Source organism: Gilliamella sp. B2772 (assembly GCF_026536985.1).
Taxonomy (GTDB): Bacteria; Pseudomonadota; Gammaproteobacteria; order Enterobacterales; family Orbaceae; genus Gilliamella; species Gilliamella apicola_E.
Genome location: NZ_JAFNNB010000001.1, coordinates 632,177 through 862,862 on the forward strand (window position 1 = coordinate 632,177; position 230,686 = coordinate 862,862).

Below are 230,686 nucleotides of genomic sequence, written 5' to 3' on the forward strand. Positions count from 1 at the left end.
AATGGTAATATAAGCAAGACCAACATCAATTAAAGTCTGTAATTTGCGTGAAATCATCGGTACCGCGTCAAAAAATTCTCGACCTTCTTCAACAGTCATGTTGAGGATTTCATTAATCGACTTACCTTTGTATTTGATTTCTAATGTTTCTCGATTATATCGTGCGCCATGACACTGATCACAAGGTACATAGATATCAGGTAAAAAATGCATTTCAACTTTAATTAAACCATCACCTTGGCAAGCTTCACAACGTCCACCTTTAACATTAAAGCTAAAACGTCCAGGATTATAGCCTCTTGCCCTTGCTTCTGGTACCCCTGCATAAAGCTCACGAATTGATGTAAAAAAGCCAGTATAAGTTGCTGGATTAGATCGTGGTGTCCGTCCTATCGGGCTCTGATCTATCGCAATAACTTTATCAAAAAAGTTTAATCCTTTAATTGATTTGAATGGTGCAATTTCGGTTTTTTCAGCGCCATTTAATTCGTTTTGAGCTAATGGATATAAGGTGTCATTGATTAATGTTGATTTACCTGATCCAGAGACGCCAGTAATACAAGTAAATAGCCCTACAGGAATGTTTAATGTGACATCTTTAAGATTATTTCCTGTCGCGCCAATCAATGATAACATTTTTTTCTTATCAACTTTATGACGTTTAGCTGGGATCTCAATTTTCTCTTTTCCAGAAAGATATTTACCAGTCAAAGAGTTCTTACTTGCCATAATCTGTTTTGGCGTACCTTGAGCAACAACTTCACCACCATGGACACCAGCGCCTGGTCCAATATCAATCACATAATCAGCAGCCATTATCGCTTCTTCATCATGTTCAACAACAATGACGGTATTACCTAAATCGCGTAAGTGAGTTAATGTATCAATCAAGCGACTATTATCTCGCTGGTGCAAACCAATGGATGGTTCATCGAGAACATACATAACACCGACAAGCCCCGCACCAATCTGACTAGCCAGTCGAATTCGTTGTGCTTCCCCACCGGATAAGGTTTCAGCCGAACGTGACAGGGTTAAATAATTCAAACCAACATTAATTAAAAATTGCAGACGATCATTAATTTCTTTTAAAATCTTTTCGGCTATCTGCGCTCGTTGTCCAGTTAAATTAAGCTTATCAAAAAAATCTTTGGCTTGTTGTGTGCTTAAATCACTAATTGTTGGTAAATTAGTATCATTAATAAACACATGACGCGCAGTTCTACATAATCGTGAACCGCCACAACACGGACAAGGACGATTACTGATATATTTAGCTAACTCTTCACGTATAGTTTGTGAATCAGTTTCTTTATAACGACGACTAAGATTATTGATGATCCCTTCAAAAGGGTGATTACGTTTAACGACATCACCACGATCATTGGTATAAACGAACTGTATTTCTTCATCACCAGAACCATTTAATAAAATATCTTTTACTTTGTCAGATAATTTTTCATATGGCTTATCGATATCAAATTTATAATGGTTTGCTAGCGATTTTAACATTTGAAAATAGTAGAAATTACGTCTATCCCATCCTTTGATCGCTCCGGCAGCTAAAGAAACTTCAGGCATTTGAACAATACGCTTTGGATCAAAATATTGTTGTACACCTAAACCGTCACATTCCGGACATGCACCAGCAGGATTATTGAATGAGAATAATCGCGGCTCAAGTTCTGGAATGCTATAACCACATATAGGACAAGCAAAATTGGCAGAAAATAGATGCTCTTCTGCTTTCGGATCATCTAAATTCGCGACTTTGACAATACCATTAGTTATGGAAAGCACTGTTTCGATTGATTCGGCTAAACGTAATTTCAAATCATCCCGAATTCGGAAACGGTCAACAACGACTTCAATTGTGTGTTTTTTCTGAAGCTCAAGTATTGGTGGATCTGAAAGGTCATAAACATCACCATCAACTCGAACTCGAATATAACCACTTGCTGCAAGTTGTTCAAATAATTTAACGAACTCACCTTTACGCTCAGTAACAACCGGCGCAAGCAACATATAGCGGTTTTCAGATGGCAGAGCCATAATACTATCAACCATTTGCGACACAGTTTGCGCAGCTAAGGGTAAATTATGATTTGGACAGAGTGGCTCACCGATTCGAGCAAATAAAAGTCGCAAATAGTCATAAATCTCAGTGATTGTTCCCACTGTTGAGCGAGGATTATGCGATGTTGATTTTTGCTCAATCGAAATGGCAGGAGATAATCCTTCAATATGATCGACGTCAGGCTTTTCCATTAGTGATAAAAATTGACGAGCATAAGCTGATAATGACTCAACATATCGCCTTTGGCCTTCAGCATATAAGGTATCAAATGCTAATGATGATTTACCAGAGCCGGAAAGACCGGTGATAACAACCAATTTATCTCTTGGTATAACTACATTTATATTTTTTAAATTGTGTGTTCTTGCACCACGAATATCGATATCTTTAATTGACATAGATCTCTTCTTATGTGTGTTTTTAGATAAATAAAATTAACTGTATATTATACCAGTATCAAGTAATTAAATATACAACTATATAGCTCAATAGGGTCTATTAGCAGAAATTCAATAATATAAGCCAAAATTGTCAATTAAATAGCACAAATTAAGCATTTTTACCCCTCAAAAACCCCGTTCCTCAACTTTTTTTCAAAATAGATTAGAACTAAAAGTTATATTTCTATAACTCTAAATTATTGGTTTCTTGAATTTAATCATCTTACAATAAATCATTGATACACTTTTTTGATATAAGGAATAATTTTGAATAGCGACGTTTTACAAGCATTAAATTTATTAAAATCGAAAAAATGGATAGATTTGACTCATGCATTTGATCACAATTCGCCCCATTTTTTTATGTTTAAACCGGCTGAAATAAAAACACTATTTGACCACAGTGATGGCTTTTTAGCGCAAAACTTTAGTTTTGCTGGTCAATATGGTACTCATTTAGATGCGCCAATTCATTTTGTTCCTAATACTCGTTATTTGCATGAACTTGAATTACAGGAATTAGCATTACCTCTAATCGTAATTGACCAATCTATACGAGCAAAAGAAGATCCCAATTTTTCTTTTTCTAAAGATGACGTATTAGCTTTTGAAAAGCAACATGGGCAAATTGAAGCGGGTAGTTTTGTTGCACTGAGAACAGACTGGAGTAAGAAATGGCCATCACAATCTGCAATGGAAAATAAAGATGAGGATGGAAACAATCAAATTCCTGGCTGGGGACTTGATGCATTAAAATTTTTATTTGAAGAACGAAAGATTAAAGCGATTGGCCACGAAACTTTTGATACCGATTCAGCGAAAGCATTTCGAGAAAATAATGCACTAAAAGGCGAATACTATGTTTTAGAGCAAGATACTTATCAAGTAGAATTAATGACAAATTTAGATCAATTGCCAACCAAAGGCGCGGTTATCTTTAATATTGTAGCCAAACCAAATAACGCTTCGGGTTTTCCAGTACGCTCTTTTGCAATACTACCGTAATCTATTTTGCCTAAAAATCGATATTAAATATTTTTAGAGCCAAATTATTCTGGTATAAAAAACGGTCATTACTGACCGTTTTATTTACTAACCTTCAATTAGTTTTGGCGTAGCATCCAAAGGAATAATAGCACCTCGATACTGAATCACGGTACCGGCAACTAGGTGACCTTGGCTTGCTGATTGTGAAGGATTTTTACCACTTAAACGTGCAGCTAAATAACCCGCACTAAATGAATCTCCAGCTGCCGTGGTATCAATAACATCTTCTTTAGCGATTTTATTTGCTGGAACGTCAAAACGCCCTTCCACAGAATCAATAATACAACTATCGCTACCACGTTTAATGACCACTTCAGAAACACCAAACTTTTTAGTTCGTTCAATTACTTGTTCGTACGGTAACTTGCCCCATAATAAGTCTTCATCATCTAAAGTTAAAAACGCAATATCAGTAAATGATAAAATATCAGAATAGACACTTCGAGCTAAATCCAAGCTACTCCATAAACGTGGTCTAAAGTTATTATCAAAAATCACTTTACCACCATTGGCTTTAACTTGTTTTAATAGATCTAATAATTTGATAATACTTTCCGCATCTAAAATTGCAATACTGATACCACTTAGATAGACATAATCGTATTTAGCAATTTGCTCAGCAATTTTTGCTGTTTCAGCTGTTTTTAACCAAAATTTAGCAGCTGCATCATTACGCCAATAATAGAAAGAACGCTCACCCTGTTCATCAGTCACAATAGAATAAAGTCCTGGCATTTTATCAGACATTCTTTGTACCAAATCAGTTGAAATATGCTCTTTTTGCCAGCTATCAAGCATCTCTTGACTGAAAGGATCAGTTCCTAAACCAGTCACATAATGAATCGAAAAATCTTTATTTTTTAATAAACGAGATAAATAAACCGACGTGTTAAGAGTATCTCCCCCAAAGCTACGGGTTGTTGAATCTTGTTTTATTGAAAGTTCAATCATACATTCGCCAATAACAGCGATTTTTGTTGTCATAGTGCTACCTAAAATCCTTACTTCTATTTATAAATAATCTAATGCGATTTTTACCACAACTTTACGAACCGTTGCAATCTTATTATCGACAGCACAAAGCGGTTTATGTACTTCATTAGGTAAAAATACAATAAAATCGTCTTTCTGTAATACTAACATAGTTTCTTCGTTAGGTGTTTTGATAAAAGCGATATCATTTTCAGCTATTTTATCTTCTAATACTTGTGTATGAGGAGGTAGAGTGGAAACAGCCATTCCTTCTTGACCATCTAAAACAATCTGCACATCAATATACTTTTTATGGTACTCAGGGTTTGCTTCATGAATATATCTTAATGAATTGTCAGAAACCATAAAAAACATATTATCGCTGTCAATATCATAACGACCAGCTGGTGTATTGCTATTAACGTTGTCTTTTACATATTCAATTGATTGTTTAATCTTGGTAGGCAAATAAGGAATTAAATCCAAATGATTAACATTACCTAAAATCATACTTAACGGTCCTTAATTTCTCAAATGAGGTAATAACTTAAATTAGCTTTATCCGCTTTTATCAATAGCGAAGAAACCTATATAAAAAGAAGTATATACTTAAGTTAGTCTTTTTTGTAGATCATTTAGCAATAAGTTTTTAAAGGTTTTTATATTTTAATTAAAATGCTATTTCACACTGAGTGTTTAAGTTTATCCCCTAAACCTTCAAAATCCATCATTCCAAGATAGAAATGATATAAAAAAGCCTTGATAAACAAGGCTTAAGATAAAAAGATTATATGGTATTTGTTGCAATCATTCCCACTCAATAGTTGCAGGCGGTTTTCCACTTATATCATATACAACTCGTGATATTCCATTGACTTCGTTGATAATACGATTTGATACTCGCCCTAAGAATTCGTAAGGTAAATGTGCCCAGTGAGCGGTCATGAAGTCGATAGTTTCAACAGCACGTAATGAGACAACCCAATCATACTTACGTCCGTCTCCCATTACTCCAACTGAACGTACTGGTAAGAATACGGTAAATGCTTGACTGACTTTGTGGTATAGGTCAGCTTTATAAAGTTCTTCGATAAAAATAGCATCGGCTTGACGCAGTAAATCACAATACTCTTTTTTCACTTCACCGAGAACACGCACTCCTAAACCTGGACCTGGGAATGGATGACGGTAAAGCATATCGTAAGGTAAACCGAGTTCTAAACCAACTTTACGTACTTCATCTTTGAATAATTCTCTTAATGGTTCTACTAGCCCCATTTTCATATCTTCAGGTAAACCACCAACATTATGATGTGATTTGATCACGTGGGCTTTACCTGTATCAGCAGCAGCAGATTCAATGACATCTGGATAGATAGTACCTTGAGCAAGCCATTTGACATCTTTTAATTTTGCCGCCTCTTCATCAAAAACAGCGACAAATTCACGACCAATAATTTTACGTTTAGCTTCAGGATCTGCCTCTCCCTTCAGAGCAGCCATAAAGCGATCTTCGGCATTAATTGCGATAATATTTAACCCAAATTTATCACCAAACATATCCATGACTTGCTTTGCTTCATTTAAACGTAATAAGCCATGATCAACAAATACGCAAGTTAACTGGTCACCAATGGCTTGATGTAATAATAATGCAGTAACCGAAGAATCAACACCACCTGATAAACCTAATAATACTTTATCTTTACCGACTTTTTCTTTTATACGAGCAATTGCATCAGTAATAATTGAAGACGGTGTCCATAGCTTTTCACACTGACAAATATCAATAACAAAACGCGTTAATAACTCTAATCCTTTAACCGTATGCGTGACCTCTGGATGAAACTGTACGCCATAAAACTGTTTTTCATCGTTGGCCATAATGGCGAATGGACAAGTTTCTGTTTGCCCAATTAAGGTAAATGTGTCAGGTAATGAAGTAACTTTATCACCATGACTCATCCATACATCAAGTTGCTCTATACCAGCATCATTGGTGCTATCTAAAATACCGTCTGTTAATTTTGATTTTGCAACAATATCAACTTTAGCATAACCAAACTCTCGTTGATTAGAAGCTGTAACTTGTCCCCCCTTACCTACTTGAATTGCCATAGTTTGCATACCATAGCAGATACCTAACACGGGCACGCCAGCATTAAACACATATTCTGGTGCACGAGGGCTATTTTGGTCAGTAGTACTTTCAGGGCCACCAGATAGAATGATACCTTTAGGGTTAAATTGTTTGATTTTTTCTTCCGACACATCCCATGGCCAAAGTTCACAATAAACACCTATTTCACGAACCCGTCGAGCAATTAATTGGGTAACTTGCGAACCAAAATCAAGAATTAAAATACGTTGCTGGTGGATGTCATTTTTCATCAAATTTATTCCTAAACTATGGACTAATACAAAATCAAGGCGCTATTGTATCATTTACCGATTAAATTGAACGGATTAAATGAAAAACAATTGTAAATATTTTACATTAATATATTTTAAATCGGTTAAACATTTAATCTTGTTAATTTTATTAGATAATTAATTATATTAAAGAATCAAATATCTGACTATATAATACTTATTTATTCATTACGTTAGTTGAGGAATTTTGAATAATCCCACAATTTTAATCTATGCAAAAAATTTTCTTTACTTATTTAATAAGTATACTTATAATAAGTTTACTTATTAAATAGAGGAAAAATAATGAACACAATTTCAATCTCTTTCGTATTACCAACAAAGGCAAAACCATCTAAAATTTGGCAATACTATACCGATCTTAATTTAAGAAAATTATGGGAAACTGATCTTGAAGACTTTCGTATCTTTGGTGGCTTGAAAACAGGCACTAAAGGTATTTTTAAATTACAAAATATACCAGAAATGGAAGTGACTTTATCAAAAATCATTGATGAGCAAGAATTTACTGAACAATTTGATATGCCTGAAATAGGTTTATTATTTTTCTCCCATCAAATTGTTGAAATTTCAGAAAATCAATATGCTTTGAAATCAGAGATTTCATTAAAACCAGATACAAAAATGGACACTAAAGCATCCTATGATTTTATAAAACAGATTTCTGATGATATTATTGATAAAACTTACAAATTAAATGGCTTAGTTGAAGGATAAATTATGGCAAAGGGCGATAAGTTTTTGACACAATTTCAAAATGATTCTCAATCCATTGGTTTTATTTTTATGAAAACTTATTCGTCCTGGCATACAAATATCAAAAGTTGTTTGAAAAAACAGTCTATCACTCATCCTCAATTTATCGTACTTGCAACACTTGCTTATTTATCACAATACAACGATGAAATAACACAAGTAACTCTATCCAATCGAACAAATATCGATGTGATGACAATCTCACAAATTTTAGAGAATTTAGAGAAAAAAGATTATATTGAGCGCCACTGTTCAAACAAAGATAGTCGAGCAAAATCCATTCAACTGACACAAAAAGGATTTGATAAAGCAAATGAAACTGTACCTTTAGTTGAACAAATTGATAAAGAGTTTTTTTCAACATTAAAGGATGATAAAAAACTATTTATGTCAATGTTATTAACACTATTAGAAAGTCAAGGTGAATAAAGTAATTATCCTTTATCATATTTATTCAAGTTTAAAACATCAAATGGCTTTAATTCATCTAAAAATCAATTTGTTAAGTATTAATAAATGAGTTCTATTTAACTAAAATTTCATTGTAAAATGATTCATTGGGTTAAATATATTCCAATCTTAAAAATATCACTTTTGCCAGTCGCAATAAGTTTTACGCGATGAACATTAAGCTATATTATTTTATTTAACTTGATTATTAGTTACTTTTTTATAAAAAAGTCTATACGTAATGCATGACTAGCCATTACGTATAGAACAAAGAAATAAACTTATAATTCTAAATTACCATTTATGTTCTATTCCAATATTTCCTTTATAGCCTTGATGCTTGGTACTTCCAAAATCATGTTCATAACGAGCATCACCATAAAGAAAATTATCTTTGCCTAATTCCGTTTTTATACCAACCCCCAATTCTCCCCAAGTAGTTGCATAATTTTCACGTAAACTATCTTTACCTATTGTGACATGAGTTGGCTTAATAAAGTCATGCCAAACATTACCAATTGCATAAATCGACATAATTTGTCGATCTGCTGCTTGATTATTATAGTCTACTCGTACACCAATTCTGCCACGCAATTGATCCTGATTATGCTGATCGACTTGACGATATTTATCTTTAAAACTATCCAAATTAAGATATTGATAAACAAGTTGAGCTTGAGGTTCGATTAGCCATTGGCTTGAATCAATTTGACTAAAGTTGAAGGCATGTCCGGCTTCTGCTGAAACAGCTATACCAAACCCATTTTGATGGATAGAACGGGCTTCTTTTCGTGCATCATATTTATTGCGGATTGAAGAGAACTGTCCAACTAAATCTAAATAACTGTTATTAGCAGAAAAATAGGTATTAGTTAACCCAAGGCTAAATGCTTCCGAAGTACCTTTTCCGTTTTTTTTGTTATGAGAAATTAAACCATTAACCGCTCGATATTTATCGGAAAAATCAGTATTAGCTTTAGTATATGAAAGATAAGCACCTGTATAATTGTGGCTTCTATCTTCGAATAAATTGTTTACCAGATCATGGCCAAGTTGTAATCCATAAACGTCAGTTTCTAAATTCAACCGTTTTTTTCCGTCTGATTTAAGATGTTTGCCTAATACTCTTCCCCAAGTTTCACTTAAATGTTCTTTGCAAGTACTACAATTAGCTAAGTTAAAGTTAGCATATTCGCCTCTACGTTCATGCAAAGTACCAATACTTAATAATCCTTGTTCTTGGTTTACTCGTGGCATTGATACATAACCAGAAACGGCATTTGAATAGATCACCTTCTTAGGTGGCTTGACTGGTCCAACTGGGCCAACGGGTTCATCTGGATTACTTGCCTTCATAGTCCAATAGTATTCATCACCATTAGTTGTTTGACGTTTTGCCAATTGAACTTCTGTTGCACCTGTCGTTTGAGCCTCACCAGTAAAATTGCTTTCTGAGCTTGAAGTTCCGACATCAATAACAGGAATACTATTCAATATTGCAGCAACTTGCTTTATGTTACCATCAATGAAATTTTCAGTTCCATTTGCATTAACAGGAATAACTTTAGTAACACCACTTGCAGCTCCAGTAATTTTTAGTAAGTCTGATTGTGAAGTATTATTATTCCATAACGTATTCATCTTAACTATTGCATTATTTGATGCCGAGTAATTACCTTGAATAGTTAAACTATCATTATATTTTCCATGGGAATGATTATCTAAACTGATAATACCACCATCACTAATAACATTACCTTGTAAAATAAACTCATTTGCGCCCGCATCATCAAATGCAGCATTAAGTAATGCACCATTTGATAAAGTTAAATTATCAAATAAAGCAGTTTTACTGGTATCATTTGCTTTCAAATTCCAAGTAAAACCATTATTTAAGTTTAAGTTGAGTGTAGGAGTTTTATTGGTATCTAAAATTTCACCCTCTTCAGTTTTAACCAAACCTTTATAAACCAGCCCAGTCATACTTCCCTTGTCAGAAGCATTAAAGGTAACTGATGACGCTTGATAATCATCATGACTTTGTTCTGTTCCAGTTTGATCATAGGTATTTGAAAAGAACTGATAACCAGATGCGGTATAATTTCCACTCACGTTAAGAATATAACCCGCATCATTTGCTGTTAGATCAGTTTTATCACCGGTAAAAGATAATACTGTATCGACTTGACCTTGATCGACAAAAATTAAATCTTTGCGACCAACAGAACCACTGATAACCGGGTCAGCACTTGTACCATTCGTAGTAAATATTGCATTTTTAAAGCTTGCACTTACACCATGTGATGCAGCCTGTTCAAATACACCACTTGAATTAGCATCATCATGAGTCCCGATTTCAAGTGCATAACCATTTGTTTTGATGATTGTTGAACTATCGTCATAATCTGCTTTTAATAAAGAATTGCGAACCATCTTAATACCAGAACCATTTAAAGCATTTGTTGTATCAATATTAAGTTCACCATGAGATTCTAAAATACCAGCACCTTCACCTGTATTACGCGTCTTTCCTAATTTGACACCCACACTATCCCAGTTCAATGATGAACTATCGCTACCTTTATTCAACACTATGCTATTTTTAGCGCCTTTTAAAATCACTATTGGTGTTAATTGACCATCAGCACCAGTATCATTCGCTCCACCATGATTGGTTGCATTACCCGATACATAAATACCGATGGCACGATTACCAGTCAAAGTCATATCCAAATCATCATTAACAATAACTCGCCCTGCAGAACCTTGACCATTATTGTCATATGCTCCTTGAATAGCACGAATACCATTATTTAATATTGGAGAGGTTTTACCACCTGACGTTGTTTGGTTGATCGTCAGTTTATCAACTGTAACTGTGCTATATTTACCATTATAGGCGTTTCTCTCACCGGCATTTGCAGCTGAACCCGTTAATATCCCATAAGCAGCCACACCACCACTAGAGTTACGACCACGTGTATAGTTATCAGTTATATTTAATACAACATCTTTAGCAGTAATATCGACATTGTGATAAGTCGTAAGCCCCATCACATTACCATCATTCTTTATAGTAAAATTTAAATTGCCCGCTTTAATTGAGCCACCAGAAACACCATAAGTATATTGGTTACCTAATCCAGTATAATCGGCACTGACATTTGCAGTAAGGGTCGTATCACCAACATTAAGTTGTTCATGTAATTTACTCCTAGTTAAAATATAAAAACTAGCATTGCCACTTTGCGTTGCAGTAGCAGCATTAATGTTATTACAACTAGGATCATTTTGGCCTACTAAATAAGATCCATCAGAATTTGCTATACAATCCAATGCTAACGAAAAAGTTGAAGCTGATAAAATTGAAACAGTTATCACTACTTTACTAACACGTCGTGCCAATTCAGAACAAACTATGCTAGTACCAGTTAGAAAATTAAATTTTGTTTGGTATATTTGATTCATAATTCTATCCTTATAGACTCTAACATTGAACTTTTTTTACAACGGTGTTTGTTTTTGATTTGTGGTAACCATAAAAGCAGAGATTATTTTTTAGAACTTTTTTACAAATAGATTTCAATAAGAAAGATTCATTCCGTCCAAATGGGCAAAAGAAAGATAAAAGCCATAACTGTTTACTTTCATCTCTCTTATTACATTGAACAAAATTCACATAACTTTTCGTTTTGTTTAGATATTCCCGTTCCTCATCTTTATTTAAATAAGCCCAATTGAGATAACCGAGTGGTCGATTATTTTTAATGAGTAAAATAAAATTCCTAGACTGAATAGTAGGCAGTAAAGTTTCCAATGCTGAACTTATGGCAACATTTCTATAATTGGAATTCCTGTTCCATAACCAAACCATAGCGCCTAATACTTCGGCTTCATTCCATGAAGTATCATGATAAATGCTGGGTGCAATGACTCTAATGGAGTCCTGATTAAGACAATTCATTCCGTTATACCTTTAGTATTTTTAATTAAAAATAATATTGAAAATAAACCTTATCTTTCTTAAAACTTAGGGATATAAAAACAGCTTTGCTTAATCTTTAAACGGGTAATGAAATGGACAAATAATTAACAAATTGATTAAATTAGGGAGATATAGACCATGTATAGCCATATAGCTTAAATAAATTAATCAAAAAGAACTTTATAATGTATAGAATCGGAACAAAAAACAGCGCTAAATAATGTATAACTTACATCATCCTTAACTAATTTCGTCACTTTATGTGATTGGACTTATCGGATAGATAAAAAATGAGAGGTCTGTGAAAAACCCCTCATAAATTTAAACATAAATATTAATAATTTACTAGCTATTTTTTTCTTGCGCGGATTGAATAGCAGTTAAAGCAATAGTATAAACAATATCATCAACTAACGCACCACGAGACAAATCATTAACAGGCTTACGCATACCTTGTAACATAGGTCCAATTGAAACAAGATCAGCTGAACGTTGTACAGCTTTGTAAGTTGTATTACCCGTATTTAAATCAGGGAATATAAACACCGTCGCTTTACCTGCAACTTTAGAATTTGGCGCTTTTGATTTCGCCACATCAGGCATAACCGCAGCATCATATTGTAAAGGACCATCAATCATTAAATCTGGGCGTTTTTCTTGAGCAATACGTGTTGCTTCTTTCACTTTTTCAACATCAGCACCTTGACCAGAACTACCGGTTGAGTAAGAGATCATCGCCACACGTGGTTCAATACCAAAAGCAATAGCAGTATCAGCAGATTGAATAGCGATTTCAGCAAGTTCTTGCGCATTTGGATCTGGATTAATAGCACAATCCCCATAGATATAAACTTGATCAGGCATTAACATAAAGAACACCGATGAAACAAGCGAACTACCTGGAGCAGTTTTAATTAATTGTAGCGGAGGGCGAATAGTATTGGCCGTAGTATGAACAGCACCAGAGACTAAACCATCAACCTCATTTGCTTCAAGCATCATTGTACCAAGCACAACATTATCAGCTAATTGCTCACGCGCAATAACTTCAGTCATACCTTTGTTTTTACGTAATTCAACTAAACGAGGTACGTATTTATCACGAATGAGTTCTGGGTCAACAATTTCAACACCAGCACCTAAAGTAACACCTTGCGACGCTGCCACTTTACGGACCTCATCAGGATTACCAATTAACACACACTTAGCAATATGACGCTCTGCACAAATTGCAGCTGCTTTAATTGTTCTCGGCTCATCCCCTTCAGGTAACACCACCACTTTTTTCGCATTACGTGCAAGCTCAGTTAATTGATAACGGAATGCTGGAGGAGATAATCGACGAGCAGAACTAACCACTTCATTCAATGATTTAATCCAACTTGGATCAATGTGATCGGCAACAAAATTCTGAGTATTATCTATACGTTCTTTATCATCGACCGGGATTTCTAAATTGAATTGTTGTAAATTGATTGAAGTTTGGAATGTATTGGTTTTAACAGTAAATACTGGTAATCCTGTATCAAAAGCAGGTTGACACAATTTATAGATTTTTTCATCAATATCATAGCCACCAGTCAATAATACACCACCAATAGCAACACCATTCATTGCAGCTAAACAGATTGTTACTAAAACATCAGCACGATCAGCTGAAGTTACTAATAACGCGTTCGGTTGAAGGTGATTAATGATATTTGGAACGCTACGAGAACAGAAAGAAACATGTTTAATTCGACGATTTTTAATACCGCCTTCATTAATGATTTTAGCTTGCAAATGATTAGCAATGTCATATGTACGACAAGAACTTAAATCGATGTTCCAAGGAATACAACCAAGTACAGGTAATGGGCTATGCTCGCTTAAGTCATTAATTGTAATTTTCTTACCATCAAATTTAGGCGTATGATAAATTTCAACGACATCTGGACGAGCGAGATTTTGTTCTTCTACTGGTGCATTGACTTTGTTAACAATCACACCAATAATTTTATCATTTTTGATGCCACCAAAATTAGAGCGAGCAATCTCAATGCGTTCTTTTAACTGCTCTGGATCATCTTTACCCATATTAACCACAAAAATAATCTCAGCGCCTAAAGTCTTCGCGATGTTATTGTTTAGCTCATTAGCAAATGGATAATCAATAGTTGGTACAATACCTTCAACTAAAACAACATCAGCACCTTTAGTGTTTTCTGCATATAGTGCAACGATTTCTTCCATCAAAACATCTTGTTGATTCAAACCTAATAAGTTTTCAACATAACTCATTTTTAAAGGTTTCAAAGTTGGAATCGATGTATTATTACTAACTAAAGTCGTTGTATTATCAGGCGCATCACCACCTGCTCTTGGTTGGGCAACTGGTTTAAATACATTTAAGTTAATACCTTGACGTTCCATTGCTCGAATAACACCAAGACTTACACCCGTTAATCCAACATTGGTACCAGTTGGAATCAGCATAATGGTACGAGACATAATAAGTTTCCTCTTAATTCTTTATTAAATCCAAAAACAAACCGCCTTAACGGCGGTTTTAAAGTGCTTAAGCTGTTAAGCGTGCTGCATCTTGTGCGATGACAAGTTCTTCATTGGTAGGAATAACCATTGCAATAGCAGAACCATCTTTAGTGATCACACCACCGTTACCAAAACGTGCAGCTAAATTGCGTTCTTTATCAATCTCAAAACCAAGTATACTTAATTTTTCTAAAGTTTTACGACGAATACATTCAGCATTTTCACCAATACCACCAGTAAACACGATTGCATCTAAACGGCCGTCTAACAACATCGCATAACCACCAATGTATTTGACTAAACGGTGAACAAATACTTCTAAAGCATTTTTAGCATTTTCGTCTTTATCTGCATTATCTGTTACATAACGGCAATCGCTACTTACACCAGTTAAACCTAATAATCCTGATTTTTTATTTAATAAATTATTAATATCAGCAACTGACATATTTAAATTGTCATGTAAAAAGAACATGATAGCAGGATCGATATCACCACTTCGTGTCCCCATAACTAAACCTTCAAGTGGTGTTAAGCCCATAGAAGTTTCAATACTTTTACCGTTTTTCACAGCAGTGATTGAAGCACCATTACCTAAGTGGCATGTAATCACATTCGTTTGATCAACAGGTTTATTTAATAATTTTGCAGCTTCTCGGCTGACATAATAATGACTAGTACCATGAGCACCATAACGGCGAACACCGTACTTAGTATATAATTCATTAGGAATTGCATATAAATATGCTTCTTTAGGCATTGTAGTATGGAAAGCTGTATCAAATACTGCAACATTCTTATTTTTTAAATGAGGAAATGCAATAAAAGCTTCGCGAATACCAATTAAATGTGCTGGATTATGTAAAGGCGCAAAAGCAGAAGCTTCTTCAATACCTTTTAAAACGGAATCATCAATCACAACTGATTGGGTATACTTCTCACCACCATGAACAATACGGTGCCCAATTGATTTTATGCTGTCTAATAATTCTGGTTTTTGTGGAAAAATGTTATTAACAATGAATTTAATCGCTTCGCTATGTGCTGCACCAGCTCCTAAAGAAGCTTCTTGCTTTTCACCATCTAATTTCCATTTGATACGAGCATCAGGAAGGTGAAAACATTCAGCTAAACCAGATAAAAACTCATCACCATTTTCAGGGTTAATAATAGCAAATTTTAAAGATGAACTTCCACAATTCAGAACGAGAGCGTTATTACTTGATGACATAGTAATTCCTATAAATTGAATAAAAGATTTTTACCAATCAATATTGGCAACTCTACACATGACAAATAATCAATGTGTTATATAAGGCGACTTCTGATATCTTGAAATTTGAGATAAAATAAAGAGAGCCCCCAATTTGAATGGCACTATTTTAAGACAATAAAATGTGAATGTCGAGGAATCCAAACCAGATGAACTTAGTTAAAATTTTTAAGGCAGGTCAAATATATATGGATATTTGCCCAAAAGATAAAGCCCTATCCTATTCATTTCCTGAATTAAAAATTATTAACTACATCAAAGTTGCAAAAAAAATTTTACCGCCGATCATCATCGGCTTAATTCTTTGGCAATATTATTTACCCGCGCAATTAGCGGTAACAGCAATCACAATTCTATTTGCCTTAAGTTTACCTATTCAAGGGATCTTGTGGTTAGGATATCGTTCTCAATCGCCATTACCGCTCAACTTAATTGACAGCTACAACCGAATCAAATTGCAATTAATTGAAAAAAAGATATTAAGTCCGAATAAAAATCCAAATGAAAAATTAACTTTTGAATCGTTAATGAAACTAATAAACTTATCTAAAATTCATTTAGGGAATTATTTTGGGCAAAATGACGATAACCAACCATAAAGATATATTCATGCAAAAATTTTTGGAAAAATTGAAAAATCAAATAAACGAGCTTGAACAGCAGTTGAACTTATCCGAACAACAAAGCTATCAAGAGCATTATTTTGATGAGCATCTGTTTAACACCAGTAAAATTGAAACCGACAATCAATTCTATTTAGATAAAGTAAAGCAAACCTATCTAGCACTTTGTGATGCAGTACTTTCAGAAAAACGCACACAAATCGAATTTTTATCAGAAAGACTTATAAACCAAATTACCGCCCTAAAACGTGAGCTTGCCACAGTACATTTACGTAAACAAACTACTGGCCATATTATTACAGAAACATTAGCTGAAAAACATTCAAGACATTTAGATTATTTACGACGATTACAAGAGATGAAATATGAGCTCGAACTCTCTTTAGAGTCAATAGAACACACCAAAATCGCTGCCCTTGATAATCGAATATACCGCTGCGAACAAGCTATTAAAAGAATTGAATTAGACATGGAAAATAGTTTCATTGAATAATGGTTTCATAGATAATCATAAATTTCTGAATATTTGATGATCAACGATTACCTAACTTAAAATAATGTCTTAACAAAACACGCCTGAATATAGCGTATATGTAAATTCACATTTCAATACTATAGTAAGATCCCAACACTAAAAAGGATACCAGCTAGTCAAAATAAAGACCCTTATATCAAAAATGCATATGAATATAATTAATAATTAGTATCATCTTTTCAGTTCAATCTATAATATAGTCATCAACATTAATTAATTACTTGCCACCACTTTTGAATCTAAGAATAAACTAATAAGGACTTTTTCCATGAGTAAGATATTTGATGATAACTCACAAACCATCGGCCATACTCCCCTAGTTCGATTAAAACATTTTGGGAATGGTAATATATTAGCTAAAGTCGAATCTCGTAATCCAAGTTTCAGCGTCAAATGCCGAATTGCATCAAATATGATTTGGGATGCAGAAAAACGTGGTTTACTTAACCCTGACGTCGAACTTATAGAGCCAACTAGTGGTAATACTGGTATCGCATTAGCTGCTGTTGCCGCTGCTCGTGGTTATAAATTAACCTTAACCATGCCAGAAAGCATGAGTATTGAACGCCGAAAACTTCTAAAAGCGTTAGGTGCAAACCTTGTATTAACTGAAGCTGCCAAGGGAATGAAAGGTGCGATTGAAAAAGCAGAAGAAATCGTTGCTAGTAATCCAAAACACAATATTATGCTCCAACAATTTAGCAATCCCGCCAATCCAGAAATTCACGAAAAAACCACAGGACCAGAAATTTGGCTTGATACAGATGGTAAAATCGACATTTTCGTTGCAGGAGTGGGAACTGGTGGAACCTTTACTGGTGTAACAAAATACATCAAAAAAGTTCAAGGAAAAAACATTACAGCTGTCGCAGTTGAGCCAACTACCTCACCTGTAATTACGCAAGCACTTGCTGGCGAACCTATCAAACCTGGCCCACACAAAATACAAGGTATCGGAGCTGGATTTATTCCTGGTAACTTAGATTTGAGTTTGATTGATTTGGTCGAAAAAGTATCTAACGAAGAAGCAATCGAAACAGCTCGCATTATAATGGAAAAAGAAGGTATCTTAGCAGGAATTTCATCTGGTGCTGCGGTATTTGCAGCTGATCGTTTGGCTCGATTACCAGAAAATGCGAATAAAACCATCGTGGTAATATTACCCTCTTCAGGTGAACGTTACCTTAGTACTGATTTATTTAGTGGTATTTTCACTGAGAAAGAACTTGGTTAATTATCCTATAAACGCAAAACACCGCCATTTGGCGGTGTTGGATTAAAAATCGGATAATTCAAATTAAAATAAATCAAATTAATCATCTTGAACAATACCAAAATGTCGATAAGCATGAGGTGTTGCAATTCGTCCTCTTGGTGTTCTTTGGATATAACCTTGCTGAATTAAAAATGGCTCTAACACATCTTCAATCGTTTCACGTTCCTCGCCAATTGCTGCAGCAATATTATCTAATCCTACTGGACCACCCATAAATTTTTCGATGATGGCAAGAAGTAACTTACGATCCATATAGTCAAAGCCTTCATTATCCACATCTAACATATCTAAAGCTTGAGTCGCAATACGCTCATCAATAACACCTTTGGATTTAACATCCGCATAATCTCTCACACGTCGCAATAAACGATTAGCAATACGAGGCGTTCCGCGTGAGCGTTTAGCTATTAAAAAGGCACCCTCTTTGGAAAGATCTAAACCTAAAAACTTAGCACTACGACTAACGATATACTCCAAATCCTCAACACGGTAAAACTCAAGGCGTTGCACAATCCCAAAACGATCGCGTAATGGCGATGTTAACGAACCCGCTCGAGTAGTGGCGCCAATAAGTGTAAAGGGCGGAAGATCAATTTTAATTGAACGTGCGGCTGGACCTTCACCAATCATAATATCGAGCTGATAATCTTCCATAGCAGGATATAATATTTCTTCAACGACAGGAGATAATCGATGGATTTCATCAATAAACAGCACATCATTAGGCTCGAGATTGGTTAACATTGCAGCCAGATCACCTGCTTTTTCCAACACTGGACCAGAGGTAGTGCGCAAATTAACATTCATTTCATTAGCAACAATATTAGCTAAAGTGGTTTTACCAAGACCTGGAGGACCAAAAATTAAAACATGATCAAGCGCATCACTACGTTGCTTGGCAGCCTGAATAAAGATTTTCATCTGCTCACGCACTTGAGGTTGACCAATATACTCATCCAAATATTTAGGACGAATAGCCCGATCTAACGACTCTTCTTCTTTTTGAGCCTGTGGCGCAATTAAACGATCCGCTTCAATCATCATCGTTCCCTATTTTCTTTATAATGCTGACTTTAATGCTTCACGTATTAGCATTTCACAATCCATGTCTGGCTTAATGACTTTACTAATAATACGACTTGCTTCTTGTGGTTTATAACCCAAAGCGATAAGTGCCGAAACGGCTTCACCTTCAATCTGACTTGAGGATTTTTTAAGACTTCCAGTCTCAACAGTTACGTTTACATTAGCTAACTCGTCACCAAACCGTTTAACTCGATCCTTCATTTCGACAATCAATCGTTCAGCCGTTTTTGTGCCCACGCCAGGTAATTTAACTAACGTCTTGATTTCACCTTGCTCAACTGCACTAATAAATTGCCCTGCTGACATTCCTGATAAAATTGCTAACGCTAATTTGGGACCAACACCATTCACTTTAATCAACTCACGAAACAATTCACGCTCTTGTTCATGATTAAAGCCATACAGCACTTGAGCATCTTCACGAACGGCAAAATGAGTTAACACAATCACTTCTTTACCATTATCAGGTAATTCATAAAAACAGGTCATTGGCATAAAAACTTCATAGCCAACACCACCAACTTCAATTAACACTTTGGGTGGTTGCTTTTCAATAATGATTCCACGTAAACGACCTATCACAATATATCCTTAATAAATAATGTCAATTAAACAACGTTGATCAATCAGTATTAAACGAAAACTCTCGTTCAACATCAGCCTAATTACTATGATCAAAATTGAATGTGAATTAAAAAAACAATTGTGAGTTAGTTTACCTGATAGGAGAAAATTAATAAAGACAAACTGTATAAATAAACAGTCAGTAGACAAAAATATTGCCGACAAAAGTCAGCAATATCAGAAAAATAGAGTTAAAGATTCAAATTAGAATGGCATTTTAAAACCAGGTGGTAATTGCATTCCACCAGTAACTTGAGCCATACGCTCTTTTTGAGCTTCTTCCAAACGGCGAGTAGCATCATTATAGGCTGCAGCGATAAGATCTTCTAACATCTCCTTATCATCTTCGGTTAATAAAGACGGATCGATATCAACGCGTTTACAACTATGTGCACCATTTACAGTAACTTTAACGATACCCGCGCCAGACTCTCCAGTAACCTCTAATTTAGCAATCTCTTCCTGAGCTTGCTGCATTTTTGCTTGCATTTGTTGGGCTTGTTTCATCAAATTGCCCAAACCACCTTTTCCACCTGGAAACATAATTATTCCTCATTAAAAACATTTAGTCTGTAATTATACAGGACGAATACTCGATTCATCAATCTTGGCATCAAAATATTGACAAATCGTCTCAACTTTAGGATCTTGATGTATCGTTTGTTTAGCTTGTTCAAGCTTCTGCTGATATAAATCTTCACGTAATTCTAATGGCGTTTTTATATCCTTACTATCATCAATCACAACCTCTACATTAAGTGTTTTTTGACGATAAGCTGACATCGCAGTTCGTAGCTTAATACAATTTGCCGACGACTTAGTTAAATGCTCAACAGCCGAACGCGTATGCAAAATTACACTATTATCATCGACTATTTCAGGATACGAATTAACTGCAATCTGTTTAATTAACGGTGCAATCTCCAATTTTTCAATTTCCGCACTCCAAGCATCTTTTTCGACCATCTCTTCAATCAATTTTTTTGTCATCTCTGGGGTTTTATCAACCTTAAGTGACTCCCTAACTGACTTCGCATCTATCACCGGCTCATTCTTAGACTCAAACAGTCCAGTCGATTGCCATTGATAATTTTCTGCTGTAATTTCCTCTTCGTCGTCCTCTACAACCTCATCCACCACTGCACTATTAACTTCAGTCTTAGTAGCCTGTTTAACACGGCTCGAGTTAACTAAATCGCTTGATGGTTGATTGGCACCAACCGGTTCAGACTTTTTTGAACTTTGTTCCTCCATTAACTGCATTCGCATCTCTAAAATATTTTTAGTGATAGACGAAGCATCATCTGGAAGCGATATAGAATGGGCTGGCATCGAATTATTAGCTTGATGCACAGGAGAAACATTATTATCAGCTAATGATGATTGTGAATGTGCCGTTGATTGAACTGATGACTTAGCTGCATCCTTCTTTACTGGAATCGGTGGCACAGAAGCTGATGTTGCTGATTCAACTTTTGGCGGATTAGACTTTGGGACAGGTGGGTGTCCTACAGCTGAAGGATTAGTGGTTGAAACCGGTTGAGAAATCGAATCAACATCTTTTGGCATAAAGGCTAACGCGCGTAAAAAGCTCATCTCCACGCCCATTTTCTTGTCAGGTACAAGCGCGAGTTCTTTTCGACCCATCAATAAAATTTGATAAAACAATTGCACATCATTTGGCGAAATGTATTGAGCTAAAAAACGCAATTGCTCCTCACTATCGGCATAATCACCTAAGGCTGTAGGTACTACTTGTAATAAAGCAATTTGATGCAACAAAGAAATGCTTTCAGCTAATAAATTATCCCAATCAGCTCCTTGCATTGCCGCCAGTTCAATTTGTTGCATTAACGCATTACCATCGCCTTGATAAAGTGCATTAACTAACGCAAAAGGAATAGCCTTATCTAATGTTCCAAGCATTGATGCAACTGATACGGCATCGACTTTACCATTACCTAGCGCAATAGCCTGATCGGTTAAACTTAACGCATCTCGCATACTTCCATTGGCTGCTTTGGCTAATAAATGAATAGCTTTTGGCTCACTTTCAATATGCTCTAATTGTAAAATGTGATTTAACTGATCACCAATTAAAGATGTATCAAGCACATTTAAATGCAAATGCAAACAGCGAGACAAAATAGTAATAGGTAATTTTTGAGGATCGGTTGTCGCTAACAAAAATTTAACATGTTCAGGTGGTTCTTCCAAAGTTTTTAATAATGCATTAAAACTGTTGCGAGACAACATATGCACTTCATCGATCAAGTAAACTTTAAAACGCCCTTTAGTTGGCAAGTATTGGATATTATCCAGAATTTCACGCGTATCTTCGACTTTAGTTCGTGAGGCAGCATCAATTTCTAACAAATCAACAAAACGACCTTGCTCAATCTCACGACAATTATCACAAACACCACAAGGTGTTGCAGTGATACCACTTTCACAATTCAAGCCTTTAGCTAACAAACGAGCAATCGACGTCTTTCCTACACCTCGTGTACCAGAAAACAGATAAGCATGATGCACCCGACCAAGAGAAAGGGCATTAGATAAAATTTTCAACACATGTTGTTGCCCTACTACCTCAGAAAACGACTTTGGTCGCCACTTACGTGCTAAAACTTGATAACTCATAATCACCATTACTTATTACGATTAAATTTTGCTAATCATATCATAAAGAGCCAAATTAGTCTTTAAGATGCCACTTTTCGAATTAATAATAGACCTTAATTAATTTATAAACAAATTAGATTATAAAAATGCAATTTTAAGTAAAACATATAATAATTAGCGTCATATTACAGGATTTTTTTGCTCAAAAACCCCGTTCCTCAACTTTTTTTTCAACGAATAAATTGATTTAAATTTTAACTTACAGCGTTATATATTTTTAATTACAAAGTCATTAATCTCATCCAAAAACAGATTGCCGTATTTCTCCAATTTAATTTTACCAACACCTGACACATTAATAAGTTGTGTCTTACTTTCAGGCATCGTTTGCACCATTTCAAGTAAGGTTGCATCACTAAATACAATATAAGGAGCGATATCTTCCATATCGGCAATCTCTTTGCGTAATCGTCTAAGATTATTAAATAAAATTCGCTCTTCATAAGATAGAATAGTCGTTAAATTAATTGATCGAGCATAACGATTTAAACGACTCTTCTTAACAATTTCTAATCGTGGTTTTGCTAACTTTAATTGCACCTCACCTTTCAATATTGCCCGTGCGTTTTCAGTCAATTGCAAAGTATTAAAATTGGAAATATTTTGCCGCAAATAACCTAAAAAAATTAACTGCCTTATTACACTAAGCCAATAATCAACGTTATGCTCTTTACCAATTCCATAAACTGAAAGCTTATCATGTCGATTATCTTTAATTTGTGAACGCCCCGAACCACGTAAAATATCCACTATGTATTGGGCACCATAGCGCTGTTCAACCCGATAAACACAAGACAAAACTTTTTGCGCATCAATCAACGCATCATATTGCTTAGGTGGATAAAGGCAAATATCACAGTTATTGCAAGGCTCAGTTCTATGTTCACCAAAATAATTTAACAGTACAATACGACGACACGTCATACATTGCGCAAATGACTCCATCGCCTGAATCTTATGAAGCTCCACTTGCTTCTGATCGTTATCATACTTTTCAATGATTTGCTGCTTATACCAACTTAAATCATTACTTTTAAACAATAGCATCGCTTCTGCAGGAACACCATCGCGCCCAGCACGACCTGTTTCTTGATAATAAGCCTCAATTGAACGCGGACAATCTGCATGAACAACAAACCGAACATTTGGCTTATTAATCCCCATTCCAAAAGCAACTGTTGCCACAATAATTTGTGTATTATCCTTTAAAAAACTCTCCTGAGCGCTTTGCCGTTCGCTTGTAGACAATCCAGCATGATAAGCGATAGCCGAAAACCCTCTTGCCACAAGCCTTGTTGTCATGTCCTCAACTTTAGAACGGCTAGAACAATAAATAATCCCGCTATTCCCTTTTTGCGTTTCAATAAACGACACAACTTGTTCAGTAAGATTAAACTTTTCTACCACGGTATAGCGAATATTCGGCCTATCAAAACTACGAACCACAAACAACGGATCAACTAAATTGAGCTGATTAAGAATATCCCTCTGTGTCATCTCATCGGCAGTGGCTGTAAGCGCGATAATTGGTACATCAGGAAAACGTTTTGATAACTGGTTTAATTGACGATAATCAGGTCTAAAGTCATGTCCCCATTGTGAAATACAATGCGCCTCATCGATCGCAATTAAAGAAGGAGGATGCTGATCCAGTAACGCGCCAAAAGATGATACTGTCAAGCGCTCGGGGGAAATATACAACAATTTAATTGAATGGTTTAGATACTGGTTGATAACATTTTGTTGTTCGATGCCTGATTGAGTTGCATTTAAAAATGCGGCAGGAATACCATTCACCAACAATTGATCGACCTGATCTTTCATTAACGAAATAAGTGGCGAAATGACTATAGCTGTGCCTGGTAATACGACCGCTGGAATTTGATAACAAAGCGACTTACCGCCACCGGTAGGGATAACGGCCAAAACATCACGCCCGTCAATCACTGATTCAATAATATCTTTTTGTTGATTCCTAAACGACTTATAACCAAAAATATTATGTAGAACATCTTCAATCTGCTCTTTAAACGACATAACAACCTGAACCAGTAATAACTTAACGACGCTGTGGAGTATAGCTAATTTATCACCAACAAACCACCGAGAACATGCATTTACCTATAAACAATATAAAAAACAGAATCCATATCGAACTGTTAAATGAATTAGTGAAAATAAAAAGTACAAAAATGTGACAAATATCTGAATTTTCAATATTGGTTTTGCCTATTTTATCACCAATCTAGTTCAAAAGATTAAAAAAACAGCTATTTTTAATTATTTTACTTGAAACAAAACTATTTGCCCGCTAATATTTGCGTGTTTTCTAAATATACGCCCGTAGCTCAGTTGGTTAGAGCATCACCTTGACATGGTGGGGGTCAGTGGTTCGAGTCCACCCGGGCGTACCAATTCAAAGCCTTATCTTAAAAGGTTTAGAGAGAATTTATCATAACGGCTATTTTTCTCCATTACGATCCCATGTTACCTACTAAATACTCATTAGTAACTTTATCATAACCAGTTAAAATAAACCTTATCAATCCAAGCAAAACAATCTTTTTCATACCATCTCCATTATTTTTCGTTAATGGTATGAAAATTATCATTTTCTTGTACTAACTCTGTATCTTTACCGTTTACTACTGATAAAACACCTGTTATTTTGAGCTCATTTTCTAAAATAGAATCTATTTTTCTTTCGAGAGTGATAACATTCTTATCCTTTATGTCAATTCCTTTAATATTATAAATTGATTGGTATACAGAATAAGATTCCCAATGATTTTTGAAAAGTTCAATCGGCAGACTCCTTTGACTGGGAGCAATATTTATGTTAACGATCCACTCTTAGTCATAAGTTTCATTAGTATAAAGACTCGATGAGATAAAAAAATAAAATGGTGATACATATCCTTTTCATACATTTTTCTATAAATAATTTGGCTTATTAATACGAAATTTATGAAATTTACACAATAAAAAACCACCCTAAGGTGGTTTATTAGCATATTCGATGATAATAGATGAATTAAATTTTATCTTGAATAGGTAGTCATAACATCACGTCCATTAGTATTTTTGAATGTGTATTGAACATCCACCCACTGATTACCTGATTTGCTTTTAATAAATTGTTTTATTGTTAAAGAGCATCTTGGCGCATCTTTATAGTTATTATTAAGGTTATCAAGAAAAACCAAATATTCACCACCTTCAACTGGTGTAAATACTATATTATCGTAGCTACATAAACTTGATCTGTTTTCTTCTCCTGATGTATCAGAGAGGTTTGAATACCAATAATGCCAAATTCTAGTATTAAATCTAAAAGTCTTATTTGCCGGGATATAGACATTATATGCAATTTCACTATTATTTGGAGTTGGTATGCCAAAGTTACGATCCTTGGTTTTTTCATCAAATTTTATTTTAGTTTCTGTATTATTGAGATAATTACCTTCTGTTTTACTCATTGAAAAAATACCAAAAATCATTGCAGTACTATTATTAAAATTTTTGGAATAAGCAAAGGTTACTTTTGCGACTTTATCACTAGGAAGAGGCTCAGAATAACTTTCATCTTTATACGCGGTGCAAGATGATATTATAAAAGCAGTACAAATTAACAATAATGGTAAAAATTTTTTCATCTCTATTCCTCAATAGTAAATTTTCCAAATTTGCACAATTATTGTACCATTGATAATTTGCAATAAGTATAAAAAAATGAAACCAAGCAGATAAACATGATGTAATCAAATGTCGATTATTCACCAAATCAGCTATGGATAATCAACAATTAAGCATTGATTTCCCCCAAAATACAATACTATTAAAGAGCATTTAATTTATTGATTTTTATTATGAGAAAGATTTTATTTACCTTAATTGCTTTACCTTTTTTAACCCTCGCTGATGATCAACTTGAGAAAAAAATTGACAGCTGTAAATCGCTGACAGACTCAATACAAAGACTGATAAGATATTCGAGACAAAAACTGAAAGTTCGATAGATAAAAATGCCATGGGCAAATGGTTTGTCCAAGAAGGTGTATCACCAGTTGATGATAGTAAATCTGTAACCATAAGACTAAATGCTGATCGTCCAATAAATGCGCGATATGATTTAATAACACCTCATTTATATATCAGATGTAAAGAGAATAAAACTGAGTTATATGTCGATTTTGATACATTTTTAAGTTCTAATGGTTTAACGCCTGTAACACGTATTGACTCTGAAAAAGCGGTATCGAATAGAAGATGGGATATTTCAAATGATCATAAAGCAATATTCTATCCAAGCACCCGATCAAAAAAGACAAAGGATTTTATTAAGGATTTAATCGGAAAAAATAAATTATTTATTCAAGTCACACCATACGGTGAAACAACAGTAAATACAACATTTACATTAACTGGACTTGATGAAGCAATAAAACCACTAAGGGAAACATGTGGTTGGTAATGGTTTGGAAAACTAAATTTCTCAAAATACCTTACATTACCATTAACACAAATCTCAACATTAAATGTTAAACAAAGATGAAATTGATCCGTTTCGCTTCAAGTAAAAAGATCAATTTCATAATTATGATCATAAATTTTAACTTATAAAAGATCCTTCCTAACCAACAATTGAAAGTGATATCTATTATTCTATTAAAAACTCATTCAAATAAAACAACGATCATAACCTTTTATACACTGATGACGTTATTAATTCATAGTACATTTAAATTAAATATATGAAATTTATCTTTCGACATTTGGCATATTATACAATCTGTCATTAAGCTTTGCTGATTTGATACCTTCTATGAATTAGTCCTATCACGGTATTTTTGATGTATTATCTCAAAATATTATCAAATAACTGCAAACAGTTCAGAAAAGTTATCTATTTGGAGTAAATGAAGAGGTTTTTAAGATACATTATCAATGAAAAAATCAGTTCAGATAAGGTTGTATAAAGACGTGTTATTAATTTGGTATGATTAACAAATACGACCCCAGCAGGAATCGAACCTGCAACTAGCCCTTAGGAGGGGCTCGTTATATCCATTTAACTATGAGGTCATCTCGGGCGGTTATTCTAATAAATTTATCATGATATTACTATTTAAATAATGAAAAATTTTCTATTTTGAGCAAACATGATACAATCAGAATATTCATCAATTATAATTTATAACATTATGAAAAAAAGAATAATAGGTATGATGTTCTCGGTTTTAGCACTGACAAGTTGTGCCACTTATCAAGCTGAAACCAACAGTTATAGTGATCCATTATCGGGTTTTAACAAAACCATGTTTGATGTTAACTATTATGCCCTTGATCCATATATTTTACGCCCTGCTGCTGTGGTTTGGAAAGATTATGTACCAACACCTGTGCGTAAAGGGGTTGTTAATTTTTCGTCTAACCTTTCTGAACCAGCTTCAGTGGTCAATAGCGCACTACAAGGCGAAGGTCGTGAATCTGGTAAACATTTAGCTCGGTTCTTTATCAATACCGTTTTTGGTGTTGCGGGTATATTTGATGTTGCTGGAATGGCAGATCCTCAATTACAAAAAGGTTCTAAACGTAGCTTTGGTCAAACATTAGGTCACTATGATGTACCTTATGGTCCTTATGTTGTATTACCTTTCTATGGTTCTGCGACACTTCGTCAGGAAGGTGGTGACATCGTTGACACCTTATACCCACCACTTGTTTGGTTAGATTGGGAATGGGCGTTAGTTCGTGGTGTTGTTGATGGCGTTGAAGCTCGTGCCGTGGCTATTGAGTATGAAGATCTGCTCAAAAATAGTGATGACCCTTATAACTTTATGCGTAATGCTTACTTCCAACGTAATGACTTTAATGCTTCAGGCGGTAAAGTTGATGAGAAAAAAGAGCAACAACGTCAAGAAAGTATCAACGGTATTATTGGCGATATCGACGCCCAATAGAATTTTCCCTACATTAATAAAAAACGCCGGCTTGTTCGGCGTTTTTTATTTTTCCTGCATTTCTGGTAAGTGTTGCCAAAATCGTCTTGGCATATTTTGTCGTTGTAATTTTGGATTAATTCTTTCTTTTATCGTTAGTGCATTACAATAACGGTACCACATGGTCTGAAAAAGTTTTTCATCATCAGTTAAATAATCTTGGTTAATTTTGTTATTGACAATCAGATCATCGTTTAGCGATATTTTCTCCAATTTTTCTAAATCATAAAAATAGCCATACTGGCGTTTTTCATCATAAATTGCCCATTTTTGGTCGGCATAACGATCTTTAAAGAATCGTGTGGTTAATGGTAAGGCATTATAAATGGGACCAATAACCGCAAAATAGATCTTTTCATCACTAGTTGGATTTTTGATAGCATTAAATCGAACAAATTGTTGGATATGGTGTTTTTCTTTATTCACTTTTTTAGCGATATCATGAATGGCTAATACATCTGGATCACCAAAATCAGTTTCAATTGAATAGTTAGATTTAAATACTTTGCAAATATAACGAAAAATGATTAAATCACTTTCAGGCAGCTCTGATAACCAAGTAAATAAGATCTGATTTAGTGCAATCTTGGATAACTTTTTTTGTAGCGCCGAATATACCCTTTCATACTTGCTATTACGAAATTCAACATGGTGAGAATCAGATACCAAAAGCGGTACAACATCATCATCCGACAACAAGCATTCCGGCATTTTTTTAAGTTTAAACGCATCAAAAACCGCGCATAACAATCCTTCGAAAGATTTGTCATAATAAAAAGCTAGCATAACTTACCATCCCATCACAAGCTGCTGAGGAATAGGATCTTTTTTAGCTTCAAGTAATGGCGGATCTTGCAGGTTCAGTCGAATATATTCAGCAGATGACTCGAGCAATTTATAGGTACTCATTTCATGGCAAACAATAAAAAATTGCGCACGTTTAAGCACAACGCCTATGCGTTTTAACGCTTCAATATTAAGTTTTCGATGTCGCCTTGCCATCACTATTAATTTAGCTGATTTAACACCAATGCCAGGAACTCGCAAAATTTTTCGATAACTATCACGATTGATATCTACCGGAAAAAACTGCGGATTACGAATTGCCCAAGATAACTTTGGATCGACAGTTAAATCAAGATCAGGATGTTCATCATTAACAATCTCATCAACGCTAAAATCATAAAAACGAAGTAACCAATCAGCTTGGTACAAACGATTTTCGCGAACTCGTGGAACTTCTTGCAACACCGGCAATCGCTTGTCATAACTATTGACCGGAATAAACCCCGAATAGTAAACCCGCTTCATGCTTGGGCGTTTATAAAGTTTGGCGGTGAGTTGTAATATTTGATTATCGGTTTCATCTGTCGCCCCAATAATAACCTGTGTGCTCTGTCCTGCTGGTACGAATTTTGGAGTTGACTTAATTTTTTTGCGATCTTCAATATTTTCCATCAAATTTTGTTGGATATGACGCATTGGTTGATAGATCGTTTGATGATCTTTATCCGGTGCAAGTAATTTTAAATTACGTTCAGTAGGAATCTCTAGATTGACACTCATTCTATCTACTAATAAACCGGCTTCTTTGATAAGCTCATTACTAGCGCCAGGAATAGCTTTCATATGGATATAACCATTAAAATTGTATTCTTGACGTAGAATTTTGACTACCCGAATCATTTTTTCCATTGTGTGATCAGCACTACGCATAATGCCAGAGCTTAAAAAAAGTCCTTCGATATAATTGCGACGGTAAAATTCAATGGTTAAATCGGCTAACTCTTTTGGAGTAAATCCAGCTCGTGGGATATCATTACTTTGGCGATTAATACAGTAAGCACAATCAAACATGCAGTAATTGGTTAGCATAATCTTTAATAACGAGACACATCGACCATCGGCGGTAAAAGAATGACAGATACCACAACGAGAGGCACTACCAATTCCTTTATTTTTATTATTGCGTGAGGTACCGCTTGATGCGCACGAAATATCATATTTTGCTGATTCTGCCAATATCTCAAGCTTTGACATCATTTTGTCTTGAATCATAATTGCCACCAATAACTGTATATATTTACAGCATTATAGCTATTTTACTTGCATCTGCAAGTAAATTATCAGATCAAAAATAGGAAATATTTGCTCAATAAAACTGCATATAAACTCTACTTTATTAAGAGACTATAAATAAAATGTAAAAAGCGGGAGTATTATTGATTACTTATTCCACTAACCCTATCTTATTTAAAAATTGTGAAATAAAATCAATCATAGGGTATTGTTCAGCTTACAAGTGTACGCTATAATCACACCAATTTTTCATACGAAGCTGGTTAACTTAGGAGTAAAGCATTAGATGAAACGTGTAGTAATCACAGGATTAGGTATTCTTTCAAGTATTGGGAATAATACCAAAGAAGTTTTAGAATCATTGAAAGTGGGCCGAAGTGGTATTACTTTCTCTCAAGAAATGAAAGATAGCGGAATGCGCAGTCATGTATGTGGTAATGTAAAATTAGATACAACTGGGCTTATTGATCGCAAAGTTGTCCGTTTTATGAACGATGCATCTATTTATGGTTATCTGGCTCTACAGCAAGCAATCGAAGATGCAAAATTAACCCCAGAACAAGTATCTAATCCTCGTACAGGTCTAATCGCTGGTTATGGTGGCTCAACCAAAACTCAATATAATGTCGTTGCCGGCATGAAAGAAAAAGGTTTAAGAGGTGTTGGTCCTTACGCAGTAACTAAATCAATGTCATCTGCAATATCTGCATGTTTAGCCACACCATTTAAAATTAAAGGTGTTAGCTACTCAATGACATCTGCTTGTGCAACATCAGTTCACTGTATTGGCCACGCAGCAGAACTTATCCAACTTGGCAAACAAGACATTGTATTTGCTGGTGGTGGAGAAGAACTTTGCTGGGAAATGTCATGTGAATTTGACGCAATGGGCGCATTATCAACCAAATACAACGACGCCCCAGAAAAAGCATCACGCGCTTATGATAAAAACCGTGACGGTTTCGTTATCGCTGGCGGTGCTGGAATGGTCGTTGTTGAAGAACTTGAACACGCCCTTGCACGTGGTGCACATATCTATGGTGAACTAGTTGGTTACGGTGCAACATCTGATGGTTATGACATGGTTGCACCATCTGGTGAAGGTGCTATGCGTTGTATGCAACTCGCTATTCAAGATCTTGACGCACCAGTTGATTATATCAACACTCACGGAACTTCAACACCAGTTGGTGACGTTAAAGAATTATGGGCAATCAAACAAGTATTTGGAGATAACATTCCAGCTATCTCTTCGACTAAATCAATGACAGGTCACTCATTGAGTGCAACCGGTGCTCAAGAATTAATCTATTCATTACTTATGCTTGAACATGGCTTTATCACACCAAGTATCAACATCGACGAACTCGCTGATGAAGCAGTTGGAATGAACATTATTACCGAGCCAACTGAACGTGAATTAACAACAGTAATGTCAAATAGCTTTGGTTTTGGTGGCACTAACGCTTCAATTGTCATGAAAAAATATAAAGCTTAAGTCTGATAGTTAATGTTTAATAAAAAACCGCACTCATTAGTGCGGTTTTTTTATAGCTTAATCAATTAAGTAGATCAATTATAATACTTTACTTAAAAATAGCTGTGTTCTTTCATTTTGAGGATTATTAAAAATTTGCTCAGGTGAACCTTGTTCTTGAATGATGCCCTGATCGATAAAAATAACACGAGTTGACATCTCTCTAGCAAAACCCATCTCATGCGTGACAACCACCATGGTCATCCCCTCTTGAGCAAGTGCCTTCATCACCGCTAAAACTTCACCGACTAACTCAGGATCTAACGCCGAAGTAGGTTCATCAAAAAGCATAACTTTCGGGTCCATCATCAATGATCTAGCAATCGCGACACGTTGTTGTTGACCACCGGATAATTGATTTGGATAAGCATCAATCTTATCAATCAAACCAACCTTAACTAATAAACCTTCAGCCTTATTAATTGCATCATTTTTTGGCATCTTCTTGACATCCATTGGTGCCAAAATTAAATTTTCCAATACCGTCATATGTGGAAAAAGATTAAAACGCTGAAAAACCATGCCAACTGATTCACGGAGTTGATTGATATTGGTTTTAGCATCTGGCAATTTAAACCCATTAACTTCAATCTCGCCTGAAGTAATATCTTCTAATCCATTAATGCAACGTAAAAAGGTGCTTTTACCTGAGCCCGAAGGGCCAATAATAGAAATCACCTCTTTTTCCTGAATATCACAAGAAATACCTCGTAGCACATGAATATCGCCAAATTGTTTTTGTAGATTTTTAATGTGAATCACTTTTGCCTAACCTTTTTTCTAAATATTTTACTAATAATGAAAGCAAGAATGTCATTACCCAATACACAATAGAAATCACAATATAAGGTTCAGTATAAGACCCATATGCAGCTCCAGATGTTCTTGCAGCAAAAGCTAAATCTGCCAGACCGATCGCTGCACCGAGTGACGAATCTTTCAAAATAGCTATTGCATTATTACCCAAAGGTGGAAGCATACGTTTAAAAGCCTGTGGTAAAATTACTTTACGCATGGTACTACCATAGCTCATTCCAAGTGACCTTGCAGCTTCCATTTGTCCTTTATCGATTGATTCAATACCTGCTCTAAAGATTTCGGAAATATAGGCACCGGCATTTAACGTAATTGCCGTAACACAGGAAATAAACGCCCCATACTCAGTACGCCAATAACGAGCGGTGGACATTGAAATAAGATTATCGGAAACCAATAATCCATCACGAGGGTTTAGAAAATATGGCATTAACACATAATGCACTACCATGATTTGAACAAATAGTGGTGTACCACGAAAAGCACTAACATAAATTTTAACAGGCCATTGTACACCATAGTGAAGCACCCATTTCCAAAAACCAAATTTAGCTGATGCGGTTCGCCCAATACCTAACGTCAATCCCCATAATGTCCCTAAAATGACACAAATAATAGTACATTGAACGGTTAATTTTGCCCCCTCGATGAAGAGGGGCGTATATTCTTCAATAATTTGCCAATTAAATGCCATGACTATTCCACTTTACTCTTTAGAATCTAATGGTAAAGATGGAACATTATTATCGAACCATTTTTTATAAATTGAAGCATAAGTACCGTCTGCAACAATTTTGTTCAGGCCTTCATTGATGCTATTGCGTAATTCAGTATTACCTTTAGCAACCGCAATACCAAAATATTGCGATTCAAAACTATTATCATAAACTAAATTGAAATCTTTACCGGGATGCATTTTAATATAAAACTTAACCACACCAACATCAGCAACAGCTGCACTTATGCCTTCTTCATAAAGCTCTTGTAGCAATAATGGCGTATTATCAAAACGTTTGATTGCAGTGCTATTTTTACCGAGTACTTTAGAAACAACCACATCAGCCGTACTACCATTAACCACTCCAACAGTATGATTGCTTAAATCAGCAATTGACTTAATTTCAGTTGTTTTTTGAGAAACAATAACTTGTTCAGCAGGAAAATACGGTAATGAAAAATCAACAGAGTTTTTACGCTTTTCAGTTATAGTAATACCTGAAATGATAATATCTCGCTCACCATTATCTAAAGTAGCAAAAATGCCTTCCCATGGCGTATTAATTAATTTGATTTTAAAATTTTGAGCTTCAGCAATCGCTTTAATAAGATCAATATCAAAGCCTTCTAACTGCTTATCGCTATTTTCATATTCAAAAGGACGATATGTTCCCCCTGCTCCAACCACATAAGTCTGCTCACTGGCAAAACTAAATGAAGATGTGAATAATAAAAGAGAAGACAAAATTACAGAAAAAAAAGAATTACGCATACAGATTCCTATCTATAAATAAATATTCGAAACATAATAACTTTTAAGCAAAATATTTCAACAGAATATTTAACTTAATTGGTGATTAATTAATGCTTTTATAGAGGCTAAAAACCCCGCTCCTCAACTTTTTTTGCATTTAAAAAATACACTGATTAATAATTAAATTACTCTTAGAATAAACCATTCATCAAAGAAAAAAATACTCAAACCAAGTTTGAGTATTTTCTCAACATTTCTCATCATGTTGATTAACTAAATATTCATCTTTTTAATGAAAAAGGTCAATACCGCTGAGCTTATTAACGCGATCACCATAAATAAGAAGGCGTGGTTGTAGCCTCCGTTGGCGTTGTCGATAAGAAAGCCGATGATGAATGGTGATAATACGCCTGCAACTTGTCCACCAAAGTTGACGATACTTGAGGCTTTGCCCATGATTACCGGCGGGATCATATGCATTAGCATTCCCCAAAAGATAGCAAATGCGATAAACATAAAGAGTGCTGATACGCATTGGAAGACTATAGCAGCCTCAAGATTATCGACTTGGAACATTAAGAAAAGAAATATCCCAGAGATAAAAGCGGTTAAACCATATACATATTTTAATTTTTGTTCGAACTTATCAGCAAAATAACCACCAACTAAAGTTCCTAACGCACCAAATAAGAATGGGATTGCAGCTAAGATACCGGTTTTGGAGAGCGATAATCCTCTTGCCTCAAGTAAATAACTTGGTAACCATGTGGTGAACCCCCAGAATGTGATATCAAATAAGAACCAAATTAGCGATAACTTCCAGAGTATTGGCATTTTCAATACATCTATTAACGAAGACGAGCTCTCTTCGACTGAGACATTATCGTTGATTATTTCTAATTCTTGCAGTTCATCAGCACCAATCAGACTATTTTCAGATGGATTATTGCGAATAAACTTATAGATAAAAAAGCCTAATATAAAACCAGGAATACTTAAGATGATAAATACATCGCGCCAACCTAACCATTCAATAATGGCAACTGCCACGATTACAGATATTGCTGGTCCTAATGTGTTGACGGAAGATTGAATTGCTGTTGCTCGTCCTCGTTCTTTGGCAGGAAAATAAGTAGCGATAGTTTTCCAAGACGAAGCAGGGAAACAACCTTCACCGGCACCAAACATAAAGCGAGTCAGTAACATTAATGGCAATACATAAATTAGACCGGTAAAAAGCGTAAACATCGACCACCAAATAATGGCAAAAGCCATCACTTTACGCGGACCAAATTTATCTGATAAATAACCACCGGGAATTTGGAACAGTGCATAACCAATAAAAAATGCACTAATAATTGAACCTTGTACAGTTTTATCGATACCAAGATCATGGCCAATAAACGGCAATGATACATTCATTACCATACGATCAAGAAACGAAAGTAACCAACCTGACCATAATAGTAATAAAATGGTATAACGCCCTTTCCATTTTTTTTGATTATACCCAGAGGTAGGAATTTTAGTATTCAATTTATTCATAAAATTTCCTTAAATAATATCATCCCAATTAACTTAAAGTTAACATTTTTGCTACTATTTTAAATTTACTCTATTTTTAGAGTAATTTGTTGACAATGTGACCAACAAATTACTTCGTTCTAAATTAAAAGCTCAAAAATCCAATGGGTATAATTCCGCTCACTTCAGTGAACTTTTATTATTATTTTATTATTAGCTGTTATAAACGTTCCAGGCAGCTTGTAAACCAGCCCCTTGTACTGTTTTAAAACCAACTCGATTTAACACAGCTTCAAACGCGGTTAATGTTTGCATGACACAAGATTTTCTAGCATTATAGCCCATAGTACCAATACGCCATACATTACCTTTAAGCGGACCGAATGAAGCACCGATTTCAATACCAAAATCATTTAACATTAAATTACGAACTTCAAGGTCATTAATATGTTCCGGACGAACTACACCAACGACATTATTCATTTTATGATCGAGATCGCCAAACAACTCAAGTCCCATAGCTTGTAAACCAGCAACCATTGCAGCCCCATTAACGCGATGACGCTCAATCACGTTATCTAAACCTTCTTGTAACACAATTCGAGCACATTCGCGTGCAGCATAAAGCATTGAAGTCGCTTCAGTGTGGTGGTTGATACGTTCAGAACTCCAGTAACGGATAATCATATCGATATCAAAATAGTTAGAATAGATCATCTCATCTCGACCACCCGCATCATTTTCAGCACGAATACCCAGTTCAACACATTTACGAGCTTGAATAATTTCGACCATTTTTGGACTTAAAGTAAGAGGAGCAACACCTGGAGGTCCACTTAAACATTTTTGTAAACTTACTGAAACACCATCAAGTTGCCATTTATCAACTTCAAGTGGGTTACCCACAATCGAAGCAGTTGCATCGACATAAGACAACACACCATGACGACGACAAATTTCACCAATTTTATCCAATGGTTGCAATAATGTGGTTGAAGTGTCACCTTGCACGCAAAGTAATAGTTTGGGTTTGACTTTTTTGATAGCATCTTCAATAACATTAGGATCAAAAACTTCGCCCCATGGCACTTCAATAGTATGCACATCAGCACGACAACGGTGGGCAATTTCACAAAGCAATAAACCAAAACGACCAAATACGGGTACTAACACCTTGTCACCCGGTTTAATTGTTGACACAAGAACGGCTTCAATACCGGCTCTTGCAGTACCATCAATAACAAAAGTTTGTTCATTTTTGGTTTTAAAAATATCTCGATAAAGTGACATAGTCTGATTCATATAATCAGTCATCACTGGGTCAAACTGACCAATTAAAGGTGCAGCCATCGCTCTAGTGACACGAGGATCAGCATTGATTGGACCTGGTCCCATTAATAGTCGCGTAGGCGGATTAATTTGGTCATACTTATTTAGGTCTAACATTATTTTTTCCTTTATTAATATCGAGTTAATTGTTTGAAGATTACACTAACTCATCTTCTCTTATCTATATTTTTCAAAAAATTATTAGCAATGGGATGATGAAACTTAAACAGATTAACAATTTCATTCATCACTTTGCCCATATGCGATTTTTTCCATGCTAATGACAATGGCGATGGCTTACGTTCATTAACCACTTTACAGGCAATCAATTCACCTGAATCCAAATAAGATTGGCAGATTGATTTGGGTAAAAAACCAATACCTAATCCTCTTAAATGGCAAGCCAACTTAGTGGTAATATTTGGCACAATAATCTCAGATTGACTTGGTAATAACCAAGCCACTCGTTTATTCATATGCACAGAGGTATCTTCAACATTAATTGCCGGATACTTACGTAAAGTATCATTAGATAACGCCCCATCAATTTGGGTGATCGGATGATTTTTGGCTGCCACAAACACCCAACTTACTTCACCAAGAGGTAATATATTGATCATCGTATCAAGCGATTCAGTGCCTGTTGCGCCAATCGCTAAATGGCACTCACCATGCAATAACGAATCCCACACTCCCATATAAACTTGTCGATTTATATTGAAAGTAGTAAAAGGGAATTTCTCTTTTAAAAACGTCAACAAATCGGCTATCGCCTCAACATCATAGAGCAGATTATTGATGGTAATATTAATTTTTCGCTCAACACCATCACGAATCTGTTGTAACTCATCAGGCATGGTTGATAACCAAAGCAACCATTGGCTACATTGCTCATAAAGATGTTGCCCTGCCAGCGTTAGTGTCACAGTCCGTGTGGTTCGTTCAAAAAGTTGAGTATTAAGATCAGCTTCCAATGATTTAATACGATAACTAATTGCTGCTGGTGTTTTGTAAAGTAGCTTAGCCGCTTTTGAAAAGCTATTGCTCTCAACTACTTTAATAAAGGTCCGCATGGTTTCTGTATCTAGCACGATTTAATCCCTTAAAACAAAACGATCAATACCTAACCATATACCAAGTAAGAGATCGGATCCAGAGGTGTGACCATAATTCGATAAATTTTTTATTGATGAATGGTGATATTTATGTTGTGCAAATGAATTAATCACTTGTAGCACCAACAACGAAAATTTACCTTGCAGTGCATAAGTCAAAAAACTAGCACTAACAGTTGTGGTTAACAAATGTAATGACAAACGTTCAAAGGCGAATTTAAGCTGTCGAATTTGATTGTCAAAACGGCAATCGCTTGAGATAACCGCCAACATCCCCACGATAATATCATCAAAACTTGGCGTTAAACCCGGTCCTAAGCCAATAAACGGCGTAATATCATCTGCTTTACCATTCATCAAATTAGTCATGGTATTACATAATAATTCGAGTTGATATTGACCCGATAAATTGTCGCTTAATTTACCAAATAAGCCGGTAGGATTTTCTATCTCTTTCAATAGATTAGCAATTTGTGATTTATTAACTAATGAATGTTTTTTTACATTTAATTGACAAACATGCGTATCAAGTGAAATTAAAAAAATCCCAACTTGCAAATCACCCGTTGCCGATTGATAAATAGATAAATCACTAACTAACGACAAAACATAATCAAAATCAGACGATTTAAGTACAATGCCCATGGGCGACAAACCGCTGTTATAACGATGTATAGTAATTAATTGCTGATCATCATTGATTAAATTAATCGTTTGCTGATGAGTACTAAAGAGCGACAACTCACCCGCTTTTATTGGAACATCCGCACTAACTAAAAGTGGTTTGATAATATGAGATGCTTGCGACAAACCACGCTCTTGCAAATAATCAAAAGCGGGGATAGTAAGTCGCTGATTATTTAGCGACTTATTTAAGCATTCATCATCTACATACATCAAACTCATAGCCTATATTTCTAATTTTTTTGCTAATGCCTCGAGTGCTTTTTCAAAACAAGCTAACGGTGCTCTAACTGTACCTGCACCAATTTGGCCCACTCCTGCTTGTTTATGGGCAATACCAGTATTAATTAATGGCGTGATCCCGGTTTCGACAACTAAACGAAGATCTAAGCCTAAACAGCATCCTTGGAAATTCCATGTAGGAATTTGGAATAACATATTATGTTCTAAATAGATTTCACTCATCTCTTCAGATACTTCATATGCAACATCTGTGCCACCGGCACCAACAAAGCGAGTTACCCCTGGTGCTGCAACCATAGCTGCCCCACCTATACCAAAGGTTTCAGTAATAGCACTATCACCTATATCTGGGTTTGCATCTTTTTGTGAATAACCAGTAAAGAATAGGCCTTGTGGAGTATTAACTGGCGCGGTAAACCACTGATCGCCAAGACCACTGACTTTAATACCAAATTCTTTACCATTACGCGTCATTGCTGTAACAATAGATCCCTCTTTAATTTGCGCTGCGCTATCCATAATTGATTTACAAAATGCCATAGCAACATTTAAGAAGAACTGATCTGTCACGCTTAAAAAGCTAAAGATTTTCTCCATTTCCGCTTTACTACGATCAAGTAAAATTAATTTTGGTGAAAGCGTTCTTAATAATAATGCTGAAGCAGCAATATTACGTTGATGGAATTCATCACCCATTGTAATAGCTTGTGCCATCAAAGCGGTTAAATCGATACCATTATCAAACAGTTTTAATGCATCATTCAAGGCTGGCCCTAACGACTCTTTCATCCAACGATGACGGTCTAAAACCTCCTGACCATAAGCACCAAAACGCATCACTTTACCAATACCTTCATTTAAATTGCAGTAAGCACGATTACCATGGGTAATGTTTTCAACCACAATCATTGGCATATTGGCTGACGTAATTCCTCCCATTGGACCAACTGCATTAACAGAATGGCAAGGGATAAATTCAACTTGGCCTGACTCTAACAAATGCAAAGCTTGCTTCTCATCTTGAGCCCAGCCTTCAAACAAGCAAGCACCAATACAAGCACCTTGCATTGGCCCAGTCATATCATGCCAAACAATTGGTGGTCCAGCGTGAAGTAATTTTTTACCTTGCGCCAAGGTTGGTACAGCTTCTTTAGCGGATATAACGCCTACCCAATGAGGTCTAGCAGCTTTAATTCGTTCAATAATTTTTTGGTTTGCTTCATTTATTGCAGTACGTAACATATCAAAACCTCTTAATTTAATTTTTGCAAAATAGCCGCTAATTTTTTATTACCGCCGGCTATTGGCGCCCATTGATAATGCACAACAGGAATATTCGATGATTGAAGATCTTCAGCAAAACTTCTTAAACCAGCATTAATCACACTAATATGGCTTAATAAAGGATATGGTTTAATGAAATTATTTGATTTAACCGGTGTAATCAGTTTTTTAGCTAACAAAATAGCTTCCGGTAAATTATTCATTACAACAATATTCGCTGATTCTAACGCTTCAATTTGCTTACTACGACATTGCGGATCTTGCTCTGAACCAGTCACGGTTGCGATAGCTATCAATGGATGATTATCACCTCGTTTAGCACAGGCTTTTTGATAACCTGAAATAACTGACTCTGCCGGATTGGCATTTGCGCCATAGCCAATAACTAAATCAACAAGTAATACACCTACGTCGTGATTTTCACCAAGCTGAGCGATTTTATCTTCGCGAATAGAAGGATCAATCATCGGATGAGGTTTACCTACAGTGTAAAAATCATCACCTAAATCAATAATTTTATGACCCTGTTGATCTAACATAATTCCTTTATCATGATGATGACTGGTAGTGAGATTTAGTTCCTGAGCAAGCAACATCGCCGCTTCTGAAGCTAAGGTACCGCCAGTATATAACCCTGTAATCGTTTTATTGGCTAAATTAGGCAACTTATTCGCTGTCGCTTCAACTGGACTTAATAAACAGGCTAATCGAGCTGCTTCATCTAATGTTCGTGCAAAATAGATATTATCGTCTTGAGGTTTATCGATTTTCGAGCCCAAAAATAAAGCCACCACCGGTTTAGGGATTAACTTCATGGCTGAAATCACTTTTTCCCGCACACTGTCTGCTGGCGGTTTAGAAATAAAGGTAATCACTTGTGTATCAGCATCGGCAGCGAGCATATTTAAGGCAGTAAGAGCACTAATCCCCCCGACTTCAAGCGACAAATCACGCCCACCCAAACCGATAGCTTGCGTAATACCTTGATTCAATAGAGCGATTTGTGAAACCACTTCTTGAATACCCGTACCAGACGCCCCAATTACCCCAATATTCCCTTTAGGAATAACATTAGAAAACGCTAAGGGTGCACCCGCGATAAAGGCCGTCCCACAATCGGGGCCCATCACAATTAAATCTTTTTTAGACGCTTTAGTTTTTAAACGGATTTCATCTTCGATTGATACATTATCAGAAAAAATCATCACATTCTTATTATCATCTAAAGCTTGATCAGCTAACTCAGCGGCGTACTCCCCAGCAATCGAAATTAACACTAAATTAGCATCAGGTAATTTTTTCGTTGCGCTGGCTAAACGCCTTGCTTTAAGTAGTTTTGCACCACCTTGCTGAGCTTGAGCGATATTTTTTAGTGCATCCTCAAGTTGTTGACTAATCAACTCGACAACATCATTAGAGTCATCTTTGGTTTTAATCGCAACACAAATATCATTTGGCGTTGCATCATTAAAACTATCACTCCAAAAACCTGTTGCGGTTAATAAAGATTTATTGGCAGGAGTACCCATCATGACAGATACTTCATCAACCTCATCAAGATTACTCAGTTTTTTTGATATCAACATCAAACTAACAGAATCTTGAAAGCTTCCCTTTTTTATAAAAGATTGAATCATGAGAATAGGCCCCTCAAATAGGATAAATACTGTTAACTTTGAACCTCATTAAGCTCATTAAAAAAATCTAATAGTTAGATTATATTTATATATTACGGAAAAAATAAACAATAAGCAGGTTATACATCACAAAACATTAACGATATCAAAAATATAATATTATTTAAAATCAGTATCATAAAAGATTGTTAAAAAATTTTTTATAATAATAACTACTTAATTTAATTAAATTTCACAAATATAAAAAAGCTAGTTTGATCACATTATTATTTGATATTAATAGTATGGTAAACAAAAAAAACATTTAAAATGATCCGTAGTATCGACACGATATGTGCGGTTAACATTAAAAGCAAAATGTTAACGATGATGGAGTTTTAAATAGCAGGTAAATATTTATGAATATTTTATATGATGATGTTGCTAATGCAGTTAAATGGATATCGAGCTTTGGTGGTTTAGAACAAGGCGGAACAACTCGATTACTTTATACTGAACAATGGCTTACTGCCCAAAATGCAATTAAAGAAAAACTCTCACAAATTGGCATGAATACCTATTTTGATGATATTGGTAACTTATATGGTCGATTTGAAGGCAGTAAATATAAAGAACAAGTCATCATGTCTGGCTCGCATGTTGATACCGTTGTTAATGGTGGAAAACTTGACGGCCAGCTTGGCATCATTGCAGCTATGCTTGCCATGAAATACCTAAAAGAGAACTACGGCCAACCATTACGCACCTTAGAACTTATCTCCATGGCAGAAGAAGAAGGCAGTCGCTTTCCTTATGTCTTTTGGGGAAGCAAAAACGTATTTGCCATCGCCAACAATGATGATGTTGCCGATATCGAAGACAACAATGGCATTAAATTTGTCGATGCAATGAACAACTGCGGATTTAAATTTAACACCCAAAAAGCACGCACCGATATCAAAGCCTTTTTAGAGCTACATATTGAACAAGGAGGCGTACTTGAGCGGGAAGAAAAAAGCATAGGGATTGTAACCAGCATCGTTGGACAACGTCGTTACAACATCCGCTTAATGGGTGAAGCAAATCATGCGGGCACCACACCAATGAGTTACCGTAAAGATGCAATCTACGCTTTTAGCCGAATTTGCAACGAATCCATTAACAAAGCAATTAAAGTGGGTGATCCATTAGTATTAACCTTTGGTCATGTTGAACCCAAACCCAATGTGGTTAATGTCGTTCCGGGGGAAGTGATGTTCACAATAGATTGTCGTCACACTAACCAAGAAGAACTCAAAAGCTTTACCGAAGAGATTGAAGCTGACATGATCCGCATCGCCAAAGAACTGGGCCTTGAGATCGAAATAAATCGTTGGATGGATGAAGCCCCAATTCCAATGGATGACAAACTTATAAAAATGCTCGAAAACATCTGCAACCAAGAAAAACTAAGTTATCGCGTAATGCATAGTGGTGCTGGTCACGACTCACAAATTTTTGCACCACGAGTACCGACCGCCATGTTATTTGTACCAAGCATCAAAGGCATCAGCCACAACCCTGCTGAAGATACCAAAACTGAAGACTTAGTTGAAGGAATAAAAGCATTAACTTATGCCCTTTACCAATTGGCTTATCAAGAATAATAAGGAATTAAAATGACAGAAAAAAAAGGTGGCATACAGTACTGGCATAAAATCGTCGCTTTATTATTCCTCGGTTGGTTAGTGATGTGGATTTATCGCCCCGTATTAGCAGCGATTTTTCCTGAAATTCAACAAACTGTAGGACCACAATCAAATACTGAGCTGGGCTTAATTGCTAGCTGTTACTTTTTTTCCTACACCTTAATGCAAATTCCAGCTGGGATCTTAGTTGACAAATATGGTAAAAAAGCCGTGGTGATTCCTGGCTTCATACTCTTTACTATTGCCGCTATCATGATTGGTAATGCACACTCAATGATGATGATCTATATTGGTAGCTTACTGGCAGGTCTTGGTTGTGGCTCTTACTATGGTTCGGCTTGGTCACTATCAGCCGAAAATATTCCAGCTGAAAATCGTAGCTTCGCCTCTGCCATTATCAATACTGGCGCGGCGTTAGGTATGGGTATTTGCTTATTATCCACCAGCTTCTTAGTTAAAGCGTTGGATATGCCATGGCAATATATGCTCTATATTATTGCGGCTCTAACACTCTGCTTAATTGCTGGATTTGCAATTATCATTAAAGAGCCATCGATTAAAAGCGTCATCACTCAAAAACAGAAAACGGAAACGGCGCCGAAAGAAAAACATAACTTTTTTAGTAGCCCAATGGTTGCTTGTTACATTATGTACTTTGCAACATGCTATGGCTATTACATGGTGGTAAGCTGGTTACCCAACTTTCTTGAAACTGAACGAGGCTTTACTGGCGGAAGCATTGGCTCTGCATCATCTTTAGTCGCATTCGCCGCTATTCCTGGCGCACTTGTCATCAGTAAAATCTCGGATAAATTTCGTGCTAAACGACTATTTTTTATTATCGTATTAGAACTGCTTTCAGCCGGAACACTATTTATGGCAGTCCAATCATCCACCATCACCTTATTACTGATGGGATTAATCCTCTATGGATTATTTGGCAAGTTTGTTGTTGAACCGATTCTAATATCTCACGTGGCTGACATTGCCCCAAAAAGCAGTTACGGAACAGCATTTGGTGTATTTAACTTCTTTGGCATGAGTTCATCAGTAATAGCACCACCATTAACTGGATTATTAGCGGATATAACAGGGACCAAAATTACGGGGTTCTATGTAGCTATTGCAATCTTAGTTATTGCAACAGCATTATTCTTTTTAATTAATTTGCGTAAACACATAACCAACTGATTCACGCAAAAGCATCGACTATTTATCGATATTTGATAAATAGTCGAAAAAAGTAGTACTCACGGCAAACCTTGCCTAAATCTAAAGCATATGTTCCAAGGAGATCATTATGGGATATATCAATAACAACATCGGCTACCCAAAAGACCTATTAGCGTCCCGCGCGATAATCAAACGTCATAATTTTGCCTTAATACCGCCTGATGGCTTAGTTAAAAATATCATTCCCGGTTTTGAAAATTGTGACATCACCATCTTAGCCACACCTAAACTAGGAGCATCCTTTGTCGATTACCTTGTCACCATGCACCAAGGCGGTCAAAACTTACAAGGATTTGGGGATGATGATATTGAAGTATTTGCCTATGTGATAGAAGGTGACGTCAATGCAAAAGCCAATGACCAATCACACCGTTTACAAACTGGTGGCTACATCTACTGCCCCGCTGGGGTTAAACTCTATTTACAAAATATGACTGCTTCATCACGTTTATTTCTGTACAAACGTCGCTACAACCCTATTTCAGGTTATCAAACACGTGTGATTGCCAATCATATTCAACAACTAGAACGCATGAATTATGAAAATATGGATAACGTATTTATTCAAGACCTTCTCCCCAAAGAACTCGGTTTTGATATGAACTTCCATATTCTTACCTTCCTACCGGGTGCAAGTCATGGCTATATCGAAACCCATGTACAAGAACACGGCGCCTACTTACTTAGTGGTGAAGGTATGTACCTACTTGATAACCAGTGGATACCGGTTAAAAAAGACGACTACATCTTTATGGGAGCCTATGCGCTACAAGCGTGTTACGCTGTTGGCCAACAACCACTGAGTTATATCTACTCAAAAGATTGTCATCGGGATGTGGACATCTAAACAAAAATAAAGGACACCGTATGGAACTAATAGTTATTGCATTAGGTGGTAATGCGATTTCAAAACGAAATGAATTACTCTCTATTGACAACCAATACCAAAACATCAACAGCACGACCCAATTTATTGCCAAATTAGCCAATAAATATCGACTTGTTATTGTTCACGGCAATGGACCACAAGTTGGATTACTTGCTCTACAAAATGCCAGCTACCCAAGCGTACCCGCCTACCCGCTCGATGTCCTTGTTGCTCAAACACAAGGCATGTTAGGGTATATGATACAGCGAAGCTTACAGCAATATGTCAACCAAGTTACCTGCGTATTAACACAAGTCGAAGTTGACAGCAACGACCCATCATTCAAAGATCCAACCAAATTTATAGGTCCGGTATATCAACCTGAAGAACAACAAAAACTACAAGCCCAATATGGTTGGCAATTTAAACAAGATGGCAAATACCTAAGACGCGTTGTTGCATCCCCAAAACCGAAAAAAATTATCGAACTTAATACCATCAAAGAGCTAATTAACCAAGATACCATCGTCATCTGCAATGGTGGGGGTGGAATTCCCGTAATAAAAGACAAATCGGGTTATAAAGGTATCGAGGCGGTTATCGACAAAGATCATAGCGCCGCCCAACTGGCAATCGAACTAAAGGCTGACCACTTAATGATATTAACCGATACTGACGCCGTATATGAAAACTGGGGCACACCTGAGCAAACCGCTCTAGGCAAGGTTGATACCAAACGAATACAACCAATGGCAATCGATGATGGTGCTATGGGACCAAAAATCAAATCCGTTATTGAATTTGTCGAACAAACTGGCAATACCGCCTATATTGGCAACTTAACAGATATCGAATCGCTATTAGCACAAACAAAAGGCACTATCATCACCAAATAGCGATCATGGATAGGAGTGATAAAATGAGACTAGACAGACAAACACTACACAACTTAATTGCCAAAAAACTACATAAAGCTGGATTAACTCAAGAGCACGCCGATATTGCTGCCGATACGCTTGCATTTGCCGATGCACGAGGCATCCACTCGCATGGCGCCGTACGAGTTGAATATTATGCTGAACGCATTGCAAAAGGAGGCATGACTCACTCCCCCAATGTCACCTATAAAGAAACCGGTCCATCATCAGCAATATTAGATTTTGATAACGGATGCGGATTAGTTGCCGCTAAAGTTGGTATGGACAAAGCCATAGAAATGGCGAAGAAAAATGGCGTTGCTGTAGTCGGAATTCGTCGAATGTCACATAGTGGCTCGCTTTGTTACTTTACCGAAATGGCAGCTAAACAAAACTTAGTCGCCATATCCATGTGCCAATCTGACCCAATGGCGGTTCCATATGGTGGCGCGGAAGAATTTTTTGGAACCAACCCAATCGCATTTGCAGCACCAACGAACGACGAAAGGATTGTCTCATTTGACATGGCAACCACTGTCCAAGCTTGGGGAAAAGTCTTATACGCCAGATCAAAAGGCGCCTCCATTCCCCCAACATGGGCGGTTGATGAACATGGTGAACCAACAACCGATCCCCACAAAGTAAACGCCCTACTACCAATAGCCGATGCCAAAGGTTATGGACTAATGATGATGGTCGATGTACTTTCAGGCATATTACTTGGCTTACCATTTGGTAAAAACGTTTCATCAATGTATGCGGATTTATCCCAAGGGCGCAACCTTGGTCATCTGCATATTGTGATCAACCCACAATACTTTGTTGGACTCGAAATCTTTAAACAAACCATGTCAGCTATGCTTGACCAACTAAAACAAACCAAACCAGCCAAAGGCAATAGTGAAATCTTCTTTCCAGGCGAAAGAAGCAAAAAACGTGAAGCCGATTACTTAAAAAATGGCATAGAGATAGTTGATGATATCTATAATTATTTAATTAGTGATGATATTCATTACAATCGTTATGATCATAAAAATAAATTTGCCGAATAATATCAAGGTTTCAAAAAACCCGCTCCTCAACTTTTTTTACGATAAAACACCGCAAAAATAAACCCGCCTAGGCGGGTAATTGTAGCGTCGCTAAGCCACAAAATCGCTTTTTATGGCTCAGCAACGTTGATTATTAGCTTACTTTTAATAACTTAATACTCCAATCCTAGGCCTAAGGATTAAGCACGAAGAAATAAGAACTAATGGGAGACGCAAAGCCCATAGATTGGGTAACCCGTTTGACCTATCCAATCAACTTCACCACTAAGTGTACGCACGATAAACTGTTCGTTACCATACTGATCGCTAGTCCACAAATCATAGCTGCCGAATGTGTCAATTCCTGTGTAATGATGCACATCGCCCCACTCCGCGAGAAAGCCACCACCAATATGACGCATGTACCCCCTATAAGGTGAATGAGGTGTAGCACTAGGTATGTATACACCTGGACGATCTGGACGAGTTGCATTTGTTAAATCTTTTACTTTTGCAAGCCGATAACCAATACGATTACACCAAGATAAACTTTTAGGATAAGTGTAATCTTTATTATTACGATGGATGAACCACTGCTTTAACGTAAATCCATATTTAAGGACTGCATTACCTCTACTATCTCTTCCAACTAACTCGAAGGTCTGAGGCAAAGAAGGTGTGAGAATACGACCAGGCTTGGTTGAGTTTTTTTGGGATTCAGTTGCAAAAGGACCAGTTAAAGTAACGTGTACACTGTTGGCTGTAGAATTGCTCATAGTTGCAGTGATACCACCCTGAGAAACAGGAGACCAGGACAACGCCTGATAAACTCCATTAATAGTTAAGTCAAAGTAGATATTGTTCATACCAGTGGTAGGAAAGTTTAAACCATAACGTGATGGATCAGTTGACTGAGGAAGAAAACCTTTGCCTGAGATCCACATCGTATCGGGAGCAGCAGTTGATACTACATCGAAAGTCGTTTGAGGGCTCACCAAACAAACCACAGGCGGAGACTTAGGACTAATGTAATAATTCACACTACTATCACTATAAATTTTACTTTTATTAGGAATACCATAACGAGTATACAATTGGATATTATAACTACTTAACGTAATCTTATAAGGTGCATCACAAATATTTAGCACTGTATTGCGCGATAAATAAGCACCCTTTCTATCAAAGAGAGATAACCATATACTTCCTCTAATACCCTTGACTTCATCTCCATCATTATCCTTAAAATAATCATAAGATGAACCAATAAGACCTTCAATATCGAAGTAATTACCGCTATTGTTAGTTGGAACCAACATGTTAATATCCGCAAAACTTTGCCCTTCAACAGGCAACACGATTGGTACAGAAGGGGATGAGATATTAGTTAAAGGCGTGTATTTAACACCATTGGATAAAGTAATCCAGAGCAGATCACTAGCGTCAACCGCCTCAGTTTGACCTCCGTCGAAAGTTAAATATGGTGCATGACCATTAATTTCATTTTGGGTTTTAGCGATCAATGCATTGCTTGAAAAAGAGATCAAAATGCTCAATCCACAAAAGATTTGCAGGGATAATTTGAAACCACGAAATAAGCGTTGAATGCTAAAATTAAATGAATTTAAATGATAAATTGACCTGTACTGTATTTGTTTGAAATTATAATGCATAGCTGGCATCCTTGCTAATTAATATTATGATTAATATCATGATTTATATATATTTTCACACTAACTCATTAACATTTATGTATAAAAAGAAAAGAAGCAATAAAAACTAAGACGAAACGCAAAGCCTTGTGCCTCCACCAGTAGTCCTTTTCCAATTGCCATCGACAGCGCTCACGATGAAAAATACAGATTGTTTACTACTATCATAGAGGTCACTAATCCCGTACCAATGATTGATGGAATTAACATTGGAGTCAGATGTCACATCGCCCCATCCCGCAAATAGCCCGATACTAATTCGTCGCTGAAAATGAAAGCTTTGGCCTACTATCGGTAGTACAATTGGAAAATTTAATGAATTATTCGTTGACGGTGTATATCTCATTCCATTTGATAAAGTAATCCCTAGCAAACCCGCGGTATTAGTTGCACGTGTGCGACCGCCATCAAATGTTAAATACGGAACATTACCATTAACAACATTTGATGTTTTAGATGTTAATGCATGGCCAGGAAAAGGATGAAAAGTAACCACCATTAACACTAAAAAGATTTGCCGGGATAATTTGGAACCACGAAATAAGCATTGAAAAGCACTTCGCAATGAACGACGAAGCGTTCTTAAATTTTCGTGGATGAATAAACTGAAATTGAAAAATAAGCGTTGAATGCTTAAATTAAATGAATTTAAATGATAAATTGGCCTGTTTTGTCCATGTTTGAAATTATAATGCATAGTTGGCATCCTTGCTGATTAATATTCTAATTTATATATTTTTCTATGCTTACTCATTAACGTAACTAAGGTGACACACAAATACCTGTGCCTCCAGCATTCGAATTAACAACCATGCCATCGACAGCGCTCACGACAAAAAATACAGATTGTTTACTACTATCATAGAGGTCACTAGTCCCGTACCAATGATTGATGAAATTAGCTCTGGCGTAAGTGGTCGTATCGCCCCATTCCGTAAACAGCCCGGCACCAATTCGACGCTGATAGTGATTATTCAGTGACGGAGGCGTCGCACCAACTACCCCTTGACACAAATTGGGAGAAGAATCCGCACCCTGACAAGATGCATTAGTTAAATCTTTAACCTTAGGCATCCGATAACCAAGGCTATTACACCAAGATAATGTATTTGAATAATCGTAATAGCTGGTACCTCGATTGACGAACCACTGTTTTAACTCAAATCCATACTTAACGACTTCATTACCTTGACTGTCTCGTCCAATTAACTCGAAAATCTGAGGTAAAGTAGGTATAGCAATACTACCAGGGGAATTAGATGCCCATTGGGATGAACTGGCAACAGGACCGGTTAAGGTAACGCGCACGCTTGTACGTTTGGAATTGGTCATCGTCGCGGTAATACCACCATGCGAAACAGGTGCCCAGGACAATGCCTCATTAATACCACGAATATTTAAATCAAAGTACAGATTATTAGCACCGGTTGTAGGGAAATTTAAACCATAAGATGACGACTCAAAAGACTGAGGGAGGAAACCTTTATTAGGGTTCCATATCGAAGCTGGGCCGGCATATTCATCAAAACCATCATCCAATTCAGGTTTTGCAAAGCAGACCACCGGTACCGCCTTAGGGCTTACATAATAAGTGACTTTACTTTCACTAAAAGTACGACTTTGAGGAACGCCATAACGTGTAGTTAATGTGCCTTTTGTACTGCTTAATTTAACCTGATAAGGCGCATTACAAATCGTTAACACCGTGTCACGTGATACAGCTTGTTTGTTTCTATCCACGATAGATAAATGTAGACTACCCGTAGCTGTAATATCATCATCACCATCATCATCACCCCAATAATTATAAGGGGATTCAATGAGCTTACTCAATGTGATTGAATCAGTATTAGGTGGCACTAACATATTAATATCAGCAAAACTCTGACCTACATCAGGTAACTCTATTGGCGTTTTGGATGAAGTATTCGTTGATGGTGTATATTGCGTTCCATCTGATAAGGATATCCCTAGTAGATCGTCAGTGTTAACTACGCGTGTACGACCTCCATCGAAGGTTAAATACGGCGCACTGCCATGAATAATATTAGTTGTTTTAGAGGTTAATGCATGACTTGAAAAAGGGATCAAAAAAAACAACCCTAAAAAGATCGGCTGCGATAAATTAGATCGATAAAAGGATCGTTGAAATGATCCTAAAAAGGAACGCGCGAAAATTTTGGAAATTTCGCTGAATCTGGCGAAAAAATGAACTTTTGTAAAAAAAGAAGATTGAGTGCTTAACTTTAGCGAATTTAAATTAGAGGTTGGCCATGTTGCCTGTTGCCTGTTGCCTGTTGAAAATTATAGAACATCTGCGACAATCCTGTCAAGTATATTTATGATTTATTTACTATTTTTCTGATTATTGTTTTAGCTATCCCGCTAAAATTATGTAAAAAGTATAGTGACTGAAAAAAACAGGTGCAATACTTTTTTTACTTTAGATCGTTAACTTTCGTAAAGATGATCATGAAAAAATATGATTAAAAAATAACTAACCATTGTTTTAATTAAAAATATAGCGTTTACAAAACTTTAATAATTATAATTATTGATCCTGAAAAATTTTATCTTAGCATTTAGAATTAATGATGTTGATCATTAAATAGTTCTGAAGTGGAATTTAGAAGATCAAAAACCCTGTTCCTCAAATTATTTTACGATAAAGTACTTAAAAATAAACCCTGCCCAGTTATGGGATAAGCTGTTTATGTTGAACTGTAAAGCGAGATTTAGAACCCCAAAAACCCCGTTCCTCAACTTTTTAGATAGTTTATTAGAATTAATAAAAAAGGTCGCAACTGCGACCTTTTGCTTTTAAGGTTAATTTTATCTAGCTTGTTTAACGGCTAATCCCAATTGCCATACAGCCATTGCATAATGTGTGCTATGGTTGTAGCGGGTGATGACGTAGAAGTTAGGTAGTCCATACCAAAATTGATAATTATCACCCATGTCTAAACGTAATAAGCTGACTTCTTTATGACCGTCGATTGAGCTTTTGGGTTTTAATCCTGCTTTAGCTAGATGTTCAATTGTATATTTGGTGCTAAAGCCTGTATCGAGGTCGAGTGCTTGGCCATCAGCAACCACTGCAACTTTTTTGTTTCGTTGCCAGCCGTGAGCTTTGAAATAGTTTGCTACACTGCCGATTGCATCAACTGGATCCCATAAGTCGGTATGACCGTCATGGTTGAAGTCGATAGCATGATTTCTAAAGGCTGATGGCATAAATTGTCCGTAGCCCATGGCTCCTGCAAATGATCCATTTAAATCAAACGGATCAACACCTTCATCACGACACATAATTAAGAAGTCTTCAAGTTCCTTAGCAAAGTATTGTGATCGTCTTGGGTAATAAAATGCTAGGGTTGATAATGCGTCGATAATTTTGGTTTTGCCCATTACTCTTCCCCACCCGGTTTCAACGCCTATAATTCCGACGATAATTTCAGGTGGTACACCGTACTCTTTGTAAGCACGTTGTAGATCTTTGTCATATTTATTCCAAAATTCGACACCTTTAGGTAAGTTACCTGGGGTGATGAATTTATTTTTATAACGAATCCATGCGCCATTAGGTACGTTTGAAGTTCCTGATTTTGGCGCTTGTTTGTCCATTAAACCAATAACCCAATCAAGTTTGTTGGTTTGTTCTAAAACATTGCGAAGTTGTTGGCGATTAAAGCCATGTTTATTTACCATCATTGTGATGAATTTTTCTTTATCGACCGATAAAGGGGCACTATTGGCTTTTGGTTCTTCGTGTTGTTTTTCTAGATAAACGCCACCCTTTACATTCGAATGTCCTCGATGCTGCTGCATTGGCGATTTCGATGATCCCCCACTCGAACAAGCTGTGAGCCATAAAGCCATCATGACACAAATAACGATACGTTGCATAAATCATCCATATTCATTTAGTTAAAAAACGGCGACATATTAAATTATTTATTTTTATTTAACAATATTTTGACACTCTTTTTCTGCTGCTATTTGCGCTATATTATTTAAGGTTGTGTCAGAGATATTTAATAGTGCTTCTTGGGTTAAAAACGCTTGATGACCAGTAAAAATCACGTTATGACAGGCTGATAATCGACGGAATACGTCATCTAATATGACATCATTAGATTTATCTTCGAAAAATAGGTCTCGTTCGTTTTCATAAACATCCATACCTAGTGCACCGATTTTGGTCTGTTTTAACGCTTCGATTGCAGCGGTTGCATCCAATAAACCACCTCGGCTTGTGTTGATAATCATCACACCATTTTTCATTTTGTTGAATGACTCTTTATTTAGTAGATGATAATTTTCAGGAGACATTGGGCAATGTAAGGTGATAACATCTGATTTGGCATAGAGTTCGTCTAATTGAACATATTGTGCACCTAATTCAACAGCAATATCATTTGGATAAGGATCATAAGCAAGGATATTCATGCCAAATCCTTTTAAGATGCGGATCACTGCTTGGCCAATTTTACCTGTTCCAATCACACCTGCTGTACGATTATGCATGTTAAAACCGGTTAAGCCATCTAACGAGAAGTTAGCGTCGCGAGTACGTTGGTAAGCTTTGTGGGTTCTGCGGTTTAGTGTCATCATCAATGCAACCGCATGTTCAGCCACCGCTTCAGGAGAATAAGCTGGCACACGAACAACGGTGATCCCTAATTTTTTTGCTTCATCGAGATCAACATTATCAAAACCCGCACAGCGTAATGCTAAGATTTTAATACCATAATGGGCTAATTTTTGTAGAACTAATTTATCAACTTCGTCGTTAACAAATACACAAACAGCATCATAACCTTGCGCGGTGACAACCGTTTTATGGCTTAATTTATGCTCATAATATTCGATATCAAAACCAAAGTGTTTGTTGGCGATTTCGAGATGTTCTTTGTCGTAATGCTTACTGCTAAAAACAGCGACTTTGACTGTTTCTTTCATACTGCAATCCCCCTTATAGGCGTTTAATTAATGCATCTTTTAAGTTTTAGTGATGATTGAAACGCATTGTTTACTTGATATTTTTTTGGCGAATGTTGATTAAATGCTTACTATTGAAAGTTGAGTTAAAAATTAACCTGTATAGTAAAACGCTTTATGTTAGCTTTAGCAATTATTTTTTTTATTAATATGCTATGATAGCACTTTGCTATATAACTGACCGATAATGTTAACTAATGAATAAAAAACAAGTTTCTCTTCTTAGGACTATCTTTTCCACTAAAATGCTTATTTGTATTTTTACTGGTTTGGCTTCCGGTCTTCCTTTTTATTTGTTAATTCAACTTTTACCTGCTTGGTTAACCAGTGAAGGGCTGAATATAAAAGCTATTGGTGCATTTTCATTAACTCAACTGCCCTATATTTTTAAATTTGTTTGGGCGCCATTTATGGACAATATTTCACTGTTTGGGATGGGGCGTCGACGGGGATGGATGTTTCTGTCGCAAATAATATTGCTCTTTTTTATTGCAATATTGGGATGTTTTTCACCGACTCTGAATATTTGGATTATTGCTACACTCTGTTTCATTATTGCGCTGTTTTCAGCCACGCAAGATATCGCTTTAGATGCATTTCGCCAAGAAATTCTTTCTGATACTGAACTTGGATTAGGGAACAGTATTCATATTAACGTTTATCGTCTTGCCAGTTTGGTGCCCGGTTCATTATCGCTAATCTTATCTCATTTTTTACCTTGGAGTAGCGTTTTTATGGTCACGGCGCTATTTATGTTGCCCGTGATAATTATTACCTTGTTGATAAAAGAACCAATTAATAAACCAATACCAAAATCCCATAATTTTGAAGATATTATTATCAATCCTTTTTTAGAATTTATTAAAAGAAAAGGCGTTAAATCCGCGATGATCATTTTGGCCTTTATATTTTTATATAAGTTAGGCGATAGCATGGCGACATCGTTAGCGACTACTTTTTATATGAAAATGGGATTCAGCCTACCAGACATTGGTTTGATCGCTAAAAATGCGCAATTATGGCCAGGGATATTAGGCGGAATTATGGGCGGCATTTTGATGATAAAAATAGGGATTAATCGGGCTTTATGGTACTTTGGTTTTGTTCAAGTCTTTTCTATTTTAGGTTTTGCCTGGTTATCAATTGAAGGCCCTTTTAATGATATTGGTGTCAGTGAAAAAATAATGTTAGCCATAGTGATCAGTGTTGAATCCTTGGGGGTTGGTCTTGGTTCGGCAGCTTTTGTTGCTTTTATAGCCAAAACCACGAATCCATTATATACTGCAACACAGTTTGCGTTATTTAGCAGCATCGCTTCTATTCCTCGAACATTGATTAATTCAACAACAGGAATTATGGTTGAATATTTAGGATGGACCAACTTTTTTGGTTTATGTACGCTATTAGCAATACCCGGCATGGTGTTACTGTTGAAAGTGGCACCATGGAATAAGAAATCTTAGGAGACATTATGGACAAACTATCGTTAGCTTTGGAGTTTAGACATGCTTGTAAACGGTTTGATGAATCAAAAAAGATTAGTCATAGCGATGTTGAAATTATTTTAGACGCGGGTCGTTTATCGCCTTCTTCGTTTGGTTTTGAGCCTTGGCATTTTGTCGTTGTCGATAATGCAGATATCAAAGCTGAATTGCGTGCTGCTTGTTATAACCAAGAACAAGTTACTAGCTGTTCACATTTTGTGATCTTACTTTATCGTAAAGCGAATAATTTTACTTTGCAAAGTCCTTATTTACGTCAGTCGATTGCAAGATCATTGCCCGATCAGAACGATCAAACGGCAATTGATAAAGCCAGCCAAGATTTTCTTAACTATATTGCCTATGGTTTACGAGAAGGTTTAAATGCTGATAGCTGGTCAGAAATGCAAGACTATATTGCTGCTGCAAATATGATGACCACAGCGGCTTATCATGGTATAGATTCTTGTGCCCTTGGCGGATTCCAATATGATAAGGTAATTAATATTTTAGAAAAACATATTCCAACATTTAGTCGTGATGTATTTGGTGTTGGGCTGTGTTTAGCGTTTGGTTATCGTATTGATGAGCAACCACCTCATATTCGTTGGTCACTTGAAGATATCACCACTTTCCTATCTTAATTATTATTAGTTTAATGTCGTCAACTGGCGGCATTAAATCTTTTTTTAACAATTATTCAGACGTGTTATTGAGCGTTTGCGCATTTACTGATAGTGAATCTAAAATAAATTCAACACCCAATAATATATTTGCGATTTTTGAATCGTTAATATTCTGCTGAGTTGAGTTTAAAATTTCTTTTACCCACGTAGTTTTAGCTGATAGCATTTCCATTTTTTTAATGGTGGCTTGTCGTATTTCGAGTGAAGGCGTTATCGCCTAATGATTAAAACAGTAATAATTAATTATTAAAACTTATAAAAACTTTAGATAAATAAAATCAATTTGTTAAAAACATAAGTTAATTTAACAAGTTGAAAATATAAGGAAAATTAACGTTACTCCGTGTTATTTATCACCTTCACCTATTGCTGTAATAAACATTTTTTTTACAAGAAAATAGTTGATAATGTTAGACTTATCATCTATAAATTGCGCTAATCATATTTTATTTAGCCAGAATAATAGGAAGGATACAAAATGAAAACCAAACATGCCCGTTTATTAATTTTAGGGTCAGGCCCTGCTGGCTATACCGCAGCGGTTTATGCCGCGCGAGCAAATCTCTCTCCAGTATTAATAACTGGCACTCAGCAAGGTGGACAGCTAACCACCACGACCGAGATCGAAAACTGGCCAGCGGCAAATCCAGAATTAACGGGTCCTGAACTTATGGTGAAAATGCAACAACATGCCGAACGATTTGATACCGAAATTATTATCGATCATATCGATAGCGTTGATTTTAGCCAAAAGCCATTCAAACTATTTGGTAGCGATACGGAATATAGTTGTGATGCGTTAATCATTGCAACTGGTGCCAGCGCACAATATCTTGGATTGCCTTCTGAAGAAGCCTTTAAAAGCAAAGGTGTGTCAGCCTGTGCTACATGTGACGGTTTCTTTTATCGTAATCAGAAAGTGGCGGTTGTCGGTGGCGGTAATACTGCTATTGAAGAGACCCTTTATTTGGCTAATATTGCCAGTGAAGTCCTTTTAATCCACCGTCGCGATAGTTTTAGGGCTGAAAAAATCTTAATGAATCGTTTAGCTGAAAAAGTGCAAGAAGGTAAAGTCATTTTGCATACTCATCAAATCGTCGATGAAATTCTTGGCGATAATATGGGCGTAACGGGTGTAAGATTACGAAGTACTATCGATTCTGCTCTAACCGAAGAGTTATCAGTAATGGGGGTATTTATTGCTATTGGTCATAAACCCAATACCGCAATTTTTGAAGGCCAACTTGAACTTGATAATGGTTATATCAAGGTGAAATCAGGTACTGAAGGTAATGCAACACAAACTAGTGTAGAAGGAATTTTTGCTGCGGGCGATGTTATGGATCATATTTATCGACAAGCCATTACCTCGGCAGGAACAGGCTGTATGGCTGCGTTAGATGCTGAACATTATTTAGATAAATTAAAATGACACTAGATAAAAAACGTCAAAATTATTTACTTAGCTGGTTAAAACAGCACACAAAAATGCATAAACCAGATTTGCGTGCTTCAGTTTTATTCGGTTTTTTGTTGAGTCTATTAATGATCGGCCAAGCTGCTTTATTGGCGATTATTTTGCAGAAGTTGATCATCGATCAGACTCCTTTTACCACCGTTTTCCCTTATTTTTTATCTTTAGTTGTCATCCTATTGGCGCGTGGCTTGCTTATTTACTTTCGTGAAAAGATTAACTTTGCTTTAGGCCAAAAAATCCGCCAACAAATTCGGCAAAAAATTATCGATCAGTTTGAATTGTTTGGTCCTGCATATTTAAGTCAAAGTACTACAGGAGCTTGGAGTACCTTAGTTATTGAGCAGGTCGATAATTTGCATGATTTTTTTGCTCGATATTTACCGCAAATGCGCCTGGCAAGTATGGTGCCGATATTAATTTGTATTGCTATTTTCCCTTTTAACTGGGCCGCGGCCGTGATTTTGCTTTGTACTGCTCCGCTAATTCCTATTTTTATGATTTTAGTGGGAATGGGAGCCGCGGATATTAATCGTCGTCATTTTAAAGCACTCTCTTATTTAAGTGGGCACTTTTTAGATCGCCTTAAAGGACTGAGTACTATTCGCTTATTTAATCAAGGCAAACAGCAAACCGAGCAAATTGCCAAGGCGTCTGAAGATTTTCGAATTAAAACGATGCAAGTATTAAAGATGGCGTTTTTGTCATCAGCGGTTTTGGAATTTTTTACGTCGATTTCGATTGCAATTGTGGCGGTCTATTTTGGTTTTTCGTATTTAGGGGAGTTTGATTTTGGTGCTTATAATGGCACAGTCACGTTATTTGCTGGTTTTTTTGCCTTGATTTTAGCACCTGAATATTTTCAACCGCTACGTGATTTGGGCGTCTATTATCATGCCAAAGCAGAAGCCATTGCCGCAGCTGATAATATTGAAACTTTTTTAAATAAAAAATTGCCACTTGATAGCGTTGAGAAAAAAAATGAGTCTAATCAATCATCATCAACCATTCCTTCTGAAATAAATGTTTTAAAAACAATTGAAGCGAAAGATCTTATCGTGTTATCTAACGAAGGTCTGCCTATCGTTGGCCCTCTTAGCTTTTCATTACAAGCGCCATTTAAATTAGCGCTAATTGGTACTAGTGGTGAAGGTAAAAGTTCTATTATGCAAGTATTGCTTGGCTTTTTACCTTATCAGGGTTCGCTAAAAATTAATGGGATTGAATTTAATCAGCTTGATTTAGTAAGTTGGCAACATCAAATCAGTTGGATTGGGCAAAATCCTTATTTGATTAATGGTTCGATTCGTGAAAATATTCTACTGGGTAAACCCATGGCGAGCGCCAATGAAATTGACGAGGTTATTGCAAAAGCGGAATTATCTGATGTTATTGCTCAATTACCAGAAGGCGTCGATACCCAAGTTGGTGAAGATGCGGTTAGATTATCAGTCGGACAAGCTCAGCGCATCGCCCTTGCTAGAGCAATGCTGAAACCTTGCCAATTACTGATACTTGATGAACCGACCGCAAGTTTAGATAAGCAGACAGTTCAGCAGTTGGCACCCTATGATATTGCGACAAATAGTATCACTATCACCCATCAACATGATGATATGCATGAATTTGACCAAGTATGGAAATTGTCGAAAGGACAACTTAACGCCATCAAGGAGAGCTTATGCTAGCGCTATTACGTCCCTATATTGCACTTTATAAGCACTACTTTTGGCAAATTGTTATTGGATTAGGTTTAGCTATTCTTACATTATTTGCCAGTGTTTTTTTACTTTCTTTATCTGGATGGTTTTTAGCTTCTACCGCGGTAGTCGGTGTGGCGGGTTTATATACGTTTAATTATATGTTACCTGCTGCGGGCGTAAGAGCGGCTGCCATTATGCGAACGGCATCCCGTTATGCTGAGCGTTTGGTTGATCACAATACCACCTTTAAAATATTAGCGTATTTAAGAACATTAGCATTTAAGAAGATTCTTCCTTTAAGCGCTAACCAATTATCCCAATATCAAAAAGCCGATCTTCTTAATCGTTTTATTGTGGATATTGATGCACTTGATCATCTCTATCTAAAACTCTTTTCACCTATTGTAACGGCACTGGTAATTATTGTGCTCTTGTTTGTCGGATTAAGTTATATCAACTTTCCTATTGCATTAATTATCAGCATGGTACTAACTACTACTCTACTTGCTATACCGGTGATCTTTTATTATGCAGGTAAACAATTAGGCGAAATACTGGCTAAACAGCAAAGTGAGTATCGCGCATTGTTGGTTAATTATCTACAAGGTCAAGCTGAACTGACTTTATTTAATGCGCAAGATCGTTATCGTTCAAAACTCGACAAACTTGAATCAGACTGGCTTTATCATCAACAAAAGCAGTCTAACTTAATGGCGCTCTCGAGTGCTCTTGTGGTATTAATTGCTGGCTTTTTGACTTTGTTAGTGCTTTGGCTTATCACTCAATATACATTATCGCCTTTAGTTGCCCTATTTGTGTTTGTCTGCCTTGCTAGTAGTGAAATTTTAGCACCAATCCCTACTGCATTTATCTTTTTAGGGCAAGTATTAGCGTCAGCCAAACGAACAACCGCTTTATTTGATCAAACACCAGATATCCAGTTTGTCGAGCAAGGCAGATCGATAGATTTGACTACCGCAAAACTGCGGTTTGAAGATATTTGCTTTAGCTACCCAAATCAACCTTTTGCAGTTTTAAGCCATTTTTCATTAACAGTTGAAGCCGGTAAACATATTGGCTTAATTGGTAAAACCGGTTGTGGCAAATCCACATTAGTTAATTTAGTCACGCGCGCGTGGGAACCCACTTCAGGTAATATCTTTATCAACGATATACCGATTAATCAACTTGACGAGCCAACTTTACGTCAGGCGATTGCTGTGGTTCCTCAAGTGATTACTATTTTTAGTGACTCGCTTAGACAAAATTTGTTAATCGGTAATCCAAACGCTTCTGATCAACAGTTAATGGATATTTTACATCAAGTTGGGCTTTCCAAATTGATCTCAACCGATCAGGGTTTAGATTTGGCATTAGGGCAAGGAGGACGATCATTATCAGGTGGTGAAACTCGACGTATCGGTATTGCTCGGGCATTACTTCATAATTCGCCATTAATGTTGATGGATGAGCCTACCGAAAGTCTTGACCAACAAACTGAACTGCAGATAATTGAACTTATCAAAAACTACGATAAAACTTTGCTGATGGTTACACATAGATTAACGGATAATCCATTGTTTGATCAGGTGGTTGAGTTGTAAGATTGGGGTGTCAAAAACCCCGTTCCTCAACTTTTTTTATTTTAAAAAGTGCGCTCCTCACTTTTTTTGATTTGTACTGGTTGAGATGTACTATTTTCAAGGCGATTTTGAAAAAATATGCTATACTAGCGCTTTATGTATATTAGTAGAGAGTATATTTTGCAACAATCATTACAAGACTTTATTATTGATAAAATTGATGATTTAAAAGGCAAGGATATTGTTACCCTTGATGTGCGTGGTAAGTCAAGTATCACCGACTATATGATTATTTGTACTGGAACTTCAAATCGTCATGTTTCGTCAATTGCAGGGCATCTACTTGATGAAGCTAAAAAGCAAGGACATGTGGTATTAGGCAGTGAAGGCCAAAATGATGCGGATTGGGTAGTCGTTGATATGGATTCGGTGATCGTTCATATAATGCAAGAAGAGAGCCGACAATTATACGAACTCGAGAAGCTTTGGAGTTAGTTACGTGAAACTACAGCTTATTGCTGTTGGCAACAAGATGCCAAATTGGGTAACCACCGCTTTTGATGATTACCAATCTCGATTCCCCAAAGATATGCCTTTAGAACTCATTGAAATCCCCGCAGGAAAACGGACTAAAAATGCCGATATTGCGCGTATTTTAGATAAAGAAGGTGAGCAGATGCTGGCTTCTTGTAGTAAAGGTAATCGCATCGTGACGCTAGATATTCCCGGTAAACCTTATACCACTCATGATTTAGCTAAGCAACTTGAACGTTGGAAAGCAGATGGGCGTGATGTTAGTTTGTTAATTGGTGGACCTGAGGGGCTATCTCCCGCTTGTAAGGCTGCTGCTGAGCAAAGTTGGTCGCTATCACCTTTAACGCTACCACATCCACTAGTTAGAGTGATTGTATCTGAAAGCCTTTACCGTGCATGGAGTTTAACGGCTAATCATCCTTATCATCGTGAATAGATTGGGTATTTGAATGAATATTTTAGATTTGCAAATTGCCACCGAGCAGCAAGATAATCTGCCAAGTGAGCAACAAATTATGCAGTGGTTAGAGGTAATTTTACCGCAGTTTGTTGAGAATGCTGAAATCACTATTCGGATTGTCGATAAGGAAGAGAGTCAACACCTTAATCATACTTATCGCAATAAAGATAAGCCAACCAATGTTTTGTCGTTTCCGTTTGAATCGCCGGTTGAAATTGATGTTCCATTACTTGGCGATTTGGTGATTTGTAAGCAAGTGGTTGAAGCTGAAGCAATTGAGCAACATAAGTCGTTAACATCACATTGGGCGCATATGATTGTTCATGGCTGTTTGCATTTATTAGGATATGATCATATCCTTGACGAAGAAGCCGAAGAAATGGAAAATATCGAAATCGATATAATGGCACAGTTAGGATTTGATAATCCTTATTTATTAATTGATTAGATGACTAATTTTTAATAGTCTGTTTAATATAAAATTATAACTCAAAATACATTTGATATATGAAAGGAAGAGAGCAAATGAGTGATGATAATCACCGGAGACCCAAAAAAGGGTTTACATTATGGTTAAGTCAATTATTCAATTCAGAACCAAAAGATAAAGATGAACTTATTGAAGTGATTCGTGAAGCTGAAGAAAACGAACTTATTGATCCAGATACCCTTGATATGATAGAAGGTGTAATGGATATAGCTGATCAGCGCGTTCGCGATATCATGATCCCCCGCTCTCAAATTGTAACAATCAAAGATAATTTTTCCCTTGATGAATGTTTAGATATTATTTCTGAACACGGTCATTCACGCTACCCGGTTATTAGTGAAGATAGAGACCATATTGAGGGAGTACTTTTAGCTAAGGATTTACTTATTTATATTCGACAAGGTGTTAATGATTTTGACTTGAAGAAGATCCTTAGACCGACTGTTGTTGTTCCTGAAAGTAAACGCGTTGATCATATGTTAAAAGAGTTTCGTATGCAGCGCTATCATATGGCGATGGCCATTGATGAGTTTGGTGGCGTTTCAGGTTTAGTGACTATCGAGGATATTTTAGAACTTATTGTTGGCGATATTGAGGATGAATACGATGAGGTTGAAGATCGAGATATTCGTCGTTTATCACCAACTATGTACTCCGTTCGTGCCCTTACGCCAGTTGAAGATTTTAATGAGATCTTTGGCACCTCTTTTAGTGATGAGGAGATGGATACTATCGGCGGTTTGGTGATGCAACATTTTGGGCGCTTACCAATTCGTGGCGAGACGATTACTATTGATGGCTATCAATTTAAGGTAACCATTGTTGACCGTAGACGAATTATTCAATTGCATGTCACAATCCCTGAAGATGCAGTTGTTCCTAATTTAGAGCAAAATGCTTAAGCATATTCTATTGAGCCTTTTTTTAGGCGCCATTGCCGTATTTAGTTACGCGCCCTTCCATTTTTGGCCAATTGCCTTTGTGTCTTTTGCTGGGCTTTTATGGTTAGTTGCTGATAAAACAAAAAAGCAAGCTATGCTAGTTGGCTTTAGTTGGGGTGTTGGCTACTTTTTAGCTGGTGTTCACTGGGTTTATATCAGTATTAAACAATATGGCGAAGTGCCAACGTCAGTTGCGATTATTATATTGGGGCTGTTAGTTAGCTATTTAGCGCTCTATCCAATGCTATTTGCTTGGTTATTGAGAGCCTGTGACCGTTTTGCAACTAAGTGTTCAATGAAACAATTGGTTTTACTGGCACCAATTTTGTGGCAAGTTACCGAATTTTTGCGAGGCTATATTTTAACAGGATTCGCTTGGTTAGAATTAGGTTATAGTCAACTTGATAGCCCTTTACGAAATTATTTCCCGATCGTTGGAATTAATGGGGTAACGTTACTCTTTACTATATGCTGTGGATTGGGTGTTTATTATTTGTACCATTTCAAGCAATCAGCCTTTATAAAGCACACATTTGGTGCAATTGTCGCACTATTTGCGATCATTTTTGCACCAGTTTCACTCAATTCAATTAATTGGACAACCATTGATCATTCCCGGACAGCTAATTTCAGCTTAATTCAAGGAAATATTTTACAATCACTACGTTGGAGCAGAGAGCAGTTAGATAACACTTTACAAACCTACGCTTCATTAACCGAAAAGAATTTCGGTAAAGATAAAATTATTATTTGGTCAGAAGCCAGTGTTACTGATTACGAGATAAATCAGCAACCTTATTTACAGTTTTTAGATAATGAAGCCCGAGCAAATGGTAGTGAAATTGCAGTCGGTATTATTGATTATCGTATCGGAGATAATGATGCAAATCCAGATATTTACAATACGTTACTGGTTTTAGGCGAAAATACGCCATATCAATATCCTAATGCTAATCGATATCAAAAACATCATTTGGTGCCTTTTGGCGAATTTACCCCTTTTAGATTTTTATTAGATCCTATTGCCGATCTCCTTGATATTCCTATGTCGTCAATGCAAGAGGGAGCAGAAAAGCAACCTCAGCTTACAATGAAGGGATTTAAGTTTACTACTGCAATTTGTTATGAGGTGATTTTATCGAATTTGATGTGGAAGAATTTTGCACCTGATACAGATTTTTTATTGACCGTTTCAAATGATGCTTGGTTTGGTGATAGTATTGGGCCAAAACAACATTTGCAAATGGCGCAAGCTAGAGCGTTAGAGTTTGGTCGACCAATGATTCGTAGTACCAATACCGGCATTACAGCAATTATTGACCATCATGGTTATATTATTGAGCAGTTACCGCAATTTCAAACCAATGTTTTAAATTATACGTTATCTCCAACTGTTGGTTTGACTCCTTATGCTAGATTTGGCGATCTAGCTTATTATCTTATTCTTTCTTTGCTATTTATTTTGGTTTTTGTAAAAAAACGTCGATAATCAATTTTCTGGCATAAATATTGCTTGTATATTATTGAAATTCAAAAAATTGTCTGAGTTAAATTTTTGTGAAAATCTAGATAAACCTAGGTTGTAGCTTGTCCTTTTAATCGATAAATATACAGTAAAAAGTACTTTTATGATGAAAAATAAGTTATAATATACGCCCTTTGTAAAAATATTAAATTTATTTAATATGATACAAATTAAACAGTAGGAGATGAGTATGAACAAAAAGACAAAATTAACCAAATTAGTGTTATCATTAGCAATGCTTGGACTAATGAGTGGTGCCGCTGTTGCTGAAGAATTAAGTGGTACATTAGCCAAAATTAAAGATAGTGGTGTGATTGTTGTTGGTCATCGTGAATCTTCTATTCCATTTTCCTACTATGGTGAAAAACAAGAAGTTATTGGCTATTCACAAGATTATTCTAATTTAATTGTCGATGCAGTTAAAAAAGAGTTGAATATGCCGGATCTTAAAGTTAAATATTTACCGGTTACTTCTAAAACGCGTATTCAATTACTTAATAACTATACTTATGATTTTGAATGCGGTTCAACTACTAACAATCTTGAGCGCCAAAAGACAGTAAGCTTTTCTGATAGCATTTTTATTGTTGGTACTCGATTCTTAGTGAAAGCAGACAGCAATATTAATAGTATCGAAGATTTAAAAGGTAAAAATGTGGTAACTACTGCCGGTACTACCTCTGAAGTCCGATTAAATCAAATTAATAATAAAGATAATTTAGGTATTCGTATTATTACGCCTAAAGATCATGGTGATGCATTTAATGCCCTTGAAACAGGCCGTGCTGCTGCATTTTTAATGGATGATGCACTTTTAGCTGGTGAACGTTCACGCGCTATCAATCCAGCTGAATGGAAAATTGTTGGCGAGCCATTATCTTACGAATCCTATGGTTGTATGTTAAGAAAAGGCGATACCCAATTTAAACAATTGATGGATAAAGCTATTGCTGATGCACAAAAATCTGGTAAAGCATTAGAGTCTTATAACAAATGGTTTACTCAACCAGTTCCACCTAAAGGTGCGAATATGGCTCTTGAAATTTCACCTAAAATGGTTGAGCTTTTTGCAAATCCAAATGATAAAGCATTAGATTAATACTTTTCATATCTTTCTAATCCAATGTACTAAATGTTTTTGCATTTAGTACATAATCTAATTTAGTGAAATAAATATATTATGAGTTTCAATTGGACACTATTTTTTGAATCCACCCCTTATGGTGATGGAATTTACTTAAACTGGCTTTTTGACGGTATTATCGTTACCGTTTCATTAGCAGTAACAGCTTGGATTATTGCATTCATACTAGGATCACTAGTAGGGATTTGCAGAACTTTAGAAAATAAATTTCTAAATAGCTTTGCTGCCGGTTATATCCAGCTTTTCCGTAATATCCCATTACTTGTTCAGATGTTTTTATGGTATATGCTTTTTCCAGAAATTTTATCTGGTAGCTTAAAAACATGGTTTATTTCTGGCATTTCTCCTAATGTCAGCGCATTTATTACTGCGGCAATCGCTTTAGGTTTGTTTACTTCTGCACGTATTGCAGAACAAGTTAGAACAGGTATTCAAACTCTACCTAAAGGCCAACGTTATGCGGCAATTGCGCTTGGTTTAACCAATCGACAAGCTTATATGTATGTTTTATTACCTAATGCTTATCGTCGTATTATTCCACCATTAACATCTGAAATGACCAACATCATTAAAAACTCATCAGTGGCTTCGACCATTGGGCTTATTGATTTGATCGGTCAAATCGATCGTATTAATGATGCAACTAATAGTATTATTGAAATATTATGTGGCGTTACCATTGCGTTTATGTTGATAAACTATGCTGTGTTAACGATTATGCGTTTTGTTGAAAAACATACACGCTTACCTAATATGAGTCATGGAGGTTAATATGCAAATTTTAAGTTGGATTGCAGATATACCTTCATTGGTTTTAAACAATTATCATTTATTGTTATCTGGATTATGGCTAACAACTAAGATCACCTTTACCGCTGTTGTATTCGGTATTATTTGGGGAACTGTGCTAGCTTTAATGCGTTTATCAAATAATAAAATTTTAAATATTTTTGCTAAATGTTATGTCAATTTATTCCGTTCCATTCCATTACTATTAGTGTTGTTATGGTTCTATTTAGCATTACCACAAGTTATTAAGCATGTGTTTAATTTGCCACCATATGCTGATGTTAGGGTTGTTTCAGCAATGATTGCGTTTGCTTTATTTGAAGCAGCCTATTATTCAGAAATCATTCGTGCTGGTATTAATGCTGTTGCTAAAGGTCAGTATCATGCCGCTTATGCGTTGGGTATGACTAAAGGCCAGGCAATGCGTTTGATAATATTACCGCAAGCATTTAGATCAATGGTACCATTGTTATTAACCCAAGGTATTATCTTGTTCCAAGATACATCTTTAGTTTATGTGATGAGTTTAATTGATTTATTTGGTGCAAGTGTGACACAAATTGGTGTCGTTCAAGGTGGCACAGTTAAGTATTCAATGATTATTTTTGCAGCAATAAGTTACTTTATAATTTGTTATACTGCTTCTCGTTTAGTTAATTATTTCAAGAAAGGGATAAGTAGATGATCTCCTTAGAAAATGTATCAAAATGGTACGGAAAATTTCAAGTATTAAAAAACTGTACTACTAAAGTAGGTAAAGGCGAAGTTGTTGTTGTCTGTGGACCATCAGGTTCTGGTAAATCAACATTAATTAAAACCGTTAATGGTTTAGAGCCTATTCAGAAAGGTAAAATTACGATTGATGGTACTGAGATTACTGATCCATCGACTAATTTAGCAAAACTACGTTCTAAAGTGGGTATGGTGTTTCAGCATTTTGAGCTTTTCCCACATTTGACAATTTTAAAGAATTTGACACTTGCTCAAGTTAAAGTGCTTGGCCGATCAAATGAAGAAGCACGTGAAAAAGCCCTTTCTCTTTTAGATCGTGTGGGTTTGTTAGCACATGCAGATAAATTCCCTGCTCAACTTTCAGGTGGACAACAACAACGTGTTGCGATTGCTCGTGCACTTTGTATGGATCCGATTGTTATGTTATTTGATGAACCAACTTCAGCACTTGATCCAGAAATGGTTAACGAAGTGTTAGACGTTATGGTTGAATTAGCCTATGAAGGGATGACAATGATGGTTGTGACCCATGAAATGGGCTTTGCTCGCAAAGTTGCGCATCGCGTTATTTTTATGGATGCCGGTGAGATCATTGAAGATACATCTAAAGAACAGTTCTTTACTAATCCACAATCTGATCGTGCTAAAGACTTTTTAGCGAAGATCATCCATTAATATATAAAAAGCACCAGCTATTATTAGTTGGTGCTTGCTTAATCTCTTCTTTAATTCTTTTGCGAATAATTTGCTATTTGCTCAACTAATCCACTTTCTCGATCTATTTGACTTTTAACCACGCGCTCTAAAATTTTGGTATCAGCATAAATGGATACTGACTTTTTCGCCCTAGTGATTGCCGTATAGAGTAGAGAGCGATTAAGTAACGGTGAGAATTCAGTGGGTAGTATTATATTTACATGATCAAATTCCGAACCTTGTGATTTGTGTATTGTCATTGCATAGGCTGTTTCATGTTCAGGTAGTCGATAAGGTGAAAAGCCTTTAATTATGCCATCCGAAAAAGGAAAATAGACTCGCAATTTAGAACTATCATGTTTTGCATTTAGTGTAATTCCTATATCACCATTGTATAAACCTAACGATGTACTGTTACGTAAAATCATAACTGGTCGACCGATATACCATTGTTCACGTTGCTTTAAATTAATCAATTTATGTTTAGCTAGTAGCAGTTCAATTTGTTTATTTAATCCTTCTACGCCAAATTTTCCTTCACGTACAGCACATAATAAACGGCATTGAGCAAATTTAGCCAAAACAGCAGCTATATCATTATTTGAGTGATGCCTAATGGCATTTAAATAATCTTTATAATGTTCAACACAGTCTTCTAAAAGCGCTTGGTAGGTTTGACGTGATGAAAGTTCATAATAACTAACATCTTGCAAAGTATTATCAGCAAGTAGCTTTTTAACATTATGATACTGCCCTTCTTTTACTGCATTTGCTAACAATCCAATACCGGATGACTCATTAAATCGATAACTTTTTTTCAGTAAACAGATGCTATCAGCGATTGTTGTTACTGGTTGGTTCGTAATTGGGATGGTATAGCCGGTTAACTTGCTTAGCTCATCGGCTCTTGATTGGCTGTACCCATTTGAAATAAAGTGACATAAGTCTCCAAAGACCGCTCCGGCCTCAACTGATGAAAGTTGGTCTTTGTCACCTAATAAAATTAGTCGAGCAGAAGCAGGTAGGGCTTCAATAATTCTCGCCATCATATTGAGATCAACCATTGAGGCTTCATCAATTACAAGAACGTCGATATGTAATTGGTTATTCTTGTTATAACTAAACGAGCGATTATCAGTTTTTGCGCCCAATAGTCGATGAAGTGTTACTGCTTCGGTTTTAATATTTAATGATTCAAAAGATAGCTGTTCAATTGCTCGCCCTAATGATTCTGTTAATCGAGATGCTGCTTTGCCGGTTGGCGCAGCTGCTACGATTCGTGTTGCCGGGTTGTTTAATACTATTCCAGCTAGAATTTTAGCTACGGTAGTTGTTTTACCTGTACCCGGCCCACCAGAGATGATGGCAACTTTTCGTGTTAATGCAACAGCAACAGCAATCTTTTGCCAGTCAATACTTGCGTTATTGTGAGAAAATAGTTGGTCGAGTATTTTTTTTAAATTGATGTTTGGCGTAATATCCAATTGAGTTTGATTGAAATAGCGTGCAACAAAACGTTCATCTAACCACATGCGTTGAAAATAGAGTTTGTTTTCAATAAAAACTAAAGGTGCTAGTTGATCTCCAAAACTGACAACATGTTTATTAGACGCTAACTTAAGTACATTAATCCAATCGTTATTCGTCGGTGAATTAAGTTCTGACCAGATTTGTGGCTCAATATTTTCTAATCGAGTAAGATCAAGGCACACGTGCCCTGCTCTTACTTCCATACTTAAGGATAAAACTAAAAAAGCAAAACGTTTAGCAATGACTTCATCTTCACAATCAATTTTATTAACCAAAAATTGAGCCAAATGGAGATCTAATAAACTGATCTGACTATTTTGCTTAAATTGTTCTAACCATGTAATTAACATACTTTATACTTTGTTTTATTCGGTTTATAAACCATATATATCTCGTTCTTTACCATCTGGATAAGTGATTTTAAAACTTAGATTAAGGTTTTTACTTTCACTTGGGTTTAAGGTGAATTGCCACGTTAATAATCCGGTTTGTTTGTCATATTTTGCGCCATCATATTTGGTATCATTAAGTGTTACCGCTTTATTTAAGATAACAGGTAGTTGATCCTTCACAATAATATTTATTGGCAACGCTTTGGTATTTTTGACATCGATAGTATAAGCATATTTTTCTGAAACATCATTACCAAATAGTGTAGGAGTCGAGGTCTCTTTTATATTACGATTTCGAGAAACTAAGATATTTTTATCACGCCCTAATGAAAAATCCAATGAGCCTTTATTATTTTTAGTTGAAATGATAGTTTCCCCCATAAAATCACCACTGAAAAAGATATTGGCTTTTCCTGATAATAAATTCAGCTTATCCCAATCATTTATTTGCGCTAGTAAGTATACGCTACTATCAAATTTTGGTATTGAAACATATTGGTAATTTGCTTTAACATCTTTAGTTTGTAATGTGATTATGTTACTTTTACTATCGTTTTTGATTGTATAAGGTAATTTGATATCAAAATGGGTATTGATACCTAATGTATTAACATTGCCAATTTGACTAGGATTAACAAATTGCGATTTGACGTCACGTTCATAGTACTCTTGTTTTTCAGAGCTGGAAAAAAATAAACCGCTTTTTTCATAAACGTCAATGTACCATGGATTAAAATCTGGTGGAGTAATATCTTTGCTCGGATTAGATGTTGATAAACTAAAATCAACATCTTGCCAATCTAAACCAGTGTTTTGGTGGATTTCTGCTTTATATGTTAATTGGAGTGGTGAATTGATATCCGCTACTCGCACATCATAAGCTGGTTCCCAACCTGCTTTAGTTGTGATATATGAAAGCGTGATAGGTAGCGTTATATCTTTGTCAGAAGCGACTTTGACTATAACGGCATTGTGTAGTTTTCCATTGTTAGTTTGCTTTTCATCTAGTTGTTTTTGATATTCGCTTATCTGCTCGTCTAACTGAACGACTTCTTTTTGTAATCGATTTTGTTCATTTAACGATGTGGTCATATTAGTTTTCACAAAATCTAATACATTTTTCATTGCTGTTAAGTCATCAGGTCCTTTTTTAGCTAAAGTATCTAAACGGTTACCTTGTAAAAGTAAAATTTGTTCCTTAACAGCTTTGAGTTGGATTTCTACTGTATCGCGCTTTTCTTGTAATTGTTTCTGTTTTTCAATAATTGATTGAATATCTTCGGCGTTACGAATGTTAGCCAGATATTTATCATTAAATGATGTAGATAATACTCGGACATCACTATTATTATCAAAACCTACATTGATTGTATTTGGTTTAACCTCATTAGCAATACCAGTTAATACTATTTCACTTTCACCTTTAGTTAATGAAACAGTTGACTGACCTTGTAATTCTGCTCCCTGAATAAATAATGTCACTTTATTTAATTTAACGTTATTATCTGCCAAAGCACTACCTGAAATTAATGCAATTGCTAATGCAATTTTTTTCATTGAATTATTTCCTTATATCATTCTGATTTTAATTATTAAATTATAGATGTTACTTAAAATGAAGATTGCCTATTTTTAAGATTATAAAAGTATCTCCTATTTTATATTTAATTACTATTAGATTTAAATTGATTAGGCAAAATTATTTTCCTTGTTTAATATATTGAACATTTATTAAAAATGATGTAAATTTAGTTCCAGATAAAAAACAAAAGGTAAGGAGGCGATATGAATGGTTTTAGTTATTTAAAAACTGCCATAAAACGCAAAAATTTATCGTTACAGACAGTTGCTGATGCCTGCCAAATGACCAAAGGTTATTTGAGCCAATTAATTAATGATAAAATCAAAAATCCTAGTGCTCAAAAATTACAATCACTACACCGTTATTTGCAAATTGATCCCAACAGTAAACATAAAAAGGTAGGTGTCATTTTTGGTAAGTTTTATCCATTACATACCGGACATATTTATCTTATTCAAAGAGCGATTAGCCAAGTTGACGAACTTTATGTGATTCTTTGTTCCGATACGATGCGAGATATGGCACTATTTAAAGAAAGCGCAATGTCACGCCAACCAACAATTAACGATAGGATTCGTTGGTTATTACAAACGTTTAAATATCAAAAAAATATCCATATTGAACTTTTAGAAGAAGACGGTATTCCTTCATATCCAAATGGTTGGAATGAGTGGAGCGATCGCGTTAAAAAGTTATTCAAGGAAAAAGGCATCAATCCTAGTTGCGTTTATTCGAGTGAACCACAAGATGTAGCGATGTATAAAGATTTATTCGATTTAGATACTGTGCTTATTGATCCTACCCGCCGATTTATGCAAGTTAGTGGTACACAAATTCGTCAAGCGCCTTTAAAAAATTGGCAATATATTCCAACTGAAGTTAGACCGTTTTTTGTACGAACTGTTGCTATTCTTGGTGGAGAATCGAGTGGTAAATCAACATTAGTTAATAAGTTAGCCAATATGTTTAATACCACTAGCGCTTGGGAATATGGTCGTGATTATGTGTTTTCTCAACTTGGTGGCGATGAACGAGCATTGCAATATGCTGATTACGATAAAATTGCATTAGGACATGCACAATATATCGATTTTGCTATCAAACATGCGAATAAAGTGTCGTTCATTGATACTGATTTTATTACCACGCAAGCATTTTGCAAAAAGTATGAAGGTAAAGAGCATCCATTTTTACAAGCCATGATCAACAACTATCGCTTTGATTTAGTTATTTTATTAGGTAATAACACGCCTTGGGTTGCTGATGGCTTACGTAGTTTAGGAAGTCCAAAACAACGGAAAGATTTTCAGCAACTACTAATCTCATTATTGAAAAAGAACCATATCAGCTATGTTCAAATCGACTCATCTGACTATGATGAACGTTATTTACGCTGTATTGAATTAGTCAATCAACTTATTAATGATAAGAGTATTAATTATGAATAATTTAAGAGATGTTATCATCGCTATTGGACGAAACAAGTTTTATCCACTATTTTGTATTATCTGCGTCACCCTTGCATTTTTGTATACTGATCCATTTAATAATTTCAATTTACGCTATGCCGTATCGTATGCTGGTGCATTTTTGGGATTATTGTGTGTCATTTTATTAGCTAAACGAAAAAACTTAGGAAATGTGCTGGGAATGCTTGCTGTAGTAGCTGAGTGTTGTGCCAATTTTCTTGGTGGCAATATTGGGGCTGGCTTACCTACTTTTTACTATTTTGGTTCACATATTTATGGATTATTTACTTGGCAAAAAAATCTCGATCAGAATAAAAATGTTAAAGTTCGTTCCTTAAATGAAAGTGCATTTTTATATGCGTTGATATTTTTAATTGTTGCAGCATTTTTTAATATCTATTTAACTAACGAAATCGGTGCGAGCAATACTTCATATCAACTCATTACAAATTGCTTTATATTTGGCTTAGGTGTAGTTGCGCAACTATTATTAATGATGAGATACGCCTTCAATTGGTATTTGTGGGTGTTGTTAAATGTATTAGTGATCGGTTTGAATATTTATACTGACAATATTGTTATTGCAACTCAATATTTAATTTACCTATTTAATGCATTATACGGTATTTGTGAATGGAAGCTTTCAGAAGAAAAAGCAAAAGAAAATAAATTATAGAGAACATTCAATCAAAAAATAGAAAATAATTGATTATTTTCTATTTTTTGCGATTTATTCAACATCCCCATCAACAAGCGGTACAAATTTTACTTCCCCAATATTTGTAGTTATAAAATTGTCTCCATCACGCTCAATTAATTGTAACGTTTGTTTGTTTTTACCAACAGGTAAAACTAAGCGCCCTTTGTCAGCAAGCTGTTCTAGAAGGCTTTGAGGAACTTCTGATGCTGCAGCAGTAACGATTATGCCGTCAAATGGACCTCGTTCAAGCCAACCTTGCCAACCATTACCATGACGAGTTGAGATGTTATGAATATCAAGTTGCTTTAATCGCCGTTTTGTATTCCATTGTAAACTTTTTATTCTTTCTACTGAGCAGACATGATCAACCAGCTTGGCTAGTACTGCGGTTTGATATCCTGAACCTGTACCAATTTCAAGTACTTTGGCTGTCGGCGTTAACCTTAGTAATTCAGTCATTTTGGCAACGATATATGGCTGAGAAATGGTTTGACCGCTACCTATTGGTAATGATCGGTCATCATAAGCTTGATGAGAAAGCGCTTCATCAACAAAATTTTCACGCGGTATTGAAGCTATAGCATCTAAAACACGATCATCTTTTATTCCCTGCTGGCGCAATAAATTAATCATAGCCTGCATTTTTGAATTTTGCATTACTCATTTCCAATTATCAATTCGCGTAAAACACTTGTAGCATAGCAACCAGAAGGTAAGTAGAAATTGATTTCAATATCATTTTCGCCTATCCATTGCCATTTAAGTTGCTCGGGGCGCAATAATATTGAGCGCCTGATTGTTTCCATTCGTTCTTTCTTGAATAATTCCTCAAAGCAAGACCAATGTTTTAAACAATTTGTTTCAAATTCTAATGCAACTGATGTTGTGCCCAATGGCGAATCACCAACCATTGGTGCAGTAATATTAATTTCGCCATTTTGCAAACGTTGTTGTAAAAGTGATAATTCATCAGTTTTAGACAAAAACCAACTATTACTTTTAGATAGTTGTAATATATCACCATCGAGCACCGTTTGCTGAATATTTTGTTTAATTCTTTGGCTGACAATATCATTAAAAATAGCACTACGAGCAGCAGAAAGATAAAAACCTCTTTTTTTACGATCTTTAACTGATATTTCGCCAGTTGCCCATTTTATTGCTTGGGTTATGTTATTTTGATCTCGTCCAAATCTTTGCTCACCAAAATAATTAGGGACACCATATTGTTTAATTGTGTTTAATTTAGGCTCAATATTATCAGTTAAGTTTCTTAAAATAATTTTAAAACGGTTACCTTTTAAAGCACCTATTTTCAATTTTTTATTATGGCGAGTAATTTGCAATATTCGACAGCCTGCTAAGTCAAATTTTGAAAAATCAGGTGTTTCTTTACCTGGCATATGTAAGCTAAACCATTGCTGGGTAACTGCTTGACGATCTTTAAGACCAGCATAACTGACATTTTTAGCTGAAATACCGACATATTTAGCTAATTGTTCGGCGACAAAGACCGTATTGCAGTCTTTCTTTTCAAGATAAACTAAAACATGTTCACCTTCACCAGTAAGCTCAAAACCAAGCTCTTCAATAACGATGAAATCTTCAAATTGCTGTTTATATAAACCATGAGTTGTCGGTTTACCATAAAAATAATTAAGTTCTGCTAACACTTATTTTGCCTATCGTTTATTTTGTATTTGTTTTTTTTGCTAATAGTACTACTGCCTCACAAGCTATCCCTTCTTTACGACCTGTAAAACCTAGTTGTTCGGTGGTGGTTGCTTTAACACTAATTTGATCAAAATGTACATTCAAATCTTCAGCAATATTAACGCGCATTTGATCTACATGAGGTCTCATTTTAGGTTCTTGGGCAATAATAGTTGTATCTAAATTAACTAATTCATAACCTTTAGATTGAACAATTTGGTAAACTTCTTGTAATAACAATCGGCTATTTATATTTTTGTATTTGGGATCATTATCAGGAAATAGTTTACCAATATCGCCCAAAGCTAATGCGCCAATTAAAGCGTCAGTGATAGCATGTAAAACTACATCGCCATCAGAATGAGCAATAAGTCCATATTGATAAGGAATTGTTACTCCACCTAGGATAATTGGTCCTTCCCCACCAAACTTGTGTACATCAAATCCATGACCTATTCGCATAATCTACCTATATTAAATTTGATTAGTTAAATAAAACGTAGCCAAGCTTAAATCTTCTGGGCGAGTAATTTTTATATTATCTCGACGACACTCAATTAATAATGGATGACCACCACAATACTCTATCGCTGATGCTTCATCAGTGATGGCGACATGATTATTTAAAGCCTTACTCAAACATGCTTTAAGTTCACCAGCATTAAACAACTGAGGTGTAGCAGCACCCCATAAATATGTACGATCCACAGAGTGGCTAATGATATTGGCATCATCTGTATAAGCTTGCTTGATCGTATCACTGAGTGGGGTTGCCAATATTCCACCTTTGTTTTCATGTAAAACTCGATTTATTAATTTAGTGATATCTTCATGACTAACACAAGGCCTTGCGGCATCATGGACTAATGCCCATTGATTTTCAGCAACTAAGTTTAAGCCTGCTAAAACAGAGTCAGCACGAGTTTCACCACCATAAGTCACTTTAACTTTTGATGCAACGTCAAGTGTTTTAAAAAGCTTATCTTCTTGGTTTATCACCACTACTACTTGACTGATTTTAGGGTGGGTTAATAATTTTTGTAGGGTGTGTTCTAAAATGGTCATTTGACCAATTTTTAAATATTGTTTAGGTAATTGACTATCCATGCGACAACCAATTCCTGCGGCAGGAACGATTGCGATAATATCACTATTATTTGCCACGTAATACCTTATTGTTGTGAGTTGGAATCAATAATTATTCGATAAAAATACTCATTAGGTTTAACCATACCCAAATGACTTCGAGCTCGTTCTTCTATTGCTTCATAACCTTTTTGTAAATCTTCAACTTCAGCAAACATCTGTTCGTTGCGAGCTTTTAACTTATCATTCTCTTGATGTAGGTTTTCAAGCATTTGCACATTTTCTTGGTAATCATAAAAATTATTTTTACCATACCATAATGAGTACTGCAAATACCCTAATACAAGAAGTAATATAAATGGGAGTTTCCATCTAATCATGAGTATAATTGTTCTCTTAACTTAAATACATTTCACAGGTTTAGGTAAGCCTGCAAGTTTAGTTGCTTGTTTAGCTGGTCCGTCAGGAAATAATTTATATAAATAGCGACTATTACCTTTTTCTGGACCAAATTTTTTCTCCATTGCTTTAACTAACGCACGGATTGCTGGTGATGTTTTATATTCTAAATAAAAATCACGAACGAATAAAATGACTTCCCAGTGAGCATCAGTTAATACAATAGACTCTTTAATAGCTAATTCAGACACCAAATCAGCAGACCAATCCTGCCAATTTTTTAGATAGCCTTTTTCATCGGTTTCTATTTGATTTAACATTTTTCAAAACATGGTTTGATATTTGCGGTGTATTATACTCAAATAATAAGATTCCAACACTAATTTTGGTAAGTAAACCATATCAATTTACCTAAATTGACCCGAATTTGGCGAAAATTAGAGCAGTTGATGAAAAATATTAAATTAGCTATTTACAAATAAGTCCGTCTCCTTTAATATTCACAGCCATTGCGGAAGTGTGGCTGAGCGGTTGAAAGCACCGGTCTTGAAAACCGGCGAGGGGCGACCCTCCCAGAGTTCGAATCTCTGCGCTTCCGCCATCTTTCCTAGAGATTAATCAAATAGTTACAATTCAAAACTCAATAAATAACTCTCTTCCAAGATATATGACTTAGAATTAACTTAGAATATAACATATCTATTTTCCCTAAAATACCTGTTTTACGTACAGTGAAAATCATCATCAATTTTTTTGCTGGGGTAAAACTCATACCATTTTTAGCAAATTTCTGCGATCCGCTTTCCAACTTTTCACTTCAATTCACACTCCAGAAAAATATTAGTTATGATGAATAAAACTAATTAATCTTTCATAACATGATCACAATAAACTACACAAAACAATTTACATACTAACCGACCCAGACACCGATTCAATTTACGATTGCGAAAATGATTCGTATTTGATTTTTCCTCTCTCTCGATATACACAATGACTGGTAGTGCTTTTATCGGAATAACGGATTAAACAAAATCGGAATTTTTGAATCGTATCAAGATGAGGTAGAGTATGTTAAGTTGAAGATTGAAGATAAATCTTTTAACTGGATATGATTTAATAATCATCTTATTAATTATTGAGATCAACCATGAAAAAAATAATAGCGATATTTTTTATCTTATTTTCGTTTAGTGTTTATTCTTATGATATTGATGAGTTAATTAAGAAAGCAAACAACGGAGACGCAGAAGCTCAAAATAAGTTAGGTAAGATATATTCTGATGGCAACAGTACAATTACAGATTATGAGAAGGCTATAAATTATTATAAATTATCCGCAGAGCAAGGTAATTTATATGCTCAACACAACTTAGGCGTAATGTATTATTTTGGCCAAGGAGTACCTAAAAATTTATCTATTGCAAAAGAATGGTTTAAAAAATCTTGTGACCAAAAATTTGTAATTGCATGTGGTTATTATAAAAAATTAAATAAGTTTAATTAATAACTTGACCTGCACCGTCGGTTAAAACTCCCGAAATTTTTGCCATAATTTTAATTTCTCCAGATAATAAAAAACCGCTACTAAAGCGGTTTTTTTATTTTTTTAATGTCATAAGCGTAATGATGTCGGGAATGCCCGTTTTATGATGTTTATCGCTCTCGTGCATACTAACACTAAATGTTGCGTGCGCGGAATGACAAACATAATATGTGTTGCTAGCAATATGGTTATAATTTATTGTTTCCATTGTTTTTACCAAAACAAATCTACCATTAGTATTATCGAATGTAACAACCAGCATGGTTATTTATGAAATTATAAGCTTAAATCAGAGTTTCTACGCAGCAAATAAACTTTATAAATTATTACCCTATCTTAAGATTGATGAGTTAATTATTAAAAAGGCAGGGGCTGATCAGGCTAATCTTTTAGAAGATTACTTTGGAATCTTTGAAAATAAATTCGTGCCAGTGCTGAAGAATTTAAGAAATAATGAGTTAGATAATATTAAATGATTAGATTATTAACATTTATGTTCTTTTGCTGCATTTCAGCTAATTAGAACAATTAAAATGCAAAAAATACTGACAGATATCATGCAAAGGTGTATGAAAAATTATTTTTTTATACAGCAACTACTATACAATCTGTCATCAGATAAGATGATCATCTGGAGTTGCAATAGGAAATGATCACTTAAACCAAAAATGGATGCTTGCTTTTACGCAATACCGATTATTTGATTTATTAAAAGGAGATTAAGCTTGAAAATATACACGGCACCTGGAGCACGATCTTTGGCTGTTATCTGGGCTTTGGAAGAAATCGGTCTTCCTTATGAAGCAATCCGGGTTGAAATACACACAGATAATGCGGTCGTCAAATCACCTCATCCTTTTGGTAAAGTACCATTTTTAACGGAAGGGAGTTTTTCATTAAGTGAAACGTTGGCCATATGCCTTTATATTTGTGAAAAGAAACAAAATACGTTATACCCTGCGAATTTACAAGAAAAAGCTATTATCAATTCTTTAATCAGTTTTTCGATTACTGACTTAGAAACGCCACTTTCTTGCCTTGCTAAACAGATACTGTTTACTCCTGAAGATAAGCAATGGCCAGAATTTATCGATTACTTTAAAAAACAAACCATTGATGTTTTGTCTAGGATAGAACTAAAAGAAACAAATATATGGCTCATTGGTGATACCTTTACGTTAGCAGATATCTTTTTATCTCATCGATTAATGTTTGCAAAAGCATTTGGCATTACGTTGGACAAAAAACTTGAAAACTATCTTCAAAAAGCGACGAGTAGACCTGCGTTTTTGAAAGCTCATAAAATAAATGATAATTAATTCTCATTTATTTTACATTTTTGATTAACCGCTTCATGGCGGTTTTTTTGATTGAACCCTCTTTACTGAATTGGATTTGTTAAGCCGTGAGCAAGTGAGTAGTGAACCACTACTTTACCGTTCCCAATTGATTGATTTGGGCAAAATTATCAATATGTTATTAAGCAGTACTGTCAAGTTAACTCATTTTTAATATAATTATACAAAAGAAGACAAGTAAATTTTATCAACAACATCGTTATTGATAAACTTAGAAGGAGAAGTGATTAAATTAGATGCAAAGTAATAATTTTATGAGAACATTCAAAATGTGTTGCTATATGAAATAGTGTTGAACATTGCGTTATGATTTACAGTCACATCCATAAAAAAAGCCACTAAACAACGATATAAAAAATCAATATTATTGAATTAACTTGTTTCTTATTAGAATTGAATAACTAATATTTATAATGAAATTTGAGAGATATAAGAGAAAAAACCCTAGATAAACTAGGGTTTGATAGTAGAGTTGATAAGTTAATCAGTATGATTATCTATTTTTTATTAGCTTTACCTTGGTACTCTGCATAATACTCTTGTGCAAGTTTACGCATAGATAAACCAATTGCCGCATATTGATATTCATTTAAGTTAGCTAATGAAGCCCGAGCAGATGGATGTTGCACTGCAAACCCTTTACCTGGTAATAAAACTACACCAGCTTCATCAGCAATTCTAAATAACATTTCAGACGGATTTTTATTTTTTAAGATCCATTTAGCAAACTTATCATCATAAAGTTCACGACAAATATGTTCTAGATCAATTAAGGTATAATAATCGACACTATTTTCATCAGTATGATGTTCAAGTCCTAAATGTTGATACAATGATGCTGCTCGACGACGAATTAATGATTTTAATGCAGCTTTATAACTTTGATCAGTATCCATCATTTCACACAATGCAAATAACACCATTTGAACCTGTTGTGGAGTAGAAAGACCAGCGGTGTGATTTAACGCAACCGCACGGCTATCTGCTACTAAACGATCGATAAATTTAAGATTTTCAGGATCGGTCACAATTGAGCTGTAACGTTTATCTAAAATCTGTCTAGCTTTGCTTGGTAATGCTTTAATTTTGTTATCTAAAATATTATCGTGTGCTATTGCAATCACACCTAAACGCCAACCTGTTGCACCAAAATACTTAGAGAATGAATAAACTAAAATCGTATTTTTAGGGCAAATAGCAAATAAGGATTGGAAATCATCAGCAAATGTACCGTAAACATCATCAGTTAAAATAATTAAATCTGGACGTTTTTTCACAATATCAGCAATGATTTTCAAACTTTTATCATCAATTTTTACTGATGGCGGATTAGATGGGTTAACTAAATAAAATGCTTTGATAGAAGGATCTTCTAATTTGCGCAATTCGGCTTCAGGATATTGCCAATTTTTATCAGGATCAGAATTAACTAACACTTCAACCAATTGATAATCATTAAGCTCTGGAATTTCCAAATACGGCGTAAAAATAGGTGCACCAATTGCAATTTTATCACCTTTTTGGATTAAGTTATTTTCTTTCATTGAATTGAAAATATAAGCCATTGCAGCTGTACCACCTTCAACAGCAAATAGATCAAGATCATCTCGTCTTAAATATTGCGCACCCATTTGAGAAAGAACATAGGCTTTAACCACCTCTTCACTAAAATGCAGCATTCTATCAGGTACTGGATAGTTACAGCCCAAAATACCTTCTACCATCTCTTGTAAGAAGGCATTTTCATCTAGACCTAGTTGATCGCGAATATATGAAAACGCTTTACCTAAAAATGACACGCCAGGAGTTTGATAATTTTGACGGACAAAATGTTCAAAACGACCTGTTAAACCAGCCTTAATTGGCATTCCTCCTATGCCTTCATTCATATATGAAAAAGACATTTCAGACTCTTGCAAAGCAAAAACACCAAGTTGGAAAAAAGCTTGTCGTGGCCATGTTGCCAAGAAATTAGGATTACCACGCCCCGCATTTAACATTACACGGTCAGTATGGCTTTGTGCTAGTTTAATTAAATTATCTTTCAATTCAAAAGGACTTAAATTCGCATATTTTGCATATTCATTATTACTTTTCATAACCATGTATCCTTAATTTGAGATGTCAATTAAACAAAAGCAACAACTAATGGCCCTAATAAAGTTAGGAAAACATTAGCTAAAGCATAGGTAATAGCAAAAGAGTTAGTAGGTGTTGAGTTACCCGCTTTATTTAGTACTTCACCAAAAGCTGGATTTGCACTACGAGAACCCGCCAAAGCACCAGCGAATACTGCAGAATTTTTATAACCCAGCACATACTTACCAAAGTAAATGCCAAGCAACATAGGCAATAAAGTAACCACAACGCCAATTAGAAATAAAGAAATACCTTGATCTTTAATGGTATCAATAGCCTGCAATCCAGAGCTTAGACCAACTACGGCTACGAAGCCAGCAAGACCGAAATCTTTAAGTAATTGCACCGCACCCGTTGGGATGTTTCCAACAGTTTGATGTAAAGATCGATACCATCCAAATAATAAGCCTGATAACAAAGCACCACCACCAGCACCTAAGGTAATTGGAATACCACTAACACGAATTACAATAAGACCAATAATAAGGCCAACGACAAGACCTAAACCATGGAATATCCAGTCAGTTTTTTCGCTCTTTGTTATCGGCGCACCAATTTTATCAACTACTCGCCTTAAGTCACCATCAGTACCATAAACCGTAATAATGTCACCTAATTTGAACACCATATCATTATTTAATGGCAATGGTTGCCCATCGCGATGGACAGCAATTAAATAAATACCATGTTTTAGTTTCATTACTTCATCAGATGAAAGTACTTGCGTTAAGTTTTGACCAACATAACGTGTATTACGCATTTCGACATCTTGAGTATTCATAACCACATCCATACCCTGTGCCGAATTCTCCTCTTCCCCTAATAAATCAGTGGCTTTAATCATGGCATCACGATGGCCGACAACTAAAATAATATCTTTGGCCTTCAATAAAGTTTCTGGTCCAGCTTCAATAATACGGTTACCACGTTTGATTCGTTCGATGCTTATGCCATTAATCACCTTTTCTAAACTTTCAACGGTTTGATTAACTTTATTGGTAATACGATATAAACGACCCGTTACATCAGATAAAGCAAAGTTCTGACCACTACCTAATAAAAGTGAACCATGTAATTGTTCTGCTTCAGCCTGAATTGCATCATCGTTAATTTCACGACCCATAATTTTCGGTAAAATATTAACACAGACAATTATGGCTCCGAGTGAACCAAAGATATAAGTTACGGCATATCCAATAGTCACATTACCTTGTAATCGGCTTAACTCTTCAGGGCTTAAACCTAACTGAGTAAGAGCATCTGATGCCGTCCCCATTATTGCTGATTGGGTTAATCCTCCTGCAGCTAAACCGGCAGCAAGACCTTTATCTAAATGGAATAATTTGGCTAAAACGAGCACCGTAACAAAGCCAGCAACGGCAATAAATAGTGCTAAAAAGATTTCACGAAGGGTTTTAACCCCCAATGAACGAAAGAATTGTGGTCCGCTTTCAAACCCTACTGCATAAATAAATAAAGCAAAAAGTACAGCTTTGACACCAGCATCAACCGTAACACCAAACACGCTTAATGCGACAGCAACTAGTAGGGAACCAGCCACTCCACCTAATTGAAATTTACCAATTCGAATACCACCAATCAAATACCCTAAGCTCAGTGAGAGAAATAAAAGTATTTCTGGTGAATGTTTAAGTCCATCTAAAATCCAATTTGAAAGCCATTGAAACATAATAATTGTCCTCAAGTGCTAAAATTTATGAAATAGAAAAAGATAGAAAAGAAAAGATTGGAACTTGAACTTTAATATTCATCACATTTTATGAATACTGTTATATATTAAACTTCAATGCAAAGAATAGATAGTTAATTTTAACGATTAATACTATTGTTAGGAGATAACAGATTATTAAAAAAGTAACATATTGTCATATTACAATATCTATAAATTGTTCTTAAAAAGAAGCCCAAACAATTTTTGGGCTTAAAGGTGGTTTAATTAAAAAATAAATTTCATTAAATTCAAAGTGTTATTTTGCTCTGAAAATATTTTCTCTAATTTTAGCATCAAGATTGTTTATCCAACGATTGTAGTTGCGATGAACTTTTCCATTACTACCTTGTAAGTTTGAACTAACTGAAACATACTTAATTGAATACCCTGTTGCAGAGTAAGGGATATCAACAACAACTTCAAATTTACGATTGAATAATTGACCTCGGATAGTATCATTATTTAATGCTTGCATTTTCCAAGTACCAAATGCTGCTCTACCTTTAGTACCACTATCTAAAATAGCTTGTTTAACTTGTGCTTTAGTCAAACCATTAACTGGGGTACTAATACTATTTGGCGCTTGATATTTACTTGCACAACCGAATAATATTGAAACTAAAAAGAATGCTGCAATATATTTAAAAAATCTCATTGTTTACTCCTTAAGGATAATTTTAATTAACGTTTTTTACATATTAATAAAGTGTGTCCAAATCCAATCCCATCAATATCTTCCTCAACGTGAAACCCTACTTCATTTAGACATTGATAAAATACTTTTGAATGGTAAAAACGGCTATTACCATTTGCTAAACAAGTAAAATAGAGAGAAGAAGCATTTAAACTTAATGCTCCTGCCTCAAAGTTTTGGCGATCCCAAAAAAGATCCATAATACAAACAGAAGCATCATCATTCATACTACGGTGTATTGTTTTCAAAATATGGACAATTTGATCTGAACTAAAACAATCTAAAAACTGGCTCATCCACCAGATATCAGCTTGGTTAGGGAAAATATCAGTTTCCAGTACATTTACACCAATACCATCGATACGATCTTCAAAGCCCGATTTTTTAATATTTTCTTTTGCAACTGAGATTTGTTCAGGTAAATCTAAGATTGTCACTTGAGTTTCAGGCAAATGTTTAGCCGAAAAAATTGCCCATTTACCTGTATTACCGCCTATATCATAAACATGTTTAGGGTTCAATTTCATGATGTGAGGTAAAACAGCAGGAAAAGCGTGATCTGAATAAAAATGGTCGAAATCAAACCAACTTTTTTTTGCTTGTTCAGGCAGAGACTGCAACATGGGGTAAATCGTTTTACCATCACCAAAAACTTTGAGGCCACTCGGTTCGCCTTTTTCAAGTGCTTCTTGAAGAAAAAACATACTTTGGTAGCAGATATCTTGGGAAAAATTAAGGTTAACTTCTGTCATTTTATCATGCAATAAAAAATGACCAATTTTACCTAAAATATAGTTGGAGTCTTGCTGATAAATAACACGCATACTAAGTGCAACATCCAGCAGAAGTTCAAGTGCATAAGGTGATAAAGAAACTTTTTTAGTTAAATCCTCTAAATTAATACCAATTTTACCAGATTGATCAATAGAAGATAAAATTCCTTTGTTTTTCATGCACATTATGGCTTGGAATAATATAGGAGCAAAGGCAATTTTTTGAGCTTCAGTAATTGCTTCTAATGCTGTATAAATTTCCTTATTGAATCCATACTTGATGTTTTCTTGTCCAGTCAATGTATTGCCTTTTTATTGTTTTACTGTATTGTATAAATAAATCAGATTTTTTCAGTATTATCGAATTAATAATATTACAAAAAGTTGCTAAGTAAAGAATTAATTAAAAAATATTAATATGAGACTTTCTTTTTCAATCGAAAATTGGTTTGCTTTATCTGCTGGTTTATCCTCCAAATCTGACTGGCAATTATGGTCAAAACAGATTAATCACAATTGGGATTTACACATACCCAAACTCAATAAACTGCCTATGATGCAAGCAAGAAGAATGAGCATTTCTTCACGCCTTGCTGTTGAAGTTGCTTTAGAGCTCATAGAAAATAATAATGTGGATTTAGCGATTTTTTCAAGCCAACATGGTGAACTTGAAAAAACATATAAAATACTAGTTTCACTTAATCAAGCTAATGACATTTCACCAACCGATTTTGCATTATCGGTCCATAATACTGCTTCAGGTTTATTCACAATTATTGCCAAGCAAGCTATCCCTATCACATCGCTTAGTGCAAATAATGATGGTTTTCAACAAAGTTTGATTGAGGCTCTACCAACACTACAACAAAAAGATAAAAAAGTACTATTGATTGATTTTGATGGAATGGTTCCTGAATCTTACCAAACAGAAATTCATCAAATAATTCCATATTATGCGGTAGGTTATATCTTAACAAATGGCAATCAGTTAACATGCCAAAGTATTAATAAAACATCACAGAAAAATCCAATCAATTATCCTCAATCATTGGCTTTTTTACATGCTTATCTAAATAAAAAACAAAATTTCATCATACAAGGATTATCTCAAGACTGGCAATGGACGATAAATACATAAATAAACAAAAATTCTATACTATAAACCAGTGGTGGCGATTATTTGCAACCGCACTGGGTTTTATTATATTTGGTCTTTTTGGATTATTCGTTTTATCGTTGATATGGTTTAGTTTATTGAGATTATTTGTTTGGAAGAAACAAAAAAGAATTATTATTGCTCAATACAGCATAAGTATTAGCTTTAAAGTGTTTTTATGGATCGTAAAATCATTATGTATTTTCAACTATCAATTTAATGAAGTTGAAAAATTAAAGCACGATGACGGATGTTTAATTGTTGCTAACCACCCATCTTTGCTAGATGTTGTTCTTCTCGTTTCAGTTATGCGTCGATGTGATTGCTTAGTTAAGGGTGCGTTACTCAATAACCTTTTTATTAGCCGCATTATAAAAACAGCAGGTTATATACTAAACGGTGAATCAGGCCAAATACTACCACAATGTAATGAAATCTTATCAAACAAAGGAAGAATTTTGATATTTCCCGAAGGAACTAGAAGCATACCTAATCATCCTATAACGTTACAAAGAGGAGCTGCTAACATAGCATTAAGGTGTCATGCTGATATCCGAATAATACATATTCAATGTAATCCACCATGGTTGATAAAAAAACAAAAATGGTATGACATCCCTGAAAAAAAGGCATTGTTTAATATTACAGTAGGTGAAAAAATCAAAATAGATGACTTTCTAGAAGAAAATACAACTGTTGCAGCGAGAAAACTTACCAGACATCTCACAACATTATTAACGCTTGAACCATAAAAAAGAATAATAGATAAAAGGGAAATTAAATGGAAAAATTACATCATGATATAAAATCATTAATAATCGAAGTGCTTAATTTAGAAGATATCACATCTGAAGATATCGATACCCAAGCTCCATTATTTGGTGATGGTTTAGGTTTAGACTCAATAGATGCATTAGAACTAGGTCTTGCTATCAAAAATCAATATGGTATTGTTTTATCGTCAGAAAGTGAAGAAACCAAAAAAGCATTTTACTCAGTTAAAACGCTAGCTGATTTTATTAATTCTCAACAGTAATAAGGAAGATTTTTAATGGATAAGCAACAAATTTTTCAACAAGTACAATCAGCACTAGTTCAGCTTTTTGAATTATCTGCCGATGAGATTAAGCCAGAATCTAAACTTTTTGAAGAATTAGACTTAGATAGTATTGATGCAGTAGATTTAGTTGTACATTTACAAAAAAAGATAGGCAAAAAAGTTGATCCTGAAACGTTTAAAGCAGTAAGAACTGTTCAAGACGTGGTTGATGCAGTGTACAATTTGCTAAATGCTAAATAGCATAATGAATAAATTTAAGTTAATAATAAAAGCAATGACAGGAATAATTCTGTTTTGCTATCCGATAGTTATTTACTTATCTTTAAAATATCAAATTATTAATATCGCTGTTTTATGCATTGCTGCATTATTAGTGTTAAGGCTAATCGCCTTACCTAATTTATTTTCAAATATTGGTTGGTTAGCAAAAGTAACAACTTGCTTTGGTTTGCTTTTAGCATTAACCAGCTGGATATTTAACAAATTTCAATTTTTGCTCTATTACCCCGTTGCAACAAATCTTCTATTCTTAATATTTTTTGGATATTCATTGTATCAGCCACAAAATATTATCGAAAGATTCGCCAGATTAAAACATGATAATTTACCAGCAAGTGCAATTAACTATACAAGAAAAGTAACTATATGTTGGTGTCTATTTTTCATACTAAATGGTTTAATCGCACTAATAACTTGTCTTATTAATAATATTTATTGGTGGACAATGTATAACGGATTAATAAGTTATATTCTTATCGGATTATTAATGGGGGGAGAATGGATTGTTCGTCAAAAAGCAAAACATTAGTTTTATTATCCGAGCAATTATTACGACCAGATAATGAAATAATTGCATTCAGAAAGCAACTAGCTTTAACTGTTGGAGATCTAAAACAACAAATTAGCATAATTGTTAATGAATTAGACAATCATACTGAAGAAAATTGGGTTTTATTCATGGATGATAGTTTTAATTTTGTTGCAGGATTTCTCGCTCTCTTATATTCAGGAAAGCATCCACTTTTACTAAATCCTAGGCATGTCGAATTATTACACTATTATCAAGCTGTATTAACCGATACACATCTTACAAATATTAATTTGCCAATTATAAACATCAGCAATATTAATCAACATCAATCAGTTAAATCAGTAAAAAATAATCCGGATTTTAAACAAACATCATTTACATTATTCACCTCTGGCTCAACAGGTTTGCCAAAACCAATTAAAAAATCTATTTCTCAACTTGAGCGAGAAATTAATATATTAATAGATAATTTAAAAGTTTCACCTTGTGACTTACTTATTGCTTCTGTGTCACATGAGCACATGTATGGATTAACCTTTAAAATAATGCTTTCTTTAAGCTCCAAAATACCTTTTGTTTGTGAAACAATACTCTATCAAGAACAATTAGCAACTTATCAATCTAAAAACATTACTTACATCACAACTCCATCAATTATCAAAAATTTAGATCATAATTTATCTACTATTAACTGTACTTGTGTATTTTCATCTGGTGGAGAGCTTAGTTTTGAAAATGCCCAATTTTGTTTACAGAATTTCAATGTTTTACCTTATGAAATTTACGGTTCAAGCGAGACTGGTATTATAGCCAAAAGACAACAAAAATCGCTTAATACACCTTGGGAACTCTTTTACCCATTACAATTAAAATATACCCCCAATCAACAACCATTATTAATATCACCTTTATTACCACAAGCTGAATTACTAAATGATAAATTACAAAAAATAGATGACATTAAATTTTATTTAAAAGGCCGGATGGATAAAATAGTCAAAATTGCAGAACAACGCCTATCTTTAACCTATATAGAGAACCAGATCAATAAAATTACAGCCGTTGAAAAAGCAATTGTTATTCCCTTAGAAAAAAACAATAGAACAATATTGGCCGCCATCATTAAAATAAAACCATCTCATAGTAAGGAAATAGATAACTTTAATTATTTCAAACTTACACAATATTTTCGACATTTACTTAAAGATACATTATCATTAGTTGAAATACCTAAGAAATGGCGTTTTATTGAAAGTTTTCCGGAAAATTTGCAAGGAAAATGCACATATACTGACTTAAAAGCATTATTCGATACTCCAAATAAGATATGAAAAAAGAGTTTCCCAACGAAATAAGCATTAGTAAAACTGAAACAGAAGCTAATATTGAAATCACAATACCGCCAGATCTTTTTTGGTTTAAAGGGCATTTTCCTACACAACCAGTGTTACCAGGTGTGACTCAGGTTAATTGGGTAATTGGTTATGCCCAAAAATTAATTAATCCAAACTTATCAATATCGTCCATCGAGGTGGTAAAATTTCAATCGCCAATATTACCTAATGATCGCCTAAAACTAACGCTACTCTGGAATGAAAATAAACTAAAATTCACTTATAGTTTTATTACACAGCATGGCAACATAGCAAGTACAGGAAAGCTTACACTATGTCAGTAATTGAGCCTTCGCTATCAAAAAACTATTGCTTTATTATACCTTGTTACAATCATAGTGATGCTTTACCGCGTGTTTTACAAAATATTGAACATTATCAATTGACTTGTTTTCTAATTGATGATGGTAGCTCGTATGAACATGCACAAAAACTGACAGAAATAGCAAAACAATATGCATGGGTCAATTTAGTACATTTAACTAAAAATGAAGGTAAAGGTGCGGCAGTAATGTGTGGTTTTAGTCACGCATTAGATCATGGTTTTGCTTATGCCATTCAGATAGATGCTGATGGCCAACATGATAGCCAAATTGTCAAACAGCTTATTGAACAATCACAATTAAATCCCAACACTTTAATATCTGGTTGTCCTATCTATGATGATTCAGTTCCTAAACACCGACTTATTGCGCGATATATTACCCATTTTTGGGTATGGATTGAAACCTTAAGTTTTAATATTAAGGACAGCATGTGTGGGCTTCGTGTCTATCCATTAAAACAGACTTGTCACCTCATCAGTCAACAACAAATTGGTAAAAAAATGGATTTTGACACCGACATAATGGTTCGACTATATTGGCAAGGTACTGATTCTATTTTTGTACCAACACATGTCACTTATCCCGCTGATGGTGTTTCTCACTTTAACGCATTCAAAGATAACCTATTAATTACTTGGATGCATACTCGACTATTTTTTGGCATGTTGCCACGAATTCCAGCATTAATAAAACAAAACCGACGTAAGAAAAATAAAGATAGTCACTGGTCTCAAACTGACGAACGCAAAGGTTTAATGGGGATCCAGTTAATTTTAATGCTTTATCGCCTTCTAGGAAGACGTGTTGCTCAAATGTTCATGTTCCCAGTTATCAGTTATTTCTGGTTAACAGGGAAAAAACAACGACAAGCATCCAAAGCATATTTAGAAAAAATCCTTAAACAATATCCTAACGTGCCATTGATTGAAAAGAAAAAATTAACCTCTTTCCGACACTTTCAACAATTTGGTGAGTCACTGTTAGATAAACTAGCCAGTTGGCAAGGCGATATTAAGCTTGATGATATCTATTCACCAAACAAAGGCGAATATTTAAGACTAATTTCTGAAAAAAAGGGGATTATCTTAATTTGTTCACATTTAGGTGATATTGAAATGTGTCGAGCACTAGCAGAATTATCCCATAATGTGACAATAAATGCTTTAGTGCATAAAGGTAATGCTGTACGATTTAACAAAGTATTAAAACAGGTTAATCAAAATTCAATAATCAATCTAATAGAAGTTGCTACATTAGGAGCGGATACTTCCATAATACTGCAACAAAAGCTTGAAGCTGGTGAATGGGTAGCTATCATTGCTGACAGAACATCAATTAATCCTTACCAAAGAGTGCCAGAAAATGCTATTGTTTGGGCCAATTTCCTTGGTAAACCTGCACCTTTTCCTAAAGGGCCATTTATACTATCTTCTGCATTAAAGTTCCCCGTTTACTTTTGTTGGGGATTAAAACCCAATGGTCGATTCCAAATATATCTAGAACATTTTACTGATGAGCTAAAGTTATCTAGAAAAAATAGACAAGCGGAACTAGAACAAACCATTGAGTATTATGCCAATCGATTAGAATATTATTGTTTACAATCACCACTTGATTGGTTCAATTTTTTCGATTTTTGGCAATTTAATCCACCTGAAATAACGAATAATAAAAATGAATAATTTTAATCACTGTCATATCACCATCGACTATAAACCATCTTTCCATGACACAGACGCCATGGGCGTGGTTTGGCATGGTAATTATCTTAAATTTTTTGAAAAAGCTCGCGAAGCATTATTTCGAAAATTTAATTATGGTTATAAAGAAATGGTTGATTCGGGTTATATTTGGCCTATTGTCGATGCAAGAATAAAATATACAGCACCCGCCCTTGCAGAACAAACTTTAGAAATCTTTGCCAAACTAGAAGAATATGAGCATCGCATAAAAATTAGCTACCTAATAAAAGATAAAAAAACTGGTAAAAAAACAACTTCTGGCTACACAACTCAAGTTGCGGTCTCTACAGATACTCAGGAAATGTGTTTTGTTACACCTGATATATTTTTGAATTGCTTTGGATTAATTAAATGAACAATTGCCTAGTTGCTTTCGCAACAACACTATTATTAACTTTCTCAACAATAACGAGTGCAATCACGCTAAGTGATATACAACTGCTATTTAGCAAAAACCAAGTTGTTCGAGCTGATTTTACCCAAGATCGCTATATTAATGGTTTAACCTCACCCATCCATTCAACGGGAAAGATGATAATATCTAAGGAATTAGGTCTATGGTGGCAACAAAATACACCATTTGCTATGACATTGAAAATGAATCAACAGCGAATGGAACAACGCATAGAAGACCAAACTCCAGAAACAATAACTGCAGAAAAACAACCTCAGCTATTTCAGTTCAATCATTTATTAACGGCAATTTTCACTGCAGATAAAGAGATGCTTGAAAATAATTTTGATATAACAGTCACCGAACAAAATAATATTTGGACATTAACGCTAAAACCTAAATTAGCACCGCTAAATAAAATTTTTAAACAAATTATTCTTAGTGGAAAATCCTATTTAGAAAAAGTCACTATTAATGATATGCAAAATGACAAAACAGAGCTTACATTCAAAAATCATAAAACGACAAAATTAAATCAAGATGAACAATTGCTATTCAGATAATCAATTAACATTAAAAAGAAGAGCAATCTTATGGTTGATGATGGTCGCTTGTCTGATTCTTGCTGCTTATTACCTTTTAGCTAATAGTAAAATCAACAGTAGTGTTTTATCTCTATTACCTAAAGAGCAAACCAACAATGTTCCTACTGAACTTATTGATGGTTTTCAAAATCGATTAGATAGGCAACTTGTCTGGTTGATTAAGCCCACTAATGGCGAATTAGAACCAGTTAATTGGTGGTATCAAACCCTAAAAAAACAATCTTTTATTAGCCAAGTAAACGGTTATTTTGATGAAACATTTCAAAAAAATTGGGGAAAATTTGCTTTTCAATATCGTTATCAGCTACTGGACTCAAAAACTAGTGAAAGATTAAAAAATGGCACTCAGCTGAATTGGATAAAAAGCCAGCTATATTCTCCTTTTAGCGGAATAAGTGCAACTGAATTGGAAAATGATCCATTATTATTAACTCGTTCATCTCAATTAAATCAACTGGCTAACTCAGGTGGGTTGACCATTCAAAATAATTGGTTATCAGGACAAGATGACCAAGGCAATCAATGGTACATGATTTTTGCTGAGTTAAATAATTCATCATTTAACATGAGCCAATCTCACCAAATTACCACACAATTAAATGAACTTACCAAACAATTACATGAAAAGTGGCCAAATGTTGAAATTTTAAAACGAGGCGTGCTTTTTTATAGTGATTACGCAAGCAGTGAAGCTATAGATGATATAACAACCATCGGTAGCTTATCAATTATAGGCATTATCATATTGATAATTAGTGTATTTCGATCGATAAGACCAATTATTTTATCGATACTATCAATTTTTGTTGGAATTATTTGTGGTTTAGTGGCTGTTTTAAGCCTATTTGGTGAAATTCACATAATGACAATTGTTATGAGTACTAGTGTAATAGGAATAACTGTCGACTATTCACTGCACTACTTAACTGAACGACTGCTACATGGTAATCAAGAATCACCTTATGCAAGTTTAAAAAAACTCATTTCAACTTTGACGTTAGCGTTATGCACAAGTTTTATTGCTTATCTAATCTTATTAATTGCGCCGTTCCCGGGCTTAAAGCAATTATCAATATTTGCAGTTTTTGGTCTACTCGGTGCTTTTTTAACTGTAATATGCTGGTATCCTCTGCTCGTTAACAAATTACCAGTACGTGAAGATGTTGGTTATAAGTTACTAAGTAGCTGGCTAAATTTATGGAAAAATAAACAGATGCAATTGATAATGGTATCAATCGCTCTATTATTTATCGGTTATGGGTTTATTAATTTAAAAGTTGATGACGATATTGCCAAACTACAAGCATTGCCAGAACAATTACAACTACAAGAACAAAAAATTATCAGTATTACCCATCAAACAACAGATCAAAAATGGTTTGTTGTTTTTGGTGATACAGCTGAACAAACCTTACAACGACTTGAACAATTTTTACCTAAACTTGAACTTGCAAAATCAGAAGGTTATTTTGAACAATATCAGAGCATAAACTTACCTTCATTCCAAAAACAGCAAGAAAATATCGAATTTGTTAAACAATATAGTCCTGAAATTATATCCTCTTTAACACAAATGGGAATTAAGGCTAACTTACCTACTTTTGAACAACCAATTATTACACCAGAACTATGGCAACAAAGTGAACTTAGCCAAGGTCGAAAACTACTTTGGTTAACCTTACCAACGGGAAAAAGCGCGACTTTAATTCCAATAAATGGAATTAAAAATATCATTGAAATAAAAAAATTATCGGAAGTAGATAAAGGAATCTATTGGCTTGATCGCCGTGAAGAATTTAACACTATGTTTGCCCATTACCGAATACAATTATCCCAGCTGATTGCTGGTGCAGTGATTCTTATTTGCTCTTGCTTTATCTTCTATCATCGCAAATATGGTTTAAAAGCTGCATTAAAAAGCACATTACCTACATTATTATCAACAGGTATAGCATTAGCTATTAATGGCATAACCAATCAAACTCTTAATTTATTCTCAATGTTAGCACTAATTCTTGTTATTGGTATTGGTATCGACTATAGTCTATTTTTGAGCAACAATAAAAGCCAAAACCAAAGTGCATTATTAGCAGTAAGCATGGCGGCATTGACTACTATATTATCTTTTGGGTTATTAATAATAAGCCATACCGTTGCCATAAAAGGATTTGGATTAGTATTAACTGGCGGTATTTTTACAGCATTTTTATTTGCACCACTAGTCATCAATAATAGACAAGAAATATTAGGGACAAAAGGATGAAGAAATATTTATATTTAACTTTTTTATTATTAAGTATGTTGATTTCAGCCTGCTCGTCCCAACCTAAATCAGAAGCTTGGTTAACCAAAGAAACCAAAGTTAACTTGCCTAAGATAAATCTAACTCAAGACTATCACGATCAACAACTATTAACCTTTAAATATAACAATCAAGAAAACTCGGTAATAGTAATCGTTGATATCAAAGATAACCAATTGAAAGTAATTGGGTTATCCACTATAGGTATTCGTTTGTTTGAAATTGAATACGACGGTAGTAAAGTTAAAGCAAAACAACATATATTTGTTAAGCAACTTCCCCCTCCTGAGCAAGTATTATCAGACATAATGCTAAGCATATTACCAACAATTTCATGGCAAAACGTATTACCGGCGAATTGGCAACTCATTGATAACGACTTATTTAGGACCCTTGTCAATGATAAAAAACAAACAATCATTAAGATAACTTATAACCAAAAATCTTCAACAGACATTAGAAAACCAATTAAAATTCAACATGCTATATTTGGTTATCAAATTACAATTAAGAGTATGGAATAGATGATTTATGTTGCTGCGCTTGGCGCGATAAACACATTAGGACATGACAAACAACAGATAATCGATAATTTATCCCAAAATTATTGTGCAAAGCACTACTTGACTCAAGAAAAGGGTTGGTTATTAAATGGCCAAAATACTTGGTTAGGTAAAGTAACGGGGGAGCTGCCCTCCATTCCTCACAATTTGATGCAATATGCTACAAGAAATAATCAATTACTTTATGCTGCATATTTACAAATTAAACAGCAGATACAACAAGTTATCGAAAAATATGGACCAAAAAAAATTGCGGTTATAATGGGTACTAGTACTTCTGGAATACACGAAGGCGACGTTAATATTGAGCACTATTTAAAGACACATCATTGTCAACCCCATTTCTATTATCACCAACAAGAACTTGGTAATCCATCGTGTTTTTTAACAGAATTACTCAATTTACAAGGTCCTAGCTATACCATTTCCACTGCTTGTACATCTAGTGCAAAAGCCGTAATAAGTGGCCAACGACTGATTGAATCAGGATTAGTTGATGCTGCCATTGTTGGTGGTGCTGACAGTTTAAGCAGAATGCCAATAAATGGTTTTAATGCACTTGAAGCACTATCGAATAATCCCTGTATGCCATTTGCACAAGACCGTAACGGCATAAACATTGGTGAAGCCAGTGGATTGATGTTAATAACTAAAGAAGAATCAAGTGATATTGCATTATTAGGTGTAGGTGAATCATCCGATGCTTATCATATCTCCTCCCCTCATCCAGAAGGAATAGGAGCACAAGTTGCGATGGAAATGGCATTAGAAAATGCAAACTTAAAACCAAATCAGATTGGCTATCTTAATTTACATGGTACGGCAACGGTGCTTAACGACCAAGCTGAAAGTAGAGCTGTTTATCGATTATTTGAGCAAAACTTACCTTATTGTAGTTCAACAAAACATTTAACAGGACATACATTAGGTAGCGCAGCTATTACTGAATTGGCGATTAGTTACTTATTACTTAAACAAAATATTAATTTACCCCAGCAAGATTTTTCAGTATCACCTTATGATAAAAATCTAGATAAAATTAATATTGTTACAGAAAAAATGATGCTTCAAACACCAATCATTATGTCAAACTCTTTTGCTTTTGGTGGCAATAATGCATCTCTTATTATTGGAAAAGTATAATGCAATATCAACCAGCAAGTTACTATTTGCCACACAGAACTCCCATGATCATGATTGAGAAAGTTCATTTAGTCGATGAAAAACAATGCATTTGCAGTGTTCAAGTTACCAAAGATGGCATACTTTCTCCATTTTTAACTGATAATTATCAGCTACCCAATTTTTATGCTATCGAATTAATGGCACAAACTATTGGTGTTTGGAATGGATATCATGATTCCCAAAAAAATCACTCACCACAATTAGGCATGTTACTTGGAGGGCGAGCAATAAAAACCAATTTACCTTCATTTGAGCTTAATAGTGAATTAATTATAACCGCCAATTTAGTTCTTTTTGATTCTAAACTGGCTAACTTTGATTGTGATATCAGTATAAATCAACAATGTGTTGCATCAGGTAAATTAAATGTTTATGAACCTGATCCTAGTGAATTAGACCAACTTTTTGGTTCCCAGCGATTAAAAGGATAACAATTATGAGTCGAACAGTACTTGTAACTGGAGCAAGCAAAGGAATTGGTAAAGCAATTGCCTGTAAACTAGCGTCCGATGGTTTTGATATCGTCATACATTATCATAGTGACAAAAAAGGGGCGATTGAAACTCAAAAAATTATCGAACAAACCGCCCAAAAAGCTAGACTAATTCAATTTGATGTAAGCAACACTGAGCAATGTCAGCAAATAATAGAAGCAGATACTGAACAATATGGAGCTTATTACGGTGTTGTTAATAATGCAGGTATTATCCGCGATGGTGCTTTCCCTGCTTTAACACAAGATGATTGGAAAGCTGTAATTCATACCGATCTTGATAGTTTTTACAATGTTTTACATCCTTGTATTATGCCCATGATTGGACTTCGTAATGGTGGAAGAATTATTGTTATATCATCAGTTTCTGGCATCGTTGGAAATCGTGGTCAAGTCAATTACAGCGCGGCCAAAGCAGGCGTAATTGGTGCAACCAAAGCGTTGGCACTTGAATTAGCTAAACGAAAAATTACCGTCAATTGCATTGCCCCGGGCCTAATAGACACGGGTATTTTAGATATGGAACCAATCGCTTTAAAAGAAGCAATGAACATGATCCCTCTTAAACGAATGGGACACGTTGACGAAGTCGCAGGACTTGCAAGTTATTTAATGTCAGATAATGCGGGATATATAACAAGACAAGTCATTTCTATTAATGGAGGAATGGTATGACAAAACGAGTAGTCATAACTGGCGCAGGTGGCGTCACCGCATTTGGTAATGAATGGGATGATGTTGAGCTCAAACTAAAACAACTTCAAAATGCAGTTCGATACATGCCTGAGTGGGAAATTTACGATGGATTACATACCAAACTTGGTGCCCCAATTGATGATTTTGTTTTACCAGATCACTATACACGGAAGAAGATTCGCTCAATGGGAAGAGTATCATTACTCTCAACTAAAGCTACTGAAATCGCATTAGAAAAAGCAGGATTACTAGATGAACCTGAGCTAACTAATGGTGATACAGGTATTGCGTTTGGATCATCAACAGGTAGTACTCAACCCGTTGCATCATTCGCCACCATGTTAAATGAAAAGCATACTAACAACATCACCGCAACAACCTATATCCAAATGATGCCACATACAACTGCAGTTAATACTGGTTTATTTTTTGGTTTAAAAGGTCGATTAATTACCACATCAAGTGCTTGTACATCTGGAAGTCAAGCTATAGGTTATGCATATGAAACTATAAAATACGGTATGCAAAAAATCATGGTAGCAGGTGGAGCCGAAGAGTTATGCCCTTCGGAAGCAGCTGTTTTCGATACCTTATTTGCCACAAGCCAACTTAATGACACACCAAAATTATCACCAAGACCATACGATCGGGATCGCGATGGCTTAGTTATTGGTGAAGGAGCCGGTGCACTAATTTTAGAGGAATATGAACACGCCAGGGCTCGAGGAGCAAAAATTTATGGTGAGATTATAGGCTTTAAAACCAACTGTGATGCGAGTCATATTACCCAACCAAGGCAAGAAACAATTCAATATTGCATTGAACAATCACTCAAAGATGCAGGTTTAGAGCCAAGCCAAATTGGTTACATCAGTGCTCACGGTACCGCAACTGCCCGTGGAGATATTGCTGAAAGTAATGCTGTTGCCAATATCTACGGTAATAAAACCCCAATATCATCTTTAAAAAGCTATTTTGGTCATACTCTTGGTGCATGTGGCGCGATAGAAGCATGGTTAACGTTAGAAATGATGCATAGTGGCTGGTTTAACCCGACTATTAATTTAAATAATGTCGATCCTCAATGTGGTGATCTGGATTATATCGTTGGTTCAGGACGAAATTTAGATATTGAATATTTTCAAACTAATAATTTTGCTTTTGGTGGAATTAACACCTCAATTGTGATTAAAAGAATATAATTTGAAATTTCATTAAAACAAGGCAAAAAAAAGTTGAGGAGCGGGGTTTTTGAGGTTATTTTCAAACCACAAAAAACTTTTAGAGCTTAAAAAACCCCGTTCCTCAACTTTTTTTGACTTAATAGTGGATAAAAAAATAGCGCTATGCAGCGCTATTTTTGTGAAATTTATTTATTTTTTTCGCGTTCAATAGCTCGATAGCCAATATCATGACGATAGTAACAACCATGCCAATAGATACTTTTAATTTGTTCATACGCACGTTTTTGAGCGTCTGAAACACTATCGCCTAAAGCTGTAACACATAGCACTCGCCCACCATTGGTATAGACTTGACCGTTTTCTAAACAGGTGCCGGCATGGAAGATTTTGCAATTAGTATCTGTTTCAGTAGGTAGACCTAATATAACATCTTTGGTGTTGTAATCGCCTGGATATCCGCCAGCAGCAAGAACTACACCTAAAGCAGGCCTTATATCCCATTTTGATTTTACAGTATTTAGTTCACCCTTTGTGGCAGCCAAGCAGAGCTCAACTAGGTCAGATTGCATTCGCATCATGATTGGTTGAGTTTCAGGATCGCCAAATCGACAATTGAATTCGATTACTTTAGGATTTCCTTGTTTATCAATCATTAATCCGGCATAAAGAAAACCAACATATACATTGCCTTCTTTTGCCATGCCATTGACGGTTGGGTAAATGATTTCTTCCATAACTTTATTGAACACATCATCGGTTACTACTGGTGCTGGAGAGTAAGCACCCATTCCCCCCGTATTCAAACCTGTGTCACCATCACCAACACGTTTATGATCTTGGCTGGTTGCCATTGGTTCAACATGTTTACCATCGACCATGACGATAAAACTGGCTTCCTCGCCATCAAGAAACTCTTCAATGACGACTCGATGACCAGCATCACCAAAGGCATTTCCCGCTAACATATCGTGTACTGCCTCTTCGGCTTCCTTTTGTGTCATGGCAACAATCACGCCCTTTCCTGCCGCTAAGCCATCAGCTTTAATCACAATTGGTGCGCCTTTTTGACGAATATAAGCAATGGCTGGCTCAATTTCTGTGAAGTTTTGGTATTCAGCAGTTGGGATGTTATGTCGAGCTAAAAAATCTTTAGTGAAAGCTTTTGATCCTTCTAGCTGAGCAGCCGCTTTTGATGGGCCAAAGATAGTTAATCCAGCTTTTTGAAAACTATCGACAATACCAATCACTAATGGCGCTTCTGGTCCAACAATAGTTAAGTCTATTTGTTGCTCTTGAGCAAAGTTGAGTAGACCAGCAATATCTGTTGCTTTGATGTTGATATTTTCTAAATTTGGCTCAAGTGCGGTACCTGCATTACCTGGTGCAACAAACACTTTAGAAACTAATGGCGATTGTGCTGCTTTCCAAGCTAAAGCATGTTCGCGCCCACCATTACCAATGACTAATACTTTCATACAAGGTCCTTTCAATACTTTTATAATTAATGCCTAAAATGACGCATATTGGTGAAGATCATGGCAATATTATGCTCATTAGCGGCTTGAATTACTTCGTCATCACGAATTGAACCACCCGGCTGAATAACACAGGTGACACCAACCGCAGCCGCGGCATCAACACCATCTCTAAACGGGAAGAATGCATCAGAAGCTACAACTGAACCAGCAACTTCTAGATTCTCATCTTGTGCTTTTATTCCAGCAATTTTGGCCGAATAAACACGACTCATTTGCCCTGCACCAATGCCAATAGTCATCTTATCTTTAGCATAAACAATAGCATTAGATTTCACAAATTTTGCCACTTTCCAACAGAATAGTGCATCAGATAACTCTTTTTCAGTCGGTTGTCGTTTGGTAACTACCGTTAATTGGTCTTTGGTTACCATACCTAAATCACGATCTTGTACAAGTAATCCGCCATTGACGCGTTTTAAATCTAAACTGGCTTTTGTGCTCGTTGGCCATTCGCCACATTCTAATACTCGAACATTTTTTTTCGTTTGTGTAATGGCCAAAGCATTTTGATCAACCGATGGTGCAATGATTACTTCAACAAATTGTTTATCAACAATAGTTTGGGCTGTTTTAGCATCTAATGGACGATTAAAAGCAATAATGCCCCCAAAGGCAGAAGTTGGGTCGGTTTTAAAAGCATTAAGATAGGCATTTAAGATGTTATCACTCACCGCAACACCACATGGGTTAGCGTGTTTAACTATTACACAAGCTGGTTCATCAAATGATTTTACACATTCTAATGCAGCATCGGTATCGGCAATATTGTTATAAGATAGCTCTTTACCTTGTATTTGTTTGGCAGTAGCAATAGAACCTGGCTCAAGATGTTCTTCAACATAAAAAGCTGCATGTTGATGTGAGTTTTCGCCATATCGCATATCTTGTTTTTTAACAAATTGTAGATTTAAAGTGCGAGGGAATTCACCAGCAGGCTTTTCAGTATCGCCATAATATGGAGGTACAAGTTTACCAAAATAGTTAGCGATCATACCGTCATATTGAGCAGTATGTTCAAATGCTTTTATTGCTAAGCTAAATCGATACTTGAAAGAGAGGCAATTTTGCTGTTTATCTAACATATCAATGATTGTGCTATAGTCCTGACAATCAACAACAATGGCGACATCTTTATTATTTTTAGCTGCAGATCGCACCATAGTTGGTCCGCCAATATCAATGTTTTCTATCGCATCTTCTAAACTACAATTTGGGTCAGCTACCGTTTTCGCGAAAGGATATAAGTTGACAACCACCATATCAATCGGTGCGATCTGATGTTGTTGCATCACTTCGTCATCAATCCCTCGACGCCCTAAAATGCCACCATGTATTTTAGGATGTAACGTTTTGACTCGACCATCCATCATTTCAGGGAATCCCGTATAATTCGATACTTCGGTAACAGGAATGTGGTTGTCGATTAAAAGTTTGGCGGTGCCACCAGTAGAAAGGAGTTCAATATTACGTTCAGATAAAGCTTTAGCAAATTCAATGATTCCTGTTTTATCAGAAACACTGAGTAAAGCACGACGGATAGGACGAAACTGCTGCATGAAAAAGCTCCGAAATTGATATTCTAAATCCAAGTCTGTGAGCGGCTATTATATATAAAACGAGGAGCGATGTTTAGTATTAACTTTCTGAAAAAATAATTACCTAATAATTTGTATTTATTCAATGATATGGTTATTTAGCTTGTCATAAAAGTAAAGCGAATTGGCACTTTGGATTTTTCTTTCATTTTGTTCTCGAGTGCTATTGCGATATTTTTGAGGACATAGACCAATTCAGTTTGTTTATGACAATGATCAACATAACTAACGCATAAAAATATCTATTTATTGTAAACATGAAATTATTGTTGTTTGTTTAGGTATGTTTATTAATTTTTAGGTGAGATTCTGACTATTCTGAGGATTAGTTTGATGCCTATATATTTTTATCAAAAAAATAAGGTATCTATAGATACCTTATTTTCAATTTTTTAAACTATATATAAAAAATTAATCGTCACTATAACCTAAACTACGTAGCGCACGCTCATCATCAGCCCAACCAGCTTTGACTTTAACCCATAATTCTAAATGTACTTTATTATCAAAGAAAAATTGCATGTCTTTACGGGCTTCGATACCGATTTTTTTGATTTTTTCACCTTTGTTGCCAATGACCATTTTCTTTTGTCCATCGCGTTCAACTAGGATTAAGCCATTAATGCGGTACATGCCAGTACGTTCATCAACTTTAAATTGTTCAATTTCAACCGTAACCGAGTAAGGTAATTCATCACCTAAAAAACGCATTAGTTTTTCTCGGATGATTTCTGAAGCCATAAATCGTTGTGATCGGTCAGTGATATAATCTTCAGGAAAGTGGTGTTCACCAACGGGTAAATGTTTTTTGACAATATCTTTGATGATGTCAATCCCTTCACCTTTTTCTGCACTAATTGGCACAACATCTAAAAAGTTAATTTTTTGACTAATTTCTTGGATATGTGGTAACAGTTGGGTTTTATCTGTTACATTATCAATTTTGTTGATAACTAACAGTATAGGTGCCTTGCAATCTTTGAGTTTGCCTGCAACCATTTCGTCATCTTCAGTCCAGTGGGTTCCTTCCACGACAAAAATAACTAATTCAACATCACCAATTGAACTGCTAGCGGCACGATTCATTAAGCGATTAATCGCTCTTTTTTCTTCAATATGTAAACCGGGTGTATCAATATAGATAATTTGATCATCGCCTTGGGTATCAATTCCGACAATACGGTGACGCGTTGTTTGCGCTTTACGTGAGGTGATTGATACTTTTTGACCAAGTAGTTGGTTTAATAGTGTTGATTTGCCGACATTTGGTCTTCCAACTATGGCAACAAATCCACAATGTTGTTTTGATTCTGTCATTTTATTCCTAATTGGTTTAATGCTTCTTGAGCTGCGGCTTGTTCAGCCTTGCGACGGCTTAAACCTCGCCCTAAGTATTGGTGATCATCGTTTTCAATTTTACATTGAATTAAGAACTCTTGCTCATGATTGTCGCCAGTAACTTCAAGAATTAAATAACATGGTCTTTCATGTCGTATACCTTGCAAATATTCTTGTAAACGTGTCTTAGCATCTTTTTGCTTAATACCAGGTTGAATTTCATCTAAGCGTTTTTGATACCAAGATAAAATTATGCGGCGAATGTTTTCAATTTCACTATCTAGATAAATAGCGCCAATGATAGCTTCTACTGCATCAGAGATAATGGATTCACGGCGAAAACCACCACTTTTTAATTCACCTTGACCTAAAATTAGGTAATCACCTAATTTGAATTCTTTTCCCATTTCAGCAAGTGTCTGTCCACATACTAAACTTGCTCGCATTTGACTAAGATCACCCTCATCTTGCTTGAGAAATCGATGATAAAGTTCATCAGCAATGACAAAACTTAATATCGAATCACCTAAAAATTCAAGGCGTTCATTATGCATTTTATTAGCACTACGATGAGTTAGTGCTAACTGAAGTAAAGATGTGTTATTAAACTGATATCCAATAGCTTGTTGTAGTTGATTCAAATTTTTCATCACAGTTAGTGGATTCCACCTATACGGCTAAAACGAATTCCTGTTGGCCATTGGTCAGGTTGTTTTTCAAAACTGATCCAAATAGTTGTAGCTCGACCAACAAAGTTTTTTTCCGGAACAAAGCCAAAATATCGACTGTCACCGCTGTTATCACGGTTATCACCCATCATAAAATAGTTATCTTGTGGAACAACCCATGTTCCGATCGGTTGACCATTTTGATGATAAAAATAACTTGTATCTTCCATTTTTCCAGGCGTTGTTAGAACATCGTGAGTAATTTCACCTAAGGTTTCTTGTTGAATTTTCATATCTAATGTAATTCTAGAGTTAGAATCAACAATACCCTTATCTTTATATTGTTCTATTGTATAGAAGTCTGGGTTTTTCCCCATTTCGTTCACTTCTTTCCAATTACTTGCTTGGGGTTGAGTATAATGTAAATCTAATGGTTCAGAACGCTGACCAACACAATTATTATCGGTTGATTGGCAAGCTGGATAAATGAGAATTTTCTTTTCATTAGACAAATAGACAATTTTATCGCCAGGTAAACCTACAACGCGTTTAATAATATCTCTATTTGATCCATCGGGGTGTTTGAAAACCGCAATTTCACCGCGTTTTGGGTGGCCAGTTGAAATTAAGACAGTATTGGTGATCGGATCACGTAATCCATATGAAAACTTTTGAACAGCAATAAAATCACCAACTAATAGTGTTTGCATCATTGACCCTGAAGGAATTTGAAATGGTTCATATATAAATGATCGAATAACAAAAACCACAAAAAGAACAGGGAAAAACGATGCTAAATTTTCAATCCAGCCTTTAGGTTTTCCAACTTCTGCCAAAATTTTACCATCAATTTCACCATTAGCTTGCTTACGAATCTCTTCAACTTTACGTTGTCTAGCAGGTTTCCATCGGTACTTCTCTAAAAACCAAAAGATCGCAGTAATGAATGTTGCTATTGTTAATATGATGGCGAATAAGTTAGCCATTTTTTATCCTCTTTAACTGATTAATCTTTACCAACATGTAGAATAGCTAAAAACGCTTCTTGCGGTAATTCTACATTACCTACTTGTTTCATGCGCTTTTTACCTTCTTTTTGTTTTTGTAAAAGTTTTTTCTTACGACTTACATCACCACCATAGCATTTAGCTAAAACATTTTTACGAAGTTGTTTAACTGTTGAACGAGCTATGACGTGGTTGCCAATTGCAGCTTGAATCGCGATATCAAATTGCTGACGCGGAATAAGATCTTTCATCTTTTCGACTAGTTCACGCCCACGGTATGGTGCATTGTCTTTATGGGTAATGAGTGCTAATGCATCAACACGCTCACCATTAATTAATACATCAAGCCTAACCATGTCAGCAACTTGGAAACGCTTGAAACTGTAATCTAATGAGGCATAACCGCGTGAAGTTGATTTCAGTTTGTCGAAGAAATCTAAAACAACTTCAGTCATTGGAATTTCGTAAGTTAATGCAACTTGATTACCATGATAAACCATATTGGTTTGTACACCGCGCTTTTCAACACATAGAGTAATTACATTACCTAAATACGTTTGTGGAACTAATATGTTACATTCAGCTATAGGTTCACGAAGTTCTTGAATGTTATTCACTGCAGGTAATTTTGCAGGGCTATCAACATAGATAATTTCATTTTGAGTAGTCAAAACCTCATAAACTACTGTTGGTGCAGTAGTGATTAAATCAAGATTATACTCTCTTTCTAATCGTTCTTGAATGATTTCCATATGCAATAAGCCAAGGAAACCACAACGGAAACCAAATCCTAACGCACCAGAATTTTCAGGTTCATAAAAAAGCGAGGCATCGTTAAGGCTTAGTTTTCCTAATGCATCACGGAATGCTTCGTAATCATCAGAACTGGTTGGAAATAATCCTGCATATACTTGAGGTTTAACTTTTTTAAATCCTGGTAGTGGCTTGTCTGCTGGAGATTTTGCTAAAGTTAACGTGTCCCCTACAGGTGCTCCTAATATATCTTTGATTGCACAAACAACCCAACCTACTTCACCACAATGCAAGCAGTCTTTATCTATTTGTTTTGGAGTAAAGATCCCTAGGCGATCAACATTATAAGTCATTCCTGTGCTCATAACTTTGATTTTATCACCTTTATTTAACTCACCATTCTTGATACGAATTAGTGATACAACACCTAAATAGTTATCAAACCATGAATCAATAATTAGTGCTTGTAGTGGTGCATTCGAATCACCTTCTGGCGCAGGGATATCATGAACGAGTTGTTCAAGCACATCAACCACACCTACTCCGGTTTTAGCCGAGCATCTTACTGCATTGCTAGCATCAATACCAACAATGTCTTCAATCTCTTCTGCCACTCTTTCTGGTTCGGCTGCCGGTAAGTCGATTTTATTAAGTACTGGTACAACCTCAAGGTCCATATCAAGTGCTGTATAACAGTTTGCAAGAGTTTGCGCTTCAACACCTTGCCCTGCATCAACAACAAGTAATGCACCTTCACATGCAGCAAGTGAACGAGAAACTTCATATGAAAAATCCACATGTCCTGGTGTATCGATGAAGTTTAGCTGATATGTTTGGCCATCTTTAGCATGATAATCTAAAGTAACACTTTGTGCTTTAATTGTAATACCACGTTCACGTTCCAGATCCATTGAGTCTAAAACTTGAGCTTCCATTTCACGATCAGAAAGTCCTCCACAGATTTGGATAATACGATCAGAAAGCGTTGATTTACCATGGTCAATATGAGCAATAATTGAAAAATTGCGGATATTTTTATTCATATCAATAAGTTATATTTTAGTTATGTACTGTTAATTATCGTTAGTGTTATTGGCTATAAATAACAAGTCAAATAATCACGAAAATAGAAGCAAACATTCTACACATTAATGGTCAGTAAGCATAGTGTTATCGAGAGGTTTACGGCGATTTCTCAACAATATTTTGGGCAATTCTTTCAATTGTCCCTTCAGGTAAATTACCAATAATAATAATATTTTTGTTACCCAGATTGGTTGAGAATATTGTTCTTCCGCCCTGCTGAATAAGTTGATTAGGTTGACTTGCTTGCTCTAAAGAGACATTTACTGTAAAAGAAAATACGCCATCAGAAAACAATTTAGTTGCAATATCAGAACTATAAAAATTGACATTATACGCCGCTATTTCTTTAAATCCTTTTGGCAACCATGCTAAGCGCCAAGCATCAAGTAAATTATTCTGTTTTTCGATTGATAATAAAATTGGGTAAGTTCGATTATCAATATAATTTTTGAATTTTTTAACATCGAAATCAACATCGATATCAACAACTTTCAATTGATTAACAATGTCATTATCATCATCAATTAAGTCTATTCGTAATGGTAAGAAAGTCTCATCATCGATCCATATAACATAGCTATAGCGATCTTTGTCTTTTGCAATTATTTTAACTAATTGAGCACCACGATTTGCCGTTCTAGTTTTACCTAATAAAATAAAATCATAAATATTCGCTATTGAATTAAAGTCATTATAAATTACATCAGGAAATGCCTCTGTTATGCGAGAACTAGCAATCGAAAATGAAGGGCTATCAGGTTGAAAATAACTGGTGGTGTTGTTATGCAAGATAATCTCTTTTGCTGGACCTTCAAGATAAAGCAATTGCGCATTAATATTTTCTTTTTTAGCTGCGCCTAAGTGATTATATTCAAAAGTTGAGCCAAATTGTTCTCTATCTTGTGATACAAAATGAATTTGATAATCATTGATTTGCACCGCTTTACTCATTTTATTTAATAAATTTAACGCTTCATTTGTTTCTGTTGCCATGGTTGAGGCAGAAAACAATATAAAAAACAGAGTAATAATAAAATTATTACTCTGTTTTAGCTTTATTTTTATTAAAGAAAATAGAAAATTCATTTTTATTTAACGGGCATTTAACCTTTTTTGTAATTCATAATCTTGAACGAGCAATCTAATTTTATCGTATTGTCTTTTTTCAAGTAATTGCTTGTCATTATGTTGTATTCCACCAACAGGAGCTACATTAACACCCATAGGAACAGTATTAAGCGTTGGAGCACCACTGGCATCGTCCGATTGACCTTGATGATATTGAACACCAGCAATAATTGCTAATGTAACACAAGCAGCAAGTCCAACTTGGCTAACTTTAGCCACAACATCTTTAATTCGCACCCAAAATAGATTTTCAGCTTTAGGAATTGAAATTTCATCTTGAGAAGGTTGCTCTGTTAATTGTGGGTATAAATCATCATCCGCAATCGCCATAGCAACTTGATTGCTAATATCTAATGTTAATGAACTACCGTGCAATTCTCCTCGCATTGCTTCTCTTGCGATATGATAGCGATGCCAGCAGGATTGCAAACTTTCATCATGGCTAACGACATCAACAAAGTTATCGTCTGTAAACTCACCATCCATCAATAATGAAAGTTGCTGCTTCTGTTCTATTTGCATAGTAGATACCTTAATTTCTTGCTACCTATTTTAATTTGTTCAAACCACTAACTAATTAATGGTTTTATTTTTTCATCAATAGCATCACGTGCTCTAAAAATACGTGATCTCACAGTTCCGACTGGTGTACCCATAATTTCAGCTATTTCCTCATAACTTAATCCATCAATTTCACGTAGTGTGATGGCGGTTCTTAAATCATCAGGTAATGCTTCAATTGCTTCAAATACTACTCTTTCAACTTCTTTAGAAAGAACTAAACTTTCAGGGTTATCGACATCTCTTAATGAGTCTGCACCTTCGTAACTTTCCGCTTCACTTGCATCAATATCCGAAGATGGTGGTCGTCTGCCTTGCGAAGTTAAGTAATTCTTTGCAGTATTAACCGCGATTCGATACAACCAAGTATAAAAAATACTTTCACCTTTAAAAGAGCTTAATGAACGATAAGCTTTAATAAAAGTTTCTTGCACAACATCAGGTATTTCAGAAGGTAAAACATAACGTGATACCAAATGAGCTAGCTTATTTTGATAACGTACCACAAGTAAATTAAACGCATTTTTATCTCCGTTTAAAACGCGATCTACTAAAACTTGGTCTGTTATTTGCTCCCCCATTAAAGGCCATCCCTCATTATATTATCACTATTAGTGTGGCCCAAAATTGTGCACTCTAACAGTTAGATTCATAAATTTAAAAAAAGTTCCCATTATTTTAATTGAAATTTCATTTTCATTGCTAATTCTTTTATTTTTTATCATGTTGCATACTAAAAAAGTACGTTCCTCAACTTTTTTTAATATACTTTTTGAACAAAATTAATTAAGTAAGAAGATTTCGCGTTCACCAGCATCGTTGTATGTAATTTGGTAAAATTGCGGTAAATTAAAATTAACAGAGCTACTGGTGGTAAACGTAAAGCGGTCATCAGATAATACATAAAAATCATTAATATCCTTAACCATGTTCTCTTTGGTACCGTTACAATTACGGTAAATTTCGATCTGATTATGCTCGTTTAAAATGTATAAATCAAATCCATTTGCGGTATCTTCAAAAAAGAATTGAATAATACCTTCATAAGCGACGCTATCTATCTCTTTAGGTAATTCATTACTTTCATCTAAAATATTTAGCGGTCTACCTTGAACTTTGTTGTTTGATACTGCACCATAAAAATCAATAGCACTTTCAAATTGATGGAATGACACGCCAAACCGTTCGAAGAATAGATACCAAGACGCCCCATCAATTCTCAATGGCTTAACTTGTGTTGAATTATTTTTAGTTGTCGATAATCTCAAATCAACACAATTGTACATCAGCCTTTTCATTTGATTTTTAATTTCATTACTTAGCTGGTTACTATAACAAAAGATTTCGACCGAATTGGGTAAATCAGCATCTTTGTGCATACGATTGAGTAAAGCTTTTATAGCTTCTAGCACGCACAAAGTACCACTAAAATGCAAGACCCGAATTTCATTCCATGAATTACGATAAAGCAAATCAATTGAGCTAACCAAACTTAATTCTTGCTTACCATAGTTTAGAACATTAGTGCTGATTTCATCTTCTAACTTTAAATTAACCGTTGGATCGTTTTCTAAATTCAATATGATTGCTAAATGGCGTATTTCACACGGACCATATAATTGTTCTTCTGTTGCTGTTGGAACATCAATTGGAAAGTAATTTTTCAGATCTTCAATCAGTTTGGTGATTTTTTTGTTATCACGGTCATCACCATCATAATAGTAAAATTGAGTTGAATCTGAAATCAAACCATTAAAGTAACACCAACCAACTAATTTGACTAAGTATTTACTATATTCTAGATATTGATGTCCAACAATCGAATTGAGTTTAGGTTTTTGGTTATAAACATACCAACCAGCTCGGTTAATCCGGTCTTCTTTAACATGGATAAAAGTTAAAACATCTTCCTGTAAATTATCAGAAATATTCAATTTTAATGTAGAGATTTTACCAGGAAGAACTTCAAAAGAGGCATATAATTTGCGAGTCAGTATTGCTAGATCTTGTGGGCTAATCAATGAATCTAAATTGTTACGACGGCCAAAATTGAGCAAATTTCGATAACCCGTCATCATAGTATGTAGTAATATTTCGTGTATTTCACGAACTTGTTCTATTTTCCAAGTTTTACTAGCATCTAATTTTTCCAATAATGATTGTTGCCACCCCCAATTTTGTACAAATTCATTTAATATGTCACGTCGCCATGACGATGAATTTGCTTTTTGTGACAATTTTTCATTCACTTTTAAATAAAAGCAATGTCTAACTAATTCCAGTCGTTGAAAATCTCTAATCTTTGTTAAATAGTTTGAGATCCTATCCAATAACATCGAGTATGAATCAAGATAGTGATGGGAATGGATTTCTCCTTTTTGAATTAATTCCCGCATATCAAACGCGATAGGCCTATTTTTTGGATAGATCGAAGAATAAGCTTCAAGTAATAATGTTTTTAATACTGCTTTGAATGGTGAATCGATACTTTTATACAGTTGCCATAAACTTGCACCAAAGTACTCTTCAGCAGATAAACCCGTCAAAGGTCCAAAATCAATCCATTCTTCGCGTTTGATGATATTCGATACAACTAATGCCTGGACACATTTTTCATAGGTTGGATAAGTGACGTCATTGACTGTAAAATCAGAAGGAATCGCAAACCATAACAGACGTTTACCTGCTAAAAGGTTGGCTGAACGGTAAAATTCTTCGAGTAGTAATATGTGCTGTGCAGATCCACAGTTTTCACCCATTAGACATTCATGATGTTGGTTAATAAACCGATCGACGTCAACAACAAATAAAGTAAGTTTAATGCCAAGATCTTTAGCCCAAGTTTCTATTAATCTGCACTTCTTTATTAATGCTTGCTTTTTAACATCAGATAAACTATTTTCGATACAGATCCATATATCAAGATCTGATGAGGTAGATTGCCCGATGGAACATGTGCTACCCATTGAATATAATGCTGAAATATTGGCGTGATTTTTTTTATTTACCTCACTGAAATTGAACTCATTTTTTAACTGTTCAACAATTTCATTGGATGGTTGATAATACGCAATACCTAATGGAGTCTCTTCGCCCGCATAACCTGGCAGATTGGGATGGTTAAAATGAAAAAGAACTGGCAATAATGAAAAGACACGCTGAAATTCCAGAGACATACCACTTTGAGCACGTTCGTGTTTTAGTATTGCAAGATCATCAAGTTCTTTTTTTATATTATTTATATCGTATTGCATAGCATTATTCAGGTGAAACAGATGTACTATTGACGAACAATTTCTCCAATAATTTTCTATTATAGCGTAAAAAGAATGTAAATTTACAAATAAATGAAATAAATATTATGATCACCCTAGAAAAAATATCACAATCTTTGAAAAATACCAAAAACCAATTTCAATTCATGAATAAAGCTGCCGTGTTAATCCCTATTATCACTATTGAAAACCAATTGCACCTGCTTTTTCAGGTACGTTCAAAAAAACTTAAATGGCAACCAGGGGATATTTGTTTTCCTGGAGGACGAGTTGAGTTATCGGATATCAGCCCTGAATATACCGCCAAACGTGAAACTTTCGAGGAGTTGGGTATTACGCTTGATCAAATTACCCTATTAGGACAATTACCTAAATTTTATGCCTCATTAGGCATGATAATTTATCCTTTTGTTGCAAAAATTGAGCATGTAGATAAATTGGATAATTTACAAATTAATCATGATGAAGTTGAGTCGGTTTTTACGGTTCCATTAGAATGGTTTATTGAGCATTCCCCCAAAAAAGCAACTATGTTTGTTGGCTTTAAACCTGATGATAATTTCCCTTTTGAATTAGTTCCAAATCGCACAGCAAATTGGCAAAAGAAATCGCAACATGATGTACACTTTTATCAGTATGGTGATTATGTCATTTGGGGATTAACTGCACAGATAATTAATTGTTTTATTAGCACCATAAATATAAATGCTTAGCTGTAATATGATGATTTATTACAAAAATACTATTTTTAATATCGTAATATTTCTTTAGCATAAAATGCTTAAAAATATATTCTTTACAAAAATTTAAAGTGATACCTACACAAATATTCTAATTGATATATACTATTTAACGGTTATTTTTCTTTTCCACAATTTCCACATTGTTTTATCTAGCTGTTTGAAAGAATTAGTAAAAGATAGATCCCGAGAGCGTTTTTCGTTTTCATACTCTCATGCAATACCCTCATAGAATAAGCGTTACAGATTGTTTTTTTATTTTTATAACATAAATACAAAGGACATTATTATGAAACGTTATAATAAATCATCTATTGCATTAGCTTTACTATTATCTCTACCTATTGCCAATATTTATGCGGCTTTACCATTAACAGCAGAAGAAAGTAATAATTTAATACCCTTCAAAGAAGTCTCTGTAACCGGTAGCTACTTACAAGCACAAAATGCAGCAGATGATATATCAAAAGCTGCGGACGAAGTTGGTGCTAAATATTATCATATAACTGGTATTGAACAACCTTCTACAGGCACATCAACTGATCGTGCAATTGTTTATGCCGATGTTTATAAATCAAATGCACCTATAGCGGTAAGCAAAGAAGAAGTTACTCACAACGGTGTTGTGCTTTATCCTCGTTCAAAAGCCCTTTATTATTTACCATTTGCAGTCGTAAAATTTAAAGGCGATTATAATAACACTTCTGAAATTTTAGATGCAGCGAGTAAAATCGCTTCTGAAAAAGATGCCTATGCGTTTTATGTTTACTCAATTATTGCTGATGATGTAAAAAATCGTGAACAAGATGTTGATGTTGCATTATACAAAAAAGAGGCGCCAGTTCGTGACTTTATCATTTCTAAAGCAATCGCAGGTCAAGATGCTTATGAAATTACTAGCGAAGCATTCAAAATCATGAAGCCATATAAAACAATCGTTTTCCATGGAACATTTAATAATACCAGCGAAGTTAGCGCAGCAGCACAAAAATATGCTATCGCTAACGATGCACACTTCTACTATGTAAAAGAAATATCTAATAACCGTGCTGAAACAGCGCAAACTGTTTATGTAAATTTATATAGATAATCATTTTTTCAAGGCTGTCCATGCGTAAAACTCTTTTTCCCGCATGGATAGTTTTTATTCAATTTTTACATGTCAGTAATAAAAAATATCTTTATCAATAAATTAATTTTCCCACATTTTTAACATTGAAATAAGTATCAACTTAATTGAAACGTAATGATTGTATCTTTCTATTAAATTTAAGAATAATAAGGTAAGGTAACATGATGTTATTGAAAGGATTTAAATTTAAAAAGTTTTCTCAATTTTCAATAAGGTTTATAGTTTTATTAACAAGTTCGATATTTTTAATGAGTAATTTAGCTTTTGCACTGGTAGCAGTCACAGCACAATCTATTAATGGCAATCGCCCATATTTTATCGATCCTGATGCGGTTGGTGTTAATGGTTCCCGAGAGTATGATCAACAAAACTTCCAATATTTTGGGATAAAATTCCAATCTCAGGTTTTTACAGGAATCGATGACCTAAATCGTCAACTAAAAAATATCAATTTCCCTCAAGTTGATCCCAATGCCACCACTCCAAATCAATTATTGACATCGTTAAAATCTAATTATGGTCTTGATGGTACAATGATACCTTTTTCCATGTCTAATCCGGTTGACAGTCAATTGGTTGCTGATGATGATGGAGACAGTATAACTCAAATAACCCCACCCGATGGGGGATTTAAAATAGACTGGTTCTATCGCTATGATAATAAATCCTATTTATTACTTGAATCAGATAGAAACAGAACTTTTTGTGAGTTGGCAAGATTAGGTTGGAGCCCTTATATTAGAATTTCAGGCTCTATTGCTTTAGTAACGCAATATGGTGTTCCAAATTATAAAGTTTATCCCGAAGCTAAAAAAGATTTTTTGATTTACAATGCAATCAAACCAACTGTTTGTGCCAATCGTCCATCAATTGTGCATTCATTCCTCTTCGAAAATCGGGATTATACTGGTGATTGGGTCTATTTAACTTGGGGGGATGCTAATCAACACGTTATTGATTCTGGTTTCGTCAATAAAGTAAGTTCTGGTGGGTTTCCAACAACGGGATTTGATCAAGCCCGATTCCTTATGTTTATAGCTGGAGCACCATTTGATTTATCGACGATAACATCATCAAATAGTTCAAAAGGCGTGAATATAGAAATAAACCAAATTACCGTTGGTGATATAGATAGTCATCTAATTAATACAGGGCTTCAAGTAAAATTGACAGGTGAAGCAACGGATGTAAATCCTACCTTTACCATAAAATCTGATGGCGAAGATATATACACGTTTACGATTAAGAAATGGTTCACATCGCCAAGCCAAGATGTTTACCATTACAACCAAAGCGCAAGTGTTTGCAATGGTAAATATGTTGTTCCTACTATTGAGGATTTGACCAATAGCGACCAAAACCTTATAACCAATGGTCCATGTAAGTCAGATAATAATTCTGATAACTGTTTGGCTATTACAACTAATCACTATTATCGTAGGATTGGTAATAGCCTTCTAGGAGAATGGGGTAATGTAACAAACGAAGGAAAACTTTATCACCACACCTACCCAGGTAACCATTTTCCTAAAGGTCATCTATATTGGACATCTGATGAACGAGATGCTACCAACCAATATACTGTTGGTACAACTATAGGAGCGATTGAGTGGCAACCCAAAAATAATGAATTAAATTTCGTCTGTGTACTTAAATAATAATTGTTCTAATCATTGCGCTTGTAGATTAAAGTGCGATGATTATTACTTTTAAGTTTGACTGCACATTAATTCATTTCTCGACAGCAAACTAAAGTATTAAGTTAGGTCTTAATGGCTGGGGTACCAGGATTCGAACCTGGGCATGGCGGGATCAAAACCCGCTGCCTTACCGCTTGGCTATACCCCAATTATAAAGGAGAAAAGATATCTGGTACGGGTAGTGAGATTTGAACTCGCACACCTTTCGGAACTAGAATCTGAATCTAGCGCGTCTACCAATTCCGCCATACCCGTGAAAAGGAATAACTAAGAATGTAAAAAGCAAAACAGATTAGCTAATAGATATCAAAATTTGCAGATTGGAATGGCTGGGGTACCAGGATTCGAACCTGGGCGTGGCGGGATCAAAACCCGCTGCCTTACCGCTTGGCTATACCCCAATAAAGGATAGATATTAAGATTAAATGGTGCGGGTGAAGGGACTTGAACCCCCACGCCTCGCGGCGCCAGAACCTAAATCTGGTGCGTCTACCAATTTCGCCACACCCGCATAATATACTTTCGGTTAAAGTATAACTTAATCTTAATGGTGGCTACGACGGGATTCGAACCTGTGACCCCATCATTATGAGTGATGTGCTCTAACCAACTGAGCTACGTAGCCATTTCATTCGCAACGTCATAACCAACACTGCGAGGCGCATTATGCTTGTGTTACGGCAAATCGTCAACCCTTTTTTTTAGATATTTTGAAAAAAAGTGACAATTGATTAAGATGCAATCAAATACCGTTTAATAACGCTTCAATTCGCCTTTTTTGTAACTCATCTTGAATCAACTTTCCTTTATAACCTTCAGCAATAATATTTTGAACATTGACGCCATGAGCTAATTTATATGCCCTTTCTAGGTACTTTGCTTGTGGAAATGATTCTGTTTTAGCATAAGATTGGCTAGCAATAATTAATTGATTAAGATGATGAGTATTACGCCAAACATCTATTCGATTGAATAAATCAATAATTTGTTCAGCTGTTAATTGTGTCACGTTTTCAACTTTAAGACGGTATTGCTGCACCATTATCGCTAATTTTGTATATTGATTTGGTGCTTTAATTTGTGAACAAAGTTTTTCTGCTTCAGTTGTTAATTCACCAAATAATACTGCAAAACGAACCGTTAAATCATCGGTTAATAAAGTTGATTTCTTTAATGCATCTGCAACAGTATAAGAAAGAGTTAATGATGGAAATAATATCGCCAAAGCACCACATTGTTTTAACACTTGAAAATAAACTTGTGGATCGGAACTTGCTAATGCCTTCTCGGTCTCTTTCCAAACACGCTCTGGAGTTAGAGTATTTATTTCACCAGCTAAAACCATCTCTTCCATTAACTTTTGAGTTTCAGATGCGATTCTAAAACCTAAATGATAATAACGAGCAGCAAATCTAGCAACTCGTAACACTCGTAAAGGATCTTCTCTAAACGCAGGGGAAACATGACGCAATAATTTAAGTTTGATATCATCAATACCATGATAAGGATCGACAAGATTACCATCTTCATCCATGGCAATAGCATTAATAGTCAGGTCTCGGCGGATAAGATCTTGCTCTAAGGTAATATCCTTACTAAAGTCACAAATAAATCCAGTATAGCCTTTACCCGATTTTCGCTCGGTTCGAGCTAAGGCATATTCTTCTTTAGTTATGGGATGTAAAAAGACAGGGAAGTCTTTACCAACTTGTTGATAACCTAGAGCTAAAAGCTCATCGGGTGTAGAACCAACTACAACCCAATCTCGATCAACAAGAGGAAGATGTAATAATCTATCTCGAACAGAACCGCCAACAAGATAGAATTTGCTCATTTAGCGCATCCAGCGATCTTTTTTGCGGCGCCCCGGCATAATAGCTGGCAAAATTAAACCTAATAGGAATCCACCACCAGCTACTAAGCCACCATAAGTAAACCAAGTAACAATAAGGTCTCGTCGCTTGTCATCAACTTGATTTAGCATTGATTCAAGTTTAGTGTCTTGTGATTTATTGATTTGTTCTAATTCTTTATTTCTAGCTTGTAGGCTTTCAATTGTTTGTTCGGCTTGTTTTAATTTTTCGGAATAATCATTGATAGCATTTTGTCTATACTGCTCTGCGTTATCAACCTTATCTTTATATTCCGCAAGTTTTGACTCTAACGTTGGGACAAGTACTTTAAGGCTAGGTTGATCTTTTAGTTTATTTGATTCAATCCAAGCCGAGCTACCGTTAGGAAGTTGTATCCGGGTGTATTTACCGTCAGCGCTTTTCTCTAGTTCTGCAACTTTTTCCCCTGCTTTAACTGCATTCGTATAGGCATATTGAGAACCTGGACCGCGGCGAAGATAAATATCAACATTTTCAGTCACATATTTATCTGCTGCTTCAACACTAAAAACCAGCGTAATTAAAGAAAATAAAGTAATAATATTTTTCATAATATTTTAAAATTTCACCCATGATTAAAAATCATAATAACACAAAATACTGCCTTTTCGCACAACCATTTGCAATAAAAATTGCTTAATTAACCATTTTAGAAAAACAAAATGGAAACGATTACATTAATTGAGATCTTAATCACAAAATTAAAAATTAATCATATTAATTAATGAAAATTATTATTATTCTATATCGGAAAAGTGATTAACCTTTGGAGAGAATATGAATTGCCATCTTAGAACCCGCGATATAGATATTATCTTACGCACCCAACCTTATGCTGAACTATGCTATTTTGGTAAACGATTACAAAACGTAAATCTTGATGATATCGATATGCTTATACCTGCTGTACCCAATTCACGTATTGATATCGATGTCCCGTTCACCCTTTGTCCTGAGGAAGGAGTAGGAAACTTTAGCACTCCAGGACTAGAAGGTCATCGAAATGGTAAAGATTGGTCACCAGTTTTTGTTACCAAAAAAGTAACCAAGAAAAAAAATGATATAACTATAATTAGTGAAGATAGTATTGCAAAACTTCGTTTGACTAGTAAGCTGATTTTAGATGAAACCGGTGTATTACAATGTCAAAATAGTCTGACTAATCTAGGTAAAGAACCATATCAAGTCAACCGTTTATCTGTAACATTACCAATTCCTGAACGTGCACAAGAATTAATGGCATTTAGTGGTCGTTGGATTAAGGAGTTCTTCCCTCACAGAACAAAAATCGAACATTGTGGATACCTGCAAGAAAACCGCCGTGGTCGTACTTCACACGAATACTTTCCGGGTATGGTAGTTGGTACCGATGGATTTAAAGAACAAACTGGTGAAGTTTGGGGTATCCATTTAGGTTGGAGTGGTAATCATCGTATCCAAGTTGCAGTGAAAAGTAATGGTAAGCGCTTCATCCAAGCCGAAGCGCTTTATCTTGCTGGAGAAATATCATTAGCTAAAGGTGAAACTTTAAGTACTCCTTGGCTTTATGCAACCTATAGTAATGAAGGCTTAAATAAGATGAGCCAGCATTTCCATCAATTTTTACGCCAAAATATTATTCATTTCGCAAACGATAAACCTCGTCCTGTCCATCTTAATACTTGGGAAGGAATCTTCTTCGATCACAACCCAGATTACATCATGAAAATGGCGACAAAAGCAGCACAACTGGGTGTTGAACGTTTTATCATTGATGATGGTTGGTTTGGCAAACGTGATGATGATTATCAAGCATTAGGCGATTGGTATTTAGATAAACGCAAATATCCAAAAGGACTTGAACCAGTTATCAAACATGTAAAAAAACAAGGAATGGAATTTGGTATCTGGGTTGAGCCAGAAATGATCAGTAAAAACTCTGATCTTTATCGAGCACATCCTGATTGGTTACTTGAATTACCTGGCTACAATCAACCTGAAGGCCGTCATCAATACTTACTTGATTTACAAAATCCAGCGGTATTTGATTATCTACTCGAAAGATTAAATTGGCTACTCGGTAGTTATGATATTGACTATATTAAATGGGATATGAATAGAGAAATTGTTCAGGCAGGCCACGAAGGTCACCCAGCTGTAGTTGGACAAACTAATGCGGTTTATCGTTTAATGGATATTCTGCAAGAAAAATATCCTAATGTTGAAATTGAATCATGTTCTTCTGGTGGTGGTCGTATAGATTTTGAAGTGTTAAAACGTACTCAACGTTTTTGGGCCTCAGATTCGAATGATGCATTAGATAGACAAATCATACAACGAGGTATGAGCTACTTCTTCCCACCTGAGGTAATGGGTGCTCATATCGGCGGCAAAACTTGTCACACCACCTATCGTGAATTAGATATGAATTTACGAGGTTTAACAGCATTATTTGGACATATGGGTGTTGAGCTCGATCCCGTGAAAGAATCGGCAGAAGAACAAAAAGGTTTTACACATTATATCCGTTTACATAAACAGCTACGCCCATTATTGCATAGTGGTAATAGTGTTCGTTTAGATGTTGATGATAGCGCAGCTATGCAAAGCTATGGTGTGGTCAGTCAGGATAAAAAAGAAGCAGCATTTATTATAGCGCAATTGGCATTACCGACTTATGCATTAAGTGGTAACTTACGCTTAGTTGGATTATTAGCTGATAAGCAATACAAAATCGAAATTCTAGATCTACCTGATCACATTGATCCGAAAGTAAATGGTCACGCCATGAAATCATTTCCAAAATGGATGACAACCGATACCACACTGTCAGGAGATTGGTTAATGAATATCGGCTTACCATTACCTGTACTCGATCCTGCTACCGCAATGTTAATAAAAGTTACGGCAAAATAGTACGAACTGGTTAAAATTTAACTAATTTGAGGGGAATTTAGTCAATTAATCATTCCCCTTATTAATAAATTACAACTGAAACGATTCAGGCGTCAATGCTTTGTTGGCAAAGCCAAAATTTTGCTTTATTATCATACATTAAGTCATAAAAGTGAGCAGATATCTGTATCAACTATTTAAGATAAGTAAGAACGTATTCTGTAATATTTCATAACTTCATTATGAATCATTTTTGGCTTAGTTATTAACAGTTCTACTTAACTTGATACCAACACAAAACTAATAATAAACTTTAAAAAAGTTACGGTAATAATTTAAAAGGTTTTTTTTATGGCGACAATAAAAGATGTTGCACATTTAGCTAAAGTTTCTGTTGCGACAGTCTCGCGAGTGATTAACAACGCCGAAAACGTTAGTGATACCACACGCGAAACCGTAAAAAAAGCCATGGAAAAATTAAGTTATTATCCTGATGCTAATGCTCGTGCATTATCACAACAAAACTCTAATACTATTGGAATTGTTGTGGCTGACGTATCCGATCCATTTTTTGGTGCTATGGTTAGCACGGTAGAAAGAGTTGCATCCAAAACAGGACATTTTTTGCTAATTGGTAATGGTTACCATAATGAACAACAAGAATATAATGCAATAACTCACTTAATAGAGCATCGCTGCTCATCACTAGTTGTTCATGCAAAAATGTTACCCGATAGCAGATTGATAAAATTAATGGAGCAAGTGCCAGGGATGGTATTAATCAATCGGCTATTGAAAGGTTTTGAAAAGCGTTGTATTGCTCTAGATGACCGTTATGGTTCATATTTAGCTGTAAAACATTTAATCCAGCATGGACATACTAAAATTGGATATTTATGCTCTAACCATGAAATTTCTGACTCGTCCGATCGGTTACAAGGCTATAAAGATGCATTAATTGAACACAATATTGATGTTAATGAAAACTTTATTGCCTTCTCCTCACCTAATGAAGAAGGAGGAGAACAAGCAATGATGTCACTATTGGAACGTAATCGAGAAATTACCGCAATTGCCTGTTATAACGACTCAATGGCCGCTGGTGCAATGTCTGTGTTATATGATAACGACATAAAAATTCCAGCAGAAATTTCCATTATTGGATTTGATGATTTGCTACTTGCGCGCTATTTACATCCAAAATTAACCACCATCCGTTACCCACTTCATACAATGGCTGAACAAGCTGCGGAACTGGCATTATGCTTGGCAAAAGGCGAAGCACCTTCAGCAAATTTAATTAATATATATACGCCCACCCTCTCTAAGCGGTATTCAGTCTATCCAATTGAATAATTAATACAAAATATAAATTAATCAAAGTATACCTACCAATGTAATCGCATACATAAAAAATTAAAATTATAAAAATAAAGTCAATCAAATAAAAATGTATTCGATTACACAAATGTTAACTTGATCACTGTTTTCAATAATTGAATCATTATAATTAAAAAGTCAAAAAAGATTTTAGACATTATCAGATATACTTGAACAAATGGAGAGGCTTATGAATCCGTCCCTAGATGATATTATCAACAGACAAGATTGGAATAATCTATCTGTATTAAGCATGAACAAACTTGATACCCATCCAAAATTTCATAGTTGGCGAAACAAGCAAAGTGCTAAAAATAATGCTGATTCAAGTGCCATTATTTCACTTAATGGTGACTGGTTTTTTAGTTATTATCAAAATCCTAAACAAGTACCTGTATCATGGTTAAAAAAAGAAATAGATAAAAATACTATTCCAGTTCCATCAAATTGGCAATTACATGGCTATGATGCGCCTGTTTATACTAATATCCGATATCCATTTCCTTATAATCCCCCATTTGTTCCTGAAGATAACCCAACTGGTTGCTATTCTCGCTATTTTAAAATTGATAAAAAATGGTTAAATAAAGGGGACACAAGAATTATATTTGATGGTGTCAGCTCAGCATTTCATCTTTGGTGTAACGGCAATTGGGTTGGCTATTCACAAGACAGTCGCATCGCTGCTGAATTTGATTTAACGCCTTTTTTAAAAGAAGGTGAAAATCGAATTGCTGTATTAGTATTGAAATGGTGTGATGGTAGTTATTTAGAAGATCAAGATATGTGGCGATTAAGTGGTATTTTCCGTGGAGTTTCACTACTTAACAAACCAAAATCACATTTAAGTGATATCCATGTTAAAACAGAGCTTGACGCTTGCTATCAAAATGCAATATTAACATTGCAAGTTAACGTAAAGCATGACAGTGAAATGGACATGCTAAATGTCGGTATTGAGTTATGGCAAAAAGACAAACTCATTCTTGAACAAACGCAACCAATCGGAGTATCTTTTATTGATGAAAAAGGAGGATATAATGACCGAATGACATGCCATATCCCCGTCAATAAACCACAATTGTGGAGTGCCGAAACCCCAAATCTTTACCGACTAGTTGTTAGCTTAAATCATAAGAAAACCGGCTTGATTGAATCAGAGGCTTATAATATTGGTTTCCGAACTGTTGAAATCAAACATGGGCAACTCTGTTTAAACGGTAAACCACTTCTTATTAAAGGAACTAACCGCCACGAATTTTATCCTGATATGGGCTATGCTGTTACCGAACAAGCCATGTTGCACGATATCAAGTTAATTAAACAGCACAACTTCAACGCTGTACGTTGCAGCCATTACCCTAACGATCCTCGTTGGTATGAACTTTGTGATGAATTTGGACTATACGTAGTTGATGAAGCCAATATTGAATCGCACGGCATGTTCCCAATGTCTCGATTATCTGACGATCCTCGTTGGTTAGCAGCTTATAGTGAACGAGTAACTCGCATGGTTCAACGTGATCGAAATCATCCTGCCATAATTATTTGGTCATTAGGAAATGAATCAGGGCACGGGGCAAATCATGATGCACTATATTCATGGATAAAAAGCAATGACCCAACTCGGCCTGTGCAATATGAAGGTGGTGGTGCCAATACCAAAGCTACTGACATTATTTGCCCTATGTATGCCCGAGTTGAACAAGATCAACCTCATCCTAATGTGCCTAAATGGGCGATAAAAAAATGGATATCCATGCCAGATGAAGAGCGACCACTCATTTTATGTGAATATGCTCATGCAATGGGAAACAGTCTAGGTGCATTCTATAAATATTGGCAAGCCTTTAGACAATATCCTCGATTACAAGGAGGATTTATTTGGGAATGGGCTGATCATGGTATTCGTTGCTATACCAAATCTGGCGAAAGTTATTGGGCTTACGGTGGTGATTTTGGTGAAGCGTATCATGATAGACAATTTTGTTTAGACGGTTTAGTGTTTCCTGATCGCCAAGCACACCCAAGTTTAATTGAAGCTAAAAAAGTACAACAACCTTTCCAATTTAAACTTGTAAACCAAAAACCATTAGTTATTGAAGTAAAGAGTGAGTATTTATTCTATACTACTAACAATGAAACATTAGAATGGGAATTGTTGGTTGATGGTAAAATCCAACAAAGTGGTAAAGTTAAACTGACTATTTCACCTAATAACCCTATTGAACTCAAACTTTTAGATGACATTGATAATAACTTTGATGGTGAAGACTTACACTTATCACTCAGAGTCATCCAAAATAGAGCTACTACTTGGTCTCCAGCAAAACACGTTGTGGCTTGGGAACAATTTAAATTAACCAATAGGTTTATTCCACAATTAGCATTTAGTAACAACAAAACATCACTAAAATTAACTGAAAATAAAACCGAATTTGTTGTTAATTGGAAGAACCAGAGTTGGCAAATCAACAAAAAAACTGGCCAACTTAGTCAATGGAGCAAAAACAAAAAACCACTATTAGCCAGCGCTATTGCAGATCAGTTTATACGAGCACCAATCGATAATGATATTGGAATTAGTGGTGACTTTGACAGTAATAACAATCCATATGCATGGGTCGAACAGTGGAAGGCGGCGGGTTACTTTGATTTAAGCCACAAATGTTTAGCAATAAGAGCATCACAAACTGAGAATTATGTGATCATTGAAGTTTTGCACAGCTACTCGGTGAAAAAACGCAAAGTTATTCAAAGTAAGTGGGTTCATCAGTTTGATCAAGATGGTATCTTAACTATCTCAGTTGAAGTGGACATTGCCAATGACATGCCAGCACCAGCTCGTATAGGTTTGACGTATCAATTAAAAGGGATACCAAAACAGGTGAAATGGCTTGGCTTAGGACCACATGAAAATTATCCAGATCGAAAAACTTCAGCGATTTTTGGTGATTGGTCATTACCATTTTCTGAACTTTACACACCTTACATTTATCCATGTGAAAACGGCCTACGCTGTGATGTAAAACAATTAACACTTAATGAGATGATGATTACTGGTCATCAATTTAAATTTAACATCAATCAATATGGAACAAAACAGTTGATGGAAAAACACCATAGACACTTATTAGAACCACAACAAGACGCCTATGTCAGTATTGATGCTTATCATATGGGAATAGGCGGTGATGATTCTTGGACACCAAATGTTCACAGTGAATATTTACTAACCGATAAACATTATCGATATCAACTAAAATTTAAATGTTGATTTACATAATTTCTTTAAAAAATTAAAGGCACAACTATTTGTGCCTTTTTTATTTAAGCTAAACTCTCACCATCAAACAATTTATCAAGTTTCTCAATAAACTCTTGTTTTGGTAGATGGTAAAAAACGCCTTTATCCGGAAGCCCACGTAAGAATAGATAGTAAACTCCGCCAAAATAAGTTTCATATCGATAGTCGGGTAAACGACTTCGCAAAAATCGATGCAACGCCAAACAATAAAGTTGATATTGCAATTCATAACGATGCTCACACATTACTTGATTTAATGCTTGCTCAGTATAGGCCTCTATACCATCACCTAACCAATTTGATTTATAGTCAACAATATAATATTTACCTTGATACTCAAACACTAAATCGATAAATCCCTTTAACATGCCTTGTACCGTTTCAAAATCTAAAGGTGGACACTGTTTAGATAAATCATCGTATTGTTTGCATAAACTATCTAGTTGCGAGCTAGTCACGGCATGGCGAATAGGAAAATAGAATTGTAGTTCATTAATGCATTTGCTATTTAAAATACTGGCTAATGTCGAACAATCTTGATGTAGCTTAGTTGTTAATACTTGTTGAAGCCAATCATTTAGTACCCTTAACCAAGGTTCATCCAAACCCAATTTTTTAATCGTAGTTGTACATAATTCATCGGCATTACTTGGCGTTAAATTTTCCATAATGGAATGTAACAATGTACCAACATAAGCACCTTTTGGGAAATGATGAATGTCATATTGCACCTCAGATAATAAAGAAGCATCTGGCGGCACACGACTCTCACTCCAATCACTAGCTAAATTAAAACCATTGTTATGTTTTTGTAACTCGGTATAGCTTGTCACTCGCCAACTATTAGATAATTTACGTTTAAATTCATTAGCAGCCAGTAACATATTAGGAGCTTCTGTGGCAGTATACTGCTCCCCCAATATAGGTAATTGTAGTTCAACCAAATCTGCAAATTTACCAATCGAGCGTAATTGGCCTTTTAATAAATAATCAATTGCTGATTGACTCTTTTTCAATGATGCTAAGCCAACACTACAATGATAGATTGAGCGCGTCATCGCCACATAAAGTAATCGTAGATCTTCAGCTAAACGTTCATCTTCAATTTGTTGTTTGACATCATCGGTTAATAACCAAGCATAAGTGGGTTGATAATCATTATTTTTATCATGATAAAACTGACTATCTGAATTACGAAATTGGGCAGCAAATGGTAACCATACAATAGGAAACTCTAAACCTTTTGATTTATGGATCGTAATAATTTTTACTAAATTTTCATCGCTTTCTAAGCGTTGTTCATGATTTTCTATATTAGAGTCAGGGCTGACAATTTGCCTAGATAACCAACGAACCAAAGCATGTGGGCTATCTAGTTCATCAGCGGCTTCTTGCAGCAATTCGCCTAAATGCATAAAGTTAGTTAATGTACGTTCACCATTTGGGCTAGCTAGGATATTTTCAGCTAACTTACGCTTTTTCATCATCCGCCGCAACATTACTAATACACCATAATATTGCCAAATAATCTGGTACTGTTTGAACTCCTCTATCAACCCTTCCCATTTATCTTGATCATCGATAATTTGCTCCAGCTCGGCCATTGTTTGCCCTAATAGTGTCGTCATTAAAGCTAAACGCAAAGCCGCTTCATTTTCGGGCATTAAAACAGCTTGTAATAGATAAAGAATCTCTTGTGCTTCTTTAGATAGGAATACGCTATTGCGATTGGATAAATAAACGCTTTTAACCCCAAAAGCAGCCAATTTTTGTTGGATGATTTCGGCTTCGCGCCCAGTTCGGACTAAAATCGCAATATCAGCAGTGGTGATTGAACGATTCTCATCTTTATCCTTTATCAAAATTGTTGGATCTGTCAACCAAGTCACAATTTGCTTAGCGCAACAGCTAGCAATATGTTCTTGATAATCTGTTTTTGTGGTAACTTCATCAGGTAATAAATAGGCTGTTAACGCATTAACTTCACGTTGATTGATGATCAATCCTTTATGCTGATTTCTTTCAGCACTTTCCATTGGAAAAAAAGAAATATTTTCAAAAATAAAAGGATTATCATGATTGCTAAATAGTGCATTGACTGCATCAACCATAGACGATGAGGAGCGATGATTAACCTGCATAGTAAAATTATTTTCACCGGTTGATAATTTCGCTTTTAAATAAGTAAAAATATCCGCACCACGAAAACTATAAATAGCTTGCTTCGGATCACCAATAAACAGTAAACCGGTTGATTCAGGATAACAACCATAGATACGATCAAAGATTTTATATTGCACAGGATCAGTATCTTGAAATTCATCAATCAAGGCCACGCAATATTTTTGCGCAATACTTTGTGCTAATCGCTTTCCATTTCTAGCTCGTAAGGCGCGATTTAGCTGGCTTAATAAATCGTCAAAACTCATCTTACCAAGTTTAACTTTTTGCGCATAAATACCTTTTTGAATGACGCTAACGATATCCATTAAAATTTCGCTACGTAAATCAATAGCACTATTGCATAACCGATCGATCTTTTCAAAAACAACATGAACAGGAGGATCTTTATCTTGCTTAGTTTTTTCAATTAAAATCGATTGGCTAAATTTAGTTAATTCACTAGGTATTATGAATGATTGGGTGGGTAATTGAGCCCAAGCAGTCACTTTAGCAAACCAATTCGGTAAAAAGCGGTTATTATAAGATTGTTTATTAACTCCTGATCGAGCAATGATTTCAGGAAGATCTGCAACAGAATCTAACCACAGTTTTTTAACTAATTCGATCTGCTCAAGATGTTTTCGATAAAACTGCTCGATCTTTTTAGTAATGTCAAAATTCTCTTCTTGCGATTGATCAAATTCAAAATTTAAATAAGGATTAATATCTGTTAATAATGATTTTGGATCTTGCCAATAATCAAGAATTAAATAAACTAATGCCCTATCAAGCGGAACAAAATAGTGACGCCAAAAATCTTGGACAACTTGTAACTTTAGGTCTTGCTCATCAGTAATTAGCGTCTGCTCAAACAGTACCCCAGATTCAAAAGCATGGCTAGTTAAAATGCGTTGACAAAAACCATGGATAGTATAAATCGCTGCATCATCCATTGATTGTTGAGCTTGAGTTAGTCTTTGGATAGCATCATCTGTATCTTCAACTAAATCAATTAGCTGTTGATAGATAGGATCTTCATGACGACCTTGTAAAAGTCCTAAACGCAGTTCTTGGATATTTTGTCTTATACGCGATCTAAGTTCTTGAGTTGCAGCTTTTGTAAAAGTCACAACTAAAATTTGATTAACCTCGAGCGGTGTAGGATAGTTATTTTTACCAATCCCAAGTAATAACCGGAGATAAATGAATGCGAGCGAATAGGTTTTACCAGTCCCAGCCGACGCTTCGATCAGCGTTCGACCTGTTAACGGTAAATCAAAAAGATTAAGTTTTTTTATTCCACTACATGAAACCATTCTAACTTTCCTGCCGCATTGGATGATAGTTCAACACAAGCAATAGCAGCTGTAGGAAACATTGGTGGTGAAACATCTGGACATAATTCATTAACCAAATAACCAACTAAAGGAAGATGGGAAACAATAATTACATTCTCGATCCCACGAGCGGGAAGTGTCATTAATAAATCGGCAATATGGGAAGGACTTCCACCTGGCACCAAAAAATTATCAGTTTCAACTTTAGGTATGTGGCAGTATGAAGACAATTCAGAGAAAGTCTGTTGTGCTCTTAGATAAGGACTAACTAACCCTAAATCAAATTTGAAATCTTGCTGATTAAGCCATATACCAGCCAAACTGGCTTGTTTTCTACCAAAATCAGTCAATGATCGACTTGCATCAGATGAAGCAGAAAAACCTGCTTCACCATGCCTCATAATACAAATCTTCATAAAACAGGGATTAACGTAATTTTAATTGGAAGATCATACATTCTGCACCACAACAGAAAGTGAATTTAGCTGTCAATTTATAGCCATTTTCTACTTTATCGATGCTGCTATTGATTTCGCAAGGTTCTGTTTCAACATCTTTAGCTGCTTGTGTCAAAGAGGCTAATTTTGCTTTTGCTTCTGATTCAGTTGTGAAAATATTTTCATATTCTGCACTACAATCTTCATTATCAATAATTGTGCCGACATCAACACAACAACAAGCTGGTGTTTCATTAGCTTTACATTTATTTAGAGAATCTGTCATCCTATACCTCTGTTCACCGATTGAATTGGTATTAGTATACTCTGAATAAACACCAAGGGCAAAATGTAAAAAAGCTTTACCACGGCAAAAATTTTTAGCGTATATTAGTTCCTAATTTTTATATTTTTGAATTAATTTGTAATATTATGGAACAGTATAATCACGTTCGTAAAATGGCTATTTTAGTAGCGGCAACCTTCTTCATGGAAAATCTAGACGCTACGGTGATAACCACAGCAATTCCCGCAATGGCGAAATCATTTTTAACTAATCCACAAGATTTATCTATCGGTATTAGCGCCTATATGTTAGCACTTACAATTGGCCTTCCCGCGAGTGGCTGGATCGCAAATCGATTTACAGCTTATCGTGTCTTCTCGATTTCAATTATATTATTTATGTTGGCATCAATATTGTGTGCTTTATCGACTAACCTAACCATGTTTACTATCGCAAGATTGATTCAAGGTTTAGGGGGATCATTAATGGTGCCAGTAGGTAGAACAGTAGTACTAAGTCGAACTGAAAAACAGCATCTTGTTAGCACAATATCAATTCTCGTTTGGCCAGGTTTAATTGCACCATTGATGGGACCCATTATTGGTGGATTTTTTGCCCAATATCTCACTTGGCATTGGATATTTATCCTCAATATTCCATTAGGCTTTATTGCATTATTTTTCGCTCATCACCTATTACCTAAAGAACTACCTGAAAAACGCTCATTTGATATTGTTGGATTTATCGCTTGTGGCTTAGGCTTATTATTGTTTGTGTATGGACTTGAAATGGTTTCCCACTCAAATAGTCGTTTATGGCTAGCTCTCGGCACTTCCTTTGCAGGTTGCCTAATATTAATCTTCGCCTATTATCATCTCACGCATACACAATACCCATTAATTAGCCTATACGCATTTTCAAAACGCACATTTAGAATGACCTTCTTTGGAGGATCACTAATCCGGATGGGTTTAAACAGTGCTCCATTTATTTTACCACTAATGTTTCAAGTCGGTTTTGGATGGTCACCATTAACAGCTGGTTCCTTATTACTTTCACTATTCGCAGGAAATATCATTTTCAAAACCATTAATACACCTTTAATTCACAAGTTTGGGTTTCGTAAAATTCTAATCGTTAATGGTCTATTATTGTCATTTAGTTTTGTATTGTGTGCGCTCTTCACACCAAAAACACCAATCATTTGGATTATATTGGTTCTATTCTTTTCTGGTGGTGCACGTTCGATCCAATTTACTACAATAACAACCTTAAGTTTTTCAGAAATTGAAAAAAACGAAATGCAAAGCGCTAATATTTTATCAACCCTTTTTCAACAACTAAACAACGTGCTAGGCATTGTTTTAAGTGCCTTATTTCTATTTATTGCGTCAAGCTATAATGGACATAATCAGATAATGGTTGAAGATTTTCGGTTAGCATTATTTATGGTGGCAGGAATGACTTTATTGGCGATGATTGATTTTATCACGTTACCCAAAAATGCTGGCAACAATTTAAATGAAAAAAAACCTCTGCCATAAGATGCAGAGGTTTAAGATGAATTAAAGTCCTAAAACTTAGGTGCGGATGGACGACCCCGTTTTTTCGCAAAACCTTTATCCTTAGACTCAGGTTTACTACTTCTACTTCCACGCTTAGCTTCAGATGGTTTACCTGTAACTAAACTCATTTTCATCGGTTGATTTAGCACTCTAACGCGCTCAAAGTGCTTAAGGATATCTTTAGGCATACCTTTTGGTAATTCTACTGTTGAATAAGTCTCATAAAGTTTGATATTACCAATATAGCGACTACTAATATCAGCTTCATTGGCAATTGCACCAACAATATGGCGCACTTCAACACCGTTTTCTTTACCAATTTCAATACGGTACATATCCATCTCGCCAACATCTCGACGCTCACGACGTTTTGGAGACTCACGATTATCGCCTCGTAAACGACGCTCACCACTTCGACCATCACGATACTCTCTTGTTGGTTTAAAGACCGGATCAGGAGGAAGAATTAACGGACGATCACTTTGTGCTAAACGTAACAGTGCAGTTGCAATCGTTTCAAGATCTGCACCACTATCAGCTTGGATTTGAGTTAATAACGATTGATACTGATCTAAATCCGCACTCTCAAGTTGTTGTTGAACTTGCTGAGTAAATTTAGCCAAACGACGTTTTTCAAGCAATTCTTTAGATGGTAGTGCCACTTCCGGAATGGGTTTCTTGATAGTTTGCTCAATATTTTTAAGCAAACGACGCTCACGACTATCCACAAACAAAATCGCTCGCCCTGCTCGTCCAGCGCGTCCAGTTCGTCCGATACGATGAACGTACGATTCAGAATCAAGTGTAATATCATAGTTAATTACTAAGCTAATACGCTCAACATCTAACCCTCGCGCTGCAACATCGGTTGCAATTAAAATATCTAAGCGACCATTACGTAAACGATCGAGTGTTTGTTCTCGTAGTTGTTGCGTCATATCACCATTTAAGGCTGCACAACTATAACCGTGTTTTTCTAATACTTCTGCTACTTCTAAAGTTGCTGTTTTAGTACGCACAAAAACAATCGCAGCATCAAAATCTTCAGCTTCTAAAAAGCGCACAATTGCTTCATTCTTACGCATACCACGTACTAGCCAATAGCTTTGATCAATATCAGGAGCCGTTTGATTAGTCCCTTTGATTTGCACTTCTTTTGGATTATGCATAAAACGTTTAGTAATACGACGAATTGGGGCTGGCATAGTTGCTGAAAACAGCGCCGTTTGATGATCTTCTGGAATTGAAGCCATAATGCTTTCAACATCATCAATAAAGCCCATTCTTAGCATTTCATCAGCTTCATCTAATACTAAACCTTTAAGATTAGAAAGATCTAAAGTCTTACGATTTAAATGATCTAATAAACGACCAGGCGTCCCCACAACAATTTGAGGACCTTGTTTTAATGCACGCAATTGCACATCATAACGTTGACCACCATAAAGAGCTAATACTTTAACCCCTTTTACATATTTAGAATACTCAGCACAAGCATCAGCAACTTGAATAGCTAGCTCACGTGTTGGTGCTAAAACCAATAATTGTGGCGCTTTCAAATTAGCATCAATATTCATTAAAAAAGGGATTGAAAAGGCTGCAGTCTTACCACTACCTGTTTGAGCCATACCTAATACATCATTACCCTCTAAGAGTAAGGGAATACATTCAGCTTGGATTGGTGATGGTTTCGTAAAACCAAGATCATTTAATGCATTAAGGATTTCCTCAGATAAACCAAGGTCAATAAAAGATATTTCTTTTGTCATGTAAACTCGCTTATAAATTTGCCTATATACGCTTAATATTTGGTTAGGATTACATTTGATCGTTATTAATCAAGATAATTCATGAAGATTACTGCATACATCACAAATTATGACTATACCAAAATAAAGAAGCCTATATAAATTTATGCCAGCTCACTAAATTGAAAATTTACAACTCACCCCAATAACTAACAACCAATACTTACTCAATCAAATAGCCATTTATTCTAATGCAATTGATATTTGAAAAAATACAATTGATAAGAAACATGTAAAGAATCGAGAATATATTTTGGGCAAATCAGAACTACGCTATAACAATATTTTCACTTTTAAACTGGCATGACCCTTGTTACTTTTCGTCAAGTAACTTAATTTCATAGAGCGCCTGTTGATGTTCAACAAAGTTATAAATATTATTTGCTAAAGCATATTTAAATAACATTTTGGCACGCTCATTGTTACCTTTACTTTGGTAATATTTACCTAAATAAAAGTAAGCTTCACAAAGGCGCTCGGCTAATTGCCGATCATTTTCAACACCTTGTTGAAGGTTTTGCATTAATTTAGATTCGCTTATCTTACCTAAATAAAATGCAATGATATTACTGCCATAACTCGATTTATCGTTAATAAGATCGTAACGTTTTTGTAGCTGAGTTAAGGCAGCTTGTTTATCTATTTCTTTTTCAATCAAATAAAGCCATAAAATTCGAATAGGCTCATTGACATCATATTTATAAAATTTTTCTGCATCAAGCTTTGCAGCTTGATAATGCCCTGTACGATACAGAGTTACTGCACGATTAAAATAGGCATAAGCATAAGAAGAATCCAGCTCTAATGTTGTATTAAACGCCATCATCGCATTATCGAAATCACCGTCTCTTAACGCATAAGTACCCAGAAAATTATATACATCTGGAATTTCTGGGTTAAAGCTTAAAAGATGGTTAAAATCACTTTGTGCAAATGCTTTAAAACCTAATGAATCGTAAATAATTCCTCGTTCAAAAATAAGCTGCATCCTAGATGGGGTATCAAGATCGCGACTTGATAACTGCTGACTAATTTGCGCTATTTTCAATTCATCGTCATAGGTAACTTGCTCAGGAGCAACAAGTAACGGCTGAGAATTTGAACAACCTGACAAAATAATGACTGCAAGAATACAGCACAACATCCTCAGGTTGAATAATCTCATTTTTTAACTCCTGGTGAATAATATCTTATTCAGCTGCTGGCTCAACATCAGAATTCGGCTCAACAGCATCTTTCATACTTAAACGAATTCGACCTTGGCGATCAATTTCAAGTACTTTAACATTCACTTCTTGACCTACTTTCAAGTAGTCTGCAACTTTCTCAACACGGTGATCAGCAATTTGAGAAACATGAACAAGTCCTTCTTTACCACCAATAATTGATACAAAAGCACCGAAATCAACAATACGGGTTACCTTACCAGTATAGATTTTACCAATTTCAACATCAGCAACTAAATTATTAATACGTTCGATTGCATCTTTAGCCTTATTGCCATCAGTTGCCGCAATTTTAACTGTACCATCATCAGTAATTTCAATGGTAGTACCAGTCTCTTCAGTTAGTGCACGAATCGTAGCACCACCTTTACCGATAATATCGCGTATTTTATCTGGATTAACATTCATCGTATAGATACGAGGAGCAAATTCAGAAATTTCCTGACGAGGTTTATTAATTGCTTGTTCCATCACCCCTAAAATATGCAAGCGAGCACCTTTAGCTTGATTTAATGCAACTTGCATAATTTCTTTAGTGATACCTTCAATTTTGATATCCATTTGAAGCGCACTCACACCTTCACGGGTACCGGCTACTTTGAAGTCCATATCACCTAGATGATCTTCATCACCTAAAATATCAGATAACACCACAAAGTTATCGCCTTCTTTCACAAGCCCCATTGCGATACCTGCAACAGAAGACTTAATTGGCACACCAGCATCCATAAGCGCTAACGAAGCACCACAAACTGAAGCCATTGAAGAAGAACCATTAGATTCAGTAATCTCTGAAACCACACGAACAGTATATGGGAACTCTTCTTTACTTGGCATTACAGCAGCAACACCACGCTTAGCTAAACGACCATGACCAATTTCACGACGTTTTGGCGAACCAACCATGCCAGTTTCACCTACTGAGTATGGAGGGAAGTTGTAGTGTAATAAGAATCGTTCAGTATACTCACCGGTTAACTCATCAATAATTTGAGCGTCACGTTCAGTTCCCAAAGTTGCTGTCACTAGTGCTTGAGTTTCACCACGCGTAAATAAAGCACTACCATGTGTTCTTGGTAATACATTTGTACGAATATCAAGCGCACGAATCATATCTTTTTCGCGACCATCAATACGTGGCTCACCAGCGATAACACGTTGACGAACGATTTGACTTTCTAAATCAACAATAATATTGATAACTTCGTTTTCATCAAGCTCTTCGTCTTTCTCTTTAAGTACCGCTAACACTTCTTCTTTAATCAAATCGATTTGTGCATAACGAGCTTGTTTTTCAGTGATACGATAAGCTTCACCTAAACGAGCTTTAGCTAACTCAGATACGGCATTAAACAGCTCTTCATTTTTAGCAGGTGCAACCCAATCCCATTTTTCACAGTTCGCTTTCGCTACAAACTCATTAATATTATCAATAACAACTTGTTGTTGATCATGACCAAAAACTACCGCAGCTAACATCTGATCTTCAGTTAACAAATCAGCTTCTGATTCAACCATTAACACGGCACTTTTGGTACCTGCAACAACCAAATCTAAACGGCTTGATGCTAGCTCTTTAACTGATGGATTTAGCACAAACTCATCATTGATAAAACCAACACGTGCTGCGCCAATTGGACCATGGAACGGTACGCCAGATAAACAAAGCGCAGCCGATGCACCAATCATCGCCACCAAATCAGGGCTAACATCTGGATTTACAGACACCACAGTTGCAATGATTTGAATCTCATTAACAAAACCTTCTGGGAATAAAGGACGAAGTGGACGGTCAATTAAACGAGCAATTAACGTTTCGCCTTCGCTCGGACGACCTTCTCGTTTAAAGAAACCACCTGGAATACGGCCTGCTGCATAAGTACGTTCTTGATAGTTAACGGTTAAGGGAAAGAAGTCTTGCCCTTCTTTCACTTTCTTATTAGCTACTACAGTCACAAAAACCGCAGTATCGTCCATATTGACCATAACCGCAGCTGTTGCTTGACGCGCCATAATACCCGTTTCTAATGTAACTGTATGACGACCATATTGAAATTTTTGATATGTCGGATTAAACAAAATAAATTCCTCTTGTTATAAATCATGTTGAAGTTTGATATTTCGACAGGAAGCAGCGCAATGCTGGAACATATTGATACACACTTCAACCATGTGGGGGATACTCAACAAAAGATTATTTCACTGTCACGACTAATGACAAATCTATAAATTATAGAGCTCTCATTAGTCGCGCGAAACATGAGACATAATCTTCTATTTTTATTAATTTTTCTCTACAAAGCAATTAAACATGCTTTTCGAGCTCAGCATTATAGCAAAGCCCTAAATTTATACAACGAAAAAGAGGCCTAAGCCTCTTTTCAAGTTGATAAATATTAGCGACGTAAACCTAGTTTTTGAATCAACTGGTTATAACGGTCAAAGTCTGTACGACGTAAATAATCTAATAATTTACGACGGCTAGAAACCATACGTAATAAACCACGACGGCTATGGTGATCTTTCTTATGCTCAGAAAAATGACCTTGTAAATCATTAATACGCGCAGTTAAAAGAGCGACTTGAACTTCAGTTGAACCAGTGTCGTTAGTACCACGACCATATTCAGCAACGATTTTCGCTTTTGCTTCTACAGTTAGAGACATAATAAACCTCTTAAAATAAATAAAAAAATGGAATGACCGATCTCTAATTCAGACATTCCTCGGTATTCATATAATCAATATATGAATTGTGCGCAATTATACTGGAATTTATTGAAATAGCAATTTGATTTAGTAATTTAAAACGCTTATTTAAGTTTAAAACCATATTCTTCTTGGATAAGCTTTTTCAACGCTTCAATATAATTTTGCGCCGACAAACTTAATTGCGCTTTTTGCGAAGTTATCCAACCGATTAAAATCTTCTCATCAACGGCTAAAGGAATAGACAAAATATCCGAACCATTCAAATCAGTACTGAGCACGCCAGTACTAATTGTATAACCATTTAACCCATGCAATAAATTAAACAACGTCGCTCTGTCACTTACATGAATACTTTTCTTATGATAGACGGTACTTAAAATCTCTTCCGAAAAATAAAAAGAGTTATATTCACCCTGTTCAAAAGAGAGATATGGAAAATCCTCCAAATCTTCAAGCGTCAACGACTTCATAGCAGCTAAAGGATGATGGGTGCTAATAAACACATGAGGATCGGCTTCAAACAAAGGATTAAAAGTAAGACGATGCTCTTTAAGCAGTCGCAAAATAACCTTTTGATTAAAATCGGTCAGATACAAAATACCCACTTCACTACGCAAATTGGCAACATCAGTAATAATGTCGTAAGTCCGCGTTTCTCGTAAGGTGAACTCATATTCATCTGTATGATTCTTCTTGATTAAATTAACAAACGCATTAACTGCAAACGCATAATGTTGCGTTGAAATACTGCATAACTGCTTAGAGGGTTCTTTTTTTGAAAAATGTTGCTCCAACAATTGAGCTTGATCTAAAACCTGCTTAGCATACCCCAAAAATTCCACACCATCAGCCGAGAGTGAAACCCCTTTTGATGTTCTTACAAAAATCTCGATACCGAATTCGGCTTCCAAATCCTTAACCGCAGTAGAAAGACTAGGCTGAGTAATATAAAGATTCTTAGCAGCCTCATTAATCGAGCCTGAGCGAGCTATTTCTAAAATGTAACGTAATTGTTGAAGTTTCATGGCATCACTTAATGGATTGTTATAAGCAAATCATTTTGCAATATAAATTTAACTATATATTAAATATAATTATATGTGCAGTAAAAACTATAGCTCAAAAATCCAATTTAACAAAATAGATAGACTAGTTTAATTTAATATAGCACTTTGTTTACAGTATAATTCATTGCTGTTATTCACCTTTGGATCGTCGATAATTATCATACTCATCAATTATCTAGTATCAATATATTTTACCAGTTTCCTATATAGATACCACAATGATAACAAATCACTTCTTCAATTTAGTAATTAAATAAATTTTTACTGAATTTTGTACGATTTATCCCTATGTATATAGGGAACACCCTTTTTGGCATGGTAATTGCAGATGTGTCTGCGGTTTATCCCTATGTATATAGGGAACACATTTCTTAGTTGGTTTTGAACATTCGGATGGACGGTTTATCCCTATGTATATAGGGAACACTCTTATTATAACCAATTGTTTTATAATTAAAATATTAACCTGGATTTTTCTACCAACTTTTTTGTGTTTTTTTATATCTAAGATAATAATCATAACAACAAAGATATAGTGCTACAGTTTTGTACAAGAAATTTAAGAAATATTTATGGTTTAGAAGAAGATATTTAATATGAAATTATTCAATATCAAATAATTTTTGTAAAAAAGATTGAGGAGTGTATACCGTTTCATTTTTGTAGTCTTTTAACTTCAACTACAAAACAACAACAAGTTTGTTATGAAAACCCTACTTATTAGTATAAAACGGAATAACTAAAAGAAGTTTTCATAGATGAGTTTGATACTCATAATAGTGGAAACGGTAATAAGCATTGGTCTTATCAATTTTCGCCCTTTAGCGATAACCATTTTGGCCCCTAATCTTGCGCCAATAAATTGACCAACAAGCATAACAAGACCAATTGACCATACCACTTCTCCACCAACAATAAAAAAGATTAAGCCCGCTAAGTTAGAGGTAAAATTGAGTACTTTGGTATGTGCAGTGGCTTTGGTTAAATTAAAACCGGCAAGGGTGATATAGGCGAGTGCGTAAAATGAGCCAGCTCCGGGCCCAAAAAAACCGTCATAAAATCCGATAGCTAATGCTGGTAATAAGGCGAATTGGATTATGGTTAGGCGACTTTTACGGTCATTTTCACCAATGGTCGGGGAGAGTAAAAAATAGAGCCCGACACTAATAGTTAAGATCGGTAAGAGTAATTTTAAGAAGTCAGCTTGTATATGCATGACGGATAATGTGCCAAGCGCCGAGCCAATAAAGGCACAGGTAATTGCGAATTTTTGCTGTTTTAAATCAACCATGCGTTCACGAATAAAGTAAAGGCTGGCAGAGAAAGATCCCCCAGTACTTTGTAATTTATTGGTGGCTAAAGCGCTGGCTGGCGGTAAGCCTACCGCCAAAAGTGCCGGTACCGTTAATAGCCCACCGCCACCAGCGATAGAATCAATAAAACCAGCCAACATGGCTATAAAAAAAAGTAAAGCCAGTAATTCGTAACTCATGATTATTTTACATCACTACATTGTGCTCGATGTCGAAGATAATGATCCATTAAAACAATTGCAACCATTGCTTCAGCAATTGGTACTGCTCGGATCCCCACACAAGGATCATGTCGACCATGCGTCGATACTTCAACGCTATCACCATAAACATTAATCGACTGCCCGGCAATTTCAATACTTGGCGTAGGTTTTAAAGCAATACTTGCCAAAATGGTTTCCCCGGAGCTAATACCGCCTAAAATACCGCCAGCGTGATTAGATAAAAAGCCTTCAGGGGTAATTTCATCACGATTTTCACTTCCGCGTTTGTTGACAGTAGCAAATCCGTCACCTATTTCTACCCCTTTGACGGCATTGATGCTCATTAGGGCATGGGCAAGATCGGCGTCGAGTTTGTCAAAGACTGGTTCTCCTAACCCTACTGGCACATGCTCAGCCACTATACAAACTTTAGCACCGATAGAATCACCCTCTTTTTTTAGTTTTCTTAGTAATTCATCAAGAGCTTCCAATTTGCTTTCATCAGGGCAAAAGAAAGGATTTTGGTCTACTTGTTGCCAATCTTTTAGTTGGCACTCGATATCACCCATTTGAGCTAAATAGCCGCGAATAGTGATACCCAGTTTTTCATGTAAATATTTTTTAGCAATAGCACCTGCAGCAACTCGCATGGCGGTTTCACGAGCTGATGATCGACCGCCACCACGATAATCACGAATTCCGTATTTTTTTTGGTAGGTGTAGTCAGCATGACTAGGTCTGAAGATATCTTTTATTTTGCTATAATCTTGCGAACGTTGGTCAGTATTTTCAATAAGTAATCCAATGCTGGTTCCTGTAGTTACCCCTTCAAATACGCCTGAAAGAATTTTTACTTGATCCGGTTCGCGACGCTGAGTTGTGTAGCGAGATGATCCTGGACGACGACGATCAAGGTCATGTTGCATATCGGATTCGTTTAAACTCAGTCCTGGTGGTACACCATCGACAATGCATCCTAATGCAATGCCATGTGATTCACCAAAGGTAGTGACTTTAAATAATTTACCAATTGAATTTCCTGCCATAGTTCTCTATTCCGATTTTATTTTTTATATTTAATTTATTTAAAATAGTGTTGATAAGCTTTTAGGTCATTATAGGTCAGTGAAAATACACCTAGTCCACCATGTTCAAAAGTTATCCAGTTAAATGGTACGTCTGGATACTGTTCTTGTAAAGATACCCAGCTGTTGCCGACTTCGCAAATTAATAAGCCTTCTGGTGTTAAATAGTTACTTGCATCATGTAAAATTCTTTTCACTAAATCTAACCCATCAAGCCCAGCTTCAAGCGCCAATTTTGGTTCATATAAAAATTCGTCTGGAAGATCATTCATGTCTTCATCATCGACATAAGGCGGATTAGTGACGATTAAGTCATATTTGTTATCAGGTAATCCATTAAACAGATCAGATAGAATTGGGGTGACTTGATATTGCATATCATGCATTTCAATATTGGTTTGAGCAACATCAAGAGCTTCAAGTGAGATATCGGTAATATCAACTTGCGCCTCAGGGAAGGCATAAGCACAGGCAATCCCAATACAGCCACTACCGGTACAAAGATCTAAGATTTTCTTTGGTTGACTAATAATTAAGTCTTTAAATTGATTGTTAATCAATTCACCTATCGGAGAGCGAGGTATTAATACCCTTTCATCAACATAAAAGCAGTGACCACAAAACCATGCTTGATTGGTTAAGTAAGGTGTTGGTAAGCGATCAGTAATTCGCTTATTGATGATCGCATTCAATTGTTGTTTTTCATCGCTAGTTAGATTTGATGCATAAAACTCAGGGGGAATAAATAATGATAAGCCTAACGTTGCTAAGATAAGTTGTTTAGCTTCATCTATAGGGTTATCTGTTCCATGCCCTAGAAAGATATCTGATTGACTAAGTTGTGACGTGGTCCAGCGTATATAATCCTGAACGGTGCGTAAATTTTCCATATTAACTCCGGAAGATCAAGGAGAAGATGAGGTTACTCGTCAGGTCATTAACCTTGTGCGAATATGTCACCAGTAATGAGATAGAACCTCTGGGTTCTTTGCTGCAATGACTAAATAAATTTTAATGGCGGTGAGGAAGGGATTCGAACCCTTGATACGTTGCCGTATACACACTTTCCAGGCGTGCTCCTTCAACCACTCGGACACCTCACCTTAATTTAGCACCCGCTTTAAAAAAGCAGGGTGCATACTATAATTATCTGGACCAAATTAATCAAGTCTTAATTCATGCAAACAACAACGCCAAAAGCTGCAATAATGGATAAAATTAATACGGTTGCAACTAAAGCATATTTTAAGTCAGTACACATAGTCTTTTCTCCTTACTTTTGTTTTAACACTATTCAATTGGTGTATCTAAAGATAAAAATCCACCTAAGTTTTTACTTTCTTCAATACTTGGATAATTAGGTATTAAGTCAAACAAGATCTCTACCGATTCATCTAAGAATGGATCTGGCTGTTTATAATCTTTAGGTAGTTCTTTTAAATTTGTAATTGGTGCTAGACCAGCACGACTTAATCGTTCATTCATGCGCTTAAGGTCTTGCTCTTCTTTAGTTTTTTGCTCTGTTTCACGCTCATTTTTATTTAATGAGACAGTGAGATTGTCATTTTTTTTGCTATTAAATTCTTTGATATCTTCTTCGATATAGTTGAATTCTGGATTTTTCGCAATTCGAGCTTCATGTTGCGATTTTAAGTTTGCCAATAGTGGTTTGATATTCGCTACAGTTAAATAGTCTGCAGAAGGAATTTTATCCCATGGCATAGCATTATCTAAGAACCGTTCACCAGTTTCATCAACATATTGGCTTTTGGTCATTTCAATATCAGGATCAACACCCTTTAATTGGGTACTGCCACCATTAATACGATAGAATTTTTGGACAGTATATTGAGCACCACCAAGTTCAGGCCAGCTTGGGTGTAAACGGGCATCAACTGGGTATGAGATACCTCGTGAAGTTTGTACTGTTCCCTTGCCATAGGTGGTTTCACCAACAATTACTGCCCGACCATAATCTTGCATTGCTGCTGAGAAAATTTCTGATGCTGAAGCACTATAACGGTTAATCATCACAACAATTGGACCACTGTAGTCAATACCTTTATTTTTGTCATCATAAGTCGTGATTTTTTGAAGATTATCACGCACTTGTACGACTGGACCATTGTCAATAAATAAACCTGTTAACTCAATAACTTCAGCTAAGGAACCACCACCATTATTGCGCAAATCAATAACTAGACCTTGTAATTTTTCGCTGTTAGCTTCCATTAATAATGATTGAACCTTTTTGCTTAACCCAATATAAAAGCTTGGTATTTCAATAATACCGACTTTGCCTCGGCTATTATTGATAACTTTTAATTTTGCTTCTCGATCTTCAAAATGAATTTTGTCACGTTTAAGTTCAATGATTTTAGGTTTGCTGTTGTTGCCCGCTGGTAAAATTTCTAATTTTACTATGGTGTTTTTAGGACCGCGTATTTTGTCAACAATATCCTCTAATCGCCAACCGATTACATCTTCTATAGGAGAATTGCTTTGCCCTACCCCGATAATTTTATCGCCAACTGTTAATAATTTACTTTTTTCGGCTGGGCCGCCTGTTACAAATGACATGATTACGGTATAATCATCTTGTTGACTAAGTGTGGCACCGATTCCTTCGAAAGATAAACTCATTTCAGAATCAAAATCCCGTTTTTTACGCGGCGCTAAATAGCTAGTATGAGGGTCAATTTCGCGTGCAAATGCATTCATAAAGACTTGGAAACAATCTTCATTATTAGATTGTTCAATAGTTTTTAATACGCGTTTATATCGTTTAGTTAATACTTCACGAATCTGAGTCTCGTTTTTACCCGTTAATGCTAAATTTAGCTCGTCATATTTAACGCGTTTTTCCCAATAGTCATCAAGTTCTTTTTCATTAGTTGCCCATGCTAGGTCTTCACGCTTAAAATTAATTTCGTCTTTAGCGCTAAAGTCCATTGGACGTTGCAATACTTCAAGCGCATATTGATATCGGTTGTAGCGTTTTTGTAAAAAAAGGTTGTAGATATCGTAAGCTGTTTTTAGATCGCCATCTCTTAATTCTTGACCTAATTGTTCTTGGTAATTACGGAATTTGTTTACATCATCTTGAAGAAAGATAGTTTTATTACCATCTAATAATTTGAAATAGCGATCGAAAATTTTAGCTGAAAATGCACCATCTAAGGAAAAATCACGATAATGTGATTGAGTAAAGAAATTAGTTACTCGTTTGGCGACGACTTGATGAACTTCATCTTGTTTTAAAACTGGAATTTGTTCCGTTGCAGGAGCTTTGGCCTGAGCCGTTGTACTAATAATACATATAATGAGACCGAATTTAACAAAACCTTTCAGTAACTTATTCATATAAATTCTCTATCGATTAATAATATGCTCAGGTTTGACTGTTAGTTCCATTCCTGTTCCTACTTTGACTTTGATGTGCTCTTTTTCAATAGTAATGATCTGTCCTTTAACTGGTTTTTGACCAACATTGACTCGAACAAAATCACCAATTTTCAAAGCTCTAGGTTTTCGAGAAGGTTTAGGGGCTGCTTTACGTTTTTGTTTTGCCCTTTCCTTAGCTTGCTCCTTGCTTTCTTTTAATTGTTGCTGAGCATGTTCCATTTGTTCTTTGGTAATAACTTCAGTTGGGTTACCATCTAAGTCAACGCGATTTGCACCTTCCTTTATGCAATATAGATAGCGCCAACCCATGGTGTAGGCTCTAAGTGCAATGCGAAGTTTGGTTTTGCTCAATAATTCACTATTTTCTAGGCGAGAGATAATATCTTGAAAGATGCCAATTTTTAAAGGCTTTGCTTCCCCTTCAATAGTAAAACAATTAGGAAACTGCTGGTTTAAATAATTAATAATCTCTTTAGTATTTGTTAATTGAAACTGATTTTCCATTGATTATTCCATTGCTACTAAAAATTTTCTGACGATAAAGTATATCTCAGCTTGTACAATAACACTAATTATCTTTTTTGTGTTTGTTAATAAAAGAAACAAAATCTTTGATACCATTTCGCATTATCCATGAACTGACAATCGTTTGTTCTTCTGCAGATAATTGTTCAAATGCTGTCATCCACAGTTGTAGTGGATTAATTGGCGAAACAACATAAGTTGCACTCTCTTCCTCAAGATACAAAGCTTTTTTAACTTCTATTGACAAGCTGCTAATGTGATACTCAATAGCTTTACCACGAACGCCTGAACGTTTACGAGAAGTCCAGTTTTCAGATCTTGCTTTACGATTTATACCTTGTGTTGTTGATGGCATCCCTGCAATACTTAATAGTTCTTTTGGTGAGAACCACTCTTTCATTCTAATAATCCTATTTTTAAGAAACAAGAAAAAGTTATAGAAATTAAAGAAACTTTGTTACAATACTAAGAAACTACCTACCATTGTTATTTAAAGTTAAATTATAAACTTACTGGTTTTGATAACTAGAAAGCATAACATAGATATTTAAGGTTATAAACTAAGAAGGAAGAAAAAATGGAGATTAAATCTAATGATTGGCATAAAGCAGACATTATTGCCGCATTAAAAAAGAAAGGGACAACTCTCGCTGAACTATCTCGTCAATCCGGACTAAGTTCTTCAACACTTAGCAATGCGCTTGTTAGACCTTGGACAAAAGGAGAGTCAATTATCGCAAAAGCACTCAATTTAAAACCTTCGCAAATTTGGCCAAGCCGTTATATCAATTCAATGACAAGACAGCCAATTAAGCGAGTTTTGAGAAAAAGTTCAGATAATACATCTTCAAATTATTAACTGACAACAATCTAATTAACACTTTTTTACAAACATATGGAAACATATAGAAACAATTGTTTTCATGTGTTCGTTTTTTGCTTTATTCTTTTATCAATTCAATTCATCTATTTTCCTTATTTAAACTAACTTGATTATTTTCATCAATATTAATCCTATGCTATGATTAGCCATCTTTTGATATATATCATAGTTTAATAGGCAATTATTATGAAAAATCTTAGTAAAATTTTGGTGCTTTTATTTTCAGTATTAGCATTATCCGCATGTTCACAAAAAAATTATTTAGAACAAGGTACCCCACTAAGTCATGAGAAGGTGGATAAAATTGTTGAAGGCTCAACCACTGAGGCACAACTGCTGCATATTTTTGGTCAACCAGCAAGTAAGGTTAGTATTAATGCTAACGAATCAAAATGGACTTATACATATCTTAAAAAAAGTTCAACCAAAAATGCAATTTTTGGGGAAACTCAATACGACATTCTTGAGGGTACGTTAGAAGTAGTGGTAAATCAAGGTGTTGTAACTTGGTTTAACTATTCGCAAAACAATAAACAGAAGAAGTGGTAATTATCATTTGATTATTAAGCACATCAATTAGATGTGCTTTTTTATCTATTTGCTTAATGATTGTTCTTACCGTTAAATCCCCTTATTCTCAGATTTTCATTTCATATTTTGTTTAGATTCCATTCATATACTTTATTCCGCTCTGGACAAAAGTCTTTATTACGTTATACTCGTTTGCGAAATTAACCAGACAATCGCTGCTTTGTTGTAGTCCCTTGCAAAAGGGAGACAAACAGAGGGGAGGAAAGTCCGGGCTCCATAGGGCAGAGTGCCAGGTAACGCCTGGGGGGTGTTGGCGAGAGCGAGCATTCACGACTAGTGCAACAGAGAGTATACCGCCGATGGCTTAGCAATAAGATCAGGTAAGGGTGAAAGGGTGCGGTAAGAGCGCACCGCGCAGCTGGTAACAGTTGTGGCATGGTAAACTCCACTCGGAGCAAGGTCAAATAGGGATTCATTGGCGCGGCCCGCGTTGAATCCGGGTAGACTGCTTGAGCTAATGCGTGAGTATTAGCCTAGAGGAATGATTGTCCACGACAGAACCCGGCTTATCGGTTAATTTCACCTTTTTATTCTTTACGGTTTTGCTTTGCTTGTTTTTTATTACTCAACCAACGCTTTACTGCTAACCAAATCGAAAATACTAATCCTAATACCAATAAAAATACTGGTATTAACATTAATAAAGACATAATCTGTTTTTCGTATGTTTTAAAAATTGGTGATAAACCAAATAAATAGCCTAATGTAACAATCAAAAATATCCATAATGTTGCACTTACCCAATTGTAGATGTGAAATTTACGGCTATGCAAACCTGATAACCCCGCCATCATTGGTAATAATGTGCGAACAAATGCAATAAATCGTCCAATAAATAGTGCTTGTAAGCCATATTTGTGGAATAATACCTCTGATTTATGGTGATATTTTTCTGGCAAATGTGCCATCCAATTCTGTACAGTTTTGGTATTACCCAACCACCGGCCTTGTGCATAACCGAGCCATGTGCCGAAGGCAGCACCAGCAATTAGAATTAAGTTTATAAGACCAAAATGAAAAACATCAAGACTTATCAATACGCCAGTTAGAAACAGTAAACTATCACCCGGTAAAAAAGCAGCGGGTAATACACCGTTTTCTAATAGAATGATGACAAATAGCATTCCATATAATATCCATAACACATCTGGGTTTGAGAGTGTTTTTATATCCATATGAACAAATGCTTGATATAGTGTAATGATTGTATCCATTTAGCTTATTTTCTCATTAATGTATTATTATTAGTGGTTAATAGTACCACCTACGGTTAAATTATTCACTTTTAAAGTCGGTTGACCAACTCCAACAGGAACGCTTTGCCCTGCTTTACCACAAACACCAACACCTGGATCAAGTTCGAGATCATTGCCTACCATTGAAATCTGTTGCATCGTTTCAATACCTGATCCAATAAGCGTTGCACCTGTGACCGCTGTAGTAATTTTACCTTTTTCAATTAAATAGGCTTCTGAAGTTGAGAAGACAAATTTTCCTGAAGTTATATCGACTTGCCCACCTGCAAAATTAGGTGCATATAGTCCATAATCTACACTTTGGATTATTTCATCAAAACTCGATGTTCCCGCTAGCATGTAGGTATTGGTCATTCTAGGCATTGGTAAACAGGCGTACCCTTCACGGCGACCATTGCCAGTCGAATGGCAATTCATTAATTTTGCGTTTAGCTTATCAAACATGTAGCCTTTTAAAACACCGTTTTCGATTAATACCGTTTTTTGACTTGGCGTACCTTCATCATCAATAGAGAGTGAACCGCGACGATTTTCAATGGTTCCATCATCAACGATAGTACAAAGCTCTGAGGTAACTTGTTCGCCAATTTTTCCTGAAAACACAGAACTATTTTTACGATTAAAGTCTCCCTCTAACCCGTGTCCTACTGCTTCGTGAAGTAACACACCTGGCCAACCTGCACCTAAAACAACTGGCATGGTGCCTGCTGGAGCCGGTTTGGCTGAGAGCAAAACTAAAGCTTGACGCACTGCTTCTCGGGTATAACTATCTACATGACTTTCACCTGTTTTAGCGTTAGTCGTTAAAAAATAGTCATAACTAAATCGACCACCACCGCCACTACTCCCTCGTTCACGTTTACCATCTTGTTCGACAAGAACGGATACTGATAAGCGAACTAAAGGCCTAACATCTGCACATAAGGTACCATCAGTGCCAGCGATTAAAATGTCTTCATAACTACCAATTAAGCTTGCTGAAACTTCAATGACTCTTGGATCAATTGAACGTGCTAACTTATCAACTTGGTGTAATAAGGCAATTTTTTGCTCTTGAGAAAAGCTATTTATCGGATTAAGCGATGGATACTTGATGATATTGTTAGCCGTTTTAAATGGAGTAACCATAATGGGTGTTTGATTTTTAGTAATAGAGTTTGCGGCTAATACACTTTGCTCTAATCGAGCTAAAGAAAGCTGATCAGTATAGGCAAATCCTGTTTTTTCACCAATAATCGCTCTAACACCAACACCTTGATCGCGATGAAAAGAGGCATTTTTAATAATGCTATCTTCAAGAGACCAACTTTCGTAATAACCAGATAAAAAATATAAATCACCAAAATCAATTTTCCTTGAACTAAGCATGTCAAGCAAATTTACTATATCTTGCTGATTTAAGTTATTTGGATTGAGTAACCGTTCACTCACTTGGGCTACGTTCATAAATTCCTTAATCTAATGATTATCAATATAAAAACTGTAAAATTTATTATTACATAAGTACTACATCATATTGTTCTTGAATATAAAGTGGTTCAACTTTTACTTCAACACGTTTGCCAACAAACACTTCAACTTCTGCTAGCGCATGTGATTCATCCGTCGTTAATGCATTAGCCACTGCAGCTGAGGCATAAACCAAAAAGTATTCAGAGCGGTGAGCTTTGTATATACGAACAATTTCACGGAGTATTTCATTACAAACCGTTTCTACTGATTTAACAATCCCTCGACCTTTACATGCAGGACACTCTTCACAAAGTATATGACCAATACTTTCTCGAGTCCGCTTACGTGTCATTTCAACTAACCCCAAACCAGAGAAAGTGTTCACGGATGTTCGTGCTCGGTCTTTGGCTAAAAAGTCTTGTAAAGATAGTAACACTCGTTCACGGTGAATATCTTCTTGCATATCAATAAAATCGATAATGATAATACCGCCTAAATTGCGTAATCGTAATTGACGCGCAATCGCAATGGTTGCTTCGATATTGGTGTTGAAAATAGTTTCTTCTAAATTACGATGACCTACAAATGCACCAGTATTAATATCAATGGTCGTCATAGCTTCGGTTTGATCAATAATTAAATAACCACCCGATTTTAATTTGACTTTACGGTCTAACGCTCGTTGAATTTCGTTTTCAATATCATACAGATCGAAAATAGGGATATTACCGCGATAATGGGTTAATTTGTTGGTAACTTCTGGCATAAATTCCTGTGTAAACTCAACCAACAAATCATAAGTAAGTTTAGAGTCAACCAAAATTCGTTCAATTGGGTCGCCAACAAAATCCCGTAATACTCGCTGAGATAAAGCAAGCTCACCATAGACTAAATATTTGCTGATTGGACGCGCCATTCGTTCTTGAATTTTTGCCCATAAACGTTTTAAAAAATTGGCATCTTGTTCAAGTTCGTGAGCATTTGCTCCTTCGGCAGCAGTTCTAACAATAAAACCACTTTCATCGGTAACATATTGTTCAACAATTTTTTTTAGCCTTTCACGCTCTTCTTCCGATTCAATTCGTTGCGATGTCGCTACATGAGCAGAGTTTGGACCAGGCATTAAAACTAAATAACGCGAAGGTAAAGTTATATCTGTAGTAAGTCTGGCACCTTTAGTCCCCAAAGGATCTTTAACAACTTGTACCATTAAATCTTGGCCTTGACGTACCAATTCAGAAATATCTTTAACTTGAAACTGTTCTTGTTCACTGTCCGATACGCATTCGGTATGCGGCATGATATCCGAAGCGTGCAAAAAAGCAGCTTTTTCAAGACCGATATCAACAAACGCAGCTTGCATACCCGGTAAAATACGAATGATTTTGCCTTTATAGATATTACCGACAATACCACGACGTGATTCACGATCTACGTGGATTTCTTGTAATATCCCATCTTCAATATATGCCACCCGAGTTTCTGATGGCGTTACGTTCATTAATAATTCGACAGACATAATGATCCCTTATTAATTAATAGCAAAGTTCCGTCTTATTAGTCGTAAGAATAGATAAATCACTATCCATAATACCCCATCAACAAAACTAGATACTAAAATTAAAGGTGAAATCGTTATGGTATGATAAATACTAACTTGAAACAGAAATACTAATATATTATAACAAAGCGAAACGGCAAAAATAATAATTGATTGTTGCCATAAAGCTAAATTACGGATTAACTGGAATTTAAACATTAACAAATAAGCCAGGCATGAAAAAATAAATGCGTGAATACCTAAAAGCGATCCTGAGAATAGATCTAAAATGATACCTAATAAAAATGCCATGCCCATACCAATTCGGTGCGGTAATGCTATTAACCAATAGGCCATAATTAACATTAATAAATGTGGCTTAAACATATTATATTCAGGTGACCACGGTATGATTTGTACACATAAGCCAATTAGCAACGTTAACCAAATAACCAGTATACTAATTCGATTATTACCCCTCATGTTTTACTCCTTGATCGCCCCACAATAACAGTAGATAACGTAAACGTTTTAAATCTGCGGTTGGCGTAGCAGAAATAATGGGGGTGGAATCACTTATATCAAGCTTTACTGAACTAACGACAGCCACTGGGTACCCTTCTGGGAAGCGACCATCAAGCCCAGAAGTGACTAAAACATCACCAACTTTGACATCAACATTGTTAGGTAAAAAATCAAGCGTTAAATCGTTACTGCATCCATTACCAACAGCTACCATTGAAATATCATTTCTTAATACTTGTACTGGAATTGCATGTTGATAATCACAAACTAAGATCGCTCGGCTTGTTGATTGAGCGGTTTGATAAATTTGTCCAACGATACCTTTTTCATCTACTACCGGCTGACCTATATATACACCGTCATTTTTACCTTTATTAATTACCACTTGATAAACGTAAGGATCAGTATCAGCTAATAATACTTGAGCAGCCATTTTATGTTCATCGTGTCTTAAAGGTGAACCTAATAGCCCTCTTAGGCGGTCATTTTCATGCTTTAAATGTTCAAGCAATAATAGATTACTTTTTTGTTGCATTAAGGTTTCTTGCAGTACTGCATTTTCTTTAATTAGTGTCTCTTGTGTTTTCGACATTTCATACAGCGAATCAAATGATGATTTTGGTGCATTTGAAACATGATAAAGTGGCGAAATTAAGGTATCTAAATAATAACGAACCTCTTTAAAAGGACGATAATTGATATCTAGCACTATTAACGTCAAAGCGAGTGCCAGTGATATAAATAATTGAACACTCAGAGGCGAACGTTTAGAAAAAAGTAATTTCATTGTCCAGTATTTACCTGTTATATATCTAGAATTTAGCTATTTTAAGATATGACTCCGCCGACAATGTCGGCGGAAAAAATGAAATATTCGTTACTTGCTAGTAATATTATTACTCTTCACTGAAGAGATCACCACCATGCATATCTACCATATCAAGAGCCTTACCACCACCACGAGCTACGCAAGTAAGTGGGTCTTCAGCTACAACAACGTGAATCCCTGTTTCAGCAGATAATAATTTATCAATATTACGTAATAATGCACCACCACCAGTTAATACCATACCATGTTCTGAAATATCAGAAGCTAGTTCTGGAGGACACTGTTCTAGAGCAACTTTAACAGCACTAACAATACCACTTAATGGCTCTTGTAATGCTTCTAAGATTTCATTCGAATTTAGTGTAAAACTACGTGGCACACCTTCAGCTAAGTTACGACCACGTACTTCGATTTCAAGGACTTCATCACCTGGATAAGCACTTCCAATGAAGTGTTTAATTTTTTCTGCGGTCGCTTCACCAATTAATGCACCATAATTGCGACGAACATAATTGATTATTGCTTCATCAAAACGGTCTCCACCAATGCGTGCAGAAGCGGAATAAACTACACCATTTAATGAAATAACAGCAACTTCTGTTGTACCGCCACCGATATCAACAACCATTGAACCAGTTGGTGCAGAAACTGGTAAATCAGCACCAATTGCCGCAGCCATTGGCTCTTCAATTAAATAAACTTCACGAGCACCAGCACCTAATGCTGATTCACGAATAGCACGACGTTCCACTTGTGTTGCGCCAACTGGCACACAAACCAATACACGAGGGCTTGGTCTTAAGAAGCTATGGCTGTGAACTTGTCGAATAAAATACTGTAACATTTTTTCAGTGACGGAAAAGTCTGCAATCACACCGTCTTTCATTGGTCTGATAGCTGCAATATTACCAGGTGTTCGCCCTAGCATCTGTTTCGCAGCATGGCCAACGGCAGCAACACTTTTAGGTGTTCCTGAGCGATCTTGACGAATGGCAACAACTGAAGGTTCGTTAAGCACAATGCCTTGCCCTTTTACATAAATAAGCGTGTTGGCTGTACCTAAATCAATCGATAAATCATTTGAAAACAAGCCGCGAACTTTTTTGAACATAATAAAAACTCTTCCTAGAATTAATCTTGTTTAAATATATTTGAGTATTAGAAGCAAACTTAGGCGTCTACAAAATATATATTTTAATTTTATCCGACAAATAATAGTTCATTTAGCAGATAAAAACCACAGCCAGCCTCAATAATAATTAAGGGTTATATTGTATCGCAATTTAAAAATAATACCTAGAAAATAGTATAACAAGTGTTTGTAAAGGAGATATATAATGACAAATTATGATTTACAGTGTATCCTTCCGCGTTAATGTTGAGTTACTATTTTTAGTATCGAATTAAAAGATTACTTTTAAGATATTAAAGGTACATTAAAATAATTGTTATTTATATCAAATAAACACGGTGTAATTCATGGATATACGTAAAATTAAAAAGTTAATTGAATTAGTAGAAGAATCAGGTATTTCTGAGCTTGAAATTTCTGAGGGTGAAGAATCGGTTCGAATTAGTCGGTCGACACCTACCTATACAGCTCCAGTGCAAAACATTCAAATTCCCCAACCGGTTGCTGTTCCTGCTCCAACAGTCACTGCGGCTACAGTTGAAGCAGAAGTCATCACAGAAACTAATAGTGGCACAACCATAAAATCACCAATGGTTGGTACGTTCTATCGAACTCCAAGCCCAGAATCTAAAGCATTTGTTGAAGTCGGTCAGTCTGTAAATGTTGGTGATGTGCTTTGCATTGTTGAAGCAATGAAAATGATGAACCAAATTGAATCAGAAAAAGCAGGGACTATTAAAGCTATCTTAGTTGAAAATGGTCAACCAGTTGAATTCGATCAACCACTATTCATTATTGAATAATCAGAATTATTTGTTAACTTAGACGATTAAGAGATTGAATATGCTTGATAAAATTCTTATTGCTAACCGCGGAGAAATCGCTCTTCGTATTTTAAGAGCATGTAAAGAACTTGGAATTAAAACTGTCGCTGTTCACTCTTCGGCAGATAAAGACTTAAAACATGTGCTACTTGCAGACGAAACCGTTTGTATAGGTCCAGCAGCTTCAGCCAAAAGTTATCTTAATATCCCTGCATTAATCTCTGCTGCCGAAGTAACCGGCGCAGCAGCTATTCATCCTGGATATGGATTTTTATCAGAAAATGCGGATTTTGCTGAACAAGTTGAACGTTCAGGCTTTATATTTATCGGTCCAAAACCTGATACTATTCGTTTAATGGGTGATAAAGTTTCAGCCATTGAAGCAATGAAAAAAGCAGGCGTACCTTGTGTTCCTGGTTCTGATGGTCCTCTTGGCAGTAATATGGACCTTAATAAGCAAATTGCTAAAAAAATTGGTTATCCAGTTATTATTAAAGCGTCTGGCGGCGGCGGTGGTCGTGGAATGCGTATTGTTCGTGAAGAAAAAGATCTCGAACAATCAATCAAAATGACTAAACTTGAAGCAAAAACCGCATTTAATAATGATATGGTTTACATGGAAAAATTCCTAGAAAACCCACGCCATATCGAAATACAGGTTTTATCTGATGGGCAAGGTCATGCAGTTTATTTAGGTGAACGCGATTGTTCAATGCAAAGACGTCACCAAAAAGTACTTGAAGAAGCACCAGCGGTTGGTATTACACCGAAAATGCGTAAATTCATCGGTGAACGTTGTGTTAATGCATGTATCGAGATTGGATATCGTGGTGCAGGTACTTTTGAGTTCTTATTTGAAAATGGTGAATTCTACTTCATCGAAATGAATACTCGTATTCAAGTAGAACACCCAGTTACTGAAATGGTTACTGGAGTTGATCTTATTCGTGAACAAATTCTGATTGCAGCTGGACAACCTTTGTCAATTAAGCAAAGTGACATTGAAATTAAAGGCCATGCAATTGAATGCCGAATCAATGCCGAAGATCCTAAAACATTTATGCCATCTCCGGGCAAAATAACACGTTTCCATGCTCCGGGAGGATTTGGTATCCGTTGGGAATCACATATATATGCTGGCTATACTGTACCACCATATTATGATTCAATGATCGGTAAATTAATCGCCTATGGTGAAACTCGTGAAGTCGCTATTGCCCGCATGAAGAATGCATTAGCAGAACTGGTTATTGATGGTATAAAAACCAATATCGAACTTCATCTGGAGATTTTAAATGATGAAGGCTTCATAAAAGGTGGCACGAACATTCACTATTTAGAAAAGAAATTAGGTATTTATGAGTAAAATAAGCCCTCAATAATTTGAGGGCTTATTGCTGTATAGAAGTAAATAAAGTATAGGTAATACATATGAAAAATTGGAAAAAAAGCGCTGAAGAGATTTTAACATTAGGTCCAGTAGTTCCTGTTATTGTTATTGAGCGTTTAGAAGATGCCGTTCCTTTAGCAAAAGCATTGATTGCTGGTGGAGTGAAGGTTTTAGAAGTCACATTAAGAACAGCTTGTGCACTTGACGCAATTAAGAAAATTATTAACGAAGTTCCAGAAGCTGTAGTCGGTGCCGGTACTGTAACCACAGTAGAGCAACTTAAACAAGTAACTGAGGCGGGTGTAGAATTTATCATCACTCCGGGTATTACTGACTCTATTTTAAAAGCAGCAGTTGAAGGCCCTGTGCCAGTTATTCCTGGGATTGCAACCATTTCAGAATTATTAACAGCTCAAGAATATGGTTTAACTGCATTAAAATTCTTCCCAGCTGAAATTAATGGCGGTGTTGCTGCGTTAAAAGCATTTGCTGGTCCTTGTGGTTATATGAAATTCTGCCCGACAGGTGGTGTGAATCCTAAAAACTATCGCGATTATTTAGCGCTTGATAATGTTCTTTGCGTTGGTGGAACTTGGTTTATTCCAACTGATGCAATTGCTAAAGGTGATTTTGCTAAAATTACTGAAATGGCAAAAGAAGCCGTTGCAGGAGCAAAATAAGTTTTATCTTACCGCCGATATAAGTCGGCGGTTTAGTCTGATTTGTCTAACTTCTAAGCCCTCTTCCACTTTCAATTATTTGCCATGCTATAAAATATAAAATGCTAACAAATAATATAAGCATCGAAAAAGTAATAACTAATGAAACATCACTAATACCTAAAAAACCATAGCGAAAACCATTGATCATATAAACAATAGGATTAAGTTTAGAAACCCATTGCCAAAAAGTCGGTAACATAGTGATTGAATAAAAAACTCCGCCCAAGTAAGTTAACGGTGTTAATACAAAGGTTGGAATAATACTTATATCATCAAATGATTTTGCAAATACTGCATTTAACAATCCAGCTAATGAAAACAAAATTGAGGTTAATAATAAGGTGAAAACTACAAAAGTCCACGAATGAACTTCATATCTAACAAAAAATAACGATACAACAGTGACCAACACACCAGTTAATAAACCACGCATTACACCACCACCAACATATCCCCAAATAATAATATGAGTCGGAACAGGAGCAACAAGTATTTCTTCAATATTACGTTGAAATTTAGCACTAAAAAATGAAGAACAGACGTTTGTATATGAATTGGTTATGACCGACATCATAATTAAACCAGGCACAATGAATGCCATATAACTAAAGCCACCCATATCACCAACTCGCGAACCGATTAAATTACCGAAAATAATAAAATATAGTGACATTGTAATAACAGGAGGAATCAGTGTTTGTATCCAAATTCTTAAAAATCGGGTAACTTCTTTACGCCAAATACTTTTTAAGGCAATCCAATATAAATTATTCATCAATAGCTCCTTTGGTATCATTTCGCAACAAATCTACAAATAATTCTTCTAATCGATTAGCTTTATTACGAACACTAATCACTTTTATGTTTTGTTGATTGAGTTGTTCAAATAACTGATTTAATCCTTGTTGTTTATCTACGTTTACTTCTAACATGCCAGATTCAATATCAGTATAATTATACCCTTTAAGGGAGATTGGTGTTGATGTTGGTACATAATCAATAATAATTGTTTCAGATTGACTTTTTGCTAGTAAATCACGCATTGAAGAGTTAGCAATTAATTCTCCGTGCTGAATTATACCAATGTGACGGCAAAGCATTTCTGCTTCTTCCAAATAATGCGTGGTTAATATAATTGTGATACCTTGTTTATTAATCTCACGTAGAAAATCCCACATGGAACGACGTAACTCTATATCAACCCCAGCAGTAGGTTCATCCAGAATTAATAATTTAGGTTCGTGGACAAGTGCGCGAGCTATCATTAGTCGTCTTTTCATCCCACCTGATAACATATTAGCTCTACTATGTCGTTTATCCCATAAATCTAAAATACGCAGATACTTTTCAGCTCGTTGTAAAGTCAATTTTCGTGGCAACCCATAGTAACCACCTTGATTGGTAACAATTTGGATTACTTCTTCAAATTGGTTAAAGTTAAATTCCTGAGGAACAAGTCCTAATTGTCTTTTTGCATTAACAAGATCTGTATCTAAGTCATATCCAAAGATTTTAACTTGGCCTGAGGTTTTAGTAACTAAAGAGCTAATAATACCAATGGTGGTTGACTTACCTGCACCATTTGGTCCAAGTAAAGCATAAAAATCTCCTGCCGCTACAGTTAAATTAATTCCTTTTAATGCTTCTACACCATTTTTATATTTTTTCTTAAGCGCTATAAGTTCTAGTGCAGGTGTTGACGACATAAATGTATCCTAATTGAGTAAATTGCTATTTGAATAATATGATATCATGTTTAATCAATTGACAATATTGTTTAATATTTAGATAAATATATGGATTAAGGAATAAATGTTATGGTTAAAATTGGATTAGTTTCAATATCAGATAGAGCATCACAAGGCGTTTATCAAGATGAAGGTATTCCAGCATTGTTATCATGGTTAAAATCTGCATTGAAAACAGCTTTTATTACCGAACAACGCATTATTCCCGATGAACAAATCATCATTGAAAAATCATTATGCGAATTGGTTGATGATTTGCAATGTAATCTGATTTTAACCACAGGCGGCACAGGACCAGCAATAAGAGATGTAACACCTGACGCAACTTTAGCTATAGCAGATAGAATAATGCCCGGATTTGGCGAACAGATGCGGCAGATTAGTTTACATTTTGTTCCAACTGCGATTTTATCCAGACAAGTTGGTGTTATTCGTAAGCAATGTTTAATTTTGAATTTACCAGGCCGACCAAAATCAATCAAGGAAACACTTGAAGGTGTAAAGGATGATGAAGGTAACACTATTGTTACTGGCATATTTGCAAGTGTTCCATATTGTATTGATCTGCTAGAAGGTCCTTACATCGAAACACATGATCACATCATTAAATCATTTCGTCCCAAAAATGCTATAAAATCTAATCTTTAATTTTATGCAAATATCATGCATAATTATGTAGATTATATTCAATATTTGAATGAAGCTTTATAAGCACACTAGCTTAATTAGCAATCATTAAAAATAACTGACCGTAATCAAGCATTTTAGTTAACCCGTTAATATGACTTATTGTTTTAATCAGTTAGTCATAAATTAAATTTAAAGGAACAGTATGAAACAAAAAGATCTCACTAAAACTTTCAAAGAAATGCTTTTACAAGAAAAGTTTAGTTCTCAGATAGGTATCGTACAAGCCTTACAAGAACAAGGATTTGATAATATAAATCAATCTAAAGTATCGCGAATGTTAACTAAATTTGGCGCTGTAAGAACTCGCAACGCAAAATCTGAGATGGTTTATTGTTTACCTGCTGAAATGAGTGTTCCAACAACAAGCAGTCCATTAAAAAATTTAGTGTTAGATATTGATTACAATAGTTCAATGGTTGTTATTCGAACAAGCCCAGGCGCAGCTCAGCTTATTGCGAGATTGTTAGATTCAATCGGTAAATCAGAAGGGATTTTAGGCTCAATTGCCGGTGATGATACGATTTTTAGCACACCAACTAAAGATTGTTCTGTGAAAAAACTATATCAAACGATTATTGAATTATTTGAACGGAGTTTATAATTAACAGTTTATTTTAACAAAGCTCTATAATTTTTTTTAATATTTAACCTATTGACACATTTGGTAAAATCGTTAATCCTATACGACACTGAAATCAGAATTAAGAAGAGGCGCATTACTCAGGCAGATCATTTTAGGGACTGGAGCCGCAAATAAATGATTGAGGGGATGTAATGCCGAGGTTTAATTGTTATTCCAGAAAGCAATTAAATCGACTGCAAGGGCTGAATCCCTTGGGTTGTCACCCTAACAGGTGGAGCGCTTCATGGTATGTATTTTTTTAACTGTATTAGGACATGCCCGCTCTATCTCTGTTAAAAATAAAAATTTTTAATATGAGGAATACATGGAAAGATCATTTATAATTGCTAAGTTTGGCGGTACTAGTGTTGCAGATTATCCCGCAATGGTTAATAGTGCCAATATTGTTATAGCTAATCCTAGTGTCAAAGTTGTTGTGTTGTCTGCCTCTGCAGGTATAACAAATTTACTGGTAGCATTAGCTGAAGGTCGTGATGCCAATGTAAGAGCAAAACATATCGCTAAAATTCAATCGATTCAATACAACATATTAGAAAATCTTCCTGAAAATCCAACCCTACGCGCTGAAATTGACCAAATAATTGCAAATATTGCCTCATTATCAGAAGCTGCAAGCTTGGCAACTTCCCCGGCTTTGACGGATGAATTAGTCAGTCATGGCGAAATAATGTCATCAAAACTATTTGTCGAAATATTAAAACAAAAACAAAAAAATGCCCTATGGTTTGATGTACGTAAAGTCATGCGTACCGATGACAAGTTTGGTAAAGCAGTACCAAAAATTGACGAAATTAAACAACTTTGCTGTGCACATTTGAAATCTTTGAATCCAGAGGCTATCGTAGTTACTCAAGGATTCATTGGTAGTGAAAGTACGGGCAAAACCACAACTTTAGGTCGTGGTGGTAGTGATTATACCGCAGCTCTTCTTGGTGAGGCTTTAAACGCCACGCAAATAGACATTTGGACCGATGTTGCTGGTATTTATACTACCGATCCTCGTATCACATCAGGTGCGAAACGAATTGACGAAATATCATTTGCTGAAGCAGCTGAAATGGCGACCTTTGGTGCTAAAGTTCTACACCCTGCAACACTTGTTCCTGCTGTACGTAGTAATATTCCAGTATTTGTTGGTTCAAGTAAAGCGCCAGAAGCAGGTGGAACTATCGTTTATAACACACATAGCATAAAATCTGCACTACCTTCATTTAGAGCGTTAGCGCTTCGTCGCAAACAAACATTATTGACCTTAACTAGCTTAAATATGCTACACGCACAAGGTTTTTTAGCTAATGTCTTTACCATATTGGCTAAACATAATATTTCGGTTGATTTAGTCACCACCTCTGAAGTTAGTATCGCATTAACCATTGATACTACAGGCACTAATACCAATGGAAATAGCCTATTAACAAAAGCATTATTCGATGAATTATCAACAGTTTGCCATGTTGAAGTTGAAGAAGATTTAGCACTAATTGCCATCATTGGTAACAATCTAACCACAACAAAAGGTATCGCTAAAGAAGTCTTTGGCGCTTTAGATGACTTTATCATTCGACTTTGTTGTTACGGTGCTAGCACCCATAATCTTTGCCTTCTAGCAAGAAGCAATGATGCTGAAGATGTAATAAAGGTTCTACACAAAACGATTTTCGAATAGTTTAATATCAGGGGCGATTACATTATCGCTCCTAATCATTAATCATATAAATCAACAATTAAACAAAATACCTAGAATATTTGAAAAAATAATTGTAAACTACGCCTAATATTTGTATGAATTTGTGTTTCATACATCTATAGCTTCATACTGTTCTACATAATAATCATTTTTCTTCATATTTAGATAACAATTTTTAAAGCTGTAAATTTTACGTTTTATTAATATCTGTTCAACAACTATCATCGTTATTTTTTAGCTATACTAGTAACTTTCAACTTAATTAGACGAAGGAAATTATCATGGGTATTTTAAGCTGGATTATTCTAGGATTAATTGCTGGATGGATCGCTAAGTTTTTTATGCCATTAGGCCGTGTTGGTGTGATAAAAACTATCCTACTTGGTGTAGCTGGTGCATTAGTCGGCGGTTATATCAGTACCTTCTTTGGTTGGGGTAGTGTGACTGGTTTTAACTTCCCAAGCTTGTTTATCTCTGTGCTTGGTTCTATTTTACTTATTTATCTTTACCGCCTTTTTAAATAAATTCAATAGTAATTTAAATTGGCGAGTTTACTCGCCAATTTTCACTGATCTATCCAACCAAAGTTCTCTCATTTATATCGATGTTTAAAACCTATTAACTTAAATAGCTTTTTAAGTATCCAAATTAATATATATACAATTATGATAATGCTTAGTAAAGCAACCAAAGCCCCTAAAAGGCATACTAAAAAAATAACAAAAAGTGCAATAAACTTATAAAATCCTATATCGCCAAAGCCACCTAACCTCCTGTTAACAGCCTCCACAAATAATAATATTGCTAAAAAAATCCACGCAAGCCAAAATAGTAATTTTTTAAAGCGATTATTAAATTCAATTTCCATTACAAAACTAATAACTTCAATGGCCATTAATATTACAATGAAACTATACAAAAAAGTTATTCCCAAAATTTGTGATATCATCAATTAATTCCATTTAATTTATTTAAGGATATTATAAGAAGTAATTTCGCCACTTCCAGTTTTTTGTTATATTAAACACTAAAATTTATCAAATTTATTCTGCAGGATAAAATGCTCAAAATATTTAATACATTATCACGTGAGAAAGAAATATTTAAACCAATTACACCAAATAAAGTTGGGCTATATGTTTGTGGTGTTACTATCTATGATCTATGCCACATTGGCCATGGCCGTACTTTTGTCGCATTTGATGTCGTTACTCGTTATTTACGTTTTTTAGGTTACGATCTCACTTATGTTCGTAATATTACCGATGTCGATGACAAGATCATCAAGCGTGCATTAGAAAATGGTGAAACTTGTGACGAATTAACTGAACGCATGTTAAATGAGATGTATGCCGATTTCGATGCACTTAATATCAAACGACCCGATGTCGAACCTCGAGCAACTCGTCATATGTCACAAATCATTGAACTTGTTGAAGAGTTAATAAGAAAAAATCACGCTTATATTGCTGACAATGGAGATGTGATGTTTTCGGTAGATAGTGATCCTAACTACGGTATTTTATCACGCCAAAATTTAGAACAGTTACAAGCAGGTGCTCGAGTTGATGTAGTGGACGTAAAACATAATCCAATGGACTTCGTTCTCTGGAAGATGTCAAAACCCAACGAACCAAGCTGGGATTCACCATGGGGGAAAGGTCGACCTGGTTGGCACATTGAATGCTCTGCAATGAATAGCCATCAATTAGGCAACCATTTTGATATTCATGGCGGTGGTTCTGACTTAATGTTCCCACATCATGAAAACGAAATTGCCCAATCAACCTGTGCCCATAATGGCCAATATGTAAATTATTGGATGCACTCAGGCATGGTAATGATAGACCAAGAGAAAATGTCCAAATCACTGAATAACTTTTTCACTATCCGTGATGTTTTAAAACATTATGATGCTGAAACTGTTCGATATTTCTTATTATCAGGCCATTATCGTAGTCAACTTAACTATAGTGAAGAAAATCTAAAACAAGCTCGTACCGCTTTAGAAAGACTTTATACGGCTTTGAGAGACACCGATGCTAACTATCCGCACAACACGCCAGATAGCGATTATCATCGACAATTTTGTCAGGCAATGGATGATGATTTCAATACTCCAGAAGCTTATTCAACTCTATTTGATTTGGCTCGAGAGATCAACAAAGCTAAAGCAGAAAATAACATGCCATTAGCTAATGAACTAGCTGCTGAGTTACGTTATTTATCTTCTGTACTTGGTTTACTTGAACAAGATCCGGTTAAATTCTTACAAGGTAATAGTCAAGATGATGAAGATACACAGCTAATTGAAGCGTTAATTAAACAACGCAATGATGCTCGAGCAAGTAAGAATTGGGCTTTAGCTGATGAAGCTCGAGACAAACTCAATCAAATGAATATTATTTTAGAAGATGGTGCTAACGGCACAACTTGGCGTAAAAAAACTTAATAATGAAACATCCCCTAGATTTACACAAAACTAGGGGACTAATCTCACTATTTTTTATCTATTGACGTTAAAATTCCCCGTAAAATATTGAGTTCTTGCTGTTCAATACCAGCTCGCGTAAATAATCTACGTAAACGACTTATAATCTGCCCAGGATGATTAGGATTAATAAATCCGGTTTTTAATAACGTCTGCTCTAAATGCTGATAAAACCGTTCAATATCTTCACTTTTAGGATACTGAACCTCATTCAGATTGTCATCATCATGTTTTAATGATGCCTCTAAAGTTGACAACATTGACATTCGAATTTCGTAAGTTAGAACCTGAACTGACATAGCTAAATTTAAAGAGCTATAATCTGGATTAGCTGGAATACCAACATGAAAATGGCACTTTTGTAATTCATCATTAGTTAATCCAACTCTTTCTCGACCAAAAACTAAAGCCACTTGAGCATGATGCGCGGTTTCAGCAATAATTTTGTCGCCACACTCTTTCGGAGTTAAGTTTGGCCATTGCAAACTTCTAGGACGCGCACTGGTACCTATAACCAATGAACAATCTGCTACTGCTTCTTCAAGGGATGAAAAAATCTGTGCCTGTTTGATAATATCACTTGCCCCAGCTGCCAGTGAAATCGATTGGGAATCGGGTTTTATTACAGGATTCACTAAACATAAACGAGTTAATCCCATCGTTTTCATTGCACGAGCAGCAGACCCCATATTACCAGTATGCGAAGTTTCAACTAAAACAATCTTAACATTATCTAAATAGCTCACATATTCCTCATTAAATAACTAAACTTAATACTTTAAATCAATCTAAATAAACCACAGTATATAATAAAAAACAGATTAAAAGCAGTTCTCTGCTACCTAATATCAAATACCAATAAATTATTTTAGACAAAAGTCACAAAAATTAATATAAACCTAATAACCTATTGACGAAATGTAAAAAATTTGTCAATGTAATCAATATAATAATAGCTCAATTAGTAAGTAAACATAGTGGAGGTCAATTATGACTTTAAGTATCACAAGTAAACAAATGGACATTACTCCTGCAATTCGTAGTTATCTTGAAGATAAGTTTTCGAAATTAGATAAATGGAGAGCTCTACTAATCAACCCTCACTTTATCTTATCTAAAGAGCCCGATGGATTTATTATTGATGCAACCATTGCAACCAAAGGCTCGCCACTAGTTGCTTCCGCTAAACACTCTGACATGTATGCTGCAATTAATGATTTAGTTGGTAAACTTGAAAGACAGCTAAATAAACTCCAACATAAAGGTGAGTCGCGCCGTGCATTTGACAGTATTAAAAATACAGTAATTGAAGAAGAATAATAATTTATAATTTAACAAAAAGGCACTTTAATAGTGCCTTTATTTTTTTGCTTGTTATAATATTACCCATCTAATTTTTAATCTATTAATGAATATGACAACCAGTCCTTTATTGCCTTTACGAAACAAAATTAACCAACTTGATCAAAAATTAATTGAAATCATTGCTGAAAGACGCCAAATTTCAGCCGAAGTTATCCAGGCTAAAATAAAAGCAAATATCCCTGTGCGTGATTTAGATCGTGAACGTTCATTGATTAAGGCATTAATCGAACAAGGTAAACAATATCATCTTGATGACCTATTAATTAAGCGTTTATACCAAATTATTATTGAAGATTCGGTTCTACTACAACAGAAATTTTTACAAGAAAAACTCAACCAAGGCGTTATCTCATCAGCTAAAATTGCTTTCTTAGGACCAAAAGGTTCATATTCACATTCAGCAACTCGCCGTTATGCTAGTGCCCATTTTGATCAATTGACTGAATCAAGTTGTAATACATTTAAAGATGTTTTTGAAAAGATTGAATCAAAAGTTGTTGATTATGGAATTGTACCGATAGAAAACTCGAGTTCGGGATCTATTAATGAAGTGTATGATTTGTTACAAAAAACCAATTTACATATTATTGGTGAACTATCCTTAATGATTGATCACTGCATTTTAGCTCTTCCTAACACTAAACTTGAGCAAATAGATACTATTTATAGCCACCCGCAACCATTCCAACAATGTAGTAATTTCTTAGAAAAGTATCCGCATTGGAAAATTGTTTATTGTGATAGCACTTCGTCAGCAATGGAAACCGTAGCTAAATTAAATCAACCAAACATTGCAGCTATGGGAAATAAAGACGGTGGTGAATTATATGGCTTACAAGTTCTGGAGCACAATTTTGCTAATCAAAAAGAAAATATCACCCGCTTTATTGTGTTATCGCGTGAATCGATTGAAGTTTCCGATCAAATTCCGGCCAAAACTACAATCTTGATGAAAACGGGCCAACAAGCTGGGGCTTTGGTAGATGCTTTATCCGTATTACGTAATCATAATATTGTTATGACAAAACTTGAATCACGCCCTATCCATGGCACATCTTGGGAAGAGATGTTTTATATTGATTTACAAGGTAATATTAACGATTACGAAATGCAGATCGCACTTAAAGAATTAGCTTCCATCACTTTATATACTAAAGTGCTTGGTTGTTATCCTAGTGATTCTATTACCGCTGTCATGTAATGACTAATTTAAGTTTTTCAAATGCCGTACTCAACTGGTATGAACAGTACGGCAGAAAATCATTACCATGGCAAATTGAAAAAAGCCCTTATCATGTTTGGTTGTCAGAGGTTATGCTGCAGCAAACACAAGTTGCAACTGTTATTCCATACTTTAAGCGCTTTATTAAACAGTTTCCTAAAATTACCGATTTAGCTAAGGCTCCAATTGACGATATCTTACATCTTTGGACTGGCCTTGGTTATTATGCACGTGCTCGTAATTTACATAAAGCAGCACAAGTTATAGCTGACAAGTTTGGGGGAAAATTTCCAACCAAATTTGAGGATGTTATCGCCTTACCAGGCGTTGGGCGCTCAACCGCTGGGGCTATCCTATCTCTATCACAAAATCAACATTATCCAATATTAGATGGTAACGTAAAACGGGTTTTAACCCGAACTTTTGCTATAGACGGATGGCCTGGTAATAAAAATGTCGAAAATCAACTTTGGCAATTAAGTGAGCAAGTCACGCCTAAAAATGAAGTTGCTAAATTTAATCAAGCCATGATGGATATTGGTGCAATGGTTTGTACTCGTTCTAAACCCAAATGCACTTTATGCCCTTTACATCAATTATGTATTGCTTATAAGACCGACAGTTGGCAACAATATCCAACTAAAAAACCTAAAAAGACTATTCCTGAAAAAACCGCCTACTTTTTAATGCTTGAACATGACAACATGATTTGGCTTGAAAAAAGACCGCCTGCTGGTATTTGGGGCGGATTATATTGTTTACCACAATTTGCAAGCGAGCAAGCATTAACTGACTGGCTAGACAGCCATGGTATTAAAACTAGCAAACCCAAACAGTTAATTGCATTTCGACATACTTTTAGCCATTTTCATTTAAATATTGTGCCTATTTACTGTGAGATCAAAGGCAATACTAAATGTCTAGATGAATCGAATGGTTATTGGTATAAACTAAAATCGGAAAATGCAAAAATTGGCTTAGCAACACCTATTTATAATCTATTAAATCAATAATCAACACAATCTATCAGTATCTAACAACCTTTTGATATATAATTACACATTATTTATTTTCCAAATTGTTTATTATGAATAACAAACAAGCTCAAGGGCTATCTGCATGGTTAGTATTCCTAATGGCATTTGCCATTGGCGTCGCGGTAGCGAGTAATTATTATGCGCAACCACTATTACACTCGATAACTAATGATTTACATATTGCAATTAAACATGCAGGTTTTATCATTATGGCTGCACAATTTAGTTATGCTGTTGGCTTGCTGTTCATTACCCCACTGGGTGACAAAATAGAACGTAAACGATTAATATTGACCTTGATGATATTATCAACCTGTGGGCTAATTATTAGTGCAACTTCACAAAACTTATGGTTACTTATGCTTGGTACGGCTATTACAGGTCTATTTTCAACCGTAGCCCAAGTATTAATTCCATTTGCCGCAACACTATCACGACCAGAGCATCGAGGTAAAATTGTCGGTACATTGATGAGTGGTATGTTGCTAGGTATATTATTAGGTCGTGCATTCGCAGGTTTTGTTTCTTCGATGACAGATTGGCATTATGTTTATTGGATTGCCGCGTCAGTAATGATCATTGTTACTTTGCTACTTTGGTTATCATTACCAACTTATAATAACACCATCAGTATTAACTATTTTCAACTGTTATTATCAATTGGCTCACTATATAAACAAGAACCTGTTTTACGAATTCGCTCATTGTTAGCAGTTATTTCCTTTGCGTTATTTTCACTGTTATGGACGCCGCTTGCCTTTTTATTAAGTAATAAACCTTACTATTATTCTGATTTTATAATCGGTTTATTCGGCTTAGCCGGTGCCGCTGGTGCACTAGGTTCACCTATCGTTGGCAAATTATCAGACAAAGGAAAAGGCTTTTTAGCCACGACCATTGGCCTAATATTACTTCTTGCTTCATGGGTACCACTTTCTCTTGCTGAATATTCACTTTTAGCCTTAATTATTGGGGTAGTATTGCTGGATTTTGCTGTTCAAGTTACTCATGTATCAAACATGAACGCCATTTATCAAATTCGACCAGAAGCACGTAGCCGTATGAACACTGGTTATATGGTAAGTTATTTTATCGGAGGCATGTTGGGTTCTATCGCTTCTACTTATTTGTATAGCAACTATGGTTGGATCGCGATAATTATTGCTGGAACAGTTTTAGGATTATTGGGTTTATTATGTTGGCTCTACTATCTTAAATCAGTTCGCAAACCATAAACGATTTAATTGCAAAAAAAAGTTGAGGAACGGGGTTTTTTAACGTTTATTTGCTCTAATAATCCGTTTTTAAACACTATATACTATTCGTCAGTTAACTTAAACATTTGCACCATTAATAAAAACAGGAGCCATCCATGGCTAAAATAGCCTATATTAATACGCCATTTAAAGTAAAAAATTTATCACTCAAAAATCGTATTGTTATGCCGCCGATGTGTCAATATCAAGCAAAAGACGGATTGGCTAATGATTGGCACTTTGTTCATTATGTTTCACGAGCGGTTGGTGGCGTGGGTTTAATAATTTTAGAAATGACCAATATTGCTCCAAATGGTCGAATATCGCCAAATTGCTTAGGTCTATGGAATGACGAGCAACGCGATCAGCTTAAACGTATCGTTGATGCGGTTCATGCTCAAGAAGGAAAAATCGCTATTCAAATTGCCCATGCAGGACGTAAAGCTTTGGGTGAGTCTGACGTCGTATCCTGTTCTCCTATCCGCTATGATGGGAACGTCGAAGCGAATCCAAAATGGCAATATCAAATGCCAAGAGAATTAACCAAAAGTGAAATCGCTGATATTATCGAAAAATTTAAACAATCAACCAAACGTGCGGTTGAAGCAGGTTTTGACGCAATTGAAATACACGGCGCACATGGTTATTTAATCCATCAATTCAGCTCATCAAAAACGAATATTAGAACGGACGAATATGGTAAGGATAAATTATTATTTGGTGAACAAGTAATTAAAGCAGCAAAATCAGTGATGCCAAAAGATATGCCACTAATTGTTCGGTTTTCGGCTCAAGAATACGGTACTAATGGTTACGATATTAATTATGGTTGCCAAATTGCTAAACGTTTTGCACAAGCAGGCGCAGATGTTTTAGATGTGAGTGGCGGTGGTGATGGTCAGTTAGATCCAAAGCATACGCCTCCATTTTATGCTGGATACCAAGTTTATTTAGCGCGTGCTATTAGGAAGGTCACTAATTTGCCAATTATTACTGTTGGTATGCTTGAAGACCCTTATCTTGCTGATTATGTATTAAGTACTGGCGATGCTGATTTAGTTGCAATTGGTCGAGGTTTATTGAAAGATCCTTACTGGCCGCTAAGAATTCCAGCATCTCCATTTATCCCAACATCTTATCAAATAGCTTTTAAATAAACTAATGATAATCCTGTAGTGTTAGCTACAGGATTAATTTACAAACTAAATTTTCATGGCATATTTGATGAGACGTTTCTTTATTGGCGAAAAGTTATCAATTGCGTTCATCCCAACTGTTCTCACCATTTTTTTAAAAGCATTATCGCCATTAAACATATCTTGAATAGTTCGCATTGCGGTTAACATGACTAAAGCATCTTTACGGCGAGTGAATTGGAATGATTTTAAGTTTTCTACTAAACCAATATCTTTATGTTCATCAATAAGTTTATTAATGGTTGCCACCAATAATGCAGAATCTTCAAATCCTAAATTAACTCCTTGACCAGCCAATGGATGAATAGTATGGGCAGCATCACCAATTAGCACTAATCGATGTTTAATAAATTGTTTTGCAAACCGAGCTTTTAATGGAAACACCATTCTCGGATTGACCAACTGACATTGTCCTACTTTATCACCGCTTAATTTAAACAGCTCTTGGCAAAACTCAGATTCAGTTAACGAAGTTAAAATAGCTGCTTGCTCTGGTTTAGTTGACCATACTAAACAACTGTAATTGGGTTGCCAAAGTGGTAAAAATGCCACAATACCATTGGGATAAAAAATCTGCCTAGCACATGCTTGGTGAGGATATTGTGTTTCAACAGTTGTAATCACTGCATGATGAAGGTAATCACGCTCAAACACAGAAATTTTTTCCTGTCTGCGCAGCCAAGAGTGTGCGCCATCAGCACCTATAATCAGTTTTGCTTGTAACCGAGTATTATCCGAAAGCGTTAAAAAAGCATAATCTTCATTATAGCTATTGTCTATAGCGGCCAAATTGAAAATAGTGATATTTGAATTTGCTTGAGCATGTTGATACAGGTAGTAAGAAATTAAATTATTTTCGATGATATACCCAAGATTTGGATAACCATAATCTTTAGCATGTGCAGTAAGATGCGCTAAACCGTTTTTTTCCCAAACTCCGATCTCGCTAAAAGCATTAACGCGTTCGCTCGCACATAAATCGTTCCAAATACCAATTTGAGAAAAATATTGCTGACTTGCGCCATTAATTGCAGAAGCTCTAATTCCTATTTCGTCAAAAGCAAAATTTTGATTATCATTAACGTTAACATCAACAATAGCTACAGTTAAATTAGATTGGCTAAGAGCACATGCAGTTGCTAAACCAACCAATCCACCACCAACGATGGCCACATCAAATTGCGTTTTCATATCAATAAATAGGGTTATTTCTTATCAAGCTTATTATCATCTTCAACATCATCATTCATCGCTTTTTTAAAACCTTTCAATGCTGAACCAAGATCAGAACCTAAATTACGTAACTTCTTTGTTCCGAAAATGAGAACCACCACGGCAAGAAAAACTAATAGATGTGGAATGCTAAATGACATAATTAAAACCTCATTTAAAAATGTATCGCTATTTGAACAAGTTAAACGAACAAATAGATTATTAAATATTGGAATTGATTATACTCTTTTTATGATGGGATTTCATGACAAGTTAATTTAGATAAAAAAAGACCCGCATAAAATATACGGGCCAACATGAAATATAAGGAATATAAGGAAAGAAAACAATGAAAAATCCTTACGCTGCTTATTATCCACTTTTTTTCTTTTTAGTCAACGTTTTTATTTGCCTTTCGGCAAATGTAGCAATTTTAGCTAAAAAATAACTTTAACCATTATAAATCAATAAGTTAAAATAACCCTCAACATATAAATAAGAATAATATATATTTGATAAATATCAATTACGCATTAAAAAAAACTTAATATCTATAAAACTACTTGAACTTTCAACGGAAAAACAAAGACAATAAAACGGAAAAAAAAGCCATACTTCTTATTATAACACTCGCTGTTTTTTTATTTTTATGCGAGAAAAGAATATTTTTCCATAATATAAAACGCGTTTAAACAAAAAATCGCATTAAAACTTAATAAAATTAAGAAGATTGATTCAAATTCATATGTAAAACTCATAAAAAATACAATATAATTATCAAACGGATGAAAAAATAAAAACGAAATAAGTATGATTAAAAATAAAAATGTAAAAACTTTTAAAGATAGGCTACATTCGTCAATGCAAGGATTATCTGTTTCATCCTTTGCAAAAAAATGTGATATGTCAGAAACGGTAATACGAGATTATTTGTCTGGAAAAACCTACCCTTCACTAACTCGTTTAGAAGTAATTGCTGAAAAATGTAATGTTTCATTCAACTGGTTAGCTACCGGTTATAAATTGGAAGTGTTGGATCCTAAAGACGATGATAATAACGAAGTTTATAATGAAAATATCTATCGTATCCCGGTTTATAAAAAACAATTACCAACTAAAGAAGAGGCGCAAAATCAACGTTACGTACGTGAAACGCCACCAGTAATGAATTATCCTATTGTTGAAGGTTGGGCTTCTCATCGTGGTTTAGATATCAAAAAACTTATAATCTATTGGGCGAAAGGTGATTTAATGGCACCTGAAATCGAAAATAATAATGGATTAATTATTAATACAGAAATAAACGAAATAATCGATGGCGCAATTTATTTAATTGAATATGAGAATTTTACTCTACTAAGAAAAATTCGCCTATCACTCGGAAATTGGATTTTGATTTGTAATAATCATCAATACCCAACGATTGAGGTTCCTAAAGCTCATTTCGAAAAATATAATATTGTCGGACGCGTTGTACAAATTATTAAAGATGTTTTTTAAGACAATTATTAGTAATCTAGTACTTTTCACTATATAATTTGCCATGAGGAAAGCTCAAAAACCCCTTTCCTCAACTTTTTTTAATTTTTATTAATGTTAGTTTAATAGGTATTGGAGTGATGTCTCTTTTAATTTAAAAATATCATACTTAGCTTATAGCACTCAGCATTTGGTAATAAAAAACCTCACTTTTTTAGATCATTGGTAAAGCTATCAATGAATAACCTTTTAACTAATAGGTCTAATATGTATCGATTTTTTGAAAAATTGGTATCACCTTATCCACAAGATGAACCACAGCCGATGGCTAAAAGTTTTTTTAGTTTTATTTGGCAATCGACGAAAGGCACACGTTCTTTCCTTCTATTATTAATCATACTGAGTTCATTAGCTGGCGCTTTTGAAGCCTTTTTATATGCTGCACTCGGTAAAGTTGTTGACTTGCTGGCAGCTGTTTCACCAAGTCAATTTTGGCAGCAGGAAAAATCAACCTTAATTGTATTTACGATTATTATATTAGCTAGCACGATCATTATTGCCTTACAAACCATCATTAAACATCAATGTTTGGCGGGAAACTTTCCAATGCGACTGCGTTGGAATCTACATCGATTAGTGCTAAATCAAAGTATGCGCTTTTTCCAAGATGAATTTGCCGGCCGTATATCAGCAAAAGTGATGCAAACCGCACTTGCGGTTAGGGATACCTGCTTTTTGGTTGCTGATATCTTTATCTATGTTTTGATTTCGTTTATTACTATGGCAACAATCATAGGTCAGTTAGATCTTTGGTTATTAGTACCGTTTATGGTTTGGTGTTTTGTTTATGGCATTGCGATGTATTACTTTATTCCACGACTAAGTAAAGTGGCTAGTATGCAGGCTGATGCGCGTTCAACCATGACTGGCCGAGTGACTGATGCTTACACGAATATTATGACAGTTAAACTGTTTTCTCATGCAGGCAATGAAGCAAAATATGCACAAGAGTCGATGGACGAATTTTTAGTTACCGTTAATAAACAAATGCGTTTAGTTAGTAGTTTTGAAATTGTTAATCATTTATTGTCTATTTTCCTCGTTCTTGGTACTACTGGCTTATCATTATGGCTATGGACTAATGATTTAATTGGTGTTGGAGCTATCGCCACTACAACCGCTGTCGTACTTAGATTGAACGGCTTTTCACATTGGATTATGTGGGAAATGGCAGCATTATTTGAAAATATCGGCGTGGTTAAAGATGGTATGAATACGTTTTCTGTTGCGAAAACCGTTGTCGATGAACCTGATGCACCAACTCTTAAGGTGACTGATGGTAAAATCGAATTTAAAAATATTAATTTTAGTTACGATGCAAAATTAAACAATGCCATTATCGACAACTTAAATTTAACCATTAAACCAGGTGAAAAGATCGGTTTAGTTGGCAGATCAGGGGCGGGTAAATCCACTTTAATCAATTTATTGTTGCGATTTTATGATTTACAAAATGGTCATATTTTTATTGATAATCAAGACATCACCAAAGTCAATCAAGAAAGCTTACGCGCTCAAATTGGTATGGTTACCCAAGATACTTCACTATTACACCGTTCAGTGAGAGATAACTTATTATACGGTAATAACCATGCCACAGAACAAGAGATGATAATCGCAGCTAAAAAAGCTCATGCCGATAGTTTTATTGAAACCTTAGTAGATGCTAATGGAAGAACTGGATATGATGCTTTTGTTGGTGAACGTGGGGTTAAATTGTCCGGAGGACAACGCCAACGTATCGCTATTGCTCGAGTTATTTTAAAAAATGCACCAATTCTATTGTTAGATGAGGCAACTAGTGCGCTTGATTCAGAAATTGAACAAGCTATTCAAGAAAGCTTATATACGTTAATGGAAGGTAAAACGGTTATTGCTATTGCCCATCGATTATCTACAATTGCGGCGATGGATCGATTAATCGTTTTAGATCAAGGAAAAATCATCGAACAAGGAACACATCAAGAGTTGCTTAGTAAAGATGGACTTTATGCTCAACTTTGGAAGCATCAAAGTGGTGGTTTTTTAGCTGAAAATTTTTAACTTAAAATTTAGGGCGATGAGTAAATAACATTGCCCCAAAATCTTAATTCTCAAATTAGTCAAATCTAATTAATGAAATTTTTATAAAACTCAGATTCGAACTTCATAACTGCCCCGTTTTTAGGTTCCCCTTTACTATCAGCCCGATACCCTGATAATAATTGAACAAAAGCGACATAACGTCCGTCTGATTTTTGAATAAATCCGGCTAAATTATAACTACCTTGAATATAGCCTGTTTTAGCCATAACTACATCTTTAAATGGTGCTTGACTGAAGCTTTTACGGTTTTGCAACGTTCCATCAACACCCGCAATTGGTAATTTTTCAATAAAAGCGAGTTGATTGTTATGTGCTGAAATATACTGCAACACTTCCATTAGTTTGTTGGCGCTAACTAGATTAAGACGAGATAAACCCGAGCCATCGGCAATCACTAAGTTTTCTAAGTCAATACCTGCTTTTTTGCGAAGGATTTGTTTAACCGCATCACCACCATTACGCCATGTTCCTGCAGTATTATAATAGCGTGCGCCAAGTGTTCTAAAAATGGTGTCAGCATACAAATTATTTGATTTTTTGAGCATAACCGTTATTAACTCAGAAAGCGGTGCTGATTGACTTGATGTTAATAACGTTAAGGAACCAGTGGATTTTTGTTTTCTTTCAAAAACACGTCCACCATAAGTTATTTTTTGTTGTTTTAATTCATTTTTTAAAACAGTCGAAAAATATTCGGTTGGATCCATTACTGCAAATTTTAATGGTGTTTTATCCGCATTAGAAGCGATGCATCCAGATAAATAGTAGCGATTTTTATCGGCATTAACATCAAGCTCACAATATTTATCATGTGCATCTTTACTACTAGCGGAAATCGTTCTGACATCACCTGAAACCATAACTGGAATATTAGATGAAACAGAAACTGATGCTTTACCACCTACTTTACCTGGGGTAATTGTTGCATAAAAGCAGTTATCATCAATTGTTGCAGCTGATGCAGGGGCATTGTAACAAGCAGTTAAATTATTCCATGACCACCCTTCTGCTTTATCATGACTAGCAAAAATTGAAGTGTCTAAAATAACATTACCTGAAATTTTTTCTACACCCTTTTGACGAAGGGCGCTAATCATATTTTTTAATCTTTCTCGACTAAAAGTGGGATCACCACTCAATTTGATAATCAGATCACCATTGAGTTGTTTATTACTAACTGAACCATTCGCGTACATTCCAGTAACAAACCGAAAATCATTACCAAGTTCAAGCTGTGCAGCTAGTGCAGTTATTACTTTTTGTGTACTAGCAGGCTGTTTAAATTGATCGCTTTTGTATTTGGCTAATGTTTTAGGATTGCCATCAACAGTTTGCACTAAAATTGATAAATCACTCCCTTTGGGTAATGATGATATATATGGTTCAACCGATTGTGCTTGCAATAAGCTTGAATAAAAAGAAACGATAAATAGAAAAGATACCCTTATATTTGTCATGAATGTATGCTCAAAAAATTTATTAAATATATTAGTGTGAAAACAAATATATCTTTTTTTGATAAGCCTATCAATATATACTCAGTCTCTTTAAAAATAATGTTCTAAATACCATTATATTTTACATTTTTGAATTTAATCCAAGAGATAATTTAATATAGGTAACAAGGCTATGATTCATCATTCATTAGGTTTTCCAATCGAAACTGTACTGATGTTCGTCATTTTGGCTTTAACTGCGATTATAATTGATTTATATGCTCACCATAACGATAAACCCATTAGCCTAACCAGCGCAATATTATGGTCTTTATTCTGGGTTGCTGTTGCATTAGGTTTTGCACTTTATCTTTATCTTCACCATGGAAGTGAGATAGCAAGTTTATTTATCACGGGTTATGTGCTTGAAAAAGCGCTTTCGGTAGACAACTTATTCGTTATTATGGCGCTGTTTTCATGGTTTGCGATCCCTAACAATTATCGACATCGATTACTTTATTGGGGCGTAATTGGGGCGATTATTTTCCGAGCTATTTTTGTTGTAATAGGTACAGGTTTATTATCGTTAGGTCCTTGGATGGAATTGTTCTTTTCAGTAGTGGTTGCATTAACTGGATTTATGATGCTGAAAAACCAAGGTCAAGATGAAAAAATAAAAGATTATTCAGAACATTTTGCTTATCGTATTGCTAAACGTATTTTTCCCTCTTACCCTAAGATAGTTGGTCATCACTTTTTATTAACCCGAAAACAACTAAACGCGGAGTTAACGAAGCCAGAAAATAGCGACCTAATTCATAAAATGCCAAAAAGTGCCTTATATGCAACACCACTATTTTTATGTGTTGTGGTGATTGAGTTGAGTGATGTTATGTTTGCATTTGATTCTGTTCCTGCAGTAATCGCGGTCAGCCAAGAACCACTCGTTGTTTATAGTGCAATGATTTTCGCTATTTTAGGGTTACGGACTATGTATTTTGTTTTAGAAGCAATGCAACAATATCTTGTTCATTTAGGCAAAGCTGTAGTCTGCCTACTATTTTTTATCGCAGCAAAACTGGCTTTAAATGCTAGCGACCATCTATTTAATTATGGTATTAACATTAGCCCTACTCTCAGCCTTTATATAGTATTAGGCATTTTATCTTTAGGTATTATTGCAAGTTTTATTTGGCCAAATAAATCCTAAAAAATAATAAGGGAATTGATAATCGGCAGTAAACCTGCCGATTAAAGATGAGAGCTATTGGCGTGTTGATGAACGAATAAAGTAACTCACACCTAAAATAATAAACCATAGTGGTGTTGCAATCAGTGCTTGGCGAGTATCAGCTTCAAATGTCAATAACACAATCACAAAAGCAAAAAACGCTAAACAAACATAACACATAAAAATTCCACCAGGCATTTTAAATTGTGATTCTTGATGCAAATTAGCTTTTTTTCGGCGATAAGCAATATAGGAAATCAATATCAACGACCAAATAAACATAAATAAAATGGCAGAAATAGTCGTTACAATAGTGAATGCTTCCATCACATTTGGTACTAAATAAATCAGTACTACCCCACCGAACAAGCAGGTACATGAAAATAACAAACCATTAGCTGGGACTGAACGTCTTGATAATTTACCAAATGGTTCTGGTGCATCTTGTTTTTTAGCAAGACCAAACAACATTCGACTGGTTGAGTAAATACCACTATTTGCTGAAGAAGCCGCCGAAGTTAATACCACAAAATTGATAATACTTGCCGCAGCAGGTAAGCCAATCAAGGTAAATAGTTCAACAAATGGGCTTTTATTGGGTGAAATAAACTGCCAAGGTGTTACACTCATGATAATAATCAAAGCAAAAACATAGAAAAAGATAATTCGTGCTGGCACTGAATTAATTGCCCGTGGTAAATTTTTATTTGGATCTAGTGTTTCAGCCGCTGTAGTTCCAACAAGCTCAATACCAACAAAGGCAAAAATTGCAATTTGGAAACCAGCAAAAAATCCCATCGTACCATGGGGAAAGAAACCACCATACTCCCAAAGATTAGAAAACGCAGCCGTAGTATTGGTTTGTTCTGAATGATAAGCCGTGAAGACTAAAACAAGTCCAATAGCTATCAAGGCTAAAATGGCCACTATTTTGATCATAGAAAACCAAAACTCAGTTTCACCAAACATCCTAACAGTTAACAAATTCAAAGTTAAAAGCACAATAACTGTAAGTAGCATTGGGATCCATGCTTGTAGTTCTGGAAACCAGTGTTGAGCATATCCTGCGATAGCAACAACATCTGCAATTCCGGTAATTACCCAACAAAACCAATAAGTCCAACCAGTAAAAAAACCAGCCCAAGGACCCAATAAATCGTTAGCAAAATCACTAAATGATTTATAATTTAGGTTGGATAATAAAATTTCTCCCATTGCCCGCATAACAAAAAATAAAACAAACCCAATAATCATGTACACAAAAACAATAGATGGTCCGGCAAGGCTGATTGTCTTCCCAGAACCCATAAATAATCCCGTACCAATTGCACCACTTATTGCTATTAGTTGAATATGTCTACTGGAGAGATTTCGTTTAAGATCATTATTTGAAGACGTACTGTTCATCGTATCGATTACCTGTCGTTTTTACAATTTTCGTTTTTTTATAAGAAGTAAAGGACTATAAAGTCTACAGCGCTAAATCGCAAGCTCAATCACATGAAAAATTTTTATAGCAATATCATAATTATTGGTAGTTTCTTATAATAGAATTGTGTAGCATAACCAACCATATCATTTAACTTATTACAATAAATTATCAAGATGAAAGAAAACAAATTTCACATTTATCTATTATGTTTAGCATTTATCATGTCACTACTTACTGGATGCCAGAGTGATCCTAATTCATCAAGTAAACAATTTAAAGACGGTAAACTACCACATGATTTAAATGCCAGTCGTCCGCATTTAGCTGTGCCTGTAAATATTTCTGACTATACGATTCAAATTGAAAAAATAAAAACAACATCGCCTTCTTTGTATCGTAAAAATGAACATATTTATAAAGCCGTTGATGCTTGGATTAATCGCTCATTGGGCTCAGCAGAATTCCATAAAGTGGGTCTAAAAAGTTATGAAATGGCGGGTAAAGATGGATATGGTAATGTACATCTAACCGGTTATTACACTCCGGTTATTAAGGCTAGATACCAACCAACTGGTGAATTTAAATATCCAATTTATAGAATGCCAACCCAATCTAAAGGGCAGTTACCAAGTCGAGAACAGATCTACAATGGCGCATTAGCTGGAAAAGGACTGGAGATCGCTTACAGTAATTCATTAATGGACAATTTCATAATGGAAGTCCAAGGAAGTGCCTATATCGATTTTGAAGATGGTAATCCGCTTGTTTTCTTCTGTTATGGTGGAAAAAATGGCCATGGCTATTCAAGTATAGGACGCTTATTGGTTGAATCAGGAGAGATCGCTAAAGAAGATATGTCTATTCAATCCATAAGAGATTGGGCAAAAAGTAAGAGTGAAAAGAAAGTCAAAGAGCTATTAATCCAAAACCGATCATTTGTGTTTTTTAAACCGCAATATAACGCCGAAGTAAAAGGTGCAGCAGCAGTACCTTTAGTTGCCAATGCAGCAGTGGCATCAGATAAAACATTAGTCCCAACCGGTTCAGTTGTATTAGTTGATGTACCACTGCTTGATAATGATGGTCAATATCGTGGAAGGCGCGAAGTTCGTTTAATGGTTGCGCTTGATGTTGGCGGTGCAATTAAAGGTCATCACTTTGATCTTTATCTAGGTATTGGAAACAAAGCAGGTAAACAAGCAGGTTATTACAATCATTTTGGTCGAGCTTGGGTGATACAACCTTAACCAACCAACATCGACGCCATCAAAAGAACCTGCTAGAATAAGATAAAAAGCAGACTTTAAGGATAACTTATGAGATTATGTGACCGTGATATTGAAGCATATTTAGATAGTGGTAAATTAAAAATCACGCCACAACCTGCATCAAGTTGTATTAATGGAGCAACAGTAGATGTTCGATTAGGTAATCAATTTCGTACTTTCAGAGAGCATACAACACCTTATATTGATTTAAGTGGACCTAAAGAAGAAGTTGCAGCCGTTCTAGATCGCGTTATGAGCGAAGAGATGATATTAGCTGAAGGTGAAGCATTTTATTTACATCCTGGCGAACTTGCTTTAGCAGTAACACTCGAATCAGTTACGATTCCTGATGATTTGGTTGGCTGGTTAGATGGCCGTTCATCATTAGCTCGCTTAGGACTTATGGTACATGTTACTGCTCATCGTATCGATCCAGGCTGGCATGGACAAATTGTTTTAGAATTTTACAACTCAGGAAAGATACCAGTAGCACTTAGACCTGGTATGACTATTGGTGCATTAAGTTTTGAAACACTTAGTGGACCAGCTTCTAGACCATATAATCGCAGACAAGATGCAAAGTATAAAGACCAACATGGCGCTGTCGCCAGTCGTATTGATAAAGACTAATACAGTTCATAACCTTAATAAAGGACATTAATATGATAAAAAAAATATTGGTTACGCTATTTATCTTAATTTTGGTCATTGTTATCAGTATCGCTTCCCTTATTATATTTGTTGATCCTAATAATTTTCGTGGTTACATCTCACAAACAGTGAAAGACAAAACAGGGTATGAACTAACTATAGAGGGCAATCTACGTTGGCATATCTGGCCTCAAGTTAGTATTTTAACTGATTCGGTTAAGTTATCCGATAGCGGTGCAACAAAACCTCTTTTAACCGCTGACAACATGAGGCTTGATGTTGAGCTCCTTCCTTTGTTTTCAAAAAATTTAGCGATTAAAAATGTATTTATTAAATCAGCAACAATCAATATTACGGATGAAAGTAAAGGCGAAAATGCTAAAAATAGCACTCAAGCCATAACTAATTCTTCAGAAAAACAACCATCTGAAGATAAAAAAAATCCATCTGATTGGAAATTCAGTTTAAATAAGTTTGAAATAGCGGATAGTACAATTGCATTTCAGCATAATCATGATTTGATAAATTTCAGAAATATTAATCTGTTATTAGAAAAAAATAACGATAAAAACCTTTCTCTTGAACTCAATGGGAACATCGATAAAAACCAGCAAGACTTATATTATTCATTAAACGCCAATATTGATTTAGCCCAATTCCCTGAAAAAGCAGTTATTGATTTAAAAAAATTGGATTACACGTTTAGCGGCATAGTCAATTCAGAAAAAAAGATAAAAGGTAATGTAACTGGTGTATTTAATTATCAAAAAGCACCAATGCAATTGGATAGCCAAAATTTGTTTTTTTCAATTAACGATAATGATTTTACAAGTAAGATCAATGTCCGTTTTGATAACAAACCGGTGATCGATTTCCAATTAAATTCAAATAAATTTGATTTAACACCTTTCATCCAAAAAAATGAAAATTCAACGAAAAGTACTAACGTTCAACAAACTTCGCCAGTTGTATCGAATGTTTCCAAAAATAATAATGAATTAAGTATGCTTAATTCATTTGATGGAAAAGCAAAAATAAATATCAAAGAAGTCAAAGCGGATAAAATTGCATTAGATAATTTGAATGTTGAAATTGACAATCAAGATGGTATAGCAAACTTAAAAAATCTAACTTTCAATTTTGCAAATGGGCAAATTGCTGCCAACGGCACCGCTAATGGTAAACAAAAAAACCCACAAGTTAAATTGAATACTAAAGTTAGCAATATCAATTTAAGCTCATTTTTTACGCAAATGAATATGGCTTATGATCTTGATGGTATATTCAATGCTTCTGGAGTATTAGAAGCCAATACATTATCAACAACTAAATTATTAGAGAACATTAAAGGTAATGCTAATATCGTCATTACTAATGCTAAACTAAATAATATTAACATCCAAAGCATCATCGAAAATGCCGCCGCAAAATATAGCAATGGTAATATAAGTTCTGAAAATCATAAAAAATATACTGAGTTTCATAAAATCACAACCAATGCTTATATAAATCAAGGTAACATTGATCTTAATTCACTCAATGCAAACTCTGAAACATTAGATGTTATAGATAGTTCAGGAAGAGTGGGAATGGTTAATCGTGATTTAGATGTTAATCTAAATATAAAAATATTAGGTGGTTGGAATAGTAAAAGTGAAACTATTGCAAAACTACAAAAAGTGACTATACCACTACGTATATATGGTCAATTTTCTAATTTACACTATCAACTAGATATTGCCAAAATAGTATCTGATGTGCTTAGTGATAAATTACAACAACGTTTAGATAAGCTACGTGATAAATTAGAAAACAATGGTTCCAAAGATAAAGATAAATCTAGACAAAAAGCAGTTGATATTTTAGGTGAATTTATCAAGAAATAAATATTTGATGAAATAATGATAATAGATATAAAAAAGGTGAGCTAAATAACTCACCTTTTTTTTATTCAATTAATCTACTTGATTATAAAATGAATTTGCTTAAATCTTCATCAGCAACAAGTTTGTCAAGATGATCGCTGACATATTTAGCATCAATTGTAATGGTTTGACCACCCAATTCACTGGCTTCGAAAGAAACCTCTTCCATCAAACGTTCAAGCACAGTATGCAAACGGCGAGCACCGATATTCTCATTTTGTTCATTAACTTGCCAAGCAGATTCAGCAATTTTACGAATCCCATCTGGTGTAAAATCAATATTAACACCTTCTGTTGCCATTAATGCTTTATATTGCACTGTTAACGACGCATTAGGTTCCGTTAAAATACGCTCAAAATCTTCACTAGTTAATGCTTGTAATTCAACGCGAATTGGTAAACGTCCTTGCAGCTCAGGAATCAAATCTGAAGGACTCGCAGTTTGGAACGCACCTGATGCGATAAACAAAATATGATCAGTTTTTACTGAACCATGTTTAGTTGATACAGTACAACCTTCAACAAGTGGTAGTAAATCACGCTGAACACCTTCACGTGAAACATCAGGACCAGATGAATTACCACGCTTACACACCTTATCGATCTCATCGATAAACACAATACCATTTTGCTCGACAGCTTCAATGGCTTCGTGTTTAAGATCATCGGGATTAACCAATTTAGCAGCTTCTTCTTCAATTAGCTGTTTCAAGGCATCTTTGATCTTCATTTTACGAGCTTTGGTTTTTTGACCACCTAAATTTTGAAACATTGACTGAAGTTGGTTGGTCATCTCTTCCATACCTGGCGGTGCCATAATTTCAACACCAATATTAACGCCAGCTATTTCAATCTCAATTTCCTTATCATCAAGAGCGCCTTCACGTAATTTTTTTCTAAATGCTTGTCTAGCAGTTGAATCATTATTGTTTTCAACTTGTCCCCAACCATCTTTTGCTGGCGGTACTAGCACATCTAAAATACGTTCTTCAGCTAATTCTTCTGCTCTATTACGATTTCGTTCAATTGCTTCTTGACGAATCATCTTAACAGCAGAATCGGTAAGATCACGAATGATTGAGTCAACTTCTTTACCTACATAACCAACTTCCGTAAATTTTGTGGCCTCTACTTTGATAAATGGAGCATGTGCAAGTTTAGCTAATCGTCTTGCGATTTCTGTTTTACCCACCCCTGTTGGGCCTATCATAAGAATATTTTTTGGGGTAACTTCATGACGTAATGCTTCATCAAGTTGCATACGACGCCAGCGATTACGTAAAGCAATAGCAACAGAACGTTTTGCTTTATCTTGTCCAATAATATGTTGGTTTAATTCGCTTACAATTTCGCGAGGAGTCATTTCAGACATAATAATATTTCTCTTAAATCAGTTTTAATTAGTAATTAAGCTCTTCAATAGTTTGGAAGTTATTGGTGTAAACACAAATGTCACCAGCTATTGATAGCGATTTTTGTACAATATCATGCGCAGATAATGAAGTATTATCTAATAAAGCTCTTGCAGCAGCTTGAGCATAAGGTCCACCAGATCCAATCGCAATCAGATCATCTTCTGGTTGAATAACATCCCCTGTACCAGTAATAATTAATGATGCGGTTTCATCAGCTACAGCGAGTAATGCTTCTAACTTACGCAACATCCTATCGGTTCGCCAATCTTTGGCTAGTTCAACTGCCGCTTTAGTTAAATGGCCTTGATGCATTTCTAATTTACGTTCAAATAATTCAAATAAAGTAAAAGCATCTGCTGTACCTCCAGCAAATCCTGCTATCACTTTATTATTGTATAAACGGCGAACTTTTCGAGCATTACCTTTCATAATAATTCGTTCACCTAATGTAACTTGCCCATCGCCTCCAATAACGACTTGACCTTCACGACGGACACTGACAATTGTTGTCATATTCTGCTCCTTCTCTTACTAAAACACTTAATTCGGAATGAATAGAGAATATATTGGGATGATTAATAAATTTTCAACATCTGATTATTAAAATGCGAAATATTTATTAATAGATGAAATGGTTAAATATCGTATTAAGATTTAAGCAGTTCAGATCTTACTTATTTGGGTTGGAAATCAATAGTCATTGTTTTAACTTCATTATATAACTTACTAGAAGGTTTTGGTATAACCGCTAATTTAGTAGCTGCTAATGCTTCTCGACATAAATCAGCATCACCGCCTTTTGAGGTGACATTCAGCAATAATCCATCAGGTGCTATCTGGATTTGCAATGTACAAGTTTTTCCTCGATAAAGATTTTGCGGATTAATAAACTTATTACTAATTGCATTTTGTACCAACGATCTATATTTATTTAATTCGCCATCTGAGACACCTTTACGACTAGCTGCACCACCGGAAACATCAGGAGAGCCTGATGTAAGACCACCTAAGAGCTCATTAAGCGCTTTATCCTTTTTTGCTTGCTCAGCCCTTTTTGCAGCTGCGGCCTTCTCGGCGGCAGCTTTTTCTGCAGCAGCCTTTTCAGCAGCGGCTTTCTCAGCAGCAGCTTTTTCTGCAGCGGCTTTCTCAGCAGCAGCCTTTTCAGCAGCAGCTTTTTCTGCAGCGGCTTTCTCAGCAGCAGCCTTTTCAGCAGCAGCTTTCTCAGCAGCAGCTTTTTCTGCAGCGGCTTTCTCAGCAGCAGCCTTTTCAGCAGCAGCTTTCTCAGCAGCAGCTTTTTCAGCAGCAGCCTTTTCAGCAGCAGCTTTCTCAGCAGCAGCTTTTTCTGCAGCGGCTTTCTCAGCAGCAGCCTTTTCGGCTTCGGCTTTTTCGGCTAATTCTTTAACTTGTTTGTCTAATTGCTCTTGACGCTGTTGATTTGCTTTTTCCTGATTAACTTGCGCCTGCAATTGTCTTTGATATTGTTCGGTCATAACTGACGGATCAATCATGATTGCGTCAATAGAATTACCATTAATACTACCGTAATTTTCTCCATTATCATCAGGAATAAATTGATATCCTAAAACAATAATCAATATACCATGTAAAATAATGGATATGATAACTGGTAGACTTAGTTTTGATCTTAACTTGTTAGACATTGCTGACATTTTTTATAATTATTAATTTAAATTGGTTGAGTCATCAAACCGACAGATTTAACACCCGCAGATTGAAGCAAATTCAAAGCTTTTATAATTTCTTCGTAAGGAACTTGTTTAGCTCCACCGACTAAAAACACTGCTTTATCATTTAATGACATTTGCTGTTTAACTTCTGCAACAATTTGCTCTTGAGGTATATTCGATTGTCGATTTTGGTCAATAATTATTGCATAAACACCAACTCCGGAAACCTCAATAATAATTGGTTTATTATCGGAAGGTGAAACAGTTTTTGACTCTGTCGCTTCAGGCAGATCAACTTCAACACTTTGACTAATAATTGGGGCTGTCGCCATAAAAATCAATACTAATACAAGCAATACGTCAAGTAACGGTACAATATTGATTTCTGATTTGGTTGAATAGCGTGAACGTCTACTCATAATTATTTCCTAACAGCTACTGCTTGACGTTGTAAAATTGTAGAAAACTCATCAATGAAGTTCAAATAGTTTTGTTCCATTCGACTTACACTTAATGATAATCGATTATATGCTAATACAGCTGGAATCGCCGCAAACAAACCAATAGCTGTTGCAATTAACGCTTCCGCAATACCTGGTGCAACCATTTGTAATGTAGCTTGCTTAACTGCGCCAAGTGAAATAAAGGCATGCATAATACCCCACACAGTACCAAAAAGACCAATATATGGACTGATTGAACCGACTGTTCCTAAGAATGGGATATGCAATTCTAAGTTATCTAATTCACGATTCATTGCTAAACGCATTGAACGAGATGCGCCATCTAATGCAGCTTCTGGCATATTTGGATTAATTTGATATAAACGAGAAAATTCTTTAAATCCCGAATAGAAAATATGTTCTGTGCCACAGATCTCTTCTTTATTGAATTTTGCTTTATCAAAGAGCACATTTAAGTCTTCGGCAGACCAAAAACTATCGTCAAACTGTTCGACTTGTTTTTTTGCTTTGCTTAAAATTTTGCTACGTTGGAAAATGATAGCCCAAGACATTACCGAAAATGCTAATAACAATAACATAACACCTTGTACTAAAAGTCCAGCTTGTAAAAATAGATCAATAATATTGAGATTATCCACTTAAATTAACTCCAAAACTAATAACTTGGGAAGCGCACACGGCTTCATTTTAGTCATATTGACACAAGCAATAACGACATCAGCGCTGCTGATAATTTGCTTATTCTGGTTTAAAATTGTCTGTTTAAAAATAATAGACGCCTTACGAATTTGCTCAACCTTAGTGCTGATAGTTAGCATGTCATCTAAACGGGCTGGAAAATCGTAGCTAATATCCATCTTTTTGACAACAAATGCAATACCTTCCTGTAATAACTTTTGCTGACTAATATCAAGATGTCTTAGCATTTCCGTTCTAGCTCGTTCAAAGAAGGCTAGATACCTAGCATGATAAACTACTCCGCCAGCATCTGTGTCTTCATAATAGACTCTTGCATTCCAATTGAATTGTTTCATATTTTATAATTTGAACAAAAAATTTGCGTCATTATATATGATTATAAAATTCGCTGCACTATGATATAAAAATAGTTAAATGAAAACAATTATCATTTGTTAATTATTTGTCTAATATACAGCTCTATAACTAAAAAGGTGGCAATTTGCCACCTTTTTATCTATTTTATGACTCTTTAGTTTCTTTATCGTTATTTTCAAGCCAAAGTCCTGTAACAACTGCAAGCATACAAGCTGCAATTAATCCTGCTAACCATAGAAAGTAATACATAATAAATCCTTAATAAAGTGAATGTTTATTATTTTCAATATGATTTTTATCTAAACGGCCAAACATCTTAATGTAACACCATGTGGTATAGAACAGAATGAGTGGTACAAAGATTAGTGCTACACCAAACATGATATTAAGTGTTAATTGGCTAGAAGATGCGTCCCAAATTGTCAAACTCGCATTTGGCATAATGCTTGAAGGAATGATGAATGGGAATGTCGCAATACCATATGTCAGTAATACACAAGCAATGGTTAGTGCAGAAGATAAAAACACTAATCCATTTTTATTTAAACTAGAAAATAAAATAGTAAATAAAGGTAATAAAACACCTAAAGCTGGTACAACCCATAATATTGGATAGTTCATGTAATTTTTTAACCATGAAACATCTGTCGAAACAGTTTTGCTCAATGGGTTTGAAACACCATTAGGATCTATAGCGCTAGTTACCTCATAACCATGAATACCGAAGGCAACCCAAACTCCAGCTAATACAAATGCAATTAACATAATTAAACTAGCTATTTGAGTTGCTTTTCTTGCTCTTAAATAAAGTTCACCAGAAGTTTTCATTTGCAACCAAGCACCACCATGAGCAACGATTAACATTAAACTCACAACACCTGCTAATATTGCAAATGGGTTAAGTAAACCAAAAAATGAACCATCATAAAAAGAGCGATAACTATTATCAAATCTAAATGGAACGCCTTCTAACAAGTTTCCGAATGCAACACCGAAAACAAGAGCAGGAACAAAGCTACCTAAAAAGATTGCAATATCCCACATATTACGCCATTTAGAATTTTCTAATTTACTACGATAATCAAACCCAATTGGTCTAAAAAACAGTGCACATAACACCAAAATCATCGCAATATAAAATCCAGAAAAAGATACCGCATAAGCCATAGGCCAAGCAGCAAAAATACCTGCACCACCAGTAATTAACCAAACTTGGTTACCATCCCAGTGTGGTGCTATTGCATTTATCATAATACGGCGTTCAGTATCAGTTTTGCCAATAAATGGTAGTAAGATACCAACACCCATATCAAAACCATCGGTGACAACAAAAGCGATTAACACAACGCTAATCAGCACCCACCAGGTGACTCTTACAATTTCATAATCAATCATTGTATATACTCCCTATGCCTTATTCTGATATCGATTGTGTTTTTTCATAATGATAGCTGCCAGTACCTAAAGAGCTTGGTCCTAATCGAGCAAACTTAAACATTAAGAACATCTCAGCAACTAAGAACATTGTATAAAGTCCACAAATAAGAACCATAGTGAATAGTACTTCACCTGGAGTTAATGATGAATTAGCTACTCCAGTTGGCAATATGTCTTGAATTGCCCAAGGTTGACGACCATATTCTGCAACAAACCAACCACATTCACATGCTAACCAAGGGAATGGGAGTGATAAAAGAAGTAAACGGCATAACCAACGTTTTTCACCAATTTTATTTTTGTAAGTTGACCATAAAGCAAGGCCAGTACCTAAAATCATTAATAAACCAAAGCCAACCATACCTCTAAATGCCCAGAATAAAGGCCATACAGCTGGGATTGAATCTTCAGTCGCTGCTTTAATATGTTCTTCAGTAGCTTCTGGAATTGTTAGGTTATCTTTATCGGTAAAACGTTTAACTAGGTAACCATAGCCTAAATCAACTTTATTATCTTCAAAGGCTTTTAAAACCGCAGGGTCTTTATCGCCTTTTTGAATTTTTTCTAAACTAGAATAAGCGACAATACCATTACGAATTCGAGTCTCATTATCCGCTAAAATATCTTTTAAACCAGTTACTTTGGTATCTAATGAGCGCGTTGTCATAATTCCCATCACATAAGGAATTTCAACCGCAAACAAGTTCTCTTTTTTCTCTTGTGAAGGGAACGCTATAACGTTGAACGATGCAGGTGCTGGTTGAGTTTCCCATTCAGCTTCAATTGCAGCTAATTTAACCGGCTGTACAGTAGTCATTTCATGACCAGCTTCATCACCCATAATAGCGACCACAATTGACATAATAAAACCAAATACTGCAGCTACAGCAAAAGAGCGCTTAGCAAATGGTAAATCACGTTTTTTGAGTAAATAATATGAACTAATACTTAAGACAAAAATAGCACCAGTTAAATAACCCGCTGCTACGGTGTGAACGAATTTATATTGAGCAACAGAATTGGTAATTAACTCAAAAAAACTTTGCATTTCCATTCTTGAGTTAATCGGATTAAAGTCTGAACCGACAGGGAACTGCATCCAACCATTGGCAACTAAAATCCAGAGCGCAGAAAGATTAGAACCAAAAGCCACGCACCAAGTGACCATTAAATGCTTGCCACGGCTTAATCTATCCCATCCAAAAAAGAATAAACCAACCATGGTTGATTCTAAGAAAAATGCCATTAATCCTTCTATTGCAAGCGGTGCACCGAAAATATCACCTACATAATGCGAATAATAAGACCAATTTGTACCAAACTGAAATTCCATAGTTAAACCAGTAGCAACACCAACAGCGAAGTTGATACCAAATAGTTTACCCCAGAATTTAGTCATATCTTTCCAGACTTGCTTACCACTAACAACGTATACCGTTTCCATAATTGCAAGCATAAACGCCATACCAAGCGTTAATGGTACAAAAATAAAATGATACATCGCAGTGAGTGCAAACTGAAGGCGTGACAGTTCTACTATATCTAACATAAAGCGCTCCCTTATCCTTAAATGCCCACAAATTTTGTAACGTTATTATTGTACAACAAAATTTAATGAATAAAAATTGATTAATGTCAAAAAAATAAAACTTAAAAATGTTTTTTTATTGCTTCACCAATTTGAGCTAAGCTACTTACAACAGTAACACCTGCTGATTGCAGTGCTTTAGTTTTTTCTGCTGCGGTACCTTTATTGCCAGAAATGATTGCACCTGCATGTCCCATACGTTTGCCGGCTGGGGCTGAAACACCAGCTATATAAGCAACCACAGGTTTAGTAACATGATGTTTAATATAGTTGGCGGCTTCTTCTTCTGCGCTACCACCAATTTCACCAATCATAACTATTGCTTCTGTTTTAGGATCTTGTTGGAGTAATTTTAATATTGAAATAAAATCACTGCCGGGAATGGGATCACCACCGATTCCGACGCAAACGGATTGGCCCAATCCAATATCGGTTGTTTGTTTAACTGCTTCATAAGTTAGCGTACCTGAACGCGAAACAATCCCAACTTTACCAGCTAAATGAATATGTCCAGGCATGATACCAATTTTACACTCATCAGGAACAATAATTCCTGGGCAATTTGGACCAATCATCACAACATCATTTTGGGTTAATTTTTCTTTAACAATAAGCATATCCAAGGTTGGAATGCCTTCTGTAATACAGACGATTAATTTTATACCTGCATCAATGGCTTCTAAAATTGAATCTTTACCAAAAGCAGCGGGAACATAAATAACGGTTGCAGTTGCACCGGTTGTTTCAACCGCTTCTTTAACAGTATTAAAAACAGGTAAACCTAAATGTGTCGTACCACCTTTGCCTGGTGTTACGCCACCAACTAATTTAGTACCATAAGCCAGTGCTTGTTCAGAATGGAATGTACCTTGGCTGCCAGTAAATCCCTGACAAATAACTTTTGTATCTTTATTAATCAAAATTGACATAGTAATTATTCTCCACCCATTCTCTTATTGTGCAACACTGACGATCTGTTGGGCTGCATCGACTAAACTTTTTGCGGTAATAACATTTAATTTACTTTTAGCTAAAATATCTCTTGCTAGTTCCGCATTATTACCTTCAAGACGAACGACAACAGGAACAGTCAAACCTATTTCCTTAATTGCATCAATAATGCCATTAGCAATAAGATCGCAGCGAACAATACCACCAAAAATATTGACTAATATTGCTTTCACATTTTTATCAGAAAGTATCAATTTAAAGGCTTCGGCAACCCGTTCTTTTGTCGTGCCACCACCAACATCTAAAAAGTTTGCGGGCTCACCACCATAAAGTTTAATCATATCCATAGTTGCCATAGCAAGGCCTGCGCCATTAACCATGCAACCAATATTGCCATCTAAAGATACATAGCTAATGCCTTGTTTAGCCGCTATCGACTCCCGTTCGTCTTCCTGTGTAGTATCTCTTAATACGACTAAATCAGGATGTCTAAACATAGCATTATCATCTAGCACAACTTTAGCATCTAGACAGATTAACTCCTGTGTATCGGTAATAACTAAAGGATTGACTTCTGCTAAAGAAACATCTTTTTCAATGAAAAGATTAGCAAAATTAACAAATAATTTAGCGAATTGATTGACTAATTTACCGGTTAAGCCAAGTTTAAAAGCTAACTCTCGGCCTTGATATCCGCATGGTCCTGTTAAAGGGTCGAGTGATATTTTATGAATTAAATGTGGCGATTGCTCAGCGACTTTTTCGATCTCAACACCACCTTCGGTAGATGCCATAATCACAATGCGTTTTGTACTACGATCAACAACCGCCCCTAAATAAAGCTCTTTCTCTATATTAGACGCTTTTTCAATTAAAATTTTATTAACTGGTTGCCCTTTAGACGTTGTTTGATAAGTCACTAAATATTGACCTAACCATTTTTCAGCAAACAATCTAATTTCATTAAAATCTTTTGTACAAATTACCCCGCCAGACTTACCACGTCCGCCTGCATGAACTTGGCACTTTGCTACCCAAGCATTAGATTGAGAAGAGAGCTCAGCCAATGTATCTTGTATTTCATCGATTGAATTACACACATAACCTTCTGGCACTGGCAAATTATATTGTTTAAATAGGTGTTTTGATTGATACTCATGCAGATTCATAAATAATTCCGAAACGTCGATTGCCATAAAATAGTGGCTAATTTTAATTCAAGTTGAAAAAATTGTGTAGTAAATAATTACTTATGTTTGGAGTAATTGAGAATTATTGCTGATAACTACCGACAGTGTTATACTCAAAATATGTATATTGTAAAAACAGTAAAGGTAAAAATATGGCACAAGTTGGAATTTTTTTTGGTAGTGACACAGGCAACACAGAAAATGTAGCTAAACAAATCCAACAAATTTTAGGTACAGACAAAGCAGATCTTTTTGATATTGCAAAAACAACAAAAGAGCATATCGAAAAATATGACTTCTTATTTTTTGGTATTCCAACTTGGTATTACGGTGAGTCTCAAGCGGATTGGGATGATTTTTTTCCTAACTTAGAAAACGTTGACTTTAATGGCAAAACAGTCGCAATATTTGGCTGTGGTGACCAAGAAGATTATGCTGAATATTTTTGTGATGCAATGGGAACAATCCGCGATATTATCGAACCTAAAGGCGCAAAAATTGTTGGTCATTGGTCTACTGAAGGTTACAGTTTTGAAGCATCTAAAAGCTTAGTTGATGACAACCACTTTGTAGGTTTAGCAATTGATGAAGATCGCCAACCAGAATTAACAGAAGAAAGAATTAATAATTGGGTAAACCAAGTAAAAACCGAAATGAATATTTGATCTATCAGAGTGATTTATTTTATTTTCCGTTCATATTTTATAATATGCCTAATTAATTAACTAAATTGGAATGTAATATGACAAATCATGATAAAGATAACAATGCAGCACTCAAAAGTGCGGGTTTAAAGGTTACGTTACCGCGATTAAAAATTTTAGAATTACTACGCGATCCTTCATGCCAACACATTACTGTGGAAGATCTTTATAAAAAACTACTTGATATGGGCGAAGAGATTGGTCTTGCTACAGTATATCGTGTATTAAATCAATTTGATGATGCGGGTATTGTAACACGCCACAATTTTGAAGGAGGAAGAGCCGTTTTTGAGCTTGCCTCACAAAAACATCATGACCACTTAATTTGTTTAGATTGTGGAGAAGTTTTTGAATTTCGAGACGAAATTATCAACAAACGTCAAAAAGAAATTGCAGAGCAATATGGCGTGGAACTCACCTTTCATAGCTTATATCTTTATGGTCATTGCAAATCAGGTAACTGTAAAACTCATCCGGAACTTCATACAAAAAAATAAGCCTATTTCATAGGCTTTTCACTTATTGAGAACTCTTACTTTTATCTTTCAGGTTAATAATTAAATGAAGCAGCTATTAAATTTTATACCACTTATCGTCTTTTTTATATTTTTAACAATTTACGATATTTTTGTTGGCGTACAAGCCTTGATGGTTTCAGCAACCATCTCATTTTTAATTATTCTTGTTATGTATAAAAAAATTGATAAAGTCGAGCTCATCTCCTATCTGATGATAATGATTTTTGGTGGCATAACACTTTATACGCAAAATCAAGACATAATTAAATGGAAAGTAACCATCATAAACTTCTTATTTGCTGCTGCATTATCTATTAGCCAGTTTGGTTTCAAAAAAAATCTAATACAAAAAATGTTAGGTAAAGAGATACATCTCGATATCGCTATTTGGAATAAACTCAACTTGATATGGATCGCTTTTTTTACGGCTTGCGGTTCATTTAGCCTAGTTGCAACCTATTATGCATCAAGTGATTTCTTCTGGATCTTCAAAGTATTTATTTTACCGATTGCATCATTAGTCATGTCATTGATATCGGGCATTTACATCTATCGGCATATGAATAAAATGGCTGATAACGGATAAAAAAATATAAGTAGGAGTACTTTCAACATGACGCAAGACAATCCTAATGGACAACTCGTTTTACGCACTTTAGCCATGCCAGCAGACACCAACCCTCATGGCCATATATTTGGCGGGTGGATAATGTCACAAATGGATTTAGCCGGTGGTATTTTAGCTAAAGAAATTGCTAAAAGAAGAGTAGTAACAGTAAATGCAAGTAGTATCACCTTCTACAAACCAGCAATGGTTGGCGATGTTGTTTGTTGTTATGCGCATTGTATAAAAACCGGTACAACATCCATTACAATTGGCATTGAAGTTTGGATAAAAAAAATAACAGATGCTGACAATGCAACACAACGCTTCTGCATTACTGACGCGACATTTACTTATGTTTCTGTAGATAAACATAATAATCCAAAACCGTTGCCTGAAATATTTCAAAATTTCGATTGTACTAAAGACCCAATTAGTAAACTAAACTTAAGTTATAGCTGATAATTATGCAATTTACATCATTTCATGCCTTAGTAAGTACATTAATATTTCTTGTTTACTGGTTGCTTATTGTGTCAACCACCTTACGTATTGTCTTTAAAAGACGACCAACCACTTACGTAATCGCATGGATGTTAGTAATATATATATTACCTATAATTGGTGTCATTCTCTATTTTGCACTAGGTGAAGCTCATCTTGGGCAACAAAGAGCTAAACGTGCGCAAAAAATGCGCCCGACTATTACAAAATTTATTAATCGATTAAGTGCTTTTCCTGACATCTTTACCACCAAAGTCAGCCAGGTTAGCAAACCTATTTTTCAACTCTGTAAACATCAAACAGGTCTTGATGGGATCAGAGGCAACCACATTGAATTACTGAGCAATACCGATGCCATTTTTGACCAACTAATTCAAGACATAAACCAAGCCAAGTCAAATATCGAAATGGTCTTTTACATCTGGAACGAAGGTGGTAGAGCTGACGATGTTGAACAAGCGCTTATACAAGCCACACAACGAGGCGTCACCTGTCGCCTAATGATTGACTCAGCCGGTAGTCGACATTTTATCCGCTCCAAAGCCAGCCAAAGAATGCGAGACGCAGGCATAACCATCATCGAAGCATTGCAGGTTAATCTACTGAGATTTATGTTTAGACGACTTGATTTACGACAACATCGAAAAGTCGCCATTATTGACAACTACATCTCATATACTGGTAGCATGAACATCGTAGATCCACGATTCTTCAAACAAAATAAACATGTTGGGGAGTGGGTTGATATCATGATCAGAATGTGTGGTCCAGTTACCACACTAATGGGTGCAATATACGCCAGTGACTGGGAGCTAGAAACAGGAAAATATTTAGCCCTTCCTCAAATTACTGATTTCGCAGAGCCGCCAGAAGATAAAAAACATATTATGCAACTGATTGCTTCAGGTCCTGGTTATACTGAAAACATGATCCACCAGGTACTCTTAACTGCAATCTACTCAGCTCAAGAACAAATTGTATTCACCACGCCATATTTAGTACCAAGTGATGATATATTACATGCAGTATGTACAGCCGCTCAACGAGGTGTTGAAGTCATCATCATCGTACCTAAAAAGAATGATTCGCTAATGGTTAAATGGGCAAGTCGAGCATTCTTTTCTGAATTATTAAACGGTGGGGTTAAGCTTTATCAATTTAATGATAATTTACTCCATACCAAAAGTGTATTAATCGACAACCAACTTAGTTTAGTTGGAACCGTTAACTTAGATATGCGAAGTTTATGGCTCAATTTTGAAATCACAACGGTAATTGATGATGCACAGTTTGCAAAATCACTATCTACACTGTTAGAACAATATTTATCACAATCAGACAAAGTGGATATTGAAAAATGGAAAAAAAGACCAATCTGGCAACGGATTGTTGAAAGACTATTTTACTTTTTTGCTCCATTGCTCTAAACAATCGTTGTAAAAATTAACGTTTGAGTAACCTTTGAAAAGATAGATATTAGTAACCTTTTTGCGAAACATCAGGCAAAAACAGATTATCTGCAATACGGAAAACGCTAGATTCGATTGTCCCATCTTCATTAAGCGTAATTTCACGCCAGCCTGGAGCTTCATCATTAGATAATTGAAACTCATAACAATTTGGCTTGAATTGAAAACAAGTAGAGGGTGTAGAAAACGCGTGGCAATTATGCCAAACATGATCTTGTTGTTGATGAATATGCCCCCAACCAAGACCTTTTATTGAAGGAAATTTTTTAACGATTTTCTCAAGCTCATTACTATTTTTTAAAATATGCTCATCTAACCAATGACAACCCGAATCAATAGGATGGTGATGCAAAAAGACCATCACATTTTTATCAGTATGAGCTAATAACGTCTTTTCAAGAAATTGCAACTCAGATTGAGGTAACAAACCACATGCCTGACCAACAACTTGGCTATTTAAAAGCACAATCAACCAATTATCACCAAGCGATACTACTTTATTTTCAGCCAGTTGGTAATTCGAAAACACTTCCTGCATATAACTAAAATTATCATGATTACCCGCCAACCAAACACATGGCGTATTAAACTGCTTAATCTGCTCGGCAAAGCGCGCATAGGATTTCTTCGAACCATCTTGCACAAAGTCACCTGTTGCAACGATCAAATCATACTTTCTATTACCACGCTTAATTTCATTAATAACCGATAAAAAACTCGCATTTGACTTAATGCCTAATAGCGCACCATCCTCATCAGCAAACAGATGTGTATCAGTAATATGCAAAATATTTGCACAATGCTTATTCTGTATTTGAAGCGTTAAAAGTGACTCCAAAATCTACCTCAATAATTATATATATGAAATCATGCCAGCAATAGAAATGATATTGTGATCAACATCACAATTTTTTATTTTTAAATCATGATGTTATATTAAATTGTAAAATAAAATTTATTTTTAGGGAAGCAATAATTTCCTGAATTTAACAAAAATCTCTTATTTCCACTCATTTCTTAGTGTCAAATGATTAAGTTGTAACCATTGTAAAGCAATAATTGATGCTGCATTATTAATTACGCCTTCTTCCACCCACTTATAAGCTTGCTCACGGCTGACTACATGAACCTTGATATCCTCATTTTCTTCAGCTAAACCGTGCACGCCTTTAGCGGTTGAAGCATCAACTTGACCAACCAAAACATGTAACTTCTCAGTTAAACCACCCGGTGATGCAAGATAACTAATAATTGGCTTACATTGCCCAACAACAATACCCGCCTCTTCTAAAGCCTCTCGTTTTGCCACTTCTTCGATCGACTCATTCTCATGATCCATCATCCCAGCAATCAACTCTAACATCCAAGGCGAATCTTCAGTCTCAATTGCAGCTATCCGAATTTGCTCAATAAGCACAACTTCATCACGCTTATCATCATATGCTAAAAGCACCACAGCATGGCCACGCTCCAGAATTTCGCGACTCACCACCTCACTGACTGAACCATCAAATTTACGGTATTGAAAGCGGTATTCCAATAACGAAAAAAAGCCCTTATATAAAATGCGTTTAGTTAAATTAAAAACATCTTTCTTGTTATAAAGCACAGGTTTAAATTTCATATCAAATTCTCAATTTTAAGCTAAATTTTAATAAAAAGTGCGAATCACGAATAAGTATACTTTCTATATGCTAATTATCTGTTAAAATTATGCAATTGAAAATATTATTCTATTTTATTGCTTTTAAAGAGAAGATTAATGAAAAAAACTTTAACCTTTTTAATTGGCTTAGCATTAAGTCAATCTGTGTTTGCTGAAAACTTAGTACAGGTTTATGAACAAGCGAAACAAACCAACCCAGATCTACGCAGTTCATTAGCTGAAAAAGATAAAGCTTACTCAGCAATTTCAGGTTCTCGTGCAAGCTTACTTCCGCAAGTTGGCCTTAGTGCTTCTTATGGTGTATCACATGGACGTCGAGACGATAGCGGTGTTAAAACTAAAAACGGTAGCTTATACCAAGTTGGTGTATCACAAAGTATCTTTAATTTTTCTAATTGGAAAGCGTTAGATATCACCAAAAAACAAGCCACTATTGCGGATATCTCTTATCAATATCAAGGCCAAACATTAATTTTAAACACCTCGGTAGCCTACTTTAACGTATTAAAAGCCCTTGATGCATTAAGTTTCATCGATGCACAGAAAAAAGCAATTGGTCGTCAATTAGAACAAACTCGCCAACAACATCAAGTTGGTCTAGTTGCTATTACCGACGTACAAAATGCTCAAGCAAATTACGACTTAACTGTTGCACAACAAGTGAATGCATTAAATGATCTCAATAATGCGCTTGAAGCATTACGCCAAGTAAGTGGACGCTTCTATTCTCAACTTGCCAGCGTTGATACCAAAACCTTTAGAACTGAGCAACCAACTCAAATCAACACATTGTTAAAACAATCTGAAACCACTAATCTCAATTTATTAACAATGAAGTTAAACCAAGAGATTGCTCGCGACCAAATCAAAATGGCTCAATCCGGTTTTATGCCTACTGCTAGCTTAGAAGCATCAACCAACCTAAATAAAAGCGAGAGTTATGGTGATACCAATTACAAGCGTCATACTGCCGGTAAAAAATATGCAGGTGATAACAGAATTGGGGTTAGCGTTAGCTTACCACTATTCTCTGGTGGCGCAACAGTATCACAAGTACAACAAGCACAACACAGCTTCGTAAGCTCAAGTGAAAAACTTGAAAGTACTAATCGTAGTGTGATTAACCAAATCCGCTCATCTTACAACAACATCTCATCATCGATCAGTGCGATTAAAGCTTATCAACAAGCGGTTGTTTCAGCACAAAGCTCATTAGAAGCAACCTCTTCTGGGTACCAAGTGGGAACTCGTACTATCGTTGACGTACTTAACGCAACAACACAACTGTATAGCTCAAAACGAAATCTTTCTGACGCTAAATACAACTATTTAACAAGTTTATTACAGTTAAAATATGCAGTTGGAACCTTAACGGCAAGTGATCTAGATTACCTAAACAATATGTTAGGTAAAGAAGTAAGCACACTTGCAACAATAAAATAATTCAATAAAAATTAATAAAAAAGCGATCATCAGATCGCTTTTTTTATTTATCCAAATACTTATTAAGTCATCGCATTAATAATAAAATCGATAAAAATATTGAGCTTAGGCAACCGTTGCTTATCGGCGGTATACAACAAATGGACTTCCCTCGCCGGCGGTAAAAAATTTTGTAAAACTGGGATTAATTTATTTTGTTTAATTGACTCTCTCAACGTCGACTCAGGTAACATCGTAATACCTAACCCTTCAATGGCTGCCACAGCTAGTGCTGCCGTATTATTACTTTGAAATGATCCTGTAATTGGAACATTAATCAATTCACCATTTATCTTAAACGGCCACAAATTATCTTTTTTGTTTGAATTAACATATTGATAGATCAAACATTGATGCTTTTTCAAATCATCGGGTACCGCTGGCACACCATAACGAGCCAAATAACTTGGCGATGCAGCAAAAATAAGTTGCAAATCACTAAGCTTTCTCGCAATTAATCCCGAATCACTTAAAGAACCGATTCGAAACACCACATCAAAATCATCTTTAACTAAATCAACATAACGATCGTTTAACTGAATATCAATATTCACCTTCGGATAACATTTCATAAAATGACTAATAACCGGAACCAAATTAAATTGCCCATAACTCACCGGTGCACTAATTCTTAAACGACCTTTCGGCTCCTTACTATATGTTTGTGCTAATGTCTTAGTATTTTTAATCTCACTTAAAATAAATAGACATCGCTCATAATACTGCTTGCCAAACTCGGTCAAGTTTTGCGATCGCGTCGTTCTATTTAATAACTTTAAGCCTAAATAATTTTCTAAAAACAAAATATACTTCGCGACCATTTGTGGAGAGGTATTTAAAGAGATTGAAGTTGCAGCAAACGATCTGGTCTTAACCGTTATCACAAAAGCTTCCATACACTTAACTAAATCCATATTATCAACCTCCAGTTGTTAATAAATAAATTTTGACACTATTTATACTCATTTTATATATAAATATAATACACATCATTAATTAAAAAAAGAAAATACTCTAAACAAAAAATTGTTATCATAAGTGTGAACTTTCATGTTCGCTGAACAATTTTAATGTGAGCAACTAAAATTGATTAATTAGGACATAGATACGGATATAAAAAGGATACAAAATGGAAATGGAAATGGAAATAGAAATGGATATCGAAATAGAAACTATTAACACTGAAAAAAGATATACAGTCATCACCGGAGCCAGCTCAGGAATAGGTTACGCGACAGCAATAGCATTTGCAAAAAGAAACAAAGATCTGATTATAATAGCAAGAAGAATAGAAAATTTAGAATCATTAAAAAACAAAATAGAAACAATCAATCCCGACATTGAAGTCATCATTAAAGTTTGTGATCTCAGCAATATACAATCCATCTACACATTATTTAATGAACTAAGAAATTACTTTATCGAAACATGGATCAACAATGCGGGTTTTGGACATTATGGCAGTGTTAGCACACAAGATTTAACTAAAATTGAGTCAATGCTCCATCTAAACATAGAAGCATTAACCATCCTATCAACCCTTTATGTACGTAAATACCATAATCACAGTAACACACAGCTGATTAACATCTCATCACGAGGTGGCTATACCATTGTACCTAACGCGGTTACCTATTGCGCCACCAAATTTTACGTCAGTGCCTTTACAGAAGGGCTTGCTCAAGAATTAATACAAACTAACGCAAAACTAAGAGCCAAAGTACTCGCCCCAGCAGCAACGCAAACTGAATTCGGCAAAAAAGCCAACAATGTTAGTGAATATAATTATGACAAAAGTTTTGCCAAATATCATTCTGCCGACCAGATGGCTGAATTCTTACTAGCGCTCTATGACAGTGATAAAACCGTTGGGGAAGTTGATACTAAAGATTTCTCATTCCAACTAAAAGACAGCCATTTTCCTTATTCAGGAAACCCAGCAGAAAATCAAAAATAAAAAGTTGAATATGGAGGGAACAATAAAGGGATTTTGGGGTTCAAAAACCCAGTTCCTCAACTTTTTTGATATAAAAATAGGGTTTCTAAAATTCGCCACAGTTTGGGGCGAGGTTAATTATTTGGAAGTAACATACAAGCCTGAATTTTAAACCTCCCCCTCCTACTTTTCAACTATATAGGATTGAAAAAGAATTATATTATAAGAAAAAATTGCGGATCTGGATATGATTATATTTCAATCAAACTCATCAACGATCCAATCTTACTGATTCTTTCTTCAATTTTTTTAGCTGCACCGTCTAACGAATATCCATCATCAATCAACTCTTGAATAAGAATGATCTTTTTAATATTCGCTAAATCAAATTGACGCGATTTAGATTGCGGGTCGACTGTATTGATGATGCCTTTTTCTTCCCAATAACGCAATTTTCTTACTGGAATTTTAGTCATTTCTGAAACTTCACCAATACCCACAATCACTTTTGATAAAAAGTTATCATAAGAATTTTTTAATGAGTTTTTTTCCATATCAAAAACCTATTTAGACCCAAAATGAAGACCTCATTATAGAGCACAATATCATTAAACAACAAATAATGTTGTATTTAAAACACAATTGATCTTATATTACAATTATTGTATTTTAACTACAATAATTGAACACTGAGAACCGCACATGAAATATAAACTAATTATAGGTAATCTATGCATTCCTTTACTCGCTCTGGCTGTTGTTACGCAGCTCTATTTGCTCATGCCTGTTTCAAGCAATTTATTGCAATTTGTTGAGCTCGCCACAGCTAATAATATAGGATTTTTAACCTCTTTATTTGGCATCTTTTACGCTATCGGATTGATTATTTGGGGGAGTTTATCAGATCGAATAGGCAAGGATTTAACATTGATTATTGGCTTGTTACTACTTGCCTGTGTAAGTTTTATCTTACCACTGCTACAAAACTACTATTTATTACTATTTGTTCGTGCTATTCAAGGCTTTTGTGCCGCAGCGTTTCCGCCTGTTGCTTTGGCTTGGGTTTCAATTAATCTGCCGGATAGTTATAAATCTAAAGCAATTTCTATGATCAGTTGCGCATTTTTACTTGCAGCAACGATTGGTCAATGGCTAGGATCGCTATTGATTTCAAATTCACTTTATAACGCAATGTGGTTTTTAGGCTGTATTTATGCATCTGGCGCAATTATCTTTTACTTTTACCGTCTTAAAAACCAACAGAACAATCACGCTTTGCCAAAAGTAACTCTTTTTTCAATATTTTGTAAGTTACCGAATATACTCACTAATAAAAAATTATTGCCAATATATCTATGCGCATCATTTGTACTACTTAGCTTTGTCTCGCTTTATTCTGTTTTACACCATAGCTCACTCAGTGCATATGTGCCAACGTTAAGAAACATCGGCATGGTTGCTATGTTATTTAGTTTAACCGCCAGTTATTTATTTAAAGTGATCAAACCTTCATATGTTCTTGCGCTAGCACTTTGCTTAATGGCATTGTCATTATTTATACATACGTTTTTTATTAATGATCAATTAAACATGCTCTTTATTCTTTATCTTTCACATTGCGTGTTAATTATTGGTCTTGCCTATGCGGTTCCTTCCATGATTGTTTGTGTAGCAACCCAATCAGAGATAAAAGATCGCGGTATTGCAACTTCACTTTATACCTGCATTTTATTTATCGGTGCAAGCCTTGGTGCTTTCTTGCCGACACTAATCAACCCGCTTATTTTGATAATAGTGTTGTCTATTTTACTTTTAATCTGTGCAATACAACTTGTTATCAACTTAAGGACTAATCATTAAGGATATCAATTTATGATAAAACATTTAACCATACTCATATTGTTCTTAAGTGGATTTTATTCAATATGTTATGCCAAGCAATTTAACCCAATAAAGGAAACAACTATGGACTCAACACAATCAGCGAACATCAGTAACCAACTTACGCCAAACTTGCAACAGTTATTGCTAAATAATGAGCTTAATTTTAATTTAGTGTTAACACATAAAGGATTGCACAACAAGCAACCGGTAACGTTATACCGTTTTGAACCAAAACAAACAATGCATCTTAAACATCAACATATTTCATTTTTGCTTGATGATAATTCTGGAAAATTACAAGGATTTGTCAGATTATTACCTCAATATCAATCAACTGAAGCGCAAGTAACCAAAGATAAAGCATTAGCAATAACGCTCATATTTCTTGAAAATTATGCACCAGATTTATTAAAAAACTATAATAATAATTGGATAAATACTCATGATGAAGAGATTATAGTTGACGGAAAAAAAATGACTTTAACCGGTATGAAAGTAAAATGCCGTGATCTAAACACAGGTCTCTACTTCTGGACAATTATTGCACCTGATGAGACTATAATGGTATTTGAAAGAGATGTTGAATGGGACTTTATTCGAGCTGGTCGTCAAACACAAAAATGGTTGCATGATAGCTGGTTAAGTAAACATTTATAATTAAATTCACAAAACTTGCCAAACACGAAAACCAATTTTATATTCAATTATCATCCTAAATACATCTTAACAAGCATTTAACTTGTTAAGATGTCGATAATTTAGAGGATTACGAAATTCGCATACCCGGTTTTGCCCCGCTATCTGGTGATAATAGGTAAACACCTTCACTATCATCTTTACCGCTTGCACAAAGTACCATGCCTTCTGAGATACCAAAACGCATTTTACGCGGCGCTAAGTTAGCGATCATTATGGTTAGTTTACCGACTAAAACCGCAGGATCAGGATAGAACTGTTTGATACCGGAAAATACGTTGCGAGTTTCATCGCCAATATCCAGTGTTAACTGCAATAATTTATCCGACCCTTCAACCACCGTGGCATTTTTAATTAACGCAACACGCATATCAACTTTGGCAAAGTCATCAAAATTGATAGTGTCAGCAATAGGTTCTGCCACTTTTTCTTTGGCAGGTGTTGCTAAAGCAGTTTTGGTTTCTTCAATCATAGCAGTAATTTTATCCATATCTATACGGTTAAACAGGGCTTTGAATTGGTTGATCGTGTGCCCAGTTAATGGTTTATCAATCGTGTCCCAGGTTAATTGGCTGTTTAAAAACGCCTCACTGCGCTCCGCTAATGACGGCACGACTGGTTTTAAATAGGTCATTAAAATGCGGAATAGATGAATACCCATAGAACAAATATCTTGTAATGCTTGATCTTGTCCCTCTTGTTTAGCCACCACCCATGGTGCTTTTTCATCGATATAGCGATTCGCTTCATCAGCCAATGCCATAATTTCACGAATCGCTTTACCGGATTCACGTTGTTCAAAATAATCAGCGATAACTTTTGATTTTTCAACGAATAAAGCATAAAGTTCCGGCTCTGCAAGATTGGCGGATAATTTACCGCCAAAACGTTTACTGATAAAACCAGCCGAACGGGATGCAATATTCACCACTTTGTTAACTAAATCACTATTCACCCGTTGCACAAAATCTTCTAAATTTAAATCGATATCATCGATATGTGGCGAGAGTTTGGCTGCATAATAGTAACGCAAACAGTCAGGATCTAAATGTTTCAAATAGGTACTTGCTTGAATAAAGGTGCCACGTGATTTTGACATCTTCGCCCCGTCGACAGTGACATAGCCATGGACAAAAATATTAGAAGGTTTACGATGTTCGCTACCGTCTAACATTGCCGGCCAAAACAGGCTATGGAAGTAGACAATATCTTTACCGATAAAATGGTAAAGTTCAGTGGTTGAATCTTTATTCCAAAACTGATCAAAAATCGGTTTGTTGTGTTTATTACAGTAATTGAGGAATGATCCCATATAACCGATTGGCGCATCTAACCAAACATAAAAATATTTGCCCGGTGCATCGGGAATTTCAAAACCAAAATATGGCGCATCACGACTGATATCCCATGGTTGTAGGCCTGCTTCAAACCACTCTTGCATTTTGTTAGCCACTTGATCTTGCAATGTTCCTGAACGGATCCACGCTTGTAACATATCGGAAAACGCAGGCAAGTCAAAAAAGAAGTGCTCAGAATCTTTCATGATCGGCGTTGCACCCGATACCACTGATTGCGGATTAATTAAATCAATCGGATTATAAGTTGCACCACAAACTTCACAGTTATCGCCATATTGGTCTGGTGATTTACAGCGAGGGCAAGTCCCTTTAACAAAACGATCCGGTAAAAACATCTTTTTTTCGGGATCGAATAGTTGTGATATCACTTTGGTTTTAATATAGCCATTAGCCTTTAATCGTTTGTAGATCTTTTCAGATATTTCCCGATTTTCAGGGCTATGGGTTGAGTGGTAATTATCGTAACTAATATTGAAACCGGCAAAATCACGTTGATGCTCAATTTTAACTTCATCTATCATTTGTTCTGGGGTGATGCCTAATTGCTGTGCTTTAAGCATAATTGGCGTACCATGAGCATCATCAGCGCAAATAAAATAGATCTCATTGCCACGCATACGTTGATAGCGTACCCATACATCTGCTTGAATATGTTCGAGCATATGACCTAAGTGAATTGCACCATTTGCATAAGGAAGCGCACAAGTTACCAATATTTTGCGTTGAGTTGTCATATTGAATTAATACCTTTTATTACATAATGGCGGAAATAGTACATCAATCGTGGGATTATCGCCAGATTTATGCCATAATTTGATAAAAATTCTTTATATACTTTGAGCGATATTGTGCTGGGAATGGATATCATTCTATCAGAAAGAGGGAGCACTCTTATCAAGTTAAAACAATATCGATAATCATATCTATTTGAAGCAATATGAGTATAAAACTTGTTGATAACAGTTAAGGCTAATAACCATGGAAGCAAAAAAAATTCTAGAGAATTTTACTCATCCCACTTTATCCAAAAATTTGATTGAGCTTGGCGCAATTACTCAATGTGAACAGGCTAACCAAGAACTGCTAATTAGCTTAGTGATGCCTTTTGCTTGGCAAACTGGCTTTGAAGACCTGAAAACAACAGTTACACCTCAGTTACTTAAGTTGGATGGGGTTGAAAAGGTTAATTGGAAGATTAACTATAATATTGCGACGTTAAAGCGGGCGAATAATAATCATCCTATCAATAATGTTAAAAATATTATTGCGGTAAGTTCGGGCAAAGGTGGAGTTGGTAAATCATCAACCGCGGTTAATTTAGCTTTAGCATTACAAAAGCAAGGGGCTAAAGTGGGGATTTTAGATGCGGATATTTATGGTCCTTCTATTCCTACCATGCTCGGCACCGAAAAAGAGCAACCAGTAACACCGGATAATAAACATATGTCACCAATTATGGCCTATGGTCTTGCGAGTAATTCTATTGGTTATTTGGTTGAGCCTGATAATGCTATGGTGTGGCGTGGACCAATGGCAAGTAAAGCATTGTGTCAGATTTTGGAAGATACGCTTTGGCCTGAAATTGATTATTTGATTATGGATATGCCACCTGGGACAGGAGATATTCAATTAACTCTAGCCCAAAATATTCCGGTTACTGCTGCTGTGATTGTGACGACGCCACAAGATATTGCTTTAATTGATGCCCAAAAAGGGATTGTGATGTTTAATAAGGTTAACATCCCTACCCTTGGTATTATCGAAAATATGAGTTATCACATCTGTGAAAATTGTGGGCATCACGAAGCGATTTTTGGTGAGGAGGGGGCTAAGCATTTGGCTGAAAAATATCATACGAAATTACTGGGTCAGATTCCTCTTCACCGTTTATTACGTCAAGATTTAGATTCCGGCAAGCCGACGGTTATTAGTCATCCTGATAGTGAGTTTACCCAGCTATATTGTCATATTGCCGCACAAGTTGCTAGTCAGCTTTATTGGCAAGGTGAAACCATTTTACCGGATATTTCATTTAAGGCGTTATAGTCGAAATGATATTGGTTGTTAGGCGTTAACAACCAATATCATCATGCGTGCTGTAGATTGGTTTTATGCTAAAATTTTATCTTTAAACATAAAAAAACTGCACCAAGTAGACATAGCCCCGCCCAGATGTAATCAGTTTTGAATGGTTCTTTTAATATGTAAATTGAAAACGGAATAAATACAGATAGGCTAATCACTTCTTGAATAATTTTCAATTGCCCCGCACTGGCGACTTGAAAGCCGATACGGTTTGCAGGTACTTGTAGCAAATACTCAAATAATGCTATCCCCCAACTAACCAATACAGCCACAATCCAAGCTTGATTATGCAAAAAGCGTAAATGCCCATACCAAGCAAAAGTCATAAAAATATTACTACAGGTTAATAGACAAACTGTGATAAGAATTTGATTCATGATAGTTAATCGAAGAATGATTTAGGTGGTAATATTATAATCCATTAAAGCAGTACTGTGGTTAAATGATTTAATTTGATCTTATTATTTATTTGTTTTCTCTGTTTAATCGTAAAACATATTCAGCTATAATCACGCTATTAAATATCAATCCCTTCTTAAAACTAATCATGAGAAAAGTTAACCACCGGTCTCGAATCTGGTCATCGATCTTTTGCCTTGCTTTTGCTGCATTTATATTTAATACAACAGAATTTGTACCGGTTGGGTTGCTACCCAATATTGCCGAAAGTTTTTCGATGGATGTTGCTCATGCTGGGTTGTTATTAACGATTTATGCTTGGGCTGTATCGTTGTTGTCTTTGCCGTTAACGGTTTTAACGTCAAGGATGGATCGCCGAAAACTTTTGATTTTTCTGTTTTGTTTGTTTATTGGTAGCCATATCCTTGCTGGCTTTGCTTGGAGTTTTTACAGTTTAATGGTTGCGAGGATTGGTATTGCCTGCGCTCATGCGGTATTTTGGGCTATTACTACGCCTTTAGCGGTTCGGTTAGCGCCAAATGGTAAAAAAGCTAAAGCCATGGGCTTTATTGTGGTTGGTACTTCAATGGCAACTGTTTTAGGTATTCCAATTGGAACCATGATTGGGCAACTGGTTGGCTGGCGAGTAACTTTTTTATGTATCGGTTTTATTGCTTTTTGTGTCATGTTATCGTTGCTCTACTTGTTACCTTCTGTACCAAGTTTGAACAAGATTTTAGTCAAAGATATTCCTAAAGTTCTTAAACGCCCTGTATTGCTAAATATTTATTTGTTAACGGCAATTATGATTACTGGTCATTTTACGGCTTATACTTATATTACGCCGTTTATGATTAATGTTGGCGGTTTTGATGAGCACGTGATAGTTAACTTGTTATTAGCCGTTGGTTTTTCAGGGATGATTGGTAGCGTTATTTTTGCTAGGTATGCTGATGCCCACCCTGTTGCGATATTTGTTGTTCCTGCACTACTATTAATAATCTGTCTATTATCGCTTTATGTTTGTTCGTTCAGCCTCATCACCGCAATATTACAAGGGATGGTCTGGGGGCTTTCGATTACCGTTATTAGTATGGTGATGCAAAGTAAAGTGATTGATGCTGCACCTGATGCTGCCGATATTGCAACTTCGGTTTATTCCGGTATTTATAATATCGGTATTGGTGGAGGCGCTTTTGTGGGTAGCCAAGTATTAGTCTATTTGTCTACCCATTACATTGGCTTTGTCGGTGCTATTTTTGTGATTTTGACACTTATACTTTTCTGCTTTATTTCAAGAAAGACTTGGTAAATTAGCGCTCATAGTGAGCGCTTATTGTGTTAATGCTTCTAATTGTTCCCAACGTTCGAACACGGCTTCAAGTTCCGCTTCTTTATCGGCTAAAGATTGTAATATTGGGCTGGTGACTTCATGTGGTTGATTGAAGAAGTCACTATGGCCAATTTGTGCTTGTAAATCAGCAATCGCTGTTTCAAGTTCTTCAATTTTATTGGGTAACTGTGCCAATTCTCGTTGTTCGTTATAGCTTAATTTTACCTTCTTTTTTTCCGTTTTTGCTGGGTCATTTTTAACCGATTCATGACTTTTGCTATTAGTAACTTGTGCACTCATTGATTGTGCTTGCTGTTGTAGTGCGTCAGTGTAACCACCAGCATATATTCCAATTCGCCCTTGATCTTCAAAAAACCAACATTGAGTCACCACGTTATCAACAAATTGTCTGTCGTGGCTAACGAGTAAAACCGTTCCTTGATAATCATTAACCAGTTCTTCTAATAATTCTAACGTTTCAATATCGAGATCATTGGTTGGTTCGTCAAGTACTAATAAGTTACTTGGTTTCAAAAAGAGTTTTGCGAGTAATAGACGATTGCGCTCTCCACCAGATAGTGCTCGTACTGGGGTTCTAGCGCGTTTTGGCGGAAAGAGGAAATCTTGTAAATAGCCAAGCACATGTCTTAAACGACCATTTACCATCACTTCTTGCTTACCTTCCGCAAGGTTATCCATAACAGTTTTTTCGGGATCGAGTTCTAGTCGATACTGGTCAAAGTAAGCAACTTCGAGTTTGGTTCCACAGTGCACACTTCCTGATGTTGGTGCTAGGCTGCCTAACATTAGTTTTAATAATGTCGTTTTACCAATACCGTTCGGTCCAATTAAAGCGATCTTATCGCCTCGTAATACTTGCACGGAAAAGTCATTAACCAGTCGTTTATTTTCAATTTGATAAGTGACATTTTCCAGCTCGAATACAATTTTTCCTGAACGTAATGCTTCTTCAATTTGCATTTTAGCGCTACCCATAACTTGGCGACGCTGTGAGTATTCTTGCCTCATGGCTTTAAGTGCTCGAACACGTCCTTCATTACGTGTTCGACGGGCCTTGATTCCTTGGCGGATCCAGACTTCTTCTTGTGCTAATTTTTTATCAAATTCCGCATTTTGCAGCTCTTCGACGCGTAATGCCTCTTCTTTACCAAGTAAATAACTATCATAATTGCCACCCCAAGAGGCGACTTTACCGCGATCCAAATCGATAATCCGAGTCGCCATCTGCCGAATAAAAGATCGGTCATGCGATATAAACACAATGCTACCATTAAAGCTTTTTAAGAACTCTTCGAGCCATTTAATGGTTTCGATATCTAAATGGTTGGTTGGCTCGTCTAGTAATAGAACTGAAGGTTGGCAAACGAGGGCTTTTGCCAATGCCGCTTTACGTAGCCAACCACCTGATAATGATGATAATAAGGCGTCGCCATCTAACGATAGTGAAGAAATAACATTACGAATACGATTATCCAGTTGCCAACCGTTTTGGTGATCAAGCTGTTCTTGCATTTTAGCTAATTTAGATAGATTACTTTCACTTGGATCCGTTTCAACCAAATGTGATAATGCATAATAATCTTTCAATAATTGAGCTTGCTCTTTTAATCCTTCAGCTACAAAGTCAAAAACATTACCTTGAATATCTCGAGGCGGATCTTGTTGTAATCGAGAGACAACAACGTTACTTTCATAAACGATCTGACCCTCATCCAATGGGATTTCTTTGTTAAGTACTTTTAGCAGTGTTGATTTACCTGCACCGTTACGACCAACAAGACAGACTCGTTCATTGATTTCAATCGACATATCAATATGGTCAAGTAGTGGTGCATCACTAAATGACAGATAAGCATTGGTAAGATTTATTAATGACATATTTTTTATTTGGATATTAAATAATAAGGCGTTATTCTATCATAAAGTTGCAATTGGCAATCAATTATCAAAGATATATTACAGCTCTTAAATATGAGCATTCCTTTTCTCTTCTAAAAATAAATACTGCTATACTTATTAATAAATTGAATAAATTAATAATATTTTAGTATGGAGGTGATTATGAGTCATACTTGGACATTTCAGCGTGTTGGTGGTTTAGATCAAGTCGTTTTAAAAAATGCCAATGACATTATCAATTTGCCCAATTTAGATCCAAAATTATGGGTTGCACTAAGTTGCCCGACTACCGGTTTAGATTTTGATCAAAGAACATTAGAGTTATTAGATTCTGATAAAGATGGACGCATCCGTATTCCTGATATTTTAGATGCGATTAGTTGGGTAAAAGATAAAATCGTCTCTTTCGATACTATTATTCAATCATCCGAAACTTTGTCGTTATCACAAATTGATGATTCAACCGAGCAAGGTAAAAAATTATTAGTTACAGCGCATAGTATTTTGGCCAATTTAAATAAAAGCCAAGCCGATTATTTGACTCAAGATGATGTCCAACAATCACTAAAAATTAATGCCAGCAAGCTCTACAATGGTGATTTGATTTTTCCACCTTCTGCTGAGTTATCGCCTGAAATGCAAAGCTTTATCCAAACAGCCATTAAGACTACTGGCGGGCAAAAAGATATGAGTGGGCAAGATGGGATAAATCTGGAAATAGCCCAAACCTTTGTTAAAAATCTAAAAAGTTGGCAAGCGTGGCAAACTAATATCAGCAATACCCAAACACCTTTTGGGGAAAATCGCTCAGAAATATGGAAATTAGTTCAAGAGCTCAAACCCAAAATTGATGATTATTTTCTTCGTGTTGAATTAGCTCAATATGCGCCTCAAGCACAAACGGCATTAAATGTTGATGAGAAATATATTGTCCCTTCTCAAAATGGATTACTTTCAGATGAAGCACTTTCTGAACTGCCTTTATCAAAGATTGATACTAATAATTCATTGGATCTCGTTAATGGGCTTAACCCACTTTGGAAAAGTAAAATCACCCGATTTAGGGCTTTAGTGGCTTCTCACTTATCCGATCCAAATCATTTAACACAACAAGAGTGGCAAAATATTCAAACTAGTCTTGATGCCTACGCGACATTAATTAGTTCTAAACCCGATATAGAGCAGTTAAGTGTTGCAACTAAACCAACGGCGAGTATTGAGGATATTTCCGCCGATCAGATCACTCATTTTATCAATGATAATTTATTAGATGAATTTGAGAAAATGGTCGAACAAGATAATAAAACGCCTATTTCAGCTTCGGATGTTTTTGTGTTAGAAAAGTTAGTACTTTTTCAAAAACATCTTTATCGTTTATTGATTAACTTTGCTTCATTTGCCGAGTTCTTCTCACTTGACCATTATGCCGCTTTTCAATTAGGCAAGCTTTATATTGATGGTCGCTGTGCTACGCTTTGTGTTGCCGTTGAAAACATCGCTAAACATTCAACAATGGCAAATTATTCAGAGCTATGTTTACTGTATTGTGAATGTACAAGGCTAGGTCAGAAACAGACGATTGTCGCTGCCATAACCGCCGGACAAGGTGATTTATTAATGGAAGGCCGTAATGGGGTGTTTATTGATAATGCTGGTAATGATTGGGATGCTAATGTGGTCAAAATGATTAGTAAGCCAATTAGTATTCAACAAGCAATTTGGGCACCTTATCAACGTATTGGTCGATTAATCACGGAACAGATCAATAAATGGGCAAGCAATAAAGACGCAGATATTGAAAAGACCAGTACCCAAGCTGTGCAAAGTCCAGAAAATAAATTTGATATTGGTAAGAGTGTTGGCATATTTGCTGCGATTGGCTTAGCAATAGGCGCGATTGGTACTGCACTAGCTACCATTTTTCAGGCTATTTTTTCTCTTTCCTGGTGGCAATTTCCATTGGTGATTTTAGGTTTATTCTTAATTATATCTGGGCCATCAGTCATTTTAGCTTGGTTAAAATTAAGAAGAAGAACATTAGGTCCATTGCTCGAAGCTTCAGGTTGGGCAATCAATGGGCAAGTAAAAATCAATTTACTTCTTGGTGGGCTACTGACCAGTAAGGCCGAATTACCAGCCAATGCTAAACGAAACTTAAGTGATCCTTTAAGAAAACGTAATAAAAAAGCACGGATAATATTTTGGTCAGCTATCTTAGTTGGTGTATTACTTGTTGGCAGTGCAGTATGGTTTAAAGATGATATTGCCAATTATGTTAAGCAGCAGCAACAAATGACTCAAAAAACAACTCAAAACTAATATTTTATAATAATTTCGCCGACATAACGTCGGCGAGAATATTAATGTTGATAAACAGGTAATCGATGACAAATTGCCAAAACTTTTTGTTTAACTGCTTGAATCGCTTGTTCATCATCAATGTTATCTAATACATCACAAATCCAGTTGGCTAATTCACGAGATTCTTCTTCTTTAAAACCTCGACGAGTTATGGCTGGTGTACCAATTCGAACGCCAGATGTCACAAATGGACTTTGTGGATCATTAGGTACGCTATTTTTATTGACGGTGATATTAGCACTACCTAAAGCGGCATCAGCCTCTTTACCGGTTATCTTTTTATCAACCAAATCAATTAAGAATAAATGATTTTTTGTTTCGCCAGACACGACTTTGTAGCCACGTTTGATAATTACATCAACCATCGCCTGAGCATTTTTAACAACTTGTTTTTGATATTCTTGATATGCTGGTTCCATCGCCTCTTTTAATGCAACTGCTTTGGCAGCAATGACATGCATTAATGGACCACCCTGTGCGCCAGGGAATACAGCTGAATTTAATTTTTTATAAAGTTCTTCACTGCCACCTTTGGCCAAAATAAGTCCACCACGAGGTCCGCCAAGCGTTTTGTGCGTTGTGGTTGTCACTACATGTGCAAATGGGACAGGATTTGGATAAACCCCTGCTGCTACTAAGCCGGCCACGTGTGCCATGTCTACAAATAAGAAAGCGCCTACACTATCAGCAATCTCACGCATACGCTTCCAATCAACCACGCCTGAGTAAGCTGAAAAACCACCGATGATCATTTTCGGTTTTGACTCTAAGGCCGTTTTCGCTAATTGGTCATAATCAATATGCCCAGTTTCGTCAACGCCATAAGCAACCACATTATAGAGTTTACCGGAAAAACTAACTGGTGAACCATGAGTTAAATGACCACCTTGCGACAAATTCATACCTAACACAGTATCGCCCGGTTTTAACAACGCCATATAAACAGCAAAATTCGCTTGTGATCCTGAATGTGGTTGTACATTGGCATAATCTGCACCAAATAACGCTTTGGCTCGTTCAATCGCTAATTGCTCAACAATATCAACATATTCACAACCACCATAATAACGCTTACCTGGATAGCCTTCAGCATATTTGTTAGTTAATTGAGTACCCTGTGCCTGCATCACTCTTGGGCTGGTATAGTTTTCGGAGGCAATTAATTCGAGATGATCTTCTTGACGTTGCTCTTCACCCTTAATGGCGTCCCATAATTCCTTATCATAATCGGCAATAGTCATTTCTTTACTAAACATATTGACTCCTTGTTTTTGGATTACATTGACTTTTTGACTTAATTATTGTTTTCAAGTATGGAAAACAGCATAACGAATATCCTTACTTAATCAGCCAACGATTTCAATCCTTTTTTTGAATTATAAAAAATATTTATAGTAAAGCAGAAGATCGCAATTATTGTTTTTTAGCCAGTTAATAAAAAATCAAACGACTTGTAAAAGTATCAGGACTAGACAAAAAAACGCTTTTTTTTTAATTAAATTTTTTGAATAATATTGGAAATTTGTCTTACCGAGTCTATTAACGCTATGAAAACGATTTGCCGCATAATAAGTTTTATTATTTGTATTTTATTCAGTCAGATAGCTACTGCCTCTTTCCAAAATCTCTGTTTGCTAACCGGGACATTATTAGAAGATCCACAACAGGGTATTTTTTCTATTGGCGAAGGCGAACAGGAACATGAAAAAAGTGTATTTGATATCAAGGTGTTAATTACGAAATCGGAAAAGAGGGGGCGCGCAGATCATGGTTGTTTTTTACCCAATGATAAACCTTACGAGTTAGAAGTAGGATTAGAAAAAGCCTTTCAATTACGCAATTATAAAAAAGGTGATCAGGTCGAATTAATACAATATGAAAGAGATATCCAAGATTGGAAAGATGATAGTAAGGTAGAAACTGAAACATCTTATTTTCTAGGTACAGAAAAATAAAAAGATTAGATTACTCGTATAATTTTCTCAGTATTAAGCTTTGAAAATATTGCGATTCTAAAAATCATCAATAAAACTTATTACGGCATAATATGTTACACCATAGTGTTCGTTTCAAAACATCTTAAAGAAAAGCCGACTAAAGTTACGTCAATTGTATATAAAAATTTATCATCGGTTGAATTTAACTCATTCGCTTCGTAAAATAGGCAAAATTTTATTTTTGGCTGATTATGCAACTTCATTTAGTGGTCAATACGTTTGGTGCTGACCTGCAACGCCGTTATGGCGAAAAAATCTATAAACTCACCTTACATGGCGGTTTTAGCTGTCCTAATCGGGACGGAACTATCGGTGTAGGCGGTTGCACCTTTTGTAATGTCGCATCGATTATCGATGAGTCGATTCAAGTCAAAACCATTTCACAGCAACTTGCCCAACAGGCGCATCAGATGAAAAAATCTAAGCGCTATCTTGCTTATTTTCAGGCTTATACCAGTACTTATGCCGAAGTCGAAATACTCAAAAATATGTATGAAGAAGCACTTAATAATGCCGATATTGTTGGACTTTGTGTTGGTACTCGCCCTGATTGTGTGCCGGATGAAGCGCTCGATTTACTTGCCAGTTATCATGCTAAAGGCTTTGAAGTTTGGCTGGAGCTTGGCTTACAAACCGCTCATGATAAAACCTTACACAGTATTAATCGTGGACATACGTTCGATGTTTATCATCAAACCGTTCAAAAGGCGCGTAGACTTGGTATAAAAGTTTGTACTCACTTAATTATTGGTCTACCTAAAGAAACTAAGCAAGATAATTTAATTACGCTAGATTGTGTTTTAAATAGCGGTGTTGATGGTTTAAAACTACATCCACTACATATTGTAGAAGGTAGTATTATGGCTAAAGCATGGCGTGCGGGTCGGCTTGATGTATTGTCCTTAGAGCAGTATGTCGATATTGCTGGTGATATTATCCGGCAAACCCCTGCCAATATTTTATACCACCGTATCTCCGCCAATGCCCGCAAACCCACCCTACTTGCCCCTGATTGGTGCGAAAACCATTGGCAATCGATGAATGCGGTTGATAATAATTTACGCCAATTTGGTGCGCAAGGTAGTGCAATTAATGACACTTATCGCTTTGAGTTATAATATTGCTATAGCTTAACTTTGCTATCAATCATTTAGTTGCAACTTGCTATAATTTTAATTATCTAAAAAGTGTAGATAAAACAGGATTCAATCATAGTAGATAAGGATTGACTTTGATAAGTGTTAAAACCATTCAAAGTCAATCGATGTCTGAATCAAAAAATCAAGTTAACCTTTTGTTGAAGTAACGATTTATTGATTGTCTCTATTTTTGCCGCTCTTTATCCACTTTTTAAAAACATTGACAGGTAATTTTGTTATAGCAAACCCACACAACATAATGATTGTACAAATGATGAAGTTAGTTGAAATGATTTTATGCTCATAAATCGATGAAATAAAAATAGCAACGACCGGGAAAATAATGAAAATAAATGACAATACTACCGGGCTCATTCGTTTTAATAAAAAGAAATAAGCAATAAAGCCAAATACGGATGCAAAAATACCGAGATAAATTAATGCTAACCAGCTATTTAACGAGATAGTTTGAAAATTATTTTCTTCAAAAGTAAAACTTAACAAACAAAGTGCGATACCCGCAACGCCTATCGGTAGGGTATTGAAGGTAAATACATTTATACCTTCGCCAGCTTTTTTGGAGTAAACATATAAAAAACCATGCATCAATGCCGCTAACAGTATTGATATTACGCCCCAAAAATCGCTATAGGAAAGAATAAAACCTTCAGAGATTAAAATGTACATCAAACATAAAAATCCCACTGTAATACCTATTACCTGATTTATATATATTTTATCTTTTAAGATTATCTTAGCGAAAATAATTGAAAAAATCGGCATGGTGCTAAATAACAATGAGGTTAAACCTGACGATACATATTGTTCACCAAAACTAATTAAATAATAAGGAATGGTAAAATAAAATAACGTTAATAGTAGAAAAAAATGGAATGATTTTCGAGGAAACAGTATTGGTGATTTAGCAATAATTGTAATTAATACTAAAAAAGGAAATGCGATAACAAAGCGCAGACCAGCGGCTAACAAAGGGTTAACAGTTTCAACAGCAATTTTTATTCCAATCCATGTCGTTCCCCATGTGAAGCACACAACGAGAAAGAGAAATAAAATAACATATTTGTTATTAAAAAAAATGTCCTTATTCATACTAATCTTCTCTTATCCATTAATAAAAACTAAGTTTGCTAATATAATATAAAATATAGCTTTTTGTAAGCTTATAAAAAATAATGTTAGATTCTCTTCAGAAAAATAGTTTTAGCTATGAATTTACTTTGATATAAAGTGCTTTGAACATGTCTAAAACAATCATTTATTTTTTAGTTCTTTTAATATTGTTAATAAGAAATGAAAAGATAATTATTTGCGATTCTAACCGTTAAAATCGCTTTTAGATTCTATTTAGTTTTTACTATTTCACTCTTAAATACTGGAATTTATAAATAGTCTTAACCATCCTTGTAGGCAAAATCAAGCTTTGCGCATCAATCAAGAGTGAGTATATAATATTCCTTTCTGACTTGAGGCAATCTAGATGCAACTAGCTTTTTGTATTTATAAATATTTCCCTTTTGGCGGGTTACAACGTGATTTCTTGCAAATTGCTACCGCTTGCCAAGCTCGTGGACATCAGATCCGTGTTTATGTATTGGACTGGCAAGGTGATAAACCAGCTGGGATTGATATTATTATCGTGCCCCAAAAAGGATTCTCTAACCATAGCCGAAATCAAGCCTATTATCATTGGGTGAAGGCTCACATACAAGCTAATCCAGTAAACTGTGTGGTGGGTTTTAATAAAATGCCTGATTTGGATGTCTATTTTGCTGGAGATACTTGTTTTGCTGAAAAAGCCGCTCATAAAGGCTTTTTTTATAGATTATCGAAACGTTGCAAGCACTATTTAGTATTTGAAAATTCAGTATTTTCGCGAAGTTCACAAACTAAAATCATGGTGCTCACTAAGCAACAAATTCAAGATTTTAAGAATCACTATCATACCCAAGATGAACGATTTTTTTTATTACCGCCAGGGATTGCTTTAGATCGAAAATATTGTGCTGATAGCCCCAAAAAACGTGAACAATTTCGACAAGCTAATCAAATTAGCTTAGATGATTTTGTAATTGTGCAAATTGGGTCAGATTTTAAACGTAAGGGGGTTGACCGTTCTTTGAGAGCTATTGCAGCTTTACCCGATGCGCTTAGGCAGAAAGTTAGCTATCTGGTCGTAGGACAGGATAATCCTGAACCTTATCAGAAGTTAGCCGATGACTTAGGCATTAGTAAACAAGTGCGTTTTTTCTCCGGTCGTAATGATATTCCTGATTTTCTATTTTCAGCCGATCTCTTGTTGCATCCGGCAAGGCAAGAAGCCGCAGGCATGGTATTGATTGAAGCTTTAGCGGCTGGGGTACCGGTGATTGTGTCGGGTATTTCTGGGTATGCTTATCATATCAGCCAAGCTAATGCCGGCATTGTGCTGCCAGAACCTTATGATCAAAGCACATTGAATCAAGCGTTAAAACGGTCTATTAGTGATAAGGAGCAATGGGGTAATTGGCATAATCATGCGATTGCTTATGGTGATAGTGAAGATTTATATCATCTAGCACAACGCGCAGCAGACATTATTTTAGGATGTCGTTATGAATGAAATCAAACTAAAATCACCCTTTAAAGAGTTATGGTTAGGTAAAGATCCATTCACTGAAGTTGAATTAATTTCAGGTAAAGTTTATCGTGCGGTTAAACAAAGAAAAACCCTTAATTTTGAGTTGGATGGTGAATCTTATTTTATTAAAATTCATCGTGGCAGCACGGTTAAAGAGATTGTAAAAAACCTTATTTCTTTACGTTTGCCAGTTCTAGATGCTAAACAAGAGTGGGATGCAATTCATCGTTTAGAGCAAGTTGGTGTTAATACGATGGATGGGCGCGCTTTTGGGCGCAAGGGATTAAATCCGCTTACTCGGCATTCGTTTATTATTACTAAAGATCTTAATCCAACCATTAGTTTAGAGGATTTTACTCGACCATGGTTAAACAATCCACCTAGCTATCATTTAAAACGTTCGTTAACTATTTATTTAGCTAATATGACCGCTAAAATGCACGGCGCGGGTGTCAATCACCGTGATTGTTATTTGTGTCATTTTTTGTTGGATTTACCGTTATATGAAAATAGTGAAGAAATAAAACTTTCTGTAATTGATCTTCATCGAGCACAAACACGTGATAAAGTCCCGACGCGTTGGCGTGATAAAGATTTAATTGGGCTTTACTTTTCATCAATTAATATTGGACTAACTCAGCGAGATATTTGGCGTTTTTTAAGAACCTATTTTAATAAACCCATTAAAGCCATTGTACGTGATGAGCATAAGTTAATTGATAGTGCTAAGCGTAAAGCTGAGCGCATTGCGAAACGAACTGAAAAGTACCAACTTTAACCATAAGGATATGTCATGTTTATTGAACAAATTGATATCAAAGGGTTTAGAGGAATTAAGCAACTTTCGTTAAAACTTAACGCTAAATCAAGCGTTCTAATTGGTGAAAATCAATGGGGGAAATCAAGTTTACTTAGTGCGTTAAAGTTGCTAACTCTAGATAATAAGTTTTATCAGTTTGTCGATTCAGATTTCTATTATGATAATGATAATGATGGTAATCATATCTCAATAAATGTTGTCTATTGTGAATCCTATCCAAATCAATTAAATGAACAAGCTTATCAACCTTTGCAAGCCGTTAGCTATAGCTCGCAGTTAGATAATTTATATCGAATTACTTACCAAATGAGTGCTCAAAAAAGTGGTGATAGTATTATCACTGAGCATCATTTGTTAAATGAGCACGGACAGTTGTTAAAATTAGATGATTCTAAGTTATTAATTGCTATTTTAATTAATTTGAATCCAGTGATGCCGCTTAAAAATTCGATTAATGCTAAAGATTTACCTGTTACTAATCAACCTTTATCACAACACTTTATTGACCAACTTTCCGAACAGTTAAAAGCCCACTCAGAGCAATTGAGCCAAGCTGAACTTAATCGAGGATTACAAGCTGCTCGTTCATTATTAGAATACTATTTTGTTGATTATCAACAACGTTCTAATTATAAAAAAATGGCGCAAAAAAATAGTCCAAAAATAGAAGATTGGAATTCTCTTGAGCGCATCAATAATATTTTGGATGATTTGGATAATGATTATTTACGTACTGCCCTTTTAGGTATATTTGGTTCTATTGTTAATGCTAAGGGTGATAATCCACTATCACACAGTTCAGTCCCTATTTTAATTTTGGAAGAGCCAGAAAGTCAGCTACATCCAATTATTTTATCGGTTGGCTTTCGATTATTGAAAAATTTACCCGCTCAAAAAATTATTACCTCTAATTCAAGTGATTTGGTGTCGTTATTTCCTTTGGAGAGTATTTATCGATTAATCCGACTTCCAGATCAAATTGTCACTAAGTACATTTCACCTCATTCATTGAGTGTTGCCGATAGTCGACGCATTTTGTTCCATGTCCTTTATCGACGCCCTACAGCCCTATTTGCCCGTTGTTGGTTACTGGTTGAGGGTGAAACTGAAGTGTGGTTATTAAGAGAGCTCGCAGAACAAAGTGGTTATCACTTAAGTTCGGAAGGAATTCAATTGTTAGAATTTGCGCAATGTGGTTTAAAACCATTAATCCATTATGCAAATAAAATGGGCATTCGTTGGTACGTGATTACTGATGGTGATATGGCAGGTAAAAAATATGCCGAAACCGTGCAATCACAATGTGCTCCAGGTGAAAATCTAAACGATTATATTACTGTATTACCCGCGCGTGATATTGAAAACTTTTTATTCAAACATGGCTTTAGTCATGTCTATAAATTAGCTGCTTATAATACCGTTGCTCATATTGATATGTCGGTACCCAAAATTATTCAAAAGGCGATCCATAAAAGTTCAAAACCAGATTTGGCTATTGCAGTGTGTGATGATGCTAAAGCTCGAGGTATTACAGCAATTCCAAGATTATTAACCGATACTTTTGCTAAGTTGGTTAAGACATCTAAATCCTTGCTTTAAATTTTTATTGATTAGAGATTGATAAATCCGCCGATAACTTTCGGCGGAATAATTTATGAAGTTATTTTGTAATTCGTTTATATTTGGCTCGTTTAGGTTCAAGTGCCTCCGCGCCTAAAGTCCGTTTTTTCCACTCTTCATATTCGGTAAAGTTACCTTCAAAGAACTCAACATGCCCTTCGTCTTGGTAATCGAGAATATGAGTTGCAATGCGGTCTAAGAACCAACGGTCATGCGAAATGACTAATGCACAGCCCGGAAACTCTAATAACGCATTTTCAAGCGCTCGCAGTGTTTCAACATCAAGGTCATTGGTTGGCTCATCGAGTAATAGTACATTACCACCAACTTGAAGTAATTTAGCTAAATGCACCCGACCACGTTCACCACCAGACAATTCACCAACTCGTTTTTGTTGATCCACACCTTTAAAATTAAAGCGACCAACATAAGCACGGCTTGGGATTTCGAAGTTACCAATACGCATGATATCTTGCCCATTTGAAATTTCATCCCAAACAGTCTTATTATCATCCATACTGTCACGGAATTGATCGACAGAGGCAAGTTGTACGGTATCACCTAATGTGATAGTTCCTGAATCTGGTTGTTCTTTACCTGATAGCATTCTAAATAGCGTCGATTTACCCGCTCCATTTGGACCAATGATCCCAACTATCGCCCCTTTAGGAATACTAAAAGAAAGATTATCGATTAATACTCGATCGCCATATGATTTAGTTAAATTAGCGACTTCAATGACTTTATCACCTAAACGTTGCCCAGGCGGAATAAAGAGTTCGTTAGTTTCATTACGTTTTTGGTAATCATTGTTATTTAATTCTTCAAAACGCGCTAAACGAGCCTTGCTTTTTGCTTGGCGACCTTTTGGATTTTGACGCACCCATTCAAGCTCTTTTTCAATCGATTTACGGCGAGCTGATTCGGTTGCCGCTTCTTGCGCTAATCGCTGATCTTTCTGTTCAAGCCAAGATGAATAATTACCTTCCCATGGAATACCTTCACCACGGTCTAGCTCTAAAATCCAACCAGCAACATTGTCTAAGAAATAACGGTCATGGGTTACGGCGACCACAGTGCCTTCATAGTCATGTAAAAAGCGTTCTAACCATGCGACAGATTCAGCATCTAAATGGTTAGTCGGTTCGTCAATTAATAACATGTCTGGTTTTTCCAACAATAACTGACAAATCGCCACTCGACGGCGTTCACCACCCGATAAATTTTCGATTTTTGCATCCCAATCAGGCAAGCGTAGCGCATCGGCAGCTCGTTCTAATTGATTATCCAGATTATGCGCATCTTGCGATTGTATAATGGCTTCAAGTTCGGCTTGTTCTTTGGCTAATTTGTCAAAATCAGCATCTGGATCAACATAAGCCGCATAAACTTCATCTAAACGAGCCAATGCTTTTTTGGCATCACCAACGGCTTGTTCAATTGCTTCACGTACAGTTTGTTTAGGATCAAGTTTAGGTTCTTGCGGTAAATAACCTATTTTTATGTCCGGCTGTGGACGAGCTTCACCTTCAATTTCGGTATCCACTCCAGCCATAATTCGTAGTAATGTCGATTTACCTGCCCCATTTAAGCCAAGAACACCAATTTTGGCACCGGGGAAAAAACTTAATGAGATATCTTTTAAAATATAACGTTTAGGAGGAACAATCTTCCCAACACGATTCATGGTATAAACATATTGCGCCATAAAACATCATCCGTTTGTTAAATTAATCATAGCCAAGTTAATTTTACTTGCTATAAAAGTCATGCCGTATATTGTAACGATTCTGTCAATGGGGTCTAGGGTTATTTGTCGAATTGATTAGATTTATTCACTGTCGGTTTTGTTTTTTACATACAATTTACTCAGTTTTATATATAATCAATTAAATTGACAGTATTAGTGATAAAGACCATTTTAGGAGCAAGGATGAGTAATATCACCGTTAATTGCCACATTGATCGACAATATTTAGTTGATACTTATTACGCACTGCTAGATTGTTTAGATAATGATTTTGCACAGCAATTAGATGATTCGATTGCTGATAATATGCGTAATTTTACCTTCACCTTCGATAATGAAAAAATAGTACAGCTAAATAGAGATAAAAACGAAGTCAGTACTTTCTATTACTCTGATTTGTATCAAATAAAAGAAACCACAACTGGATTATTTTTTTTTAGTAATAAGATTATTTTTGAATTTGTTCGTTTTGATCTGTTTCAACCGGATGAGTTACTGCTGCTAAAAGATTATCTGGCTCCTTATTTAAGCAAAAACCAACAACCCGAAATAGCAACGGTAAATTATCAATTTGACTATCAAAAAGTATATGCTTTTATTTGTTATCAATTTCGAAATTCAAGAAAAAGGATGTTTATTTTATCTACTATCCTTTTATTTTTGAGTTTGTTGCTATTTCCAAAAAATCCTACTTTATCAGTACTAATTTTCATACTGCCTATTTTATTACTTACCTTATTTTTGGCTAATTTTAAAAAACAATCAAAAAAGCAGGTTTTAACATTGAATGAACGCTTTGGCAGTATGACCTGTATTTTTTATGATGATCATCTAACATTCAATTACAAAAAAACAGTTGGATCTTTTAATATTAACTATGCTGAATTTCATAAAATAGATAAAACATCAAAAGGTTATGTGTTTTTCATACAAGAGAGTTCGGGGTATTACTTTTTTTATAACGAGTTTAGTTTAGAACAACAACAAGCGCTGGAAGAGAAACTGAAACACTATAAAAATTATTCAGTGAAATAAAAACATACCTTTTTTACTCATCCCACCTAATACGAGGTGGGATGTTAATCAGATTATAAAAAGGTGAAGATTTGATCTTTCGGCAAACGTGATTTTGGACGATGCGCATTACCATCATCTTGAGCACGATAACCTAACGTTGCAACCACAATGCTTTTCAATCCTTTGCTTTTAAGATCTAAAATTTCATCCATTTTAGCAGAATCGTAACCCTCTATTGCGGTAGAATCAACACCAATTGCTGCAGCAGCAAAAAGCAATTGCCCTAATGCAATATAGGCTTGTTTACCTTCCCAGCACTGTTGTGATTCAGGTGTTTTGCTATTTAAATTTACAAAATAACGTCGTCCCTGATCTTGAGACGCCTTTAATTCCGCCGAAGGCAAACGACCGTCTTTCTCTTCTTGATTAAGGAGATTAACTAAATGGGCTTCATCCAACGGAGTTTTAATACAAAAAACAATAGTATGTGATGAGCCGGTGACACGTGGTTGATTAAAATCAGCTATTGCCGGCAAAATTTTATTTTTGGCCGCTTCATTATCAATAACATAAAAATGCCACGGTTGAGAGTTGACCGATGACGGACTGTTTCTTAAAACAGTTAATAACTGCTCAATCTTATCTTGGGGAATCTTTTTCGTTTTGTCATAATGTTTGGTGGTATAACGTTTTTGTGAAATTTCGACAATATTCATAATGGCTCCAATAATTGATAATTAATTCTGAAATAGCGTTACTTGTGTAAAACTATTTTTTAGAGCAAAAAATGATACATAAATAATGAACATTCTTATTTTTGAAATGATTATTTTGAATCTATTGAAAAGTACTTATCAGGCACCTTATCGCTTATGCCCTTAAACTCCTACCATTTTGCATACTATTAAACTATTTTTCAATTCAATTCTTGACGTTCTTTATTATGCATCATCAATAAATCAAAATAAAAGCTTAATAGTTAGACAAATTTTAACTAATGTTTTATCAAGTAAAAGGGTAAATTTTAAACATCTTTCTTGACATGTGTGAAGATTTTTGATAAAAAATGCAATAATATTTAATAAGTAATATAAGAATTGAGAAGTTAATGATTAAATTTACTAGCCTCCTACTCAGCCTCCTCCTCGCATCAGTTTGCGCGGATAGCTTGTGTGTGGAGTAAAAGTGATTTAATACTTAACTCGACAAATTAACAAGAACCCGCGCTAAAGTGCGGGTTTTTTGTTTTCTTAACTTGAAATACCGAGATAGCACCAAAATATAAAGGAAATAACAATGAGCGATCAGATTATTATTTTTGACACAACATTACGTGATGGTGAGCAAGCGTTACAAGCAAGTTTAAGTGTTAAAGAAAAATTACAAATAGCTTTAGCATTAGAAAGAATGCGGGTTGATGTGATGGAAGTTGGTTTTCCTATCTCATCGCCTGGTGATTTTGAATCAGTACAAACTATCGCTAAAACCATTAAGAATAGTCGTGTATGTGCGTTGTCTCGTTGTATTGACAAAGATATTGATGTTGCCGCTGAAGCGCTAAAAGTAGCCGATCAATTTCGTATTCATACCTTTATGGCGACATCAACCTTACATGTTAAAGATAAATTAAAAATGACATTTGAAGATGTCGTTGAACGAGCGGTGCACTGTGTTAAACGTGCACGTAATTATACAGATGATGTGGAGTTTTCTTGTGAAGATGCAGGCCGTACCCCAATTGATAACTTATGTCGGATTGTTGAAGCAGCAATTCAAGCAGGGGCAACAACGATCAATATTCCGGATACTGTCGGTTATACTGTCCCTTATCAATTTGGTGGCATTATTCGTACCTTATTTGAACGTGTCCCGAACATTGATAAAGCGATTATCTCTGTTCATTGTCATGATGACTTGGGCATGTCGGTGGCTAACTCGATTAGCGCGATTCAGGAAGGTGCTCGGCAGATTGAAGGCGCGATGAATGGTTTAGGTGAACGAGCCGGTAATACTGCTTTAGAAGAAGTGATTATGGCGATCAAAGTTCGTCAAAATATCTTAAACGTTCACACTAATATCAATCATCAAGAAATCTACCGTACCAGCCAAATTGTAAGCCAAATTACTAATACACCAATACCGTCTAACAAGGCGGTTATTGGTAGCAATGCTTTTGCCCACTCTTCAGGAATACATCAAGATGGTGTATTAAAAAACCGCGAAACTTATGAAATCATGACACCAGAGTCGATCGGTTTAAATCAAATCCAATTAAATTTAACTTCACGCTCTGGTCGAGCAGCTGTTAAACATCGCCTAGAAGAATTGGGTTACCACGATAACGATTATAATTTAGATCAAGTTTATGAAGCTTTTTTAGAGCTTGCAGATAAAAAAGGCCAAGTTTTTGATTATGATTTAGAAGCTTTGATATTTATCAATCAACTTAAAGATGATCAAGAGCATTATGTTTTAGATTATTTTAATGTTCAATCAGGCTCTACTGTCGTTTCAACTGCGTCAGTAAGTTTGATTATTGGCGATCAAAAATATTCAGATGCGGCAACGGGTAATGGTCCAGTTGATGCAGTTTATCAGGCAATAAATCGTATTACCGGTGAACCAATTACCATTGTAAAATATCAATTAGCTTCTAAAGGTCAAGGTGAAAATGCCTTAGGTCAAGTTGATATCGTTGCCGAATATAAAGGGCGCAAATTCCACGGTGTTGGGCTTGCGACTGATATTGTTCATTCATCCGCATTAGCATTAATTAATGTTTTAAATAATGTTTATAGAGCTAATCAAGTTGCTGAGCAAAAACAAAAATTGCACCACGATTAAATAATAGATGCGATTTCGTTATTTATTGACGAAATGCTTAAATTAATTATAAGGAATAGATATGTCTCAAAATTACCATATTGCAGTATTACCTGGTGACGGTATTGGTCCAGAAGTGATGAAACAGGCTTATAAAGTGCTTGAAGTCATTCGTCAAAAATATAACCTTGCAATTACGACTAGTGAATATGATGTCGGTGGTGCAGCAATTGATATTCATGGTTGTCCATTACCTAAAGAAACACTAGAAGGTTGTGAAAAAGCCGACGCTATTTTGTTTGGCTCAGTTGGTGGTCCAAAATGGACAAACTTACCGCCAGATCAACAACCTGAACGCGGAGCTTTATTACCATTACGAAAACATTTTAAATTATTTGCGAATATGCGCCCTGCTAGTTTATATCAAGGTTTAGAAGAATTATGTCCTTTACGTGAAGATATTGCTAAGCGTGGTTTTGATATTTTATGTATGCGTGAGCTAACTGGTGGTATCTATTTTGGTTTACCTAAAGGTCGTGAAGGTTCTGGCCCTCAAGAACGTGCTTTTGATACTGAAGTTTATCACCGCTTTGAAATTGAGCGTATAGCTAAAATGGCATTTGAAGCTGCAAAAATTCGTCGTAAAAAAGTCACTTCTGTTGATAAAGCTAATGTATTACAAACATCAATATTGTGGCGTGAAGTTGTAAACGAAGTCGCTAAACAATATCCAGATGTCGCACTTGAACATATGTATATCGATAATGCAACCATGCAACTTGTTAAAGATCCTTCTCAATTTGATGTATTATTATGTTCTAATTTATTTGGTGATATTCTATCTGATGAGTGCGCTATGATTACCGGTTCAATGGGAATGCTACCGTCTGCTAGCTTGAATGAAGATGGATTCGGATTATATGAACCAGCTGGCGGTAGTGCACCAGATATTGCTGGTAAAAATATTGCTAATCCAGCGGCACAAATTTTATCTTTAGCATTATTAGTGCGTTATAGTTTAAAACGTGATGATATCGCCAAAGCTATTGAAAATGCAGTTAATAAAGCTTTAGAACAAGGGACCCGCACTATCGATCTTGCTCGTGGTGGTAGTTATGTTTCAACCGATGAAATGGGTGATACCATTTGTCGTTTAATTTAATTTTTAGACTAAGGGTTAAGCTATCATATTAACCCTTTTAAAGAATATTAAAGGAATATAAGCAATGTCTACAAAACCAAAAACATTGTATCAAAAATTATATGATGCACATGTTGTCTATGAAGCACCGAATGAGACCCCTATTTTGTATATCGATCGCCATTTGGTTCATGAAGTAACCTCTCCTCAAGCCTTTGATGGCTTACGAGCGATGAATCGTAAAGTCCGCCAACCTCATAAAACATTTGCTACGATGGATCACAATACTTCAACGAAAAGCAATGAGTTAAGTGCTTGTAGCGAGATGGCTAGAATCCAATTAACTGAATTAGCTAAGAATGCTGAAGAATTTGGCGTATCTTTATATGGTTTACAAAGTCCATTACGAGGTATCGTTCATGTTGTTGGACCTGAACAAGGCATGACATTGCCTGGTATGACCATTGTGTGTGGTGACTCACATACTGCAACGCATGGTGCTTTTGGGGCATTAGCTTTTGGTATTGGGACATCAGAAGTTGAACATGTTTTAGCTACCCAAACCTTAAAACAAGGTCGGGCTAAAACCATGAAAATTGAAGTAAAAGGCAAAGTAGCCAGTGGCATAACTGCTAAAGATATTATTTTAGCCATCATTGGCAAAACAACGAGCGCTGGAGGTACTGGCCATGTAGTTGAATTTTGCGGGGAAGCAATTACATCTTTGTCAATGGAAGGTCGAATGACATTATGTAACATGGCGATTGAAATGGGAGCCAAAGCGGGACTAGTTGCACCGGATGAAATCACATTTGAATATTTGAAAGGTCGACAATTTTCGCCTAAAGGGGCAGATTTTGAGCAAGCAGTCGCTTATTGGAAAACCTTAAAAACAGATGAAGGTGCACATTTCGATACGATTGTAACTTTGGAAGCTAAAGATATTGCTCCACAAGTAACTTGGGGAACTAACCCTGGTCAAGTCACTGCTATTGATAAGCAAGTTCCAAATCCACAAGATTTTTCTGATCCGATTGAAAAACAGTCTGCTGAACGTGCGTTAGCTTATATGGGTTTAACTGCTGGTACTAATATGTCTGATATTAAGATCAATAAAGTGTTTATCGGCTCTTGCACGAATTCTCGTATCGAAGATCTTCGTGCTGCGGCAGAAGTCGCCAAAGGACGCAAAGTAGCTGATGGCGTTCAAGCTTTGGTTGTTCCAGGTTCTGGGCCTGTACGTGAACAAGCGGAAGCTGAAGGATTAGACCAAATTTTCATCGATGCAGGTTTTGAATGGCGTTTACCAGGATGTTCAATGTGTTTAGCGATGAATGATGATAAGTTAGCTCCTGGCGATCGCTGTGCATCAACCAGTAATCGTAATTTCGAAGGACGACAAGGACGTGATGCCAGAACACATTTAGTTAGCCCTGCAATGGCTGCTGCTGCTGCCATTACTGGTCATTTTACTGATATTCGCAAACCATTTTAAGGAGACTTGTCATGGCGAAATTTACAAAACATACTGGATTAGTCGTTCCTTTAGATGCTGCAAATGTGGATACTGATGCCATTATTCCTAAACAATTCTTACAGAAAGTTACTCGTACAGGATTTGGACAACATGCATTTCATGAATGGCGATTTTTAGATGATGCCGGTAAACAACCAAACCCTGAATTTGTGTTAAATAAACCTCGTTATAAGGGTGCGAGTATTTTATTAGCTCGTGAAAACTTTGGCTGTGGATCTTCTCGTGAACACGCTCCATGGGCATTAACAGATTATGGTTTTAAAACTATTATAGGATCGAGTTTTGCCGATATTTTTTATAACAACTCGTTCAATAATCAACTATTGTTAGTGAATCTATCTGAAGAAGATGTTGATGAGCTTTTCAAGATTGTAGAAGCCAATGAAGGAATTGAGTTTACTATTGATTTGGTTAACGAAGTTGTCATTGCTGGAGATAAACAATATCCTTTTAAAATTGATGCTTTTAAACGCCATTGTTTGTTAAATGGACTAGATAATATCGGTTTAACACTTCAACATGAAGATGCAATCAGTGCCTTTGAACATAAGATTCCAACATTTTTAGCTTAAAATCTTTATGAAAATATCATCGCTTATTGTTATTTAAGCGATGATATCTCACTACTTCTTAAATAAACTTTCAACTACACTTCATATAAATAACTAACCGAAGCTATACTTGTAATCACTGAGTTTTATATTAATCAATTCAATTAGATAAATGGTTTATTGCTTATCAGTTAAGTTATCACTTAAGGTGTGATGACTACATATTAAGAATTAAGTTAAAGTTGTTTTCGATGGCTTGATGGAGGTATTGATAACGCTTCACGATATTTGGCCACTGTACGGCGAGCAATTATGATACCTTGATTTTCAAGGAGTGAGACTAATTTACTATCACTCAGAGGTTTTTTAGAATCTT

205 protein-coding genes, 9 tRNA genes, 1 other RNA gene and 1 riboswitch (2 of these 216 cut by a window edge) are annotated in these 230,686 nt (G+C 35.5%); of the genes, 102 read left to right on the forward strand and 113 right to left on the reverse strand.

All coding sequences use genetic code 11. The annotated features are described in order from the left end of the window. Positions 1-2,469 carry the 5' portion of an excinuclease ABC subunit UvrA gene (gene uvrA, locus J3T98_RS03035; protein WP_416380615.1) on the reverse strand. The gene continues 366 nt to the left of window position 1, outside the view, so only the first 2,469 of its 2,835 coding nucleotides appear in the window; its start codon is at positions 2,467-2,469; its stop codon lies beyond the left edge, outside the window. 315 nt (positions 2,470-2,784) lie between these two features. Here uvrA and J3T98_RS03040 point away from each other — a divergent pair, with 315 nt between their 5' ends. Beyond that, entirely contained in the window at positions 2,785-3,522 is a 738-nt protein-coding gene (locus J3T98_RS03040) for a cyclase family protein (RefSeq protein WP_267362123.1), read from the forward strand. Positions 3,523-3,609: 87 nt separating this feature from the next. Here J3T98_RS03040 and J3T98_RS03045 read toward each other — a convergent pair whose 3' ends face one another. The 3 genes from J3T98_RS03045 to guaA form a co-directional block, all read right to left on the reverse strand. Then, positions 3,610-4,548, reverse strand: coding sequence for a sugar kinase (locus J3T98_RS03045; protein WP_065563538.1), 939 nt, complete (start codon positions 4,546-4,548; stop codon positions 3,610-3,612). A gap of 27 nt (positions 4,549-4,575) precedes the next feature. After that, positions 4,576-5,046, reverse strand: coding sequence for a YhcH/YjgK/YiaL family protein (locus J3T98_RS03050; protein ID WP_065734038.1), 471 nt, complete (start codon positions 5,044-5,046; stop codon positions 4,576-4,578). A gap of 297 nt (positions 5,047-5,343) precedes the next feature. Then, on the reverse strand, positions 5,344-6,927 hold the full coding sequence (guaA, locus tag J3T98_RS03055; protein WP_065563541.1) for a glutamine-hydrolyzing GMP synthase: 1,584 nt from the start codon (positions 6,925-6,927) through the stop codon (positions 5,344-5,346). Positions 6,928-7,254: 327 nt separating this feature from the next. Between guaA and J3T98_RS03060 the strand changes: the two genes are divergently transcribed. After that, entirely contained in the window at positions 7,255-7,686 is a 432-nt protein-coding gene (locus J3T98_RS03060; RefSeq protein WP_267362124.1) for a hypothetical protein, read from the forward strand. A gap of 3 nt (positions 7,687-7,689) precedes the next feature. After that, positions 7,690-8,154: a MarR family winged helix-turn-helix transcriptional regulator gene (locus J3T98_RS03065; RefSeq protein ID WP_267362125.1), complete on the forward strand. Its 465-nt coding sequence runs from the start codon at positions 7,690-7,692 to the stop codon at positions 8,152-8,154. A 315-nt stretch (positions 8,155-8,469) separates the two neighbouring features. On the opposite strand, the gene J3T98_RS03070 is transcribed toward J3T98_RS03065, so the two are convergent. The 4 genes from J3T98_RS03070 to J3T98_RS03085 form a co-directional block, all read right to left on the reverse strand. Then, positions 8,470-11,643: an autotransporter outer membrane beta-barrel domain-containing protein gene (locus J3T98_RS03070; RefSeq protein ID WP_267362126.1), complete on the reverse strand. Its 3,174-nt coding sequence runs from the start codon at positions 11,641-11,643 to the stop codon at positions 8,470-8,472. Positions 11,644-11,662: 19 nt separating this feature from the next. After that, entirely contained in the window at positions 11,663-12,139 is a 477-nt protein-coding gene (locus J3T98_RS03075) for a toxin-activating lysine-acyltransferase (protein ID WP_065563051.1), read from the reverse strand. 366 nt (positions 12,140-12,505) lie between these two features. After that, entirely contained in the window at positions 12,506-14,650 is a 2,145-nt protein-coding gene (pta, locus tag J3T98_RS03080; protein ID WP_267362127.1) for a phosphate acetyltransferase, read from the reverse strand. Positions 14,651-14,717: 67 nt separating this feature from the next. Further along, positions 14,718-15,923, reverse strand: a complete 1,206-nt coding sequence (locus tag J3T98_RS03085) for an acetate kinase (RefSeq protein WP_065563049.1) — start codon at positions 15,921-15,923, stop codon at positions 14,718-14,720. A 191-nt stretch (positions 15,924-16,114) separates the two neighbouring features. Here J3T98_RS03085 and yfbV point away from each other — a divergent pair, with 191 nt between their 5' ends. The 3 genes from yfbV to cysK all read left to right on the forward strand — a co-directional run bounded on the left by yfbV (position 16,115) and on the right by cysK (position 18,357). Then, positions 16,115-16,564, forward strand: a complete 450-nt coding sequence (gene yfbV, locus J3T98_RS03090) for a terminus macrodomain insulation protein YfbV (RefSeq protein ID WP_065734032.1) — start codon at positions 16,115-16,117, stop codon at positions 16,562-16,564. Positions 16,565-16,574: 10 nt separating this feature from the next. Further along, positions 16,575-17,081 (forward strand): primosomal replication protein PriC, encoded by a 507-nt coding sequence (gene priC, locus J3T98_RS03095; RefSeq protein WP_267362128.1) that lies wholly within the window; start codon positions 16,575-16,577, stop codon positions 17,079-17,081. 310 nt (positions 17,082-17,391) lie between these two features. After that, positions 17,392-18,357, forward strand: a complete 966-nt coding sequence (gene cysK, locus J3T98_RS03100; RefSeq protein WP_065563046.1) for a cysteine synthase A — start codon at positions 17,392-17,394, stop codon at positions 18,355-18,357. A gap of 78 nt (positions 18,358-18,435) precedes the next feature. Here cysK and ruvB read toward each other — a convergent pair whose 3' ends face one another. The 5 genes from ruvB to recQ form a co-directional block, all read right to left on the reverse strand. Continuing rightward, positions 18,436-19,440 (reverse strand): Holliday junction branch migration DNA helicase RuvB, encoded by a 1,005-nt coding sequence (ruvB, locus tag J3T98_RS03105; protein WP_267331857.1) that lies wholly within the window; start codon positions 19,438-19,440, stop codon positions 18,436-18,438. 18 nt (positions 19,441-19,458) lie between these two features. Beyond that, positions 19,459-20,067 (reverse strand): Holliday junction branch migration protein RuvA, encoded by a 609-nt coding sequence (gene ruvA, locus J3T98_RS03110; RefSeq protein WP_220225976.1) that lies wholly within the window; start codon positions 20,065-20,067, stop codon positions 19,459-19,461. Between the two features lie 246 nt (positions 20,068-20,313). Next, positions 20,314-20,652 (reverse strand): YbaB/EbfC family nucleoid-associated protein, encoded by a 339-nt coding sequence (locus tag J3T98_RS03115; RefSeq protein ID WP_065563043.1) that lies wholly within the window; start codon positions 20,650-20,652, stop codon positions 20,314-20,316. Between the two features lie 33 nt (positions 20,653-20,685). Beyond that, positions 20,686-22,752: a DNA polymerase III subunit gamma/tau gene (gene dnaX / locus J3T98_RS03120; protein WP_267362129.1), complete on the reverse strand. Its 2,067-nt coding sequence runs from the start codon at positions 22,750-22,752 to the stop codon at positions 20,686-20,688. A 249-nt stretch (positions 22,753-23,001) separates the two neighbouring features. Next, the gene (gene recQ, locus J3T98_RS03125; RefSeq protein WP_267362130.1) at positions 23,002-24,831 is read right to left on the reverse strand and encodes a DNA helicase RecQ; all 1,830 of its coding nucleotides are present in this window, start codon (positions 24,829-24,831) and stop codon (positions 23,002-23,004) included. 300 nt (positions 24,832-25,131) lie between these two features. On the opposite strand from recQ, the gene J3T98_RS03130 reads away from it, so the two are divergent. After that, positions 25,132-25,208: transfer RNA gene (locus tag J3T98_RS03130), tRNA-Val, on the forward strand. Positions 25,209-25,835: 627 nt separating this feature from the next. On the opposite strand, the gene J3T98_RS03135 is transcribed toward J3T98_RS03130, so the two are convergent. Continuing rightward, positions 25,836-26,450: a hypothetical protein gene (locus tag J3T98_RS03135; RefSeq protein WP_267362131.1), complete on the reverse strand. Its 615-nt coding sequence runs from the start codon at positions 26,448-26,450 to the stop codon at positions 25,836-25,838. A gap of 374 nt (positions 26,451-26,824) precedes the next feature. On the opposite strand from J3T98_RS03135, the gene J3T98_RS03140 reads away from it, so the two are divergent. After that, positions 26,825-27,268, forward strand: a complete 444-nt coding sequence (locus tag J3T98_RS03140) for a type VI secretion system-associated protein TagO (protein WP_324123923.1) — start codon at positions 26,825-26,827, stop codon at positions 27,266-27,268. Positions 27,269-27,807: 539 nt separating this feature from the next. Here the strand turns inward: J3T98_RS03140 and J3T98_RS03145 are convergent. Beyond that, a tRNA-Arg gene (locus tag J3T98_RS03145) sits at positions 27,808-27,879 on the reverse strand. A gap of 119 nt (positions 27,880-27,998) precedes the next feature. Here J3T98_RS03145 and J3T98_RS03150 point away from each other — a divergent pair. Further along, positions 27,999-28,757, forward strand: a complete 759-nt coding sequence (locus tag J3T98_RS03150) for an MlaA family lipoprotein (protein ID WP_220225972.1) — start codon at positions 27,999-28,001, stop codon at positions 28,755-28,757. A gap of 45 nt (positions 28,758-28,802) precedes the next feature. Here J3T98_RS03150 and J3T98_RS03155 read toward each other — a convergent pair whose 3' ends face one another. Together J3T98_RS03155 and J3T98_RS03160 are read right to left on the reverse strand one after the other, a co-directional pair. Continuing rightward, a complete protein-coding gene (locus J3T98_RS03155) occupies positions 28,803-29,582 on the reverse strand; it encodes a TIGR03915 family putative DNA repair protein (RefSeq protein ID WP_267342791.1) in 780 nt (259 codons plus the stop codon). A gap of 3 nt (positions 29,583-29,585) precedes the next feature. Continuing rightward, entirely contained in the window at positions 29,586-30,851 is a 1,266-nt protein-coding gene (locus tag J3T98_RS03160; RefSeq protein ID WP_065563055.1) for a putative DNA modification/repair radical SAM protein, read from the reverse strand. A gap of 310 nt (positions 30,852-31,161) precedes the next feature. On the opposite strand from J3T98_RS03160, the gene fabB reads away from it, so the two are divergent. Then, positions 31,162-32,373 (forward strand): beta-ketoacyl-ACP synthase I, encoded by a 1,212-nt coding sequence (gene fabB / locus J3T98_RS03165; RefSeq protein ID WP_267362132.1) that lies wholly within the window; start codon positions 31,162-31,164, stop codon positions 32,371-32,373. A 78-nt stretch (positions 32,374-32,451) separates the two neighbouring features. On the opposite strand, the gene J3T98_RS03170 is transcribed toward fabB, so the two are convergent. From J3T98_RS03170 to fdrA, 9 genes are all read right to left on the reverse strand, one after another. Beyond that, positions 32,452-33,174, reverse strand: coding sequence for an amino acid ABC transporter ATP-binding protein (locus J3T98_RS03170; protein WP_267342788.1), 723 nt, complete (start codon positions 33,172-33,174; stop codon positions 32,452-32,454). Beyond that, the gene (locus tag J3T98_RS03175; RefSeq protein WP_065562980.1) at positions 33,161-33,922 is read right to left on the reverse strand and encodes an amino acid ABC transporter permease; all 762 of its coding nucleotides are present in this window, start codon (positions 33,920-33,922) and stop codon (positions 33,161-33,163) included. The genes J3T98_RS03170 and J3T98_RS03175 overlap by 14 nt, the downstream gene beginning before the upstream one ends. Before the next feature lie 12 nt (positions 33,923-33,934). Then, positions 33,935-34,717 carry a basic amino acid ABC transporter substrate-binding protein gene (locus J3T98_RS03180; protein WP_267362133.1) on the reverse strand — a complete coding sequence of 261 codons (783 nt, stop codon included), beginning with the start codon at positions 34,715-34,717 and terminating at the stop codon, positions 33,935-33,937. A 255-nt stretch (positions 34,718-34,972) separates the two neighbouring features. Then, a complete protein-coding gene (locus J3T98_RS03185) occupies positions 34,973-36,244 on the reverse strand; it encodes an MFS transporter (protein ID WP_065733979.1) in 1,272 nt (423 codons plus the stop codon). Positions 36,245-36,436: 192 nt separating this feature from the next. After that, positions 36,437-37,669, reverse strand: coding sequence for a pyridoxal-phosphate-dependent aminotransferase family protein (locus tag J3T98_RS03190; protein ID WP_267362134.1), 1,233 nt, complete (start codon positions 37,667-37,669; stop codon positions 36,437-36,439). Positions 37,670-37,719: 50 nt separating this feature from the next. Continuing rightward, positions 37,720-38,643: an HTH-type transcriptional activator AllS gene (allS, locus tag J3T98_RS03195; RefSeq protein WP_267362135.1), complete on the reverse strand. Its 924-nt coding sequence runs from the start codon at positions 38,641-38,643 to the stop codon at positions 37,720-37,722. Positions 38,644-38,646: 3 nt separating this feature from the next. Continuing rightward, complete coding sequence (locus J3T98_RS03200; RefSeq protein WP_267362136.1) at positions 38,647-39,573, reverse strand: DUF2877 domain-containing protein; 927 nt, start codon at positions 39,571-39,573, stop codon at positions 38,647-38,649. A gap of 3 nt (positions 39,574-39,576) precedes the next feature. After that, positions 39,577-40,836 carry a DUF1116 domain-containing protein gene (locus J3T98_RS03205; RefSeq protein ID WP_267330732.1) on the reverse strand — a complete coding sequence of 420 codons (1,260 nt, stop codon included), beginning with the start codon at positions 40,834-40,836 and terminating at the stop codon, positions 39,577-39,579. 11 nt (positions 40,837-40,847) lie between these two features. Beyond that, the gene (gene fdrA, locus J3T98_RS03210) at positions 40,848-42,515 is read right to left on the reverse strand and encodes an acyl-CoA synthetase FdrA (protein WP_267362137.1); all 1,668 of its coding nucleotides are present in this window, start codon (positions 42,513-42,515) and stop codon (positions 40,848-40,850) included. Positions 42,516-42,913: 398 nt separating this feature from the next. Here fdrA and allC point away from each other — a divergent pair, with 398 nt between their 5' ends. The 5 genes from allC (at position 42,914) to allD (ending at position 48,252) form a co-directional block, all read left to right on the forward strand. Continuing rightward, a complete protein-coding gene (allC, locus tag J3T98_RS03215) occupies positions 42,914-44,140 on the forward strand; it encodes an allantoate deiminase (RefSeq protein ID WP_267362138.1) in 1,227 nt (408 codons plus the stop codon). A gap of 12 nt (positions 44,141-44,152) precedes the next feature. Next, a complete protein-coding gene (locus J3T98_RS03220; RefSeq protein ID WP_267362139.1) occupies positions 44,153-45,373 on the forward strand; it encodes an MFS transporter in 1,221 nt (406 codons plus the stop codon). A 109-nt stretch (positions 45,374-45,482) separates the two neighbouring features. Then, positions 45,483-46,262 (forward strand): (S)-ureidoglycine aminohydrolase, encoded by a 780-nt coding sequence (allE, locus tag J3T98_RS03225; RefSeq protein WP_220225963.1) that lies wholly within the window; start codon positions 45,483-45,485, stop codon positions 46,260-46,262. A 20-nt stretch (positions 46,263-46,282) separates the two neighbouring features. Further along, positions 46,283-47,179: a carbamate kinase gene (locus J3T98_RS03230; protein ID WP_267338750.1), complete on the forward strand. Its 897-nt coding sequence runs from the start codon at positions 46,283-46,285 to the stop codon at positions 47,177-47,179. Between the two features lie 23 nt (positions 47,180-47,202). Continuing rightward, on the forward strand, positions 47,203-48,252 hold the full coding sequence (gene allD / locus J3T98_RS03235) for an ureidoglycolate dehydrogenase (RefSeq protein WP_065562620.1): 1,050 nt from the start codon (positions 47,203-47,205) through the stop codon (positions 48,250-48,252). Between the two features lie 200 nt (positions 48,253-48,452). Here the strand turns inward: allD and J3T98_RS03240 are convergent, their stop codons facing one another. From J3T98_RS03240 to J3T98_RS03260, 5 genes are all read right to left on the reverse strand, one after another. Beyond that, entirely contained in the window at positions 48,453-49,904 is a 1,452-nt protein-coding gene (locus tag J3T98_RS03240; RefSeq protein ID WP_267362140.1) for a hypothetical protein, read from the reverse strand. A gap of 106 nt (positions 49,905-50,010) precedes the next feature. Further along, positions 50,011-50,640 carry a hypothetical protein gene (locus J3T98_RS03245; protein WP_267362141.1) on the reverse strand — a complete coding sequence of 210 codons (630 nt, stop codon included), beginning with the start codon at positions 50,638-50,640 and terminating at the stop codon, positions 50,011-50,013. Between the two features lie 65 nt (positions 50,641-50,705). After that, the gene (locus J3T98_RS03250) at positions 50,706-52,034 is read right to left on the reverse strand and encodes a hypothetical protein (protein ID WP_267362142.1); all 1,329 of its coding nucleotides are present in this window, start codon (positions 52,032-52,034) and stop codon (positions 50,706-50,708) included. A gap of 741 nt (positions 52,035-52,775) precedes the next feature. After that, positions 52,776-53,849: a lytic murein transglycosylase B gene (mltB, locus tag J3T98_RS03255; RefSeq protein WP_267362143.1), complete on the reverse strand. Its 1,074-nt coding sequence runs from the start codon at positions 53,847-53,849 to the stop codon at positions 52,776-52,778. A gap of 54 nt (positions 53,850-53,903) precedes the next feature. Next, positions 53,904-54,905 carry a 2-hydroxyacid dehydrogenase gene (locus tag J3T98_RS03260; protein ID WP_267362144.1) on the reverse strand — a complete coding sequence of 334 codons (1,002 nt, stop codon included), beginning with the start codon at positions 54,903-54,905 and terminating at the stop codon, positions 53,904-53,906. A gap of 236 nt (positions 54,906-55,141) precedes the next feature. Between J3T98_RS03260 and J3T98_RS03265 the strand changes: the two genes are divergently transcribed. The 14 genes from J3T98_RS03265 (at position 55,142) to J3T98_RS03330 (ending at position 69,161) form a co-directional block, all read left to right on the forward strand. Beyond that, positions 55,142-56,407, forward strand: coding sequence for an AmpG family muropeptide MFS transporter (locus J3T98_RS03265; RefSeq protein ID WP_220224995.1), 1,266 nt, complete (start codon positions 55,142-55,144; stop codon positions 56,405-56,407). A gap of 8 nt (positions 56,408-56,415) precedes the next feature. After that, on the forward strand, positions 56,416-57,069 hold the full coding sequence (locus J3T98_RS03270) for an NAD(P)H-dependent oxidoreductase (RefSeq protein WP_267362145.1): 654 nt from the start codon (positions 56,416-56,418) through the stop codon (positions 57,067-57,069). Positions 57,070-57,589: 520 nt separating this feature from the next. Next, positions 57,590-58,543, forward strand: a complete 954-nt coding sequence (gene trxB / locus J3T98_RS03275) for a thioredoxin-disulfide reductase (RefSeq protein WP_267362146.1) — start codon at positions 57,590-57,592, stop codon at positions 58,541-58,543. Next, positions 58,540-60,273, forward strand: a complete 1,734-nt coding sequence (cydD, locus tag J3T98_RS03280; RefSeq protein ID WP_267362147.1) for a heme ABC transporter permease/ATP-binding protein CydD — start codon at positions 58,540-58,542, stop codon at positions 60,271-60,273. Before trxB ends, cydD begins: the two co-directional genes overlap by 4 nt. Further along, a complete protein-coding gene (cydC, locus tag J3T98_RS03285) occupies positions 60,267-61,892 on the forward strand; it encodes a heme ABC transporter ATP-binding protein/permease CydC (RefSeq protein WP_267362148.1) in 1,626 nt (541 codons plus the stop codon). The genes cydD and cydC overlap by 7 nt, the downstream gene beginning before the upstream one ends. Before the next feature lie 156 nt (positions 61,893-62,048). After that, positions 62,049-62,366: a ribosome silencing factor gene (gene rsfS / locus J3T98_RS03290; RefSeq protein WP_065734345.1), complete on the forward strand. Its 318-nt coding sequence runs from the start codon at positions 62,049-62,051 to the stop codon at positions 62,364-62,366. Positions 62,367-62,370: 4 nt separating this feature from the next. Continuing rightward, positions 62,371-62,841: a 23S rRNA (pseudouridine(1915)-N(3))-methyltransferase RlmH gene (gene rlmH / locus J3T98_RS03295; RefSeq protein ID WP_220225000.1), complete on the forward strand. Its 471-nt coding sequence runs from the start codon at positions 62,371-62,373 to the stop codon at positions 62,839-62,841. 13 nt (positions 62,842-62,854) lie between these two features. Next, the gene (gene ybeY, locus J3T98_RS03300; RefSeq protein ID WP_065562131.1) at positions 62,855-63,313 is read left to right on the forward strand and encodes an rRNA maturation RNase YbeY; all 459 of its coding nucleotides are present in this window, start codon (positions 62,855-62,857) and stop codon (positions 63,311-63,313) included. A 77-nt stretch (positions 63,314-63,390) separates the two neighbouring features. Next, complete coding sequence (corC, locus tag J3T98_RS03305; RefSeq protein ID WP_065734343.1) at positions 63,391-64,257, forward strand: CNNM family magnesium/cobalt transport protein CorC; 867 nt, start codon at positions 63,391-63,393, stop codon at positions 64,255-64,257. Beyond that, on the forward strand, positions 64,250-65,785 hold the full coding sequence (gene lnt / locus J3T98_RS03310; protein WP_267362149.1) for an apolipoprotein N-acyltransferase: 1,536 nt from the start codon (positions 64,250-64,252) through the stop codon (positions 65,783-65,785). Before corC ends, lnt begins: the two co-directional genes overlap by 8 nt. Before the next feature lie 226 nt (positions 65,786-66,011). Next, positions 66,012-66,920, forward strand: coding sequence for a glutamate/aspartate ABC transporter substrate-binding protein (locus J3T98_RS03315; protein ID WP_065562134.1), 909 nt, complete (start codon positions 66,012-66,014; stop codon positions 66,918-66,920). Between the two features lie 81 nt (positions 66,921-67,001). After that, positions 67,002-67,736 carry an amino acid ABC transporter permease gene (locus J3T98_RS03320; RefSeq protein WP_065734340.1) on the forward strand — a complete coding sequence of 245 codons (735 nt, stop codon included), beginning with the start codon at positions 67,002-67,004 and terminating at the stop codon, positions 67,734-67,736. Position 67,737: 1 nt separating this feature from the next. Continuing rightward, complete coding sequence (locus J3T98_RS03325; RefSeq protein ID WP_065562136.1) at positions 67,738-68,439, forward strand: ABC transporter permease subunit; 702 nt, start codon at positions 67,738-67,740, stop codon at positions 68,437-68,439. Continuing rightward, the gene (locus J3T98_RS03330; protein ID WP_065562137.1) at positions 68,436-69,161 is read left to right on the forward strand and encodes an amino acid ABC transporter ATP-binding protein; all 726 of its coding nucleotides are present in this window, start codon (positions 68,436-68,438) and stop codon (positions 69,159-69,161) included. The genes J3T98_RS03325 and J3T98_RS03330 overlap by 4 nt, the downstream gene beginning before the upstream one ends. Positions 69,162-69,211: 50 nt before the next feature. Here the strand turns inward: J3T98_RS03330 and recD are convergent, their stop codons facing one another. After that, entirely contained in the window at positions 69,212-71,062 is a 1,851-nt protein-coding gene (gene recD / locus J3T98_RS03335) for an exodeoxyribonuclease V subunit alpha (RefSeq protein WP_267362150.1), read from the reverse strand. A 24-nt stretch (positions 71,063-71,086) separates the two neighbouring features. Beyond that, on the reverse strand, positions 71,087-72,661 hold the full coding sequence (locus J3T98_RS03340; protein WP_267362151.1) for a DUF4139 domain-containing protein: 1,575 nt from the start codon (positions 72,659-72,661) through the stop codon (positions 71,087-71,089). Positions 72,662-72,889: 228 nt separating this feature from the next. Here J3T98_RS03340 and nadR point away from each other — a divergent pair, with 228 nt between their 5' ends. Both nadR and pnuC read left to right on the forward strand, forming a co-directional pair. After that, positions 72,890-74,134 carry a multifunctional transcriptional regulator/nicotinamide-nucleotide adenylyltransferase/ribosylnicotinamide kinase NadR gene (gene nadR / locus J3T98_RS03345; RefSeq protein ID WP_065562140.1) on the forward strand — a complete coding sequence of 415 codons (1,245 nt, stop codon included), beginning with the start codon at positions 72,890-72,892 and terminating at the stop codon, positions 74,132-74,134. Next, entirely contained in the window at positions 74,127-74,831 is a 705-nt protein-coding gene (gene pnuC, locus J3T98_RS03350; RefSeq protein WP_267336797.1) for a nicotinamide riboside transporter PnuC, read from the forward strand. Before nadR ends, pnuC begins: the two co-directional genes overlap by 8 nt. A gap of 54 nt (positions 74,832-74,885) precedes the next feature. On the opposite strand, the gene J3T98_RS03355 is transcribed toward pnuC, so the two are convergent. The 6 genes from J3T98_RS03355 to J3T98_RS03380 are packed head-to-tail and all read right to left on the reverse strand — an operon-like array spanning position 74,886 to position 78,373. Then, positions 74,886-75,512, reverse strand: coding sequence for a protein-L-isoaspartate(D-aspartate) O-methyltransferase (locus J3T98_RS03355; protein ID WP_267362152.1), 627 nt, complete (start codon positions 75,510-75,512; stop codon positions 74,886-74,888). Next, entirely contained in the window at positions 75,512-76,528 is a 1,017-nt protein-coding gene (truD, locus tag J3T98_RS03360; RefSeq protein ID WP_267362153.1) for a tRNA pseudouridine(13) synthase TruD, read from the reverse strand. The genes J3T98_RS03355 and truD overlap by 1 nt, the downstream gene beginning before the upstream one ends. 16 nt (positions 76,529-76,544) lie before the next feature. After that, positions 76,545-77,030, reverse strand: a complete 486-nt coding sequence (gene ispF, locus J3T98_RS03365) for a 2-C-methyl-D-erythritol 2,4-cyclodiphosphate synthase (protein WP_305054762.1) — start codon at positions 77,028-77,030, stop codon at positions 76,545-76,547. Between the two features lie 12 nt (positions 77,031-77,042). After that, entirely contained in the window at positions 77,043-77,744 is a 702-nt protein-coding gene (ispD, locus tag J3T98_RS03370; protein WP_416379927.1) for a 2-C-methyl-D-erythritol 4-phosphate cytidylyltransferase, read from the reverse strand. Beyond that, on the reverse strand, positions 77,741-78,034 hold the full coding sequence (ftsB, locus tag J3T98_RS03375; RefSeq protein WP_065562145.1) for a cell division protein FtsB: 294 nt from the start codon (positions 78,032-78,034) through the stop codon (positions 77,741-77,743). Before ftsB ends, ispD begins: the two co-directional genes overlap by 4 nt. Before the next feature lie 21 nt (positions 78,035-78,055). Continuing rightward, the gene (locus tag J3T98_RS03380) at positions 78,056-78,373 is read right to left on the reverse strand and encodes a TusE/DsrC/DsvC family sulfur relay protein (RefSeq protein WP_267362154.1); all 318 of its coding nucleotides are present in this window, start codon (positions 78,371-78,373) and stop codon (positions 78,056-78,058) included. Positions 78,374-78,566: 193 nt separating this feature from the next. Between J3T98_RS03380 and J3T98_RS03385 the strand changes: the two genes are divergently transcribed. From J3T98_RS03385 to J3T98_RS03400, 4 genes are all read left to right on the forward strand, one after another. Beyond that, a tRNA-Ser gene (locus J3T98_RS03385) sits at positions 78,567-78,654 on the forward strand. A gap of 549 nt (positions 78,655-79,203) precedes the next feature. After that, the gene (locus J3T98_RS03390) at positions 79,204-79,560 is read left to right on the forward strand and encodes a tetratricopeptide repeat protein (protein WP_267357621.1); all 357 of its coding nucleotides are present in this window, start codon (positions 79,204-79,206) and stop codon (positions 79,558-79,560) included. Between the two features lie 299 nt (positions 79,561-79,859). Further along, on the forward strand, positions 79,860-80,075 hold the full coding sequence (locus tag J3T98_RS03395) for a hypothetical protein (protein ID WP_267362155.1): 216 nt from the start codon (positions 79,860-79,862) through the stop codon (positions 80,073-80,075). 249 nt (positions 80,076-80,324) lie between these two features. Continuing rightward, on the forward strand, positions 80,325-80,918 hold the full coding sequence (locus tag J3T98_RS03400; RefSeq protein WP_267352738.1) for a glutathione S-transferase family protein: 594 nt from the start codon (positions 80,325-80,327) through the stop codon (positions 80,916-80,918). Between the two features lie 536 nt (positions 80,919-81,454). Here J3T98_RS03400 and J3T98_RS03405 read toward each other — a convergent pair. From J3T98_RS03405 to J3T98_RS03420, 4 genes are all read right to left on the reverse strand, one after another. Next, positions 81,455-83,056 (reverse strand): bifunctional aspartate transaminase/aspartate 4-decarboxylase, encoded by a 1,602-nt coding sequence (locus tag J3T98_RS03405; protein ID WP_065562154.1) that lies wholly within the window; start codon positions 83,054-83,056, stop codon positions 81,455-81,457. 29 nt (positions 83,057-83,085) lie between these two features. After that, positions 83,086-84,786, reverse strand: coding sequence for an aspartate-alanine antiporter (gene aspT / locus J3T98_RS03410; protein WP_267362156.1), 1,701 nt, complete (start codon positions 84,784-84,786; stop codon positions 83,086-83,088). Between the two features lie 298 nt (positions 84,787-85,084). Next, positions 85,085-85,483 carry a hypothetical protein gene (locus J3T98_RS03415; protein ID WP_065562156.1) on the reverse strand — a complete coding sequence of 133 codons (399 nt, stop codon included), beginning with the start codon at positions 85,481-85,483 and terminating at the stop codon, positions 85,085-85,087. 26 nt (positions 85,484-85,509) lie between these two features. Next, positions 85,510-86,577: a methyltransferase gene (locus J3T98_RS03420; protein ID WP_416380616.1), complete on the reverse strand. Its 1,068-nt coding sequence runs from the start codon at positions 86,575-86,577 to the stop codon at positions 85,510-85,512. Positions 86,578-86,713: 136 nt separating this feature from the next. On the opposite strand from J3T98_RS03420, the gene J3T98_RS03425 reads away from it, so the two are divergent. The 16 genes from J3T98_RS03425 to J3T98_RS03500 are packed head-to-tail and all read left to right on the forward strand — an operon-like array spanning position 86,714 to position 100,224. Further along, positions 86,714-87,433 carry a beta-ketoacyl synthase chain length factor gene (locus J3T98_RS03425; protein ID WP_220225017.1) on the forward strand — a complete coding sequence of 240 codons (720 nt, stop codon included), beginning with the start codon at positions 86,714-86,716 and terminating at the stop codon, positions 87,431-87,433. Beyond that, the gene (locus J3T98_RS03430) at positions 87,415-88,203 is read left to right on the forward strand and encodes a lysophospholipid acyltransferase family protein (protein WP_267362158.1); all 789 of its coding nucleotides are present in this window, start codon (positions 87,415-87,417) and stop codon (positions 88,201-88,203) included. The genes J3T98_RS03425 and J3T98_RS03430 overlap by 19 nt, the downstream gene beginning before the upstream one ends. 29 nt (positions 88,204-88,232) lie before the next feature. Continuing rightward, positions 88,233-88,487: a phosphopantetheine-binding protein gene (locus J3T98_RS03435; protein ID WP_065562159.1), complete on the forward strand. Its 255-nt coding sequence runs from the start codon at positions 88,233-88,235 to the stop codon at positions 88,485-88,487. Between the two features lie 15 nt (positions 88,488-88,502). Next, positions 88,503-88,751 carry an acyl carrier protein gene (locus J3T98_RS03440; protein ID WP_065562160.1) on the forward strand — a complete coding sequence of 83 codons (249 nt, stop codon included), beginning with the start codon at positions 88,503-88,505 and terminating at the stop codon, positions 88,749-88,751. 4 nt (positions 88,752-88,755) lie between these two features. Next, entirely contained in the window at positions 88,756-89,319 is a 564-nt protein-coding gene (locus J3T98_RS03445) for a hypothetical protein (protein ID WP_081299456.1), read from the forward strand. Further along, positions 89,289-90,653 carry an AMP-binding protein gene (locus J3T98_RS03450; protein WP_267362159.1) on the forward strand — a complete coding sequence of 455 codons (1,365 nt, stop codon included), beginning with the start codon at positions 89,289-89,291 and terminating at the stop codon, positions 90,651-90,653. The genes J3T98_RS03445 and J3T98_RS03450 overlap by 31 nt, the downstream gene beginning before the upstream one ends. Beyond that, on the forward strand, positions 90,650-91,000 hold the full coding sequence (locus J3T98_RS03455; protein ID WP_065562163.1) for a hypothetical protein: 351 nt from the start codon (positions 90,650-90,652) through the stop codon (positions 90,998-91,000). Before J3T98_RS03450 ends, J3T98_RS03455 begins: the two co-directional genes overlap by 4 nt. Further along, the gene (locus J3T98_RS03460) at positions 90,991-92,724 is read left to right on the forward strand and encodes a glycosyltransferase family 2 protein (protein WP_267362160.1); all 1,734 of its coding nucleotides are present in this window, start codon (positions 90,991-90,993) and stop codon (positions 92,722-92,724) included. The genes J3T98_RS03455 and J3T98_RS03460 overlap by 10 nt, the downstream gene beginning before the upstream one ends. After that, the gene (locus J3T98_RS03465; RefSeq protein ID WP_267336788.1) at positions 92,717-93,139 is read left to right on the forward strand and encodes an acyl-CoA thioesterase; all 423 of its coding nucleotides are present in this window, start codon (positions 92,717-92,719) and stop codon (positions 93,137-93,139) included. Before J3T98_RS03460 ends, J3T98_RS03465 begins: the two co-directional genes overlap by 8 nt. Continuing rightward, a complete protein-coding gene (locus J3T98_RS03470; protein WP_267362161.1) occupies positions 93,136-93,741 on the forward strand; it encodes an outer membrane lipoprotein carrier protein LolA in 606 nt (201 codons plus the stop codon). Before J3T98_RS03465 ends, J3T98_RS03470 begins: the two co-directional genes overlap by 4 nt. Beyond that, the gene (locus J3T98_RS03475; RefSeq protein WP_267357597.1) at positions 93,719-96,046 is read left to right on the forward strand and encodes an MMPL family transporter; all 2,328 of its coding nucleotides are present in this window, start codon (positions 93,719-93,721) and stop codon (positions 96,044-96,046) included. Before J3T98_RS03470 ends, J3T98_RS03475 begins: the two co-directional genes overlap by 23 nt. Beyond that, positions 96,043-96,609, forward strand: a complete 567-nt coding sequence (locus J3T98_RS03480) for a DUF3261 domain-containing protein (RefSeq protein ID WP_220225025.1) — start codon at positions 96,043-96,045, stop codon at positions 96,607-96,609. The genes J3T98_RS03475 and J3T98_RS03480 overlap by 4 nt, the downstream gene beginning before the upstream one ends. Beyond that, the gene (locus J3T98_RS03485; RefSeq protein WP_267362162.1) at positions 96,610-97,791 is read left to right on the forward strand and encodes a beta-ketoacyl-[acyl-carrier-protein] synthase family protein; all 1,182 of its coding nucleotides are present in this window, start codon (positions 96,610-96,612) and stop codon (positions 97,789-97,791) included. Continuing rightward, a complete protein-coding gene (locus J3T98_RS03490) occupies positions 97,791-98,264 on the forward strand; it encodes a 3-hydroxy-fatty acyl-ACP dehydratase (RefSeq protein WP_267362163.1) in 474 nt (157 codons plus the stop codon). The genes J3T98_RS03485 and J3T98_RS03490 overlap by 1 nt, the downstream gene beginning before the upstream one ends. Positions 98,265-98,269: 5 nt before the next feature. Further along, on the forward strand, positions 98,270-99,001 hold the full coding sequence (locus tag J3T98_RS03495; protein WP_267362164.1) for a 3-ketoacyl-ACP reductase FabG2: 732 nt from the start codon (positions 98,270-98,272) through the stop codon (positions 98,999-99,001). Next, a complete protein-coding gene (locus J3T98_RS03500; protein ID WP_267362165.1) occupies positions 98,998-100,224 on the forward strand; it encodes a beta-ketoacyl-ACP synthase in 1,227 nt (408 codons plus the stop codon). The genes J3T98_RS03495 and J3T98_RS03500 overlap by 4 nt, the downstream gene beginning before the upstream one ends. A gap of 167 nt (positions 100,225-100,391) precedes the next feature. Here the strand turns inward: J3T98_RS03500 and purD are convergent, their stop codons facing one another. The 10 genes from purD to J3T98_RS03550 form a co-directional block, all read right to left on the reverse strand. Then, positions 100,392-101,681, reverse strand: coding sequence for a phosphoribosylamine--glycine ligase (gene purD / locus J3T98_RS03505; RefSeq protein WP_065562173.1), 1,290 nt, complete (start codon positions 101,679-101,681; stop codon positions 100,392-100,394). A 26-nt stretch (positions 101,682-101,707) separates the two neighbouring features. Then, positions 101,708-103,300: a bifunctional phosphoribosylaminoimidazolecarboxamide formyltransferase/IMP cyclohydrolase gene (purH, locus tag J3T98_RS03510; RefSeq protein WP_267362166.1), complete on the reverse strand. Its 1,593-nt coding sequence runs from the start codon at positions 103,298-103,300 to the stop codon at positions 101,708-101,710. Between the two features lie 450 nt (positions 103,301-103,750). Next, positions 103,751-104,656 carry a GTPase Era gene (era, locus tag J3T98_RS03515; RefSeq protein WP_324123924.1) on the reverse strand — a complete coding sequence of 302 codons (906 nt, stop codon included), beginning with the start codon at positions 104,654-104,656 and terminating at the stop codon, positions 103,751-103,753. Next, positions 104,653-105,330 (reverse strand): ribonuclease III, encoded by a 678-nt coding sequence (gene rnc, locus J3T98_RS03520; protein WP_416380601.1) that lies wholly within the window; start codon positions 105,328-105,330, stop codon positions 104,653-104,655. Before rnc ends, era begins: the two co-directional genes overlap by 4 nt. Positions 105,331-105,332: 2 nt before the next feature. Next, on the reverse strand, positions 105,333-106,331 hold the full coding sequence (gene lepB, locus J3T98_RS03525; protein WP_267362168.1) for a signal peptidase I: 999 nt from the start codon (positions 106,329-106,331) through the stop codon (positions 105,333-105,335). 20 nt (positions 106,332-106,351) lie between these two features. Beyond that, positions 106,352-108,148, reverse strand: a complete 1,797-nt coding sequence (lepA, locus tag J3T98_RS03530; RefSeq protein ID WP_065562181.1) for a translation elongation factor 4 — start codon at positions 108,146-108,148, stop codon at positions 106,352-106,354. A 139-nt stretch (positions 108,149-108,287) separates the two neighbouring features. Continuing rightward, positions 108,288-109,184: a MucB/RseB C-terminal domain-containing protein gene (locus J3T98_RS03535; RefSeq protein ID WP_220225034.1), complete on the reverse strand. Its 897-nt coding sequence runs from the start codon at positions 109,182-109,184 to the stop codon at positions 108,288-108,290. A gap of 99 nt (positions 109,185-109,283) precedes the next feature. Beyond that, on the reverse strand, positions 109,284-109,841 hold the full coding sequence (locus J3T98_RS03540; RefSeq protein WP_065562183.1) for an RseA family anti-sigma factor: 558 nt from the start codon (positions 109,839-109,841) through the stop codon (positions 109,284-109,286). A 47-nt stretch (positions 109,842-109,888) separates the two neighbouring features. Continuing rightward, complete coding sequence (gene rpoE / locus J3T98_RS03545) at positions 109,889-110,461, reverse strand: RNA polymerase sigma factor RpoE (protein WP_065562184.1); 573 nt, start codon at positions 110,459-110,461, stop codon at positions 109,889-109,891. Between the two features lie 201 nt (positions 110,462-110,662). Next, positions 110,663-113,134, reverse strand: coding sequence for a class I adenylate cyclase (locus J3T98_RS03550; protein WP_267362169.1), 2,472 nt, complete (start codon positions 113,132-113,134; stop codon positions 110,663-110,665). A 107-nt stretch (positions 113,135-113,241) separates the two neighbouring features. Here J3T98_RS03550 and J3T98_RS03555 point away from each other — a divergent pair, with 107 nt between their 5' ends. From J3T98_RS03555 to J3T98_RS03565, 3 genes are all read left to right on the forward strand, one after another. Next, complete coding sequence (locus J3T98_RS03555) at positions 113,242-113,868, forward strand: NUDIX hydrolase (protein ID WP_065562186.1); 627 nt, start codon at positions 113,242-113,244, stop codon at positions 113,866-113,868. A 316-nt stretch (positions 113,869-114,184) separates the two neighbouring features. Further along, positions 114,185-114,985 (forward strand): YdgH/BhsA/McbA-like domain containing protein, encoded by an 801-nt coding sequence (locus J3T98_RS03560; protein WP_065562187.1) that lies wholly within the window; start codon positions 114,185-114,187, stop codon positions 114,983-114,985. A 290-nt stretch (positions 114,986-115,275) separates the two neighbouring features. After that, the gene (locus tag J3T98_RS03565; RefSeq protein WP_141673907.1) at positions 115,276-116,685 is read left to right on the forward strand and encodes a hypothetical protein; all 1,410 of its coding nucleotides are present in this window, start codon (positions 115,276-115,278) and stop codon (positions 116,683-116,685) included. Between the two features lie 115 nt (positions 116,686-116,800). Here J3T98_RS03565 and J3T98_RS03570 read toward each other — a convergent pair. From J3T98_RS03570 to J3T98_RS03600, 7 genes are all read right to left on the reverse strand, one after another. After that, positions 116,801-116,875, reverse strand: a tRNA-Gln gene (locus J3T98_RS03570). Between the two features lie 22 nt (positions 116,876-116,897). Beyond that, a tRNA-Leu gene (locus tag J3T98_RS03575) sits at positions 116,898-116,982 on the reverse strand. Between the two features lie 71 nt (positions 116,983-117,053). Then, positions 117,054-117,128 (reverse strand) — tRNA-Gln (locus J3T98_RS03580). 25 nt (positions 117,129-117,153) lie between these two features. Next, positions 117,154-117,238: transfer RNA gene (locus J3T98_RS03585), tRNA-Leu, on the reverse strand. A 37-nt stretch (positions 117,239-117,275) separates the two neighbouring features. Next, a tRNA-Met gene (locus J3T98_RS03590) sits at positions 117,276-117,352 on the reverse strand. A gap of 117 nt (positions 117,353-117,469) precedes the next feature. After that, on the reverse strand, positions 117,470-118,561 hold the full coding sequence (locus J3T98_RS03595; protein WP_324123925.1) for a multifunctional CCA tRNA nucleotidyl transferase/2'3'-cyclic phosphodiesterase/2'nucleotidase/phosphatase: 1,092 nt from the start codon (positions 118,559-118,561) through the stop codon (positions 117,470-117,472). Next, on the reverse strand, positions 118,562-119,170 hold the full coding sequence (locus tag J3T98_RS03600; RefSeq protein WP_065562190.1) for a TIGR04211 family SH3 domain-containing protein: 609 nt from the start codon (positions 119,168-119,170) through the stop codon (positions 118,562-118,564). Positions 119,171-119,396: 226 nt separating this feature from the next. Between J3T98_RS03600 and J3T98_RS03605 the strand changes: the two genes are divergently transcribed. The 3 genes from J3T98_RS03605 to J3T98_RS03615 all read left to right on the forward strand — a co-directional run bounded on the left by J3T98_RS03605 (position 119,397) and on the right by J3T98_RS03615 (position 126,150). Continuing rightward, entirely contained in the window at positions 119,397-121,514 is a 2,118-nt protein-coding gene (locus J3T98_RS03605; protein ID WP_267331245.1) for an alpha-galactosidase, read from the forward strand. Positions 121,515-121,844: 330 nt separating this feature from the next. Then, positions 121,845-122,849, forward strand: a complete 1,005-nt coding sequence (locus J3T98_RS03610) for a substrate-binding domain-containing protein (protein ID WP_065562192.1) — start codon at positions 121,845-121,847, stop codon at positions 122,847-122,849. 202 nt (positions 122,850-123,051) lie between these two features. Continuing rightward, the gene (locus tag J3T98_RS03615) at positions 123,052-126,150 is read left to right on the forward strand and encodes a beta-galactosidase (protein ID WP_416380602.1); all 3,099 of its coding nucleotides are present in this window, start codon (positions 123,052-123,054) and stop codon (positions 126,148-126,150) included. 53 nt (positions 126,151-126,203) lie between these two features. Here J3T98_RS03615 and recB read toward each other — a convergent pair whose 3' ends face one another. The 3 genes from recB to J3T98_RS03630 are packed head-to-tail and all read right to left on the reverse strand — an operon-like array spanning position 126,204 to position 130,403. Beyond that, the gene (gene recB / locus J3T98_RS03620) at positions 126,204-129,659 is read right to left on the reverse strand and encodes an exodeoxyribonuclease V subunit beta (RefSeq protein ID WP_267362171.1); all 3,456 of its coding nucleotides are present in this window, start codon (positions 129,657-129,659) and stop codon (positions 126,204-126,206) included. After that, positions 129,638-130,081 carry a phosphohistidine phosphatase SixA gene (sixA, locus tag J3T98_RS03625; protein ID WP_218058379.1) on the reverse strand — a complete coding sequence of 148 codons (444 nt, stop codon included), beginning with the start codon at positions 130,079-130,081 and terminating at the stop codon, positions 129,638-129,640. Before sixA ends, recB begins: the two co-directional genes overlap by 22 nt. Positions 130,082-130,106: 25 nt before the next feature. Continuing rightward, entirely contained in the window at positions 130,107-130,403 is a 297-nt protein-coding gene (locus J3T98_RS03630) for a YfcZ/YiiS family protein (RefSeq protein WP_065562196.1), read from the reverse strand. Positions 130,404-130,549: 146 nt separating this feature from the next. Between J3T98_RS03630 and J3T98_RS03635 the strand changes: the two genes are divergently transcribed. Continuing rightward, positions 130,550-131,947 carry an MFS transporter gene (locus tag J3T98_RS03635; RefSeq protein ID WP_267330121.1) on the forward strand — a complete coding sequence of 466 codons (1,398 nt, stop codon included), beginning with the start codon at positions 130,550-130,552 and terminating at the stop codon, positions 131,945-131,947. A 29-nt stretch (positions 131,948-131,976) separates the two neighbouring features. Here J3T98_RS03635 and J3T98_RS03640 read toward each other — a convergent pair whose 3' ends face one another. From J3T98_RS03640 to J3T98_RS03700, 13 genes are all read right to left on the reverse strand, one after another. After that, positions 131,977-133,737: a DEAD/DEAH family ATP-dependent RNA helicase gene (locus tag J3T98_RS03640; protein ID WP_081299458.1), complete on the reverse strand. Its 1,761-nt coding sequence runs from the start codon at positions 133,735-133,737 to the stop codon at positions 131,977-131,979. 352 nt (positions 133,738-134,089) lie between these two features. After that, positions 134,090-134,941 (reverse strand): lipoprotein NlpI, encoded by an 852-nt coding sequence (gene nlpI / locus J3T98_RS03645; RefSeq protein WP_065734300.1) that lies wholly within the window; start codon positions 134,939-134,941, stop codon positions 134,090-134,092. 25 nt (positions 134,942-134,966) lie between these two features. After that, the gene (pnp, locus tag J3T98_RS03650; RefSeq protein ID WP_255561341.1) at positions 134,967-137,081 is read right to left on the reverse strand and encodes a polyribonucleotide nucleotidyltransferase; all 2,115 of its coding nucleotides are present in this window, start codon (positions 137,079-137,081) and stop codon (positions 134,967-134,969) included. 317 nt (positions 137,082-137,398) lie between these two features. Continuing rightward, positions 137,399-137,668, reverse strand: coding sequence for a 30S ribosomal protein S15 (gene rpsO / locus J3T98_RS03655; protein ID WP_065562200.1), 270 nt, complete (start codon positions 137,666-137,668; stop codon positions 137,399-137,401). Between the two features lie 146 nt (positions 137,669-137,814). After that, complete coding sequence (locus J3T98_RS03660; protein ID WP_065562201.1) at positions 137,815-138,738, reverse strand: LysR family transcriptional regulator; 924 nt, start codon at positions 138,736-138,738, stop codon at positions 137,815-137,817. A gap of 781 nt (positions 138,739-139,519) precedes the next feature. Then, positions 139,520-140,272, reverse strand: a complete 753-nt coding sequence (locus J3T98_RS03665) for a TSUP family transporter (protein WP_220225047.1) — start codon at positions 140,270-140,272, stop codon at positions 139,520-139,522. A gap of 2 nt (positions 140,273-140,274) precedes the next feature. Further along, positions 140,275-141,342, reverse strand: a complete 1,068-nt coding sequence (gene aroC, locus J3T98_RS03670; protein ID WP_267362172.1) for a chorismate synthase — start codon at positions 141,340-141,342, stop codon at positions 140,275-140,277. A 35-nt stretch (positions 141,343-141,377) separates the two neighbouring features. Then, positions 141,378-142,271, reverse strand: coding sequence for a 50S ribosomal protein L3 N(5)-glutamine methyltransferase (prmB, locus tag J3T98_RS03675; RefSeq protein ID WP_065734290.1), 894 nt, complete (start codon positions 142,269-142,271; stop codon positions 141,378-141,380). 125 nt (positions 142,272-142,396) lie between these two features. Next, positions 142,397-142,484: transfer RNA gene (locus J3T98_RS03680), tRNA-Ser, on the reverse strand. A gap of 68 nt (positions 142,485-142,552) precedes the next feature. Beyond that, on the reverse strand, positions 142,553-142,642 hold the full coding sequence (locus tag J3T98_RS03685; RefSeq protein ID WP_141673908.1) for a YnhF family membrane protein: 90 nt from the start codon (positions 142,640-142,642) through the stop codon (positions 142,553-142,555). 29 nt (positions 142,643-142,671) lie between these two features. Then, complete coding sequence (prc, locus tag J3T98_RS03690) at positions 142,672-144,744, reverse strand: carboxy terminal-processing peptidase (protein ID WP_267362173.1); 2,073 nt, start codon at positions 144,742-144,744, stop codon at positions 142,672-142,674. Between the two features lie 9 nt (positions 144,745-144,753). Next, on the reverse strand, positions 144,754-145,290 hold the full coding sequence (proQ, locus tag J3T98_RS03695; RefSeq protein WP_065562206.1) for an RNA chaperone ProQ: 537 nt from the start codon (positions 145,288-145,290) through the stop codon (positions 144,754-144,756). A gap of 64 nt (positions 145,291-145,354) precedes the next feature. Beyond that, entirely contained in the window at positions 145,355-145,711 is a 357-nt protein-coding gene (locus J3T98_RS03700; protein ID WP_065562207.1) for a DNA-binding protein, read from the reverse strand. Positions 145,712-145,888: 177 nt separating this feature from the next. Here J3T98_RS03700 and J3T98_RS03705 point away from each other — a divergent pair, with 177 nt between their 5' ends. From J3T98_RS03705 to rnpB, 3 genes are all read left to right on the forward strand, one after another. After that, positions 145,889-146,170 carry a helix-turn-helix transcriptional regulator gene (locus tag J3T98_RS03705; RefSeq protein ID WP_324123926.1) on the forward strand — a complete coding sequence of 94 codons (282 nt, stop codon included), beginning with the start codon at positions 145,889-145,891 and terminating at the stop codon, positions 146,168-146,170. A gap of 210 nt (positions 146,171-146,380) precedes the next feature. Beyond that, positions 146,381-146,743 (forward strand): outer membrane protein assembly factor BamE domain-containing protein, encoded by a 363-nt coding sequence (gene bamE / locus J3T98_RS03710; protein ID WP_065562209.1) that lies wholly within the window; start codon positions 146,381-146,383, stop codon positions 146,741-146,743. 178 nt (positions 146,744-146,921) lie between these two features. Continuing rightward, positions 146,922-147,310, forward strand: an RNA gene (gene rnpB, locus J3T98_RS03715) — RNase P RNA component class A. A 2-nt stretch (positions 147,311-147,312) separates the two neighbouring features. Here the strand turns inward: rnpB and J3T98_RS03720 are convergent. The 6 genes from J3T98_RS03720 to J3T98_RS03745 form a co-directional block, all read right to left on the reverse strand. Continuing rightward, the gene (locus tag J3T98_RS03720; protein WP_065562210.1) at positions 147,313-147,999 is read right to left on the reverse strand and encodes a DedA family protein; all 687 of its coding nucleotides are present in this window, start codon (positions 147,997-147,999) and stop codon (positions 147,313-147,315) included. Positions 148,000-148,029: 30 nt separating this feature from the next. Further along, positions 148,030-149,487: a metalloprotease TldD gene (tldD, locus tag J3T98_RS03725; protein ID WP_267362174.1), complete on the reverse strand. Its 1,458-nt coding sequence runs from the start codon at positions 149,485-149,487 to the stop codon at positions 148,030-148,032. 49 nt (positions 149,488-149,536) lie between these two features. Next, positions 149,537-151,012 (reverse strand): ribonuclease G, encoded by a 1,476-nt coding sequence (gene rng, locus J3T98_RS03730; RefSeq protein WP_065562212.1) that lies wholly within the window; start codon positions 151,010-151,012, stop codon positions 149,537-149,539. 12 nt (positions 151,013-151,024) lie between these two features. Continuing rightward, positions 151,025-151,516, reverse strand: coding sequence for a rod shape-determining protein MreD (gene mreD, locus J3T98_RS03735; RefSeq protein WP_065562213.1), 492 nt, complete (start codon positions 151,514-151,516; stop codon positions 151,025-151,027). Continuing rightward, positions 151,506-152,345, reverse strand: a complete 840-nt coding sequence (gene mreC / locus J3T98_RS03740) for a rod shape-determining protein MreC (protein ID WP_267362175.1) — start codon at positions 152,343-152,345, stop codon at positions 151,506-151,508. The genes mreD and mreC overlap by 11 nt, the downstream gene beginning before the upstream one ends. Positions 152,346-152,454: 109 nt before the next feature. Then, complete coding sequence (locus J3T98_RS03745; protein ID WP_065562215.1) at positions 152,455-153,498, reverse strand: rod shape-determining protein; 1,044 nt, start codon at positions 153,496-153,498, stop codon at positions 152,455-152,457. A 368-nt stretch (positions 153,499-153,866) separates the two neighbouring features. Here J3T98_RS03745 and accB point away from each other — a divergent pair, with 368 nt between their 5' ends. The 3 genes from accB to J3T98_RS03760 all read left to right on the forward strand — a co-directional run bounded on the left by accB (position 153,867) and on the right by J3T98_RS03760 (position 156,413). After that, positions 153,867-154,322, forward strand: a complete 456-nt coding sequence (gene accB, locus J3T98_RS03750; RefSeq protein WP_065562216.1) for an acetyl-CoA carboxylase biotin carboxyl carrier protein — start codon at positions 153,867-153,869, stop codon at positions 154,320-154,322. Positions 154,323-154,362: 40 nt separating this feature from the next. Continuing rightward, positions 154,363-155,709 (forward strand): acetyl-CoA carboxylase biotin carboxylase subunit, encoded by a 1,347-nt coding sequence (gene accC / locus J3T98_RS03755; RefSeq protein ID WP_065562217.1) that lies wholly within the window; start codon positions 154,363-154,365, stop codon positions 155,707-155,709. A gap of 65 nt (positions 155,710-155,774) precedes the next feature. Continuing rightward, positions 155,775-156,413: a bifunctional 4-hydroxy-2-oxoglutarate aldolase/2-dehydro-3-deoxy-phosphogluconate aldolase gene (locus J3T98_RS03760; protein ID WP_065562218.1), complete on the forward strand. Its 639-nt coding sequence runs from the start codon at positions 155,775-155,777 to the stop codon at positions 156,411-156,413. 46 nt (positions 156,414-156,459) lie between these two features. Here the strand turns inward: J3T98_RS03760 and J3T98_RS03765 are convergent, their stop codons facing one another. Then, the gene (locus J3T98_RS03765; RefSeq protein ID WP_267331228.1) at positions 156,460-157,230 is read right to left on the reverse strand and encodes an ABC transporter permease; all 771 of its coding nucleotides are present in this window, start codon (positions 157,228-157,230) and stop codon (positions 156,460-156,462) included. Beyond that, complete coding sequence (locus tag J3T98_RS03770) at positions 157,223-158,161, reverse strand: ABC transporter ATP-binding protein (protein WP_267362176.1); 939 nt, start codon at positions 158,159-158,161, stop codon at positions 157,223-157,225. The genes J3T98_RS03765 and J3T98_RS03770 overlap by 8 nt, the downstream gene beginning before the upstream one ends. Positions 158,162-158,272: 111 nt before the next feature. On the opposite strand from J3T98_RS03770, the gene mog reads away from it, so the two are divergent. From mog to J3T98_RS03790, 4 genes are all read left to right on the forward strand, one after another. Further along, complete coding sequence (mog, locus tag J3T98_RS03775; RefSeq protein WP_267331227.1) at positions 158,273-158,851, forward strand: molybdopterin adenylyltransferase; 579 nt, start codon at positions 158,273-158,275, stop codon at positions 158,849-158,851. A 184-nt stretch (positions 158,852-159,035) separates the two neighbouring features. Continuing rightward, positions 159,036-159,494 (forward strand): transcriptional regulator ArgR, encoded by a 459-nt coding sequence (gene argR, locus J3T98_RS03780; protein WP_065734283.1) that lies wholly within the window; start codon positions 159,036-159,038, stop codon positions 159,492-159,494. A 97-nt stretch (positions 159,495-159,591) separates the two neighbouring features. Further along, a riboswitch (Lysine riboswitch) is annotated at positions 159,592-159,766 on the forward strand. Positions 159,767-159,840: 74 nt separating this feature from the next. Next, entirely contained in the window at positions 159,841-161,202 is a 1,362-nt protein-coding gene (lysC, locus tag J3T98_RS03785; protein WP_065734282.1) for a lysine-sensitive aspartokinase 3, read from the forward strand. 302 nt (positions 161,203-161,504) lie between these two features. Continuing rightward, entirely contained in the window at positions 161,505-161,747 is a 243-nt protein-coding gene (locus tag J3T98_RS03790) for a GlsB/YeaQ/YmgE family stress response membrane protein (protein WP_065562224.1), read from the forward strand. A gap of 68 nt (positions 161,748-161,815) precedes the next feature. On the opposite strand, the gene J3T98_RS03795 is transcribed toward J3T98_RS03790, so the two are convergent. Next, positions 161,816-162,172, reverse strand: coding sequence for a hypothetical protein (locus J3T98_RS03795; RefSeq protein ID WP_267331226.1), 357 nt, complete (start codon positions 162,170-162,172; stop codon positions 161,816-161,818). A 111-nt stretch (positions 162,173-162,283) separates the two neighbouring features. Between J3T98_RS03795 and cysS the strand changes: the two genes are divergently transcribed. Further along, positions 162,284-163,675: a cysteine--tRNA ligase gene (cysS, locus tag J3T98_RS03800; RefSeq protein WP_065734280.1), complete on the forward strand. Its 1,392-nt coding sequence runs from the start codon at positions 162,284-162,286 to the stop codon at positions 163,673-163,675. Positions 163,676-163,722: 47 nt separating this feature from the next. Here the strand turns inward: cysS and trmJ are convergent, their stop codons facing one another. Further along, on the reverse strand, positions 163,723-164,460 hold the full coding sequence (trmJ, locus tag J3T98_RS03805) for a tRNA (cytosine(32)/uridine(32)-2'-O)-methyltransferase TrmJ (protein WP_267362177.1): 738 nt from the start codon (positions 164,458-164,460) through the stop codon (positions 163,723-163,725). Positions 164,461-164,704: 244 nt separating this feature from the next. On the opposite strand from trmJ, the gene raiA reads away from it, so the two are divergent. The 5 genes from raiA (at position 164,705) to J3T98_RS03830 (ending at position 169,751) form a co-directional block, all read left to right on the forward strand. Next, complete coding sequence (gene raiA / locus J3T98_RS03810; RefSeq protein ID WP_267330105.1) at positions 164,705-165,034, forward strand: ribosome-associated translation inhibitor RaiA; 330 nt, start codon at positions 164,705-164,707, stop codon at positions 165,032-165,034. A 94-nt stretch (positions 165,035-165,128) separates the two neighbouring features. Further along, positions 165,129-166,280, forward strand: a complete 1,152-nt coding sequence (gene pheA, locus J3T98_RS03815) for a bifunctional chorismate mutase/prephenate dehydratase (protein WP_065562227.1) — start codon at positions 165,129-165,131, stop codon at positions 166,278-166,280. Then, positions 166,280-167,314, forward strand: coding sequence for an A/G-specific adenine glycosylase (mutY, locus tag J3T98_RS03820; RefSeq protein ID WP_267362178.1), 1,035 nt, complete (start codon positions 166,280-166,282; stop codon positions 167,312-167,314). The genes pheA and mutY overlap by 1 nt, the downstream gene beginning before the upstream one ends. A 74-nt stretch (positions 167,315-167,388) precedes the next feature. Beyond that, positions 167,389-168,573 (forward strand): MFS transporter, encoded by a 1,185-nt coding sequence (locus J3T98_RS03825; protein ID WP_267362179.1) that lies wholly within the window; start codon positions 167,389-167,391, stop codon positions 168,571-168,573. A 137-nt stretch (positions 168,574-168,710) separates the two neighbouring features. Continuing rightward, entirely contained in the window at positions 168,711-169,751 is a 1,041-nt protein-coding gene (locus J3T98_RS03830; RefSeq protein ID WP_267362180.1) for an NADH:flavin oxidoreductase/NADH oxidase, read from the forward strand. A gap of 45 nt (positions 169,752-169,796) precedes the next feature. Here J3T98_RS03830 and J3T98_RS03835 read toward each other — a convergent pair whose 3' ends face one another. Beyond that, positions 169,797-170,981, reverse strand: coding sequence for an FAD-dependent monooxygenase (locus J3T98_RS03835; RefSeq protein WP_267342570.1), 1,185 nt, complete (start codon positions 170,979-170,981; stop codon positions 169,797-169,799). Positions 170,982-170,995: 14 nt separating this feature from the next. Next, the gene (gene tatA, locus J3T98_RS03840; RefSeq protein WP_141673909.1) at positions 170,996-171,166 is read right to left on the reverse strand and encodes a Sec-independent protein translocase subunit TatA; all 171 of its coding nucleotides are present in this window, start codon (positions 171,164-171,166) and stop codon (positions 170,996-170,998) included. Between the two features lie 646 nt (positions 171,167-171,812). On the opposite strand from tatA, the gene J3T98_RS03845 reads away from it, so the two are divergent. Continuing rightward, positions 171,813-172,502, forward strand: a complete 690-nt coding sequence (locus tag J3T98_RS03845) for a LexA family transcriptional regulator (protein ID WP_065562232.1) — start codon at positions 171,813-171,815, stop codon at positions 172,500-172,502. Positions 172,503-172,748: 246 nt separating this feature from the next. Beyond that, positions 172,749-174,584, forward strand: coding sequence for an ABC transporter ATP-binding protein (locus J3T98_RS03850; RefSeq protein WP_267362181.1), 1,836 nt, complete (start codon positions 172,749-172,751; stop codon positions 174,582-174,584). 65 nt (positions 174,585-174,649) lie between these two features. Here the strand turns inward: J3T98_RS03850 and dacB are convergent, their stop codons facing one another. Next, a complete protein-coding gene (gene dacB, locus J3T98_RS03855) occupies positions 174,650-176,083 on the reverse strand; it encodes a serine-type D-Ala-D-Ala carboxypeptidase (protein WP_267362182.1) in 1,434 nt (477 codons plus the stop codon). A gap of 172 nt (positions 176,084-176,255) precedes the next feature. On the opposite strand from dacB, the gene J3T98_RS03860 reads away from it, so the two are divergent. Beyond that, entirely contained in the window at positions 176,256-177,272 is a 1,017-nt protein-coding gene (locus tag J3T98_RS03860) for a TerC/Alx family metal homeostasis membrane protein (protein ID WP_267331219.1), read from the forward strand. A 54-nt stretch (positions 177,273-177,326) separates the two neighbouring features. On the opposite strand, the gene cycA is transcribed toward J3T98_RS03860, so the two are convergent. Beyond that, positions 177,327-178,700, reverse strand: coding sequence for a D-serine/D-alanine/glycine transporter (gene cycA, locus J3T98_RS03865; protein WP_267331218.1), 1,374 nt, complete (start codon positions 178,698-178,700; stop codon positions 177,327-177,329). Positions 178,701-178,898: 198 nt separating this feature from the next. On the opposite strand from cycA, the gene mltA reads away from it, so the two are divergent. The 3 genes from mltA to asmA all read left to right on the forward strand — a co-directional run bounded on the left by mltA (position 178,899) and on the right by asmA (position 182,530). Beyond that, entirely contained in the window at positions 178,899-179,972 is a 1,074-nt protein-coding gene (gene mltA / locus J3T98_RS03870) for a murein transglycosylase A (protein WP_267362183.1), read from the forward strand. A 69-nt stretch (positions 179,973-180,041) separates the two neighbouring features. After that, complete coding sequence (gene dcd / locus J3T98_RS03875) at positions 180,042-180,623, forward strand: dCTP deaminase (RefSeq protein WP_065562238.1); 582 nt, start codon at positions 180,042-180,044, stop codon at positions 180,621-180,623. Between the two features lie 32 nt (positions 180,624-180,655). Beyond that, the gene (asmA, locus tag J3T98_RS03880) at positions 180,656-182,530 is read left to right on the forward strand and encodes an outer membrane assembly protein AsmA (protein ID WP_267362184.1); all 1,875 of its coding nucleotides are present in this window, start codon (positions 180,656-180,658) and stop codon (positions 182,528-182,530) included. 82 nt (positions 182,531-182,612) lie between these two features. Here asmA and hslU read toward each other — a convergent pair whose 3' ends face one another. The 11 genes from hslU to sucC all read right to left on the reverse strand — a co-directional run bounded on the left by hslU (position 182,613) and on the right by sucC (position 192,337). Continuing rightward, the gene (gene hslU, locus J3T98_RS03885) at positions 182,613-183,941 is read right to left on the reverse strand and encodes an HslU--HslV peptidase ATPase subunit (protein WP_065734269.1); all 1,329 of its coding nucleotides are present in this window, start codon (positions 183,939-183,941) and stop codon (positions 182,613-182,615) included. 28 nt (positions 183,942-183,969) lie between these two features. Then, complete coding sequence (gene hslV / locus J3T98_RS03890) at positions 183,970-184,497, reverse strand: ATP-dependent protease subunit HslV (RefSeq protein ID WP_065562241.1); 528 nt, start codon at positions 184,495-184,497, stop codon at positions 183,970-183,972. A gap of 161 nt (positions 184,498-184,658) precedes the next feature. Beyond that, the gene (tolA, locus tag J3T98_RS03895) at positions 184,659-185,654 is read right to left on the reverse strand and encodes a cell envelope integrity protein TolA (RefSeq protein ID WP_416380603.1); all 996 of its coding nucleotides are present in this window, start codon (positions 185,652-185,654) and stop codon (positions 184,659-184,661) included. A 17-nt stretch (positions 185,655-185,671) separates the two neighbouring features. Beyond that, positions 185,672-186,091, reverse strand: a complete 420-nt coding sequence (gene tolR / locus J3T98_RS03900; RefSeq protein WP_086364301.1) for a colicin uptake protein TolR — start codon at positions 186,089-186,091, stop codon at positions 185,672-185,674. 2 nt (positions 186,092-186,093) lie between these two features. Next, positions 186,094-186,774: a protein TolQ gene (gene tolQ / locus J3T98_RS03905; RefSeq protein ID WP_065734266.1), complete on the reverse strand. Its 681-nt coding sequence runs from the start codon at positions 186,772-186,774 to the stop codon at positions 186,094-186,096. Continuing rightward, a complete protein-coding gene (ybgC, locus tag J3T98_RS03910) occupies positions 186,775-187,170 on the reverse strand; it encodes a tol-pal system-associated acyl-CoA thioesterase (protein WP_065734265.1) in 396 nt (131 codons plus the stop codon). It lies immediately after the preceding gene. 166 nt (positions 187,171-187,336) lie between these two features. Beyond that, positions 187,337-187,441 carry a cytochrome bd-I oxidase subunit CydX gene (gene cydX, locus J3T98_RS03915; protein ID WP_065562246.1) on the reverse strand — a complete coding sequence of 35 codons (105 nt, stop codon included), beginning with the start codon at positions 187,439-187,441 and terminating at the stop codon, positions 187,337-187,339. A gap of 9 nt (positions 187,442-187,450) precedes the next feature. Further along, positions 187,451-188,587, reverse strand: a complete 1,137-nt coding sequence (gene cydB / locus J3T98_RS03920) for a cytochrome d ubiquinol oxidase subunit II (protein ID WP_065562247.1) — start codon at positions 188,585-188,587, stop codon at positions 187,451-187,453. 19 nt (positions 188,588-188,606) lie between these two features. Next, entirely contained in the window at positions 188,607-190,178 is a 1,572-nt protein-coding gene (locus J3T98_RS03925; protein WP_220225069.1) for a cytochrome ubiquinol oxidase subunit I, read from the reverse strand. A gap of 101 nt (positions 190,179-190,279) precedes the next feature. Next, positions 190,280-191,146 carry a succinate--CoA ligase subunit alpha gene (sucD, locus tag J3T98_RS03930; protein WP_065734263.1) on the reverse strand — a complete coding sequence of 289 codons (867 nt, stop codon included), beginning with the start codon at positions 191,144-191,146 and terminating at the stop codon, positions 190,280-190,282. A 24-nt stretch (positions 191,147-191,170) separates the two neighbouring features. After that, positions 191,171-192,337 carry an ADP-forming succinate--CoA ligase subunit beta gene (sucC, locus tag J3T98_RS03935; RefSeq protein ID WP_065562250.1) on the reverse strand — a complete coding sequence of 389 codons (1,167 nt, stop codon included), beginning with the start codon at positions 192,335-192,337 and terminating at the stop codon, positions 191,171-191,173. Between the two features lie 173 nt (positions 192,338-192,510). Between sucC and fldA the strand changes: the two genes are divergently transcribed. The 5 genes from fldA to cls all read left to right on the forward strand — a co-directional run bounded on the left by fldA (position 192,511) and on the right by cls (position 196,115). Further along, positions 192,511-193,023 carry a flavodoxin FldA gene (fldA, locus tag J3T98_RS03940; protein ID WP_065562251.1) on the forward strand — a complete coding sequence of 171 codons (513 nt, stop codon included), beginning with the start codon at positions 192,511-192,513 and terminating at the stop codon, positions 193,021-193,023. A 77-nt stretch (positions 193,024-193,100) separates the two neighbouring features. Further along, the gene (fur, locus tag J3T98_RS03945; RefSeq protein WP_065562252.1) at positions 193,101-193,559 is read left to right on the forward strand and encodes a ferric iron uptake transcriptional regulator; all 459 of its coding nucleotides are present in this window, start codon (positions 193,101-193,103) and stop codon (positions 193,557-193,559) included. A gap of 64 nt (positions 193,560-193,623) precedes the next feature. Next, positions 193,624-194,166, forward strand: coding sequence for an inner membrane-spanning protein YciB (locus J3T98_RS03950; RefSeq protein ID WP_267362186.1), 543 nt, complete (start codon positions 193,624-193,626; stop codon positions 194,164-194,166). Between the two features lie 27 nt (positions 194,167-194,193). Next, entirely contained in the window at positions 194,194-194,646 is a 453-nt protein-coding gene (gene yciA / locus J3T98_RS03955) for an acyl-CoA thioester hydrolase YciA (protein WP_065562254.1), read from the forward strand. Positions 194,647-194,651: 5 nt separating this feature from the next. Beyond that, positions 194,652-196,115: a cardiolipin synthase gene (cls, locus tag J3T98_RS03960; RefSeq protein WP_065562255.1), complete on the forward strand. Its 1,464-nt coding sequence runs from the start codon at positions 194,652-194,654 to the stop codon at positions 196,113-196,115. 49 nt (positions 196,116-196,164) lie between these two features. Here cls and cpdA read toward each other — a convergent pair whose 3' ends face one another. Both cpdA and nudF read right to left on the reverse strand, forming a co-directional pair. Continuing rightward, the gene (gene cpdA / locus J3T98_RS03965; protein ID WP_065562256.1) at positions 196,165-196,995 is read right to left on the reverse strand and encodes a 3',5'-cyclic-AMP phosphodiesterase; all 831 of its coding nucleotides are present in this window, start codon (positions 196,993-196,995) and stop codon (positions 196,165-196,167) included. A gap of 162 nt (positions 196,996-197,157) precedes the next feature. Continuing rightward, a complete protein-coding gene (nudF, locus tag J3T98_RS03970; protein ID WP_267362187.1) occupies positions 197,158-197,781 on the reverse strand; it encodes an ADP-ribose diphosphatase in 624 nt (207 codons plus the stop codon). Between the two features lie 138 nt (positions 197,782-197,919). Here nudF and tolC point away from each other — a divergent pair, with 138 nt between their 5' ends. Then, entirely contained in the window at positions 197,920-199,266 is a 1,347-nt protein-coding gene (gene tolC, locus J3T98_RS03975) for an outer membrane channel protein TolC (RefSeq protein WP_267362188.1), read from the forward strand. Between the two features lie 62 nt (positions 199,267-199,328). On the opposite strand, the gene J3T98_RS03980 is transcribed toward tolC, so the two are convergent. Beyond that, positions 199,329-200,219, reverse strand: coding sequence for a LysR family transcriptional regulator (locus J3T98_RS03980; protein ID WP_267362189.1), 891 nt, complete (start codon positions 200,217-200,219; stop codon positions 199,329-199,331). A gap of 215 nt (positions 200,220-200,434) precedes the next feature. On the opposite strand from J3T98_RS03980, the gene J3T98_RS03985 reads away from it, so the two are divergent. Continuing rightward, positions 200,435-201,262 carry an SDR family NAD(P)-dependent oxidoreductase gene (locus J3T98_RS03985; protein WP_267362190.1) on the forward strand — a complete coding sequence of 276 codons (828 nt, stop codon included), beginning with the start codon at positions 200,435-200,437 and terminating at the stop codon, positions 201,260-201,262. Positions 201,263-201,492: 230 nt separating this feature from the next. Here the strand turns inward: J3T98_RS03985 and J3T98_RS03990 are convergent, their stop codons facing one another. Beyond that, positions 201,493-201,795, reverse strand: a complete 303-nt coding sequence (locus tag J3T98_RS03990; protein ID WP_267362191.1) for a MerR family transcriptional regulator — start codon at positions 201,793-201,795, stop codon at positions 201,493-201,495. Between the two features lie 148 nt (positions 201,796-201,943). On the opposite strand from J3T98_RS03990, the gene J3T98_RS03995 reads away from it, so the two are divergent. Beyond that, on the forward strand, positions 201,944-203,101 hold the full coding sequence (locus tag J3T98_RS03995) for an MFS transporter (RefSeq protein ID WP_267362192.1): 1,158 nt from the start codon (positions 201,944-201,946) through the stop codon (positions 203,099-203,101). Positions 203,102-203,206: 105 nt separating this feature from the next. After that, positions 203,207-203,782 carry a hypothetical protein gene (locus J3T98_RS04000; RefSeq protein WP_267362193.1) on the forward strand — a complete coding sequence of 192 codons (576 nt, stop codon included), beginning with the start codon at positions 203,207-203,209 and terminating at the stop codon, positions 203,780-203,782. 109 nt (positions 203,783-203,891) lie between these two features. On the opposite strand, the gene metG is transcribed toward J3T98_RS04000, so the two are convergent. Further along, positions 203,892-205,913: a methionine--tRNA ligase gene (gene metG, locus J3T98_RS04005; protein ID WP_267362194.1), complete on the reverse strand. Its 2,022-nt coding sequence runs from the start codon at positions 205,911-205,913 to the stop codon at positions 203,892-203,894. 244 nt (positions 205,914-206,157) lie between these two features. On the opposite strand from metG, the gene apbC reads away from it, so the two are divergent. Next, the gene (gene apbC / locus J3T98_RS04010; protein ID WP_267330090.1) at positions 206,158-207,225 is read left to right on the forward strand and encodes an iron-sulfur cluster carrier protein ApbC; all 1,068 of its coding nucleotides are present in this window, start codon (positions 206,158-206,160) and stop codon (positions 207,223-207,225) included. 68 nt (positions 207,226-207,293) lie between these two features. On the opposite strand, the gene J3T98_RS04015 is transcribed toward apbC, so the two are convergent. Then, entirely contained in the window at positions 207,294-207,641 is a 348-nt protein-coding gene (locus J3T98_RS04015; RefSeq protein ID WP_267362195.1) for a DMT family protein, read from the reverse strand. A 170-nt stretch (positions 207,642-207,811) separates the two neighbouring features. On the opposite strand from J3T98_RS04015, the gene J3T98_RS04020 reads away from it, so the two are divergent. Beyond that, positions 207,812-208,975: a sugar transporter gene (locus J3T98_RS04020; RefSeq protein ID WP_267336748.1), complete on the forward strand. Its 1,164-nt coding sequence runs from the start codon at positions 207,812-207,814 to the stop codon at positions 208,973-208,975. Positions 208,976-208,996: 21 nt separating this feature from the next. Here J3T98_RS04020 and J3T98_RS04025 read toward each other — a convergent pair whose 3' ends face one another. Beyond that, positions 208,997-210,895, reverse strand: a complete 1,899-nt coding sequence (locus J3T98_RS04025) for an ABC transporter ATP-binding protein (RefSeq protein ID WP_267362196.1) — start codon at positions 210,893-210,895, stop codon at positions 208,997-208,999. A gap of 183 nt (positions 210,896-211,078) precedes the next feature. On the opposite strand from J3T98_RS04025, the gene J3T98_RS04030 reads away from it, so the two are divergent. After that, the gene (locus J3T98_RS04030) at positions 211,079-213,235 is read left to right on the forward strand and encodes a hypothetical protein (RefSeq protein WP_267362197.1); all 2,157 of its coding nucleotides are present in this window, start codon (positions 211,079-211,081) and stop codon (positions 213,233-213,235) included. 41 nt (positions 213,236-213,276) lie between these two features. Here the strand turns inward: J3T98_RS04030 and glyA are convergent, their stop codons facing one another. Continuing rightward, positions 213,277-214,533, reverse strand: a complete 1,257-nt coding sequence (gene glyA / locus J3T98_RS04035; protein WP_065562266.1) for a serine hydroxymethyltransferase — start codon at positions 214,531-214,533, stop codon at positions 213,277-213,279. 291 nt (positions 214,534-214,824) lie between these two features. Here glyA and J3T98_RS04040 point away from each other — a divergent pair, with 291 nt between their 5' ends. Then, a complete protein-coding gene (locus J3T98_RS04040) occupies positions 214,825-215,232 on the forward strand; it encodes a DUF1218 domain-containing protein (RefSeq protein ID WP_065562267.1) in 408 nt (135 codons plus the stop codon). 233 nt (positions 215,233-215,465) lie between these two features. After that, entirely contained in the window at positions 215,466-216,392 is a 927-nt protein-coding gene (locus tag J3T98_RS04045) for a TIGR01212 family radical SAM protein (RefSeq protein WP_065562268.1), read from the forward strand. A gap of 192 nt (positions 216,393-216,584) precedes the next feature. Here J3T98_RS04045 and J3T98_RS04050 read toward each other — a convergent pair whose 3' ends face one another. Beyond that, the gene (locus J3T98_RS04050) at positions 216,585-217,523 is read right to left on the reverse strand and encodes a DMT family transporter (RefSeq protein WP_267352788.1); all 939 of its coding nucleotides are present in this window, start codon (positions 217,521-217,523) and stop codon (positions 216,585-216,587) included. Positions 217,524-217,911: 388 nt separating this feature from the next. Here J3T98_RS04050 and J3T98_RS04055 point away from each other — a divergent pair, with 388 nt between their 5' ends. Genes J3T98_RS04055 through J3T98_RS04065 form a run of 3 tightly spaced genes read left to right on the forward strand, consistent with a single transcriptional unit; the run spans position 217,912 to position 221,470 of the window. Beyond that, a complete protein-coding gene (locus tag J3T98_RS04055; protein ID WP_267362198.1) occupies positions 217,912-219,033 on the forward strand; it encodes a glycosyltransferase family 4 protein in 1,122 nt (373 codons plus the stop codon). Then, positions 219,026-219,829 (forward strand): lipopolysaccharide core heptose(I) kinase RfaP, encoded by an 804-nt coding sequence (rfaP, locus tag J3T98_RS04060; protein WP_267338224.1) that lies wholly within the window; start codon positions 219,026-219,028, stop codon positions 219,827-219,829. Before J3T98_RS04055 ends, rfaP begins: the two co-directional genes overlap by 8 nt. A gap of 15 nt (positions 219,830-219,844) precedes the next feature. Further along, positions 219,845-221,470 (forward strand): DUF2813 domain-containing protein, encoded by a 1,626-nt coding sequence (locus tag J3T98_RS04065; RefSeq protein WP_267336743.1) that lies wholly within the window; start codon positions 219,845-219,847, stop codon positions 221,468-221,470. A 61-nt stretch (positions 221,471-221,531) separates the two neighbouring features. Here J3T98_RS04065 and ettA read toward each other — a convergent pair whose 3' ends face one another. Beyond that, positions 221,532-223,199, reverse strand: coding sequence for an energy-dependent translational throttle protein EttA (gene ettA / locus J3T98_RS04070; RefSeq protein ID WP_267362199.1), 1,668 nt, complete (start codon positions 223,197-223,199; stop codon positions 221,532-221,534). Positions 223,200-223,424: 225 nt separating this feature from the next. Here ettA and J3T98_RS04075 point away from each other — a divergent pair, with 225 nt between their 5' ends. Beyond that, positions 223,425-224,276 (forward strand): YcxB family protein, encoded by an 852-nt coding sequence (locus J3T98_RS04075; protein WP_267342419.1) that lies wholly within the window; start codon positions 223,425-223,427, stop codon positions 224,274-224,276. A gap of 53 nt (positions 224,277-224,329) precedes the next feature. On the opposite strand, the gene nfsB is transcribed toward J3T98_RS04075, so the two are convergent. Continuing rightward, entirely contained in the window at positions 224,330-224,974 is a 645-nt protein-coding gene (nfsB, locus tag J3T98_RS04080) for an oxygen-insensitive NAD(P)H nitroreductase (RefSeq protein ID WP_065562275.1), read from the reverse strand. Positions 224,975-225,554: 580 nt separating this feature from the next. Here nfsB and leuA point away from each other — a divergent pair. From leuA to leuD, 4 genes are all read left to right on the forward strand, one after another. Beyond that, the gene (gene leuA / locus J3T98_RS04085; protein WP_065734235.1) at positions 225,555-227,102 is read left to right on the forward strand and encodes a 2-isopropylmalate synthase; all 1,548 of its coding nucleotides are present in this window, start codon (positions 225,555-225,557) and stop codon (positions 227,100-227,102) included. A gap of 61 nt (positions 227,103-227,163) precedes the next feature. Next, positions 227,164-228,243 carry a 3-isopropylmalate dehydrogenase gene (gene leuB, locus J3T98_RS04090; RefSeq protein WP_065734234.1) on the forward strand — a complete coding sequence of 360 codons (1,080 nt, stop codon included), beginning with the start codon at positions 227,164-227,166 and terminating at the stop codon, positions 228,241-228,243. A 64-nt stretch (positions 228,244-228,307) separates the two neighbouring features. Continuing rightward, complete coding sequence (gene leuC / locus J3T98_RS04095; protein ID WP_267362200.1) at positions 228,308-229,717, forward strand: 3-isopropylmalate dehydratase large subunit; 1,410 nt, start codon at positions 228,308-228,310, stop codon at positions 229,715-229,717. A gap of 11 nt (positions 229,718-229,728) precedes the next feature. After that, positions 229,729-230,331: a 3-isopropylmalate dehydratase small subunit gene (gene leuD, locus J3T98_RS04100; protein ID WP_267362201.1), complete on the forward strand. Its 603-nt coding sequence runs from the start codon at positions 229,729-229,731 to the stop codon at positions 230,329-230,331. A gap of 215 nt (positions 230,332-230,546) precedes the next feature. Here the strand turns inward: leuD and J3T98_RS04105 are convergent, their stop codons facing one another. Continuing rightward, positions 230,547-230,686, reverse strand: the 3' end of a protein-coding gene (locus J3T98_RS04105; RefSeq protein WP_416380524.1) for an RNA polymerase factor sigma-54. The gene runs 1,276 nt beyond the window's last position; only the last 140 of its 1,416 coding nucleotides appear in the window; its start codon lies beyond the right edge, outside the window; the stop codon is at positions 230,547-230,549.

What these genes read in the sequence shown, in the direction of transcription:
- J3T98_RS03045 (WP_065563538.1), bottom strand. Translation starts at nt 4,548, where the DNA reads ATGACAACAAAAATCGCTGTTATTGGCGAATGTATGATTGAACTTTCA.
- J3T98_RS03050 (WP_065734038.1), bottom strand. Translation starts at nt 5,046, where the DNA reads ATGATTTTAGGTAATGTTAATCATTTGGATTTAATTCCTTATTTGCCT.
- guaA (WP_065563541.1), bottom strand. Translation starts at nt 6,927, where the DNA reads ATGAAAAATGACATCCACCAGCAACGTATTTTAATTCTTGATTTTGGT.
- J3T98_RS03060 (WP_267362124.1), top strand. Translation starts at nt 7,255, where the DNA reads ATGAACACAATTTCAATCTCTTTCGTATTACCAACAAAGGCAAAACCA.
- J3T98_RS03065 (WP_267362125.1), top strand. Translation starts at nt 7,690, where the DNA reads ATGGCAAAGGGCGATAAGTTTTTGACACAATTTCAAAATGATTCTCAA.
- J3T98_RS03070 (WP_267362126.1), bottom strand. Translation starts at nt 11,643, where the DNA reads ATGAATCAAATATACCAAACAAAATTTAATTTTCTAACTGGTACTAGC.
- J3T98_RS03075 (WP_065563051.1), bottom strand. Translation starts at nt 12,139, where the DNA reads ATGAATTGTCTTAATCAGGACTCCATTAGAGTCATTGCACCCAGCATT.
- pta (WP_267362127.1), bottom strand. Translation starts at nt 14,650, where the DNA reads ATGTCTCGTACCATTATGCTGATTCCAACTGGTACCAATGTTGGATTA.
- J3T98_RS03085 (WP_065563049.1), bottom strand. Translation starts at nt 15,923, where the DNA reads ATGTCATCAAGTAATAACGCTCTCGTTCTGAATTGTGGAAGTTCATCT.
- yfbV (WP_065734032.1), top strand. Translation starts at nt 16,115, where the DNA reads ATGAACTTAGTTAAAATTTTTAAGGCAGGTCAAATATATATGGATATT.
- priC (WP_267362128.1), top strand. Translation starts at nt 16,575, where the DNA reads ATGCAAAAATTTTTGGAAAAATTGAAAAATCAAATAAACGAGCTTGAA.
- cysK (WP_065563046.1), top strand. Translation starts at nt 17,392, where the DNA reads ATGAGTAAGATATTTGATGATAACTCACAAACCATCGGCCATACTCCC.
- ruvB (WP_267331857.1), bottom strand. Translation starts at nt 19,440, where the DNA reads ATGATTGAAGCGGATCGTTTAATTGCGCCACAGGCTCAAAAAGAAGAA.
- J3T98_RS03115 (WP_065563043.1), bottom strand. Translation starts at nt 20,652, where the DNA reads ATGTTTCCAGGTGGAAAAGGTGGTTTGGGCAATTTGATGAAACAAGCC.
- dnaX (WP_267362129.1), bottom strand. Translation starts at nt 22,752, where the DNA reads ATGAGTTATCAAGTTTTAGCACGTAAGTGGCGACCAAAGTCGTTTTCT.
- recQ (WP_267362130.1), bottom strand. Translation starts at nt 24,831, where the DNA reads ATGTCGTTTAAAGAGCAGATTGAAGATGTTCTACATAATATTTTTGGT.
- J3T98_RS03135 (WP_267362131.1), bottom strand. Translation starts at nt 26,450, where the DNA reads ATGAAAAAATTTTTACCATTATTGTTAATTTGTACTGCTTTTATAATA.
- J3T98_RS03140 (WP_324123923.1), top strand. Translation starts at nt 26,825, where the DNA reads ATGGGCAAATGGTTTGTCCAAGAAGGTGTATCACCAGTTGATGATAGT.
- J3T98_RS03150 (WP_220225972.1), top strand. Translation starts at nt 27,999, where the DNA reads ATGAAAAAAAGAATAATAGGTATGATGTTCTCGGTTTTAGCACTGACA.
- J3T98_RS03155 (WP_267342791.1), bottom strand. Translation starts at nt 29,582, where the DNA reads ATGCTAGCTTTTTATTATGACAAATCTTTCGAAGGATTGTTATGCGCG.
- fabB (WP_267362132.1), top strand. Translation starts at nt 31,162, where the DNA reads ATGAAACGTGTAGTAATCACAGGATTAGGTATTCTTTCAAGTATTGGG.
- J3T98_RS03175 (WP_065562980.1), bottom strand. Translation starts at nt 33,922, where the DNA reads ATGGCATTTAATTGGCAAATTATTGAAGAATATACGCCCCTCTTCATC.
- J3T98_RS03180 (WP_267362133.1), bottom strand. Translation starts at nt 34,717, where the DNA reads ATGCGTAATTCTTTTTTTTCTGTAATTTTGTCTTCTCTTTTATTATTC.
- J3T98_RS03185 (WP_065733979.1), bottom strand. Translation starts at nt 36,244, where the DNA reads ATGAATAAATTGAATACTAAAATTCCTACCTCTGGGTATAATCAAAAA.
- J3T98_RS03190 (WP_267362134.1), bottom strand. Translation starts at nt 37,669, where the DNA reads ATGTTAGACCTAAATAAGTATGACCAAATTAATCCGCCTACGCGACTA.
- J3T98_RS03200 (WP_267362136.1), bottom strand. Translation starts at nt 39,573, where the DNA reads ATGAGTTTGATGTATGTAGATGATGAATGCTTAAATAAGTCGCTAAAT.
- J3T98_RS03205 (WP_267330732.1), bottom strand. Translation starts at nt 40,836, where the DNA reads ATGTTACGTACTGCAATAAATGAAGCAAACCAAAAAATTATTGAACGA.
- fdrA (WP_267362137.1), bottom strand. Translation starts at nt 42,515, where the DNA reads ATGATTCAATCTTTTATAAAAAAGGGAAGCTTTCAAGATTCTGTTAGT.
- allC (WP_267362138.1), top strand. Translation starts at nt 42,914, where the DNA reads ATGAATATTTTATATGATGATGTTGCTAATGCAGTTAAATGGATATCG.
- J3T98_RS03220 (WP_267362139.1), top strand. Translation starts at nt 44,153, where the DNA reads ATGACAGAAAAAAAAGGTGGCATACAGTACTGGCATAAAATCGTCGCT.
- allE (WP_220225963.1), top strand. Translation starts at nt 45,483, where the DNA reads ATGGGATATATCAATAACAACATCGGCTACCCAAAAGACCTATTAGCG.
- J3T98_RS03230 (WP_267338750.1), top strand. Translation starts at nt 46,283, where the DNA reads ATGGAACTAATAGTTATTGCATTAGGTGGTAATGCGATTTCAAAACGA.
- allD (WP_065562620.1), top strand. Translation starts at nt 47,203, where the DNA reads ATGAGACTAGACAGACAAACACTACACAACTTAATTGCCAAAAAACTA.
- J3T98_RS03240 (WP_267362140.1), bottom strand. Translation starts at nt 49,904, where the DNA reads ATGCATTATAATTTCAAACAAATACAGTACAGGTCAATTTATCATTTA.
- J3T98_RS03245 (WP_267362141.1), bottom strand. Translation starts at nt 50,640, where the DNA reads ATGCATTATAATTTCAAACATGGACAAAACAGGCCAATTTATCATTTA.
- mltB (WP_267362143.1), bottom strand. Translation starts at nt 53,849, where the DNA reads ATGCAACGTATCGTTATTTGTGTCATGATGGCTTTATGGCTCACAGCT.
- J3T98_RS03260 (WP_267362144.1), bottom strand. Translation starts at nt 54,905, where the DNA reads ATGAAAGAAACAGTCAAAGTCGCTGTTTTTAGCAGTAAGCATTACGAC.
- J3T98_RS03265 (WP_220224995.1), top strand. Translation starts at nt 55,142, where the DNA reads ATGAATAAAAAACAAGTTTCTCTTCTTAGGACTATCTTTTCCACTAAA.
- J3T98_RS03270 (WP_267362145.1), top strand. Translation starts at nt 56,416, where the DNA reads ATGGACAAACTATCGTTAGCTTTGGAGTTTAGACATGCTTGTAAACGG.
- trxB (WP_267362146.1), top strand. Translation starts at nt 57,590, where the DNA reads ATGAAAACCAAACATGCCCGTTTATTAATTTTAGGGTCAGGCCCTGCT.
- cydD (WP_267362147.1), top strand. Translation starts at nt 58,540, where the DNA reads ATGACACTAGATAAAAAACGTCAAAATTATTTACTTAGCTGGTTAAAA.
- cydC (WP_267362148.1), top strand. Translation starts at nt 60,267, where the DNA reads ATGCTAGCGCTATTACGTCCCTATATTGCACTTTATAAGCACTACTTT.
- ybeY (WP_065562131.1), top strand. Translation starts at nt 62,855, where the DNA reads ATGAATATTTTAGATTTGCAAATTGCCACCGAGCAGCAAGATAATCTG.
- corC (WP_065734343.1), top strand. Translation starts at nt 63,391, where the DNA reads ATGAGTGATGATAATCACCGGAGACCCAAAAAAGGGTTTACATTATGG.
- lnt (WP_267362149.1), top strand. Translation starts at nt 64,250, where the DNA reads ATGCTTAAGCATATTCTATTGAGCCTTTTTTTAGGCGCCATTGCCGTA.
- J3T98_RS03315 (WP_065562134.1), top strand. Translation starts at nt 66,012, where the DNA reads ATGAACAAAAAGACAAAATTAACCAAATTAGTGTTATCATTAGCAATG.
- J3T98_RS03320 (WP_065734340.1), top strand. Translation starts at nt 67,002, where the DNA reads ATGAGTTTCAATTGGACACTATTTTTTGAATCCACCCCTTATGGTGAT.
- J3T98_RS03325 (WP_065562136.1), top strand. Translation starts at nt 67,738, where the DNA reads ATGCAAATTTTAAGTTGGATTGCAGATATACCTTCATTGGTTTTAAAC.
- J3T98_RS03330 (WP_065562137.1), top strand. Translation starts at nt 68,436, where the DNA reads ATGATCTCCTTAGAAAATGTATCAAAATGGTACGGAAAATTTCAAGTA.
- recD (WP_267362150.1), bottom strand. Translation starts at nt 71,062, where the DNA reads ATGTTAATTACATGGTTAGAACAATTTAAGCAAAATAGTCAGATCAGT.
- J3T98_RS03340 (WP_267362151.1), bottom strand. Translation starts at nt 72,661, where the DNA reads ATGAAAAAAATTGCATTAGCAATTGCATTAATTTCAGGTAGTGCTTTG.
- nadR (WP_065562140.1), top strand. Translation starts at nt 72,890, where the DNA reads ATGAATGGTTTTAGTTATTTAAAAACTGCCATAAAACGCAAAAATTTA.
- pnuC (WP_267336797.1), top strand. Translation starts at nt 74,127, where the DNA reads ATGAATAATTTAAGAGATGTTATCATCGCTATTGGACGAAACAAGTTT.
- J3T98_RS03355 (WP_267362152.1), bottom strand. Translation starts at nt 75,512, where the DNA reads ATGCAAAATTCAAAAATGCAGGCTATGATTAATTTATTGCGCCAGCAG.
- ispF (WP_305054762.1), bottom strand. Translation starts at nt 77,030, where the DNA reads ATGCGAATAGGTCATGGATTTGATGTACACAAGTTTGGTGGGGAAGGA.
- ftsB (WP_065562145.1), bottom strand. Translation starts at nt 78,034, where the DNA reads ATGATTAGATGGAAACTCCCATTTATATTACTTCTTGTATTAGGGTAT.
- J3T98_RS03380 (WP_267362154.1), bottom strand. Translation starts at nt 78,373, where the DNA reads ATGTTAAATCAAATAGAAACCGATGAAAAAGGCTATCTAAAAAATTGG.
- J3T98_RS03390 (WP_267357621.1), top strand. Translation starts at nt 79,204, where the DNA reads ATGAAAAAAATAATAGCGATATTTTTTATCTTATTTTCGTTTAGTGTT.
- J3T98_RS03395 (WP_267362155.1), top strand. Translation starts at nt 79,860, where the DNA reads ATGGTTATTTATGAAATTATAAGCTTAAATCAGAGTTTCTACGCAGCA.
- J3T98_RS03405 (WP_065562154.1), bottom strand. Translation starts at nt 83,056, where the DNA reads ATGAAAAGTAATAATGAATATGCAAAATATGCGAATTTAAGTCCTTTT.
- aspT (WP_267362156.1), bottom strand. Translation starts at nt 84,786, where the DNA reads ATGTTTCAATGGCTTTCAAATTGGATTTTAGATGGACTTAAACATTCA.
- J3T98_RS03415 (WP_065562156.1), bottom strand. Translation starts at nt 85,483, where the DNA reads ATGAGATTTTTTAAATATATTGCAGCATTCTTTTTAGTTTCAATATTA.
- J3T98_RS03425 (WP_220225017.1), top strand. Translation starts at nt 86,714, where the DNA reads ATGAGACTTTCTTTTTCAATCGAAAATTGGTTTGCTTTATCTGCTGGT.
- J3T98_RS03430 (WP_267362158.1), top strand. Translation starts at nt 87,415, where the DNA reads ATGGACGATAAATACATAAATAAACAAAAATTCTATACTATAAACCAG.
- J3T98_RS03435 (WP_065562159.1), top strand. Translation starts at nt 88,233, where the DNA reads ATGGAAAAATTACATCATGATATAAAATCATTAATAATCGAAGTGCTT.
- J3T98_RS03440 (WP_065562160.1), top strand. Translation starts at nt 88,503, where the DNA reads ATGGATAAGCAACAAATTTTTCAACAAGTACAATCAGCACTAGTTCAG.
- J3T98_RS03445 (WP_081299456.1), top strand. Translation starts at nt 88,756, where the DNA reads ATGAATAAATTTAAGTTAATAATAAAAGCAATGACAGGAATAATTCTG.
- J3T98_RS03450 (WP_267362159.1), top strand. Translation starts at nt 89,289, where the DNA reads ATGGATTGTTCGTCAAAAAGCAAAACATTAGTTTTATTATCCGAGCAA.
- J3T98_RS03455 (WP_065562163.1), top strand. Translation starts at nt 90,650, where the DNA reads ATGAAAAAAGAGTTTCCCAACGAAATAAGCATTAGTAAAACTGAAACA.
- J3T98_RS03460 (WP_267362160.1), top strand. Translation starts at nt 90,991, where the DNA reads ATGTCAGTAATTGAGCCTTCGCTATCAAAAAACTATTGCTTTATTATA.
- J3T98_RS03465 (WP_267336788.1), top strand. Translation starts at nt 92,717, where the DNA reads ATGAATAATTTTAATCACTGTCATATCACCATCGACTATAAACCATCT.
- J3T98_RS03470 (WP_267362161.1), top strand. Translation starts at nt 93,136, where the DNA reads ATGAACAATTGCCTAGTTGCTTTCGCAACAACACTATTATTAACTTTC.
- J3T98_RS03475 (WP_267357597.1), top strand. Translation starts at nt 93,719, where the DNA reads ATGAACAATTGCTATTCAGATAATCAATTAACATTAAAAAGAAGAGCA.
- J3T98_RS03480 (WP_220225025.1), top strand. Translation starts at nt 96,043, where the DNA reads ATGAAGAAATATTTATATTTAACTTTTTTATTATTAAGTATGTTGATT.
- J3T98_RS03485 (WP_267362162.1), top strand. Translation starts at nt 96,610, where the DNA reads ATGATTTATGTTGCTGCGCTTGGCGCGATAAACACATTAGGACATGAC.
- J3T98_RS03490 (WP_267362163.1), top strand. Translation starts at nt 97,791, where the DNA reads ATGCAATATCAACCAGCAAGTTACTATTTGCCACACAGAACTCCCATG.
- J3T98_RS03495 (WP_267362164.1), top strand. Translation starts at nt 98,270, where the DNA reads ATGAGTCGAACAGTACTTGTAACTGGAGCAAGCAAAGGAATTGGTAAA.
- J3T98_RS03500 (WP_267362165.1), top strand. Translation starts at nt 98,998, where the DNA reads ATGACAAAACGAGTAGTCATAACTGGCGCAGGTGGCGTCACCGCATTT.
- purD (WP_065562173.1), bottom strand. Translation starts at nt 101,681, where the DNA reads ATGAAAGTATTAGTCATTGGTAATGGTGGGCGCGAACATGCTTTAGCT.
- purH (WP_267362166.1), bottom strand. Translation starts at nt 103,300, where the DNA reads ATGCAGCAGTTTCGTCCTATCCGTCGTGCTTTACTCAGTGTTTCTGAT.
- era (WP_324123924.1), bottom strand. Translation starts at nt 104,656, where the DNA reads ATGACAGAATCAAAACAACATTGTGGATTTGTTGCCATAGTTGGAAGA.
- lepB (WP_267362168.1), bottom strand. Translation starts at nt 106,331, where the DNA reads ATGGCTAACTTATTCGCCATCATATTAACAATAGCAACATTCATTACT.
- lepA (WP_065562181.1), bottom strand. Translation starts at nt 108,148, where the DNA reads ATGAATAAAAATATCCGCAATTTTTCAATTATTGCTCATATTGACCAT.
- J3T98_RS03535 (WP_220225034.1), bottom strand. Translation starts at nt 109,184, where the DNA reads ATGGCAACAGAAACAAATGAAGCGTTAAATTTATTAAATAAAATGAGT.
- J3T98_RS03540 (WP_065562183.1), bottom strand. Translation starts at nt 109,841, where the DNA reads ATGCAAATAGAACAGAAGCAGCAACTTTCATTATTGATGGATGGTGAG.
- rpoE (WP_065562184.1), bottom strand. Translation starts at nt 110,461, where the DNA reads ATGGGGGAGCAAATAACAGACCAAGTTTTAGTAGATCGCGTTTTAAAC.
- J3T98_RS03550 (WP_267362169.1), bottom strand. Translation starts at nt 113,134, where the DNA reads ATGCAATACGATATAAATAATATAAAAAAAGAACTTGATGATCTTGCA.
- J3T98_RS03555 (WP_065562186.1), top strand. Translation starts at nt 113,242, where the DNA reads ATGATCACCCTAGAAAAAATATCACAATCTTTGAAAAATACCAAAAAC.
- J3T98_RS03560 (WP_065562187.1), top strand. Translation starts at nt 114,185, where the DNA reads ATGAAACGTTATAATAAATCATCTATTGCATTAGCTTTACTATTATCT.
- J3T98_RS03565 (WP_141673907.1), top strand. Translation starts at nt 115,276, where the DNA reads ATGAGTAATTTAGCTTTTGCACTGGTAGCAGTCACAGCACAATCTATT.
- J3T98_RS03595 (WP_324123925.1), bottom strand. Translation starts at nt 118,561, where the DNA reads ATGAGCAAATTCTATCTTGTTGGCGGTTCTGTTCGAGATAGATTATTA.
- J3T98_RS03600 (WP_065562190.1), bottom strand. Translation starts at nt 119,170, where the DNA reads ATGAAAAATATTATTACTTTATTTTCTTTAATTACGCTGGTTTTTAGT.
- J3T98_RS03605 (WP_267331245.1), top strand. Translation starts at nt 119,397, where the DNA reads ATGAATTGCCATCTTAGAACCCGCGATATAGATATTATCTTACGCACC.
- J3T98_RS03610 (WP_065562192.1), top strand. Translation starts at nt 121,845, where the DNA reads ATGGCGACAATAAAAGATGTTGCACATTTAGCTAAAGTTTCTGTTGCG.
- J3T98_RS03615 (WP_416380602.1), top strand. Translation starts at nt 123,052, where the DNA reads ATGGAGAGGCTTATGAATCCGTCCCTAGATGATATTATCAACAGACAA.
- recB (WP_267362171.1), bottom strand. Translation starts at nt 129,659, where the DNA reads ATGGTTTCATGTAGTGGAATAAAAAAACTTAATCTTTTTGATTTACCG.
- sixA (WP_218058379.1), bottom strand. Translation starts at nt 130,081, where the DNA reads ATGAGGCATGGTGAAGCAGGTTTTTCTGCTTCATCTGATGCAAGTCGA.
- J3T98_RS03630 (WP_065562196.1), bottom strand. Translation starts at nt 130,403, where the DNA reads ATGACAGATTCTCTAAATAAATGTAAAGCTAATGAAACACCAGCTTGT.
- J3T98_RS03635 (WP_267330121.1), top strand. Translation starts at nt 130,550, where the DNA reads ATGGAACAGTATAATCACGTTCGTAAAATGGCTATTTTAGTAGCGGCA.
- J3T98_RS03640 (WP_081299458.1), bottom strand. Translation starts at nt 133,737, where the DNA reads ATGACAAAAGAAATATCTTTTATTGACCTTGGTTTATCTGAGGAAATC.
- nlpI (WP_065734300.1), bottom strand. Translation starts at nt 134,941, where the DNA reads ATGAGATTATTCAACCTGAGGATGTTGTGCTGTATTCTTGCAGTCATT.
- rpsO (WP_065562200.1), bottom strand. Translation starts at nt 137,668, where the DNA reads ATGTCTCTAACTGTAGAAGCAAAAGCGAAAATCGTTGCTGAATATGGT.
- J3T98_RS03660 (WP_065562201.1), bottom strand. Translation starts at nt 138,738, where the DNA reads ATGAAACTTCAACAATTACGTTACATTTTAGAAATAGCTCGCTCAGGC.
- J3T98_RS03665 (WP_220225047.1), bottom strand. Translation starts at nt 140,272, where the DNA reads ATGAGTTACGAATTACTGGCTTTACTTTTTTTTATAGCCATGTTGGCT.
- aroC (WP_267362172.1), bottom strand. Translation starts at nt 141,342, where the DNA reads ATGGCAGGAAATTCAATTGGTAAATTATTTAAAGTCACTACCTTTGGT.
- prmB (WP_065734290.1), bottom strand. Translation starts at nt 142,271, where the DNA reads ATGGAAAATTTACGCACCGTTCAGGATTATATACGCTGGACCACGTCA.
- J3T98_RS03685 (WP_141673908.1), bottom strand. Translation starts at nt 142,642, where the DNA reads ATGTGTACTGACTTAAAATATGCTTTAGTTGCAACCGTATTAATTTTA.
- prc (WP_267362173.1), bottom strand. Translation starts at nt 144,744, where the DNA reads ATGAATAAGTTACTGAAAGGTTTTGTTAAATTCGGTCTCATTATATGT.
- proQ (WP_065562206.1), bottom strand. Translation starts at nt 145,290, where the DNA reads ATGGAAAATCAGTTTCAATTAACAAATACTAAAGAGATTATTAATTAT.
- J3T98_RS03700 (WP_065562207.1), bottom strand. Translation starts at nt 145,711, where the DNA reads ATGAAAGAGTGGTTCTCACCAAAAGAACTATTAAGTATTGCAGGGATG.
- J3T98_RS03705 (WP_324123926.1), top strand. Translation starts at nt 145,889, where the DNA reads ATGGAGATTAAATCTAATGATTGGCATAAAGCAGACATTATTGCCGCA.
- bamE (WP_065562209.1), top strand. Translation starts at nt 146,381, where the DNA reads ATGAAAAATCTTAGTAAAATTTTGGTGCTTTTATTTTCAGTATTAGCA.
- J3T98_RS03720 (WP_065562210.1), bottom strand. Translation starts at nt 147,999, where the DNA reads ATGGATACAATCATTACACTATATCAAGCATTTGTTCATATGGATATA.
- tldD (WP_267362174.1), bottom strand. Translation starts at nt 149,487, where the DNA reads ATGAACGTAGCCCAAGTGAGTGAACGGTTACTCAATCCAAATAACTTA.
- rng (WP_065562212.1), bottom strand. Translation starts at nt 151,012, where the DNA reads ATGTCTGTCGAATTATTAATGAACGTAACGCCATCAGAAACTCGGGTG.
- mreD (WP_065562213.1), bottom strand. Translation starts at nt 151,516, where the DNA reads ATGAGGGGTAATAATCGAATTAGTATACTGGTTATTTGGTTAACGTTG.
- mreC (WP_267362175.1), bottom strand. Translation starts at nt 152,345, where the DNA reads ATGAAATTACTTTTTTCTAAACGTTCGCCTCTGAGTGTTCAATTATTT.
- J3T98_RS03745 (WP_065562215.1), bottom strand. Translation starts at nt 153,498, where the DNA reads ATGTTCAAAAAAGTTCGCGGCTTGTTTTCAAATGATTTATCGATTGAT.
- accB (WP_065562216.1), top strand. Translation starts at nt 153,867, where the DNA reads ATGGATATACGTAAAATTAAAAAGTTAATTGAATTAGTAGAAGAATCA.
- accC (WP_065562217.1), top strand. Translation starts at nt 154,363, where the DNA reads ATGCTTGATAAAATTCTTATTGCTAACCGCGGAGAAATCGCTCTTCGT.
- J3T98_RS03760 (WP_065562218.1), top strand. Translation starts at nt 155,775, where the DNA reads ATGAAAAATTGGAAAAAAAGCGCTGAAGAGATTTTAACATTAGGTCCA.
- J3T98_RS03765 (WP_267331228.1), bottom strand. Translation starts at nt 157,230, where the DNA reads ATGAATAATTTATATTGGATTGCCTTAAAAAGTATTTGGCGTAAAGAA.
- J3T98_RS03770 (WP_267362176.1), bottom strand. Translation starts at nt 158,161, where the DNA reads ATGTCGTCAACACCTGCACTAGAACTTATAGCGCTTAAGAAAAAATAT.
- mog (WP_267331227.1), top strand. Translation starts at nt 158,273, where the DNA reads ATGGTTAAAATTGGATTAGTTTCAATATCAGATAGAGCATCACAAGGC.
- argR (WP_065734283.1), top strand. Translation starts at nt 159,036, where the DNA reads ATGAAACAAAAAGATCTCACTAAAACTTTCAAAGAAATGCTTTTACAA.
- lysC (WP_065734282.1), top strand. Translation starts at nt 159,841, where the DNA reads ATGGAAAGATCATTTATAATTGCTAAGTTTGGCGGTACTAGTGTTGCA.
- J3T98_RS03790 (WP_065562224.1), top strand. Translation starts at nt 161,505, where the DNA reads ATGGGTATTTTAAGCTGGATTATTCTAGGATTAATTGCTGGATGGATC.
- J3T98_RS03795 (WP_267331226.1), bottom strand. Translation starts at nt 162,172, where the DNA reads ATGATATCACAAATTTTGGGAATAACTTTTTTGTATAGTTTCATTGTA.
- cysS (WP_065734280.1), top strand. Translation starts at nt 162,284, where the DNA reads ATGCTCAAAATATTTAATACATTATCACGTGAGAAAGAAATATTTAAA.
- raiA (WP_267330105.1), top strand. Translation starts at nt 164,705, where the DNA reads ATGACTTTAAGTATCACAAGTAAACAAATGGACATTACTCCTGCAATT.
- pheA (WP_065562227.1), top strand. Translation starts at nt 165,129, where the DNA reads ATGACAACCAGTCCTTTATTGCCTTTACGAAACAAAATTAACCAACTT.
- mutY (WP_267362178.1), top strand. Translation starts at nt 166,280, where the DNA reads ATGACTAATTTAAGTTTTTCAAATGCCGTACTCAACTGGTATGAACAG.
- J3T98_RS03825 (WP_267362179.1), top strand. Translation starts at nt 167,389, where the DNA reads ATGAATAACAAACAAGCTCAAGGGCTATCTGCATGGTTAGTATTCCTA.
- J3T98_RS03830 (WP_267362180.1), top strand. Translation starts at nt 168,711, where the DNA reads ATGGCTAAAATAGCCTATATTAATACGCCATTTAAAGTAAAAAATTTA.
- J3T98_RS03835 (WP_267342570.1), bottom strand. Translation starts at nt 170,981, where the DNA reads ATGAAAACGCAATTTGATGTGGCCATCGTTGGTGGTGGATTGGTTGGT.
- J3T98_RS03845 (WP_065562232.1), top strand. Translation starts at nt 171,813, where the DNA reads ATGATTAAAAATAAAAATGTAAAAACTTTTAAAGATAGGCTACATTCG.
- J3T98_RS03850 (WP_267362181.1), top strand. Translation starts at nt 172,749, where the DNA reads ATGTATCGATTTTTTGAAAAATTGGTATCACCTTATCCACAAGATGAA.
- dacB (WP_267362182.1), bottom strand. Translation starts at nt 176,083, where the DNA reads ATGACAAATATAAGGGTATCTTTTCTATTTATCGTTTCTTTTTATTCA.
- J3T98_RS03860 (WP_267331219.1), top strand. Translation starts at nt 176,256, where the DNA reads ATGATTCATCATTCATTAGGTTTTCCAATCGAAACTGTACTGATGTTC.
- cycA (WP_267331218.1), bottom strand. Translation starts at nt 178,700, where the DNA reads ATGAACAGTACGTCTTCAAATAATGATCTTAAACGAAATCTCTCCAGT.
- mltA (WP_267362183.1), top strand. Translation starts at nt 178,899, where the DNA reads ATGAAAGAAAACAAATTTCACATTTATCTATTATGTTTAGCATTTATC.
- dcd (WP_065562238.1), top strand. Translation starts at nt 180,042, where the DNA reads ATGAGATTATGTGACCGTGATATTGAAGCATATTTAGATAGTGGTAAA.
- asmA (WP_267362184.1), top strand. Translation starts at nt 180,656, where the DNA reads ATGATAAAAAAAATATTGGTTACGCTATTTATCTTAATTTTGGTCATT.
- hslU (WP_065734269.1), bottom strand. Translation starts at nt 183,941, where the DNA reads ATGTCTGAAATGACTCCTCGCGAAATTGTAAGCGAATTAAACCAACAT.
- hslV (WP_065562241.1), bottom strand. Translation starts at nt 184,497, where the DNA reads ATGACAACAATTGTCAGTGTCCGTCGTGAAGGTCAAGTCGTTATTGGA.
- tolA (WP_416380603.1), bottom strand. Translation starts at nt 185,654, where the DNA reads ATGTCAGCAATGTCTAACAAGTTAAGATCAAAACTAAGTCTACCAGTT.
- tolR (WP_086364301.1), bottom strand. Translation starts at nt 186,091, where the DNA reads ATGAGTAGACGTTCACGCTATTCAACCAAATCAGAAATCAATATTGTA.
- ybgC (WP_065734265.1), bottom strand. Translation starts at nt 187,170, where the DNA reads ATGAAACAATTCAATTGGAATGCAAGAGTCTATTATGAAGACACAGAT.
- cydX (WP_065562246.1), bottom strand. Translation starts at nt 187,441, where the DNA reads ATGTATTACTTTCTATGGTTAGCAGGATTAATTGCAGCTTGTATGCTT.
- cydB (WP_065562247.1), bottom strand. Translation starts at nt 188,587, where the DNA reads ATGATTGATTATGAAATTGTAAGAGTCACCTGGTGGGTGCTGATTAGC.
- J3T98_RS03925 (WP_220225069.1), bottom strand. Translation starts at nt 190,178, where the DNA reads ATGTTAGATATAGTAGAACTGTCACGCCTTCAGTTTGCACTCACTGCG.
- sucD (WP_065734263.1), bottom strand. Translation starts at nt 191,146, where the DNA reads ATGTCAATTTTGATTAATAAAGATACAAAAGTTATTTGTCAGGGATTT.
- sucC (WP_065562250.1), bottom strand. Translation starts at nt 192,337, where the DNA reads ATGAATCTGCATGAGTATCAATCAAAACACCTATTTAAACAATATAAT.
- fldA (WP_065562251.1), top strand. Translation starts at nt 192,511, where the DNA reads ATGGCACAAGTTGGAATTTTTTTTGGTAGTGACACAGGCAACACAGAA.
- fur (WP_065562252.1), top strand. Translation starts at nt 193,101, where the DNA reads ATGACAAATCATGATAAAGATAACAATGCAGCACTCAAAAGTGCGGGT.
- J3T98_RS03950 (WP_267362186.1), top strand. Translation starts at nt 193,624, where the DNA reads ATGAAGCAGCTATTAAATTTTATACCACTTATCGTCTTTTTTATATTT.
- yciA (WP_065562254.1), top strand. Translation starts at nt 194,194, where the DNA reads ATGACGCAAGACAATCCTAATGGACAACTCGTTTTACGCACTTTAGCC.
- cls (WP_065562255.1), top strand. Translation starts at nt 194,652, where the DNA reads ATGCAATTTACATCATTTCATGCCTTAGTAAGTACATTAATATTTCTT.
- nudF (WP_267362187.1), bottom strand. Translation starts at nt 197,781, where the DNA reads ATGAAATTTAAACCTGTGCTTTATAACAAGAAAGATGTTTTTAATTTA.
- tolC (WP_267362188.1), top strand. Translation starts at nt 197,920, where the DNA reads ATGAAAAAAACTTTAACCTTTTTAATTGGCTTAGCATTAAGTCAATCT.
- J3T98_RS03980 (WP_267362189.1), bottom strand. Translation starts at nt 200,219, where the DNA reads ATGGATTTAGTTAAGTGTATGGAAGCTTTTGTGATAACGGTTAAGACC.
- J3T98_RS03985 (WP_267362190.1), top strand. Translation starts at nt 200,435, where the DNA reads ATGGAAATGGAAATGGAAATAGAAATGGATATCGAAATAGAAACTATT.
- J3T98_RS03990 (WP_267362191.1), bottom strand. Translation starts at nt 201,795, where the DNA reads ATGGAAAAAAACTCATTAAAAAATTCTTATGATAACTTTTTATCAAAA.
- J3T98_RS03995 (WP_267362192.1), top strand. Translation starts at nt 201,944, where the DNA reads ATGAAATATAAACTAATTATAGGTAATCTATGCATTCCTTTACTCGCT.
- J3T98_RS04000 (WP_267362193.1), top strand. Translation starts at nt 203,207, where the DNA reads ATGGACTCAACACAATCAGCGAACATCAGTAACCAACTTACGCCAAAC.
- metG (WP_267362194.1), bottom strand. Translation starts at nt 205,913, where the DNA reads ATGACAACTCAACGCAAAATATTGGTAACTTGTGCGCTTCCTTATGCA.
- apbC (WP_267330090.1), top strand. Translation starts at nt 206,158, where the DNA reads ATGGAAGCAAAAAAAATTCTAGAGAATTTTACTCATCCCACTTTATCC.
- J3T98_RS04015 (WP_267362195.1), bottom strand. Translation starts at nt 207,641, where the DNA reads ATGAATCAAATTCTTATCACAGTTTGTCTATTAACCTGTAGTAATATT.
- J3T98_RS04020 (WP_267336748.1), top strand. Translation starts at nt 207,812, where the DNA reads ATGAGAAAAGTTAACCACCGGTCTCGAATCTGGTCATCGATCTTTTGC.
- J3T98_RS04025 (WP_267362196.1), bottom strand. Translation starts at nt 210,895, where the DNA reads ATGTCATTAATAAATCTTACCAATGCTTATCTGTCATTTAGTGATGCA.
- J3T98_RS04030 (WP_267362197.1), top strand. Translation starts at nt 211,079, where the DNA reads ATGAGTCATACTTGGACATTTCAGCGTGTTGGTGGTTTAGATCAAGTC.
- glyA (WP_065562266.1), bottom strand. Translation starts at nt 214,533, where the DNA reads ATGTTTAGTAAAGAAATGACTATTGCCGATTATGATAAGGAATTATGG.
- J3T98_RS04040 (WP_065562267.1), top strand. Translation starts at nt 214,825, where the DNA reads ATGAAAACGATTTGCCGCATAATAAGTTTTATTATTTGTATTTTATTC.
- J3T98_RS04045 (WP_065562268.1), top strand. Translation starts at nt 215,466, where the DNA reads ATGCAACTTCATTTAGTGGTCAATACGTTTGGTGCTGACCTGCAACGC.
- J3T98_RS04050 (WP_267352788.1), bottom strand. Translation starts at nt 217,523, where the DNA reads ATGAATAAGGACATTTTTTTTAATAACAAATATGTTATTTTATTTCTC.
- J3T98_RS04055 (WP_267362198.1), top strand. Translation starts at nt 217,912, where the DNA reads ATGCAACTAGCTTTTTGTATTTATAAATATTTCCCTTTTGGCGGGTTA.
- rfaP (WP_267338224.1), top strand. Translation starts at nt 219,026, where the DNA reads ATGAATGAAATCAAACTAAAATCACCCTTTAAAGAGTTATGGTTAGGT.
- J3T98_RS04065 (WP_267336743.1), top strand. Translation starts at nt 219,845, where the DNA reads ATGTTTATTGAACAAATTGATATCAAAGGGTTTAGAGGAATTAAGCAA.
- ettA (WP_267362199.1), bottom strand. Translation starts at nt 223,199, where the DNA reads ATGGCGCAATATGTTTATACCATGAATCGTGTTGGGAAGATTGTTCCT.
- J3T98_RS04075 (WP_267342419.1), top strand. Translation starts at nt 223,425, where the DNA reads ATGAGTAATATCACCGTTAATTGCCACATTGATCGACAATATTTAGTT.
- nfsB (WP_065562275.1), bottom strand. Translation starts at nt 224,974, where the DNA reads ATGAATATTGTCGAAATTTCACAAAAACGTTATACCACCAAACATTAT.
- leuA (WP_065734235.1), top strand. Translation starts at nt 225,555, where the DNA reads ATGAGCGATCAGATTATTATTTTTGACACAACATTACGTGATGGTGAG.
- leuB (WP_065734234.1), top strand. Translation starts at nt 227,164, where the DNA reads ATGTCTCAAAATTACCATATTGCAGTATTACCTGGTGACGGTATTGGT.
- leuC (WP_267362200.1), top strand. Translation starts at nt 228,308, where the DNA reads ATGTCTACAAAACCAAAAACATTGTATCAAAAATTATATGATGCACAT.
- leuD (WP_267362201.1), top strand. Translation starts at nt 229,729, where the DNA reads ATGGCGAAATTTACAAAACATACTGGATTAGTCGTTCCTTTAGATGCT.